Origin of the sequence: Enterobacter sp. CRENT-193 (assembly GCF_002787395.1) — a bacterium.
Taxonomy (GTDB): domain Bacteria; phylum Pseudomonadota; class Gammaproteobacteria; order Enterobacterales; family Enterobacteriaceae; genus Enterobacter; species Enterobacter hormaechei_C.
This window is the reverse complement of sequence record NZ_CP024812.1, coordinates 2058620-2289305: the sequence shown is the minus strand read 5'-3', so window position 1 is coordinate 2289305 and position 230686 is coordinate 2058620. Positions and strand designations below refer to the sequence as shown.

General features: G+C 56.0%; 210 protein-coding genes and 7 tRNA genes (2 of these 217 cut by a window edge). 79 read left to right on the top strand and 138 right to left on the bottom strand.

Annotated elements, in window-relative coordinates; translation table 11 throughout:
- On the top strand, positions 1-652 hold the 3' portion of the coding sequence (gene alaA / locus CU081_RS11320) for an alanine transaminase AlaA (RefSeq protein WP_003861471.1). 563 nt of this gene lie to the left of the window's left edge; 652 of the gene's 1215 nt are visible here — the last part of the coding sequence; the start codon falls outside the window, past its left edge; the stop codon is at positions 650-652.
- A gap of 117 nt (positions 653-769) precedes the next feature.
- On the top strand, positions 770-1369 hold the full coding sequence (gene yfbR / locus CU081_RS11315; protein WP_003861468.1) for a 5'-deoxynucleotidase: 600 nt from the start codon (positions 770-772) through the stop codon (positions 1367-1369).
- A 53-nt stretch (positions 1370-1422) separates the two neighbouring features.
- On the opposite strand, the gene CU081_RS11310 is transcribed toward yfbR, so the two are convergent.
- From CU081_RS11310 to yfbV, 4 genes are all read right to left on the bottom strand, one after another.
- On the bottom strand, positions 1423-3255 hold the full coding sequence (locus tag CU081_RS11310) for an SLC13 family permease (protein WP_022651536.1): 1833 nt from the start codon (positions 3253-3255) through the stop codon (positions 1423-1425).
- 75 nt (positions 3256-3330) lie between these two features.
- Positions 3331-3990: a sugar phosphatase gene (locus CU081_RS11305; RefSeq protein ID WP_003861463.1), complete on the bottom strand. Its 660-nt coding sequence runs from the start codon at positions 3988-3990 to the stop codon at positions 3331-3333.
- An 11-nt stretch (positions 3991-4001) separates the two neighbouring features.
- On the bottom strand, positions 4002-4496 hold the full coding sequence (locus CU081_RS11300; RefSeq protein ID WP_003861461.1) for a YfbU family protein: 495 nt from the start codon (positions 4494-4496) through the stop codon (positions 4002-4004).
- Positions 4497-4588: 92 nt separating this feature from the next.
- A complete protein-coding gene (yfbV, locus tag CU081_RS11295; protein WP_022651537.1) occupies positions 4589-5044 on the bottom strand; it encodes a terminus macrodomain insulation protein YfbV in 456 nt (151 codons plus the stop codon).
- Positions 5045-5381: 337 nt separating this feature from the next.
- On the opposite strand from yfbV, the gene ackA reads away from it, so the two are divergent.
- Both ackA and pta read left to right on the top strand, forming a co-directional pair.
- Entirely contained in the window at positions 5382-6584 is a 1203-nt protein-coding gene (ackA, locus tag CU081_RS11290; RefSeq protein ID WP_015572267.1) for an acetate kinase, read from the top strand.
- Between the two features lie 75 nt (positions 6585-6659).
- On the top strand, positions 6660-8801 hold the full coding sequence (gene pta / locus CU081_RS11285; RefSeq protein WP_022651538.1) for a phosphate acetyltransferase: 2142 nt from the start codon (positions 6660-6662) through the stop codon (positions 8799-8801).
- Positions 8802-8908: 107 nt separating this feature from the next.
- Here the strand turns inward: pta and CU081_RS11280 are convergent, their stop codons facing one another.
- The 5 genes from CU081_RS11280 to CU081_RS11260 all read right to left on the bottom strand — a co-directional run bounded on the left by CU081_RS11280 (position 8909) and on the right by CU081_RS11260 (position 12890).
- Positions 8909-9862, bottom strand: coding sequence for a transketolase family protein (locus tag CU081_RS11280; RefSeq protein ID WP_003861452.1), 954 nt, complete (start codon positions 9860-9862; stop codon positions 8909-8911).
- The gene (locus tag CU081_RS11275) at positions 9855-10685 is read right to left on the bottom strand and encodes a transketolase (protein WP_022651539.1); all 831 of its coding nucleotides are present in this window, start codon (positions 10683-10685) and stop codon (positions 9855-9857) included. The genes CU081_RS11280 and CU081_RS11275 overlap by 8 nt, the downstream gene beginning before the upstream one ends.
- On the bottom strand, positions 10682-12073 hold the full coding sequence (locus tag CU081_RS11270) for a PTS ascorbate transporter subunit IIC (protein ID WP_058647512.1): 1392 nt from the start codon (positions 12071-12073) through the stop codon (positions 10682-10684). The genes CU081_RS11275 and CU081_RS11270 overlap by 4 nt, the downstream gene beginning before the upstream one ends.
- Before the next feature lie 21 nt (positions 12074-12094).
- Positions 12095-12367 carry a PTS sugar transporter subunit IIB gene (locus tag CU081_RS11265; RefSeq protein ID WP_003861447.1) on the bottom strand — a complete coding sequence of 91 codons (273 nt, stop codon included), beginning with the start codon at positions 12365-12367 and terminating at the stop codon, positions 12095-12097.
- A gap of 79 nt (positions 12368-12446) precedes the next feature.
- Positions 12447-12890: a PTS sugar transporter subunit IIA gene (locus tag CU081_RS11260; protein ID WP_022651541.1), complete on the bottom strand. Its 444-nt coding sequence runs from the start codon at positions 12888-12890 to the stop codon at positions 12447-12449.
- 236 nt (positions 12891-13126) lie between these two features.
- Here CU081_RS11260 and CU081_RS11250 point away from each other — a divergent pair, with 236 nt between their 5' ends.
- The gene (locus tag CU081_RS11250) at positions 13127-14146 is read left to right on the top strand and encodes a LacI family DNA-binding transcriptional regulator (protein WP_003861441.1); all 1020 of its coding nucleotides are present in this window, start codon (positions 13127-13129) and stop codon (positions 14144-14146) included.
- A 3-nt stretch (positions 14147-14149) separates the two neighbouring features.
- Here the strand turns inward: CU081_RS11250 and yfcD are convergent, their stop codons facing one another.
- The 3 genes from yfcD to yfcF are packed head-to-tail and all read right to left on the bottom strand — an operon-like array spanning position 14150 to position 16024.
- Positions 14150-14716 (bottom strand): NUDIX hydrolase YfcD, encoded by a 567-nt coding sequence (gene yfcD / locus CU081_RS11245; protein ID WP_003861439.1) that lies wholly within the window; start codon positions 14714-14716, stop codon positions 14150-14152.
- A 55-nt stretch (positions 14717-14771) separates the two neighbouring features.
- Positions 14772-15323 (bottom strand): phosphodiesterase, encoded by a 552-nt coding sequence (gene yfcE / locus CU081_RS11240; protein WP_017692997.1) that lies wholly within the window; start codon positions 15321-15323, stop codon positions 14772-14774.
- Positions 15324-15379: 56 nt separating this feature from the next.
- On the bottom strand, positions 15380-16024 hold the full coding sequence (gene yfcF, locus CU081_RS11235; RefSeq protein WP_022651542.1) for a glutathione transferase: 645 nt from the start codon (positions 16022-16024) through the stop codon (positions 15380-15382).
- 140 nt (positions 16025-16164) lie between these two features.
- On the opposite strand from yfcF, the gene yfcG reads away from it, so the two are divergent.
- The 4 genes from yfcG (at position 16165) to CU081_RS11215 (ending at position 18690) form a co-directional block, all read left to right on the top strand.
- Positions 16165-16794: a GSH-dependent disulfide bond oxidoreductase gene (yfcG, locus tag CU081_RS11230; RefSeq protein WP_003861434.1), complete on the top strand. Its 630-nt coding sequence runs from the start codon at positions 16165-16167 to the stop codon at positions 16792-16794.
- Positions 16795-16869: 75 nt separating this feature from the next.
- The gene (gene folX, locus CU081_RS11225; protein WP_003861432.1) at positions 16870-17238 is read left to right on the top strand and encodes a dihydroneopterin triphosphate 2'-epimerase; all 369 of its coding nucleotides are present in this window, start codon (positions 16870-16872) and stop codon (positions 17236-17238) included.
- A 13-nt stretch (positions 17239-17251) separates the two neighbouring features.
- Entirely contained in the window at positions 17252-18145 is an 894-nt protein-coding gene (locus tag CU081_RS11220) for a TIGR01777 family oxidoreductase (RefSeq protein ID WP_003861430.1), read from the top strand.
- 44 nt (positions 18146-18189) lie between these two features.
- Positions 18190-18690 (top strand): GNAT family N-acetyltransferase, encoded by a 501-nt coding sequence (locus CU081_RS11215; protein WP_022651543.1) that lies wholly within the window; start codon positions 18190-18192, stop codon positions 18688-18690.
- Positions 18691-18830: 140 nt separating this feature from the next.
- Here CU081_RS11215 and hisP read toward each other — a convergent pair whose 3' ends face one another.
- From hisP to pdxB, 15 genes are all read right to left on the bottom strand, one after another.
- Positions 18831-19604 (bottom strand): histidine ABC transporter ATP-binding protein HisP, encoded by a 774-nt coding sequence (gene hisP / locus CU081_RS11210; RefSeq protein ID WP_003861426.1) that lies wholly within the window; start codon positions 19602-19604, stop codon positions 18831-18833.
- Between the two features lie 9 nt (positions 19605-19613).
- Positions 19614-20327, bottom strand: coding sequence for an ABC transporter permease (locus tag CU081_RS11205; RefSeq protein WP_003861424.1), 714 nt, complete (start codon positions 20325-20327; stop codon positions 19614-19616).
- Positions 20324-21010: a histidine ABC transporter permease HisQ gene (locus tag CU081_RS11200; protein ID WP_015572256.1), complete on the bottom strand. Its 687-nt coding sequence runs from the start codon at positions 21008-21010 to the stop codon at positions 20324-20326. Before CU081_RS11200 ends, CU081_RS11205 begins: the two co-directional genes overlap by 4 nt.
- An 88-nt stretch (positions 21011-21098) precedes the next feature.
- Positions 21099-21881, bottom strand: a complete 783-nt coding sequence (hisJ, locus tag CU081_RS11195) for a histidine ABC transporter substrate-binding protein HisJ (RefSeq protein ID WP_022651544.1) — start codon at positions 21879-21881, stop codon at positions 21099-21101.
- A gap of 226 nt (positions 21882-22107) precedes the next feature.
- Positions 22108-22890, bottom strand: coding sequence for a lysine/arginine/ornithine ABC transporter substrate-binding protein ArgT (gene argT / locus CU081_RS11190; RefSeq protein ID WP_015572255.1), 783 nt, complete (start codon positions 22888-22890; stop codon positions 22108-22110).
- Positions 22891-23180: 290 nt separating this feature from the next.
- Positions 23181-23750 carry a UbiX family flavin prenyltransferase gene (locus CU081_RS11185; protein WP_003861416.1) on the bottom strand — a complete coding sequence of 190 codons (570 nt, stop codon included), beginning with the start codon at positions 23748-23750 and terminating at the stop codon, positions 23181-23183.
- 89 nt (positions 23751-23839) lie between these two features.
- On the bottom strand, positions 23840-25357 hold the full coding sequence (gene purF / locus CU081_RS11180; RefSeq protein ID WP_008502595.1) for an amidophosphoribosyltransferase: 1518 nt from the start codon (positions 25355-25357) through the stop codon (positions 23840-23842).
- A gap of 33 nt (positions 25358-25390) precedes the next feature.
- The gene (cvpA, locus tag CU081_RS11175) at positions 25391-25879 is read right to left on the bottom strand and encodes a colicin V production protein (protein ID WP_000262116.1); all 489 of its coding nucleotides are present in this window, start codon (positions 25877-25879) and stop codon (positions 25391-25393) included.
- Between the two features lie 253 nt (positions 25880-26132).
- Entirely contained in the window at positions 26133-26819 is a 687-nt protein-coding gene (dedD, locus tag CU081_RS11170; RefSeq protein ID WP_003861412.1) for a cell division protein DedD, read from the bottom strand.
- Positions 26809-28077: a bifunctional tetrahydrofolate synthase/dihydrofolate synthase gene (gene folC / locus CU081_RS11165; protein WP_017692992.1), complete on the bottom strand. Its 1269-nt coding sequence runs from the start codon at positions 28075-28077 to the stop codon at positions 26809-26811. Before folC ends, dedD begins: the two co-directional genes overlap by 11 nt.
- A 70-nt stretch (positions 28078-28147) precedes the next feature.
- Positions 28148-29053 (bottom strand): acetyl-CoA carboxylase, carboxyltransferase subunit beta, encoded by a 906-nt coding sequence (gene accD, locus CU081_RS11160; protein WP_003861408.1) that lies wholly within the window; start codon positions 29051-29053, stop codon positions 28148-28150.
- A 154-nt stretch (positions 29054-29207) separates the two neighbouring features.
- Entirely contained in the window at positions 29208-29867 is a 660-nt protein-coding gene (locus CU081_RS11155; protein ID WP_003861406.1) for a DedA family protein, read from the bottom strand.
- 28 nt (positions 29868-29895) lie between these two features.
- On the bottom strand, positions 29896-30708 hold the full coding sequence (gene truA, locus CU081_RS11150) for a tRNA pseudouridine(38-40) synthase TruA (protein ID WP_001286071.1): 813 nt from the start codon (positions 30706-30708) through the stop codon (positions 29896-29898).
- Complete coding sequence (locus CU081_RS11145; RefSeq protein ID WP_003861403.1) at positions 30708-31721, bottom strand: aspartate-semialdehyde dehydrogenase; 1014 nt, start codon at positions 31719-31721, stop codon at positions 30708-30710. Before CU081_RS11145 ends, truA begins: the two co-directional genes overlap by 1 nt.
- 66 nt (positions 31722-31787) lie before the next feature.
- On the bottom strand, positions 31788-32924 hold the full coding sequence (gene pdxB / locus CU081_RS11140) for a 4-phosphoerythronate dehydrogenase PdxB (RefSeq protein ID WP_003861401.1): 1137 nt from the start codon (positions 32922-32924) through the stop codon (positions 31788-31790).
- 111 nt (positions 32925-33035) lie between these two features.
- Here pdxB and flk point away from each other — a divergent pair, with 111 nt between their 5' ends.
- Positions 33036-34040 (top strand): flagella biosynthesis regulator Flk, encoded by a 1005-nt coding sequence (gene flk, locus CU081_RS11135; RefSeq protein WP_003861399.1) that lies wholly within the window; start codon positions 33036-33038, stop codon positions 34038-34040.
- 87 nt (positions 34041-34127) lie between these two features.
- Here flk and CU081_RS11130 read toward each other — a convergent pair whose 3' ends face one another.
- The gene (locus CU081_RS11130; RefSeq protein ID WP_003861397.1) at positions 34128-35306 is read right to left on the bottom strand and encodes an MFS transporter; all 1179 of its coding nucleotides are present in this window, start codon (positions 35304-35306) and stop codon (positions 34128-34130) included.
- 68 nt (positions 35307-35374) lie between these two features.
- Positions 35375-36592 carry a beta-ketoacyl-ACP synthase I gene (gene fabB, locus CU081_RS11125; protein WP_003861395.1) on the bottom strand — a complete coding sequence of 406 codons (1218 nt, stop codon included), beginning with the start codon at positions 36590-36592 and terminating at the stop codon, positions 35375-35377.
- A gap of 158 nt (positions 36593-36750) precedes the next feature.
- On the opposite strand from fabB, the gene mnmC reads away from it, so the two are divergent.
- A complete protein-coding gene (mnmC, locus tag CU081_RS11120) occupies positions 36751-38748 on the top strand; it encodes a bifunctional tRNA (5-methylaminomethyl-2-thiouridine)(34)-methyltransferase MnmD/FAD-dependent 5-carboxymethylaminomethyl-2-thiouridine(34) oxidoreductase MnmC (RefSeq protein ID WP_022651545.1) in 1998 nt (665 codons plus the stop codon).
- A gap of 58 nt (positions 38749-38806) precedes the next feature.
- Here mnmC and CU081_RS11115 read toward each other — a convergent pair whose 3' ends face one another.
- From CU081_RS11115 to prmB, 6 genes are read right to left on the bottom strand one after another with little or no spacing between them, the layout of a single operon-like run.
- Positions 38807-39085, bottom strand: a complete 279-nt coding sequence (locus tag CU081_RS11115) for a YfcL family protein (protein ID WP_003861391.1) — start codon at positions 39083-39085, stop codon at positions 38807-38809.
- Positions 39086-39098: 13 nt separating this feature from the next.
- Positions 39099-39644, bottom strand: coding sequence for an elongation factor P hydroxylase (locus CU081_RS11110; RefSeq protein ID WP_003861390.1), 546 nt, complete (start codon positions 39642-39644; stop codon positions 39099-39101).
- Positions 39644-40453, bottom strand: a complete 810-nt coding sequence (locus tag CU081_RS11105; protein WP_003861386.1) for a sulfite exporter TauE/SafE family protein — start codon at positions 40451-40453, stop codon at positions 39644-39646. Before CU081_RS11105 ends, CU081_RS11110 begins: the two co-directional genes overlap by 1 nt.
- Entirely contained in the window at positions 40453-41277 is an 825-nt protein-coding gene (mepA, locus tag CU081_RS11100) for a penicillin-insensitive murein endopeptidase (protein ID WP_003861385.1), read from the bottom strand. The genes CU081_RS11105 and mepA overlap by 1 nt, the downstream gene beginning before the upstream one ends.
- A gap of 2 nt (positions 41278-41279) precedes the next feature.
- A complete protein-coding gene (aroC, locus tag CU081_RS11095) occupies positions 41280-42365 on the bottom strand; it encodes a chorismate synthase (protein WP_003861383.1) in 1086 nt (361 codons plus the stop codon).
- A gap of 60 nt (positions 42366-42425) precedes the next feature.
- Positions 42426-43358 carry a 50S ribosomal protein L3 N(5)-glutamine methyltransferase gene (prmB, locus tag CU081_RS11090; RefSeq protein WP_003861381.1) on the bottom strand — a complete coding sequence of 311 codons (933 nt, stop codon included), beginning with the start codon at positions 43356-43358 and terminating at the stop codon, positions 42426-42428.
- Positions 43359-43503: 145 nt separating this feature from the next.
- Between prmB and smrB the strand changes: the two genes are divergently transcribed.
- Positions 43504-44055: an endonuclease SmrB gene (gene smrB / locus CU081_RS11085; protein ID WP_022651546.1), complete on the top strand. Its 552-nt coding sequence runs from the start codon at positions 43504-43506 to the stop codon at positions 44053-44055.
- 46 nt (positions 44056-44101) lie between these two features.
- On the opposite strand, the gene sixA is transcribed toward smrB, so the two are convergent.
- The 4 genes from sixA to CU081_RS11065 form a co-directional block, all read right to left on the bottom strand.
- Positions 44102-44587 carry a phosphohistidine phosphatase SixA gene (gene sixA / locus CU081_RS11080; protein ID WP_003861375.1) on the bottom strand — a complete coding sequence of 162 codons (486 nt, stop codon included), beginning with the start codon at positions 44585-44587 and terminating at the stop codon, positions 44102-44104.
- Between the two features lie 209 nt (positions 44588-44796).
- A complete protein-coding gene (fadJ, locus tag CU081_RS11075; RefSeq protein WP_022651547.1) occupies positions 44797-46944 on the bottom strand; it encodes a fatty acid oxidation complex subunit alpha FadJ in 2148 nt (715 codons plus the stop codon).
- Positions 46944-48254, bottom strand: a complete 1311-nt coding sequence (gene fadI / locus CU081_RS11070) for an acetyl-CoA C-acyltransferase FadI (RefSeq protein WP_022651548.1) — start codon at positions 48252-48254, stop codon at positions 46944-46946. Before fadI ends, fadJ begins: the two co-directional genes overlap by 1 nt.
- Before the next feature lie 228 nt (positions 48255-48482).
- Positions 48483-48767: a YfcZ/YiiS family protein gene (locus CU081_RS11065; RefSeq protein ID WP_003861368.1), complete on the bottom strand. Its 285-nt coding sequence runs from the start codon at positions 48765-48767 to the stop codon at positions 48483-48485.
- Between the two features lie 372 nt (positions 48768-49139).
- Between CU081_RS11065 and fadL the strand changes: the two genes are divergently transcribed.
- Positions 49140-50423, top strand: coding sequence for a long-chain fatty acid transporter FadL (fadL, locus tag CU081_RS11055; protein ID WP_003861367.1), 1284 nt, complete (start codon positions 49140-49142; stop codon positions 50421-50423).
- A 44-nt stretch (positions 50424-50467) separates the two neighbouring features.
- On the opposite strand, the gene mlaA is transcribed toward fadL, so the two are convergent.
- Positions 50468-51220 carry a phospholipid-binding lipoprotein MlaA gene (mlaA, locus tag CU081_RS11050; RefSeq protein WP_003861365.1) on the bottom strand — a complete coding sequence of 251 codons (753 nt, stop codon included), beginning with the start codon at positions 51218-51220 and terminating at the stop codon, positions 50468-50470.
- A gap of 314 nt (positions 51221-51534) precedes the next feature.
- Between mlaA and CU081_RS11045 the strand changes: the two genes are divergently transcribed.
- Positions 51535-52464: a formate/nitrite transporter family protein gene (locus CU081_RS11045; RefSeq protein ID WP_003861364.1), complete on the top strand. Its 930-nt coding sequence runs from the start codon at positions 51535-51537 to the stop codon at positions 52462-52464.
- A gap of 75 nt (positions 52465-52539) precedes the next feature.
- Positions 52540-52611: transfer RNA gene (locus CU081_RS11040), tRNA-Arg, on the top strand.
- 13 nt (positions 52612-52624) lie between these two features.
- Here CU081_RS11040 and CU081_RS11035 read toward each other — a convergent pair.
- Positions 52625-54004: a diguanylate cyclase gene (locus CU081_RS11035; RefSeq protein ID WP_022651549.1), complete on the bottom strand. Its 1380-nt coding sequence runs from the start codon at positions 54002-54004 to the stop codon at positions 52625-52627.
- 268 nt (positions 54005-54272) lie between these two features.
- Between CU081_RS11035 and lpxP the strand changes: the two genes are divergently transcribed.
- Both lpxP and ypdK read left to right on the top strand, forming a co-directional pair.
- Positions 54273-55193, top strand: a complete 921-nt coding sequence (gene lpxP, locus CU081_RS11030; RefSeq protein ID WP_086527955.1) for a kdo(2)-lipid IV(A) palmitoleoyltransferase — start codon at positions 54273-54275, stop codon at positions 55191-55193.
- A 359-nt stretch (positions 55194-55552) separates the two neighbouring features.
- Positions 55553-55624 (top strand): membrane protein YpdK, encoded by a 72-nt coding sequence (ypdK, locus tag CU081_RS11025; RefSeq protein WP_099458937.1) that lies wholly within the window; start codon positions 55553-55555, stop codon positions 55622-55624.
- Positions 55625-55682: 58 nt separating this feature from the next.
- On the opposite strand, the gene alaC is transcribed toward ypdK, so the two are convergent.
- On the bottom strand, positions 55683-56918 hold the full coding sequence (gene alaC, locus CU081_RS11020) for an alanine transaminase (RefSeq protein ID WP_017383460.1): 1236 nt from the start codon (positions 56916-56918) through the stop codon (positions 55683-55685).
- Positions 56919-57304: 386 nt separating this feature from the next.
- Here alaC and CU081_RS11015 point away from each other — a divergent pair, with 386 nt between their 5' ends.
- Both CU081_RS11015 and CU081_RS11010 read left to right on the top strand, forming a co-directional pair.
- Complete coding sequence (locus CU081_RS11015; protein WP_003861356.1) at positions 57305-59002, top strand: sensor histidine kinase; 1698 nt, start codon at positions 57305-57307, stop codon at positions 59000-59002.
- 13 nt (positions 59003-59015) lie between these two features.
- Positions 59016-59750 carry a LytR/AlgR family response regulator transcription factor gene (locus tag CU081_RS11010; RefSeq protein WP_022651550.1) on the top strand — a complete coding sequence of 245 codons (735 nt, stop codon included), beginning with the start codon at positions 59016-59018 and terminating at the stop codon, positions 59748-59750.
- Positions 59751-59785: 35 nt separating this feature from the next.
- Here the strand turns inward: CU081_RS11010 and glk are convergent, their stop codons facing one another.
- Positions 59786-60751 carry a glucokinase gene (gene glk, locus CU081_RS11005; protein WP_003861352.1) on the bottom strand — a complete coding sequence of 322 codons (966 nt, stop codon included), beginning with the start codon at positions 60749-60751 and terminating at the stop codon, positions 59786-59788.
- 205 nt (positions 60752-60956) lie between these two features.
- Here glk and CU081_RS11000 point away from each other — a divergent pair, with 205 nt between their 5' ends.
- Positions 60957-62192: an ion channel protein gene (locus tag CU081_RS11000; protein WP_003861350.1), complete on the top strand. Its 1236-nt coding sequence runs from the start codon at positions 60957-60959 to the stop codon at positions 62190-62192.
- Here CU081_RS11000 and ipdC read toward each other — a convergent pair whose 3' ends face one another.
- Positions 62193-63851 carry an indolepyruvate decarboxylase gene (ipdC, locus tag CU081_RS10995; protein WP_022651551.1) on the bottom strand — a complete coding sequence of 553 codons (1659 nt, stop codon included), beginning with the start codon at positions 63849-63851 and terminating at the stop codon, positions 62193-62195.
- Positions 63852-64037: 186 nt separating this feature from the next.
- Between ipdC and mgrA the strand changes: the two genes are divergently transcribed.
- Positions 64038-65036 carry an L-glyceraldehyde 3-phosphate reductase gene (mgrA, locus tag CU081_RS10990; protein ID WP_022651552.1) on the top strand — a complete coding sequence of 333 codons (999 nt, stop codon included), beginning with the start codon at positions 64038-64040 and terminating at the stop codon, positions 65034-65036.
- 126 nt (positions 65037-65162) lie between these two features.
- A complete protein-coding gene (ypeC, locus tag CU081_RS10985) occupies positions 65163-65510 on the top strand; it encodes a DUF2502 domain-containing protein YpeC (RefSeq protein ID WP_003861345.1) in 348 nt (115 codons plus the stop codon).
- A 33-nt stretch (positions 65511-65543) separates the two neighbouring features.
- Here ypeC and CU081_RS10980 read toward each other — a convergent pair whose 3' ends face one another.
- Positions 65544-66782 (bottom strand): Nramp family divalent metal transporter, encoded by a 1239-nt coding sequence (locus CU081_RS10980; RefSeq protein WP_003861343.1) that lies wholly within the window; start codon positions 66780-66782, stop codon positions 65544-65546.
- Between the two features lie 345 nt (positions 66783-67127).
- Here CU081_RS10980 and nupC point away from each other — a divergent pair, with 345 nt between their 5' ends.
- Positions 67128-68315 carry a nucleoside permease NupC gene (gene nupC, locus CU081_RS10975; protein WP_003861341.1) on the top strand — a complete coding sequence of 396 codons (1188 nt, stop codon included), beginning with the start codon at positions 67128-67130 and terminating at the stop codon, positions 68313-68315.
- A gap of 45 nt (positions 68316-68360) precedes the next feature.
- On the opposite strand, the gene CU081_RS10970 is transcribed toward nupC, so the two are convergent.
- From CU081_RS10970 to CU081_RS10960, 3 genes are all read right to left on the bottom strand, one after another.
- The gene (locus CU081_RS10970) at positions 68361-70550 is read right to left on the bottom strand and encodes an EAL domain-containing protein (RefSeq protein WP_022651553.1); all 2190 of its coding nucleotides are present in this window, start codon (positions 70548-70550) and stop codon (positions 68361-68363) included.
- A 211-nt stretch (positions 70551-70761) separates the two neighbouring features.
- Positions 70762-70837, bottom strand: a tRNA-Ala gene (locus tag CU081_RS10965).
- Positions 70838-70878: 41 nt separating this feature from the next.
- Positions 70879-70954, bottom strand: a tRNA-Ala gene (locus CU081_RS10960).
- 217 nt (positions 70955-71171) lie between these two features.
- Between CU081_RS10960 and CU081_RS10955 the strand changes: the two genes are divergently transcribed.
- Positions 71172-71531 carry a YfeC-like transcriptional regulator gene (locus tag CU081_RS10955; RefSeq protein WP_003861339.1) on the top strand — a complete coding sequence of 120 codons (360 nt, stop codon included), beginning with the start codon at positions 71172-71174 and terminating at the stop codon, positions 71529-71531.
- Position 71532: 1 nt separating this feature from the next.
- Positions 71533-71919 carry a YfeC-like transcriptional regulator gene (locus CU081_RS10950; RefSeq protein WP_032645658.1) on the top strand — a complete coding sequence of 129 codons (387 nt, stop codon included), beginning with the start codon at positions 71533-71535 and terminating at the stop codon, positions 71917-71919.
- 52 nt (positions 71920-71971) lie between these two features.
- Here the strand turns inward: CU081_RS10950 and gltX are convergent, their stop codons facing one another.
- On the bottom strand, positions 71972-73387 hold the full coding sequence (gltX, locus tag CU081_RS10945; RefSeq protein WP_003861336.1) for a glutamate--tRNA ligase: 1416 nt from the start codon (positions 73385-73387) through the stop codon (positions 71972-71974).
- Between the two features lie 258 nt (positions 73388-73645).
- On the opposite strand from gltX, the gene CU081_RS10935 reads away from it, so the two are divergent.
- The 5 genes from CU081_RS10935 (at position 73646) to CU081_RS10915 (ending at position 74502) form a co-directional block, all read left to right on the top strand.
- Positions 73646-73721 (top strand) — tRNA-Val (locus CU081_RS10935).
- Positions 73722-73762: 41 nt separating this feature from the next.
- A tRNA-Val gene (locus CU081_RS10930) sits at positions 73763-73838 on the top strand.
- A gap of 29 nt (positions 73839-73867) precedes the next feature.
- A tRNA-Val gene (locus CU081_RS10925) sits at positions 73868-73943 on the top strand.
- Positions 73944-73947: 4 nt separating this feature from the next.
- Positions 73948-74023 (top strand) — tRNA-Lys (locus tag CU081_RS10920).
- A gap of 137 nt (positions 74024-74160) precedes the next feature.
- Positions 74161-74502, top strand: coding sequence for a FlxA-like family protein (locus CU081_RS10915; protein ID WP_003861333.1), 342 nt, complete (start codon positions 74161-74163; stop codon positions 74500-74502).
- On the opposite strand, the gene CU081_RS10910 is transcribed toward CU081_RS10915, so the two are convergent.
- Positions 74493-75434, bottom strand: coding sequence for a LysR family transcriptional regulator (locus CU081_RS10910; protein WP_003861331.1), 942 nt, complete (start codon positions 75432-75434; stop codon positions 74493-74495). The two genes, CU081_RS10915 and CU081_RS10910, sit on opposite strands and share 10 nt — an antisense overlap.
- Before the next feature lie 89 nt (positions 75435-75523).
- Between CU081_RS10910 and CU081_RS10905 the strand changes: the two genes are divergently transcribed.
- Complete coding sequence (locus CU081_RS10905; RefSeq protein ID WP_003861330.1) at positions 75524-76519, top strand: bile acid:sodium symporter family protein; 996 nt, start codon at positions 75524-75526, stop codon at positions 76517-76519.
- On the opposite strand, the gene CU081_RS10900 is transcribed toward CU081_RS10905, so the two are convergent.
- From CU081_RS10900 to zipA, 3 genes are all read right to left on the bottom strand, one after another.
- Entirely contained in the window at positions 76516-76731 is a 216-nt protein-coding gene (locus tag CU081_RS10900) for a DUF3820 family protein (protein WP_003861328.1), read from the bottom strand. The genes CU081_RS10905 and CU081_RS10900 overlap by 4 nt on opposite strands.
- 1 nt (position 76732) lies before the next feature.
- Positions 76733-78748 (bottom strand): NAD-dependent DNA ligase LigA, encoded by a 2016-nt coding sequence (gene ligA, locus CU081_RS10895; RefSeq protein ID WP_032645659.1) that lies wholly within the window; start codon positions 78746-78748, stop codon positions 76733-76735.
- Positions 78749-78816: 68 nt separating this feature from the next.
- Positions 78817-79788 (bottom strand): cell division protein ZipA, encoded by a 972-nt coding sequence (gene zipA, locus CU081_RS10890; RefSeq protein ID WP_058647513.1) that lies wholly within the window; start codon positions 79786-79788, stop codon positions 78817-78819.
- 229 nt (positions 79789-80017) lie between these two features.
- On the opposite strand from zipA, the gene cysZ reads away from it, so the two are divergent.
- The 5 genes from cysZ to crr all read left to right on the top strand — a co-directional run bounded on the left by cysZ (position 80018) and on the right by crr (position 84812).
- Positions 80018-80779 carry a sulfate transporter CysZ gene (gene cysZ / locus CU081_RS10880; RefSeq protein ID WP_022651555.1) on the top strand — a complete coding sequence of 254 codons (762 nt, stop codon included), beginning with the start codon at positions 80018-80020 and terminating at the stop codon, positions 80777-80779.
- Between the two features lie 163 nt (positions 80780-80942).
- Positions 80943-81914, top strand: a complete 972-nt coding sequence (gene cysK / locus CU081_RS10875; RefSeq protein ID WP_003861321.1) for a cysteine synthase A — start codon at positions 80943-80945, stop codon at positions 81912-81914.
- A gap of 317 nt (positions 81915-82231) precedes the next feature.
- The gene (gene ptsH / locus CU081_RS10860; RefSeq protein ID WP_000487600.1) at positions 82232-82489 is read left to right on the top strand and encodes a phosphocarrier protein Hpr; all 258 of its coding nucleotides are present in this window, start codon (positions 82232-82234) and stop codon (positions 82487-82489) included.
- 45 nt (positions 82490-82534) lie between these two features.
- Positions 82535-84262: a phosphoenolpyruvate-protein phosphotransferase PtsI gene (gene ptsI, locus CU081_RS10855; protein WP_039268987.1), complete on the top strand. Its 1728-nt coding sequence runs from the start codon at positions 82535-82537 to the stop codon at positions 84260-84262.
- Between the two features lie 40 nt (positions 84263-84302).
- Positions 84303-84812: a PTS glucose transporter subunit IIA gene (crr, locus tag CU081_RS10850; protein ID WP_003861316.1), complete on the top strand. Its 510-nt coding sequence runs from the start codon at positions 84303-84305 to the stop codon at positions 84810-84812.
- A gap of 44 nt (positions 84813-84856) precedes the next feature.
- On the opposite strand, the gene pdxK is transcribed toward crr, so the two are convergent.
- From pdxK to CU081_RS10800, 10 genes are all read right to left on the bottom strand, one after another.
- Positions 84857-85693, bottom strand: coding sequence for a pyridoxine/pyridoxal/pyridoxamine kinase (gene pdxK, locus CU081_RS10845; RefSeq protein ID WP_003861313.1), 837 nt, complete (start codon positions 85691-85693; stop codon positions 84857-84859).
- Between the two features lie 5 nt (positions 85694-85698).
- Positions 85699-86610 (bottom strand): cysteine synthase CysM, encoded by a 912-nt coding sequence (gene cysM / locus CU081_RS10840; RefSeq protein WP_003861311.1) that lies wholly within the window; start codon positions 86608-86610, stop codon positions 85699-85701.
- A gap of 67 nt (positions 86611-86677) precedes the next feature.
- Positions 86678-87772, bottom strand: a complete 1095-nt coding sequence (gene cysA, locus CU081_RS10835) for a sulfate/thiosulfate ABC transporter ATP-binding protein CysA (RefSeq protein ID WP_003861309.1) — start codon at positions 87770-87772, stop codon at positions 86678-86680.
- The gene (gene cysW / locus CU081_RS10830; protein ID WP_003861305.1) at positions 87762-88637 is read right to left on the bottom strand and encodes a sulfate/thiosulfate ABC transporter permease CysW; all 876 of its coding nucleotides are present in this window, start codon (positions 88635-88637) and stop codon (positions 87762-87764) included. The genes cysA and cysW overlap by 11 nt, the downstream gene beginning before the upstream one ends.
- Complete coding sequence (gene cysT, locus CU081_RS10825) at positions 88637-89470, bottom strand: sulfate/thiosulfate ABC transporter permease CysT (RefSeq protein WP_003861303.1); 834 nt, start codon at positions 89468-89470, stop codon at positions 88637-88639. The genes cysW and cysT overlap by 1 nt, the downstream gene beginning before the upstream one ends.
- Positions 89470-90483: a sulfate ABC transporter substrate-binding protein gene (locus CU081_RS10820; RefSeq protein ID WP_003861301.1), complete on the bottom strand. Its 1014-nt coding sequence runs from the start codon at positions 90481-90483 to the stop codon at positions 89470-89472. The genes cysT and CU081_RS10820 overlap by 1 nt, the downstream gene beginning before the upstream one ends.
- Positions 90484-90658: 175 nt before the next feature.
- Positions 90659-91558 carry a Dyp-type peroxidase gene (locus CU081_RS10815; RefSeq protein ID WP_003861297.1) on the bottom strand — a complete coding sequence of 300 codons (900 nt, stop codon included), beginning with the start codon at positions 91556-91558 and terminating at the stop codon, positions 90659-90661.
- A 92-nt stretch (positions 91559-91650) separates the two neighbouring features.
- Positions 91651-92226 carry an RpoE-regulated lipoprotein gene (locus CU081_RS10810; RefSeq protein ID WP_003861296.1) on the bottom strand — a complete coding sequence of 192 codons (576 nt, stop codon included), beginning with the start codon at positions 92224-92226 and terminating at the stop codon, positions 91651-91653.
- 63 nt (positions 92227-92289) lie between these two features.
- Positions 92290-92739: a DUF2919 domain-containing protein gene (locus CU081_RS10805; protein ID WP_003861294.1), complete on the bottom strand. Its 450-nt coding sequence runs from the start codon at positions 92737-92739 to the stop codon at positions 92290-92292.
- Positions 92726-93151, bottom strand: coding sequence for a GNAT family acetyltransferase (locus CU081_RS10800; RefSeq protein ID WP_003861292.1), 426 nt, complete (start codon positions 93149-93151; stop codon positions 92726-92728). Before CU081_RS10800 ends, CU081_RS10805 begins: the two co-directional genes overlap by 14 nt.
- A gap of 212 nt (positions 93152-93363) precedes the next feature.
- On the opposite strand from CU081_RS10800, the gene amiA reads away from it, so the two are divergent.
- A complete protein-coding gene (amiA, locus tag CU081_RS10795) occupies positions 93364-94239 on the top strand; it encodes an N-acetylmuramoyl-L-alanine amidase AmiA (RefSeq protein ID WP_003861291.1) in 876 nt (291 codons plus the stop codon).
- On the top strand, positions 94239-95138 hold the full coding sequence (gene hemF, locus CU081_RS10790) for an oxygen-dependent coproporphyrinogen oxidase (RefSeq protein ID WP_003861290.1): 900 nt from the start codon (positions 94239-94241) through the stop codon (positions 95136-95138). Before amiA ends, hemF begins: the two co-directional genes overlap by 1 nt.
- A 110-nt stretch (positions 95139-95248) precedes the next feature.
- Here the strand turns inward: hemF and maeB are convergent, their stop codons facing one another.
- Complete coding sequence (gene maeB / locus CU081_RS10785; protein WP_003863546.1) at positions 95249-97528, bottom strand: NADP-dependent oxaloacetate-decarboxylating malate dehydrogenase; 2280 nt, start codon at positions 97526-97528, stop codon at positions 95249-95251.
- A 286-nt stretch (positions 97529-97814) separates the two neighbouring features.
- On the opposite strand from maeB, the gene tal reads away from it, so the two are divergent.
- Both tal and tkt read left to right on the top strand, forming a co-directional pair.
- A complete protein-coding gene (tal, locus tag CU081_RS10780) occupies positions 97815-98765 on the top strand; it encodes a transaldolase (protein ID WP_003863547.1) in 951 nt (316 codons plus the stop codon).
- Positions 98766-98784: 19 nt separating this feature from the next.
- Complete coding sequence (gene tkt, locus CU081_RS10775; protein WP_022651557.1) at positions 98785-100773, top strand: transketolase; 1989 nt, start codon at positions 98785-98787, stop codon at positions 100771-100773.
- A gap of 59 nt (positions 100774-100832) precedes the next feature.
- On the opposite strand, the gene CU081_RS10770 is transcribed toward tkt, so the two are convergent.
- The 3 genes from CU081_RS10770 to aegA form a co-directional block, all read right to left on the bottom strand.
- Positions 100833-101876: a DUF1176 domain-containing protein gene (locus tag CU081_RS10770; RefSeq protein ID WP_003863552.1), complete on the bottom strand. Its 1044-nt coding sequence runs from the start codon at positions 101874-101876 to the stop codon at positions 100833-100835.
- Positions 101877-101982: 106 nt separating this feature from the next.
- Entirely contained in the window at positions 101983-102576 is a 594-nt protein-coding gene (nudK, locus tag CU081_RS10765; RefSeq protein ID WP_003863554.1) for a GDP-mannose pyrophosphatase NudK, read from the bottom strand.
- Positions 102577-102643: 67 nt separating this feature from the next.
- Positions 102644-104620, bottom strand: coding sequence for a formate-dependent uric acid utilization protein AegA (gene aegA, locus CU081_RS10760; protein ID WP_003863556.1), 1977 nt, complete (start codon positions 104618-104620; stop codon positions 102644-102646).
- Positions 104621-104772: 152 nt separating this feature from the next.
- On the opposite strand from aegA, the gene narQ reads away from it, so the two are divergent.
- Positions 104773-106467, top strand: a complete 1695-nt coding sequence (gene narQ / locus CU081_RS10750) for a nitrate/nitrite two-component system sensor histidine kinase NarQ (protein ID WP_058647514.1) — start codon at positions 104773-104775, stop codon at positions 106465-106467.
- Positions 106468-106608: 141 nt separating this feature from the next.
- Positions 106609-109722 (top strand): multidrug efflux RND transporter permease AcrD, encoded by a 3114-nt coding sequence (gene acrD / locus CU081_RS10745; protein WP_003863561.1) that lies wholly within the window; start codon positions 106609-106611, stop codon positions 109720-109722.
- Positions 109723-109832: 110 nt separating this feature from the next.
- On the opposite strand, the gene ypfM is transcribed toward acrD, so the two are convergent.
- Complete coding sequence (gene ypfM / locus CU081_RS10740) at positions 109833-109892, bottom strand: protein YpfM (RefSeq protein ID WP_015572204.1); 60 nt, start codon at positions 109890-109892, stop codon at positions 109833-109835.
- A gap of 387 nt (positions 109893-110279) precedes the next feature.
- Between ypfM and CU081_RS10735 the strand changes: the two genes are divergently transcribed.
- Genes CU081_RS10735 through CU081_RS10725 form a run of 3 tightly spaced genes read left to right on the top strand, consistent with a single transcriptional unit; the run spans position 110280 to position 111989 of the window.
- Positions 110280-110636, top strand: coding sequence for an ArsC family reductase (locus tag CU081_RS10735; RefSeq protein WP_003863564.1), 357 nt, complete (start codon positions 110280-110282; stop codon positions 110634-110636).
- A gap of 3 nt (positions 110637-110639) precedes the next feature.
- Positions 110640-111767, top strand: coding sequence for a succinyl-diaminopimelate desuccinylase (dapE, locus tag CU081_RS10730; protein ID WP_003863566.1), 1128 nt, complete (start codon positions 110640-110642; stop codon positions 111765-111767).
- A gap of 24 nt (positions 111768-111791) precedes the next feature.
- Positions 111792-111989 (top strand): YpfN family protein, encoded by a 198-nt coding sequence (locus CU081_RS10725; protein WP_000383991.1) that lies wholly within the window; start codon positions 111792-111794, stop codon positions 111987-111989.
- A gap of 98 nt (positions 111990-112087) precedes the next feature.
- Here CU081_RS10725 and ypfH read toward each other — a convergent pair whose 3' ends face one another.
- The 6 genes from ypfH to dapA all read right to left on the bottom strand — a co-directional run bounded on the left by ypfH (position 112088) and on the right by dapA (position 118545).
- Positions 112088-112783: an esterase gene (gene ypfH, locus CU081_RS10720; RefSeq protein WP_003860531.1), complete on the bottom strand. Its 696-nt coding sequence runs from the start codon at positions 112781-112783 to the stop codon at positions 112088-112090.
- 73 nt (positions 112784-112856) lie between these two features.
- A complete protein-coding gene (locus CU081_RS10715) occupies positions 112857-114803 on the bottom strand; it encodes a tRNA(Met) cytidine acetyltransferase TmcA (protein WP_003860533.1) in 1947 nt (648 codons plus the stop codon).
- Positions 114803-115672: a KPN_02809 family neutral zinc metallopeptidase gene (gene ypfJ, locus CU081_RS10710; protein WP_003860536.1), complete on the bottom strand. Its 870-nt coding sequence runs from the start codon at positions 115670-115672 to the stop codon at positions 114803-114805. Before ypfJ ends, CU081_RS10715 begins: the two co-directional genes overlap by 1 nt.
- Before the next feature lie 120 nt (positions 115673-115792).
- Positions 115793-116506, bottom strand: coding sequence for a phosphoribosylaminoimidazolesuccinocarboxamide synthase (gene purC / locus CU081_RS10705; RefSeq protein WP_003860538.1), 714 nt, complete (start codon positions 116504-116506; stop codon positions 115793-115795).
- A gap of 109 nt (positions 116507-116615) precedes the next feature.
- Positions 116616-117650, bottom strand: coding sequence for an outer membrane protein assembly factor BamC (gene bamC, locus CU081_RS10700; RefSeq protein WP_003860539.1), 1035 nt, complete (start codon positions 117648-117650; stop codon positions 116616-116618).
- 16 nt (positions 117651-117666) lie between these two features.
- On the bottom strand, positions 117667-118545 hold the full coding sequence (gene dapA / locus CU081_RS10695) for a 4-hydroxy-tetrahydrodipicolinate synthase (protein ID WP_003860542.1): 879 nt from the start codon (positions 118543-118545) through the stop codon (positions 117667-117669).
- Positions 118546-118690: 145 nt separating this feature from the next.
- Between dapA and CU081_RS10690 the strand changes: the two genes are divergently transcribed.
- Both CU081_RS10690 and bcp read left to right on the top strand, forming a co-directional pair.
- Positions 118691-119260, top strand: a complete 570-nt coding sequence (locus CU081_RS10690; RefSeq protein ID WP_000213743.1) for a glycine cleavage system transcriptional repressor — start codon at positions 118691-118693, stop codon at positions 119258-119260.
- A complete protein-coding gene (gene bcp, locus CU081_RS10685; RefSeq protein ID WP_003860544.1) occupies positions 119260-119730 on the top strand; it encodes a thioredoxin-dependent thiol peroxidase in 471 nt (156 codons plus the stop codon). The genes CU081_RS10690 and bcp overlap by 1 nt, the downstream gene beginning before the upstream one ends.
- A gap of 82 nt (positions 119731-119812) precedes the next feature.
- Here bcp and CU081_RS10680 read toward each other — a convergent pair whose 3' ends face one another.
- The gene (locus CU081_RS10680) at positions 119813-120877 is read right to left on the bottom strand and encodes an AI-2E family transporter (RefSeq protein WP_003860546.1); all 1065 of its coding nucleotides are present in this window, start codon (positions 120875-120877) and stop codon (positions 119813-119815) included.
- Positions 120878-121097: 220 nt separating this feature from the next.
- Between CU081_RS10680 and bepA the strand changes: the two genes are divergently transcribed.
- On the top strand, positions 121098-122561 hold the full coding sequence (gene bepA / locus CU081_RS10675; protein ID WP_003860547.1) for a beta-barrel assembly-enhancing protease: 1464 nt from the start codon (positions 121098-121100) through the stop codon (positions 122559-122561).
- 13 nt (positions 122562-122574) lie between these two features.
- The gene (gene arsC, locus CU081_RS10670) at positions 122575-122931 is read left to right on the top strand and encodes an arsenate reductase (glutaredoxin) (protein ID WP_003860549.1); all 357 of its coding nucleotides are present in this window, start codon (positions 122575-122577) and stop codon (positions 122929-122931) included.
- Here the strand turns inward: arsC and CU081_RS10665 are convergent.
- The gene (locus CU081_RS10665; RefSeq protein WP_003860550.1) at positions 122928-123752 is read right to left on the bottom strand and encodes a hypothetical protein; all 825 of its coding nucleotides are present in this window, start codon (positions 123750-123752) and stop codon (positions 122928-122930) included. The two genes, arsC and CU081_RS10665, sit on opposite strands and share 4 nt — an antisense overlap.
- A gap of 147 nt (positions 123753-123899) precedes the next feature.
- On the opposite strand from CU081_RS10665, the gene celB reads away from it, so the two are divergent.
- From celB to CU081_RS10650, 3 genes are read left to right on the top strand one after another with little or no spacing between them, the layout of a single operon-like run.
- A complete protein-coding gene (gene celB, locus CU081_RS10660) occupies positions 123900-125219 on the top strand; it encodes a PTS cellobiose transporter subunit IIC (RefSeq protein ID WP_003860552.1) in 1320 nt (439 codons plus the stop codon).
- A gap of 3 nt (positions 125220-125222) precedes the next feature.
- Positions 125223-126179, top strand: a complete 957-nt coding sequence (locus tag CU081_RS10655) for a N(4)-(beta-N-acetylglucosaminyl)-L-asparaginase (RefSeq protein WP_003860554.1) — start codon at positions 125223-125225, stop codon at positions 126177-126179.
- Positions 126179-127597: a leucyl aminopeptidase family protein gene (locus CU081_RS10650; protein WP_003860555.1), complete on the top strand. Its 1419-nt coding sequence runs from the start codon at positions 126179-126181 to the stop codon at positions 127595-127597. Before CU081_RS10655 ends, CU081_RS10650 begins: the two co-directional genes overlap by 1 nt.
- A gap of 86 nt (positions 127598-127683) precedes the next feature.
- On the opposite strand, the gene CU081_RS10645 is transcribed toward CU081_RS10650, so the two are convergent.
- From CU081_RS10645 to CU081_RS10625, 4 genes are all read right to left on the bottom strand, one after another.
- Positions 127684-128385 (bottom strand): DnaA inactivator Hda, encoded by a 702-nt coding sequence (locus tag CU081_RS10645; protein WP_211482948.1) that lies wholly within the window; start codon positions 128383-128385, stop codon positions 127684-127686.
- 96 nt (positions 128386-128481) lie between these two features.
- On the bottom strand, positions 128482-129771 hold the full coding sequence (gene uraA, locus CU081_RS10640) for a uracil permease (protein WP_003860558.1): 1290 nt from the start codon (positions 129769-129771) through the stop codon (positions 128482-128484).
- An 82-nt stretch (positions 129772-129853) separates the two neighbouring features.
- Positions 129854-130480 carry a uracil phosphoribosyltransferase gene (gene upp, locus CU081_RS10635; RefSeq protein ID WP_003860560.1) on the bottom strand — a complete coding sequence of 209 codons (627 nt, stop codon included), beginning with the start codon at positions 130478-130480 and terminating at the stop codon, positions 129854-129856.
- Positions 130481-130696: 216 nt separating this feature from the next.
- Positions 130697-132127 (bottom strand): 6-phospho-beta-glucosidase, encoded by a 1431-nt coding sequence (locus tag CU081_RS10625; protein ID WP_003860562.1) that lies wholly within the window; start codon positions 132125-132127, stop codon positions 130697-130699.
- 266 nt (positions 132128-132393) lie between these two features.
- Between CU081_RS10625 and purM the strand changes: the two genes are divergently transcribed.
- The 4 genes from purM (at position 132394) to ppx (ending at position 137900) form a co-directional block, all read left to right on the top strand.
- A complete protein-coding gene (purM, locus tag CU081_RS10620) occupies positions 132394-133431 on the top strand; it encodes a phosphoribosylformylglycinamidine cyclo-ligase (protein ID WP_003860563.1) in 1038 nt (345 codons plus the stop codon).
- Positions 133428-134069, top strand: a complete 642-nt coding sequence (gene purN / locus CU081_RS10615) for a phosphoribosylglycinamide formyltransferase (RefSeq protein WP_003860566.1) — start codon at positions 133428-133430, stop codon at positions 134067-134069. Before purM ends, purN begins: the two co-directional genes overlap by 4 nt.
- A 228-nt stretch (positions 134070-134297) precedes the next feature.
- Positions 134298-136358 (top strand): polyphosphate kinase 1, encoded by a 2061-nt coding sequence (gene ppk1 / locus CU081_RS10610; RefSeq protein WP_022651559.1) that lies wholly within the window; start codon positions 134298-134300, stop codon positions 136356-136358.
- Positions 136359-136361: 3 nt separating this feature from the next.
- Positions 136362-137900, top strand: a complete 1539-nt coding sequence (ppx, locus tag CU081_RS10605) for an exopolyphosphatase (protein ID WP_003860570.1) — start codon at positions 136362-136364, stop codon at positions 137898-137900.
- Between the two features lie 4 nt (positions 137901-137904).
- Here ppx and CU081_RS10600 read toward each other — a convergent pair whose 3' ends face one another.
- Positions 137905-140145, bottom strand: coding sequence for an EAL domain-containing protein (locus CU081_RS10600; RefSeq protein ID WP_022651560.1), 2241 nt, complete (start codon positions 140143-140145; stop codon positions 137905-137907).
- Positions 140146-140513: 368 nt separating this feature from the next.
- Between CU081_RS10600 and CU081_RS10595 the strand changes: the two genes are divergently transcribed.
- Positions 140514-140684: a YfgG family protein gene (locus tag CU081_RS10595; RefSeq protein ID WP_017383512.1), complete on the top strand. Its 171-nt coding sequence runs from the start codon at positions 140514-140516 to the stop codon at positions 140682-140684.
- Here the strand turns inward: CU081_RS10595 and CU081_RS10590 are convergent.
- Positions 140681-141571 carry a LysR family transcriptional regulator gene (locus CU081_RS10590; protein ID WP_022651561.1) on the bottom strand — a complete coding sequence of 297 codons (891 nt, stop codon included), beginning with the start codon at positions 141569-141571 and terminating at the stop codon, positions 140681-140683. The genes CU081_RS10595 and CU081_RS10590 overlap by 4 nt on opposite strands.
- Before the next feature lie 97 nt (positions 141572-141668).
- Between CU081_RS10590 and CU081_RS10585 the strand changes: the two genes are divergently transcribed.
- The 3 genes from CU081_RS10585 to CU081_RS10575 are packed head-to-tail and all read left to right on the top strand — an operon-like array spanning position 141669 to position 144174.
- Positions 141669-142898 carry an MFS transporter gene (locus CU081_RS10585; RefSeq protein ID WP_022651562.1) on the top strand — a complete coding sequence of 410 codons (1230 nt, stop codon included), beginning with the start codon at positions 141669-141671 and terminating at the stop codon, positions 142896-142898.
- 51 nt (positions 142899-142949) lie between these two features.
- Positions 142950-143417, top strand: coding sequence for a DUF6130 family protein (locus CU081_RS10580; RefSeq protein WP_022651563.1), 468 nt, complete (start codon positions 142950-142952; stop codon positions 143415-143417).
- 10 nt (positions 143418-143427) lie between these two features.
- A complete protein-coding gene (locus CU081_RS10575) occupies positions 143428-144174 on the top strand; it encodes an alpha/beta fold hydrolase (RefSeq protein ID WP_022651564.1) in 747 nt (248 codons plus the stop codon).
- 128 nt (positions 144175-144302) lie between these two features.
- On the opposite strand, the gene CU081_RS10570 is transcribed toward CU081_RS10575, so the two are convergent.
- Positions 144303-145139, bottom strand: coding sequence for a MipA/OmpV family protein (locus CU081_RS10570; protein ID WP_022651565.1), 837 nt, complete (start codon positions 145137-145139; stop codon positions 144303-144305).
- A gap of 203 nt (positions 145140-145342) precedes the next feature.
- Here CU081_RS10570 and CU081_RS10565 point away from each other — a divergent pair, with 203 nt between their 5' ends.
- The 3 genes from CU081_RS10565 (at position 145343) to CU081_RS10555 (ending at position 148055) form a co-directional block, all read left to right on the top strand.
- Entirely contained in the window at positions 145343-146020 is a 678-nt protein-coding gene (locus CU081_RS10565; RefSeq protein ID WP_022651566.1) for a response regulator, read from the top strand.
- Complete coding sequence (locus CU081_RS10560) at positions 146020-147408, top strand: sensor histidine kinase (protein ID WP_022651567.1); 1389 nt, start codon at positions 146020-146022, stop codon at positions 147406-147408. The genes CU081_RS10565 and CU081_RS10560 overlap by 1 nt, the downstream gene beginning before the upstream one ends.
- Positions 147409-147575: 167 nt before the next feature.
- Positions 147576-148055 (top strand): RrF2 family transcriptional regulator, encoded by a 480-nt coding sequence (locus CU081_RS10555; RefSeq protein ID WP_003860591.1) that lies wholly within the window; start codon positions 147576-147578, stop codon positions 148053-148055.
- Positions 148056-148121: 66 nt separating this feature from the next.
- Here the strand turns inward: CU081_RS10555 and oqxB are convergent, their stop codons facing one another.
- Positions 148122-151274, bottom strand: a complete 3153-nt coding sequence (gene oqxB / locus CU081_RS10550; protein ID WP_022651568.1) for a multidrug efflux RND transporter permease subunit OqxB — start codon at positions 151272-151274, stop codon at positions 148122-148124.
- 23 nt (positions 151275-151297) lie between these two features.
- Complete coding sequence (locus tag CU081_RS10545) at positions 151298-152473, bottom strand: efflux RND transporter periplasmic adaptor subunit (protein WP_022651569.1); 1176 nt, start codon at positions 152471-152473, stop codon at positions 151298-151300.
- Between the two features lie 338 nt (positions 152474-152811).
- Between CU081_RS10545 and CU081_RS10540 the strand changes: the two genes are divergently transcribed.
- The gene (locus CU081_RS10540; protein WP_022651570.1) at positions 152812-153165 is read left to right on the top strand and encodes a helix-turn-helix domain-containing protein; all 354 of its coding nucleotides are present in this window, start codon (positions 152812-152814) and stop codon (positions 153163-153165) included.
- A gap of 102 nt (positions 153166-153267) precedes the next feature.
- Here CU081_RS10540 and guaA read toward each other — a convergent pair whose 3' ends face one another.
- Positions 153268-154845, bottom strand: a complete 1578-nt coding sequence (gene guaA / locus CU081_RS10535) for a glutamine-hydrolyzing GMP synthase (RefSeq protein ID WP_003860599.1) — start codon at positions 154843-154845, stop codon at positions 153268-153270.
- A gap of 67 nt (positions 154846-154912) precedes the next feature.
- The gene (gene guaB, locus CU081_RS10530) at positions 154913-156379 is read right to left on the bottom strand and encodes an IMP dehydrogenase (RefSeq protein WP_003860601.1); all 1467 of its coding nucleotides are present in this window, start codon (positions 156377-156379) and stop codon (positions 154913-154915) included.
- A gap of 159 nt (positions 156380-156538) precedes the next feature.
- Between guaB and xseA the strand changes: the two genes are divergently transcribed.
- From xseA to CU081_RS10515, 3 genes are read left to right on the top strand one after another with little or no spacing between them, the layout of a single operon-like run.
- Entirely contained in the window at positions 156539-157912 is a 1374-nt protein-coding gene (gene xseA, locus CU081_RS10525) for an exodeoxyribonuclease VII large subunit (protein WP_022651571.1), read from the top strand.
- A 58-nt stretch (positions 157913-157970) separates the two neighbouring features.
- Positions 157971-158990 (top strand): M4 family metallopeptidase, encoded by a 1020-nt coding sequence (locus CU081_RS10520; protein ID WP_003860605.1) that lies wholly within the window; start codon positions 157971-157973, stop codon positions 158988-158990.
- Complete coding sequence (locus tag CU081_RS10515; RefSeq protein ID WP_003860606.1) at positions 158990-159340, top strand: protealysin inhibitor emfourin; 351 nt, start codon at positions 158990-158992, stop codon at positions 159338-159340. Before CU081_RS10520 ends, CU081_RS10515 begins: the two co-directional genes overlap by 1 nt.
- Here the strand turns inward: CU081_RS10515 and CU081_RS10510 are convergent.
- From CU081_RS10510 to CU081_RS10435, 16 genes are all read right to left on the bottom strand, one after another.
- Positions 159337-159558 (bottom strand): zinc ribbon domain-containing protein, encoded by a 222-nt coding sequence (locus CU081_RS10510; RefSeq protein WP_003860607.1) that lies wholly within the window; start codon positions 159556-159558, stop codon positions 159337-159339. The genes CU081_RS10515 and CU081_RS10510 overlap by 4 nt on opposite strands.
- Positions 159559-159616: 58 nt before the next feature.
- A complete protein-coding gene (locus CU081_RS10505) occupies positions 159617-161158 on the bottom strand; it encodes a peptide MFS transporter (RefSeq protein ID WP_003860609.1) in 1542 nt (513 codons plus the stop codon).
- 299 nt (positions 161159-161457) lie between these two features.
- Positions 161458-162930 carry a ribosome biogenesis GTPase Der gene (gene der, locus CU081_RS10500; RefSeq protein ID WP_003860611.1) on the bottom strand — a complete coding sequence of 491 codons (1473 nt, stop codon included), beginning with the start codon at positions 162928-162930 and terminating at the stop codon, positions 161458-161460.
- A gap of 112 nt (positions 162931-163042) precedes the next feature.
- Positions 163043-164221 (bottom strand): outer membrane protein assembly factor BamB, encoded by a 1179-nt coding sequence (gene bamB / locus CU081_RS10495; protein ID WP_003860612.1) that lies wholly within the window; start codon positions 164219-164221, stop codon positions 163043-163045.
- A gap of 10 nt (positions 164222-164231) precedes the next feature.
- A complete protein-coding gene (locus CU081_RS10490) occupies positions 164232-164852 on the bottom strand; it encodes a YfgM family protein (RefSeq protein WP_003860614.1) in 621 nt (206 codons plus the stop codon).
- A gap of 13 nt (positions 164853-164865) precedes the next feature.
- Complete coding sequence (gene hisS, locus CU081_RS10485) at positions 164866-166140, bottom strand: histidine--tRNA ligase (RefSeq protein ID WP_003860616.1); 1275 nt, start codon at positions 166138-166140, stop codon at positions 164866-164868.
- Positions 166141-166221: 81 nt separating this feature from the next.
- Entirely contained in the window at positions 166222-167340 is a 1119-nt protein-coding gene (ispG, locus tag CU081_RS10480; RefSeq protein WP_003860619.1) for a flavodoxin-dependent (E)-4-hydroxy-3-methylbut-2-enyl-diphosphate synthase, read from the bottom strand.
- Between the two features lie 26 nt (positions 167341-167366).
- Positions 167367-168374 (bottom strand): cytoskeleton protein RodZ, encoded by a 1008-nt coding sequence (gene rodZ / locus CU081_RS10475; protein ID WP_003860621.1) that lies wholly within the window; start codon positions 168372-168374, stop codon positions 167367-167369.
- Between the two features lie 291 nt (positions 168375-168665).
- Positions 168666-169832: a bifunctional tRNA (adenosine(37)-C2)-methyltransferase TrmG/ribosomal RNA large subunit methyltransferase RlmN gene (locus CU081_RS10470; RefSeq protein WP_003860623.1), complete on the bottom strand. Its 1167-nt coding sequence runs from the start codon at positions 169830-169832 to the stop codon at positions 168666-168668.
- 147 nt (positions 169833-169979) lie between these two features.
- Positions 169980-170411: a nucleoside-diphosphate kinase gene (ndk, locus tag CU081_RS10465; protein WP_003860625.1), complete on the bottom strand. Its 432-nt coding sequence runs from the start codon at positions 170409-170411 to the stop codon at positions 169980-169982.
- A 124-nt stretch (positions 170412-170535) separates the two neighbouring features.
- Positions 170536-171411 carry a 4Fe-4S binding protein gene (locus CU081_RS10460; RefSeq protein ID WP_003860626.1) on the bottom strand — a complete coding sequence of 292 codons (876 nt, stop codon included), beginning with the start codon at positions 171409-171411 and terminating at the stop codon, positions 170536-170538.
- Positions 171411-172190, bottom strand: coding sequence for a dimethyl sulfoxide reductase anchor subunit family protein (locus CU081_RS10455; protein WP_003860629.1), 780 nt, complete (start codon positions 172188-172190; stop codon positions 171411-171413). The genes CU081_RS10460 and CU081_RS10455 overlap by 1 nt, the downstream gene beginning before the upstream one ends.
- Positions 172183-172812, bottom strand: coding sequence for a DMSO/selenate family reductase complex B subunit (locus CU081_RS10450; RefSeq protein ID WP_003860631.1), 630 nt, complete (start codon positions 172810-172812; stop codon positions 172183-172185). Before CU081_RS10450 ends, CU081_RS10455 begins: the two co-directional genes overlap by 8 nt.
- A complete protein-coding gene (locus CU081_RS10445; RefSeq protein ID WP_022651590.1) occupies positions 172809-175187 on the bottom strand; it encodes a DMSO/selenate family reductase complex A subunit in 2379 nt (792 codons plus the stop codon). The genes CU081_RS10450 and CU081_RS10445 overlap by 4 nt, the downstream gene beginning before the upstream one ends.
- 88 nt (positions 175188-175275) lie before the next feature.
- Positions 175276-177603, bottom strand: a complete 2328-nt coding sequence (gene pbpC, locus CU081_RS10440; RefSeq protein WP_022651591.1) for a peptidoglycan glycosyltransferase PbpC — start codon at positions 177601-177603, stop codon at positions 175276-175278.
- Position 177604: 1 nt separating this feature from the next.
- Positions 177605-182557 (bottom strand): alpha-2-macroglobulin family protein, encoded by a 4953-nt coding sequence (locus CU081_RS10435; RefSeq protein WP_003860636.1) that lies wholly within the window; start codon positions 182555-182557, stop codon positions 177605-177607.
- A 286-nt stretch (positions 182558-182843) separates the two neighbouring features.
- Between CU081_RS10435 and CU081_RS10430 the strand changes: the two genes are divergently transcribed.
- From CU081_RS10430 to CU081_RS10415, 4 genes are all read left to right on the top strand, one after another.
- Entirely contained in the window at positions 182844-184388 is a 1545-nt protein-coding gene (locus CU081_RS10430) for a PTS transporter subunit EIIC (protein WP_003860637.1), read from the top strand.
- 12 nt (positions 184389-184400) lie between these two features.
- Complete coding sequence (locus CU081_RS10425; RefSeq protein WP_003860640.1) at positions 184401-185768, top strand: 6-phospho-alpha-glucosidase; 1368 nt, start codon at positions 184401-184403, stop codon at positions 185766-185768.
- A gap of 89 nt (positions 185769-185857) precedes the next feature.
- Positions 185858-186703, top strand: coding sequence for a 3-mercaptopyruvate sulfurtransferase (sseA, locus tag CU081_RS10420; RefSeq protein ID WP_022651593.1), 846 nt, complete (start codon positions 185858-185860; stop codon positions 186701-186703).
- Positions 186703-187473, top strand: coding sequence for a MurR/RpiR family transcriptional regulator (locus CU081_RS10415; protein WP_022651594.1), 771 nt, complete (start codon positions 186703-186705; stop codon positions 187471-187473). Before sseA ends, CU081_RS10415 begins: the two co-directional genes overlap by 1 nt.
- Before the next feature lie 17 nt (positions 187474-187490).
- Here CU081_RS10415 and sseB read toward each other — a convergent pair whose 3' ends face one another.
- The 11 genes from sseB to trmJ all read right to left on the bottom strand — a co-directional run bounded on the left by sseB (position 187491) and on the right by trmJ (position 196202).
- Positions 187491-188267 carry an enhanced serine sensitivity protein SseB gene (sseB, locus tag CU081_RS10410; RefSeq protein ID WP_022651595.1) on the bottom strand — a complete coding sequence of 259 codons (777 nt, stop codon included), beginning with the start codon at positions 188265-188267 and terminating at the stop codon, positions 187491-187493.
- Positions 188268-188345: 78 nt separating this feature from the next.
- Complete coding sequence (gene pepB / locus CU081_RS10405; RefSeq protein WP_003860647.1) at positions 188346-189632, bottom strand: aminopeptidase PepB; 1287 nt, start codon at positions 189630-189632, stop codon at positions 188346-188348.
- Between the two features lie 60 nt (positions 189633-189692).
- The gene (gene iscX / locus CU081_RS10400; protein ID WP_003860650.1) at positions 189693-189893 is read right to left on the bottom strand and encodes a Fe-S cluster assembly protein IscX; all 201 of its coding nucleotides are present in this window, start codon (positions 189891-189893) and stop codon (positions 189693-189695) included.
- Position 189894: 1 nt separating this feature from the next.
- Positions 189895-190230, bottom strand: a complete 336-nt coding sequence (gene fdx / locus CU081_RS10395) for an ISC system 2Fe-2S type ferredoxin (RefSeq protein ID WP_003860652.1) — start codon at positions 190228-190230, stop codon at positions 189895-189897.
- Position 190231: 1 nt separating this feature from the next.
- Positions 190232-192082 carry a Fe-S protein assembly chaperone HscA gene (gene hscA, locus CU081_RS10390; protein WP_022651596.1) on the bottom strand — a complete coding sequence of 617 codons (1851 nt, stop codon included), beginning with the start codon at positions 192080-192082 and terminating at the stop codon, positions 190232-190234.
- A 14-nt stretch (positions 192083-192096) separates the two neighbouring features.
- Positions 192097-192612 carry a co-chaperone HscB gene (hscB, locus tag CU081_RS10385; RefSeq protein ID WP_003860657.1) on the bottom strand — a complete coding sequence of 172 codons (516 nt, stop codon included), beginning with the start codon at positions 192610-192612 and terminating at the stop codon, positions 192097-192099.
- A gap of 76 nt (positions 192613-192688) precedes the next feature.
- Positions 192689-193012: an iron-sulfur cluster assembly protein IscA gene (gene iscA, locus CU081_RS10380; protein ID WP_003860659.1), complete on the bottom strand. Its 324-nt coding sequence runs from the start codon at positions 193010-193012 to the stop codon at positions 192689-192691.
- A gap of 13 nt (positions 193013-193025) precedes the next feature.
- Positions 193026-193412, bottom strand: a complete 387-nt coding sequence (gene iscU, locus CU081_RS10375) for a Fe-S cluster assembly scaffold IscU (protein ID WP_003860661.1) — start codon at positions 193410-193412, stop codon at positions 193026-193028.
- 24 nt (positions 193413-193436) lie between these two features.
- Positions 193437-194651 (bottom strand): cysteine desulfurase, encoded by a 1215-nt coding sequence (iscS, locus tag CU081_RS10370; protein ID WP_003860663.1) that lies wholly within the window; start codon positions 194649-194651, stop codon positions 193437-193439.
- 117 nt (positions 194652-194768) lie between these two features.
- Complete coding sequence (iscR, locus tag CU081_RS10365; RefSeq protein WP_003860665.1) at positions 194769-195260, bottom strand: Fe-S cluster assembly transcriptional regulator IscR; 492 nt, start codon at positions 195258-195260, stop codon at positions 194769-194771.
- Between the two features lie 216 nt (positions 195261-195476).
- The gene (trmJ, locus tag CU081_RS10360; protein WP_003860666.1) at positions 195477-196202 is read right to left on the bottom strand and encodes a tRNA (cytosine(32)/uridine(32)-2'-O)-methyltransferase TrmJ; all 726 of its coding nucleotides are present in this window, start codon (positions 196200-196202) and stop codon (positions 195477-195479) included.
- A gap of 132 nt (positions 196203-196334) precedes the next feature.
- Between trmJ and suhB the strand changes: the two genes are divergently transcribed.
- A complete protein-coding gene (suhB, locus tag CU081_RS10355; protein WP_003860668.1) occupies positions 196335-197138 on the top strand; it encodes an inositol-1-monophosphatase in 804 nt (267 codons plus the stop codon).
- A gap of 61 nt (positions 197139-197199) precedes the next feature.
- Here the strand turns inward: suhB and CU081_RS10350 are convergent, their stop codons facing one another.
- Positions 197200-198180: a nickel/cobalt transporter gene (locus tag CU081_RS10350; RefSeq protein WP_022651598.1), complete on the bottom strand. Its 981-nt coding sequence runs from the start codon at positions 198178-198180 to the stop codon at positions 197200-197202.
- Positions 198171-198809: a DUF1007 family protein gene (locus tag CU081_RS10345; RefSeq protein ID WP_022651599.1), complete on the bottom strand. Its 639-nt coding sequence runs from the start codon at positions 198807-198809 to the stop codon at positions 198171-198173. The genes CU081_RS10350 and CU081_RS10345 overlap by 10 nt, the downstream gene beginning before the upstream one ends.
- A gap of 125 nt (positions 198810-198934) precedes the next feature.
- On the opposite strand from CU081_RS10345, the gene csiE reads away from it, so the two are divergent.
- A complete protein-coding gene (csiE, locus tag CU081_RS10340) occupies positions 198935-200212 on the top strand; it encodes a stationary phase inducible protein CsiE (protein ID WP_022651600.1) in 1278 nt (425 codons plus the stop codon).
- Here the strand turns inward: csiE and CU081_RS10335 are convergent, their stop codons facing one another.
- Entirely contained in the window at positions 200213-201352 is a 1140-nt protein-coding gene (locus CU081_RS10335; RefSeq protein ID WP_003860673.1) for a 3-phenylpropionate MFS transporter, read from the bottom strand.
- A 172-nt stretch (positions 201353-201524) separates the two neighbouring features.
- On the opposite strand from CU081_RS10335, the gene CU081_RS10330 reads away from it, so the two are divergent.
- The gene (locus tag CU081_RS10330; protein WP_022651601.1) at positions 201525-201947 is read left to right on the top strand and encodes a DoxX family protein; all 423 of its coding nucleotides are present in this window, start codon (positions 201525-201527) and stop codon (positions 201945-201947) included.
- A gap of 53 nt (positions 201948-202000) precedes the next feature.
- Here CU081_RS10330 and glyA read toward each other — a convergent pair whose 3' ends face one another.
- Complete coding sequence (glyA, locus tag CU081_RS10325) at positions 202001-203254, bottom strand: serine hydroxymethyltransferase (RefSeq protein ID WP_003860678.1); 1254 nt, start codon at positions 203252-203254, stop codon at positions 202001-202003.
- A 304-nt stretch (positions 203255-203558) separates the two neighbouring features.
- Here glyA and hmpA point away from each other — a divergent pair, with 304 nt between their 5' ends.
- Positions 203559-204749 carry an NO-inducible flavohemoprotein gene (gene hmpA / locus CU081_RS10315; protein WP_022651602.1) on the top strand — a complete coding sequence of 397 codons (1191 nt, stop codon included), beginning with the start codon at positions 203559-203561 and terminating at the stop codon, positions 204747-204749.
- A 76-nt stretch (positions 204750-204825) separates the two neighbouring features.
- On the opposite strand, the gene glnB is transcribed toward hmpA, so the two are convergent.
- The 5 genes from glnB to purL form a co-directional block, all read right to left on the bottom strand.
- Positions 204826-205164 (bottom strand): nitrogen regulatory protein P-II, encoded by a 339-nt coding sequence (glnB, locus tag CU081_RS10310; protein WP_003860685.1) that lies wholly within the window; start codon positions 205162-205164, stop codon positions 204826-204828.
- A gap of 80 nt (positions 205165-205244) precedes the next feature.
- Positions 205245-206582 carry a two-component system response regulator GlrR gene (glrR, locus tag CU081_RS10305; protein WP_003860687.1) on the bottom strand — a complete coding sequence of 446 codons (1338 nt, stop codon included), beginning with the start codon at positions 206580-206582 and terminating at the stop codon, positions 205245-205247.
- The gene (gene qseG / locus CU081_RS10300) at positions 206579-207331 is read right to left on the bottom strand and encodes a two-component system QseEF-associated lipoprotein QseG (RefSeq protein WP_022651603.1); all 753 of its coding nucleotides are present in this window, start codon (positions 207329-207331) and stop codon (positions 206579-206581) included. Before qseG ends, glrR begins: the two co-directional genes overlap by 4 nt.
- Positions 207328-208761, bottom strand: coding sequence for a two component system sensor histidine kinase QseE/GlrK (gene qseE, locus CU081_RS10295; RefSeq protein WP_003860691.1), 1434 nt, complete (start codon positions 208759-208761; stop codon positions 207328-207330). The genes qseG and qseE overlap by 4 nt, the downstream gene beginning before the upstream one ends.
- A 532-nt stretch (positions 208762-209293) precedes the next feature.
- Entirely contained in the window at positions 209294-213181 is a 3888-nt protein-coding gene (gene purL / locus CU081_RS10290; RefSeq protein ID WP_022651604.1) for a phosphoribosylformylglycinamidine synthase, read from the bottom strand.
- 267 nt (positions 213182-213448) lie between these two features.
- On the opposite strand from purL, the gene mltF reads away from it, so the two are divergent.
- Entirely contained in the window at positions 213449-214999 is a 1551-nt protein-coding gene (gene mltF / locus CU081_RS10285; protein ID WP_022651605.1) for a membrane-bound lytic murein transglycosylase MltF, read from the top strand.
- Here the strand turns inward: mltF and tadA are convergent.
- The 4 genes from tadA to murQ are packed head-to-tail and all read right to left on the bottom strand — an operon-like array spanning position 214887 to position 218360.
- On the bottom strand, positions 214887-215426 hold the full coding sequence (gene tadA / locus CU081_RS10280) for a tRNA adenosine(34) deaminase TadA (protein WP_022651606.1): 540 nt from the start codon (positions 215424-215426) through the stop codon (positions 214887-214889). The genes mltF and tadA overlap by 113 nt on opposite strands.
- Positions 215427-215450: 24 nt before the next feature.
- Positions 215451-216086, bottom strand: a complete 636-nt coding sequence (yfhb, locus tag CU081_RS10275) for a phosphatidylglycerophosphatase C (protein ID WP_003860696.1) — start codon at positions 216084-216086, stop codon at positions 215451-215453.
- A 3-nt stretch (positions 216087-216089) separates the two neighbouring features.
- Positions 216090-217454 carry a PTS transporter subunit EIIC gene (locus CU081_RS10270; RefSeq protein WP_039268993.1) on the bottom strand — a complete coding sequence of 455 codons (1365 nt, stop codon included), beginning with the start codon at positions 217452-217454 and terminating at the stop codon, positions 216090-216092.
- Positions 217455-217463: 9 nt separating this feature from the next.
- Positions 217464-218360, bottom strand: a complete 897-nt coding sequence (gene murQ / locus CU081_RS10265; RefSeq protein WP_003860700.1) for an N-acetylmuramic acid 6-phosphate etherase — start codon at positions 218358-218360, stop codon at positions 217464-217466.
- Positions 218361-218478: 118 nt separating this feature from the next.
- Between murQ and CU081_RS10260 the strand changes: the two genes are divergently transcribed.
- Complete coding sequence (locus CU081_RS10260; protein WP_003860702.1) at positions 218479-219327, top strand: MurR/RpiR family transcriptional regulator; 849 nt, start codon at positions 218479-218481, stop codon at positions 219325-219327.
- 56 nt (positions 219328-219383) lie between these two features.
- The gene (locus CU081_RS10255) at positions 219384-219644 is read left to right on the top strand and encodes a YfhL family 4Fe-4S dicluster ferredoxin (protein WP_003860704.1); all 261 of its coding nucleotides are present in this window, start codon (positions 219384-219386) and stop codon (positions 219642-219644) included.
- Here CU081_RS10255 and acpS read toward each other — a convergent pair.
- The 11 genes from acpS to rpoE all read right to left on the bottom strand — a co-directional run bounded on the left by acpS (position 219641) and on the right by rpoE (position 229023).
- Positions 219641-220021 (bottom strand): holo-ACP synthase, encoded by a 381-nt coding sequence (gene acpS, locus CU081_RS10250; protein ID WP_003860706.1) that lies wholly within the window; start codon positions 220019-220021, stop codon positions 219641-219643. The genes CU081_RS10255 and acpS overlap by 4 nt on opposite strands.
- Positions 220021-220752, bottom strand: coding sequence for a pyridoxine 5'-phosphate synthase (pdxJ, locus tag CU081_RS10245; protein WP_003860707.1), 732 nt, complete (start codon positions 220750-220752; stop codon positions 220021-220023). Before pdxJ ends, acpS begins: the two co-directional genes overlap by 1 nt.
- Before the next feature lie 75 nt (positions 220753-220827).
- Complete coding sequence (gene recO / locus CU081_RS10240) at positions 220828-221535, bottom strand: DNA repair protein RecO (protein ID WP_003860708.1); 708 nt, start codon at positions 221533-221535, stop codon at positions 220828-220830.
- 17 nt (positions 221536-221552) lie between these two features.
- A complete protein-coding gene (gene era / locus CU081_RS10235; protein WP_003860709.1) occupies positions 221553-222458 on the bottom strand; it encodes a GTPase Era in 906 nt (301 codons plus the stop codon).
- Positions 222455-223135 (bottom strand): ribonuclease III, encoded by a 681-nt coding sequence (rnc, locus tag CU081_RS10230; protein WP_003860711.1) that lies wholly within the window; start codon positions 223133-223135, stop codon positions 222455-222457. The genes era and rnc overlap by 4 nt, the downstream gene beginning before the upstream one ends.
- 223 nt (positions 223136-223358) lie before the next feature.
- Positions 223359-224333 (bottom strand): signal peptidase I, encoded by a 975-nt coding sequence (gene lepB, locus CU081_RS10220; RefSeq protein ID WP_022651608.1) that lies wholly within the window; start codon positions 224331-224333, stop codon positions 223359-223361.
- Between the two features lie 15 nt (positions 224334-224348).
- Positions 224349-226154 (bottom strand): translation elongation factor 4, encoded by a 1806-nt coding sequence (gene lepA, locus CU081_RS10215; RefSeq protein WP_003860714.1) that lies wholly within the window; start codon positions 226152-226154, stop codon positions 224349-224351.
- Positions 226155-226339: 185 nt separating this feature from the next.
- On the bottom strand, positions 226340-226816 hold the full coding sequence (gene rseC / locus CU081_RS10210) for a SoxR-reducing system protein RseC (RefSeq protein WP_003860716.1): 477 nt from the start codon (positions 226814-226816) through the stop codon (positions 226340-226342).
- Complete coding sequence (gene rseB / locus CU081_RS10205; protein ID WP_003860717.1) at positions 226813-227766, bottom strand: sigma-E factor regulatory protein RseB; 954 nt, start codon at positions 227764-227766, stop codon at positions 226813-226815. The genes rseC and rseB overlap by 4 nt, the downstream gene beginning before the upstream one ends.
- On the bottom strand, positions 227766-228416 hold the full coding sequence (gene rseA / locus CU081_RS10200) for an anti-sigma-E factor RseA (protein ID WP_003860719.1): 651 nt from the start codon (positions 228414-228416) through the stop codon (positions 227766-227768). The genes rseB and rseA overlap by 1 nt, the downstream gene beginning before the upstream one ends.
- Positions 228417-228447: 31 nt before the next feature.
- Positions 228448-229023, bottom strand: a complete 576-nt coding sequence (rpoE, locus tag CU081_RS10195) for an RNA polymerase sigma factor RpoE (RefSeq protein WP_006176728.1) — start codon at positions 229021-229023, stop codon at positions 228448-228450.
- A 425-nt stretch (positions 229024-229448) separates the two neighbouring features.
- Between rpoE and nadB the strand changes: the two genes are divergently transcribed.
- Positions 229449-230686, top strand: partial view of an L-aspartate oxidase gene (gene nadB, locus CU081_RS10190; protein ID WP_022651669.1) — the 5' portion only. It continues 382 nt past the right edge of the window; only the first 1238 of its 1620 coding nucleotides appear in the window; its start codon is at positions 229449-229451; the stop codon falls past the right edge of the window.

The window sequence follows — 230686 nt, the reverse complement described above, 5'->3', positions numbered from 1 at the left end:
GCTGCTGATGGAGATCGTCGAGATCGCCCGCCAGCACAACCTGATCATCTTTGCCGACGAGATTTACGACAAGATCCTGTACGACGCGGCGCAGCACCACTCTATCGCCGCGCTAGCACCCGATCTGCTAACGGTCACCTTTAACGGACTGTCTAAAACTTACCGCGTTGCCGGTTTCCGTCAGGGCTGGATGGTACTGAACGGTCCGAAAAAACATGCGAAAGGCTACATTGAAGGGCTGGAGATGCTGGCATCCATGCGTCTGTGCGCCAACGTACCGGCGCAACATGCGATCCAGACAGCACTCGGCGGCTATCAAAGCATCAGCGAGTTTATCGTTCCAGGCGGCCGCCTGTATGAACAGCGCAACCGTGCATGGGAATTGATTAATGATATTCCGGGCGTCTCCTGCGTGAAGCCTAACGGCGCGCTGTACATGTTCCCGAAAATCGACGCGAAGCGCTTTAATATTCACGACGACCAGAAAATGGTGCTCGACTTCCTGTTGCAGGAAAAAGTGCTGCTGGTTCAGGGTACGGCGTTTAACTGGCCGTGGCCGGATCACGTGCGTATCGTCACCCTGCCGCGCGAAGACGATCTCGAAATGGCCATCAGCCGCTTCGGGCGCTTCCTCTCCGGGTACCATCAGTAGCGCTGACTATCCGCCGGGTAGCGCTGCGCTTACCCGGCCTGCAACATCCGCAAATTTGCATCTTCCCTCCCCTCCCCGCACAATGAAGTCTGTCGCAGTGAAGACATAAGGTAACCTATGAGTCAGAGTCATTTCTTTGCCCACCTCTCCCGCCTGAAACTCATCAACCGCTGGCCGCTGATGCGCAACGTGCGCACTGAAAATGTGTCTGAGCACAGTTTACAGGTTGCCATGGTCGCGCACGCGCTGGCCGCGATTAAAAACCGCAAATTCAACGGGCAGGTGAATGCCGAACGTATCGCCCTGCTGGCGATGTACCACGATGCATCGGAAGTGCTGACCGGCGATCTGCCTACGCCGGTGAAATATTTCAACTCGCAGATTGCCCAGGAATATAAAGCTATTGAGAAGATTGCCCAGCAGAAGCTGATCGACATGGTGCCTGAAGAGCTGCGCGATATCTTCGGGCCGCTCATCGACGAGCATCAGTATACGGAAGAGGAGAAATCCCTGGTTAAGCAGGCCGATGCGCTGTGCGCCTACCTGAAGTGTCTGGAAGAGCTGTCCGCCGGGAATAACGAATTTTTACTGGCAAAAACGCGTCTGGAAAAAACGCTGGAATCTCGTCGCAGCGAAGAGATGGACTACTTTATGCGCGTGTTTGTGCCGAGCTTCCATTTGTCACTGGATGAGATTAGCCAGGATTCGCCGCTGTAGTTTTTTGCCGGGTGGCGGCTCCGCCTTACCCGGCCTACGTTTCTGCACTCACGCTAAAACGGGAATAACACCGGAATTAACACCACGCATACCAGCATTACCAGCACGGTGAACGGCACACCCAGCTTCACGAAATCACTGAACCTATAATTCCCGGGCCCCAGCACCAGCGTATTGACCGGGGAAGAGACCGGCGTCATAAATGCCGCGGACGCCGCCATCGCAACCATCATCGCAAACGGATACGGCGAAACGCCCATCGATTTTGCCATCGCCAGCGCAATGGGCGCCATCAGCACCGCCGTTGCGGTATTGGAGATGAACAAACCAATGGTGGCGCACATGACGAACAGGCAAACCATCATCAGGTACGGACCATATCCCCCGCCCACGTCCATTAAGCCTTTTACGATCAAATCCACCCCGCCGGTTTTCTGTAGCGCCAGGGCGAAGGGCATCATCCCGACGATGAGAATGATGCTCGGCCAGTGAATCGCTTTGTAAGCGCTTTCGGCGTCGATACAGCGGAATTTGCCCATTAACAGACAGGCGATTATTGCCGCCACCGGGTTAGGGATCTCGTCCGTCAGCATCAGGGCAACCATCAATACCAGGCAAAAAATTGCATGGGGCGCCTGGCTGTGCGCCGGTGATGCATCGCTCTCTTCAATCGGCATATTTAGCACCACAAAATCGCGGCCTTTCTGCCCGAGCTGGCTAATCAGTTTCCAGTTGCCGACCACGAGGAAGATATCCCCCAGCAGGATCGGCTCATCCACCACCGCCCCTTCAAGGGCTACGCCATCGCGCTTCAGGCCTACCACGTTGAGGCCATAGCGGGTACGAAAGCCGATTTCACGCACGGTTTTGCCCAATAACTCCGATTCCGGGATCAGCGACACCTCGGCCATTCCCACATCCAGCGCCTGGTCAGAGAAATACTCGCCGCGCAGGACCATCGGCTCCAGCAGCTGCTCACTACAAAACTCCCGCAGATCCACGTCTGCGGTGGACATATCAATCAGCAGGACGTCACGCGCGCGAAACTCTGACACCCCGTTCACGTTAACGATCACCCGACGAAAACGACGCCAGCGCTCAACCCCGATGACGTTCGCGCCATAGCGTTCGCGTAGCTTAAGGTCATCCAGCCGCTGCCCCACCATAGGCGACCCCGGGCGGATAGCCAGACGTCGGGCACGCCCGGTCAGACGATACTCTTTAATCAGATCGCGGAAAGAGCGCCGCTTCCAGCCCTCTTTGGCTTTATCCTGCTTCTCCCCTTTCAGCGCAAAACGGGTCAATAGCATATAGATAATGCCCATCACCAGTACCACCAGCCCGATCGGCGTAACGCTGAAAAAGCTAAACCCCTCAAGCCCCTCACGGATCAGTTCGCTGTTCACGACGAGGTTCGGCGGCGTCGCGACCAGCGTCATCATGCCGCTGATGAGCCCGGCGAAGCTCAACGGCATCATCAGCCGCGAAGGGGAGATCTGCATCCTCATGCAGACGCTCAGCACGACCGGAATAAAGATGGCCACGACGCCCGTAGAGCTCATAAACGCGCCCAGCCCGGCGACCGTCAGCATCAGGTAAATCAGCATTTTGGTTTCGCTGCTGCCCGCCACTTTCACCAGCCACGACCCCATCATTGTCGCCACGCCGGTGCGGACCAGCCCGTCGCCAATAATAAACAGAGCGGCAATCAAAATAACGTTGGGATCGCTAAACCCGGAAAAGGCTTCCGGCAGGGAAAGGGTACCGCTTAGAACGAATGCGACAATCACAAACAGGGCGACGGCATCCATGCGCACCTTGCCCGTGGCAAAAAGAATGATGGCGATTAACAGCAGGCTCAGGACCCAAATCAGTTCACCGTTCACAACATGTCCTTGTCAGTGGAGGAGAAGCAATTCTGCCATAAAAAAGCCCCGGTAATGCGGGGCTATATCATGGGATTACATTTTTAGCGAGACGGTTACAACTCCGTCTGACGCCTTCGAGACGTCGATGGCGGTCAGGGTGTTAAGCACGAAATCCGCCTCCTCCAGCCGGGGGGAACCCGCCGGGACGTTAACGGCAATGACGTGGCTGCCGGCGTTCAGCCCGGCCAGCACGCCTGCCGCCGCGTCTTCCACCACCACGCACTCTGCTGGCGCAAGGCCGAGCAGTTCAGCGCCGAGCAGGAACGCATCCGGTTCAGGCTTGCCGCGCTTCACGCGCTCAGCGGTAATGAAGACGTCCGGCGTCGGCAAACCTGCCGCCTTATGGCGTGCATGCGCGACGGGAACCGAGCCGGAGGTGACGATAGCCCACGGGATCTGCGCTTCATTCAGGTGCTCAAGCAGTTCGCGCGCACCGGGCAGCGCGGTGATACCCTCGGTATCGGTAGCTTCAATCTGCTCAAGATAGCGGAACTCCGCCTGAATCTCTTCCTCAGAACGTCCCGCAAGGAAGTGCCGCAATGAGGTAATGGCCTGTTTGCCATGGATGAAATTTAGTACGTCCTGATGGTCAATGCCGTGCCGGTCGGCCCAGTGGCACCACGAGCGCTCCACCACCGGCAGCGAATCCACCAGCGTACCGTCCAGATCAAACAGAAAACCTTTACACTGCACACGCACCTCCGTCAGGCATTAATGATTTGTTGAATTTCGTTGCTGCTTAAATGGTACTGGCGCGGACAGGCGTGCCACGCGCTCAGCATACGTTGATACTTATCCCACATCGGGGTCTGGGCGTTGAAGCCGTGCGTACCCGCATCAAAATGGGTGTAGCGACCTTCGGTATTCACCATAAAGCGTACATAGCTCAGATAGCGCGCTTCCGTCGCAGCATCAAAGCCCAGGAACGTCACGCGGCGCTCGTCAATGGTCTGCTGGTCCTTCAGATTGGTCCAGGACACATGCAGCGCATGGTACATCTCCATGATGTCGATAACGATACGGCAGGTTTCCTCTTTCAGTTCGCCAAATTCGCGATCCAGTTCGCGCATCTGCAAGCCAAAACCACGTTCAACAATGGTTTGCAGGCGGCTGTAGCGCGCAGCGTTATCGGGATCAAGCATAGTCATCATCTTGTACTGGTTAGACAAAATCAGACGTTGAGCATGGGTCATTTCCATCTTTCGACTCCTGTAGCGCATTGCACTGTAAAAAAAAGACACGGTAACTGATTGTTACTGTGCCTTCTTTTGGTCGTCGTTTCGATGATCAATCACAAGTCATCGAGGAATGTTTTATCAAGCTGTTTAAACGCACGCTTGAGGGTATCCGCCAGCGCCTGATAGTCCGGCTTACCTTCAACCGGTGCCAGCGCCTGGTCAGCCTCTTCCAGTTTTCCACGCACTTCATAAAACCAGTGTAAAATAGAAGGCGGAAGTGGCGTGACGGAACGTTTACCTAACCACCATAGCCCCTGCATCGGCAGGCTTAACGCAAAGAGCGCCGTCGCGACGGCAGGGCCAAGCTGCCCACCTAACGCTATCTGCCAGCACAGGGTAAAAACGGCAATCGGGGGCATAAAGCGAATCGCATAGCGCGTGGCGCGAATAGTGCGATTTTCAATAAACATGGGCGCGAGGCGCTTTTCCATCGGCCATGTCTTTGCGTAATGCTGTCCCCGACGAAACAGACTAAAAAAGTTCACGGACGGGATTTCGGGTGTCGACATGGCTGTACCTCAACTTCACATATAAAAATTAAAATTTTCGTGCAAAACCACAACAGGCTATGACAACGTTCAAAATATTTTGTCATCGCTACCCCGTATCGGGTATCCTGTGCCAGCCTGATAGGGCCGTAGACGATAAGCGTTAACTCGTCAAATTATCGCATATTATGCCATTGTCTGAAAAATGTTCAAAATGGCTTAAAATCATAGGTATTTCTTTCATCCTGCCAGAATGTTCGTTTGGCATGATGTTAATCATAAATGTCTGGGTCAGCATGCGTTACGCTTTTAGACTCACTGACGTTTTTTTAGCCACGTATCAATAATAGGTACTTCCATGTCGAGTAAGTTAGTACTGGTTCTGAACTGCGGTAGCTCCTCACTGAAATTCGCCATCATCGATGCGCTCAACGGTGACGAGTACCTCTCTGGTTTGGCCGAATGTTTCCATCTGCCTGAAGCACGTATCAAGTGGAAGATGGACGGCAGCAAACAAGAAGCGGCTTTAGGTGCAGGCGCCGCTCACAGTGAAGCGCTGAACTTTATCGTTAACACTATTCTGGCACAAAAACCAGAACTGTCTGCTCAGCTGACCGCAATTGGTCACCGTATCGTCCACGGCGGCGAAAAATACACCAGTTCCGTGGTAATCGACGACTCCGTGATTCAGGGCATCAAAGACTCTGCGTCTTTCGCACCGCTGCATAACCCGGCTCACCTGATCGGTATCGCTGAAGCACTGAAATCCTTCCCGAGTCTGAAAGACAAAAACGTGGCCGTGTTTGATACTGCGTTCCATCAGACCATGCCGGAAGAGTCTTACCTCTATGCCCTGCCATACAGCCTGTACAAAGAGCACGGCGTCCGTCGTTACGGCGCTCACGGTACCAGCCACTTCTATGTGACTCAGGAAGCCGCAAAAGTGCTGAACAAGCCGGTTGAAGAAGTCAACATTATCACCTGCCACCTGGGCAACGGTGGTTCTGTTTCCGCTATCCGCAACGGTAAGTGTGTTGACACCTCTATGGGTCTGACCCCGCTGGAAGGTCTGGTGATGGGTACCCGTTCCGGTGATATCGACCCGGCGATCATCTTCCACCTGCACGACACCCTGGGCATGAGCGTTGACGACATCAACAAAATGCTGACCAAAGAGTCTGGCCTGCTGGGCCTGACCGAGGTCACCAGCGACTGCCGTTACGTTGAAGACAACTACGCAGAAAAAGCTGACGCTAAACGTGCAATGGACGTTTATTGCCACCGCCTGGCGAAGTACATCGGTTCTTACACCGCGCTGATGGAAGGCCGTCTGGATGCTGTTATCTTCACCGGTGGTATCGGTGAGAACGCGGCAATGGTACGTGAACTGTCCCTGGGCAAACTGGGCGTTCTGGGCTTCGAAGTTGATCATGAGCGTAACCTGGCTGCCCGCTTCGGCAAGTCTGGCTTCATCAACAAAGAAGGCACCCGCCCTGCTATCGTTATTCCAACTAACGAAGAGCTGGTCATCGCGCAAGACGCACACCGCCTGACTGCCTGATTCCACACCGCCAGCAATGCTGGCGGTGCTGTTTTGTAACCCGCCCAACGCGGCGGTAACGAAAGAGGATAAACCGTGTCCCGTACTATTATGCTGATCCCTACCGGAACCAGCGTCGGCCTGACCAGCGTCAGCCTCGGCGTGATCCGCGCTATGGAACGCAAAGGCGTTCGTCTGAGCGTCTTTAAGCCTATCGCCCAGCCACGTGCCGGTGGCGATGCGCCAGACCAGACCACCACCATCGTTCGCAAGAACTCCAATCTGCCAGCGGCTGAACCGCTTAAGATGAGCCACGTTGAATCTCTGCTCTCCAGCAACCAGAAAGACGTGCTGATGGAAGAGATCATTGCCAACTACCACGCAAACGCGCAGGACGCGGAAGTGGTGCTGGTTGAAGGCCTGGTCCCGACCCGTAAACACCAGTTTGCCCAGTCTCTGAACTTTGAAATCGCGAAAACCCTGAACGCAGAGATCGTTTTTGTAATGTCTCAGGGCACGGATACCCCAGAGCAGCTGAAAGAGCGTATCGAACTGACGCGCAGCAGCTTCGGCGGTGCGAAAAACACCAGCATCACCGGCGTGATTGTTAACAAGCTGAACGCGCCAGTAGATGAGCAGGGCCGTACGCGTCCTGACCTGTCCGAAATTTTTGACGACTCCTCCAAAGCGAAAGTCATCAAAGTTGACCCGGCTAAGTTGCAGGATTCCAGCCCGCTGCCTGTTCTGGGCGCGGTGCCATGGAGCTTCGATCTGATTGCCACCCGTGCAATCGATATGGCGCGTCACCTGAACGCCACCGTGATCAACGAAGGCGATATCAACACCCGCCGCGTGAAGTCCGTAACCTTCTGCGCACGTAGCATTCCACACATGCTGGAACACTTCCGCGCAGGTTCACTGCTGGTGACCTCTGCTGACCGTCCAGACGTGCTGGTTGCAGCGTGCCTGGCTGCAATGAACGGCGTGGAAATCGGTGCAATTCTGCTGACCGGCGGCTATGAAATGGACGCGCGTATCAGCAAGCTGTGCGAGCGTGCGTTCGCCACTGGCCTGCCAGTCTTCATGGTGAACACCAACACCTGGCAGACCTCCCTGAGCCTGCAAAGCTTCAACCTCGAAGTGCCGGTTGATGACCACGAGCGTATCGAGAAAGTTCAGGAATACGTTGCGGGCTACATCAATGCGGACTGGATCGAATCCCTGACGGCGACCTCCGAGCGCAGCCGTCGTCTGTCTCCTCCAGCCTTCCGTTACCAGCTGACCGAGCTGGCGCGTAAAGCGGGCAAACGCGTGGTTCTGCCAGAAGGCGACGAACCACGTACCGTTAAAGCGGCAGCCATCTGTGCAGAACGCGGTATCGCGACCTGTGTGCTGCTGGGTAACCCGGATGAGATCAACCGCGTTGCGGCGTCTCAGGGCGTTGAGCTGGGCGCTGGCATTGAGATCGTTGACCCGGAAGTGGTTCGCGAAAGCTACGTTGCTCGCCTGGTTGAACTGCGTAAGAACAAGGGCATGACCGAAGCCGTTGCGCGCGAGCAGCTGGAAGACAACGTCGTGCTGGGTACGCTGATGCTGGAGCAGGACGAAGTTGACGGTCTGGTTTCCGGTGCGGTTCACACCACCGCGAACACCATCCGTCCACCGTTGCAGTTGATCAAAACCGCACCGGGCAGCTCTCTGGTCTCCTCCGTGTTCTTCATGCTGCTGCCTGAACAGGTTTATGTTTACGGCGACTGCGCGATCAACCCGGATCCAACCGCAGAGCAGCTGGCAGAAATCGCTATCCAGTCTGCGGACTCCGCGATTGCCTTCGGTATCGAACCGCGCGTCGCGATGCTCTCCTACTCCACCGGTACCTCTGGTGCAGGTAGTGACGTAGAGAAAGTCCGTGAAGCGACCCGCATTGCGCAGGAAAAACGTCCGGATCTGATGATCGACGGCCCGCTCCAGTACGATGCCGCGGTAATGGCTGACGTGGCGAAATCCAAAGCGCCGAACTCGCCGGTTGCAGGTCGTGCTACCGTGTTCATCTTCCCGGATCTGAACACCGGTAACACCACCTATAAAGCGGTACAGCGTTCAGCAGACCTGATCTCCATCGGGCCAATGCTGCAAGGCATGCGCAAACCTGTGAACGACCTGTCCCGTGGTGCGCTGGTTGACGATATCGTCTACACCATCGCGCTGACGGCGATCCAGTCTTCGCAACAGCAGTAATGTTTTGCCGGATGGCGCTTCGCTTATCCGGCCTACAGGACCGTAGGCCCGGTAAGCGCCAGCGCCACCGGGCAACAAAAAGGCGACCACACGGTCGTCTTTTTTTATTACAACAGCTCCCGCGCCGCCGACACAATGTCATGTGCCGTCAGGCCATACTCCTTTTGCAAGAAATCCTGCGTGCCCACCTGACCATATCGTTCCTTCACCCCCACCCGACGCAGGGGCACCGGACAGGTTTCCACCAGCACTTCCGCCACCGCCGACCCCAGCCCGTTGTGAATGCTGTGGTTTTCGCAGGTCACAATACGCCCGGTTTTCTCGGCATAGTTTTTCACCAGCATCCGATCGATAGGCTTCAGGGTAAACATGTCGATGACCGCTGCGCTTACCCCCTCCTGCTCCAGCTGGCGCGCCGCCTCCAGCGCTTCCGCCACCATAATGCCGTTAGCAATCAAGGTAATATCGGTTCCCTCGCGCAGCACGTTGCCCTTGCCGATGGTGAAGGTTGACCCCGGGGCATACACGCTCGGGGCCTGTTTACGGATGGTCCTCACCCAGTAGAAGCCTTCCAGGTCGATAAGCTGACGCAGCACATCTTCGAACATCACCGCATCGGTCACCTCCAGCACCACTGAATGCGCCAGACCGCGCACGATGCCCATGTCCTCGAACGACATATGCGTCCCGCCGTTGTGGCAGGCCGTCACGCCCGCATCCGAGGCAATCACCTTCACGTTATTGCGCTGGTAGTCCAGGGACATAAACAGCTGGTCGAAGCAGCGACGGCTGGCAAAGGCGGTAAAGGTATGGACGAACGGCTTACGTCCGGTGAGCGACAGCCCGGCGGCCGTCCCAATCACGTTAGCCTCCATAATGCCGCAGTTGATGACGTGCTGTGGATAATCACGCGCTACGCCGTCCATCGCCATCGAACTCATCAGATCCGCTTCGAGCGCAATAATCTCGCTCCCGGCCTCAATCTGTTTTGCCACAAAACCCGCGTAGACCTTACGCATCTCAACGGCATCTTTCTGTCCTGTCGGTGCAACCTTAATCATGTGAAGCCTCCAGTTGGCGAATCGTCTCGTTGAGCGCCGCTTTGCTCTCCTCAGTTAATCGCAGGTGATGCGAGTTGCTGAGCTGTTCCAGGTATGGCACCCCCTGCCCTTTGATGCTGTCGAGGATCACCACCCGCGGACGCGCATCGGCCGCAGGGATCGGCGCGGTCACCTCCAGCAGCGCCGGAATGTCATCCCCTTTCACCGTTACCACGTCAAAACCAAAGGCGCGGAATTTGCCTTCCAGGTCGAAGGCGCTGATGATTTCGTCCAGCTCGCCGTCGAGCTGCTGTTTGTTCCAGTCCACGAATACCGTCAGGTTGTTCAGTCGATGGTGAGCAATAAACTGGAAGGCTTCCCAGCACTGTCCTTCGTTCAGCTCCCCGTCACCGACGATGCAGAACACCCGGTTTGGCCTTCCTGCCAGCTTGTGCGACAGCGCCATGCCGCCAGCAATGGAGATCCCCTGCCCCAGTGATCCGGTGGTGGCATCCACGCCGCGTGTTTTCAGGCGATCCGGGTGACTTGGCAGACGCGTCCCGTTCTGGTTCAGCGTGCTCAGCTCGTCAATCGGGAAGTAGCCCTTAATCGCCAGCGTACTGTACAGCGCCGGGCCCGCATGGCCTTTCGACAGCACAAAGTAATCGCGCTCTGGCCAGTCCGGATCGGCCGGGTCAATTTTCATCACCGCGCCGTACAGCACCGCCAGCGTTTCAACGACTGACATGCTGCCGCCGTAGTGCCCAAAACCCAGCTGCGTAAGGGATTTCAGCGTCTCAAGGCGAATCTGACGCGCCAGTTCGGTTATTTCATTCTCATTCATGATTTGGCTCCGGGGTTTTCCTGCGCGTTACCGCTGGCAGGTTTGTTTTTAGCGAAGACGTTGTAGGCCACCAGCAGCGCGAACAACACAACAACCAGTCCGGTTATGGCAAACGGCGACAGGAAGCGCGCCAGGTTGCCCAGCACAATCCCGACCGCACCAAAATCAGCGTCCGAGAAGGTCGTATTCGCAAAGCCAATTGCGCCCAGAACAGGCAGCAGCAGGACCGGGAGGAAGGTGATCAGCAGGCCATTAGCAAAGGCGCCAATCATTGCCCCGCGGCGTCCACCGGTGGCGTTACCAAACACGCCCGCCGTTGCACCGGTGAAGAAATGCGGCACGACGCCCGGCAGGATCAGCACCCAGCTAAACTGACCGCAGATGAACAAGCCCACAATCCCACCGAGGAAACTAAACAGGAAGCCAATCAGCACCGCGTTTGGCGCATACGGGTAGACTACCGGACAGTCCAGCGCAGGCCGCGCATTGGGCACCAGTTTTTCCGAGAAGCCAGTAAAGGCCGGGACGATTTCCGCCAGAATCAGGCGCACGCCCTGCAAGATGATGAACACGCCTGCCGCGAAGGTGATGTCCATAATGATGGCGTACACCAGGTAGTTCTGGCCGCCGCTGAAGGTGGCCTCCACGTACTCACGTCCGGCGCTCACCGCCATGATCAGGTAGATAATCATCATGGTCAGGGAGATGGAGATTGAACTGTCACGCAGGAAGCTAAGGTTCTTCGGCAGGTTCATCTCTTCGGTGGAGCGCGAACCTTTACCGACCTTGCTGCCAATCCAGCCGGACAGCACGTAGCCCAGCGTGCCGAAATGACCGAAGGCGATCTCATCGTTGCCGGTAATACGCTTCATATAGCGCTGCGCAATCGCCGGGAAGAAGGCCATAATCAGGCCGAGGATCAACGAGCCGGTAAAGACCAGCCCGACCCCCTCGAAGCCTGCAACCGTCAGGATCACGCCAATCATGCATGCCATGTAGAAGGTGTGATGCCCGGTGAGGAAGATGTATTTCAGGCGGGTAAAGCGCGCAACAATAATATTCGCCACCATCCCGAAGGCCATAATGAGCGCGGTGGAAGCGCCATATTTTTCCAGGGCAATCGACACAATAGCTTCATTGTTGGGAATAATGCCCTGAATATTAAAGGCGTGCTCAAACATACCGCCGAGCGGATTTAATGAGCCCACCAGCACGGTTGCGCCGCCGCCCAGTACAATAAAGCCGAGAATGGTTTTAATTGTGCCTTTTACCACATCCGAAAAGGCTTTTTTCTGCGCCACAAGACCAATCAGGGCAATTAAACCGACCAGCACTGAAGGGACTTTTAAAATATCAACAACGAAGTTCAGCGTTTCAAGGATAAACATATCCACCTCGCCTTATCAGGATTATTGTCTTTCGAACCAGGCGCGCAACTGCGCTTCGAGTTCGTTAATATCGATGATATTGTTGATCACCACCAGCTGGCTTTCCGGCACGCTGGCGCTTGCGGCAATGTCTTTCGCCATTACAAACAGGTCCGCCGCGCCCGGCGTAGCCGAGGAGAGATCGGAGTGTTCAACCTCGGCCTCAATTTCCAGTTTTTTGAGCACCTTTTTAATATTCATTTCGACCATAAAACTGCTGCCCAGGCCGGAGCCGCAAATAGCCATGATTTTCATTGTTATCCCCTTTTTTGAGTAGAGTACGCCCCATCACGCTGACGCGTAATGTTGAGATGAATCGGATTAAATAATTAAATCAGAAGCGATCGATGATGGTTTTTATCTCCTCCAGCGTATTCGCCCGATGTAATTCAGCCATATCTTCGTCGCTGGAAAATAATTCCGCTAAGGCTGAGATCATTTCGATATGGCTATGCTTGTCCGGCGCCGCCAGCATCACAATCACATCGACGGGGTCAAACTCACCGGCACCAAAAGAGACACCCTGTTTCAGTTTTAATAATGACAGGCCAAGTCCTTTCGCCCCTTCTTCCGGTCGCGCATGGGGCATTGCCAGCCCTGGAGCCAGCACATAGTAGGGACCTAACGTGTGATGCTGCTCGATGATAGCCGTGACATATTCCGGCGCAATGACCTGCAAATCCAGCAGCGGTTTCGCGCACAGTTCCAGCGCCTGGGGCCAGCTTTCAACGCTATCCTGTAGGATGATGGTTGTATCATATATCCACTTTTTGAGCATTTTTCACTCCCGCTAAAGACAAGACATGGGCAAACTCTATTCAACCCATCAATTAATGACTGCGATCGCGATCACAAAGATAGCGCTACCAACAACTAACATGCAGAACTGTGATAGCGCTATCAAATTACTATCATGGTGCGAAATCACAGCAAAAAAAGGGATTTAAGGCGTATACTGCCTGTCACGTAAAATGAAGGATGAAACTGAATCGCGTCCTGTCAGCAGGAAGATGTATGTCTTTAACCCGAAAACGGCGCAGTACCGGAAAAGTAACGCTCGCGGATGTCGCGCAGCTTGCCGGCGTCGGCACGATGACTGTTTCCCGTGCCCTCCGCACGCCCGAACAGGTTTCCGATAAACTGCGTGAAAAAATTGAAGCCGCGGTGCAGGAGCTGGGATACATGCCCAATCTTGCCGCCAGCGCACTGGCATCGGCATCGTCATGGACGATTGCGATGGTTGTACCCAATCTTTCCGAAGCTGGCTGTTCCGAGATGTTCGCCGGGCTACAGCAGGTGCTCCAGCCAGCCGGATATCAGATCATGCTGGCGGAATCTCAGCATCGTCTTGAACAGGAAGAGAAACTGCTTGAAACGCTGTTGGCCTCGAACATCGCCGCGGCGATACTGCTCAGCGTCGAGCACTCTGATACCGTGCGACACTGGCTAAAAAACGCCTCTATCCCGGTGATGGAAATGGGTGCAATGCGTGCCGATCCGATTGATATGAATATCGGGATTGATAACGTCGCCGCCATGTATGAACTTACCGAGATGGTGATTCAGCGCGGCTACCAGAATATCGGCCTGCTGTGCGCTAACCAGGAACAGTGGATTTTTCAGCAGCATTTGCAGGGCTGGTACAAGGCGATGCTGCGCCACCACCTGGCGCCGAACAGAGTGATTAATGCCGCCATGCCGCCGAACTTCTCCACCGGCGCGGCACAATTGCCAGAGTTCCTGCTGGCGTGGCCGGAGCTGGATGCGCTGGTGTGCGTGTCAGATGAACTGGCCTGCGGCGCGCTGTATGAGTGCCAGCGTCGGCGCATCAAGGTGCCGGACGATTTAGCGGTCGTAGGTTTTGGCGACAGCGACGTCAGTCGCGTCTGTCAGCCGCCGCTGACGACGATGGCAGTACCGCATCGCAAGATTGGGATTGAAGCCGGGAAAGCGTTACTGGAACGTCTTAATGACGGAGACTGGCGCGACCATAAACCCATCGCGTCCAGCCTGTGTCTGCGGGAAAGCTGTTAAGGCTTACTCAGCCTCTTCCTCTTTTTCCGCCTTATTTTCCGGTTTAGCGGATTCGTTTTTGGCGTTGCGGGTCATCCACAGCGCCAGTGCTTTAAGGGAATCCGGCGTGAATTCGTCGCAACGCGCGGTGATCTCTTCCGGCGTCATCCAGCTGACTTCGCTCACTTCCTCTTCCTGCAAGGCGAAAGGCCCATGGGAAACGCAGCTAAACAGCCCGCCCCAGACGCGACAATGCTCATCTTCAAAATAAAACTGGCCGTGCTCGGCAAACGGCACGCCAGCGATACCTAACTCTTCTTCCGCTTCACGACGCGCGGAATCCAGCAGCACTTCATCGGCCTGCACGACGCCACCCGCTGTGGCATCCAGCATACCAGGAAGAAAATCTTTGGTGTCGGTGCGACGCTGGACCAGAATCTTGCCCATGCCGTCATGAACAACGATGTACGTCGCGCGGTGACGCAGACGCTCCGCACGCATTTGTTCGCGGCTGGCCTGCGCGATCACTTCATTTTCTTCGCTGACAATGTCAACCCATTCAGTACTTGCCAAATGATTCTGCTCCACCATCGGGAAACCTTCTCGTCTAAGCGCTCTTTCGGCGCGTTTGCAGTTGTGGTGTAACTTACGGATTAATCGCTATCTGCGCAATAACTTGCTGATCATTAAGTGCGATAACGCTTAATGTCCCGTCTTCATACATGCCGTAGCTTGCCGGGTTGCCGCCTTTAGGAATGCTGACAGACCCGGGGTTAAAGTGATAAAACGCCCCGCGCTTTTCCGCCACCGGAATATGAGTATGACCATAAACCAGGACATCGCCAGCGGCGAGTGACGGCAGGTTATCCGGGCCGAACAGGTGCCCGTGGGTCAGGAACAAACGGCTGTTTTCCATCAACACCTGTTGCCAGGGAGCGGTAATGGGAAAATGCAGCAGCATCTGGTCAACTTCACTGTCACAGTTGCCGCGAACGGCGATAATGCGCGAGGCAAAATGATTAAGTTTTTCCGCCACCTGCGCGGGAGCATAGCCTTCCGGCAACGCATTGCGTGGGCCGTGATTTAACACATCGCCCAGGATCACCAGCCATTGCGCCCCGCTTTGGGCGAACAGAGAAAGCACGCGTTCGGTCGCGGGCAGCGATCCATGAATATCCGACGCAAACATCAGTTTCATCAGTTACTCCTCGGGAATACAGACTGCCCCTATCATACCTCAAGCGTCCCGTCTTATCAGCCCGCGCGCTTAGCAGAGAGTGCCAGATAGCGCTGTACCGACGCGCGTTGCCACTGGAATGTGGCGTAATCCACCAGCAGTTGTGGGACGTCATCCCCGTTGAGGATCAGGCGATTGAGCATCAGCGCCAGATCGATGTCGGCAATGCACCACTCGCCAAACAGGTTGGGGTTACCCTGCGCCAGCAGCGATGACGCAGTTTCAATCAGCTTCCGGGCGCTGGATAAGCCTTCCTCACTGAGGGCGGGCTTTTTGACGCCAGCGAACACCACGTCCGTGGAGCGTTCTGTGCGAATCGGCACCAGGTCGCTACGCAGCCACGCCTGGATCTGGCGGGCGCGGGCGCGCTTTTGCAGATCGTGAGGATAGATGCGTTCCCACTCAGGCGGGGCAAAGCGGTCCTCAAGGTACTCGTCAATCGCCGAAGATTCACTCAACTCAAAACCGTCGATCTCCAGCACAGGGACACGGCGGGTGAGCGCGTAGCCCTGCCACTGAGGCTTCAGGTGTTCGCCGCTGTCCAGGTCAACGGTTTTCAGAGTAAAAGTAAGCCCCTTTTCTGCCAGCGCCACATAAACGCTCATGACATAAGGAGAAAAAAAGTTCGCATCGGACCACAACGTTATTACAGGCTGGCTCATAACATCCTCTTCGGCTGATCGGTTTTCACTCAACATATAATCTCTTTGCCTCGCTGTCACTTGATGAAAACTCACGATTTACAACAAGCACCTATACTGATTTTTCATGGCAACACTATTCGCACTGACAGGAGTTGAGAATGATAGATCTCTATTATGCCCCCACCCCTAATGGCCATAAGATCACACTCTTTCTTGAAGAAGCCGAAGTGGACTACCGGATCATTCGCGTGGATATCAGTAAAGGCGACCAGTTCCGCCCCGTTTTTCTGGCCATCTCGCCCAACAATAAAATTCCGGCCATCATTGATAACCTGCCCTCTGACGGCGGCAAACCGTTAAGCCTGTTTGAGTCCGGAGAGATTTTGCTCTATCTGGCAGAGAAAACCGGCAAGCTCCTGAGCGGTGAGTTGCGCGAGCGTCATCACACGCTGCAATGGTTATTCTGGCAGTCGAGCGGCCTCGGGCCGATGCTGGGGCAGAATCACCACTTTACGGCCTATGCGCCGCAGACGATCCCTTACGCCATTGAGCGATATCAGGTCGAAACCCAGCGCCTGTACGGGGTACTGAACCGTCGGCTGGAAAAATCACCGTGGCTGGGAGGTGAGCATTACAGCATCGCAGATATCGCCTGCTGGCCGTGGATCAATACCCATGAACGCCACCGGATCGACCTGGCCACTTATCCGGCGGTGAACAACTGGTTTGAGCGCATCCGGACCCGCCCGGCCACCGAACGCGCCATGCAAAAAATCCATCAGATTTGATCCTGCGCCCCGTTGGGTGCAGGTGTTCTCCTCATGTATGATGAGGTGAAAATACTGACACGGAGAAGACCTGCAATGTCCCAGCATGACGCTATTATTCGTATAAAAAACTTACGCTTACGCACGTTCATTGGTATCAAAGAGGAGGAGATCGCGAATCGCCAGGATATCGTGGTGAATGTGGTGATCCACTACCCGGCAGACAAGGCGCGCGCCAGCGAAGACATCAATGACGCGTTGAACTATCGCACGATCACCAAAAGCATCATCCAGTACGTAGAGAACAACCGTTTTGCGCTACTGGAAAAATTAACTCAGGATGTGCTCGACATCGCACGCGAACACCACTGGGTCACTTATGCTGAAGTGGAGATCGATAAACTTCACGCCCTGCGCTACGCCGACTCCGTCTCCATGACGTTAAGCTGGCAGCGCCAGGCGTAAACCTGGAGGTTGTATGAAGATCCTGCTCACCGGCGGTACGGGCCTGATTGGTCGCCATCTCATTCCACGTTTGCAGGCGTTGCATCACGACATTACCGTGGTCACGCGCAGCCCGGAGAAAGCGCGCCAGGTGCTGGGCACCGGCGTTGAGATCTGGAAAGGCCTGGCGGAAAGGCAGGATCTGAACGGCTTTGACGCCGTCATCAACCTTGCAGGCGAACCAATCGCCGATAAACGCTGGACCGAAGAGCAAAAACAGCGTTTATGCAGCAGTCGCTGGAATATGACCGAAAGGCTGGTTGAGCTGATTCGCAACAGCGAGACGCCGCCCTCGGTGCTGATTTCAGGCTCTGCTACAGGCTACTATGGCGATCTTGGTGAAGTGGTGGTGACCGAAGAAGAGCCGCCGCACAACGAGTTTACCCATAAACTCTGCGCCCAATGGGAGCGTATCGCCTGCGGGGCGCAGAGCGATAACACCCGCGTCTGCCTGCTGCGCACCGGCGTGGTGCTTGCTCCGAAAGGCGGTATTCTCGGTAAAATGTTGCCGCCGTTTAAAATGGGGCTTGGCGGGCCCATCGGAAACGGTCGTCAGTATCTGGCGTGGATCCATATCGACGATATGGTCAACGGTATTCTCTGGCTGCTGGATAACGACCTGCGTGGGCCGTTTAACATGGTCTCTCCGTATCCGGTACGTAATGAGCAATTTGCTCATGCCCTGGGTCATGCCCTGCATCGCCCGGCGGTGCTGCGCGTGCCTGCGACGGCGATTCGTCTGCTGATGGGTGAGTCTTCGGTGCTGGTACTGGGCGGGCAGCGCGCGCTGCCAAAACGGCTGGAAGCGGCCGGGTTTACGTTCCGCTGGTATGACCTGGAAGAGGCGCTGGGGGATGTGGTGCAGTGAATATGTTAGAGTTATACGCCATGTCTGGATGATATGGCGTAACTATGGCAACCATCACCACAACCCGGCTTAACCTCACCCCTTTCGAACCTTCTGACTGGGCATTCTTCCGCTCTCTGCGCGAAGACCCCGCCATCATGCGCTATATGGCCGCTATTACACCGGAAAAAGAGACGCGCCGCGTATTTGCCGCACGCCTGATGGCGGAGCATGTCTTTGTAATCCGTCTGCATAACGACGTTAAGCCGCTCGGGGATATCGGCCTGCAAATCAGTGCGGCGAACCGTGAAGAGGCGGATATTGGCTACACGGTTGTGCCTGCCGCGCAGGGAAAAGGCATTGCCAGCGAAGCGCTGCGCGCGGTGTGTGAGTATGCATTTAACCAGACGGGCGTGAAGGCGATAAACGCGTACGTGCTGGCGGATAACGTCGGGTCGGTGCGGGTCCTTGAGAAAGCGGGTTTTGTGCGCACGCAGGTGCTGGAGAAGGCGTACGAGATTAACGGCGTACGGTATGACGACTGGGTGTATCGGCTCGAGTGTTGAATGCCGGGCGGCACTGCGTTTGCCCGGCCTACGGTTTTTGTAGGCCCGGTAAGCGAAGCGCCACCGGGCAATTGGGCGGCTCTGCGGCCTGATGCCCTCACCCCGGCCCTCTCCCACAGGGAGAGGGAGAAAGGCCAAACCTACTTCAACGAGCCTTTCAGGAACTGCTGCAAACGCGGGCTTTGCGGGTTCGCCAGCACCTCGTCCGGATGACCCTGCTCTTCAATCTTGCCCTGATGCAGGAAGATAACGTGGTTAGAAACGTTACGGGCGAAGCCCATCTCGTGCGTCACCACCACCATTGTTTTGCCCTCTTCCGCCAGCTTCTGCATGATGCGCAGCACTTCGCCAACGAGTTCAGGATCCAGCGCGGAAGTCGGTTCGTCAAACAGCAACACTTCCGGCTCCATCGCCAGCGCACGGGCGATAGAAACACGCTGCTGCTGCCCCCCTGACAGGTGCACCGGATATTTGATCTGCTGCCGCTCGTCGATACCCACTTTCGCCAGGTATTTGACCGCACGCTCGCGGGCTTCCTGCTTGCTTAAGCCGAGCACCTGAACCGGCGCTTCCATCACGTTCTCCAGCACCGTCATGTGGCTCCAGAGATTGAAGTGCTGGAACACCATTGTCAGACGCGTACGCAGCAGGCGTAGCTGATTTTTATCCGCCACTTTAAGCTGGCCGTCTTTATCACGGACCATGTTGATGTTCTGTCCGCTCACCACAATCGACCCTTCGCTCGGCTTTTCGAGGAAGTTGATGCAGCGCAGGAAGGTACTTTTACCCGAACCTGATGAGCCGATAATACTGATCACGTCGCCCGCGTTAGCCTCCAGCGACACCCCTTTCAGCACTTCATGTTCGCCGTAGCGCTTGTGCAAATCAATTACGTTTAATTTGTTCTCAGCCATCATAAATTCTCAGTGCGTCGACGGTTTTATATGCTGCAACCAGCGTTTTTCAGCCTTACGGAACAGGCTGATCAGGACGTAAGAAATGATCAAATAGAGCACTGCCGCAATGCCAAACGCCGTAAACGGCTGGTAGGTGGCAGAGTTAATATCGCGGGCAATCTTTAACAGATCCGGTACCGTGGCGGTAAACGCCAGTGCCGTCGAATGCAGCATTAAAATCACTTCGTTGCTGTAGGCCGGCAGCGCAATACGCAGCGCCGAAGGCAGAATAATACAGCGGTAGAGCTTCACGGACGAGAAGCCGTACGCGCGCGCCGCCTCGATCTCACCGTGCGGCACAGAACGGATGGCCCCGGCGAAGATCTCGGTGGTATAGGCGCAGGTATTGAGGGTCAGCGCCAGCACCGTACAGTTCAGACCGCTGCGGAAGAACGCATTCAGCATTTCAGTGCCTTTTACGATCTCAAGCGTGTACATCCCGGAATAGAACACCAGCAGCTGTACGTACAGCGGCGTACCGCGAAACACGTAGGTGAACAGCCAGATAGGGAACTGAATAAATTTATTGTTCGACACGCGGCCAATGGCAAGAAACACCGCCAGAATGCCGCCCATTACCACCGAGGAGATCAGCAGCCACAGCGTGATCGCCACGCCAGTAAAGCGGTAGCCATCTGTCCAAAGCAGGGATTTCCAGTACTCCTGAATAATCTCAATCACAGGTCAGCCCTCTTCACACCCACGGAGTAGCGACGTTCGAGCAGAAGCAGCACACCATTGGAGACGGTCGTAAAGACCAGATAGATTACGCCGCAAACCACCGCAAAATAGAACGGTTCCCAGGTGCTTTTACCTGCCAGCTGCGTGGCCTTCACCACATCTTCCAGACCCAGCAGGGAGACCAGCGCCGTTGCCTTGAGAATAACCTGCCAGTTGTTCCCGATGCCCGGCAGCGCGTAGCGCATCATGGCCGGGAACATGATCCGGCGAAACGTTTGTGAGGAGGTAAAACCGTAGGCGGTCGCCGCTTCAATATGCCCTTTCGGCACGGCCATGTAAGCGCCGCGGAAAGTCTCAGTGAAATAGGCACCGTAGATAAAACCAAGGGTAATAATACCGGCCACCATCGGGTCGATATCGATCTGTTCCATGCCGATGGCATCCGTCACGCCGTTAAGTGCGATTTGCAGGCCGTAAAAGATCAGCAGCATCAGCACCAGGTCAGGCACGCCGCGAATCAGCGTGGTATAGCCTTCAAATATCAGCGCCAGCGGTCTGTTGGCGGATAATTTAGCCCCCGCGCCCGCCAGGCCTATCAGCACCGCCAGCACCACGGAGCTGATAGCCAGCTCAAGGGTGACAAGCGCGCCCTGTAAAATAACGCCAGAAAATCCGTACAGCATACCGCGTGCCCTGTCGTCTCGTGAGTGGTGGAACCGTGTCTTTTCCCCTCCCGGAACGGGAGGGGCCGCACGTTATCAGACGGGGCGATTAGCCGCCGTAAACATTAAAATTGAAGTACTTTTTCGCCAGCTTGTCATAGGTGCCGTCCGCGCGCATCTCGGCGAACGCTTTGTTCAGGGCTTCACGCAGTTCGTTGTCTTCTTTACGCAGGCCCATACCGGTGCCAACGCCAAAGAGTTTTTCGTCCTTAATGGACGGACCGCCGAACTTGTAATCTTTACCCACAGGCTGTTTCAGGAAGCCTTCGCTTGCCGCCACTTCATCCTGGAATGCTGCATCAATGCGGCCTGCCGTCAGGTCTGCGTAGATGTTTTCCTGACCCTGGTAAGAGACAATTTCAATCCCCTTTGGCGCCCAGTGCTCGTTGCCGTAGGTTTCCTGCGTAGTACCCTGCAACACGCCCACGCGTTTGCCTTTCAGAGATTCAAGGGTTGGCTGAATGTCAGAGGATTTCGCCACCACCAGACGTGAGTCCGCCGCGTAGAGTTTGTCCGTGAAGGCAATCTCCTGCTGACGTTTTTCAGTGATGGACAGGGAGGACATGATCACGTCAATTTTCTTCGCTTTCAGGGACGGGATCAGCGCATCCAGCGGGTTTTCAACGTAGGTACATTGCACTTTAATGCGTTTGCACAGCTCGTTAGCCAGATCGATGTCAAAACCGACCAGTTCTCCCTTCGCATTCTTCGATTCGAAAGGTGCATAGGTTGGGTCAGTTCCAATACGAATTTTCTGCGGAATTGCTGCGAATGCCGCGGTGGCGCTGGAAAAAGCCAGTACCAGAGAAAGTGACAACACCAGTTTTTTCATATCTGTCCTCAACAAACTGTCTTAATACGAGATTTTTACGACGACGGGGTGTTGCTAATGTGCCATTAATCCCCTCATTCAGGCAAAGATTAATGCCTTTGAACGGGAATTTTTGCATTATAAATGCTTAACTATGCACACAGCGATCCAGCATGGTGCATGCGTTGCACCATACTGGAACACAACCCCGCAGAGATGCACCACTTCAGGGCATCTCATTCAGGCATTAATCACCGTAGACGTTGAAATCGAAGTATTTCTTCGCCAGTTTGTCGTAGGTACCGTCTTTACGCAGCTCATTAAACGCTTTGTCGAAGGCGGCTTTCAGCTCGGTATCATCCTTACGCAGGCCAATACCGGTACCGTCGCCAAAGTATTTTTTGTCTTTTACCGACGGGCCGGCAAAGGCGTACTCTTTACCCGCAGGCTGTTTCAGGAAGCCTTCGCTCGCGGCGACTTCATCCTGAAACGCGGCATCCAGACGGCCTGCCGCCAGGTCAGAGTAGATCAGATCCTGGTTCTGGTAAGCCACAACATCGACGCCCTTCTCGCGCCAGTTAGCATTGGCGTAACCTTCCTGGGTCGAACCCTGAAGCACGCCAACATGTTTGCCTTTCAGCGAGTCGATGGTCGGCTGGATTGGCGAGCCTTTCGCGGCAATCAGACGTGAGTCGGCAGCGTAGAGCTTCTCAGAGAAGGCGATCTCCTGCTGACGTTTTTCCGTGATGGAGAGAGAAGAGATAATGGCATCAATTTTCTTGGCTTTCAGCGACGGGATCAGCGCGTCAAAGTCACTGCCCACCCATGTGCATTTCACTTCCATGCGTTTGCACATCTCATTTCCCAGATCGATATCAAACCCCACGAAGTCGCCTTTCGCATCCTTGGAGGAGAATGGCGCGTAGGTTGCGTCTGTACCGATACGAACTGTCTGTGGAAGCGCTGCATAGCTACTTGCTGCCGCACTCAAGCCCACGAGCAAAGACAGAGCCAGAACCGTCTTCTTCATACATTTACCCTCAAGAACCGTGATTTTATTATGGTTTATGTTGTGTGTTGTGTTGCAGGCTGCTCTTGCAGGTCTTATGCCACATTGTCGTCGGGATAAAACTACGACGTTAAATATGTTAATAAAACGTTGCGATACTGCCTTAATGGTGAAAGATAGCAGGTCTGCCGAACGAACCGGAAAGAGAAAAAAGGAAAAAGCGAATTAAATGTCGAGGATATGATCGCGGTTGCAGTTTTGCCCTGAAACAGGGCAAATTGTCTTTTCATGCACCTTGTTTGTGCACAGCTTCACGCCCCCTGCCAGCGGGTAAAGAGATCTTCCGGCAGGTCGATATCGAACTGATCCAGCACACGGTTAACGGTCTGGTTGATGACATCGTCCAGCGTTTGCGGACGATGATAGAACGCGGGGACCGGCGGCATAATCACGGCCCCCAGTTCGGCTGCCTGCGTCATTAAACGCAGATGTCCCAGGTGCAGCGGCGTTTCCCGCACGCAGAGCACCAGAGGACGACGCTCTTTCAGCACCACATCCGCTGCACGCGTCACCAGCGTGTCGGTATAGCTGTTTACAATGCCGGAAAGGGTTTTAATCGAACAGGGCAAAATAACCATGCCGGCCGTTTTAAACGAGCCCGAAGAGATGCTGGCGGCGATATCGCGGGCATCGTGGACAACGTCAGACAGGGCCTGAACGTCGCGCAGAGAGAGATCGGTTTCAAGAGAGAGGGTCTGACGCGCCGCCTGGCTCATCACCAGATGGGTTTCTACGTCTGCAACGTCACGCAGCACCTGTAACAGCCGGACGCCATAAATCGCGCCGCTGGCACCGCTGATCCCTACAATGAGTCGTTTCATGATTTTCGCCCTTGCTGATTTCAGGGCAGACTGTGCAGGATTTTACTGGGAGTTGCAAGTGAGGGCGAGCGCCCTCACCTGCATACGCATCAACCTTCGTTGTGCATCTCTAAGCTTTCGAGATCGTTTTGCAGCTGGACGGCTTTCGCATCGTCGTTACGCAGAGAATCCAGATAGTCGAGATACTGCTGGTCAACGTCTTTCGTCACGTAGATCCCATTGAATACCGAGCATTCGAACTGCTGAATATCCGGGTTCTCGGCGCGCACCGCGTCGATCAGATCGTTCAGATCCTGGAAAATCAGACCGTCGGCACCGATGATCTGCCGGATTTCGTCTACTTCACGACCGTGAGCAATCAGCTCGTTAGCGGTTGGCATATCAATGCCATACACGTTCGGGAAGCGAATTTCCGGCGCTGCGGAGGCAAGATACACTTTCTTCGCCCCGGCCTCACGCGCCATCTCGATGATCTGCTCAGACGTCGTGCCGCGCACAATGGAGTCGTCCACCAGCAGCACGTTCTTGTCGCGGAACTCGGCGCGGTTAGCGTTCAGCTTACGACGTACTGACTTACGACGCAGCTGCTGGCCCGGCATGATAAAGGTGCGGCCCACGTAGCGGTTTTTCACGAAGCCCTGACGGTACGGCTTGTCCAGAATACGGGCAATCTCCAGCGCGATATCACAGGAGGTTTCAGGGATTGGGATGACGACGTCGATGTCGAGATCGTCCCACTCGCGGGCAATCTTCTCGCCCAGCTTCGTCCCCATATTGACGCGCGCGCTGTAAACGGAAATCTTGTCGATGAACGAGTCCGGACGCGCGAAGTAAACGTATTCGAACAGGCACGGGTTGCTCACCGGATTGTCGGCGCACTGACGGGTAAACAGCTGGCCCTTCTCAGTGATGTAGACCGCTTCGCCTGGCGCGACATCACGCAGGAATTCGAAGCCCAGAGTATCCAGCGCCACGCTTTCGGAGGCAACCATGTACTCGGAACGGCCATCGCCGAGATCACGTTTGCCGAGCACCAGCGGGCGAATGCCGTTTGGATCGCGGAAGGCTACCATGCCATGACCGATGATCATCGCCACGCAAGCATACGCGCCACGGATCTGGCGATTAGTCGCGGCAACGGCAGCAAAAATGTTGTCTGCTTCCAGCGGATAATGGCGGAAGTTATCCAGCTCGCTGGCAAAGATATTGAGCAGGATTTCAGAATCAGAGGTGGTGTTAATGTGGCGACGTTTCTCTTCAAACAGCTTTTTACGCAGCTCGTGGGCATTGGTCAGATTGCCATTGTGGGCAAGCGTGATGCCATACGGGGAGTTAACGTAAAAAGGCTGAGCCTCAGAGGCGCTGGAACTGCCAGCAGTAGGATAACGAACGTGACCGATCCCCATATTACCTTGCAGACGCTGCATATGGCGGGCTTCAAATACATCGTTTACCAGGCCGTTCGCCTTGCGTAAACGGAAGCAGTTGTTTGCATCAATGGTGATGATACCCGCAGCATCCTGCCCACGGTGCTGAAGCACCGTTAACGCGTCATAAATCGACTGGTTTACCGGCATGAAACCGGCGATACCGACAATACCGCACATTCGTCTTTTCCTCGTTAAGCCACATCTCAGGGTTTATGCCCTGGGCAAGAAACTCGACGAGCTTTGCAGATAGTCAAAGAACCATCTGATGATGAAGCTGAACTCCGGAATGAGCTGCGATTTTTGCCAGTCTTCACTTTTGGAGAACCCGGTAAAGGTATCCAGGAAGAACAGGATCGCGGCCACAATGAGCACGCCTCGCAACGCGCCGAAACAGATGCCGAGCACCCTGTCCGTTCCTGACAGACCGGTTTTCTCGACCAGCTGACCTATCACGTAATTGACGATAGCGCCGACAATCAGCGTCGCGATAAACAGCACCGCGATGGCGATTCCGTTTCGGACCAGTTCATCTTCAAAGCCCGTGAACCAGACAGACAGGTAAGTGTAGTAATGACTGGCAACAAAGAAAGCACAACCCCAGGTTACCAGCGATAACGCTTCACGAACAAAGCCACGGATCAGGCTAACCAGACAGGAAAAACCAATCACCGCAATGATGGCGTAATCAATCCAGACCATATGTGTCCCACGATTTAACGCCCTGTCATCCAGTTCGGGGCGAATTCTAACAGAAAAAGAAAACGTTTGCGTAGGGATTTCCTTCCCACGCGTAAATAAAAAAGGCGCTGAAAAAATGCTCAACGCCCCGCACCTTTGACGTTTCTGTGAACGTCTGCCTCCCCCTCACCTCGGCCCTCTCCCTCAAGGGAGAGGGAGTAAACCGACCCCTCGCCCCTTTAGGGGGAGGGCCAGGGTGAGGGGATAATTTCTATCAGTTGGCGCTGTAGTTCATCACCACACCGCTCAGGCCGGAGATTTGCTTCAGCTCGCCAAGCGAACCTTTGAGCTTATCTTTCGACGCATCCGGCCCCACGAGGATACGCGTAATTTTACCCTGTACCGGCGTGGTGGGTGAAGTATAAACACGGTATCCCGCGCCGCGCAGTTTACTCACGATCTCATTGACCTTATCTGCATTTTTCAACGCACCGAGCTGAACGACATAGGCTTTGCCGGTAGGGGCCGCGTCCTGTTTTGCCTGCGGTGGCGTTTCTGAAGCGGCTGCCAGTTGCTCGGCCGCTTTATCCCGCTGCGGTTTCGGCTGCGGCTTCTCCACCGGTTTCGGCTTCTCAACAGGCTTAGGCTGTTCTACCGGCACCGGATCAATCTCGATGTTATTGTTCGTCGCCAGGCGCGAGGGATCGAGCGACGGCGCGGCTGCATCACCTGCGCGCACCTCTTCCGCTGCGCCTTCTGGCGGCTGGGCAGGCAGCGCCTGCGTTGCCGCTGGCAACATATCGGGCTCGTCGCGATCGCCCGGTTTGGGTACCAGCGGAATGGCCGCAAATTCATCCTGGTAATGCTTTTTCTGCCCGTCGAGCAATCCCGGGAGAATAATCACCCCGAGCGCGACCAGCACAATGGTTCCTGTTAAACGGTTCTGAAACTTACTCGCCACCGGTTCTCCCCGCGTCCATCACTTCCATGACATGTGCCACCGTGTGGAATGACCCACACACCAGCACGGTATCTTCTGGTTTAGCCTCCGCCATCGCGGCACGCCAGGCCGAAACCACACTGCTGTAGATTTCGCCTTTGCCGAGATGTTCCATCAACTGCTCAGCAGTCGCGCCGCGCGGCCCTTCCAGAGGAGCACAATACCAGCTATCGACCACACTCTCCATGCAGGCCAGCGTGCCGCCGATATCTTTATCATGAAGCATACCGATAACCGCCAGCACGCGCCCGGTTTTTGGTAACGATTTGAGACGTCCTGCGAGGTACGCCGCCGCATGCGGGTTATGTGCAACATCCAGAATCAGACGCGGTGACTCACTCACAATCTGAAAACGTCCTGGTAACAGTGCGTTCTGAATGCCATCGCGGATTGCCTGCTCGCTTACCGCTAATCCGCTGGCGCGCAGGGCTGCCAGCGCAGTCGCCGCGTTAGGCTGTGGCACCTGCGGCAGGGGCAGACTCTCCAGCACGCCCTGCGCATCGCTGAAGCGCCAGCCGTTGTCCTGCACCTCATACTGCCAGTCCACGCCGCGACGCAGCAGACGAGCGCCCTTCTCTTTCGCTACCTCAGCGATGGTATGTGGCATGTCCGGTTCGCCTACCACGGCAGGCTTATTGGCCCGGAAAATACCGGCCTTCTCACGGCCAATGCTCTCGCGGTCCGGGCCCAGCCAGTCGGTGTGATCCAGCGCGATGCTGGTGACGACGGCGACATCCGCATCCACCATATTGGTGGCATCCAGACGCCCGCCCAGCCCCACTTCCAGGATCACCACGTCCAGCTGCGCCTGCTTAAACAGCCACAGCGCCGACAGGGTGCCATATTCGAAATAGGTTAATGAGGTTTCGCCGCGCGCCGCTTCGATAGCGGCAAACGACGCCGTATGGGCCGATTCCGCCAGCTCGGTGTTTTGCACCCGCACGCGCTCGGTATAGCGCACCAGATGCGGCGAGCTGTAAACGCCAACTTTGTACCCCGCCGCCATCAGGACAGATTCCAGCGTGCGGCAGGTGGTGCCTTTACCGTTAGTGCCGGCGACGGTAAACACGAAAGGCGCGGGTTTCAGCACGTCAAGACGCGCGGCAACCTGGCTTACGCGCTCAAGGCCCATGTCGATAGTTTTACTGTGCAGGTTTTCCAGATAAGAAAGCCACGCGGCCAGGGGCGACGTGGCTTGAGGAATGCTTTTATTTTCCATGATGCCCGGTTGTCATTAACGGTTTAGAAAGCAAAAGGGCAGCGCCATTCGGCCCTGCCCTTTTCAGTTATCAGGCCTCGGGTTCCTGATCCGGTACCACCACGCCTTCGCGCGGCTCGTCCGGGTTAGGCGCTGGCAGATTCATCAGCTTCGCCAGAATGCTGGCCAGTTTCAGGCGCATTTCCGGACGGCGGACGATCATATCGATAGCGCCTTTCTCAATGAGGAACTCACTGCGCTGGAAGCCCGGCGGCAGTTTCTCACGTACGGTCTGCTCGATAACGCGAGGACCGGCAAAGCCGATCAGCGCTTTTGGCTCCGCGATGTTCAGGTCGCCCAGCATGGCGAAGCTTGCAGAAACGCCGCCCATGGTTGGGTCGGTCAGTACCGAAATGTACGGCAGACCGCGCTCCTGCATTTTCGCCAGCGCCGCAGAGGTTTTCGCCATCTGCATCAGGGACATCAGCGCTTCCTGCATACGTGCGCCACCGGAGGCGGAGAAGCAGATCAGCGGGCAGTTGTCTTCCAGCGCCTGCTCAACGGCACGCACGAAACGCGCGCCGACCACGGAGCCCATTGAGCCGCCCATAAAGGAGAACTCAAACGCGGCGGCAACCACCGGCATTTCATGCAGGGTGCCTTTCATGACGATTAGCGCGTCTTTCTCGCCGGTCTCTTTCTGCGCAGAGGCCAGACGATCTTTGTATTTTTTGGAGTCGCGGAACTTGAGCACATCTTTTGGCTCCAGTTCGCTGCCCAGTTCTACCAGAGAACCTTCGTCCAGCAGGCTATGCAGGCGGTTGCGCGCCGACATACGCATATGGTGGTCACACTTCGGACACACCTCAAGATTGCGTTCCAGCTCTGCGCGATACAGAACCTGGCCGCAGCTATCACACTTCGTCCATACCCCTTCAGGAATGCTCGCTTTACGCGTTGGGGTAATGTTGCTTTTAATTCGTTCAATCCAGCTCATTGATAACCTTTCTGCCTGAACCTGGTCGTATGCCAGTTTTGCTGTAAGAGGCGAATAATGCCATTTTTGCCTCCAACAGACCATGAATGTTGCACATTAAAACATAACAGCCCGAAACTTTGGATAAAAAAGTGGTCGAACCGCCAGCGTGCATTTACTTCGCTTGCTTTGCCGCCGCGCGTTTGTGACGGATAATTTCGATGACGCCAGGCAGTACGGAAAGCACAATAATCGCTACAATCAGTAACTTAAGGTTTTCCTGAACCACCGGCAGATCGCCAAACAGGTAGCCTGCATAGGTGAACAGCAGCACCCACAGCAGCGCGCCCACCACGTTGTACATGGCAAAATGACGATAGGACATGTGACCCATTCCCGCCACAAACGGTGCAAATGTACGCACAATAGGCACAAAACGGGCAAGGATAATGGTCTTACCGCCATGGCGCTCATAGAACGCATGGGTCTTATCTAAATAACTGCGGCGGAAAATCTTCGAGTCCGGATTACTGAACAACCGCTCGCCAAACACCCGCCCGATGGTGTAGTTGACCGCATCACCAACAATCGCGGCGATGATCATCAGGACGACCATCAGATGGACATTCAGGTCATTCGTTGGCAGTGCGGATAACGCGCCCGCCACGAACAGCAGTGAATCTCCAGGAAGGAACGGCGTAACCACAAGGCCGGTTTCACAGAACAGAATGAGGAACAGAATGGCGTAAACCCAGACGCCGTACTGCGCGACCAGCTCCGCCAGGTGAACATCAATATGCAGGATGAAATCAATCAGAAAACGTATTACGTCCATATTGTCTAAGCCCTAATTGCACCTTTGTTTAGTCCGCTAAAAACAGCGGGCCCATTGGCGGTTTTGGCAGGTCGAACCGGTCCGGATAATCCACCGAAACCAGATACAGCCCTTCCGCTTTCGCCGTTGCTGCCGCAAGCGTTCTGTCCTTCGCTGCAAGCAGTTCTGCAATCCAGCTCTCCGGCTGGTGTCCGGCGCCCACTTCCATCAGGCTGCCCACAATATTCCGCACCATATGATGTACAAAGGCATTGGCTTTGATATCCACCACCACATACGCGCCATACCGACTGACGTTAATGTGCATGACGTTACGCCACGGCGTACGGGACTGACACTGCACCGCACGAAACGACGTAAAATCATTCTCTCCAATCAGACACTGCGCCGCACGCTGCATACGTTCTGCATCCAGCGGTTCATAAAAATGCGTCACGCCCTGGCTTAACACCGCCGGGCGCAGGCGCTGGTTATAGATGACATAACGGTAGCGCCGCGCCGTCGCGCTGAAACGCGCGTGAAAATCATCCGGCACAGCTTTCACCCAACGCACGGCAATGTCACCAGGCAAATTCGCATTTACACCCAGCGTCCAGGCCGCGTCTTTGCGCACGGCGGTGGTGTCAAAATGCACCACCTGCCCCGTGCCGTGAACGCCGGCATCGGTGCGGCCCGCGCAGAAGACGCTTATCGGTTCATTCGCTACCTGAGAGAGCGCTTTCTCCAGCTTCTCCTGGACGCTGCGCACCTCATTCTGCCGCTGCCAGCCATAGTATTTACTGCCATCGTATTCAATGCCGAGGGCAATTCTGTGGACCGGCTTTTGTTCCACATCTGACATCAGTACAGATACTCCTGCACCAGTTTTTCCGCGATTTTGACCGCCATCAGCGCGCCGCCGAAACGCACGTTGTCGGCAACAGACCAGAACTGCACCTGCTCAGGCATACCGTAATCGTTACGCACACAGCCCACAGAGAGATGCGCGCTGCCGGTGGCGTCGCCCACCTGCGTCGGGAATTCGCTCTCTTCGGACAGGACAATGTCCTCTCCGCGGCCAAACGCGTCGCGGGCTTCTTCAGCCGCCAGCGGACGCAGGGCTTCAAACCCGACCATCTGCGCGTGGCCGTAAAAGACCGGAGACTGCACGACATTCGCGGAGATCATCAGCCCGTCATCCTGCAAAATTTTGCGTGCTTCATCGACGATACGACGCTCTTCCCGCACCGAACCTTCACGATCCGGCAGTAGCGGCAGCATGTTGAACGCCAGCTGGCGGCCAAAGAAATCATCTTCGTCGATCGGGATACCGTTCAGCAGCTTCGCGCTCTGCCCTGCCAGTGCGTCTACGGCTTTTTTGCCGTTAGCGGAGGCTGACAGCAGGCTGGTCACGGAAATACGCGACAGGCCACCGTCGTCGATCAGCGGCTTCAGCGCGGTCAGCAGCTGGCTGGTGAGGCTGTTCGGTACTGCAATGATGTTGCGGTTGCGGTAGTCAGCCAGCACAAACGGGTTGACGTCCGGCACCACCAGCGGCACATCCGGCTCCAGGGAGAACAGGCCGCTCAGGTCGATCACCAGACAGCCTGAATTTGTCGCTTCTTCAATGTAAGACGCCGTGGCTTGCGCACCTGCGGCAAAAAACGCCAGCTGAGCCTGCGTCCAGTCAAACGCGGCGGCGTCCTGCACCATCAAGGATTTCCCGCCGAAACGCAGCTGTTCTCCTGCGCTGTCGGTACGCGCCAGTGCGTAAATCTCACCCACCGGGAACTGACGCTCAGCAAGGGTTTCAAGCAGGGCTTCGCCCACGGCGCCAGTGGCACCCAAAATGGCAATGTTCCAGCCTTCAGACATGGTGGTTTACTCCAGAAATAAAAAGCGTCCCTGCCGGAACATCCGACAGGGAGCATTAAGAAGACATTAACGTGCCGGGTGGTGAACGGCGTTAAATCCCAGTTTATGCAGCAGCCCCGCCGCTGACGCGTCATCGCACATGACATACAGGGAAGACCACTCGCGGCGCTCAAGGTAATTTTTGCGTAGCTTGTCAAACTCACCCGGAATACCCGCCACTTTACGCAGCAGCGCGTCATCGCGGCGCACATCATACACCAAATGCACCAGTCTTTTCAGCGTTGCCTCATCCAGCAGGCCATGAAGGGTAATGCGGCCAAATTCCGGGGCGGGCAGCAGCGTATCCAGCGCTACCTGCTGCGGATGGCCGATAAAGGCGCTGTAAGCCTCAAACACCTGGGTTGTGCCACGCGCTTTGCCTTCAAGGGTATAACCCGCGATATGTGCGGTACCTACGTCTACCTTATCCAGCAATGCGACGTTGAGATCCGGCTCTGGCTCCCAGACGTCCAGCACGACGCTAAGCTCTTGTTCTTCGTCGAGACATGCCAGCAGCGCCGCGTTATCCACCACCGGTCCCCGGCAGGCATTTATCAGAATAGTGCCAGCCTTGAGACGGCGGATCAGCTTTTCGTCGGCCAGGTGCAGGGTCTTATACGGCCCCTCTTTAAAGAGCGGCGTATGGAAGGTGATGACGTCGCACTCGTCGACCAGCTCATCCAGTGTGCGGAAGTCGCCTTCATCACCGTTATCCTTACGCGGCGGATCGCACAGCAGGGTGCGGATTCCCCAGGCTTCCAGACGCTTTTGCAGACGTCCGCCCACGTTGCCCACACCCACAATCCCGACGGTGCGATCTTTCAGCGTAAAACCATCGCGCTCGGCCAGCATCAATAGCGAGGAGAAAACATATTCCACGACGGCAATGGCGTTACAGCCTGGCGCCGCGGAAAAACCAATCCCCGCCTGCTTAAGCCACTGGTCATCCACATGATCGGTCCCGGCCGTTGCCGTCCCGACAAATTTAACCCCTTTGCCGGTGAGCAGCGCCTCATTTACTTTAGTCACCGAGCGCACCATCAGGGCGTCTGCATCGTCCAGTTCGCTGACCGGAATCGGGCGACCAGGGACAGCCTTAACCTCACCCAGGCGGCTGAACAGCTCACGGGCGTAAGGCATATTTTCATCAACGAGGATTTTCACGTCTGAGTACCTGTTTGAGAGGAAGTAAACCTGCCAAGTGTGCCATAATCTCGCCGCCGGGCATATATCTCCGCCCGGTTACGCAGAGTTTGACTTTAAGGATTTTTGACGATGCAGCCCATTTCAGGTACGCCTCCGCGCCCTCCGGGTGAAGGCCCCGTAACGCCCAACACGCCAGGCGAACAACCGCTCTCCACGCAGCAACGCACCGTACTGGAGCGTCTGATCACGCGTCTTATTGCGTTGACCTCACAGCAAAACGCAGAGGTGTGGGCCGGCGTGAAGCACGATTTGGGCGTCAGAAACGATGCGCCGCTACAGTCGCGCCATTTCCCTGCCGCCGAACAAAACCTGAACCAGCGTCTTACCAGCGCACAGCAGCAACATACCACCCGCCAGATTATCTCGCAGCTGACCGAGCTGTTGGGCCAGGGGAATAATCGCCAGGCGGTGAGTGATTTTATCCGTCAACAGTACGGTCATACCGCCCTGAGCCAGCTTTCGCCGGAACAGCTGAAAACCGTGTTGACCCTGCTGCAAAGCAATCAGCTTTCTATCCCGCAGCCGCAACAGCGCCCGTCTACAGAACGGCCATTGCAGCCTGCGGAGCATAATACGCTCAAGCAGATGGTCACTAAGCTGGCTGCCGCAACCGGCGAACCAACAAAGCTTATCTGGCAATCCATGCTGGAACTTTCCGGTGTGAAAGCGGGCGAGATGATCCCGGCAAAACAGTTTACCCATCTGGTCACCTGGCTCCAGGCGCGTCAGACGCTCAGCACCCAGAGCGCCCCGACCCTGCACAGCGTACAGGCGGCGCTGAAACAACCGCTGGAACCGCACGAGTTCGATACGATCCGGGATTACGCTCAGCAGAGCTGGCAGGCTACGCCGCAAACGGTGCTGACCACCGCCCAGGTGCAGGATGTGCTCAATCAGATCTTCGTTCGCCGCGCCGAGCGGGAAGGCGGCGTGCCGGAGGTAAGAAACATTCAGCCGATCTACAACCCGCTGTTTGCCCCCGTAGTTGATACGTTCAAAACGCTTTCTGCCCGTCCGGGATTGATGTTGATCGCGTTGGTGATTGCGCTGGCGATTTTCTGGCTGGTTGCGTGAGGATTTGCCCGGTGGCGCTTCGCTTACCGGGTCTACAACGGCTCGAACCGTAGGCCGGGTAAGGCGAAGCCGCCACCCGGCAACATACTACCGCTTGCGAAACGCCACCATCGTCACCACAATCCCCACCACCGCTGACACCGCACCGGCGAGAAATACGGAAGGATAGCCAAACGACGTTGCAAGCAGCCCCGCCAGCGGCCCGGTGATGCCGTATGAGATATCCTGAAACGCCGCATAGCCGCCCAGCGCCGTGCCGCGCACCTGCGGAGCCACGCGCTTCACCACTTCAACGCCCAGCGCCGGGAAGATCAGCGAGCAGCCGCAGCCGGTTAACGCCGCACCCAGCAGCGCAACGGATGCAGAGGGCGCCTGCCAGAGCAGTACCAGACCCACGGTCTCAATGACAAGTGACGACACGGCCACCTTCACGCCGCCAAAGCGATCCGGCATCCAGCCAAACAGCACGCGCATCAATACAAACGCGCCGCCAAAGGCCGTCAGCGTAAAGCCCGCCATCGCCCAGCCGCGGCTCATGAAATAGAGGGAGACAAAGGTACCAATAACCGCGAAGCCCACCCCCTGAAGCGCCAGCCCAAGCCCCGGCTGCCAGATTTGCCCCACCACGCTCCACAGCGAAGGACGCTCGCCTTTATGGGCGGGCACCTTACGCACCGAACCGTTAAACGCCCACGCCAGCAGCGGCAATACCATGGTGGTGCCTGCCAGCGCCGCAAAACCAAACTGGCTGTGGATCAGCAGCCCCAGCGGCGCGCCTGCCGCCAGTGCGCCGTAAATCGCCATCCCGTTCCAGGACATCACTTTTCCGGAACGCGCAGGTCCCACCAGCCCCATTCCCCAGGTCAGGGTGCCGGTCAGCAGCTGGCTTTCGCCAAAGCCGAGGATCAGGCGCCCTACCACCAGCAGCGCGAATTTATACGCTGCATCTATTGGCAACAGCGCCGCCAGCAGCCAGGCTCCCCCCGCCAGCCCGCAGGCAAACATGCCCTGCAACGCCGAGCGTTTTGCGCCGTGCTGATCCGCCAGGCGACCGGCGTAGCCCCGGGTTAATACCGTCGCTAAAAACTGAATGCCCACCGCAATGCCGACCATGGTGTTGCCATAGCCCAGCTCCTGGTGAACGAACAAGGGGATCACCGGCAGCGGCAGGCCAACGGTCATATAGGTCAGAAACACCGCAAAGGCGATGCGGAAAAGGGAAAGGTTCCCGGAAGGAGCGCTCTTCTCAGGGGTAACAGCCTTCATGCATAACTCCGTGTTCAGGCATAAAAAAAGGGAGCCGCGCGGCTCCCTTCTACTATACCTTCAAACGCTTACGCTTTCAGCTTACGCATCACCAGCGTGGCGTTGGTGCCGCCGAAACCGAAGCTGTTGGACATAACGGTCGTCAGCTCACGTTCGGTGGTTTCAGTCACGATGTTCAGGCCAGCCGCCTGCTCGTCCATCTCTTCGATGTTGATGCTTGGCGCGATAAAGCCGTTTTCCAGCATCAGCAGAGAGTAGATCGCTTCCTGCACGCCCGCCGCGCCCAGAGAGTGACCGGTCATGGCTTTGGTTGCAGAGATAGCCGGGCTGTTGTCGCCGAACACTTCACGGATCGCACCCAGCTCTTTCACGTCGCCTACCGGCGTTGAGGTGCCGTGGGAGTTCAGGTAGTCGATTGGAGTATCAACACCGTGCATCGCCATCTTCATGCAGCGCACCGCGCCTTCACCGGATGGAGCAACCATGTCAGCGCCGTCAGACGTTGCGCCGTAGCCCACGATCTCAGCATAGATGTGCGCGCCACGCGCCAGCGCGTGTTCCAGCTCTTCAACCACAACCATACCGCCGCCGCCAGCGATAACAAAACCGTCGCGGTGTGCATCATAAGTACGGGACGCTTTGTCTGGCGTTTCGTTGTATTTAGTGGACAGTGCGCCCATCGCGTCGAACTCACAGGCCATTTCCCAGCCCAGCTCTTCGCCACCGCCAGCAAATACGATGTCCTGTTTGCCCAGTTGGATCTGCTCAACCGCATTACCGATACAGTGTGCGGAGGTCGCACATGCGGAGCTGATGGAGTAGTTCACACCGTGGATTTTGAACGGCGTTGCCAGGCACGCGGAAACCGCTGAACCCATGGCTTTGGTCACAACATATGGACCGACCGCTTTCAGGCCGCGCGGGCTGCGCATGGCGTCAGCACCGAACACCTGAGCTTTAGAAGAACCGCCGGAACCTGCAATCAGGCCCACGCGTGGGTTGTTCTGGTAAACGTCTTCGCTCAGACCAGAATCCTTGATCGCTTCCTGCATGGAAAGATAGGCGTAGATAGAGGCATCGTTCATGAAACGAACCACTTTACGGTCAATTAAACCGGTGGTGTCCAGTTTAACGTTACCCCATACGTGGCTACGCATTCCAGAATCTTTAAACTCTTCAGAGAAAGTGATCCCGGAGCGTCCTTCACGCAGAGATGCCAGGACTTCCTGCTGGTTATTACCGATGCTGGAAACGATGCCCAGGCCAGTAATCACTGCACGTTTCATTCAATACCTCTGTAAGTCGCACTATAAAAAGTTTCGAGTCGCACAATAGCGTACACTTGTACGCCGAACAAGTCCGATCAGCCATTTTCTGTGGAAATTTGCACCGATGGGCTCACATCGCTAAGATCGTGCCACTGCCTGTCGGACGAGTAACTTACGTGAAACAAAACGCCATACAACCTGCCAACCTCGAATTCAACGCTGAGGGTACACCTGTTTCCCGAGATTTTGATGACGTCTACTTTTCTAATGATAACGGACTGGAAGAGACGCGCTATGTTTTCCTCGACGGAAATCATCTCGGCACCCGCTTCCCTGAGCATCCGCGCAGGCTGTTCGTCGTGGCGGAGAGCGGTTTCGGCACCGGGCTGAATTTTCTGACCCTCTGGCAGGCATTCGATTGTTTTCGCGCTGCATACCCCGAGGCTACCTTACAAAGATTACATTTCATCAGTTTCGAAAAATTTCCGCTTACCGCGCACGATCTGCGGCTTGCCCATCAGCGCTGGCCGGAGCTTGCCCACTGGGCGGAACAGCTTCAGACCCAGTGGCCACCGGCTATCGGCGGCTGTCATCGTCTGATTCTGGATGACGGACGCGTCACCCTCGACCTGTGGCTGGGCGATATTAACGACCTGACCGATAAGCTTGATGACTCAATGAATCAGAAAGTGGACGCCTGGTTCCTGGACGGTTTTGCGCCCGCTAAAAACCCGGACATGTGGAGCCCGCACCTGTTCAGCGCCATGGCACGTCTGGCGCGCCCGGGCGCGACGCTTGCTACCTTCACCTCCGCGGGCTTTGTCCGTCGTGGGTTGCAGGAGGCGGGGTTTACCATGCGGAAAACCAAAGGCTTTGGCCGCAAACGCGACATGCTGGTCGGGGTGATGGAACAGGATCTGGCGATCCCGGCGCAGGCCCCCTGGTTTGCCCGCCGCGCCAGCACCTCGCGTGAGGTCGCTATTGTGGGCGGGGGTATTGCCAGCGCCCTGCTCTCGCTGGCGCTGCTGCACCGTGGCTGGCAGGTGACGCTCTACTGCGCTGACGAGGCGCCGGCGACGGGCGCATCAGGCAACCGTCAGGGCGCGCTTTATCCCTTATTAAGTTCACACGATCCGGCACTGTTCCAGTTCTTCCCGGCGGCGTTTACGTTTGCTCGCCGCCTTTACGATAGCCTGCCGGTTGCGTTCGACCACGACTGGTGCGGCGTGACGCAGCTCGGCTGGGACGAGAAGAGCCAGCAGAAAATCACACAAATGCTGTCGCTGGGGCTGCCGGAAACCATCGCCCATGCAGTGACGGCTCAGCAGGTTGCTGAGACCGCTGGTGTCGACACCGGCTGCGGGGGTATTCAGTATCCACTCGGCGGCTGGCTGTGTCCGGCTGAACTGACTTCTGCGGCGATAGCCCTCGGGCAGTCGCGTGGGTTGACAGTGCATTATGCCCATAAGGTTCAATCGCTAAGCCGCACTGCACACTGGAAGCTGCGTTTCGCTGACGGTAAAGAGGCGCAGCATGCCAGCGTTGTACTGGCCAACGGACATCACATCACTCAGTTTACCCAGACAGCGTCATTGCCGGTTTATCCAGTCGGCGGCCAGGTGAGCCATATCCCGACCGCGCCCGAACTGAGCAAACTGCGTCAGGTGCTGTGTTACGACGGCTACCTGACGCCGCAAAATCCCTCCAACGGCCATCACTGCATCGGCGCCAGCTACCATCGCGGTGAAACAGATATGCAGTACAGCGAAGCGGATCAGCAGCAAAACCGACAGCGCCTGGTCGACTGTTTTCCGGATGCGTCGTGGGCGAAAGAGGTTGATGTCAGTGAGGGTCAGGCGCGCTGCGGCGTACGCTGCGCGACCCGCGATCACCTGCCGATGGCGGGAAACGTGCCGGACTATGACGCCACGCTTGAAGTCTATCAGGATCTTGCAGACAACAAAGAAACGGCGGTAAATGCGCCCGTTTATACGGAACTGTTTATGTTGGGTGGCTTAGGCTCGCGGGGATTATGCTCCGCGCCATTGCTGGCTGAAGTGCTAGCCGCGCAAATGAGCGACGAGCCGGTTCCGCTGGACAGGGTTACGCTCGCGGGGCTGAATCCAAACCGACTGTGGGTGCGGAAATTGCTGAAGGGGAAAATGGTCAAGTAGGGTGCGGTCTGGTGCCCTCACCCCGGCCCTCTCCCTGTGGGAGAGGGCGGTGATACACTTACTTCGCTTTCGCCTGCTGGAACAAATTATCCCACATGCCCAGCACTAAAGACTGGTCGCGCGGAGAGAGTTCCCCGGCCTGAATAGCGTTTTCCAGGCTGCGAGTGACTTCCGCGTGAACGGCGTCGGCAGAGTGATCGTCCCCGGCTTCCAGCGCGGCTACCGCCAGCGTCAGGTGACCACGCAGATAACCGCTGGCGAACAGCTCATCATCACTGGCGTGTTCCACCATGTCATCAATTAACGCCAGAATGCGTGATTCAAATTCTGCGATCATCTTCTTTCCTCTGTTAAAGATCTTCCGGCCACGGGAAGCATTCCGCCGTGATCTCCGGCGTGTGGTAATAATTCTGTAAAGCCTCGATCAGGCGTGCCGGACGTGCCGGGATGCCTTTCTCAAGATATTCCATCACCTGCGCATGAACGCGGCGCTGGAAGACGATACGGTCTGGCTCGAAGTCGCCTTCGAGGTTGTCACAGCTCACGTTGAACGGGAAACCCGCCGCCACGCAGAACAGCCATTCCAGCGCCTGGGGTTTCACCTCCACATCTTCAAACTGCCCCTGGGTGGCGGCGTCGCGCCCGTCCGGGCAGTACCAGTAACCAAAGTCCACCAGCTCGCGACGCGCTTTCCCGGCGATACACCAGTGCGAAATTTCGTGCAAACCGCTGGCGTAAAAGCCGTGGGCAAAGATGATGCGGTTATACGGAACCTCGTCATCAGCAGGAAGATAGATCGGTTCGTCGTCGCCTTTAATCAGACGGGTATTAAAATCATCAGCAAAACAGCTATCGAAGATCTCAATCAGCTGTTCGTAGTTATGCGTACTGTTCATTAGTTCATCCCCAACCAGGTGAGGATCTCCTGTCCATGGCTGTCATAAAGAAGTTTGGCGCTCATCACCGCCGAGACGACAACAATCATCGGGCGGATCAGCTTTTGCCCTTTGCTTAATACCAGACGCGAGCCTGCGCGCGCGCCCAAAAACTGCCCTGCCATCATCACAAACCCGGTTGCCCAGATAACCTTGCCGCCAATGATAAACAACAGCAGACCGCCGACGTTGGAGGTCGCGTTGAGGACTTTGGCGTGGGCGGTGGATTTGGCGAGGTTGAACCCGGCCAGCGTCACGAATGCCAGCGCGTAAAACGAGCCTGCCCCCGGGCCAAAGAAGCCATCGTAAAAACCGACGCAGCCACCGGCGATCAGCGCAAACGGCAGGCCGTGAAGGCGACGCTGTCGATCTTCTTCCCCGAGCTTTGGCATGAGTAAGAAATAGAGGCCGATACAGATAACCAGCAGCGGCAGGATCTGGCGCAGAATGTCGGACTGTACGTGCTGGACCAGCAGCGCGCCCGCCGTTGAGCCAATAAACGTCATCAGGATATTGAGCTTCTGATCGGCGAGATTCACCACTTTACGCCGAATGAAATAGAGCGACGAGGAGAGCGAACCGCCGCATGCCTGGAGTTTGTTGGTGGCAAGCGCCTGGGCAGGGCTCATGCCTGCCGCCAGCAACGCCGGAACGGTGAGCAACCCGCCGCCGCCCGCCAGGGCATCGATAAATCCTGCTAACATTGCAACAAAAAAGAGCACCGCCAGCAGCAGCGGTGACACCATGAACAGATCGACGAAATTATCCATTAAAGTACATGCTCATCCAGTAGCGCCTGGCAGGAAGGCGGCAACGGAGGCGGTGTCTTCTTCTCAGGCTTAGAGGTTCCAGGCTTGGCTGGTTCAAACCAGCTTTGCAGTTCGTAACCACAACCATCGCCAGGCGGTGGCAGCGGCTGATCTTCACATTCCAGGCTGTTCGCCGGGCAGCGCAGGCGAACATGCATATGGGCACGATGCTGGAACCACGGGCGCACTTTACGCAACCAGTCGCGATCCGTTCCCGCATCCAGGCAAAGCTGCTGCTTGATGGCCGGATTAACAAAGATCCGCGTGACGTCGTTATCCTCTGCCGCCAGCTTAATCATGCTGGAAATTTCCGGCGACCATCGTGAGGCGACGACCCGTTTACCGTCGGCCGAGACCAGATCCAGCGCCTGCGGTTTCAGCAGCTGCGCTGAGCTCCAGCGCGTTTTCGGCAATTGCAGGAAGATATCCACATCCAGTCCGGTCTGGTGGCTGGCGTGACCGCCGTTAAAGCGGCCACCGGCAGGCATCCCCATATCGCCAATCAGCATCGTGCCCAGCCCCAGATTATGCACCTGGTTGCCAAGACGCTGAATAAAAAGCACCAGGTCAGGATGGCCGAAATAACGGCGCTGGTCGGTGCGCATCACCTGATAGGTATCCGATTGCAGCGGAAGTTCCTGCGCGCCGACGATACACCCGTTGGAGAAAGCGCCAATGGACTGCGCGCTCCCCGCTACCGGGTGGGTGATTTTCTGCCACGGCGTAGCGGCCAGGCTTGCTCCACTGGCCAGCAGCGCCAGCAGAGCGATTGCGGTTTTTTTCATAGTTACCAGCGTGGAATGGTGGTCGTCACATCCGCATTCTGCGCGCGCTGGCGCAGGAAGTGATCCATCAGCACGATCGCCAGCATCGCTTCTGCGATCGGTACCGCGCGGATCCCCACGCACGGATCGTGACGCCCTTTGGTGATCATCTCAACTTCATCGCCAGCGCGGTTAATCGTGTGGCCCGGCACGGTAATGCTGGACGTGGGCTTCAGCGCGATATTGGCAATAATTTGCTGCCCGCTGCTGATGCCGCCCAGAATGCCGCCCGCATGGTTGCTCTGGAAACCCGCCTTCGTGATTTCGTCGCGGTTCTGGCTGCCGCGAAGCTTAACCACGTCAAAACCGTCGCCGATTTCAACGCCTTTCACCGCGTTGATGCTCATCAGCGCGTGGGCGATGTCGGCGTCAAGGCGGTCAAATACCGGCTCGCCCCAGCCAGCCGGCACGCCGTCGGCTACCACGGTGACTTTCGCACCAATGGAATCGCCCTCTTTTTTCAGGCCACGCATCAGCTCATCCAGCGCGTCCAGCTTGTCGGCATCGGCGCAGAAGAACGGGTTAAGTTCTACCTGATCCCAGTCTTTGATTGCCAGCGGAATGTCGCCCATCTGGGTCAGACAGCCGCGGATAACGATGCCGAATTTCTGCTGGAGATATTTTTTGGCAATCGCCCCTGCCGCCACGCGCATCGCGGTTTCACGTGCGGAAGAACGTCCGCCGCCGCGATAGTCGCGAAAGCCATATTTTTGTTCGTAGGTGTAATCAGCGTGGCCCGGACGGAAGACGTCTTTAATCGCGCCGTAGTCCTGAGAACGCTGATCGGTGTTTTCAATCAGCAGACCAATGCTGGTCCCGGTGGTACGGCCTTCAAATACGCCGGAGAGAATTTTGACCTGGTCCGGCTCGCGACGCTGCGTGGTGTAGCGAGAGGTACCCGGACGCCGACGGTCAAGGTCATGCTGTAAATCGGCTTCGGTCAGTTCGATGCCTGGCGGGACGCCATCAACGATACAACCCAGTGCCAGACCGTGCGACTCGCCAAAGGTGGTCACACGGAATACCTGTCCAATACTGTTTCCTGCCATCACGGCTCCGATGTTGTTGTTTGTGTTTGAGCGTTGTGAAACGGGCCGAAGCCCGCTGGATTAATCTTTGTAAATACTGAAGTATTCGCGTGCATCAAGCAGCTGCGCCTTGGTCAGCATAAAGACGCCGTCACCGCCGTTGTCGAACTCAAGCCAGGTGAACGGCACATCCGGGTACTGCTCTATCAGATGTACCATGCTGTTGCCCACTTCACAAATCAGAACGCCGTCGTCGGTCAGATAATCCGGCGCGCAGGCCAGGATGCGGCGGGTCAGCTTCAGCCCGTCAGAGCCGGACGCCAGACCCAGCTCCGGCTCGTGACGGTACTCGTTCGGCAGGTCGGACATGTCTTCTGCATCCACGTACGGCGGATTGGTGACGATCAGGTCGTATTGCAGCGTCGGCAGGTCGCGGAACAGGTCAGAGCGGATAGGCGTGACGTGATGAATCAGCCCGTGCTCTTCAATGTTGTGTTCGGTGACGGCCAGCGCGTCGGTGGAGATATCGACGGCGTCCACTTCCGCTTCCGGGAAGGCGTACGCGCAGGCAATGGCGATGCAGCCGCTGCCGGTGCACATATCAAGAATGTGCTGCGGCTGATGGTTAATCAGGCCGTCAAAGTGGTTGTTGATCAGCTCGCCAATCGGCGAGCGCGGCACCAGCACGCGTTCATCAACATAGAACTCATGGCCGCAGAACCAGGCTTTGTTGGTCAGGTAAGCCACCGGAATGCGCTCGTTCACGCGACGGATCACGCGCTCAACGATGCGGTGTTTTTCGCTGGAGGTCAGGCGCGCGGTGCGCATGTCTTCCGGAATATCCAGCGGCAGATAGAGAGACGGCAGCACCAGCTGAACGGCCTCATCCCACGGGTTATCCGTACCGTGGCCGTACCAGATATTGGCGGCGCTGAAGCGGCTAACCGACCAGCGCAACATGTCCTGTATGGTATGCAGCTCGTTTACTGCTTCATCGACAAAAATTTTATCCACTCTTTCCTCCAGGGCATGCTCGCATAATTTTCGGCGGCTAGTTTGCCATGAAGACGGCGATAAATCAGCAATGACGCGTGTCGCTTGAGGTTAAAAAATGCGTTTAGTCGGGTACACTATCGGAAATACGAGATGAGAATGACGAATGAAAAAGAAAACATCGCTCAGCGAGGAGGATCAGGCTCTCTTCCGCCAGCTGATGACCGGGACGCGTCAAATCACGCACGACACCATTGTCCATCGCCCGCAGCGTAAAAAAGTCAGCGAGGTTCCGGTCAAACGTCTGCTCCAGGAGCAGGCCGATAACAGCCACTATTTTTCAGATGAGTTTCAGCCGCTGCTCAATACTCAGGGTGCGGTGAAATACGTGCGCGAAGACGTCAGCCATTTTGAACTGAAAAAATTACGCCGGGGAGATTACTCGCCGGAGCTGTTCCTCGATCTGCATGGGTTGACCCAGATGCAGGCGAAACAGGAGCTGGGGGCGTTGATCGCGGCATGTCGTCGCGAGCATGTTTTTTGCACCTGCGTAATGCACGGCCACGGCAAACATATTCTTAAGCAACAGACACCGCTGTGGCTGGCTCAGCACCCGCACGTGATGGCGTTTCATCAGGCACCCAAAGAGTACGGCGGAGATGCCGCATTGCTGGTATTGATTGAAGTGGAGGAGTGGCAGCCGCCAGAGTTGCCCTGACAGGATGGCGGGAGGCACGCTGCACCCCGCCATATCGCACGTCACGTCAGATGGCTTTTGCCATCTTCAGGTTGCACGGACTCATTTGCCAGTTAAAGACCCCTTTGCCGGTTTCGTCGAGGGTGACGTTGGCAATGGCGGACGTAGTGAACATCGGTGGCGTTTCGCCCGGGCACAGCTCAGATACCAGATAGCCGACCAGCGGCAGGTGGGAAATGACCAGTGCGGAAGCGACACCTTCATTGCACAGCGCCTGAAGATAAGCACTGACAAGGCCAACATCGCCACACGGCGTAAGTTCAGGGAGCACATCCACACTGGATGGCAGGTTCATACACTCCCCTACCACATCCAGCGTCTGTTCTGCCCGCAGGAACGGACTCACCAGAACGCGTTCAATGTCCACTTTTTGACCTTTAAGCCATGTCGCCATCTGACGGGATTCGTCGCAGCCACAGACGGTTAAAGGACGTACTGAGTCACTGGCGGCATCGAGTGCCGCGTCGCCGTGACGCATGATAAAAACTTGCATATTGCACCGCTTTTGTTAACCAGAATCACCGGCGTTAACTACCCGCGATTAATGCTCTGAGGTAGAAAACCCGATGGCCGGGCATTGTGCCTGATCCATTCGGTGAATGAAACGCTGTTTTTTACCTCAATGGCGTAAGTATAGTCAATCTCTGTTTACAATTTCGCCAGAACAGGTTCCATCACCTCAGGATTTACCCTTCTTTGACTTCAGTTTACGCAATCAGTTTCCCTTACGGGCCAGAATGTCTGACCCCGTTCCGCCATCTGCAATAATTCGTCACAAGGTGTAAACCGTGGACCATATTGCGAGGCCAGACGTTGCAGAATCGCAACCACTTCACCCGCCCCGAGGGTATCCATATACCGGAACGGACCGCCAAGGAATGGCGGAAAACCGATACCAAACACGGCGCCGATGTCGCCGTCGCGTGCGCTCTTGATCACCTGCTCACCAAAGCAGCGCGCCGCTTCATTGAGCATCATCATTACGCAGCGCTCAGCACACTGAACCGCCGACAATTTTGCCTGACCCATGACAGGAATAAGCGCATAAACCGAAGGGTCGACCTGTTTCTTGCTTTTACGCCCTTTCGCGGCGTAAAGATAGAAACCGCGTTCATTTTTTCTGCCTTTGCGATCGTCCTTCAAAATTGCAGAAACAAAGTTTGCAGGCGGCGCAAAACGATCGCCATAAGCCGCTTCCAGCACAGGGATAATTTTAGTCCCCGTATCAATTCCTACCTCATCCAAAAGTTGGATTGGGCCGACGGGGAAACCAAACTTCACCAGAGCGTCATCGACGTGCTCAATTTTCTCCCCTTCCGTCAGCAACCGCATCGCTTCGTTAATGTACGGTGCCAGAATGCGGTTGACGTAGAAGCCGGCTTTGTCCGCGACCACAATCGGGGTTTTGCCCTGTTTTTTCGCCAGCTTCACCACGGTGGCAATAGTTTGCGGGCTGGTTGTGGCATGCGGGATAACCTCCACCAGCGGCATTTTTTCGACAGGGCTGAAATAGTGCAGCCCTATCACCTGCTCCGGGCGCACGGCTTTCGCCGCGATGTCGCCGATCGGCAAAGACGAGGTATTTGACGCGAAAATGGTGTGCGGCGCGCAGTGCTGTTCAACGTCCGCCACCATCTGCTGCTTAAGGGCCAGATCTTCGAACACGGCTTCAATCACCAGATCGCGGTGTGCAAACCCACTGTAGTCGGTGGCGCCAGTGATCATCGCGAGGGTTTTATCGCGCTCACTGGCCTTGATATGGCGGCGTTTCACTTTGCGATCAAGGTTCTGCCAGCTGTACTGCAACGCGTGGTTGATACCCTTAGGGTTGATATCTTTGATACGTACGGGCAATTTGCCTTTGCTGGCGGTGACAAATGCGATGCCGCCGCCCATCAGCCCACCACCCAGAACGCCAACGGCGCGCAGCAGAGCCGGTTCAGCTTCACTGCCCGGATCTTTTTTAACCTCCGTGCTGGCAAAGAAAATGCCGCGCAGCGCCTGCGACTGCGGCGTCATCGCCAGCTCGCCAAAGGCTTTCGCTTCCGCAGCATAACCGCTGCTGCTGCCCTGCGATAAACCGGTTTCAATCACCTTCAGAATGCGCGTCGCTGCCGGATAATTCCCTTTGGTTTTTTGCTCGGTTTTTTTACCCACCATATTGAACAGCAGCGTGCGCCCCAGCGGCCCGGCGAGGATACGCTCGCGCACCGGCAGAGGGCGTTTCGCCTGACGACCTTTCAGCGCCCGCTCAACGGCGGCCTCAAGCAAGATGGCGTGCGGAACGACCTCATCAACCAGACCCGCCTTTAATGCCTGACGGGCGCGCAGCTGTTTACCGGTTAAAATCATCTCCAGCGCCGTACTGACGCCCACCAGACGCGGCAGGCGCTGCGTGCCACCTGAACCGGGCAGCAATCCAAGCTGTACCTCCGGCAGTCCGAGTACCGTTTTCGCATCGTCGGTACAAATGCGGCTGTGACAGGCCAGCGCCAGCTCAAGCCCACCGCCCAGGCAGGCCCCGTGGATCGCAGCGACAACGGGTATCGACAGCGCATGGATCTCCGCCATTACCTGCTGCCCCTGACGCGCCAGGTCTTCTGCTTCCTGAGCGCTTTTCGCCCGGGCAATCATGTTGATATCGGCCCCGGCAATAAAGTTATCCGGCTTTGCCGAGATAAATACCAGGCCACGTATCGCTTTGTTTTCGCGGATCTGTCTGAGCATCGCACGCACCTGAACGCCGAACTCGGCCTTCAGGGTGTTCATCTTTTCGTCGGGTACATCAATGGTGATAACAGCCACGTTATCAAGGCGAACAGCCAGGTTAAATGCAGATGTCGTTTCCATTATTCAGCCTCCAGAACCATTGCTGCACCCAGGCCGCCCGCCGCACAGGCGGTAACGAGACCAAAACCGCCGCCGCGGCGACGCAGCTCGTGCAAAGTCTGGGTTATCATTCTCGCGCCGGTCGCCGCAAATGGATGGCCGTAGGCGATGGATCCGCCAAGCACGTTAAACTTACTCTGATCCACTTCGCCGGTCGCGTGGGCGCGGCCCAGCACGTCGCGGGCAAAACGTTCGCTCGCCAAAAGCTGCACGTTTGCCAGCGTTTGTGCGGCAAAGGCTTCGTGCATATCAATTAACGTGAGATCGGAGAGCGTTAGCCCCGCGCGCTCCAGCGCCAGCGGCGTGGACCAGGCCGGACCGAGCAGCATGTCCTGCCAGACATCAATGGCGGTAAAGGCGTAGCTACGCAAATAGCCCAGCGGTGTGATGCCAAGCTCTTTCGCCCGGGATTCCGTCATCAGGATCACGGCGGCGGCACCGTCCGTCAGTGGCGTACTGTTGGCCGCCGTAACGGTGCCATGTTTACGATCAAACGCCGGGCGCAGTTTTGCGTAATCCTCCAGCGTCGAGGTGCCACGGATATTGTTATCTTCCACCAGCGGTTCGCGGAAAGGCGGGATATAAGCCGTCATAACCTCGTCGGCAAGTTTGCCTTCCGACCAGGCCTTCGCAGCGAGCTGATGCGAGCGATGCGCCAGTGCATCCTGCTGTTCGCGGGTAATACCGTAGGTTTTTGCCATCTGCTCGGCTGTATCGCCCATGCGCAGGCCGGTGGAGTATTCAGCAACGGCAGGTGGCACGGGCATGAGGTCGCGCAGGCGTAAACGCGAGAAGAGTTTAAGCTTTGCACCGGTAGTGCGAGCTTTGTTGGCATCCACGAGGATGCGGGCCAGCTGTTTGCTGACGCCGATGGGCAGCACGGAGGAGGAATCCGCGCCGCCGGCGATCCCCGCGCGAATGGTCCCCGCCATCAGGCTTTCCGCCACGTTCGCCACCGCCTGGAAACTGGTGGCGCAGGCGCGGCTGACGCTGTAGGCGTCGGTATGAACATTCATGCCGGTACCCAGCACGATTTCACGCGCGATATTGGGTGCTTCCGGCATCTGCACCACCTGGCCGAAAACCAGTTGCTCAATAACCTCTGGCGGGATCTCGCTGCGAGCCAGCATCTCCCCCACTACCATTTTTCCCAGATCGACAGCCGGTATACCGTGAAACGCGGTTGCCTGACGCGCAAACGGCGTACGTAACCCGCTGATAATGGCAATGCGGTCACCGTGTCGGGTGATAAGCGGTAATGCCTGACTCATAACACTCCCCTGTAAAAAAATTTTGCGCGCACATTAAGTGGTCTGACCTGATAATAGTCTTAACTATTTTTTTACATTGAGCCAATCGGGGAAGCGAAAAATTGCGAGCTAAGGCACAGAGAAGAAAAAGAAAATGCCCCTGCATAGCAGAGGCATTTGTGAGATTTGTTGCCGGGTTGCGGCGTTGCCTTACCCGGCCTACACGATCATAGGCCCGTGCAAAAAGTATTAACGCAGGCCTAACTGGAAGATCAGCGTTTCTGCTTCGCAGGCGAACACAAAGTCGATATCCAGCTGCACGCCGCCTTCCACTTCCGTGAAGGTGGATTTGATTTCACACGGATCGGATTCGACTTCACGCGCGCGCTGGCTCAGCGCGGCCAGCGTCTCTTCCGCTTCAGCACGGTTAGGGAATACGCGGCTGTAAGAGGCGGTGCAATCGGTGTTGTCCATAATGGTGCCAACATCCATACAGCAGCAAACCGGGGTTTCATCAGCACTGCATTTACTCATAGCTCAATTTCCTCTGTATTCGCGCAGGGCGCGAGATAAACACGATGCGTCTATTTTACGCCCCCGGACGAGCCCCCTCCAGCCGTTAATGGCGCAAAATCGGATAAGTGAGCAATATCACACTAAAAAATGATCTAAAACAAAATTCCCCTTTTCAGAGGAATCGCACTGGTCACAATTTTGCCAACCAGATCTCGTTTCAAGAAACATATCTGAAAATATTAATAAACAAACTTGCAACATCCCAGCTGGTCAGACCTATACTCTCGCCACTGGTCTGATTTGTAAGTCATACCTCAGACCCTACACTTCGCGCTCCTGTTACGGTATGTAACAATTATTGAATAAAAATAACTCAATGAGGTTATGGTCATGAGCCAGAAAACCCTGTTCAAACAAACTGCTTTAGCAGTTGCAGTGGCAATCGTCTCAACGTCCGCCTGGTCAGCGGGCTTCCAGTTAAACGAATTTTCTTCCTCTGGCCTTGGCCGTGCGTATTCCGGGGAAGGTGCGATTGCCGATGACGCAGGCAACGCGAGCCGTAACCCGGCGCTGATCATGATGTTTGATCGCCCTACCTTCTCTGCCGGTGCGGTTTACATCGATCCTGATGTCAATATTTCTGGCAAATCTCAGTTCACCGGCGCAGATCTGAAGGCGGATAACATTGCGCCGACCGCGTGGGTGCCTAACCTGCACTTTGTTGCGCCAATCAATGAACAGTTTGGTTGGGGTGCCTCTGTCACCTCTAACTATGGCCTGGCAACGGAGTTCAATAACAACTATCCGGCCGGGGAATACGGCGGTAAAACCGACCTGACGACCCTGAACCTCAACCTGAGCGGCGCATATCGTCTGAACGATAACTGGAGCTTTGGTCTGGGCTTTGATGCTGTCTACGCCGATGCAAAAATCGAGCGTTACTCCGGGGAGCAAACTGCTGCGCTGCCGAAAAACAGCAATAAAATTGCCAGCCTGAAAGGCGATGAATGGGGCTACGGCTGGAACGCCGGTATTCTGTATGAACTGGATAAAAACAACCGCTGGGGTCTGACCTACCGCTCAGAAGTGAAGATTGACTTCGATGGCGATTACAAAAGCGGCATCCTGAGCCCAGTCAACGGTATGGTACCGGGCGCAGGCACCACCATTCCATGGGGTACCTCGAATCAAACCGTACCGGGTTCACTGTCACTGCATCTGCCAGAAATGTGGGAAGTGTCAGGTTATAACCGCGTTGCGCCGCAGTGGGCTATTCACTATAGCCTCGCGTATACCAGCTGGAGCCAGTTCCAGGAGCTGAAAGCCACCGGCAGCAACGGCCAGACGCTGTTCTATAAAGACGAAAGCTTCCACGATGCTTACCGTATCGCACTTGGTACGACCTATTATATGGATGACAACTGGACGTTCCGTACTGGCGTGGCATTTGATGACAGCCCGGTACCGGCAGATAAGCGTTCTATCTCCATTCCGGATCAGGACCGTTTCTGGGTGAGTGCGGGGGCAACCTACGCGTTCAACGAGAATGCCTCTATCGACGCGGGCGTGTCGTACATGCATGGACAGAAAGTAACCTTCCAGGAAGGCCCTTACGAGTTTACCTCTGAAGGTAAAGCCTGGCTGTTTGGTACCAACTTCAACTACGCGTTCTAATCCCAACACGATTAAAAAAGGTGAGCATCGCTCACCTTTTTTATTTATTCCGAATCGATATCTTTTAATTCGTTCTCGATGGCTTTCGCGTTCGGATTATCTTCCGGCTTCAGCTTACCGCCGTTGGCAATAAAGTCATGGTTCTGGAAGTAGGCCTCGCGGACCATGATGTACGGATCGGAAGACTGACGCAGCAGACCGTCAGAGTCCAGCAGTTGCGCACGTGTTTCAATTCCTTCCACGGTCCATTTACCAATCGACAGCGGCCAGGTGAGCCATGACAGCACCGGATACAACGTATCCACCATGTCGCCGCCATCATCACGCACGGTAAAGCTGCCGTAGAATGGCAGGTGCACATACGGCCCATAACCTACGCCATAATGCCCCAGCGTGCTGCCGAAACGGTGCGGCTGTTCACGCTGTAATTTCGGGTTCGCCATGCCCGCGACATCAATTAAGCCGCCCATACCCAGCAGGGAGTTCAGGAAGAAGCGGGTGAAATGCACCATCCCCTGATACGGGTCGCCCTGGAGGAAGTAGTTGACCATAACCGCTGGCTCTTCCAGGTTACTGGTAAAGTTGCTCAGCCCGTTACGCGCCGGCTGCGGAACGTAGTCACGCCATGCCACGGCAACCGGACGAACCAGATACGGATCCAGCACATTATAGTTAAAGCTGTACATTGAACGGTTAAATCCTTCGAGAGGATCGGAGCGTCCCGTTTGCTCGCCAGAGCTGGCGCAGCCCACAAGCATTGTTACGCCCAGCGCAAGCGCCGACAGCCGAAGCTTCATAAATTTCTCCCTGTTCAATATGGCTATCGTTGAATGCCATCTGTGACGGAGCCGGTGATGCTCCGCCTGAAACGTGCAAGTGATTGTAACAGCACGCTTACCGATGTCTACGAGGACAATGACGACCCGCTCGCGTCATCACGCTAATTTCAGCATAGCCTGTCTTTCAGAATTCGTTTCGCTGGCAATTTTATATTGGCTTTGAAAGAGATGTCTCACCTTTATTGCCATTTACAGCAATTTAAGAGCATCCCCACGGGCAAGGCGCTAAAAGCCGCTACGCTTAAATGAGCAATTACCCCGAAGGAGCTGTTATGAAAGACATTAACGAAGAAAAAATTGGCGAGAACAATGAAGAACTTGAGATTGAAAGTGAGGAGAAAGACCGGGGAGAAGAGATAGAAGTCGATGAAGATCGCCTGCCGTCACGCGCCATGGCTATTCATGAGCATATTCGCCAGGACGGGGAAAAAGAGATGGAGCGCGACGCGATGGCCCTGCTGTGGTCAGCCATTGCAGCCGGTCTGTCAATGGGCGCCTCTTTGCTCGCCAAAGGGATATTTCACGTTCAGCTGGAAGGCGTACCGGGCGGGTTTTTGCTGGAAAATTTAGGCTACACGTTCGGCTTTATTATCGTCATTATGGCGAGACAGCAGCTTTTTACGGAGAATACCGTCACTGCCGTACTGCCCGTCATGCAAAATCCGACCCTCGGTAATTTCGGTTTACTGATGCGCCTGTGGAGCGTCGTGCTGCTGGGGAACCTCATCGGTACGGGTATAGCCGCCTGGGCGTTCGAGTATATGCCAATATTTGATGAACCGACCCGCGACGCATTTGTGAAAATTGGCATGGATGTGATGAAAAACACGCCGGTTGAAATGTTCTCTAATGCTATAATTTCCGGCTGGATCATCGCCACTATGGTGTGGATGTTCCCCTCAGCGGGCAGCGCGAAAATCGTGGTGATTATCCTGATGACCTGGCTTATCGCACTCGCCGATACCACGCACATTGTTGTCGGAACCGTTGAAATCCTTTATCTGGTATTTAACGGCACACTCCACTGGAGCGACTTTTTCTGGCCGTTCGCCCTGCCAACCCTCGCAGGCAACATTTGTGGCGGGACCTTTATCTTTGCGCTGTTGAGCCATGCGCAAATCCGTAACGACATGTCCAACAAGCGTAAGGCCGAGCTTAAGGCTCAGGAAAAAAAGGATAAAACTGCCGAAAAATCGGCGTGAACGGTGACTCTTTGACCAGTCAGGCGGCAATGCGCTTAACGAAAAGTGTAAATAACGCTATACTCTTGCCGCTTCGTCCCCTTAGTTAAATGGATATAACGAGCCCCTCCTAAGGGCTAGTTGCAGGTTCGATTCCTGCAGGGGACACTTCTGTCTTTCCTTACGCCCCCTTCCAAAGCTCCACGCAGTTTCGGCCACGCCGTTTCGCGCCGTATAAGGCTTCATCCGCCGCCTGAATCAATCGCTCGTAATCGGGATGCCCGTTGAACATCGCCACGCCTATCGAGAGGGAGAGCGGGATAATATCGCCGGTTGGGGAGTTAACCTTGATTTTTTCCACCCGCCTGCGGATACGCTCGGCGATTCGCAGCGCGTCCACCTCTGAGATTTCCGTTAGCACAATCAGAAATTCATCGCCGCCGTAGCGAAAAACGTAATCACAGGTTCGCACGTTGTCGTAGAACGCGCCGGAGACTTTTCGCAGGATCTCGTCCCCGGTATTGTGCCCCCAGGTATCGTTGATTTGTTTAAATTTGTCGACGTCAATCAGCAGCGTCGAGAGCTTTGTTCCCGCCCGGGTGGCGTGCAGGATTTCGCGTTTGAAGATGGTTGGCAGGAAACGGCGATTCAACAGGCGGGTCAGGACATCAACCCCCACCTCGTGTCGCGACACTTCGTCAAACAGTTCGCGCAAAAGCGTGATGATTTGCGAGAGCGTATTACGCATTCGCTGCAAGAATTTATCCCGCTGCGCTTTATCACTCAGACCCTGCCCTGAAAGACGGACCTCGTTAAAAAGGTCATCGAATTCCTGAATCAGACGAGAGATATGACCAGCCTCAGCGATCCCGCTGAAATAGTACCGACCTTTATGGCTAAACCACAGTCCAAATTCAGACTGCCCCAGCGGCAGACTGTTGCCGATACTGGAATTAAGCGTGATCTTATACAGAAGCACCATTTCCCATGACAGCAGCGCCGCGGTCTGTCTCTCCTTCTCCTCTTCTGCGTTCTCCATTAAGGAAAAGATGCGGTAATTTTCGTCCTCTTTCGCCGCATTGTTCTCGCTAAATACATAGGCCCGCGACATCACTTCCATGGCCAGATCGATACTGTTAATCGCGTAGTGATAAATATGCAGCTTCACCTCAGGCGAATGGGCGCTGGTAGTAATGACAGGTAACAGCAGCTTTTTCAGAACACGGAAGCCCATTTCAACTAAATCAACCGAAATACCAATACGGGCATGAACATCCGCAGCGCGCTGCTGCGCCCGCATCTGCTCTTCAACCTGCTCCACACGGCATGAGAGCACATCAATAAGCCAGCGACGAAGCGCCTCCTGAAGCTGCCTCTCCACCTGTTCGGTGGTCAGGAATTCAGCTGCCGACGGATCTGCCAGCACAACACGATAGAATTCAGCGACCAGGGGCGTTGCGTTGTCCCTGGCAAGCTCAGTCGCAAGCCGATGCACATCGGGATCGGTTTCATTAATTAGCTTCACCCATTCTTCTTTCACCGTTTGCAGGTAGGTTTCCATGGTCTGCACCTTCAGGAGGCATGCGGGAACGCAGATTTAACAATAGCAAAATCAAACCACTCCGCAATTGCCGCTTTTTTAAACAAAAACGAGTGATAGCTCATAATGTATAACGGTGCTACATTATGCCGCCCACCCAAGTCAGCAATGGCCAGGCAACGTCGTAAAGAACGGTAAAGCCTGCAACCATGACCTCGTCCTACGGTCTTAATGGCACGTGGTATCGCGAAGTCTGCGCTACCTTCACAGGCTTTACATAGGTTCCACTATTTTGTCTCAATCCAAATTTCAGCGGGCGTTTCTGCACCCGCGCTACTGGTTTACGTGGTTTGGCCTTGGCGTACTTTGGCTGCTGGTTCAACTTCCTTATCCCGTGATCCGTTTCCTGGGTTCGAAGCTCGGCAGCGCATCGCGTCACTTCCTTAAGCGTCGTGAGTCCATTGCCCGAAAAAATCTCGAACTTTGCTTTCCGCATTACAATGCGCAGCAGCGCGAAACGCTGATTGCGGAAAACTTTAAATCTATCGGTATGGCGCTGCTTGAAACCGGTATGGCCTGGTTCTGGCCAGACGAGCGTGTCCGTAAATGGTTTGACGTGGAAGGTCTGGATAACCTGAAACGTGCCCAGATGCAAAACCGCGGCGTGATGGTTGTGGGTGTGCATTTTATGTCGCTTGAGCTGGGTGGCCGCGTTATGGGCCTTTGTCAGCCGATGATGGCAACCTATCGCCCGCATAACAGCGCGCTGATGGAATGGGTACAAACGCGGGGCCGCATGCGTTCAAATAAGGCGATGATCAGCCGTAACAATTTGCGCGGTATGGTTGGCGCCCTGAAAAAAGGTGAAGCAGTCTGGTTTGCCCCGGATCAGGACTACGGTCCTAAAGGCAGCAGCTTTGCCCCTTTCTTTGCGGTTAAAGATGTCGCTACGACGAACGGTACCTTTGTGATTTCACGTCTCTCAGGCGCCGCGATGTTGACGGTGACCATGGTCAGAAAAGCGGATAAGTCAGGCTATCGTCTGCATATCTCCCCAGAGATGGCGAACTATCCTGAAGATGAGAGTGAAGCCGCGACCTTTATCAATAAGGTGATTGAGTTTGAGATTATGCGTGCGCCTGAGCAGTATCTGTGGATGCACCGCCGCTTTAAAACCCGTCCCCTGGGCGAAGCCTCACTCTATATCTGACCCCTTTCGAAGGTTAGTTTCGCTAAGAAACTAACCTTTTCAAACACCTGTAATCACAGTGCGTAACGGCTTTTATCGACCGTCGCTCAACAGGCATTTATTGCGTACCGAAATCAAACTGTCGCCGTTCCACGACACTCGTAAGTGTCGGAAATTATTTAAAAAAATGCCTCTTGTCACTCCTGAAATTTAGGCGTACATTAGCGCCGTCTGGCGACAGGAAAGCACAGAATTCAGAGCTGAAGTTAGCGACGTAACGGGATAATTCCGATTTCCCCTTTCGCATGATTTCAACTCTCTATACTCAGTTGGACTCTGTTTTTTTAATGCGTACCGGAAGATACGCGGAGCGATGAAACGTGAAATATTTCTTTATGGGCATTTCGGTTATTGTTTTAGTTTGGGCCGGAACGTTTGCTCTGATGATCTAGTTAAGAAAATGCAGTCAAAAAAACAGGCGCCGTTGGCGCCTGTTTTTTTTGGGGTCTGTTACGACTCGGGTTGTTCCGCAACGCTCTTCGCTGCAAGCAGGCCATCCGCACGGAACATGCTTTTAATGCCCCGCACTGCCTGACGAATACGGTCGCTGTTTTCAATCAGCGCGAAACGCACATGCGTGTCACCGTAGTCACCAAAGCCAATGCCTGGAGAGACGCAAACCTTCGCATCCTGAAGCAGTTTTTTGGCAAATTCCAGAGAACCCATCGCCGCATACGGCTCGGGGATTTTCGCCCAGACGTACATGGAGGCTTTAGGCATTTCCACCATCCAGCCTGCTTCATGAAGCCCTTTTACCAGCACATCACGACGGCGTTTGTACTGAGCGGCAATATCGAGCACGCACTGCTGATCCCCTTCCAGCGCCGCGATGGCCGCGACCTGTAACGGCGTAAAGGTGCCATAGTCATGGTAGCTTTTAATACGCGCCAGGGCACTCACCAGCGTTTTGTTTCCCACCATAAAACCAATTCGCCAGCCCGCCATGTTGTAGCTTTTCGACAGGGTGAAAAACTCAACCGCCACATCACGGGCACCCGGTACCTGCATAATTGACGGCGCTTTCCAGCCATCATAAACGATATCGGCGTAGGCGAGATCGTGTACCACCAGCACGTCGTAACGCTTAGCCAGCGCGACCACTTTCTCGAAGAATTCGAGTTCAACGCATTGTGCCGTTGGGTTTGACGGGAAACCGAGGATCATCATTTTCGGCTTCGGATAGCTTTCACGAATCGCCCGTTCCAGCTCGTTAAAGAAGTCGACGCCTTCCACCAGCGGGACAGAACGCACCTGCGCCCCGGCAATCACCGCCCCATAGATGTGAATCGGGTAGCTCGGATTCGGCACCAGTACGGTATCGCCGTGATCCAGCGTCGCCAGCATCAGGTGGGCCAGCCCCTCTTTGGAGCCAATGGTCACAATCGCTTCACTTTCAGGATCGATATCGACCTGATAACGATCCTGATACCAGCGGGAGATCGCCCGACGTAAGCGTGGAATGCCGCGCGAGGTGGAATACCCATGGGTATCGGGACGCTGGGCAACCGTGCAGAGTTTCTCAACGATATGCGGCGGCGTTGGGCCGTCAGGGTTACCCATACTGAAATCGATAATGTCTTCGCCGCGCCGACGCGCAGCCATTTTCAGTTCAGCAGTGATATTGAAAACATAAGGGGGGAGACGATCGATACGCGTAAAACGGCGTTCAGGACTGAATTCAGCCATAGATTCCTCAGAGTCACGTTAGCGCCCGGACCGTCCGAGCGACGCTGCCACCCGTGTGGCATGCTTAGAAAATAACCTGAAGAAAAAGAGGCTGTCGAGAGGATAACGGCAAAACAATATTTTGCTCTAAAACGGGAATGCGATTGCAGTGAAAAGCGGAACTCCTATCGCGAACAGGCAGTTTTAAGCTCTACAATTTAACACAATATTTTCAGTATCGTTACCTGACGTTTCTCCCCAAACGGAAAAGCGCCGGCTTTCAGTCAAACGCCATCAATCCCCTTTGAGACTTATGGTTTTTCCCCATTTGATAAATCTGATGGATAGCTGGTCATCAGGCCCTATGTTTTCTATCATAGATTTTTCCCGTTTTCCCAGGCCTGACCGTGCACGAAATCTTCAATATGCTCCTCGCGGTGTTCGACCGCGCGGCATTAATGCTGATCTGTCTCTTTTTCCTTATCCGCATCCGCTTGTTCCGCGAACTGTTGCATAAATCTGCCCATTCGCCAAAAGAGCTGCTGGCCGTCACGTTTATCTTTTCGATGTTTGCCCTGTTCAGCACCTGGTCCGGGGTGCCGGTAGAAGGCTCGCTGGTGAACGTGCGCATCATCGCCGTCATGTCGGGCGGGATCCTCTTTGGTCCCTGGGTCGGGATTATCACAGGCATTATCGCTGGCACCCATCGATACCTGATTGATATTGGCGGCGTGACGGCAGTTCCCTGCTTTATCACCAGCATTATTGCCGGGCTGCTCTCGGGCTGGATTAACCGCAAAATCCCGAAAAAGCAGCACTGGCGTGCAGGGATTATCGCGGGGATGGTCTGCGAAACGCTGACCATGATCCTGGTCATCGTCTGGGCGCCAACCGTTGCGCTGGGGCTGGATATCGTCTCGAAGATCGGTATTCCGATGATCCTCGGGAGCGTCTGTATCGGTTTTATCGTGCTGCTGGTGCAAAGCGTGGAAGGTGAAAAAGAGGCCAGCGCCGCGCGTCAGGCCAAGCTGGCGCTGGATATCGCCAACAAGACGCTGCCGCTTTTCCGGCACGTTAACGCCGAATCTTTACGTCAGGTTTGCGATATCATCCGCCGTGATATTCACGCCGATGCGGTCGCTATCACCAATATTGATCACGTGCTGGCTTACGTTGGCGTTGGTGAGCACAATTATCGCGACAGCGACGACACCATCAGCCCGACCACCAGACAGGCGATTAACTACGGAAAAATCATCATTAAAAACAATGACGAAGCCCACCGGACGCCAGAGATCCACTCAATGCTGGTGATCCCGCTGTGGGAAAAAGGCGTGGTCACGGGGACGCTGAAAATTTACTACTGTCATGCGCACCAAATCACCTCCTCGCTCCAGGAGATGGCGATTGGCCTGTCGCAGATCATCTCCACTCAACTAGAGGTTTCGCGTGCAGAGCAGCTGCGCGAGATGGCAAATAAGGCAGAGCTGCGCGCCCTGCAAAGCAAGATCAATCCCCATTTTCTGTTTAACGCGCTGAACGCTATCTCCTCTTCCATCCGTCTGAATCCGGACACCGCGCGGCAGCTGATATTTAATCTGTCGCGCTATCTTCGCTACAACATTGAGCTAAAAGACGACGAGCAGATCGACATCAAAAAAGAGCTGTATCAAATCAAGGATTACATCGCGATCGAGCAGGCTCGCTTTGGCGATAAGCTGACGGTCATTTACGATATTGATGAAGAGGTCAACTGCGTGATCCCAAGCCTGCTGATCCAGCCTCTGGTGGAAAACGCCATTGTTCACGGTATTCAGCCGTGTAAAGGCAAAGGCGTGGTAACAATTAGCGTAACGGAAAGCGGTAACCGCGTGCGTATCGCCGTGCGCGATACCGGGCACGGCATCGATCCGAAAGTTATCGAACGCGTCAAATCAAACGAAATGCCAGGCAACAAGATCGGACTGCTGAATGTGCATCACCGGGTCAAACTGCTGTACGGTGACGGGCTGCATATTCACCGCCTTGAGCCGGGCACCGAAATTGCCTTTTATGTTCCGAATGAGCGAACGCCCGTGAATGCCCCAATATCCTTGTTGCCGTAGGCCGGAGTAACAGATGAAAGTCATCATCGTAGAAGATGAATTTCTGGCTCAACAGGAGTTGAGCTGGCTTATCAAAACCCACAGCCAGATGGAGATTGTTGGCTGTTTTGAGGATGGTCTGGACGTGCTGAAATTTTTACAGCATAACCGGGTCGACGCGATATTCCTCGATATTAATATTCCGTCGCTGGACGGCGTCCTGCTGGCGCAAAATATCAATCAGTTCGCCCACAAGCCGTTTATTGTGTTTGTCACCGCGTGGAAAGAGCATGCCGTGGAGGCCTTCGAGCTTGAGGCGTTTGACTATATTCTAAAGCCGTACCAGGAGTCGCGTATTATCAGCATGCTGCATAAGCTGGAAGCCGCGTGGCAGCAGCAGCAGTCCTTACCCGCCAGTGCCAGCCCGGTAGCGCGGGAAAACGACACAATTAATCTGGTGAAGGACGAACGGATCATCGTCACGCCTGTCGACGATATTTACTATGCCGAAGCGCATGAAAAAATGACATTTGTCTATACGCGGCGTGAATCCTACGTCATGGCGATGAACATCACCGAATTCTGCAATAAACTCCCGGCCGCCCACTTCTTCCGCTGCCACCGCTCGTTCTGCGTCAACCTGAACAAGATCCGCGAAATCGAACCCTGGTTTAACAACACCTATATATTGCGGCTGAAGGATCTGGATTTTCAGGTGCCGGTAAGCCGCAGCAGAGTGAAAGAGTTCCGCCAGCTCATGCACCTGTAGCACGTTCCCTCTCCCGCAGGAGAGGGAAATGAGCGTCAGAGGATCTGACCAAGAACCTGACGCAGATGCGCGCCGGATCCCAGTAAGCCTGGGTTGTCGTGGACAATCAGGTAAACAGGAATGTCCTGGACATAGCTCCTGAAGCGGCCTTTGTCTTCGAAGCCGCCACGGAAGCCGGAGGCGGTAAAGAAATCGAGGAAGCGCGGCACGATCCCGCCCGCAATATAGACCCCGCCAAAGGTGCCAAGGTTCAGCGCCAGGTTGCCGCCAAAACGCCCCATGATGACGCAGAACAGCGACAAAGCACGGCGGCAGTCAATACAGCTGTCGGCCAGCGCGCGTTCGGTCACATCTTTCGGTTGCAGATTTTCCGGCAGACGACCGTCTGATTTGACAATCGCCCGATACAGGTTCACCAGACCCGGACCAGAAAGCACCCGCTCGGCCGACACGTGACCAATCTCGGCGCGTAGCTCCTCAAGAATAATGCCCTCTTCTTCGCTGTTCGGCGCAAAATCCACGTGACCGCCCTCGCCCGGCAGGCTGACCCAGCGTTTGTCGACGTGGACCAGGTGCGCCACCCCCAGACCGGTTCCCGCGCCGTAAACGGCAATCGGTTTGCCTTCAACCGGGGCCGTACCGCCGAACTGAATCAGATGCTCTGGTTTAAGCATTGGGATAGCCATGGAAACCGCAGTGAAGTCGTTGATAATTTCAAGGTGCGAGAAGCCGAGGTTTTTCCGCATTTCGGCAATTGAGAAGGCCCACGTGTGGTTGGTCATCGCCACCCAGTCGCCGGTAATCGGACAGGCGATGGCGATACAACCGTCTTCAACGCTCACTTTATGCTCTTCCAGATAGACGCGAACCACCGCTTCCAGGCTTGGGTAATCCAGCCCTGAATAGGTTTTCGCCTGAGAAATTTCACCGCTGTTCACATCGCACAGGGCAAGGCGCGCGTTGGTGCCGCCTACATCACCTACCAAAGCATACTTTGTCATTCTTCTACTGCTCCGCTAAAGTCAGAATAAATCTTTGGGACACTGTAAATTCAAGGCGTGATAACAACAACGACCAGAAGGTGACTGCCCATGGATTATCGATCTTCGTCACATAATAACTTTACCGTTTCAGCACCTTTTGCACTATTGCCACAATGCTGATTGTGCAAAGTAACGTTAAGCCGTTTTGTACAAGGAAATCATCATGCTCCATCCGCGAGCCAGAACCATGCTGTTATTGGCTGTCCCGGCGCTGATTATTGGCGTGGCGTCGAGCCTGGTGCTCATCGTCGTCATGAAAGTGGCGGCGGTGCTGCAAACGATTTTATGGACCGCGCTTCCGGTAAAACTCGGCATCAGCATTGACTCGCCGGGCTGGATCATGGTGATGCTGACCCTGACCGGGATTGCCGTAGGGCTGGTGATCCGCTATAGCCCGGGCCATGCCGGGCCGGACCCGGCACTGGAACCCTTGATTGGCGCGCCTGTCTCCCCCTCGGCTCTGCCGGGGCTTATCATCGCGCTGATAATCGGTCTTGCGGGCGGCGTAAGCCTCGGGCCTGAACATCCCATTATGGCGGTGAATATCGCGCTGGCGGTCTTTCTGGGGGCGCGTCTTTTCCCGCGCGTTGGCGCGCTGGACTGGACGATCCTGGCCTCCGCTGGCACCATCGGGGCGCTGTTTGGCACTCCGGTCGCGGCTGCGCTCATTTTTTCGCAAACGCTCAGCAGTGATCATGAGGTGCCGCTTTGGGATAAACTCTTCGCGCCGCTAATGGCCGCCGCTGCGGGAGCCCTCACCACCAGCCTGTTTTTCCATCCCCATTTTTCACTCTCCATTCCCCACTACGGCCAGATGCAACTCACCGATATTTTCAGCGGCGCCGTCGTCGTCGCGATCGCCATTGCGTTGGGGATGGTCGCGGTGTGGTGTCTTCCTCGCCTGCATCGCCTGATGCACAGGCTGAAGCATCCGGTGCTGATTCTGGGCATGGGGGGTTTTATTCTGGGCGTTTTAGGCGCTATCGGCGGGACGGTTACGCTGTTTAAGGGTCTGGACGAGATGCAGCAGCTGGCCTTCAGCCAGGTCTTCAGCGTCTCAGATTATCTGCTGTTCGCGCTGGTGAAACTGGCGGCGCTGGTGGTCGCGGCGGCCTGTGGTTTCCGGGGAGGTCGTATCTTCCCGGCGGTATTTGTTGGCGTCGCGCTGGGGCTGATGCTGCATGAGCACGTTGACGCTGTCCCTGCGGCGATTACCGTCTCCTGCTCCATTCTGGGGCTGGTACTGGTGGTCACGCGCGATGCGTGGCTGAGCCTGTTTATGGCGGCCGTTGTCGTGCCGGATACCACGCTTCTGCCGCTGCTCTGTATCGTGATGTTGCCCGCCTGGCTCCTGCTGGCGGGCAAACCGATGCTGATGGCATGGCGAAACGACAGGTAATCAGGCGTTATTGCGCGCCTCCAGCGCTTTGGTCAGCGCGCTCAGCAGCGGCGGAATATCGGCTTTCGGCAGCATGACCTCGATCAGCGAAAGCCGCTCATGGTGTGCCACTTTATCCAGCACCTCCGCCAGCGCTTCCGCTTCGCTGACGCGCCAGCACTCTGCCTGAGGCGCCAGGCTCAGCGCCTGCGGTATCTGCGTCCAGTTCCAGAGGGCAATATCGTTATAGCGCTGCTCCGGCCCGTGGATGGCCCTTTCCACCGTGTATCCTTCGTTGTTAAGCACCAGAATAATCGGGCGCTGCTTGTCGCGCAGCATGGATCCCAGCTCCTGAATGGTCAACTGCGCGGCGCCGTCGCCCGTCAGGACAATCACGCGTCGATTCGGACACGCCGTTTGCGCGCCAAACGCCGCCGCCAGCGTGTAGCCAATCGATCCCCACAGCGGCTGGACGATAAAGTTCACGTCCGCCGGTAAACGCAGATCGATAGCGCCGAAAGCAGACGTCCCCTGGTCAGCCAGAATAATGTCTCCGGGGCGAATAAACGTTTGCAGGGTACGCCAGAAGCTCTCCTGAGTCAGCGCCCCTTCAATAGTCGGGAACGAAAAGCCGCTGTGATCCGATGGCGCTCGCGTATCACGAACATAGGTTTTACACAGCGCTGTCAGCGTTTCAATGGCCTCCCTCATCGGGATACCCGTAAACCAGACGTCGCCGACGCGGGACGCGTGAGGCTGAACCTCTATCGTCTGGTCTGGCGTAAGCTGGTGGGTAAATCCGGCAGTGAGCGTATCGGTAAAGCGCGTGCCAATGCACAGCACCGTATCAGCACCCTCGATGGCCTCTTTGACCGGCGCGGCGCTCGCCGATCCGCTGTAGGTGCCGTAAAAACCGCTCTGTCGTTCGTCAAAAATTCCCTTGCCCATCAGCATGGTGGCGTGTGCCATCGGCACCTCTTTCACCCACGTCTGAAGGGCCGCGCGCAGACCGTGGCGGAGTACCAGGAAGTCCGCTAACAGCGCGGTGCGTTTGCTCGTAGACAAGCGCTTTTCGGCAGCCTCACGGAACGCCTGCAAGCAGGCTGAATCGGCCGGTGCGGGGTTAACAGTGAGAGCGCTTACAGGAGGTGTAGCGGCTTTTTTCGCCACATCGGCGGGCAGCATCAGATAGCCCGGACGGCGCTCCCGCAGCATGGTGGTCAGGACTCTGTCAATTTCATAGCAGGCGTTTTGTTCCGTAAGCACCGCCTGCGCAACGGTGATGGGTTCGCTCATATGATAGAAGTGGCGGAACTCGCCGTCGCCCAACGTATGGTGCAGTAACTCTCCTCGCTGCTGCGCCGCCATACCCGGGGCCCCTACAATATGGAGGACGGGAACATGTTCGGCAAAGCTGCCCGCCACACCGTTCATGGCGCTTAACTCCCCAACGCCGAATGTCGTCAGGAGTGCGGCAAAGCCCTTACAGCGGGCATAGCCGTCTGCGGCGTAAGACGCGTTCAGTTCGTTGGCACAGCCCACCCAGCAGATGTCCGGGCTGTCTATCACGTGATCGAGAAATTGCAGGTTATAGTCGCCCGGCACGCCAAACAGATGATCGGCACCACAATCTGTTAGTCGGTCCAGCAGGTAATCGGCGACGCAATAGGGGGTACGCATATTATAAGTGTCCTTCTGACGTTGACCTCACTCTGAGTATTAAATAAGCGTGAAGCGTGTCCAGAATTGACGACAATCAGGGGCTGGAAAGAATGCTTTACGAAAAAAGCTGCGCTATGCTCATTTTCTTCAGATTAGTGTAAACGTATACACGGATGTTTCTTTCCAGCGCCAGAGGTCTCACAAATGGGTTATCAGCCTGACAAAAATCGTTATCAGACAATGCAATATCGCCGCTGTGGGCAAAGCGGTCTTAAGCTTCCCGCCATCTCGTTGGGGCTGTGGCATAATTTTGGCGACGCGACGTTGCTCGAAAACAGCCGTCAACTTTTACAGCGTGCTTTCAATTTGGGTATTACGCATTTTGACCTTGCCAATAATTACGGCCCGCCTCCTGGTTCGGCCGAACGTAATTTTGGGCGCATTTTGCAGGAGGATTTCCTGCCCTGGCGCGATGAGCTGATCATCTCCACTAAAGCGGGCTACACCATGTGGGACGGGCCTTACGGTGACTGGGGCTCGCGTAAATATCTGATCGCAAGCCTGGACCAGAGCCTCAAGCGTATGGGGCTGGAGTATGTCGATATCTTCTATCACCACCGCCCGGATCCACACACGCCGCTACGTGAAACCATGAAAGCGCTTGACCATGTGGTGCGTCAGGGCAAAGCGCTGTACATCGGTCTGTCCAACTACCCGGCAGAAATGGCACGGCAGGCGATTGAAATAATGGAGGATCTGGGCACGCCATGTTTGATCCACCAGCCGAAGTACTCCATGTTTGAACGTGCGCCTGAAGAGGGGTTGCTGGACGTGTTGCAGCAAAAAGGGGTGGGATGTATCCCCTTCTCTCCACTGGCGGGCGGACAGTTGACCGATCGCTATCTGAACGGCATCCCAGCGGATTCTCGCGCAGCAAGCGGCAGTAAGTTCCTTAATCCAGAACAGATCACCGACAAAAAGCTGGAAAAGGTACGTAAGCTGAATGCGCTGGCGGAAAAACGGGGGCAAAAGCTGTCGCAAATGGCACTGGCCTGGATCCTGCGCCACGATGCGGTGACATCCGTGCTCATCGGCGCAAGCAAGACCGGACAAATTGATGATGCAGCAGGCGTGCTTGAAAATTGTCGGTTCACGGCAGAAGAGCTCAAGACGATAGATACGATCCTGTCCAGTTCAGATTAAAAACACTTTTAGCAAAAAGTGCTCTCGTTCATGATTTAGGAGTTGAGGCGATGAAACGAATGTTTACCAACTCGTAAAATTGCGTTAACAGGTCGCACAGCGGCCCCGATCGTGAAGGAGAAGAGTATGTTCAGGTCACTGATTCTTGCAGCGGTATTACTGGCTTCGGCCCCGCTGGTCGCCAATGCGGGCGAAATCACCCTGTTGCCATCGATTAAATTACAAATTGGCGATCGTGATGACTACGGCAGATACTGGGACGGTGGCTACTGGCGCGACCGTGACTACTGGCATCGCCATTATGAATGGCGTCAAAACCGCTGGTGGAAACACGATAACGGCTATCACCGTGGCTGGGATAAGCGTAAGGCTTACGAACGCGGCTACCGCGAAGGCTGGAAAGATCGTGACGACCGCCGTGGCGGCTGGGGTCACGGAAAAGGCAGAGGCCACGGTCACGGCCATCACCATTAACAACAAAAAGGAGCCTTCCGGCTCCTTTTTCTTTTACAGGCCTGCGGCTGTGCCTATCAGCAACCACAAGTTTAACGCCACCACCACGACCACAATGGCCCACCCGGCGCGTTTCACCCACGTCGAATTCACCAGATCGCCCATCAGTGATTTGTTGCTGGTGAAGATCAGCAGCGGCACCAGCGCCAGCGCAATCCCGAAACTCAGCAGCACCTGACTCATCACCAGAATGCGGGTCGGATCCAGCCCCATCAGGATCACAACAAAGGAAGGCAGCATCGTGACCGAGCGGCGAACCCACAGCGGAATATGGAAACGTACGAACCCCTGCATCACCACCTGCCCGGCCAGTGTCCCCACAACCGTAGATGAAAGGCCCGCAGCAACCAGGCTTAAACCAAAAATAGTGGCAGCGGCATGACTCAGCAACGGCTCCAGCGTCAGGTAAGCCTGGTCAAGATCGGCAACCCCGGTGTGCCCGTTAAAGTGGAACGCGGCGGCGGCGGTGGCCATCATCGCCAGATTCACAAATCCGGCAATGGTCATCGCGATAGCCACATCCCATTTCGAGGCGGAGTAGCGCTCTTTACTCGTCCCGCCATGCAGATTCTGGGTTAATGAAGAGTGTAGATAAATGACGTGCGGCATAATGGTCGCCCCCAGCACCCCGGCAGCCAGAAAAACGGCTTCAGAAGTAGGTAACGACGGGATCACCATCCCTTTCGTCAGCTGCGCCAGATTCGGCTGGGAGAAAATCAGCTCAACAATATAGGCGGCAGCGACGAACAGCAGCAGGCCGCCGATGACTTTCTCCAGCGGTTTTTGCCCCCGCCGCTGGAGCATCAGAATCAGGAAAGTGGCGATACCGGTCAGCACGGCCCCCTGAAGCAGAGAGACGCCCAGAATAAGCTTAAAGCCGATCGCCGCCCCGATAAACTCGGCGAGATCGGTGGCCATGGCGATAATTTCCGCCTGAACCCAGTAAAACCAAACTGCCGGACGTGGATAATGATCGCGGATTTGCTCCGCCAGGTTTTTTCCGGTAGCAATACCCAGCTTCGCGGAGAGCATCTGAATCAGCATCGCCATCAGATTGGCCCAGACCACAACCCACAGCAGTTTATAGCCGAAACTGGCCCCGGCCTGAATGTTGGTCGCAAAATTACCCGGATCGATGTAGCCAATCGCGGCAATGAATGCCGGTCCCATTAATGCGAGCCGCAGCTTGCGTGCCGCTCTGCCGCTGCTACTCTCTACGCGACTATTCGTCATTTCTGCCTCTGGAAATATAGCCTTTGCTATGTTTTATGCTATCAAAATGAGAATGATTATCAAGTTCATTTGAAATGGTTAACATGATTTCTCTGATAGCCAGGAACGATAGACAGGCAGGTGGAGCAAGGTCACAGAATGTGAAAATGCGCAGACATTTGTGAAGCGTAGCACACAAACTTAACTTTTCACTCATTTACCTAACATAACAAAAATGTATTGTTGATCACTATTTTTGAGACTCGTCACAGGATGTAACTATAGTGTGGGCTTGATCTCGTTTTCTTTGTGCTTGTTACATAGAATGTGCACGGAAATTAAACCTGCCTCATATTTGGAGCAAATATGGACCGCGTCCTTCATTTTGTCCTGGCACTTGTTGTCGTTACTGCACTTGCATTGCTGGTCAGCACAGACCGCAAAAAAATTCGTATTCGCTATGTTGTCCAGCTGCTGGTCATTGAAGTTTTACTTGCGTGGTTCTTCCTGAACTCCAACGTAGGCCTCGGCTTCGTGAAAGGCTTCTCCGAAATGTTCGAAAAACTGCTCGGATTTGCCAACGAAGGGACCAACTTCGTCTTTGGCAGCATGAACGATCAGGGCCTGGCCTTCTTCTTCCTGAAGGTACTCTGCCCTATCGTCTTCATCTCTGCCCTGATCGGTATCCTTCAGCACATCCGCGTTCTGCCGGTGGTTATCCGTGCGATCGGCTTCCTGTTATCGAAAGTTAACGGCATGGGTAAACTGGAATCCTTTAACGCAGTCAGCTCACTGATCCTCGGTCAGTCTGAGAACTTCATTGCGTATAAAGATATCCTCGGCAAGATGTCCCGTAACCGCATGTACACCATGGCGGCAACCGCAATGTCTACCGTTTCCATGTCTATCGTGGGCGCGTATATGACCATGCTGGAACCAAAATACGTGGTTGCGGCCCTGGTTCTGAACATGTTCAGCACCTTTATCGTTCTTTCGCTGATTAACCCGTACCGCGTGGATGCCAGCGAAGAGAACATTCAGATGTCTAACCTGCACGAGGGGCAGAGCTTCTTCGAAATGCTGGGTGAATACATTCTGGCGGGTTTCAAGGTTGCAATTATCGTTGCCGCGATGCTGATTGGCTTTATCGCGCTGATCGCTGCGCTGAACGCCCTGTTTGCGGCCGTACTCGGTATCTCCTTCCAGGGTATTCTGGGCTACATCTTTTACCCGGTTGCCTGGGTGATGGGCGTGCCCGCTCACGAAGCGTTGCAAGTGGGCAGCATCATGGCAACGAAACTGGTATCCAACGAATTCGTGGCGATGATGGATCTCCAGAAGATTGCCAGCACACTCTCCCCACGTGCGGAAGGGATCCTGTCCGTCTTCCTGGTCTCCTTCGCGAACTTCTCTTCCATCGGTATCATCGCTGGCGCGATTAAAGGCCTGAACGAAGAGCAGGGTAACGTGGTTTCTCGCTTTGGCCTGAAGCTGGTTTACGGTTCAACGCTGGTGAGCGTCCTGTCTGCCTCTATTGCAGCACTGGTTCTCTAATTCATACCGCGTAATAAAAACCGGGAGTCCTCGCTCCCGGTTTTTTTATGCTTCCAGCGCCGCCAGAGGCTGGGGTTTACCAATCAAATAGCCCTGCAAATAATCTACGCCAAATTGCAACAACATCTCGCGTTGTTCAGCCGTTTCCACATATTCAGCCACCACACACAGCGATTTCGTTTTTGCCATGTTGCAAATGGACTGCACGATCATCGCATCCATGCTGTCGGTGCAGATATCTTTCACGAAGCAACCATCGATCTTAATGATATCGGCCTCCAGCCGCTTCAGGCGCTCAAAGTTGGCATAGCCGGTACCAAAGTCGTCTATGGCAATGCGGAAGCCGTAATCACGCAGCTGCTGAATATTTTTGATGCTGCTTCCCGAGTCTGAGAAAGCCTGTTCCTCGGTGATCTCAATGATGATATTTTGCGGCGCAATGGCGTAGCGTTCAAAAAGCGCGATGATCTCAGCCGCAATCTCATTTTGCATCAGCGTCAGCGGCATTAGATTGACGGAGAAGCGCGTTCCTGCACGTCCGGACGGATGGCTGCGCATCCACATCAGCAATTTTTCCAACACGTTCAGGTCAAACCGGTGGCTCAGGTTGAACTGAGCAATCAGCGGAATAAAGCGGTCAGGGGTGATGATCTCGCCATCGCTTTCCAGCCTGGAGAGGATTTCAAAGTACCCTTCTCCGCGCGCGTTGTGAATTGGCTGGGCGTAAAGGTGAAGACCGCCAATATCAAGGGCGCGTTTTATGCGGGCCAGCATTAGCACCCTGTCCGTCGTCTGACCAGAGACATCATCCAGACTGTTGGTTAACGCCAGAACGTTATGCCCGCCACAGGATTGCTCGGACAGCCAGCTCAGCTGACCCAGCGTGTGGTGCAGGCTTTCCCCATCCGGCACTTCGCCCCAGGAGGCGCCAAACTCAATGTCGAGCTCAGTCTTGTTCCAGACAATCTTACGGCTGTTCAGATGATCAACCATATATTGCAGACGTTCAGCCGTGCCCGGACCCAACAAGACCACCACCAGCTCACTGCCTGGCAACTGAAAGAGCTTCTCGTCTTTTTGCAATAACGGTTGCAGCGACGCGGTGATCATCTTTTTACAGTGTACACGCATGAGGATGCCGTAATGACGGCTCAGAAATTCCAGATTATCCAGGCGCAGGCAGCAGATTTTGGCTTCGGGATGGTGCTGTAAAAACACTTCCAGCGCACGAATGTTAGGCAGACCGGTGAGCGGATCGGTAAGCGCCCTCTCCTGCCACCCCTGTTTCAGCCATTCACTTTTCTGATAGATCCGCGACATGTAAAGCAGGCAGATGGCGAAAGAGATCAGTACCGACAAGATAAAGGAGAGCGAGTGGCCCGATTCAACGCCATTAAGAAAATTATAATTGTAGGTCAATAGCATGAGCGCCGAGGCCGCCCAGAGTAAAGAGATGAGCGCATAGCTCAGACGACCAATCCCCAGGGTAAAAAGAATAAAAACGATTGGCATCAAATAACCAGCAATAAACTGTGACTCGAAAGGCGCGCACAAAATAGCGATCATCGAGACCAACAGCATCAGCCACACAACGATAAATAACACTTTTTTGTGACAAAAGAGGGGCTTCACGCTTCGCCGCCAGAATGTTCGGGCATACCGGGGATTAATTATCATTCTTAACGGGTAGTAGAACATCATGGTGAAAATCAGGGCGGCACAAATCAGGCTTTGAATATCGATAACGTTATAAATTGCAGAGCCTTCGCCGAAATAGGAGGAGATTGTCACCGGAAAATCAAATAAATATCCCGCCAGATACATCGATAATTTGATGCCTACAGGAACCACAAATCCGAGCCAGAAAATACGTATACCGATGTACTTATTCGGGATGCTGTGTCGCCAGCGTTTGCCCAGCATCAGACGGATGACGCCACAGGCAGCGAAGACGGCAAACGTCTGACAAATTAATAACACGGAAGATTGTAGTAATGCTAAATCAAAGTAATAAATGTTAGTAACACTAAATCCAATCAGTAAAGGAATGATTGCCCGACGTCCAAATAACAATACGATGGCGAGCATGGCGCTTAAGGGCAACCACGCTAAATAAACATCATTTTCGTTGACGATAGCGCGCGGGGAGATATAACGGGAAAAGGGGATCGTAATCAGGCTTAACGCCAGGACAATCATAAATATTTTTACATTATTGTAAATTTTTCTATTCATTAATCCGTGTGATCTATTTAACCATCGTCTTATTGACCGGATGGATAATAGGTTTATTAATTGCACGAATCAAGTTCAGGTCTATTTATAGACTTGTTTATTGATTTGGATTGAGGTGATGTATAGAAAACGACATTGCTGGCAACAAAAAGAGTCTAAACATTTTACAAGATATAAAAAAACCCCCGTCTTGCGACGAGGGTTTAAATTTTGGTGGAGCTAAGCGGGATCGAACCGCTGACCTCTTGCATGCCATGCAAGCGCTCTCCCAGCTGAGCTATAGCCCCACATGTTACTTTACCTACCGCACTCTGTTGGGTTCAGAGTTTGGTGGAGCTAAGCGGGATCGAACCGCTGACCTCCTGCATGCCATGCAGGCGCTCTCCCAGCTGAGCTATAGCCCCGTCGTAAAGCTGTCATGTTGACGGGCGGCATAATATGAATTCCGCCGCAGAGTGTCAACGGCAAATTCAACCTCCGCCTTTCAACCGCCGAAAAATCATGCAAATGAATCACTTTGCGAGCCTGCTCGCAGCCAGGAGTTAAGCTTGTCACGTTTTCACGTAAAACGGTGCTATAAAATGAACCACTAATTAACCCCACAGATATTCAGGAAATTGTATGATCAAGGAACGAATGACGCCAGAAGAGTTAGCCCTGCTGACTGGCTATAGCCGACAGACCATCAATAAATGGGTACGCAAAGAGGGTTGGATTACATCGCCAAAGCCAGGCGTTCAGGGTGGCAAGGCGCGTCTGGTACACGTCAATGAAAAAGTGCGCGACTTTATTCGCAGCGCGCGCAGGGCAACAGAGACGCCGGAACTGCCAGATACGTACCACGAGGGCTCGCTTCATGCCCTGCTCCTGACGCTGGCGAATGAAATGACGCCGGAAGAGCAAAAGCAGATGACATCGCTGTTACTGCGGGAAGGGATTACCGGCTTGTTACAACGTTTAGGGATTCGCGACCAACGCTGATATGAAAAGATTACGCAGCAAAATGACCACGGAAGAGCTGGCGGACAGTCTGGGCGTAGCCCGACAAACCGTTAATCGCTGGATACGACAGAAGGGATGGAAAACGGAGGGTATCAACGGTGTAAAAGGCGGAAGAGCGAGGGTGATATGTATTGATGCGCACGTTAAGGAGCACATCATTAGCCTTCCTGCCATTCGTAACCGTCGGGCTGTTTACCATGTGGCGGAAAGCCCTTCCCACTACGGCGTGGCAACCTCATCCAGCCTGCTTCCACAAATTATCGACTCGCTGGAAAACATGACGACTATCGAACAGGAACGTTTGCACAAGTTGCTCGCTCGTGAAGGGTTGCAGGGTTTTCTCACGCGTCTTGGTATTGCTGAATAACAGGCATAAAAAAACGGCAAGTTACCCTGCCGTTTTTTGTATTACACGAGCATTACTGCTGGCTTTCGCGCTCAGCAATAAAGTCCAGCGCTTTGTTGATACGCGCAACGCTACGTGATTTGCCGATGGCATGAACGGTCACGTCCAGCGCCGGAGACTGGCCTGCCCCCGTCACCGCAACGCGCAGCGGCATACCGACTTTACCCATGCCAATTTCCAGCTCATCAGCGGTAGCCTGAATCGCGTGGTGAACATTTTCCGCAGTCCATTCGGTAATGGCTTCGAGTTTGTCACGCACCACTTCCAGCGGCTGACGCGCAACCGGACGCAGGTGTTTCTTGGCCGCGTCGGCGTCGAACGCGTCAAACTCTTCATAGAAGTAACGGCAGCTTTCAGCAATTTCTTTCAGCGTTTTGCAACGCTCGCCAAGCAGCTTCACCAGATCCGCCAGTTCAGGGCCCGTACGGGTATCGATGTTTGCCTGTTCAATGTGCCATTGCAGATAAGTCGCTACATATTCTGGCTGCATGGTATTGATGTAGTGATGGTTCAGCCACAGCAGTTTGTCAGTGTTGAACGCGCTGGCTGATTTGCTCACCGAGTTCAGAGAGAACAGCTCGATCATCTCTTCGCGGCTGAAGATCTCCTGGTCACCATGAGCCCAGCCCAGACGCACCAGGTAGTTCAGCAGCGCTTCCGGCAGATAGCCGTCATCACGGTACTGCATCACACTCACCGCGCCATGACGTTTGGACAGCTTTTTACCGTCGTCACCGTTGATCATTGATACGTGCGCATATACCGGTACAGGCGCGTTCAACGCTTTCAGAATGTTGATCTGACGCGGGGTGTTATTGATATGGTCTTCACCACGGATCACGTGAGTGATTTCCATATCCCAGTCGTCCACAACTACGCAGAAGTTATAGGTTGGCGATCCGTCAGTACGACGAATGATGAGGTCATCCAGCTCCTGGTTGCTGAATTCGATCGGGCCACGGATCTGGTCATCAAAGATAACAGAGCCATCCTGCGGGTTAGCAAAACGCACTACGCAAGGCTCATCAGCAGCATGCTCGCTGTGGTCATGGCGGCAGCGACCGTCATAACGCGGTTTTTCGCCTTTTGCCATTTGCTCTTCGCGCAGCGCATCCAGACGCTCCCTGGAGCAGTAACACTTATAGGCTGTGCCTGCCACCAGCATCTCGTCAATTACGGCGTTATAGCGGTCAAAACGTTTGGTCTGGAAGTATGGGCCTTCGTCCCACGCCAGATTCAGCCAGTTCATCCCATCCATAATGGCTTCAATTGCTTCCGGCGTTGAGCGCTCCAGATCGGTGTCTTCAATACGCAGCACAAACTCACCGTTGTTGTGACGTGCGAAAAGCCAGGAGTAGAGAGCGGTACGTGCACCACCGACATGCAGATAGCCTGTCGGGCTCGGCGCGAAGCGAGTTTTGATTTTCATGAAATGGCCTTACGTTATAAAGATGCCGGTAATCGGCAAATTCCGGGAAGAAAACAATGGGCAATATTCTATCACTGTGGGCCGATTCCTCAATGTCGATCACTTTATCCGGTTCGAGATTGCTGTTTTTGTTTATAAATCATGCGCCACAGTCCGTTTTGCGATCGTTTTGACTAATTTTACGACGAACGAATAAAAACTTTAGAAAATGCGTTGACTCATTTTCAACTCTCCCTATAATGCGACTCCACACAGCGGGGGTGATTAGCTCAGTTGGTAGAGCATCTCCTTTACACGGAGGGGGTCGGCGGTTCGAGCCCGTCATCACCCACCATCTACTTAGGTAGACTCGCAGTGTAGATAAGAATTGAGATTGGGCGATTAGCTCAGTTGGTAGAGCATCTCCTTTACACGGAGGGGGTCGGCGGTTCGAGCCCGTCATCGCCCACCATTCTCACCTTATCGCAGCAGTTCCGAAATGGGCGATTAGCTCAGTTGGTAGAGCATCTCCTTTACACGGAGGGGGTCGGCGGTTCGAGCCCGTCATCGCCCACCATTTCGGGTCGTTAGCTCAGTTGGTAGAGCAGTTGACTTTTAATCAATTGGTCGCAGGTTCGAATCCTGCACGACCCACCAATGTAAAAAAGCGCCCTAAAGGCGCTTTTTTGCTATCTGCGACATAGCACATCCCCATTGCAGCCAGACCGCTTGTTTTACTCAAGCTCACGCCTTCTTTGCCGATACCTCTATTTTATGGCGAAAAGGATCTCAATATGACAACTCTTAAGCCCGTTTCTCTGTCGGCGATGGAAATCGGCAGCGTAGATAACAGCTCCGGCGGAAACGACATTGCTTCTCAAATCACCCGTCTGACCAAACAGATAACGAAAGTCACTCAGCAGCTCAAAGAAGTGGCCATGGGTGATGCCACAGCAGAAGAAAAGCAAAAGCAGCAAGAATTACTCGAATCTCAGCTGGCTATGTTGCAGGCACAGCTGGCGCAATTGCAGCGTCAGCAGGCCGAAGAGGCGATGCCAAAGCAGGAAAAAGGTGAGGCAGTCGCGGAAGGCATCAATAAGCCCTCCGCAGAACATCAGATTAATATCTACGTCTGATTATTGGTTTCGTTAAAAAGTGGATCGCGTGTGCGGGCCTCCATCAAACGTTCGGCCTGCATACGCACCACATCCCAGCAGGCATGCGCCGCGCCGGAAAGAGACCTGTTTTTACGGCGTACCAGCATCAGCTGGCGTTCGACACAGGGTACGAAACGCTTCACCGTTAAACGACTCCCTTGCGGCAGTGGCAGCGCCAGCGCCGGCAGAACGCTGATGCCAATCCCCGCTTCGACCATGGGGAACAGCGTGGCAGGATGCCCGATCTCCTGCACAATGGTTGCCTTAACACCCTGCGCGGTCAGTGCGGCATCTATCAGCGGGCGGCTGCCTGATGCATAATCCTGTAACACCAGGTTTGCCCCCTGCAAGGCCTGCCAGGCCACCTGCGGCAGCGATGCCAGAGGATCATCATCGCGGCAGAGCAATAAAAAGGGCTCCGAGAGTACCACTTCACATTCCAGGTCGCTTACCGCTCCGGGATCAATAACGATGCCAAAATCCACATCCCCCTGACGGATACTCTCAAGTACCCACTGCTGCGGCCTGTCATGCAAAACAAAATCAATATCCGGATAGCGGTGATTACTTTCAGCGATGCACTGGGGAATAAGATGCGCCGAAATCGTCTGGCTCGCCGCCACTCTCACGGTGCCGGAAAGCTGTTGTCCGAGCCGGCCGACATCCCTGAGCGTACTGTTCAGTTCATCCAGCAGCCTCTCCAGACGCATTGCCAGCTGCTGTCCCGCTTCGGTGAGCACCACTTCTCGCGTCGTGCGGTCGAGCAGCTTCACGCCCGTTTGCGTTTCAAGCTCCTTAACGCTATGGCTCACCGCCGACTGACTGAGGCCAATGATCTCCCCTGCCCGGCTAAAGCTGCGGGCCTGCGCGACGGTGACGAAAACGCGAAGCTGACGTAACGAATAATTCATCTGTTTAATTCATGAATGGATGCAATAAATCAATTTTATTTCTCAAAGGGAAGAAAGCACAATAGCGGCATCTGTTTTCAGGAGTGATTATGAAACTTTTTCGTATCCTTGATCCGTTTACGCTGACCCTGATTGGTGTCGTCTTGCTGGCCTCGTTCTTCCCGGCGCGGGGCAGTTTCGTTCCGGTTATTGAAGGACTGACCACGGCAGCCATTGCCCTGCTGTTCTTTATGCATGGCGCCAAACTCTCCCGGGAAGCCATTATTGCAGGCGGTAGCCACTGGCGACTGCATCTGTGGGTAATGTGCAGCACTTTTATCCTCTTCCCGGTTCTGGGCGTGCTGTTCGCCTGGTGGGCGCCGGTAAATGTCGATCCGGCGCTGTATACCGGTTTCCTTTATCTGTGCATTTTGCCGGCCACCGTGCAGTCTGCAATTGCCTTTACCTCGCTGGCGGGCGGTAACGTCGCGGCGGCGGTTTGTTCTGCTTCCGCTTCCAGCCTGCTCGGGATCTTTGTTTCACCGCTGCTGGTCGGTCTGCTAATGAACATGCACGGGGCGGAAGGCAATCTGGAGCAGGTGGGTAAAATTTGTCTGCAACTGCTGCTGCCGTTTGTGCTCGGACACTTATCCCGTCCCTGGATTGGGGAGTTTGTGGCGAAACATAAAAAATGGATCGGGAAAACGGACCAAAGCTCCATTCTGCTGGTGGTTTACACGGCCTTCAGCGAAGCCGTGGTGAACGGCATCTGGCACAGGGTGGGTGCTGGATCGCTGCTGTTTATTGTGGTGGTAAGCATCGTTCTGCTGGCCATTGTCATCGCGGTTAACGTCTTTGTGGCCCGCAAATGCGGCTTCAATAAGGCCGATGAAATCACCATTGTATTTTGCGGATCGAAAAAGAGCCTGGCCAACGGGATCCCAATGGCCAATATTCTTTTCCCGACGTCTGTCATTGGGATGATGGTGTTGCCGCTGATGATTTTCCATCAGATCCAGCTGATGGTGTGTGCGGTACTGGCGCGGCGTTACAAGGCGCAGACGGAAAAGCTGGCGCAGGAAGAGACCCACGCCGCGAAAGTTTAAGGACGTTTCAGGGGCTGAACCAGCTGGGTCAGCCCCTCTGTTTTGATCAGTAACGTGATAGCCATCAGCTCGCCCAGACGCCCGGCGGGGAACTCATCCTTACGGGCAAACCACAGCAGATACTCTTCCGGTAAATCAATCAGCCTGCGACCCTTATATTTACCGAACGGCATCTCCGTATTGGCGATCTCAACGAGCTGCTCTTTTTCCACGTCACTCTCCTAACAGGCGCATCATTTCCGCTTCGTCGATTATCTCGATGCCAAGCTCCTGCGCTTTTGCCAGCTTCGAACCGGCCGCTTCCCCGGCAATCACCAGGTCGGTTTTCTTCGATACGCTGCCCGCCACTTTTGCCCCCAGCGCCACCAGGCGCGCTTTCGCGTCATCGCGTGAAAGCTGACTCAGGCTGCCGGTCAGCACCACCGTTTTACCGGCAAACGGACTGTCGATCTCTTCGGCATTAACCACTACCGGTGCGGGCCAGTGAATGCCCTGTTCCAGTAATTTACCGATCACTTCACGGTTGCTCTCTTCGGCGAAGAAGTTGAAAACGTGGGTGGCGACCACAATGCCGACATCAGGGACTTTCTGTAGCTCGTCGATGGTGGCTTTCTCCAGCGCGTCCAGCGTGCCGAAATACGCCGCCAGCCCTGCCGCCGTCGCCTCTCCGACTTCACGAATGCCGAGCGCGTAAAGGAAACGGGCAAAGGTGGTGTTTTTGGCCGCCTCGAGCGCGTTAACAATGTTCTGGGCAGATTTCGGTCCCATACGATCAAGACCGGTCAGCTTACCTGCCGTCAGGGTAAAGAGGTCCGCAGGCGTATGGACGTACTCTTTCTCAACTAACTGGTCGATAATCTTGTCACCCATTCCGTCCACATCCATCGCCCGGCGGGAGACGAAGTGCTTCAGGGACTCTTTACGCTGCGCGCCGCAGATTAACCCGCCCGTACAGCGCGTTACCGCTTCACCTTCCACGCGCTCAACGTCAGAACCACATACCGGACAGTGGGCTGGAAACTCGATGGCACGGGTGTCGGCAGGACGTTCAGACTCCACAACGTTAACCACCTGTGGGATCACATCACCCGCGCGGCGAATCACCACTTTGTCACCAATTCGCAGCCCCAGACGCGCAATTTCATCGGCGTTATGCAGCGTGGCGTTACTTACCAGCACGCCAGCCACCTGCACAGGCTCCAGACGCGCCACAGGCGTAATGGCCCCCGTACGTCCGACCTGAAACTCCACGTCGCGAACGAAGGTCATCTGCTCTTGCGCCGGAAACTTAAAGGCCACCGCCCAGCGTGGCGCACGGGCCACAAATCCCAACTGTTCCTGCAACGCCAGCGAATTAACCTTGATCACCACGCCGTCAATATCAAACCCGAGCGTGGGACGATCTTCTTCAACCTTGTGATAGAACGCCAGCACCGCCTCCGGAGAGTCGCAGAGCTGCACGCGGTTGCTTACCGGTAATCCCCACTCTTTGAACTGCATTAAACGCCCCAGGTGGGTATCTGGCAGGTCACCGCCTTCCAGGATCCCGACGCCGTAGCAGAAGAAAGTAAGCGGTCGCTTCGCGGTGATACGCGGATCGAGCTGACGCAGCGAACCTGCCGCCGCGTTACGCGGGTTAGCAAACACTTTCCCGCCGGTACGACGCGCTTCTTCGTTGATCTTCTCGAAGCCCGCCTGCGGAAGGAACACTTCCCCGCGCACTTCCAGCCGGGCGGGAATGTTATCGCCACGCAGTTTCAGCGGGATCGCACGAATAGTGCGCACATTGGTGGTGATGTCTTCCCCGGTAGTGCCGTCGCCGCGCGTTGCGGCACGCACCATCACGCCGTTCTCATAAAGAATACTGACGGCCAGACCATCCAGCTTTAGCTCGCAGCACCAGCTCAGATTGTCGACGCTCTTCAGGCGATCCTGCACGCGCTTGTTGAAAGCCAGAAAACTCTCTTCATCAAACACGTTATCCAGCGACAGCATCGGCACTTCGTGGCGCACCTGGCTGAAAGCTCCCAGCGGTTCCGCACCGACGCGCTGCGTTGGAGAATCGGGCGTAATCAGTTCGGGGTGCTGCGCTTCCAGCTCGCGCAGTTCACGCATCAGGCGGTCATACTCCGCATCCGGCACTTCCGGTGCGTCCATAACATGATAGAGATATTCATGATGGCGAAGCGTGGTTCGCAGTTCAGTAAGTTGTTGTTCGATTGAGTCCATATCGCACCATCAATGAGAAAAACCCCCGACAGGCGGGGGTTGAGGAGGAGTTGAAGTTAACGCGACGATTACGCGTTCGCTTCCTTAACTTCGCGGATGCGGTCCTGATACTCGCGCAGTTTCTGCGGCGTCATCATTCGACGCTGATCGTCGAGCACCACACCGCCCACTTCGTCGGCGATGTGCTGAGCGGACTGTAGCATCAGCTTAAAGTTTTGCAGCTCGTCACCGTAGGACGGCACCTGCATAAAGATCGTAACGCCTGGTGTGACGAAATCACCGGTCATTTCCGGGTCAAACGTGCCTGGATTGACCATATTGGCCAGGCTGAACAGCGCCGGACCGCTGCCGTCAGGACTCAGGTGGCGATGGAAAATATTCATGTCGCCGAACTTGAAGCCTGCCTGTTGGATGCTGTTAAGCAGCACATCACCGTTCAGATGGGTGCCATGATGAGCAGCCACGTTCATAATGATCACCGCTTCTTTACGCTGCGGCTTTTCAACAACCGGTTCTGGCTCTGCAACCGGCTCTGGCTCAGCGCGCGGGGCGGGCTGTGGCGCAGGCGGTTCAGGCTGCGGCTGCTGAACAGGCTGTGGCTGATGCACTGGCTGTGCAGGCTGTTGGACAGGTTGCGGCTGTACAGGCTGTGGCGCAACGGGCTGCTGTTGCACAGGCTGGTGCGGCGGATGACGAACAGGTTCTTCCACTGGCGGCGGCGCTGGCTGGCGCGGCTGGGCAGAGGCATACGGTGGTTGATACTGGTGCTGCGGAGCGCGGGGGGCTTCATGCTCTCCATGCGCTGCGCCGGGCGCAGTATTGACCCGATGAACACGAACTTCACCCACGCCGTCGTCGTCAAGACCGTCGATGTCGTCTTCAACGTCATCGTCGTCACGACTGGACTTCATGCGCTTCAGTGGACGATCGCGAAACATAGATGAACGCTCTTTACGGCTGGTCCAGAAACCATGTACCAGTAAAGCGATTATGGCGATCGCGCCAACAATGATTAATATCAGACGCAAATCCTGCATCATTATATTCTCTGTTGTTCTAACACCTTGCCACCACGGCAAACATTTACTCACTAAGAGTATTTGCCGTTTACGTCAAGTGCAAGTGTATGCAGAGCATTCACAGCATAAAGATGAACTAAATCGTGCTTTTTGCTGGTTTTTCGAACATTTCCGAACTGGTCATTGGCCCGTAACTGGATAATATAGGCGGGCAATTCCACTGGTTGTGTAAAAAGGAGTACAGCCTGGTATGGTTTCAACATCTTCTTCTGCCCCACGCAGCGGGGTCTGGTACTTTTCTCAGGGCTGGAAACTGGTCTCCCTGCCGGGCATTCGACGCTTCGTTATTTTGCCGTTACTGATCAACATTATTCTGATGGGCGGGGCCTTCTGGTGGCTGTTCACCAGACTGGAAAGGTGGATCCCTTCCCTGATGAGCTATGTGCCGGACTGGTTACAGTGGCTAGACTACCTGCTCTGGCCGATTGCGGTTATCTCCGTGCTGCTGGTTTTCGGCTATTTCTTTTCGACGATAGCAAACTGGATAGCCGCGCCGTTCAACGGTCTGCTGGCCGAACAGCTTGAAGCGCGCCTGACCGGTGCGACGCCACCTGACACGGGCGTATTGGGGCTCGTGAAAGATCTCCCCCGCATCATGAAGCGTGAATGGCAGAAGTTCGCCTGGTACCTGCCGCGGGCGATTGTGCTGCTTATCCTTTATTTTGTACCCGGGATTGGCCAGACGGTCGCGCCCGTGCTGTGGTTCCTGTTCAGCGCCTGGATGCTCGCTATCCAGTACTGTGATTATCCGTTCGATAACCACAAAGTGCCGTTTAAAGAGATGCGCACTGCCCTGCGCACTCAGAAGGTTGCCAATATGCAGTTTGGCGCGCTGACCAGCCTGTTCACCATGATCCCTTTCCTGAATTTGTTCATCATGCCCGTTGCCGTATGCGGCGCGACGGCGATGTGGGTGGACTGCTACCGTGCTAAGCACGCGTTATGGAAGTAATGCAAAAATGTGTAAAAGAGGGGTGGCTTATGCCGCCCCTTATTCCATACTGATCCCCATTATTTCCTTGCAGCATATAGATATGCGATTTCCTTACTTCCCCATACCTGTTCAACAGGTATGCTGGGTCGGTATCCCAATTTCATACAGTTAAGGACAGGCCATGAGTAAGATTTATGAAGACAACTCGCTGACTATCGGTCATACGCCCCTGGTTCGACTGAACCGTATCGGTAATGGACGCATTCTGGCGAAGGTCGAATCTCGTAACCCAAGCTTCAGCGTTAAATGCCGTATCGGTGCGAATATGATTTGGGATGCTGAAAAGCGTGGCGTGCTGAAACCTGGCGTTGAGCTGGTTGAACCCACCAGCGGCAATACCGGTATCGCTCTGGCCTATGTTGCGGCGGCGCGTGGCTATAAGCTGACGCTGACTATGCCTGAAACCATGAGCATTGAGCGTCGTAAGCTGCTGAAAGCGCTGGGTGCGAACCTGGTCCTGACCGAAGGCGCGAAAGGCATGAAGGGCGCGATTCAGAAGGCCGAAGAAATCGTCGCCAGCGATCCTGCAAAATATCTGCTGCTCCAGCAGTTCAGCAACCCGGCCAACCCGGAAATTCATGAGAAAACCACCGGCCCGGAAATCTGGGAAGATACCGACGGTCAGGTTGATGTGTTTATCTCCGGCGTAGGCACCGGCGGTACGCTGACCGGGGTGTCTCGCTATATTAAAGGCACGAAAGGTAAAAAAGATCTGATTACCGTTGCCGTTGAGCCAACCGACTCGCCGGTTATCGCTCAGGCGCTGGCAGGCGAAGAGATCAAACCAGGTCCGCACAAAATCCAGGGTATCGGGGCTGGCTTTATTCCAGGCAACCTCGATCTGAAGCTGATCGATAAAGTGGTCGCCATCACCAATGAAGAAGCCATCTCTACGGCGCGTCGCCTGATGGACGAGGAAGGCATTCTGGCGGGTATCTCTTCCGGTGCGGCGGTTGCGGCAGCGCTCAAACTGCTGGAAGACGAAATCTTTACCAATAAGAACATTGTGGTTATCCTACCGTCTTCGGGGGAGCGTTACTTAAGCACAGCACTGTTTGCCGATCTCTTCACAGAGAAAGAACTGCAACAGTGATGCCAGCATGTTAAAAACGCGTAAAAAAGCACCTTTTCAGGTGCTTTTTTGTGGCCTGCTTCAAAGTTTTACCCCTCCTGGCATTGCTTCACCCCGTTGGGTCTGGTATTTAAACCAGCAATTATTTTGATGCGCGAAATTAATCGGTGAACGAAATAGCGCTGCTGAATCGATTTTATGATTTGGTTCAAGTCTTGCTTTCACTGCATAATGTTTAATGACGATTGAAACGTCAGCGCTAACTATACAGGCTAAAGTTAAGTCGCCAGGCTAGACTTTAGTTCCACAACACTAAACCTATAAGTTGGGGAAATACAATGTTCCAGCAAGAAGTTACCATTACCGCTCCGAACGGTCTGCACACCCGCCCTGCTGCTCAGTTTGTTAAAGAAGCGAAAGGCTTCACTTCTGAAATCACTGTGACTTCCAACGGCAAAAGCGCTAGCGCAAAAAGCCTGTTCAAGCTGCAAACTCTGGGCCTGACTCAGGGTACCGTTGTTACCATCTCCGCTGAAGGTGAAGACGAGCAGAAAGCAGTTGAGCATCTGGTTAAGCTGATGGCTGAACTCGAGTAAGTTTACCGGGTTCTTTTCAATATCAGTCACAAGTAAGGTAGGGTTATGATTTCAGGCATTTTAGCATCCCCGGGTATCGCTTTCGGCAAAGCATTGCTGCTGAAAGAAGACGAAATCGTCATTGACCGGAAAAAAATTTCTGCCGACAAGGTTGATCAGGAAGTTGAACGTTTTCTGAGCGGTCGTGCCAAGGCATCTGCGCAACTGGAAGCGATTAAAACTAAAGCTGGCGAAACTTTCGGTGAAGAAAAAGAAGCCATCTTCGAAGGGCACATTATGCTGCTCGAAGATGAGGAGCTGGAGCAGGAAATCATAGCCCTGATTAAAGATAAAGGCATGACGGCCGACGCGGCTGCGCATGAAGTTATCGAAGGTCAGGCATCTGCCCTGGAAGAGCTGGACGATGAATACCTGAAAGAGCGTGCGGCTGACGTACGTGACATCGGTAAGCGCCTGCTGCGCAACATCCTGGGTCTGGCCATCATCGATCTGAGCGCGATTCAGGACGAAGTGATCCTGGTTGCCGCTGACCTGACCCCGTCTGAAACCGCACAGCTGAACCTGAACAAGGTGCTGGGTTTCATTACTGATGCAGGTGGACGTACTTCCCACACCTCTATCATGGCGCGTTCTCTGGAGCTGCCAGCCATTGTGGGTACCGGTAGCGTTACCTCTCAGGTTAAAAACGACGACTATCTGATTCTGGATGCCGTAAACAATGTGGTTTACGTCAACCCAACTAACGATGTGATCGAGCAACTGCGCGCCGTTCAGGAGCAGGTTGCTACCGAGAAAGCGGAACTCGCTAAACTGAAAGATCTGCCAGCCATCACGCTGGACGGCCATCAGGTTGAAGTGTGCGCTAACATCGGTACCGTACGTGACGTTGACGGCGCTGAGCGCAACGGCGCGGAAGGTGTGGGTCTGTATCGTACTGAATTCCTGTTCATGGATCGCGACGCTCTGCCAACGGAAGAAGAGCAGTTTGCAGCGTACAAAGCGGTTGCGGAAGCGTGCGGCTCGCAGGCGGTTATCGTCCGTACCATGGACATCGGTGGCGACAAAGAGCTGCCGTACATGAACTTCCCGAAAGAAGAGAACCCGTTCCTGGGCTGGCGTGCCGTGCGTATCGCCATGGATCGCAAAGAGATCCTGCGTGACCAGGTTCGCGCTATTCTGCGTGCCTCCGCTTTCGGTAAACTGCGCATCATGTTCCCGATGATCATCTCTGTTGAAGAAGTGCGTGCACTGAAGAAAGAGATCGAAATCTACAAACAGGAACTGCGCGACGAAGGTAAAGCATTTGACGAAACCATTGAGCTCGGCGTGATGGTGGAAACACCGGCAGCCGCGACCATTGCGCGTCATTTAGCCAAAGAAGTTGATTTCTTTAGTATCGGTACCAATGATTTAACGCAGTACACCCTGGCAGTTGACCGTGGTAATGATATGATTTCACATCTCTACCAGCCAATGTCACCGTCCGTACTGAATTTGATCAAGCAAGTTATTGATGCTTCTCATGCAGAAGGTAAATGGACTGGCATGTGTGGTGAGCTTGCAGGCGACGAACGTGCTACACTTCTGTTGCTGGGTATGGGTCTGGACGAATTCTCTATGAGCGCCATTTCCATCCCGCGCATTAAGAAGATTATCCGTAACACGAACTTCGAAGATGCGAAGGTGTTAGCAGAGCAGGCTCTTGCTCAACCGACAACGGACGAGTTAATGACGCTGGTTAACAAGTTCATTGAAGAAAAAACAATCTGCTAATCCACGAGATGCGGCCCAATTTACTGCTTAGGAGAAGATCATGGGTTTGTTCGATAAACTGAAATCTCTGGTTTCTGATGACAAGAAAGACTCCGGAACTATTGAGATTGTTGCTCCGCTCTCCGGCGAGATCGTCAATATCGAAGACGTGCCGGATGTAGTGTTTGCTGAGAAAATCGTTGGTGATGGCATTGCTATCAAACCAACTGGCAACAAAATGGTTGCTCCAGTTGACGGCACCATCGGTAAAATTTTTGAAACCAACCATGCGTTCTCTATCGAATCCGATAGCGGTATCGAACTGTTCGTTCACTTCGGTATCGACACCGTTGAACTGAAAGGCGAAGGCTTTAAACGTATCGCGGAAGAAGGCCAGCGTGTTAAAGTTGGCGACCCGGTAATTGAATTCGATCTGCCACTGCTGGAAGAAAAAGCGAAGTCTACCCTGACTCCGGTTGTTATCTCCAACATGGACGAAATCAAAGAACTGATCAAACTGTCTGGCAGCGTTACCGTGGGTGAAACCCCGGTTATCCGCATCAAGAAGTAATTCTTGCCGCACGGTAAAATGGCGCCTTCGGGCGCCATTTTTGTTTATGCAGGCAGGATAAGCTCGTCATAGCCTTTCGACTGCGTATAGATCATCACGTCAGTCACCCTGTCGCCCGCCATGCGAATGGCGTCGGCCACGGTTTTACCCCCGACGATACCGCTCACCAGCTCCGAACAGAACAGATCCCCCGTCCCTTTCAGATCCGTCTCTACGCGCGGGTGCGCGCTAACGGTAACACCTTCTTCGCTCACCAGCACGACGTGGATATTCTGCGGATCGTCAGCCACTGGCGCACTAGTGATAGCCACCCATTTCAGCGAGTTGGACAGCAGCCCCTGCGCGGCGGCAATGGCGCTCTCCGGCGTACGGCACGGTTTGCCGCTCAGCACTTCCAGTTCATACACGTTGGGCGTAATGCCCTGGGCCAGCGGGAGCAGATGCTCACGGTAAGCTTCAGGAATATCCGGCTTCACGTACATCCCGCTGTCGATATCCCCGATTACCGGGTCAACCAGCACCAGCAGATCGGGATGTTGCACTTTGATCGCCTTCAGCCACTGCGCCAGCAGCACGATCTGGCTGGCACTGCCCATATACCCGGTTGTCACCGCTTTTAACTCGCGTAAAATCTCACGCTCTTCCAGCGCCTTCAGGTAGCCGCTGAACCACTCGTCCGGGATCACCCCGCCGTAGAAGGTGTCGTAGTGTGGCGTATTGCTGAACAGCACCGTCGGCACGGCGGTAACGTTCAGCCGGTGGGTGCGAATATTCGGCACCGCGATGCTGTTTCCCACGCTGCCGTACACCACCTGCGACTGTACGGCGACAATATCGGTTTGCTGCGCCCGGGTGTTATCCCGGAATAAAATCATCTCCATGACGCTTAAATCCCCGCCCCCTGCGAATAACTCTCTTCACCAAAGACGCCGGTAGACAGGTAACGGTCGCCGCGATCGCAAATAATCGCTACGACCACCGCTCCCGGCGTGGACTCAGCCACCCGGATCGCGCCCGCTACGGCACCGCCAGAGCTGACGCCGCAGAAGATGCCTTCACGTACGGCCAGCTCACGCATGGTATTTTCCGCCTCGCGCTGATGAATATCCAGCACCTGGTCCACAAGCTGCGCATTAAAGATGCCCGGCATATACTCCGCCGGCCAGCGGCGGATGCCCGGAATACTGCTCCCCTCTTCCGGTTGCAGGCCGACAATCGTCACTGGCTTATCCTGTTCACGCAGAAAGCGTGACACACCGGTGATCGTGCCCGTGGTCCCCATGCTGGAGACAAAGTGGGTGATGCGCCCGGCGGTTTGCTGCCAGATTTCCGGGCCGGTGGTGGTGTAGTGCGCGTACGGGTTGTCCGGGTTATTAAACTGGTCGAGCAGCTTGCCTTCCCCGCGCTCCGCCATCGCTAACGCTAAATCTCGAGCCCCTTCCATCCCCTGCTCTTTGCTCACCAGAATCAGCTCGGCCCCGTAGGCACGCATGGCGGCACGGCGCTCCTGGCTCATGTTGTCCGGCATCAGCAGCTTCATACGATAGCCTTTCAGGGCGGCTATCATCGCCAGTGCGATACCGGTGTTACCGCTGGTGGCTTCGATCAGCACATCGCCGGGCTTTATCTCGCCGCGCTTTTCGGCCTGAACAATCATCGACAGCGCCGCCCGGTCTTTCACCGACCCCGCCGGGTTATTGCCTTCAAGTTTGACCCAGATTTCGCTGCCGTTGTCACACCCCATGCGCTGAAGTTTGACCAGAGGGGTGTTGCCGATGGTGTGTTCGAGTGTATTCACGATTTTTACTCAATAAAAAGCCCGGTAAGCATCACGCCACCGGGCGAAAAACATACTCAATAACCTATCAGGCTGACACCGCCAGAGCAATATCCTCGCGCGTCTCGATGCGCTCGTTGCCGTGATAAATGCGCGCGTGTTGCAGCCCCACAAACAGGCGTTCCCCCCGGTGCGGCGGCTCGTCGTCACGCATAACCACGGTCAGCGGCTCGGTGTACCAGCCCAGGGGCTGTACCACCAATTGGGTGTAGTGGCCTTTAGGGCTAGCTTCCAGCACCTGCACCGGAAGCGGTGAATCCAGGCTGGTACGGCGGCTGACGTCCACTTCCCACGGACGCAGGAACAGATCCACCGGCCCCTGATGCGCGGAGGTATACCCCAGCGGCCAGCGGTGCGCGCCAACGTGGAACTGACCGCCGCGAATGGTGCCCTGAAGGCGGTTTACTTCTCCCATAAACTCCAGCACAAAGCGGGTCGCCGGTTCACGCCAGAGCTGCTCTGGCTCGTCAACCTGCTCAATGTTGCCCTGACTCATTACTACCACGCGGTCGGCCACTTCCATCGCCTCTTCCTGATCGTGGGTCACGAAAACGCTGGTGAACTGGAGTTCCTCATGCAGCTGACGCAGCCAACGGCGCAGCTCTTTACGCACCTGCGCATCCAGCGCGCCAAACGGTTCGTCCAGTAGCAGGATTTGCGGTTCAACAGCTAACGCACGCGCCAGCGCCACGCGCTGCTTCTGCCCGCCGGAAAGCTGAGCCGGGAAGCGGTCCGCCAGATGTGCAAGCTGCACCATCTCCAGCAGTTTGGTCACTTTCGCTTTGATGGCGGCGGCATCTGGACGTTCACGACGCGGCAGCACGGTCAGGCCAAACGCAATGTTGTCAAATACCGTCATGTGGCGGAACAGCGCGTAATGCTGGAATACAAAGCCCACTTTACGGTCGCGAGCGTGCAGGCGGCTCACGTCCGTACCGTGGAAGCGGATATGTCCGCTGGTCTGGTGCTCAAGCCCGGCGATAATACGCAGCAGCGTGGTTTTACCGGAGCCAGACGGCCCCAGCAGCGCCACCATTTGTCCGGAAGGGATATCCAGCGAGATATCATTCAGCACCTGGGTGCGACCAAAAGACTTCTTAATATTGGCAATCTCAATGCTCATGATTTCCCTCCTGATGCTGACGTTTTTCCTGATTCTCTAAACGCCACTGCACCACACTCTTCAAAAACAGGGTCAAAATGGCCATCAGCGTCAGCAACGCTGCGGCCGTAAAGGAACCGACGGTGTTGTAGTCCTGTTCCAGTAATTCAATCTGTAACGGCAGCGACAGGGTTTCGCCGCGAATCGAGCCGGATACTACCGACACCGCGCCAAACTCACCGATCGCACGGGCGTTGGTCAGCACCACGCCGTAAAGCAGTGCCCAGCGGATATTTGGCAGCGTAACGCGGCGGAACATCTGCCAGCCGGAAGCGCCGAGCAGCACCGCGGCTTCATCTTCATGGCTGCCCTGGCTGAGCATCACTGGCACCAGCTCGCGCACCACGAACGGACAGGTGACAAAGACGGTCACCAGCACCATCCCCGGCCAGGCGAACATGATTTGCAGGTCGTGTTCATCCAGCCAGCCGCCCAGCGGGCCATTGGAGCCGTAGAAGAGCAGATAAACCAGACCCGCCACCACAGGAGACACCGCAAACGGGATATCCAGCAGGGTCAGCAGCAGCTGACGCCCCGGGAAGTTAAAGCGCGTTACCAGCCAGGCCAGCAATACGCCAAACACCAGATTCACCGGGACAGTGATCAGGGCAATCATCACCGTCAGCCAGATGGCGTGGAGCATGTCCGGATCGGCCAGATTTTGCAGCGCGGGCATAATCCCTTTGCTGAAGGCCTGTACGAAGATGTACACCATCGGCACGACGAGAATGAATGCGGAGACCAGCACGCCGGTACCAATCAGAAACCATTTGCCCCAGTTGATGCGGGGCGCGTCATAGCGCTTCAATTGCGTAACTTCCGCCATCAGTGACCTACCACACGTCGACCAAAGCGACTTTGCAGAGTGTTAATCGAAAACAGCAGTAGCAGCGACGCGGCAAGGATCACCGAGGCAATCGCGCTCGCGGCCGGATAATCAAACTCCTGCAAACGGACAAAAATCATCAGCGAGGTCACTTCGGTTTTCCACGCGATGTTCCCGGCGATAAAAATGACCGCGCCAAATTCACCGAGGCTGCGGGTAAAGGAGAGCGCCACCCCCGCCAGCAAGGCCGGAGAAAGTTCCGGCAGAACAACCTTACGGAAACTCTGCCAGCGCGTGGCGCCCAGGGTTTCCGCGGCCTCTTCGTATTCGGGTCCTAACTCTTCCAGCACCGGCTGCACGGTACGCACCACAAACGGGATGCTGGTAAAGGCCATCGCCACCGCGATACCGAGCCAGGTATAGGTCACTTTGATATCAAACTTCGCCAGCCACTCACCGTAAAAGCCGTTCACGGAAAACAGCGACGCCAGCGTCAAACCGGCCACTGCCGTCGGCAGGGCAAAGGGCAGATCCATCAACGCGTCGAGGAGCGTGCGGCCCGGGAAGCGATAGCGGGTTAAGATCCACGCCATCAGCAGGCCAAACACGCCGTTAAAAATCGAGGCCACGAACGCAGACAGCAGCGTGACCTTATAGGCCGCCACCACCTGAGGGTTGGTGACCACTTCCCAGTACTGGGACCAGCTCATCTCAGCGAGCTGCATCACCAGAGCGCTGAGCGGTAACAATAAAATCAGACAGACGAACAGCAGGCTGGTCCCGAGGCTTAAGGTAAAACCCGGCAGCACACGTCTTGTTGATCCTGCAAACATTACTTACGCCCCGCCGCCAGCAATTTGTCTAACTCACCGCCGCTGGCAAAATGCGTTTTCATCACCTCAGGCCAGGCACCAAAATGGTCTTCCACGCGGAACAGCTCGGTCTGCGGGAATTTGTCTTTCAGCTTGTTCATCACGTCCGGATTATTAACGCGGTAGTAATAGTCAGTAATCACCGTCTGCGCCTGCGGGCTGTATAGATAGTTGAGATAGGCTTTTGCCGCTTTCTCAGTGCCGTTGGCTTTGACGTTTTTATCCACCCACGCCACCGGGAACTCGGCCAGAATGTTGGTTTTCGGGATAACCACTTCGAAGCCCTGCGCTTCGTACTGTTTACGAATATTGTTCACCTCGGATTCAAAGCTGATCAGCACGTCGCCCAGCCCGCGTTCGGCGAAGGTAGTGGTTGCGCCACGACCGCCGGTATCAAACACCTCGACGTTTTTCAGGAACTGGGTCATAAACTGTTCGGTTTTCGCTTTATCGTTACCGTCAGCTTTGTCCGCCGCGCCCCACGCCGCCAGATAGGTGTAACGTGCGTTGCCGGAGGTTTTCGGATTCGGGAAGATCAGCTTTACGTCTGAACGCACCAGGTCGTTCCAGTCGTGGATGTTCTTCGGGTTGCCCTTGCGCACCAGGAAGCCCATGGTGGAGTAAAATGGCGAACTGTTGTTCGGCAGGCGGCTTTGCCAGTTCGCCGGGATCAGTTTGCCTTTGTCGTGCAGGATCTGCACGTCCGTGACCTGGTTGTAGGTCACCACGTCCGCTTTCAGCCCCTGCAAAATGGCCAGCGCCTGCTTGGATGAGCCAGCGTGCGACTGTTTGATGGTCAGCTTGTCGCCGTTGTTCTCTTTCGCCCACTGCTGTTCAAATGCGGGATTAAGGGCGGCAAACAGCTCGCGCGAAACATCATAAGAACTGTTCAGCAACTCGGTTGCCTGCGCCTGCGCCACCAGCAGTAAACCTGCCAGTGCCAGCGATCCTTTTTTCAGTACAGTAACGGCCATTGCGCACCCTTATAAATGTGATGACTATCTTATAGTCATAATATTTATAACGGAGTCTAAAGGAGTAACGGTTTTATATACCGTTTGGTGATTTAGAAGCAGAAAAGGGAATAAGGGTGCGAGAGAAATTGCCGGGTGGCGCTAACGCTTACCCGGCCTACGAATGGAGAGCGATTTACAGCGCCAGCAGGCGCTCAACGGACGGCGCAAAGTAGTAGCCGCCAGTCACCGGACGGGTGAAGCGCAGCATGGCGTCACGCTTGCCGTCGGTATCGCCAAACATGCTCAGCAGCTGCTGTTCAATGTTGTAGAGGCGCGCGCAGTAAGCGCAGAAGTACAGGCCGTGCGTACCGCTCGCGGTGCCGTACGGCAGGCTCTGGCGAACAATCTTCAGCCCCTTACCGTCTTCTTTAAGGTCAACGCGGGACAGGTGGGACGTGACCGGACGCGCATCGCCGTCAATCTCTTCATTGGCATCTTTGGTACGGCCAATCATCATCTCCTGGTCATGCACGCTCATGCGGTTAAGCTGCCTGAGGTTATGCTCCCAGCGCTGAACGAACACATAGCTGCCGCCCGCGTCCACGCCATCCTTGATTACAGCCACCTCGCGACGCGTCTCTTCCCCGGCCGGGTTTTCGGTGCCGTCGACGAAGCCGCTCAAATCGCGCTCTTCCACCCAGCGGAAACCGTGGATCTCTTCCTGCACGTCGATGCTGTCACCAAAGGCCTCAATCGCTGCCTGAGCGATGGAGAAGTTCACGTCGTGGCGCAGGGAGAGGATATGGATCAGGACGTCATACTGGGTGGCAGGCGCAAGACCTTTGCCATAAGGAATAAAATCTTTCAGCTCTTCTGCGCCTTCGCCGCCGCTCAGCTGACGCCAGACGGTATTGCCAAAGGCAACCACCGCGCCCAGATGGGCTTCGGGGAATTTGGCCTGGAAGGTGGCCAGTTTATCAACGAAAACTTTGCTGGCCGCGCGCAGGGCATCCACATCCCCTTTGACGTTGGCTTCAATCCAAATCGCCGCGCGGCAATGTTCTGGCAAAATGCCACTCTGAACCTGAGACATCGCTCCTCCTGAAAAAAAGATGCCACGACTGCGTGGCATTGATGGCGGCTATTATACCTGGATTTCAGCGAGGCGGCTTGCTCAGGCGCAAATTACTGCTTCCAGATAATTTTGCTCACTTTCCACTTTTTCAGGGTGTCGTCAGACGGCATTAACCCTTCCGGACCGTTCCAGGTGCCGCTGAATACATAGCTAATGTGCTGGCTGCCGTCGGCCTTACACTCGACCGCCACGCTCTCCTCCGACGGCACACTGGCGCAGTGGCCAAACGCTTTCTGGTAGAGCTCGCCAAACGGCGTACCTACCTTCACGCCACCTGAGGTCGGGATCTCTTCATCCATCACCGCAATGCGGTTGACCGTACCTTTATCGCCGTTGATGACCATCGCCACCTTGTCGTCTTTCAACGCTTCGAAATAGCGCACGATGTTGCCGTTCTCGGTTTTCATGCCGCTGCGCAGGCGATAATCACTGCCGATGGCATCCTGAATGGCATCCTGATCCAGTGCCGTCGAGGCGGTAATTTTGCCCACGCCCTGCTCGGTCACTTCCGTTGAGGAACCAAACCAGTTCCACGGATAGGCCGCAGACCAGTTGATGGATGAGAGCGTGGAACAGCCGGTTAACGCCAGCGGGAGAGCGCATAAAAGTAAACGCAGCGATTTCATTGAGACGTCCTTACGTAGTAAATCAACGCTTGTTGGAGTGCAGTATCGGCAAAAAGTGCCGTTTTAATCTGACTCTTGCGTAAAACAGGCGCGTAAACGGGGATTCGTGACCAGCCACAGCAGCGCGACAATATCCGCCACCACCAGCGCAATCCCGATACCTGATAGCGGCTCGCCGTACAGCCAGAGCACGGGCTGCCAGACCAGGAGCACAACCTGCGCCAGAATCAATAGCCAGCGAAGTGCGCGCCAGAAGCGCGGGAGGAACTGCCGCCGTCCGCTGCACAGGAACGCCAGCACCGCCGGTACACCGGGCAGTAACCCCAGCCAGAACGCATCGTGATCGGGATAAAAGAGATTCAGTAGCGTATCGCCCTGCCCGCGCGACGCGCCAGCCATCACGAACAGCACCCAGGTGCGGGCCTGCAACAGCAGAACGCACCAGAACAAAAAAGGCAGACGCAGACGACCGTGAACATCATAGTCGCCAGGGTGGAACTCAGTACTCTTCATCTTCGATCAGGCGCTTACCCAGCGTCAGTACATCCGCATGCTCGTAGCCCAGGCGTTCATACATGCCCAGCACCACGTCGTTATCTTCCCGCACCATGATCTGGATTTTCGGACAGCCGCGGGCGATCAGCTTCTTTTCCAGACGGTTAAGCAGCGCGTTGGCGATGCCGCGCGCGCGGTATTCCGGGTGCACGCCCAGATAGTAGGCCGAGCCGCGGTGGCCGTCGTACCCGCCCATCACTGTCCCGACTACTTCGCCGTTGACCTCAGCGACCAGAAACAGACTGACGTCGTGATTCACCTTCCGTTCGATGTCCATCTCCGGATCGTTCCATGGACGCAGCAGATCGCAGCGCTCCCAAAGGGTGATCACCTCTTCGAAATCTTCCTGGCGAAAAACGCGTATCTCCATGGTATTAACCGCCTTTTCGGGTTTAAAAACAGTGATTATGGCGTGAACAGGGCATTTAGCCAATAACCGGGGAAAAACTCGCCAAAATTTGGCATAATGTCACTTTGTCACGTATTGAAATGAAAAGTAAAACAATTCTCAATAAGGAATGTCGTCACGCAAAACGCGATACGATATAACACCAGGACCCCAATTTTTACAATTCAGGCCGCATGAGCACATTCAAACCATTAAAAGCACTCACATCGCGTCGTCAGGTTCTCAAAGCGGGGCTGGCGGCCTTAACGTTAACGGGCATCGCAAAGCAGGCTCAGGCAAAAGACGAGAGCACGCTTAAAACCAGTAACGGACACAGCAAACCGAAAACCAAAAAAGCCGGAGCAAAGCGTCTGGTCATGCTCGATCCAGGCCACGGCGGGATCGACACCGGCGCCATTGGCCGAAACGGTTCGAAAGAAAAACACGTCGTGCTGGCAATTGCAAAAAATGTGCGCGCAATTTTACGCAGCAACGGTATTGACGCCCGCCTGACGCGCACGGGCGACACGTTTATCCCACTGTACGATCGCGTGGAGATTGCCCACAAGCATGGCGCAGACCTGTTTATGTCCATTCACGCGGATGGCTTCACAAACCCTTCCGCCGCAGGCGCCTCGGTGTTCGCTCTCTCCAACCGTGGCGCCAGTAGCGCCATGGCGAAATACCTCTCCGATCGTGAAAACCGGGCGGATGAAGTGGCCGGGAAAAAAGCTACCGACAAAGACCATCTGTTACAGCAGGTTCTGTTTGATCTCGTGCAGACCGATACCATCAAAAACAGCCTGACGCTCGGCTCGCATATCCTTAAACGGATTAAGCCCGTGCACCGTCTGCACAGTAAAAGCACCGAGCAGGCCGCGTTTGTGGTGCTGAAGTCACCGTCTATTCCGTCCGTGCTGGTGGAAACCTCGTTCATTACCAACCCGGAAGAAGAGCGTTTACTCGGCACTAAGGCGTTTCGTCAGAAGATCGCGAACGCCATCGCCTCCGGGGTCATCAGTTATTTCAACTGGTTCGATAATCAAAAAGCGCACTCCAGGAAACGTTGATGAAACCGAATGCACAGCTGGTCAAAACTTTCCTGATGCAGTTACAGGACGCGATTTGCCAGAAACTTTCCGCCGCAGACGGCGGTGAATTCCAGGAAGACACCTGGCAGCGCGAAGCGGGCGGCGGCGGGCGCAGCCGCGTGCTGCGTAACGGCGGTATTTTTGAACAGGCCGGGGTCAACTTCTCCCACGTCCACGGTGATGCAATGCCAGCGTCCGCCACGGCGCATCGGCCTGAACTGGCGGGCCGCAGCTTCGAGGCGATGGGCGTCTCGCTGGTAGTGCATCCGCATAACCCGTTTGTGCCAACCAGCCACGCCAACGTGCGCTTTTTCATCGCGGAAAAACTGGGGGCCGATCCGGTCTGGTGGTTTGGTGGCGGTTTCGACTTAACGCCTTACTATGGCTTCGAAGAGGACGCCGTGCACTGGCACACCACCGCGCGCGACCTCTGCCTGCCGTTTGGCGAAGACGTTTACCCGAAATACAAAAAGTGGTGCGATGACTATTTCTATCTGAAGCACCGCGACGAGCAGCGCGGCATCGGCGGGCTGTTCTTTGACGATCTCAACACGCCGGATTTTGATACCGCATTCAGCTTTATGCGCGCGGTGGGTGAAGGCTTTACCGATGCCTATCTGCCGATTGTCGAACGCCGCAAAAACACCGACTACGGCGTGCGCGAGCGTGAGTTCCAGCTTTACCGCCGCGGGCGCTACGTGGAGTTTAACCTGGTATGGGATCGCGGGACGCTGTTTGGCCTGCAAACCGGTGGGCGCACGGAGTCCATTCTGATGTCGATGCCGCCGCTGGTGCGCTGGGAATACAGCTACGCGCCAAAAGAAGGCAGCCCGGAGGCTGCCTTGAGTGAGTTTATTCGGGTTCGGGACTGGGTGTAACCCTTACCCCTCACCCCGGCCCTCTCCCCAAAGGGGCGAGGGTGAAAAGACGGCTCGGAGCTGTCCCCTCTCCCCTCAGGGGAGAGGGTTAGGGTGAGGGGTGGGGTTAATTACAGCGGCTGCGTCTGTGCCTCAACCACCGCCAGCGCCACCATGTTGACGATACGACGCACGGAGGCAATCGGCGTTAACACATGCACCGGTTTTGACACCCCCATCAGCACTGGCCCTACGGTCACCCCTTCAGAACTCGACACACGCAGCAGGTTATAGCTGATACGCGCCGCTTCCACGTTTGGCATAATCAGCACGTTCGCCGAGCCTTTCAGCGGGCTGTCCGGCATGCGTTCGTTACGGATGCTCTCCACCAGCGCGGCGTCGCCGTGCATCTCGCCGTCGATCATCAGCTCCGGCGCACGCTCGCGCACCAGGTCCAGCGTCTGGCGCATTTTGCACGCCGCCGCGGATTTGGATGACCCGAAGTTAGAGTGCGACAGCAGCGCCACTTTCGGCTCGATACCAAAGCGGCGCACGGTTTCCGCCGCCATCACGGTGATTTCCGCCAGTTCCTCCGGGGAAGGATCGTCGTTGACGTAGGTATCGGCGATAAAGGTGTTACCGCTTGGCAGCAGCAGCGCGTTCATTGCGCCGGCAGTATGGACGCCCTCGCGATAGCCGAAGATCTCCTGCACCACGCTGAAATGCTCATGGTACTCGCCGATGGTGCCGCAGATCAGCGCATCCGCCTCACCGCGATGAACCATGATCGCGCCGATCACCGTGGTATTGCTGATCACCGCCCGCTGCGCCTGCTCCTGGGTGATCCCGCGACGCTTCATGATCGAATAGTATTCGTTCCAGTACTCTTTGAAGCGCGGATCGGATTCGTTATTGACGATCTCAAAGTCGACGCCCGGCTTAATTTGCAGGCCCAGCTTCTGAATACGCATCTCGATCACGCTCGGACGACCAATCAGGATCGGTTTCGCCAGCCCTAAGGTGATCAGCTCCTGCGTGGCATGCAGCACGCGCGCCTCTTCCCCTTCCGCCAGCACCACGCGCTTCGCGTCAGCGCGCGCCTGGGAGAAGATCGGCTTCATAAACAGGTTGGTTTTGTAGACGAACTCGGTGAGTTTATCGACGTAGGCATCGAAATCTTCAATCGGCCGCGTCGCCACGCCGGAGTCCATCGCCGCTTTAGCCACCGCTGGCGCGATCTTCACGATCAGACGCGGGTCAAATGGTTTAGGGATAATGTAGTCGGGGCCGAAGCTCAGATCCTGATCGCCGTAGGCGGAGGCCACCACTTCGCTCTGCTCGGCGTGCGCCAGCTCTGCGATAGCATGAACGGCGGCGAGCTTCATCTCTTCGTTGATTGCCGTAGCGCCGACGTCCAGCGCACCGCGGAAGATGAACGGGAAGCAGAGCACGTTGTTCACCTGGTTCGGGTAGTCCGAACGTCCGGTACAGATGATCGCGTCTTCACGCACCGCCTTCGCCAGCGGCGGCAGAATTTCCGGCTCCGGGTTCGCCAGGGCCAGGATCATTGGCGCGCGCGCCATCTTCTGCACCATCTCCTGGGTCAGTACTTTCGGGCCTGAACAGCCGAGGAAAATGTCGGCACCTTCAATGACGTCTTCTAGCGTGCGCTTGCCGTCGTCTTCCACCGCATAGGCCGCCTTGGTTTCCGCCATGTTTGGCTCGCGGTCTTTGTAGATCACGCCCTTGGAGTCGCAGACCACAATATTGTGCTTCTGCATGCCCAGCGCCACCAGCAGGTTCATACAGGCGATGGCCGCGGCGCCTGCGCCGGAGACCACCATGCGCACGTCGGAGAGATTTTTCTCTACCACGCGCAGGCCGTTCAGAATGGCGGCGGTACTGATAATCGCCGTGCCGTGCTGGTCGTCATGGAACACGGGAATGTTCATACGCTCGCGCAGCTTCTGCTCGATATAGAAACATTCCGGCGCTTTGATGTCTTCCAGGTTGATGCCGCCGAAGGTCGGCTCCAGGGCCGCCACCACGTTGATGAATTTATCCGGATCCAGTTCGTCCACTTCGATATCGAAGACGTCGATACCGGCAAATTTCTTAAACAGAACGCCCTTCCCTTCCATCACCGGCTTACCGGCCAGCGCACCGATGTTCCCTAACCCCAGCACCGCCGTACCGTTAGAGATAACGGCCACCAGGTTGCCACGGGCGGTGTATTTGTACGCTGCCAGCGGATCTTTTTCGATTTCCAGGCACGGAGCAGCCACGCCTGGCGAGTAGGCCAGCGCCAGATCGCGCTGGGTCGCCAGCGGTTTGGTCGGGGATACCTGGATTTTACCCGGAACAGGAAACTCGTGAAAATCGAGAGCGCTTTGTTTTAACTGATCATCCATCTTGTTATTCCTTTCACGTTTCGGTCAAAAAGGGTGATGTTGACGTTCCTATGCACACCCTGGTGTGCCGCATAGTATCGCCGCAGGCAGGCTCCTAAACTTTGAAGGCTGCCAAACTCTCACCATTGCAGAATAAAAATTGTTATCAATTTATAACAACCATGTTACCCGTCTCAGACAGCAATGCCTCCCCCGTCTGCTATGCTTTTTTGTTAAGTCCATCATGATTTTCTCAGAAGTGTGAACTAACGCACTCGACTAACTCTTTTATTTCCAAGGAGTAATTATGAACCAGCTAGACGGCATCAAACAATTTACCACCGTGGTTGCAGACAGCGGCGACATCGAGTCGATTCGTCACTACCAGCCGGAAGACGCGACCACCAACCCCTCGCTGCTGCTCAAGGCGGCCGGTCTTGCGCACTTTAGTCATCTGATTGATGACGCCCTTGCCTATGGCAAACAGCGCGGGAAAACGCAGGAGCAGCAGGTCGCCGAGGCCAGCGACAAGCTGGCGGTCAATATCGGTGCGGAAATTCTTAAAAGCATACCGGGACGCGTCTCCACCGAAGTGGACGCCCGCCTCTCGTTTGACCAGGAGAAGAGCATTAACAAGGCCCGCCGCCTGGTGGAACTCTACCAGGAGCAGGGGATCGATAAGTCACGCATCCTGATCAAGCTTGCCTCTACCTGGGAAGGCATCCGCGCGGCGGAAGTGCTGGAGAAAGAGGGGATCCACTGCAACCTGACGCTACTGTTCTCCTTCGCCCAGGCGCGTGCCTGCGCCGAAGCGGGCGTGTTCCTGATTTCACCGTTTGTCGGGCGTATCTACGACTGGTATCAGGCGAAACAGCCAATGGATCCGTACGTGGTGGAAGAAGATCCTGGCGTAAAATCGGTGCGTAATATCTACGATTATTACAAGCAGCACCGCTACGAAACTATCGTGATGGGGGCCAGCTTCCGCCGCACCGAGCAGATCCTGGCGCTCGCGGGCTGCGACCGGCTGACCATCTCCCCTGACCTGCTGAAAAAGCTTCAGGAGAGTGAAGAGACGGTGATCCGCAAGCTTGTGCCGACCTCTACCGTTCTGCCAAAACCAAAACCCATGACCGAAGCGGAATTCCGCTGGGAGCACAATCAGGACCCAATGGCCGTGGAAAAACTGGCGGACGGCATCCGTCAGTTCGCCGTCGACCAGCGCAAACTCGAAGATCTTCTCGCTGCCAAACTTTAACCTTGCCACGGAGTGAACTATGTCCCGTAAAGAGCTCGCCAACGCCATTCGCGCCCTCAGCATGGATGCCGTACAAAAAGCCAATTCCGGCCACCCTGGCGCCCCCATGGGTATGGCTGATATTGCCGAAGTGCTGTGGAACGACTTCCTCAAGCACAACCCGACCGATCCGACCTGGTACGATCGCGACCGTTTTATTCTCTCCAACGGTCACGCATCGATGCTGCTCTACAGCCTGCTGCACCTCTCCGGCTACGATCTGCCGCTTGAGGAGTTAAAAAACTTCCGCCAGCTGCACTCCAAAACGCCGGGCCACCCGGAGATCGGCTATACGCCGGGTGTTGAAACCACTACCGGCCCGCTGGGCCAGGGGCTGGCGAATGCCGTCGGCCTGGCGATTGCAGAGCGTACGCTGGCCGCGCAGTTCAACCAGCCCGACCACGAGATTGTCGATCACTACACCTATGTCTTTATGGGTGATGGCTGCCTGATGGAGGGGATCTCCCACGAGGTCTGCTCGCTGGCGGGCACCCTGGGCCTGGGCAAGCTGATTGGCTTCTACGATCACAACGGTATCTCCATTGACGGGGAAACCGAGGGCTGGTTTACCGACGACACGGCAAAACGCTTTGAAGCCTATCACTGGCACGTGGTGCACGAGATCGACGGTCACGATCCTGAGGCGGTGAAAAAAGCGATTCAGGAAGCGCAGAGCGTGAAGGACAAACCGTCCCTGATCATCTGCCGCACCACCATCGGCTTCGGCTCGCCGAACAAAGCGGGCAAAGAAGAGGCGCACGGCGCGGCGCTGGGTGAAGAGGAAGTGGCGCTGACCCGCCAGAAACTGGGCTGGAAACACCCGGCCTTTGAGATCCCAAAAGAAATCTACAAGGCCTGGGATGCTCGCGAAACAGGTGAAAAAGCGCAGCAGGCCTGGAACGAGAAGTTTGCCGCTTACAAAAAAGCGTATCCGGATCTGGCGGCTGAGTTTACCCGCCGCATGAGCGGCGGCCTGCCGGAAGACTGGGAAGAGAAAACCCAGGCGCTGATTGAAAACCTGCAATCCAACCCGGCGAAAATTGCCACCCGTAAGGCATCACAAAACACCCTGAACGCAATTGGCCCAATCCTGCCCGAACTGCTGGGCGGATCGGCGGATCTGGCGCCAAGTAACCTTACCATCTGGTCCGGCTCTAAATCCCTGAAGGAGGACATTGCCGGGAACTACATCCACTACGGCGTGCGCGAGTTCGGGATGACCGCCATTGCCAACGGCATCGCCCACCATGGCGGCTTCGTGCCGTACACCGCTACCTTCCTGATGTTTGTCGAATATGCCCGTAACGCGGCGCGTATGGCGGCTCTGATGAAGGCGCGGCAAATCATGGTGTACACCCACGACTCCATCGGACTGGGTGAAGATGGGCCGACGCACCAGGCGGTAGAGCAGCTGGCGAGCCTGCGCCTGACGCCAAACTTCAGTACCTGGCGTCCGTGCGATCAGGTTGAAGCGGCAGTGGGCTGGAAGCTGGCCGTAGAGCGTCATAACGGACCCACGGCGCTGATCCTGTCGCGCCAGAACCTGGCGCAGATCGAGCGCACGCCGGAGCAGGTGAAAAATATCGCCCGCGGCGGGTACATCCTGAAAGACAGCGGCGGCAAGCCAGACGTGATCCTGATTGCCACCGGTTCAGAGGTGGAAATCACGGTAAAAGCGGCGGAGAAACTAACCGCCGAGGGTCACGCGGTGCGCGTGGTTTCCCTGCCTTCAACGGATATCTTTGATGCCCAGGATGAGGCGTACCGCGAATCGGTGCTGCCTTCAAACGTCGCGGCGCGCGTGGCGGTTGAAGCTGGCATTGCCGACTACTGGTACAAATATGTGGGTCTGAAAGGGGCGATTGTCGGCATGAAGGGTTACGGTGAATCCGCCCCGGCCGATAAGCTGTTCCCGTACTTCGGCTTTACCGTTGAGAACGTAGTGGAGAAGGCGCTGAGCGTGCTGTAGTGCGATCTGCGTTGCCGGGTGGCGGCTGCGCCTGACCCGGCCTACAAATCGGCAAAACCCTACCTTGTGATCCACAGCGTGGGCCAGGCATCTGGCCCATTCCAGTTATCACAGCTTGGCTCTTCCGCGTAGCGTACCAGACGGAAGCGCTGGCCGTTAAAACGCCAGCGGGTCTGGATCCCACAGTCGCCAATCCCGCGTCCCAGCGCCAGCGTGGTCAGCTCGCGCGTTTTTTCATCGAAGCTGGCATTCATCAGCTCCATGTCGCTACTCTGGCTGGAAGGGGTAAACGGCAGACGCAATCTCACGCTCCTGGCCGCAAACGGTTTTTTACGCGACACCAGCCACGCCAGGTCGACGGTGTTGTACGCCCCCGCCTCACAGCTGATGATCATCAGCGCTTTGTCATCGGTCAGCGCGGTCACGCGCACCTCACGCCGGTTCGGATCGAGAGAGCACTGGCTGTGGTTCATGCGCCAGTTACCGTAATCCAGCAGATCGTTCAATTCGTTATGCGTCAGCGGCGTTGGCGTGGGGTTCACCACCGCCACCTTTTTTAATGCCGGCGCAGGCGGCACGCTCAGCGGTGGACTATCCCCTTTTTTAATCCATGCCGTTTCACTTCCGACGCGTTTTTGCTGGGCATCGATAAACAGCAGCGCCGCTTTCAGCCCGGCCAGAGAGATTGTCTGCTTCCCCCCGCGCAGAGTCAGCGCCTGACCTTCCTGAATGGTTTTCAGAAACGTGGTGATGGTGCCCGTATCGTCTGTTTTAAGATGCCAGGGGGTTAACTGCCAGTGTTGCGACGTGAGTTTAAGCGGCACATTGTCGAGCAGCAGGCGCGGGGCGATGTCAGGCTCTTTCACCGGAGGCGCCGAAAGCCCACCGAGATCAATGCGCAGGCTGGCGTCCGTTTTTGCCCCCGCACTGCGGCTCAGCGACATGACCAGACCGCGATGCTCGCCAGTGTTGCGCGCTACGCAGAAGTTCTGGTTATTGCAGGTCACCTGCCAGTCTGAAAAAGACTGCTGCGCAGGCGCAGCCCACACCCGAGGCGCGGGAAGCACGCAAATGAAGAAGATAAGAAAAACGCAGTAGCGCATGAACGGCACAGCCCCGCAAACGAATAGGTCAATCTGGGGCGTATCTTCGTGCCCTGGGCGGGCTGGCTCAATCGGATTTATCGGATAGATTTATCTGAAATACAACTTATCGCGCTTCCGCCGCGGCATTCATCAGCCCGCTGGTTTGCAGATATTGCAACAGGATCACCGCTTTACCGTCGCGGATCTCGCCGCGTTTCACCATGTCAACAGCCTTAGCGAAAGGCATTTCCAGCACTTCAATGTCTTCGTCGTCCACGCCACCGCCCCGGTGCGTGCGCTGGGCATCGGTATATTCCGCAATGAAGAAGTGGATCAGCTCGGTGACCCCGCCAGGGGACATAAACAGCTCAAAGACTTTCTGCACCGTCCCCACCTCAAAACCCGTCTCTTCAATGGCTTCTTTGCGGATACACACTTCCGGCTCATCGTCGTCCAGCAGACCTGCACAGGTTTCAATCAGACGTCCGTCCGCGTTGCCATTGACCCATGTCGCGATGCGAAACTGGCGGATCAGCACTACGCTTTGCTTTTCACGGTTATACAGCAGAATGGTTGCACCATTGCCCCGGTCGTAGACTTCGCGTTTATGGCGAATGACGTCCCCGTTCTTACGGGTGAGATCGTAAGTGATGTTACGCAGGACAAAGTAATTTTCAGAAAGGATTTTGTCTTTAATAACGCTAATGTTCAGAGACATACGGGCTCCACGGCAAAATGAGTCTGTTTATACTACGCTGTGAAGCCCGCTTTGTCGCCCGTCTGCGTTAATGCATGTTGCGCGGCGGCACGCCAAGCCAGTCCATGATCCCCTGCGCGGCATGGCGCCCTTCCGCCATCGCGGTGACCACCAGATCCGCACCGCGTACCGCATCACCGCCAGCAAAAATCTGCGGATTCGAGGTCTGGTAGCGATAACGGCTCTCCACGGAGGCCCTGATGCGCCCCCAGTCGTCGGTGTCGACGCCCTGCGCCTGAAGCCACGGCATGGCGTGCGGATTAAACCCAAACGCCATGATCACCGCATCCGCTGGCATGACAAACTCACTGCCCGCCACCGGGACAGGACGACGCCGCCCCTGCGCATCCGGCTCGCCCAGACGGGTGCGCAGCATCCGGATACCGTTGACCTTCCCGTCGGTATCCAGCGTGAGCTCAACCGGCTGGACATTAAATTCAAAGGCCGCGCCCTCTTCTTTCGCGTTTTTAACCTCTTTCTTTGAGCCCGGCATGTTGGCCTCGTCCCGCCGATAGGCGCAGGTGACTTTCGCCGCGCCATGTCGCAGCGCGGTGCGCACGCAGTCCATCGCCGTATCGCCCCCGCCCAGCACCACCACGTTTAACCCCTGCGTGTCGATAAACGGCTCGTCTGCGGCAGGGTCAAGGCCCATCACGTTCCTCGTGTTCGCCACTAAAAACGGCAGCGCGTCGTACACGCCCGGCGCGTCTTCGTGAGGGATACCCGCTTTCATGGAACGATAGGTCCCTACGCCGATGAACAGGGCATCGTAGTCGTTTTGCAGTTGGGCCATCGATACGTCTTTTCCCACCTCGCAGTTCAGCTCGAAGCGGATGCCCATCGCGCTGAATATCTCTCTGCGCCGCGCTAACAGGGATTTATCCAGCTTGAAGGCCGGAATACCAAAGGTCAGCAATCCGCCGATTTCCGGATGGCGATCGTAGACCGTCACACCGACGCCGCTGCGCACCAGTACGTCGGCGCAGGCCAGCCCTGCCGGACCGGCACCGATGATGGCGACGCGCTTACCGACCGGCTTAACGTGGCTGACGTCCGGCGTCCAGCCCATCGCCAGCGCCCGATCCGAGATATACCGTTCGATATTCCCGATGGTTACCGCCCCTGACGCATCCCGCAGGGTGCAGGCGCCTTCACATAATCGATCCTGTGGACAGACGCGGCCGGTAATTTCCGGTAAACAGTTAGTCTGGTGAGAAAGCTCAGCCGCACCGATGATATCCCCCGCCCTGATCCGCTCAATCCACTGTGGAATATGGTTATGCAGCGGGCAGGTCCACTCGCAAATGCTGTGGTCGCCACATTTCAGGCACCGGGATGCTTCGCGCTGCGCCTGTTCCGGGCGAAACGGCAGGTAGATCTCGTTAAAATGACCTGCGCGCGCGTCGGGGCTGAGCTTATCCGGCTCACCGCGCGCCGGGGTGTTTTGCATCTGTTGCCGTTTGGTTTGCGGAGGAACTGACTGAACCGCCTCGCTGTGACACGGCAGCGCGTCCAGCCTTGCGCTGCGCTGTCGGCGCTGTTTAACCAGCTTATCCAGCACGGCTGGGGTGGCGAGCGTAAGCACCTCTGCCGGGCAGTTTTCAACGCAGGCCGGGCCTTGCGGCCTTTCCAGGCAGAGGTCGCATTTGTGCGCCGAGGCCTTTACGCTGTCGTTTTCCAGCGGGGCGATCAGCATGTCCATCGTGCCAAACGGACAGGCCACCACGCAGGCTTTACAGCCAATGCATTTTTGTTGATTGACCTGTACGCTGTCGCTGTGTTGCGTGATGGCTCCGTTCGGGCAGCTTTGCGCGCAGGGCGCATTTTCACAGTGGTGGCAGGTCACGGGGCTTTTTCGCAAGCCTGAGGTAAGGACCGTAATGCGGGGATGAAAATGGCGCTCGCTCAGCGCGTGCTGCTCCCCGTTGTGCGCCATCACACAGGCAACTTCGCAGGCGCGACAACCGATACACTGTTGAGCGTTGGCCATAATAAAACGATTCATAACAACACCTGTTTTTGGTTCAATAACCTTATTCTTTCTATTGTTATCGTATTTACCCACAGCAGCATGGCGACGCAATGTTCAAATGCCCAGGAAGGCGAACTATTTCCAGTGAACCTGTGGCAGATCAATTTAATTCAGGAAGCTGATGAGTGACCGTTAAACGCCCCGTATCGGGAAGCCTGGCTCGGGCTTTCTTTTCGATGATTGTCTTGTCCGTTCTGATCAGCGCCATTGCGCTGGTTACACTCGCCAGCAGCCAGCGCGACGCCGAGGCGATTAACATCGCCGGATCGCTGCGCATGCAGAGCTACCGCCTGGGCTACGAAATGCAGCGCGCCAGCCCGTCGCTGGCGGAGCACCGCGCGGTCTGGCAGAAAACGCTGAGCGCGCCTGCGTTGCAGAAGCTAAACCGCTGGTATGTGCCTGAGGAAGTCAAACAGCGTTACCAGCAGTTGCACCTTGGCTGGCAGGAGATGGACACGCGTATCGCCAGCGGCGATACCGGGTGGTATCAGAACCACATAGAGGATTTCGTGGGCAGGATAGATGCCTTTGTGCTGGCGCTTCAGCACTACACCGAACATAAAATTCAGCTGGTGATTTGCATGTCGCTGACGGGCGGCCTGGGCATCCTGCTGCTGGCGGTGGTGACCCTGCGGCGCATCCGCCGTCAGGTTGTGCTGCCGCTGAATAATCTGGTGGCGGCGAGCGAACGTATCGAACAGGGGCAGTTCGATACCCCCGCACCGGATATTATGCTTCCCAACGAGCTGGGCCAGCTTTCCCGCGCCTTCAACCATATGTCGGCGGAATTACACACCCTGTACCGTTCCCTGGAGCACTCCGTTGCTGAAAAAACCCGCCACCTGAATGAAGCGCATCAGCAGCTCGAAATGCTGTTCAAATGCTCACAGGCGTTGAATACCGGGCAGATAGACAGCCACTGCTTCCGGCATATTTTGCAGATTGTGCATGACTATACGCAGATGAATTACCTGCAATTGCGCACCAGTGACGACTGGCAGCTTTACGAAGGACAGGAGACCCCAGGCGAGAAAATGCACAATTTACCGGTGTTAATGCAGGACACCCTGTACGGCGAACTGCGCTGGCAAAGCGCGACCGGGGATGTTCCGCTGCCGCTCATGGAAAGCGTGGCGACGATGCTGGGCCGGGGGCTCTATTTCAATCAGGCGCAGAAACATTATCAGCAGTTGCTGCTGATGGAAGAGCGCGCCACCATCGCGCGCGAGTTGCATGATTCGCTGGCGCAGGTGCTCTCCTATTTGCGTATTCAGCTTACGCTGCTGAAGCATGCCGTGCCGGGCGACAATGCCCCGGCGCAGGCCATCATTACGGACTTCTCCCGCGAGCTGAATAACGCCTGGCATCAGCTACGCGAGCTGCTCACCACCTTCCGCCTGACGCTCAATCACGCCAATCTTCCTGCCGCGCTACAGGAGTCTCTTGACGGGTTGCAAAGCCAGACCAGCGCGAAGTTGGTGCTCGACTGCCGTCTCTCATCGCTGGCGCTGGACGCGCAAAAACAGGTGCACCTCTTACAGATTGTGCGTGAGGCAGTGCTGAATGCGATTAAACATGCCGACGCGAGCGAGATTATGGTCAGCTGCGTCACCACCGCGGACGGCACTCACACAGTCACGATCCGCGACAACGGTATTGGTATCGGCGACGCCAGTGAACCGCCGGGGCATTACGGGCTGAATATCATGCGCGAACGCGCGGGACGGCTCGGCGGGACATTACACTTTTCTCAGCCGCCACAGGGTGGGACACAGGTCAGCGTAACGTTCCGGACGCCTGCGGCGCAGGCTGAAAAATAGTGGGAAAGAAGGCGCGCTGAAAAAAGCGCATGATAATTTACATTATCTCCTTTATTTCTCCACGTTTGACCTGGGCCTTACCGCTAAAGTTAGGCGGGCAATAAACAATAATGACGTGCAGCAAAACGAGGTCACACTTTAATGGCGAATTTTTTCATCGATCGCCCCATTTTTGCCTGGGTGCTTGCAATCCTGTTGTGTCTGACGGGTGTCCTGGCGATTACTTCCCTTCCTGTTGAGCAATACCCCGACCTCGCGCCCCCCAACGTGCGTATCACGGCGAACTATCCTGGCGCCTCGGCACAGACGCTGGAAAATACCGTCACGCAGGTTATCGAGCAGAACATGACGGGTCTTGATAACCTGATGTACATGTCCTCGCAGAGCAGTGCCACGGGCCAGGCGACGGTAACCCTGAGCTTTACGGCGGGCACGGATCCGGATGAAGCGGTGCAGCAGGTGCAAAACCAGCTGCAATCGGCCCTGCGTAAACTGCCTCAGGCGGTGCAGAACCAGGGGGTGACCGTGCGTAAAACCGGTGACACCAATATTTTGACCATCGCGTTTGTTTCAACCGATGGCTCGATGGATAAGCAGGACATCGCGGACTACGTCGCCAGTAATATTCAGGACCCGCTCAGCCGTATCAACGGCGTGGGTGATATCGACGCCTACGGCTCGCAGTACTCCATGCGTATCTGGCTGGATCCCAACAAGCTGAACAGCGTGCAGATGACCGCTAAAGATGTCACCGACGCTATCGAATCGCAGAACGCCCAGATTGCCGTGGGGCAGCTCGGCGGTACGCCGTCCGTGGACAACCAGGCGCTTAACGCCACCATCAACTCCCAATCGCTGCTCCAGACACCTGACCAGTTCCGCAATATTACTCTGCGCGTGAATCAGGACGGTTCGGAAGTGCGTCTGGGGGATGTCGCCACCGTGGAAATGGGGGCGGAAAAATATGACTACCTGAGTCGCTTTAACGGCAATGCCGCGTCCGGACTGGGGGTAAAACTGGCCTCCGGCGCCAACGAAATGGCGACCGCGCAGCGGGTGTTAGAGCGTCTGGATGAACTGTCGCATTACTTCCCGCACGGACTGGAGTACAAAGTCGCCTACGAAACCACCTCATTCGTAAAAGCCTCCATCGAAGATGTGGTGAAAACCCTGCTCGAAGCTATCGCGCTGGTGTTCCTCGTGATGTACCTGTTCCTGCAAAACTTCCGCGCCACGCTGATCCCCACCATTGCGGTGCCGGTGGTGCTGCTGGGAACCTTTGCGGTGCTGTATGCCTTCGGTTACAGCATCAACACCCTGACCATGTTCGCCATGGTGCTGGCCATCGGCCTGCTGGTGGATGATGCCATCGTGGTGGTGGAAAACGTCGAGCGCATTATGAGCGAGGAAGGGCTTTCGCCCCGCGAGGCCACGCGCAAATCGATGGGACAAATTCAGGGCGCGCTGGTCGGTATCGCCATGGTGCTGTCGGCGGTATTTATCCCGATGGCATTTTTTGGCGGCACCACGGGCGCGATTTATCGCCAGTTCTCGATCACCATCGTCTCTGCAATGGTGCTCTCCGTACTCGTGGCAATGATCCTTACCCCTGCCCTGTGCGCGACGCTGCTCAAACCGCTGCATAAGGGCGAACACCACGGTCAAAAAGGCTTCTTCGGCTGGTTTAACCGCATGTTTAACCGCAATGCGGCGCGCTATGAAGCGGGCGTGGGTAAAGTACTGCACCGCAGCGTGCGCTGGATGGTGGTTTATGTCCTGCTGCTCGGCGGCATGGTCTTCCTGTTCCTGCGGCTGCCAACCTCGTTCCTGCCGCTGGAAGATCGCGGCATGTTTATTACTTCCGTACAGTTACCGAGCGGCTCGACCCAGCAGCAGACCCTGAAAGTGGTGCAGAAGGTTGAGAACTACTTCCATACTCAGGAGAAAGATAACGTGGTCTCGGTCTTCTCCACCGTCGGCTCTGGCCCCGGCGGTAACGGGCAGAACGTGGCGCGTATGTTTGTGCGCCTGAAAGACTGGGACCAGCGCGACAGCGATACCGGCTCCTCCTTTGCCATCATTGAGCGTGCAACCAAAGCGTTCAACAAAATCAAGGAAGCGCGCGTTTTCGCCAGCAGCCCGCCCGCCATCAGCGGCCTGGGCAGCTCAGCCGGGTTTGATATGGAGCTTCAGGATCACGCGGGTGCCGGGCATGACGCGTTGATGGCTGCTCGCGATAAACTGCTCGAGCTGGCCGGGAAAGATCCGCAGCTTACCCGCGTTCGTCATAACGGTCTGGATGACAGCCCTCAGCTACAGGTAGATATTGACCAGCGTAAAGCGCAGGCGCTGGGCGTCTCCATCGACGACATTAACGACACCCTGCAAACGGCATGGGGCTCAAGCTACGTAAATGACTTTATGGATCGCGGCCGCGTGAAGAAGGTCTACGTTCAGTCTGCCGCCAAATACCGCATGCTGCCGGACGATATCAACCGCTGGTATGTGCGCAATAACACCGGCGGCATGGTGCCGTTCTCGGCGTTTGCGACGTCACGCTGGGAGACCGGTTCGCCGCGTCTGGAGCGTTACAACGGCTATTCGGCGCTGGAGATTGTCGGTGAAGCCGCGCCGGGCGTCAGTACCGGTACCGCAATGGACATTATGGAAAAACTGGTTCAGCAGTTACCGACCGGCTTTGGCCTGGAATGGACGGCGATGTCCTACCAGGAACGGCTTTCCGGCGCTCAGGCGCCTGCCCTGTATGCTCTTTCGCTGCTGGTGGTATTCCTCTGCCTGGCGGCGCTGTATGAAAGCTGGTCAGTGCCGTTCTCGGTGATGCTGGTGGTGCCTCTCGGGGTCATCGGCGCGCTGCTGGCAACCTGGATGCGCGGCCTGGAAAATGATGTCTATTTCCAGGTCGGACTCCTCACCGTGATCGGATTGTCGGCAAAAAACGCCATTCTGATCGTCGAATTTGCCAATGAGATGAATGCAAAAGGTCACGAACTGATGGCCGCCACGCTGCACGCCTGTCGTCAGCGCCTGCGTCCGATCCTGATGACCTCTCTGGCGTTTGTGTTTGGCGTCCTGCCGATGGCCACCAGCTCCGGCGCAGGCTCCAGCAGCCAGCACGCAGTGGGTACGGGCGTTATGGGGGGAATGATATCCGCGACGATACTGGCTATCTATTTCGTACCGCTGTTCTTTGTGCTGATACGTCGTCGTTTCCCGCTGAAGGATAAGCCGGAATAACCCGTTGAAATAAAAAAAGGCGGCTTTACAGGCCGCCTTTTTATTGTGTGATTCTTTCACACTATGGTTATTTTAGTTAATTAAGTGCTCTTGCATTTCTTACCGGAAATTCATTTACGAAGCATGCCTTCGATAAAATCTTTCCAGTTCCCCAGTTCACGTTCAATCATAACAACCTCTCTTATTATTATGCGCATTCTACGAAAACGTATCATCATTGTGAAGCCACTTTAACCGATTGCTGTGATTGAGCCCTGCTGTACTGGTAGGTTTAGGATCACTATGAGCGTTGCCGGTTAAATTTTATGTGACCTACAGCAATATTTTGAAATAGTCGGAAAAATGACAGCATTTTTAATTTCCCCCTGAGTTTATTGGCAATTTAAACAGGGTGGACAACTATGCTTAAAAGATGAAAGACTATTCAGCTTACAGCTGTTCGTTGAATTATGGAGAATTGTAAATCCCGAAAAATTCCGAATGTGTTATATTCCACTTAAGGATATATCTTCGAAAATATTGAACATTAAATCCACAAAAGAACAAAAGGATTCACTATGGTTGTGATGTACGGCATTAAGAATTGCGACACGATTAAAAAAGCCCGCCGCTGGCTGGAAGCACACAACATCGACTATCGCTTCCACGATTACCGTGCCGACGGGCTTGACCCCGCGTTTCTCCATTCCGCCATCAACAAACTGGGATGGGAAGCGCTGCTGAATACCCGCGGGACCACCTGGCGAAAACTGGATGAATCTCTCCGGGCCACGATCAACGACGCCGACAGCGCAGCCAAATTGATGCTTGAAATGCCGGCAATCATCAAACGCCCATTGCTCTGCAAGCCAGGTCAGCCTATGCTGCTGGGTTTCAGTGAAACCCTTTATTCAGATTTATTCGTTGAGGTGTAGTCTATGTCATGCCCGGTCATTGAGCTGACTCAGCAGCTTATTCGCCGTCCTTCCCTTAGCCCGGACGACGCAGGTTGTCAGGCATTAATGATTGAGCGCCTGCGTGCCATCGGTTTTACCGTGGAGCACATGGATTTTGGCGATACGCAGAACTTCTGGGCATGGCGCGGTCAGGGGGAGACGCTGGCGTTTGCCGGACATACTGACGTAGTTCCCGCGGGCGACGCAGACCGCTGGATCAACCCGCCTTTTGAGCCGACCATCCGCGACGGCATGCTTTTCGGACGCGGCGCTGCGGACATGAAAGGTTCCCTGGCTGCGATGGTCGTGGCGGCAGAGCGTTTCGTCGCCCAGCATCCGAACCATAAAAACCGTCTTGCGTTTTTGATTACCTCCGACGAAGAAGCCAGCGCCCATAACGGCACCGTGAAGGTCGTTGAGGCGCTGATGGCGCGCAATGAACGTCTGGACTACTGTCTGGTGGGCGAACCGTCCAGCACCGAAGTGGTGGGCGATGTTGTGAAAAATGGCCGCCGTGGATCCCTGACCTGCAATTTGACTATTCATGGCGTGCAGGGCCACGTTGCCTATCCGCACCTGGCGGATAACCCGGTACACCGCGCCGCGCCGATGCTGAACGAACTTGTGAGCATTGAATGGGATAAAGGCAATGAATTTTTCCCGCCAACCAGCATGCAGATAGCCAACATCAAGGCTGGCACCGGCAGCAACAACGTCATTCCCGGCGATCTCTTCGTCCAGTTTAACTTCCGCTTCAGCACCGAACTGACTGACGAGATGATCAAAGCGCGAGTGATTGCGCTGCTCGAGAAATATCAGCTGCGCTATACCCTCGACTGGTGGCTGTCTGGCCAGCCGTTCCTGACGCAGCGCGGTAAACTGGTGGATGCGGTAGTGAACGCCATTGCGCACTATAATGAAATTAAGCCACAACTGCTGACAACGGGCGGCACGTCTGACGGACGCTTTATCGCCCGCATGGGCGCACAGGTTGTCGAACTGGGTCCGGTTAACGCGACGATTCACAAAATCAATGAATGCGTGAACGCTGCCGATTTACAACTGCTGGCCCGCATGTATCAACGTATTATGGAGCAACTCGTCGCCTGACGGGTGCTTAAAGAGGATTAGCGAATGGACTGGCTTTCAAAGTACTGGTGGATTCTGGTGTTGGTATTTCTGGTAGGCGTGCTGCTTAACGTGATTAAAGATCTCAAGCGCGTTGACCACAAAAAGTTCCTTGCCAACAAACCGGATCTTCCGCCGCACCGTGATTTTAACGACAAGTGGGACGATGAAGACGACTGGCCGAAGAAGGACCAGAAGAAGTAATTGTACACACCCCTCACCCCCGGCCCCTCTCCCCAGAGGGACGAGGGGGGTTTTGTTCCCTCTCCCTTTGGGGAGAGGGTTAGGGTGAGGGGAAATGTTTAAATAAACTCGACGATATCATCGTCATTCGGCTTAGCGCCGCTGAGCGCTTCATCAAAGTAGTGCTTCGGTACGGTATAACGCAGATGATCGAGCGCGAACTGCATGCTGCGATCGTCAATGGCATGCCCCAGATCGTCTACAATATCCAGCGTCACATCTCCACCCTCGCGCATCAGCGTCTCCTGGGCAGCTACTGCATGCGAAAGCTCAATTACCCGGTCTTCCCCCCCATGAATGAGATGGATCGTGGTCTGCGTGGTCGCGCTTTGCGGTAACGTCGCAAAACGCCCGTTAAAGGCAATCACGCGGGACACCAGTCCGGGCTGCGCTTTTACGCTTTCCAGCGACATGATTGAGCCCTGAGAGAAGCCAATCAGCGCCGTTGCGTCGGCGCCTACGCCGCTCTGCTGCTGCCAGTAACGCACGGTATCGATAAAGGCTGGCATAACGGTATCAATACGCGCCTGACGATTCTCCTCCGTCACGCCCTCGACGGAAAACCACTGCCGACCGTCCGGACCGCACGGCTCCACGCCGCCGATGCTGACGATCAGCGCGTGTGGGAAAACGGGTGCAAACCAGCTGCCAATCTGTCCCATATTGACGGCATTGTCGCCCACGCCATGAAACAGAAGCAGGAGCTGTTTAGCAGGCGTATCCGGGCTTTGCACAACAAAATGGTCATGTTTCATGGCGATCTCCTTAATTGATAAGCAGGATTTTACGCCTCTGCGGGGTAATGACCATGCCACTTTACTGAAGAAGTCATTGAAAAAATTGCCATTGCAAAATGTCGGCTTTCAGCTGCTGGCTACGGGAGTAATCAAGCCTTTCAAGCGCGTGTGCGGTTTCCTCGCGTAGCTTCGCCAGCAACGCTTTGCGCCCGAAATCGTGCGTATTCCCTTCCATTTTCCCGCGCAGCGCCGGGAGTGGGATGTCCACGGCTAACACCAATCGCGTTAACGCCGCAACCGAGGTTGAAAACGCCCGGTGAGCAAAGGCAAACCCCGCCAGCTCCAGCCAGTCATCACTATTAAGGGTAGCTTCCCATGCATCCGTCACCGGGATCTTTTCGCCATTCCAGGCCGACAGGACGCGCATATCACGACATAAACGCTGATGCGCCTGTTCGCAGAGCTGATGCCCCGCCTCGCTCAGCGGCAGCAACGCCATCGCCGTATAGCACCCGCTGCTGGCTTCCCGGTGGCTGCCCATCCGCACCAGCACAAACCCGCACTGCCGCCAGAAACGCCACAGCTCGTCGGTATAGCCAAAGCTGACCGAGAGATAATCTTCTCCGCTGGCACTGCGGATCAGCCGCTGGCCGATGCCTTCCCGCTGGCGATGGGGATGAACCGCAATGCGGCTGACGCGTCGGCCTTTCAGCGTCGCCGCGAGCGGCGAACCGCCGTGCGCCGCCAGCGACTGCGCCACCAGATTTCCACGCGGCCGACGAAACCCCGCCCATACTGCGCGGCTAAGTTCAGGGGGTAATCCCCCCTCCTCCACCAGCCAGAGCGCGCCAGCGATCTCCGCGCCCGCCTGAGCAACAGCAAAGTGCTGGCCGGGGGCGTCCATCATCCGGCGTAAATCGAGGGGGGACGTTCGGTAGTGCGCGGCACAAAGCAGTTCATACACGCCTGCCCCGCGCGCCGGATCGCTCTCCCATATCCCGGGCTCCAGCGACGTTAAACGTACCTCCCCTGCCGGTTTGCGATCGATAAGCGCATCGTCGAACAGCAGCGCGTTCGCCACTATCCGCTCAAGGGGGCATCCGGTAGCCCAGCGAACTGGCGTGGATAAGGTATAACGCCGCAGCCCGCTGAACCGGGCGCAGAACTTCAGCAGGAATCCCCTGCCCGTGCCTTCATAACCCTGCACCGTGGTGGTCAGCAACACGCGGGGAAAGCGCGACGCCAGCTTCTCCAGCAGCGGGCCGGGGATAGCGGCTGCCTCATCGACAATCAGCCAGTCAGCTTCTGTGGTGGAGGCCAGCAGCGCATCCGGGGCCATAAAGTGAAAACGTTCCCCGGCGAAACGCGCGATGACATCCGTCGCCCCTTTTGCCGGTGCCGTCACTACTGCACTCCCCTGAATGCCGCTCAGCAACATGCCCGCCAGGGCGGACTTTCCGCGTCCGCGCGGCGCCGTCACGGCGGCCACGCCCGCAGACATGGTCAGAAGAGCGTCGAGGATTTCAGCCTGCTCGCGCTGCGGTTCACCGCTGGCGGGCTGCCAGGCGGGTAAATCTGGCGCAACGGGAAGGCACAGAGGACGATGTTGATGCCAGACGATGGCATCTGAATCGGCGGCAAGCATCCGACAAAAGTGGTGAACAAAGTGCGGGGTGGCGATCGGCTCTGCGCTGTCGCTCCAGCGCAGAGAATCCCTGTCGGGCCTGTCGGCCCAGACGGAGAACGGCGGCACCAGCAGCACCAGAAGGCTTCCGGCGCGCAGGGTCCCGCTGAGGGCGGCGAAGGCCGAGACGTCAAATCCGCGACGCGCGTCAAAAACGGCATGCAGGTATTCACGTCCCAGCAGGCCGCTGATGGCCTTAGAGGGGTTTTCCTCCAGCCACAGCCAGTCTCCTGGTAACGTATCGCGCAGATGGGTCACCTGGCTCAACGTCCACGCTTCATCGCCGCTAAGCACCACCAGCCGGCGGTGCCCGGTACGCTGAAGCTGGTTAACCAGCTGTTCAAACCCCAACATCACATAGCTTTGCCGAAGGTATTACACTGCGACGGGTTGCCGCTGTCGAAGCCACGCTTAAACCAGCTGTAGCGCTGCTCTGAGGTGCCATGGGTAAAGCTGTCCGGCACAACGCGCCCCTGGCTCTGCTGCTGCAAGCGATCGTCACCAATCGCCTGTGCGGCATTCAGGGCCTCTTCCAGATCGCCTGTTTCCAGCACGCCCTGCTGCTGCATGCTGTGTCCCCAGACGCCAGCGAAGCAGTCGGCCTGAAGCTCCATGCGTACGGACAGACGATTCACCTCCGCCTGAGACGCATTCTGCTGCATCTGACGCAATTTAGGCTCAATGCCGAGGAGCTTCTGCACATGGTGGCCGACTTCATGCGCGATCACGTAGCCCTGGGCAAAATCGCCGTCGGCGCCCAGCTTGCTTTTCATGTCGTCATAGAAGGAGAGATCGATATAGACGGTGCTGTCCGCCGGGCAGTAGAACGGCCCCATAACGGACTGCCCGGTGCCACAGCCGGTGCGGGTTGCGCCCCGGTACATCACCAGTTTTGGCGGCTGATAAGTCCGCCCCATTTTCTCGAACTGCTGACCCCAGGTATCTTCGGTCGTCGCGAGAATAACGGAAGTAAATTTCGCCGCTTCATCTTCATTCGGGCTGATGGAGCGCTGAGAATACTGCTGCTGTTGCCCGGTTTCACCGGTCATCAAACCGGTCAGGTCGACACCGTAGTAGCCCGCCACCAGCACGACGACCAGCAGAATAATGCCGCCCTTGCCGCTGGGTAACCGGAAACCTGGCCCGCCCATAGACGGACCACCGCCACCACTGCTGCGTCTGTCTTCTACGTTGTCACTTTCACGACGCCCTTGCCAGCGCATAAACACCTCGAACTATTCCATTTATAATAGCTATGATCGTAGGCGGTTAATGAAAGGATTACCATAGTAAACAAGGATAAGACGCCAAAGGATGCCCACATCCTTTGGCAAATGCGCAGTTTAGTCGAGCTTAACGCCTAAACGGTGAGCAACCGCTTCGTACGCTTCGACCACGCCACCCAGACTCTGGCGGAAACGGTCTTTGTCCATTTTATCCAGCGTCTCTTTGTCCCACAGGCGGCTGCCGTCCGGAGAGAATTCGTCGCCCAGCACCACTTCGCCTTTGTACAGACCGAACTCCAGCTTGAAGTCGACCAGGATCAGGCCCGCGTCATCAAACAGCTTTTTCAGCACGTCGTTGGCTTTGTAGGTCAGTTCCTGCATGCGCGCCAGGTTCTCTTTGCTTACCCAGCCGAAGGTTTCACAGTAGGATTCGTTGACCATCGGGTCATGCATGGCGTCGTTTTTCAGGAACAGATCGAACAGCGGTGGATTCAGTTCGATACCTTCTTCAATGCCCAGACGCTTCACCAGGGAGCCTGCGGCACGGTTACGGATCACGCACTCAACCGGCACCATATCCAGTTTTTTTACCAGACATTCCGTATCGGACAACAACGCTTCCATCTGAGTCGGGATACCGGCTTCGGCCAGTTTGGTCATAATGAAGTGGTTGAACTTGTTATTCACCATGCCCTTACGATCGAACTTCTCAATGCGTGCGCCGTCTCCTGCTGACGTATCATTGCGGAATTCGAGCACCAACAGATCCGGGTTTTCCGTGCTGTATACGGTTTTCGCTTTGCCACGATACAACTCAGCTTGCTTCTGCATCTTCATTACTCCTGGTGTGATGATTTGTATTCAAAACTGGCCATATTATGCCACGCACACGTTTGCGTAGCACGAAAATAAAAAGGGCTGGATTAACCAGCCCTCACTATTATTTGCTGAATGCGGCCTGGAAGGCAGCGACCAGCGCATCGTTCTGCGCCTGGGTCAGCGTGTGTCCTTTCGGATCGATAAATTGCAGGCTGCTGCGGTTATCGAGGTCGCCGACCTGGATTTTGTAGTCACCGGAAGGCAGCTGTGGATCGCTTGCCCCCAACTCCTGCCAGGCGCTATCAGACAGCGGCTTATAGGTCGCTGTGATACTGCCCGTTGAACGGGTGCTGTCAGTCACCTTCATGCCCACTTTTTCAAGCGTTGCTGGCAGACGCTGCCAGGTCTGGTTAAACGGCGCACGCACCACCAGCATCGGCAGACCGGTATCGTCTGCACCGCTCTGCACGTCAAAGGTTGAGCCGTTACGGTTCTGCGCGGCGTTTGCGGCATCGGTAGCGTTCTTATCCAGACCCGCTGCAATCACGTTCAGCATTTCAGTGCTGTAGCGCTGCATGGCGGACGGATCGGCAACCGGTTTACCTGCCTGCTCAAGATTCAACAGCTTAACGGTAACCGCCTGCTGATAACCCTGCGGCTTAACGGAGACTTGATAACGACCACGGTACTGCTGGTCTTCATCGAGACGGTTCCACTCAATCCAGTCGGTGGTTAAAGCTTGGCTGGCGTCGTCGCGTTTATCAATCGTATAGTTTTTCGACTGAATGACGCTTACAACCTGCGGCCACAGCGTTGTACCGCGTGCGCTTTCCACCAGCAGAGAAGCTGTATCACCGGTGAACTGCGTGCGCGCGCCGCTCACGAGCGCCAGAGGCTGAGCTGGCGGACGAATATCGAGCGCTTTACCCACCAGGCCGCTGCCGTTGGTAACCGGAATATTATAATCACCGTTCTGGATCGGCAGGATCATGCCGGCAGGCGCGTGAAGTTCAGCAAGCGGCGGCGCATCCAGATAGGATTCATCACCGCTCACCTGGCGCTTGTAGCGCGAGTCTGAACTACAGGCAGCGAGGAGCATAACAAGCGAAACACCCGCAACCTTCGCCAGGCGCGACTTCTGTACTGAATAAGCCATCAAATCTCCCTAAACTTTACAGCAAACCGGCATGCTTCAGCGCGCCAGCGACAATTTCACGACCGTGGTCGGTAATCGGTGTCATTGGCAGACGCAGCGTGTCGGTTGCTACAAGCCCCAACTCCTTACATGCCCATTTCACTGGGATCGGATTGGGTTCGACAAATAATTTATTGTGCAACGGCATCAGACGCTGATTAATCACGCGAGCTTCATCAAAGTGACCGGCTGCGGCCAGTTTGCACATGTCAGCCATATCGCGCGCCGCCACGTTCGCCGTCACGGAAATCACGCCGTTACCACCGAGCTGCATAAAGTCCAGCGCGGTCGCATCATCACCGCTCAACAGGATAAAGTCGTCTGAAACCAGCTCTTTGATCTGATGAACGCGGCTTAAGTTCCCTGTCGCCTCTTTAATCCCGATAATATTTTTTACTTTCGAGAGACGGCCAACGGTTTCCGGCAGCATATCGCAACCGGTACGGGACGGCACATTATACAGAATTTGTGGCAAGTCAGTATGTTCAGCGATGGCTTTGAAATGCTGGAACAAACCTTCCTGAGTAGGACGGTTGTAATAAGGGGTCACCGTCAGACAGCCGACAATGCCGCTGTCGTTAAAACGTTGGGTCAGACTGATAGCTTCTGCGGTTGCGTTTGCGCCCGTCCCCGCGATGACCGGAATACGCCCGTCCGCCAGTTCCAGGGTCAGCATCACAACGTCGCCGTGCTCTTCGTGGCTCAGCGTAGCGGATTCACCGGTAGTCCCTACCGAAACGATCGCCGAGGTTCCATTGGCGACATGGTAATCAATGAGCTTCTTCATGCTTGACCGGCAGACATTACCTTTTTCATCCATCGGTGTAACAAGCGCGACAATACTTCCCGTGAACATGAGCCATCCTCTGTGCGAACAAGAGCCTCAATGTTACGTTTGGAACTGTAATAAAAGCAAGCGACCTGAGGCTCTCAGGCGGTTGTATGCATGTTTTTTTTATGCTTTCCTTAGTAAGACTTAACCACGCAAAGGAAGAACAGGTTTGACAACCTCATCACAACATTACCTGGTTATCACTGCGCTGGGTGCTGACAGGCCGGGTATCGTGAATACCATCACTCGCCACGTGAGCAGCTGCGGCTGCAACATCGAAGACAGCCGGCTGGCTATGCTTGGCGAAGAGTTCACGTTCATCATGCTGCTTTCCGGAACATGGAATGCCATTACCCTCATCGAATCTACCCTGCCGCTGAAAGGCGCAGAGCTGGATTTACTGATTGTGATGAAGCGCACCACCGCGCGCCCGCGTCCGGCTCTGCCTGCCACGGTCTGGGTACAGGTTGAAGTGCCTGATTCACCTCATCTGATTGAACGTTTTACGGCGCTGTTTGACAGCCATCAGATGAACATTGCCGAACTGGTTTCCCGCACGCAGCCGGGCGATGAAAACGCAATCCCGACGCTGTTTATTCAAATTACCGCACACAGCCCTGCCTCGCAGGATGCGTCAAATATCGAGCAAGCGTTCAAAGCCCTCTGTACAGAATTACACGCGCAAGGCAGTATAAGCGTCGTCGATTATTCGCAGCACGAACAGGATGGAGTTGAGTAATGAACCCACTGAAAGCCGGTGATATCGCACCGAAATTTAGCTTACCGGATCAAGACGGCGAGCAAGTAAATTTGACCGACTTCCAGGGACAGCGTGTTCTGGTCTATTTCTACCCGAAAGCCATGACCCCGGGCTGTACCGTACAGGCCTGCGGTCTACGCGACAACATGGATGAGTTGAAAAAGGTCGGTGTGGAAGTGCTGGGCATCAGCACCGATAAGCCAGAGAAGCTGTCACGTTTTGCGGAAAAAGAGCTGCTGAACTTCACGCTGCTTTCCGATGAAGACCACCAGGTTTGCGAGCAGTTTGGCGTCTGGGGTGAGAAGTCCTTTATGGGCAAAACGTACGACGGTATTCACCGTATCAGCTTCCTGATTGGCGCTGACGGTAGAGTTGAGCACGTGTTTGATGATTTCAAAACCAGCAACCACCACGACGTGGTGTTGAAGTGGCTGAAAGAAAGTGCCTGAAAGTGAGTGTCGGGTGGCGGCTTCGCCTTACCCGACCTACAAGAATAAGTAGGCCGGGTAAGCGCAGCGCCACCCGGCAAAACTACTTCTCCTCCACCGCCGGCACATCCGGCCACGCGTGGACCACGGCTTTAATCAGCGTCGCCAGCGGAATGGCGAAGAACACGCCCCAGAATCCCCACAGCCCGCCGAAAATCACCACTGACAGGATAATCACCAGCGGATGCAGGTTAACGGCTTCTGAGAACAGCACCGGTACCAGCAGGTTCCCATCCAGTCCCTGAATAATCAGGTATACGGCGAAACAGCTCCAGAACTCCGTACCCAGACCAAACTGGAACAGCGCCACACCGACTACCGGAATGGTCACCACAAACGCGCCGATATACGGGATCAGAACCGAGAATCCGACCAGCACCGCCAGCAGCAGCGAGTAGTTCAGCCCGAAGATCACGAAGCCAATCCAGGTCGCCACGCCCACCACAATCATCTCCAGCACTTTGCCGCGAATGTAGTTGGTGATCTGCTGGTTCATCTCCTGCCAGACCTGACCGGCGAGACCGCGATTGCGCGGCAGCACGCGGCGCACCGCGTTCAGCATCTGCTCTTTATCTTTGACCAGGAAAAACACCATTAGCGGCACGAGAACAAGGTAAACCGCCAGCGTCAGCAACCCCACCAGCGAGGCCAGAGAGTATTTCACCACCGAATCACCCATGGTCATGATGCGGGCGCGCATGTTTTCGGCCATCGCATCGATGATCCCGGCGTCCATCAGCGCAGGATAGCGGCGCGGCAGCGTGGCGGCAAAATCAGACAGTTTATTCAGCATGCCGGGCATATCACGGATCAGGTAGATCCCCTGTTGCCAGGCGATGGGCATCACCACGAAGGACATCAGCAGCAGAATGCCGACAAACAGCACCAGGACAATGCTGGTCGCCCAGCGGCGGGAACAGCCGATATGTTCCAGACGCGCGGTGGGCCACTCCAGCAGATACGCCAGTACAATCGCCACCAGTAGCGGTGCCAGCAGGCCACTAAAGAAGAACAGGATACCGAATCCGGCAACCAGAATGACCAGCAAAGCAATGGCTTCCGGGTCGCTAAACCGACGCCGATACCACTGCATTAACATTTCGAGCATACAACCCTTCCCTGAATCGAATGGCGGGAGTGAGACGGTGAATTGTATCTAACTGTCACAAAAAAGACTTTCCTTTTTGTTTCACTGTCAGGTTTCGCAAAACCCTGATGAATGGGATTTTCTTCATCTCTTAACACGGCTACACTCGCAGAGCAGCGGAGATGAACGTTATGCGGGTTCATCGGTCAAATTAGCACATCCAAAATACAGGACAGTGGTTATGTTCAGGCAGTTGAGAAAAACACTGGTTGCGACACTGATTGCCGCCGTGACGGTGGGTCAGGTGTTGCCCGCTTTCGCTGACTCGTCCGATTCATTGCCGGACATGGGCACCACGGCAGGAAGCACGCTCTCCATCGGGCAGGAGATGCAGATGGGTGATTATTACGTACGCCAGCTGCGCGGCAGTGCTCCGCTGATTAACGACCCTTTGCTGGTGCAGTACATCAACGGTCTGGGGATGCGGCTGGTGGCGCACGCCGACTCGGTAAAAACGCCCTTCCATTTCTATTTAATCAATAACGACGAAATCAACGCCTTCGCCTTCTTTGGCGGGAACGTGGTGCTGCATTCGGCGCTGTTCCGTTATTCCGATAACGAAAGCCAGCTGGCGTCCGTCATGGCGCACGAAATTTCGCACGTCACCCAGCGCCATCTGGCGCGTGCGATGGAAGATCAGAAGCGTAACGCCCCCCTGACCTGGGTGGGCGCGCTGGGTTCCATTTTGCTGGCGATGGCCAGCCCGCAGGCCGGGATGGCGGCGCTTACCGGGACGCTGGCGGGGACGCGTCAGGGGATGATCAGCTTTACCCAGCAGAACGAGCAGGAAGCAGACCGCATCGGCATTCAGGTTTTACAGCGTTCCGGCTTTGACCCGCAGGCCATGCCGAGCTTCCTGGAAAAACTGCTCGACCAGGCACGCTACTCGTCGCGCCCGCCTGAAATTCTGTTGACCCACCCGCTGCCGGAAAGCCGACTCTCGGATGCCCGTAACCGTGCCAACCAGATGCGTCCGGTCGTGGTGCAGTCTTCGCAGGATTTCTACATGGCCAAAGTGAGAACGCTTGGCATGTACAACTCCGGACGTAATCAGCTCACCAGCGATCTGCTGGACGCGCTGGCGAAAGGCAACGTGCGCGAGAAAAACGCGGCGCAGTATGGTCAGGCGCTCCAGGCGATGGAGGCCAGCAAGTACGATGAAGCGCGTAAAGCGCTACAGCCGCTGCTGGCGTCGGCGCCTGACAATCCATGGTATCTTGACCTCGCCACCGATATCGATCTGGGGCAGAAAAAAGCGACCGATGCGATCAATCGTCTGAAAGGGGCGAAAGACATTCGCAACAATCCGGTATTGCAGCTTAACCTGGCGAACGCCTACCTACAGGGCGGCCAGCCCGGCGAGGCGGTGACCATTCTGAACCGCTACACCTTTAACAATAAAGATGACCAGAACGGCTGGGAACTGCTCGCCCAGGCCCAGGGGCAACTGGGTAACCGCGATCAGGAGCTGGCCGCGCGTGCGGAAGGCCTGGCGCTGGCGGGTCGCCTCGATCAGGCCATTTCCCTGTTGAGCAGCGCCAGCTCACAGGTGAAGCTTGGCAGCCTGCAACAGGCCCGCTACGATGCGCGAATCGACCAGCTGCGCGGCCTGCAACAACGCTTTAAGCCGTACGAGAAGATGTAATAAAGGAGAAGTCATGACAGACGCGGTAAAAATTTACCATAACCCTCGCTGCTCCAAGAGCCGCGAGACGCTGAATCTGCTGAAGTCTAACGGCATCGATCCGGAAGTGGTGTTGTATCTGGAGACGCCGCCGGATGCGCAGACGATCCGCCAGCTGCTGAAGATGCTTAACATGGGCAGCGCACGCGACCTGATGCGTCAGAAAGAAGATCTGTATAAGTCGCTTAATCTGAACGATACCAGTCTCACTGAAGATCGGCTGATTCAGGCGATGGTCGACAATCCTAAGCTGATTGAGCGCCCGATTGTCGTGGCGAACGGCAAGGCGCGTATAGGCCGTCCACCGGAAGACGTGCTCGGGATCGTCTAATCGTTACGCCGCAGCGCTTCCAGAAACGCCTGCGGCGTACGCTCTCCCAGCTTTTTCTGCGCTTTTCCCCGGTTGTAAAACTCACACAGTTGGATCAACAGCGCTCCCGCCGGTTCACTGTTCACCCGCGGAATGATCTCACGTAACGGCACGGTGGCCTGAAGGGCAAGATAATACTGTGAATGCACTTTTACGGTGACGTTATGCTCCGGCAAGTTCACTGCCAGCCCAAAAGTCTCAACAGATTGAATATCAGCCGGACAGGCAGCCAGCACCTCGTTCGTCCAGCGGGTCAGCAACTGCGGCGAGACACCGGCATAAAGCCGGGCGTAGCACCAGCCGCTAACGGGTTCACGCGCCCAGAGCAGGTGTTGCTCCCCACCGTCGTCCATATGCAGCGATAGCGGCTGATGATGCAGAAGTAGCTTCTGCGGCATGATACCGGCCTTCAGCGCCTTTTTGCCCTGCAACGACGCCCCCTTTTGTCTTACCGAAGCCGGTTTGAGGTAGCGGTTCAGGGTCGCGCGGGAAACGGCGATCCCGAGTCCGTCATTCACCAGCAGCAGCAGTTCATCCAGCGGTGCACCGGTGATATCACGCAGAGCATTTATCAGTGCTGCCTGCTCTTGTCTCAACGCTTTATGTATCACTTTTGGCGTGGTGTGGTTATCCGAAACCTGGTCGCGGTTGCGCCAGCGCCTGACGGTGGTGACCGAGATACCCAACTCAACGGCAAGCTCTCTGTCGCTTTTATCTGACTGCTGAAGATAACGACGGATACGCGGTGTGGTGGTGGCGTTGGCATGCAGTTTGATTTCCATCGCGTCTCTCTCCGCAACTAATCTTATGAGATTTATATCAGAGCAGCGAATGCTTTGTGACCGATTTCACCTTTCGCTCGCCGCGCTTCACTGATAATCCACAGACATAACATAAACAACACCTCTCAATCTTGTACGGAGTTCACAATGAACAATGTTCTGGGATTTCTTGAAGCAAAACTGATGCCGCTGGCGGCGAAAACGGCCCAGCAGCGTCATCTTGGGGCCATTCGTGGGGCCTACGTTTCATTCATGCCGTTTATCATCGTCGGCTCCATCCTGCTGGTGATCTCCTCCTTCCCGAATCAGGCCTATCAGCAGTTTATGTCTCAGGCCTTTGGTGAGAGCTGGAGTGCGATTATAGAGATCCCGTTTAACGCGGTGTTCTCAACCATGTCGCTGTTTATCAGCTTCCTGGTGGCCTACCGCCTGGCTGAGCATTATGGCGAGGACCGCATCTCCTGCGGCATCCTGGCGCTGGTCGCGTTTCTGATCCTGACGCCCTTTATCAAAGTGGCGGAAAACGGCGGCATTACCGTGATGCCGGTGGAGTGGATTGGCAGCAAAGGGCTGTTCGTGGCGATGATCGGTTCCCTGCTGTGGACGGAACTGTTCTGCTGGCTGAAGCGCAAAAAGCTGGTCATCAAAATGCCGGACGGCGTGCCTCCTGCGGTGCAGGAGTCGTTCGCGGCCCTGATCCCGGCCCTGCTGGTGATGATTCTGGTGCTGCTTATCCGCATCATCTTTGAAAACACCCACTACCACACCATCCACCAGTTTATTTATGAAGTGGTTGCCACCCCGGTGCGCCACTACGGCACCTCTTATTTCGGGGCGCTGATGACCGTATTCAGCATCACCATTCTGTGGTCAGTGGGCATTAACTCAGGTTCGATGATCAACGGGATTATTCGTCCGCTGTGGATGGAGAACCAGACCGACAACATCGCCGCGATTCAGGCGGGAACGACGCCGCCGCACATCATCACCGAACAGTTTTTTGACATGATCTGGATGGGCGGCGCGGGCGCCACGCTGTCGCTGGTGATTGCGATGCTGATTTTCGCCCGCAGCAAAAACATGCGCGAAGTGGCGCGCCTCGGTGCGGGTGCCTCGGTGTTTAACATCAACGAACCGATTCTCTTTGGCCTGCCGGTGATCATGAACCCAATCATGCTCATCCCGTTCAATCTGGTGCCGCTGGTGCTGGTCACCGTGCAGTATTTGGCGATGAAAATTGGTGCGGTCGCCGTCACCACCGGGGTGTTTATCCCCTGGACGCTGCCGCCGGTCATCAGCGGCTTTATTGTCACCGGGCACCTGAGCGGCAGCGTGATGCAGCTGATCAACCTGCTGATTGGCGCCATGCTGTACCTGCCTTTCATGCGTATCCTGGATAAACAGTACCGCGCGGCGGAAATAGCCAGCGTTACGCAAACCGACACCACCCTTGCAAAACAGGAGTAAAGCATGTGGGGAATTATCGCAACCTGGCGAATGGCGCTTGAAGGCGTCACGGAATCCGCGTCTGCCCTGGCTGCGGGCAAACCTGTCGCTGCGGCGGTAGTGGATGCCGTCGCCGCCGTCGAGGACTTTCCGTTTTATAAATCCGTCGGCTACGGCGGGCTGCCCACCGAAAACGGCGAGGTAGAGCTGGACGCGGCCTATATGGACGGCGACACGCTGGCGTTCGGCGCCGTGGGGAATCTGGTGGATATCGCCAACCCAGTGCGCGTGGCGCACGCGCTCAGCCGCCAGCGCTATAACAGCCTGCTGGTCGGCCAGGGCGCGCGCGAATGGGCGCTGAGTCAGGGCTTTGCCGATAAAACCATGCTCACGGATCGCGCCATGCAACACTACCGTAAGCGCTGCCGCGAAACGCTGGATAAGGGGTTAAGCCCCTACGACGGACATGACACCGTCGGCATCATCGGCCTCGATAAACAGGGCTCGATGAGCGTCGCCACTTCCACCAGCGGCCTGTTTATGAAAAAACGCGGTCGCCTCGGTGACTCACCCATCATCGGCTCCGGCTTTTACTGCGACAGCGAAACCGGCGCGGCCACCGCCACGGGCGTCGGTGAAGATCTGATGAAGGGCTGTACCAGCTACGAAATCGTTCGCCGGATGGCGCAAGGCATGACGCCGCAGCAGGCGGCGGATTCGGTCGTGTTCGAACTGGAAGACAAACTGATGTCGCGCTTCGGTCGCGCGGGCGATCTCTCCGTGGTGTGCATGAACAGCAAAGGAGAATTTGGCGCCGCGACCAACATCAAAACCTTCTCGTTCGTGGTGGCGACGGCTCGCCAGCCCCTCACCGTTTTCCGTACTGAACGCCTGCGGGAGAAAACGCACTATCACGCGGTAGATGAGGAGTGGATGCAGGCCTATGCCACGCGGATCCGCGCACCGATTGAGGAGTTATGATGATCACGTACCAGTTTATCAACGCGCTTTCAGACGCGAAGCCGCAGAGCCATTTGATTGCGCGCGCTGACAGTTCCCTGTTACCGGATAACGCTCTTATCGCTGAAATGCGCCAGCAGAGCACCGTCGCGGACGCGCGCTTTGGCTGCGCGCCGTTTGCCCGCATCACTCTGTTGCCGGATGCGCTCTGGCATGACGCCCTGACCGAAGGGTTGATCACGGCCCTGCGACCGCTGCTTACCGCCCCCGCCAGCGCCGAACTCGTGCTGGACGTGACGGATATCGACGATGTGGTGCTGGCGCAGGTACTGCGTTTTCTCTTTAATCAGGCGCACATGCTCAGTGACCTGAAGCTGAAGAAGACGGACGAAGCGCTGCGTCTTACCTGCATCACTGCCCTCTGCCTGCCGGAACAGCAGGCGAAGCTGGAGACGACCTTCCGCCAGCAGCAGGCCATTGCGCTCGGCATGGTTGCGGCACGACGTCTGGCGGATATGCCATCCGACCGCTGTACGCCGCAGTTTGTGGTGGAAGAGGCGCAAAAACTGTGTGCCGCCAGCCCTGCTCTGCGCTGCGAGGTGTTGGATGAAAAGCAAATTGTTGAGCAGGGGCTGGGGCTACTGCACGCCGTTGGCAAAGGGGCGACCTGCCCGCCTCGCCTGCTGGCTATTCACTATAACGGCGTGTCTGATGGCCCGGTGCGCTGCTACGTGGGAAAAGGCATTACCTTTGACACCGGCGGCCTGTGGCTGAAGGAAGGCGCGGGCATGTACACCATGAAATATGACATGTGCGGCGCGGCTAACGTGCTCGGGCTGATGCTGACCGTTGCGGAGCTGAAATTACCCGTGCGCATCATGGGCGTGCTGGCGCTGGCGGAAAACGCCATCGGCCCCGACGCCATGCAGCCCGGCACGGTGGCAACAGCCTGCAACGGCATTACGGTGGAAATCAACAACACCGATGCCGAGGGCCGGCTGGTGCTGGCAGACGCTATCGCCTGGGCGAGTCAGCGCCATCCGCAGGCGCATTATATTATTGATATGGCGACCTTAACCGGAGCGGTGGTGAAAGCGCTGGGGTATGAGCTGAGCGGGCTGATGACCCAGGATGAGCCGTTGCGTCAGGCACTGACGCTCGCGGGCAAACGGAGCGGCGACGAGGTATGGTCCCTGCCGCTGGATGCGAGGCTGAGAAAGCAAACCGACAGCGCGATTGCCGATCTGTGCAACACGCCGACCAACAATGCGGCGATCAGCGCCTCGGCGGCGTGGCTGCTGCACCATTTCTGCCCGCCGACTATTCCGTGGGCGCATCTGGATATCAGCGGGACGGCGCTGTGGCGAGAAAACGGACGGAGCGTGGCGTCGGGAAGACCGATTCCGCTGCTGGTGGAGCACTTGTTGGGGGATCTTTAGCCGGGTGGCGGCTGCGCCTTACCCGGCCTGCAAGGTATGACGGGTTTTCGTAGGCCCGGTAAGCGCAGCGCCACCGGGCAAAAAACTCAAAGCTTAAGAATATCTTTCACAAACGGAATGGTCAGCTTGCGCTGGGCGGTGATGGAGGCGCGATCGAGCTGATCGAGCGTATCAAAGAGCGTGCGCATCTCCCGATCCAGACGCTTGAGCAGGAAGCGCCCTACGTCTTCCGGCAGTTCAAATCCGCGCAGTCTGGCGCGCAACTGAAGTGCCTGGAGTTTGTCTTCATCCGACAGCGGTTGCAGCTTGTAGATTTGCCCCCAGTCCAGACGAGACGCCAGATCCGGCAGCCCCAGATTGAGCTGGCGCGGCGGACGATCGCCGGTGATCAGCAGCCGGGTTTTGCCCGACTCCAGAATGCGGTTGTAGAGGTTAAAGATCGCCATTTCCCACGGTTCGTCCCCCGCCACGCATTCGATATTATCGATGCAGACCAGGGAGAGATGTTCCATGCCCTCCAGCACCTCAGGCACAAACCAGGTGCGTTTATCCAGCGGCACGTAGCCTACCGCGTCACCGCGCGCAGAAAGCTCCGCACAGGCGGCATGCAGCAGGTGGCTGCGTCCCGCGCCTTCGCGTGACCAGATATAGATGTATCCGCTGTGTTCCTGGCGCAGCACGTTTTGCAGTGCAGCCAGTAAAGAGGGGTTATCACCCGGCCAGAAACTCGCGAAAGTTTCATCGTCAGGGAGATAAAGTGGCAGAGAGAGCTGTGCCGGTCCGTTCAGAAATACCTCAACCAGAGATCTTACATAAAATCGGAATGGAGTTTAACACGGAACCTGCAAGGAGAGAACCGGGCGATCCTTCGCCCGGCATGACGATCAATGTGGCGCTTTTTCGCTGTCGTCCGCGTCCAGCACCACCTCTTCCGGGCGGATCACCGAGATCAGCTTGAAAATCAGGCTCAGGCCGACGCCGACGATGGTCGCCAGCGCCATACCCTTCAGCTCTGCCGCGCCGATGTGCACCTTCGCGCCGCTCACGCCGATAATCAGGATAACGGAGGTCAGGATCAGGTTCTGCGCCTTGCTGTAATCCACTTTGGATTCAATCAGCACGCGAATACCGGAGGCACCGATCACCCCGTACAGCAGCAGAGAAACGCCGCCCATCACCGGCACCGGGATAATCTGGATCGCTGCCGCCAGTTTACCAACGCAGGAGAGCAGAATGGCGATGATCGCCGCGCCGCCGATAACCCAGGTGCTGTAGACGCGGGTGATCGCCATTACGCCGATATTCTCACCGTAAGTCGTGTTTGGCGTGGAGCCGAAGAAACCAGAGATGATGGTGGAGAAACCGTTGGCAAACATGGAGCGATGCAGGCCCGGGTCGCGGATCAGGTCGCGCTTCACGATGTTCGCCGTCACCACCAGGTGGCCGACGTGCTCAGCAATCACCACCAGCGCGGCAGGCAGAATGGTGAAAATGGCGAACCATTCAAAGCGCGGGGTGTAGAAGGTTGGCAGCGCGAACCAGTGCGCCTCGGCAATCGGGGTGGTATCCACAACGCCCATCACGAAGGAGAGCGCGTAACCCGCCAGCACGCCGATCAGGATTGGGATAATCGCCATAAAGCCGCGGAAGAGGACGGAACCGAATACCGTCACGCCCAGCGTCACCAGCGAAATAATAATGGTTTTAGAATCCGGTGACTGACCGTCCGCAGGCAGCAGCCCAGCCATGTTCGCCGCCACGCCCGCCAGCTCCAGGCCGATGACGGCAACGATGGCCCCCATTGCCGCAGGCGGGAACATCACGTCCAGCCAGCCGGTACCGGCTTTCTTCACGATGAAGGAGACCAGGCAGAACAGCACGCCGCACATAATGAAGCCGCCCAGCGCGACCTCATAACCCAGCGGCAGCAACAGCAGTACCGGGGAGATAAACGCGAAGCTCGACCCGAGATAGGCCGGGATTTTGCCTTTACAGATGAAGAGGTAAAGCAGCGTACCGATGCCGTTAAACAGCAGCACGGTAGCCGGGTTAATGTGAAACAGGATTGGCACCAGCACGGTTGCGCCAAACATGGCGAACAGGTGCTGCAAACTAAGCGGGATTGTCTGTAAAAGCGGCGGTCTTTCACTCACCCCGATAGCACGGCGCGTCATAGTGTTTTCCTCTGAGTGTCATTGTTGGTTTTTATTCAAAAAAAAGCCGACTATCAAAGTCGGCTTCTTTATCGTTATTCGATTATTTAGTACCAAAAATCTTATCGCCGGCATCGCCGAGCCCCGGGATGATGTACCCGTGCTCGTTCAGTCCCTGGTCGACAGACGCGGTATAGAGTTCAACGTCCGGGTGCGCTTTTTCCAGCGCCGCGATACCTTCCGGCGCCGCAACCAGTACCAGCACTTTGATGCTGCTGCATCCCGCTTTTTTCAGCAGGTCGATGGTGGCTATCATCGAACCGCCGGTCGCGAGCATCGGGTCAACCACCAGCGCCATACGCTCATCGATGTTAGAGACCAGCTTCTGGAAGTACGGGACCGGCTCAAGCGTCTCTTCGTTACGGTAGATACCCACCACGCTGATACGCGCGCTTGGGACGTGCTCCAGCACGCCTTCCATCATGCCCAGACCCGCACGCAGGATTGGCACCACGGTAATTTTTTTACCTTTGATCTGCTCAACCTGTACCGGGCCGTTCCAGCCTTCGATGGTCACTTTTTCCGTTTCCAGATCAGAGGTCGCTTCGTAGGTCAGCAGGCTACCCACTTCAGAAGCCAGTTCGCGAAAACGCTTCGTGCTGATGTCATGCTCACGCATCAGGCCCAACTTGTGTTTAACGAGTGGGTGTTTCACTTCCACAATCTTCATTCTCTTTCTCCTCTGAGGTGGCATCCGCAAAAAAATCGCGGGATTATACCGCTTTTTTCGGATTGCGCCATACCCATCTTGCTTGACATACATCAATCAAAAACAAAAAAGCCGGAGGCGAGGCTCCGGCTTGGGGGCGGGATTCTGCCGGGTGGCGCTAACGCTTACCCGGCCTGGACATCCCGTAGGCCCGGTAAGCGCAGCGCCACCGGGCAATTATAGCTGCTCTCCGTTGCTGGCAATCACCTGCTTATACCAGTCGAACGATTTCTTCTTGCTGCGGTTCAGCGTACCGTTACCTTCGTTATCTTTATCGACAAAGATAAAGCCGTAGCGTTTCTTCATCTCGCCGGTGCCGGCAGAGACCAGGTCGATACAGCCCCACGGCGTGTAGCCCATCAGATCCACGCCGTCTTCCACCACCGCTTTTTTCATCTCGCGGATGTGGGCGGAAAGGTAGTCGATGCGGTACTGGTCGTTCACCGTGCCGTCGCTCTCCTGCACGTCGATCGCGCCAAAACCGTTTTCCACAATAAACAGCGGCAGCTGATAGTGATCCCAGAACCAGTTCAGGGAGTAGCGCAGCCCGACAGGATCGATCTGCCAGCCCCAGTCCGATTTCTGCACGTACGGGTTAGAAACCAGGCTCTTGCTCTCGTCGTAATCCAGCGTCGGATTATCCGCCGTCGCTTTGGTAGCGAAAGACATGTAGTAGCTGAACCCGATGTAATCCACGCAGCCCTGCGTCAGCGCCACTTTATCTTCTTCGGTAATATCCAGCGCGAAGCCGCGACGTTCAAAGTAGTTGAGCAGATGCTGCGGATACTTGCCGCGCACGTGAACGTCGGTGAACCAGTAGCGGCGATGCATGGCGTTCATCGCCATCATCATGTCGTCCGGGGCACAGGTCAGCGGATAGATGGGGCACATGGCAATCATGCAGCCGATTTGCAGTGACGGGTTGATCTCGCGCCCCGCCTTCACCGCCAGAGCACTGGCCACCAGCTCATAGTGCGCCGCCTGGAACATCACCGGCTCGCGATCTTCTCCCGGCGCATATTTCAGCCCGGAGTTGGTAAACGGCGCAAAGTCTTCGTGGAAGTTGGCCTGGTTGTTGATCTCGTTAAAGGTCATCCAGTACTTCACTTTATGCTGGTAGCGCTCAAAAACGACCTTCGCGAAGCGGACAAAGAAGTCGATCAGCTTACGGTTGCGCCAGCCGCCGTATTCCGTCACCAGGTGGAAAGGCATCTCGAAGTGGGAAAGCGTGATCACCGGCTCGATGCCGTGCTTCAGGCACTCGTCGAACAGATCGTCATAGAATTGGAGTCCCGCTTCGTTCGGCTCCAGCTCGTCGCCTTTCGGGAAGATACGCGTCCAGGCGATGGAGGTGCGAAAGCATTTGAACCCCATTTCGGCAAAGAGTTTGATGTCTTCTTTATAGCGGTGATAGAAGTCGATGGCTTCGTGGTTTGGGTAATTTTTCCCCTCCATCACGCCGTTGGTGATTTCACGCGGTACCCCATGGGCACCTGCCGTCATGACATCGGCAACGCTCACGCCCTTGCCGCCCTCTTTCCAGCCGCCTTCAAGCTGGTGCGCCGCAACGGCCCCACCCCACAGAAAACCTGCTTTAAATCCTGACATTCGCTATCCCTCATTCTGCGTTATTTTCTGCAAAAACAGTTACAGAAACCGGTTTCAGTTTGATGATGTGCAAAGGGGATTGCCGTTGCAAGCAGATCGCCGAAACCGGTTTCATTTTCGTGAACAGAGTCAAGTTTGTTGCCCTGTACAGGCCGCACAGAAAAAAAGATCCCCACGCCGAGAATAGGCTCGCAAACGTTTGCCTGGACTGTTAGAATTGCGCCGATTTTTCTTACTAGCTATGCAATCGCGTGGGGATTTAAGCCGTGACCAACAAAACTTCTCTCAGCTACAAAGATGCCGGTGTTGATATTGACGCAGGTAATGCGCTGGTTGACCGAATCAAAGGTGTGGTGAAAAAAACCCGCCGCCCGGAAGTGATGGGTGGCCTGGGTGGATTCGGCGCACTGTGCGCGCTGCCGCAAAAATATCGTGAACCTGTGCTGGTCTCGGGTACGGATGGTGTCGGTACAAAACTGCGCCTGGCGATGGATCTTAAGCGTCACGATACGATTGGTATCGATCTGGTGGCGATGTGCGTCAACGACCTGGTGGTACAGGGCGCTGAGCCGCTGTTCTTCCTGGATTACTACGCGACCGGCAAGCTGGACGTGGATACCGCAGCCAGCGTCATTAACGGTATCGCCGAAGGCTGCCTGCAATCCGGCTGTGCGCTGGTCGGCGGTGAAACCGCAGAAATGCCTGGCATGTATCACGGTGAAGATTATGACGTCGCAGGCTTCTGCGTCGGCGTGGTAGAAAAATCAGAAATTATCGACGGCAGCAAAGTGGCTGACGGCGATGTGCTGGTTGCGCTGGCCTCCAGCGGTCCGCACTCCAACGGCTACTCTCTGGTGCGTAAGATCCTCGAAGTGAGCGGTTGCGACCCGCTGACCACCGAGCTGGACGGCAAACCGCTGGCCGATCACCTGCTGGCCCCGACCCGCATCTACGTGAAAAACGTGCTGGAGCTGATTGAGAACGTTGACGTGCACGCCATCGCTCACCTTACCGGCGGCGGCTTCTGGGAAAACATTCCGCGCGTGCTGCCGGATAATACCCAGGCGGTGATCGACGCCTCCTCATGGCAGTGGCCGTCCGTCTTCAACTGGCTGCAAACCGCAGGCAACGTGAGCGAGCATGAAATGTACCGCACCTTTAACTGCGGCGTGGGCATGGTTATCGCCCTGCCCGCCAGCGAAGCGGATAAAGCGATTAAGCTGCTGACAGAAAAAGGTGAAAACGCGTGGAAAATCGGTACGATTAAAGCTTCCGATTCCGAACAGCGTGTGGTCATTGAATGAAAAACATCGTGGTGCTCATTTCCGGCAACGGAAGCAATTTGCAGGCAATCATAGACGCCTGCAAACAGAAGAAAATCAATGGCACCATTCGGGCAGTATTCAGCAACAAGGCCGATGCATTCGGCCTTGAGCGCGCGCGGGAAGCGAACATTCCTGCGCACGCGCTGGAAGCCAGCCAGTTCGCCGGGCGTGAAGCCTTTGACCGTGAGCTGGTGCAGGAGATTGACGCCTACGCGCCTGACGTGGTGGTGCTGGCAGGCTACATGCGCATCCTGAGCCCGGCTTTTGTTGCACACTACGCCGGACGACTGCTCAATATCCACCCTTCCCTGCTACCAAAATACCCCGGTCTGCACACCCATCGTCAGGTGCTGGAGAACGGCGATGAGGAGCATGGTACCTCCGTGCATTTCGTTACCGACGAGCTGGACGGCGGTCCGGTCATTTTGCAGGCAAAAGTACCGGTCTTTGACGGTGACAACGAAGACGACGTGACCGAACGTGTACAGGCTCAGGAACACGCCATTTATCCGCTGGTGGTAAGCTGGTTTGTTGACGGCCGTCTTGAGATGCGCGACGGCGCAGCCTGGCTGGACGGAGTGAAGTTGCCCCCGCAGGGTTATGCTGCCGAAGAGTAGTCTGTTTGAATTGCCCGGCGGCGCTTCGCTTGCACGGGCCTACGGTCCCGTAGGTCGTGGTAAGCGCAGCGCCACCCGACATCCCCTCCCCCAACCCTCTAAATTCCCCAATAAAAAAATAACTGTCATACTTTTCTGGCACTGTTGGACATATCGTGGAAATGCTCGCCATAATAAGGACGAGACGGATTTACCACGTCCTGTGATTGAACTGGAGTGTGAGCTGTAATGGGTCAGGAAAAGTTATACATCGAGAAAGAGCTAAGCTGGTTAGCATTCAACGAACGTGTACTTCAGGAAGCGGCCGATAAAACCAACCCGCTGATTGAACGTATGCGTTTTTTAGGCATCTATTCCAACAATCTGGATGAGTTCTACAAGGTTCGCTTCGCCGAACTGAAACGCCGAATCATCATCAGCGAAGAACAGGGCTTAAACTCCCACTCGCGACATCTGCTTGGAAAAATCCAGTCTCGCGTCATGAAAGCCGATCAGGAATTTGATGGCCTCTATAACGAGCTGCTGCTGGAAATGGCACGCAACCAAATCTTCCTGATCAACGAACGCCAGCTCTCCGCGAATCAGCAAAACTGGCTGCGCCACTATTTTAAACATTATCTGCGCCAGCATATCACCCCGATTCTGATCAACCGTGAAACCGATCTGGTGCAGTTCCTGAAAGATGACTACACCTATCTGGCGGTAGAAATCATTCGTGGTGAGACCATTAACTACGCGCTGCTGGAAATACCGTCTGATAAAGTCCCACGCTTTGTAAACCTGCCGCCGGAAACCCCGCGCCGACGTAAGCCGATGATCCTGCTGGATAACATCCTGCGCTACTGCCTGGACGATATCTTCAAAGGCTTCTTCGATTACGACGCGCTCAACGCCTACTCGATGAAGATGACCCGTGACGCCGAGTACGATCTGGTGCATGAGATGGAGGCCAGCCTGATGGAGCTGATGTCTTCCAGCCTCAAGCAGCGCCTGACGGCAGAGCCGGTGCGGTTTGTCTATCAGCGTGATATGCCGGACGCAATGGTGGAGATGCTGCGCGATAAGCTGACCATCTCCCGCTACGACTCCATTATTCCCGGCGGGCGTTACCACAACTTTAAAGATTTCATTGGCTTCCCGAACGTCGGCAAAGCCAATCTGGTGAACAAACCGCTGCCGCGCCTGCGCCATATCTGGTTCGATAAGTTCCGCAACGGGTTCGACGCCATCCGCGAACGGGATGTACTGCTCTACTATCCGTATCATACCTTTGAGCACGTGCTGGAATTGCTGCGTCAGGCCTCATTCGATCCGAACGTGCTGGCGATTAAAATCAATATTTATCGCGTGGCGAAAGATTCCCGCATCATCGATGCGATGATCCACGCGGCGCACAACGGCAAGAAAGTGACCGTGGTAGTTGAGCTCCAGGCTCGCTTCGACGAAGAGGCCAACATCCACTGGGCGCGCCGACTGACGGAAGCGGGCGTGCACGTCATCTTCTCCGCGCCGGGGCTGAAAATTCACGCCAAGCTGTTCCTGATCTCCCGTAAAGAGGGTGACGACGTGGTGCGCTACGCCCATATCGGTACCGGGAACTTTAACGAGAAAACCGCGAGAATCTACACCGACTATTCGCTGCTGACTGCCGATGCCCGCATCACCAACGAAGTGCGTCGGGTGTTCAACTTCATTGAGAACCCGTACCGCCCGGTGAGCTTCGATTATCTGCTGGTGTCACCGCAGAACTCACGGCGCCTGCTGTACGATATGATCGACAAAGAGATTGCCAATGCGCAGAACGGCTTGTCGTCCGGCATTACGCTGAAGCTCAACAATCTGGTGGACAAAGGGCTGGTGGACCGCCTGTACGCGGCCTCCAGTTCTGGCGTTCCGGTAAATCTGCTCATTCGTGGCATGTGCTCGCTCATTCCGGAACTGGAAGGCATTAGCGATAACATCCGCGTGATCAGCATTGTGGATCGCTATCTTGAACACGATCGCGTCTATATTTTCGATAACGCCGGTGATAAGCGCGTATACCTCTCGTCCGCCGACTGGATGACGCGTAACATTGATTACCGTATTGAAGTGGCGGCACCGCTGCTGGATCCTCGCCTGAAGCAGCGTATCCTGGACATTATCGAGATCCTGTTCAGCGATACGGTGAAAGCACGTTATATCGACAAAGAACTCAGTAATCGCTATGTACCGCGCGGCAATCGCCGTAAAGTGCGCTCGCAGCTGGCGATTTACGATTACATTAAATCACTTGAGCAACCCGATTAACCTATGCCAATAAACGATAATACCCCACGCCCGCAGGAGTTCGCTGCGGTCGATCTTGGCTCAAACAGTTTCCATATGGTCATCGCCCGCGAGGTGGATGGCGCGATGCAGATCATCGGTCGTCTGAAGCAGCGTGTGCATCTGGCCGATGGTCTCGACGCGCGTAACATGCTGAGCGAAGAGGCTATGGAGCGCGGGCTGAACTGCCTGTCGCTGTTCGCAGAACGTCTGCAAGGCTTTTCACCGTCCAGCGTCTGCATCGTTGGAACGCATACGCTACGCCAGGCGCTGAACGCGCCGGAATTTCTTAAGCGCGCGGAAAAGGTTATCCCCTACCCGATTGAGATCATCTCCGGTAACGAAGAAGCGCGCCTGATTTTTATGGGCGTGGAGCATACGCAGCCGGAAAAAGGCCGCAAGCTGGTGATTGATATCGGCGGTGGCTCCACGGAACTGGTGATTGGCGAAGACTTCGAGCCGCGTCTGGTGGAAAGCCGCCGTATGGGCTGCGTCAGCTTCGCGCAGATGTATTTCCCGGGCGGCGTCATCACCCGCGAAAACTTCCAGCGCGCGCGCATGGCCGCCGTTCAAAAACTGGAAAATCTGGCCTGGCAATACCGTATTCAGGGCTGGAACGTGGCGCTGGGCGCATCAGGGTCGATTAAAGCGGCCCATGAAGTGCTGCTGGCGATGGGTGAAAAAGACGGGTTTATTACGCCTGAGCGCCTGGTGAAACTCACCGAAGAGGTGCTTAAGCATAAGAGCTTCGACGCCCTGAGTTTGCCGGGTCTGTCCGACGAACGTAAAGCCGTGTTCGTACCGGGGCTGGCGATCCTCTGCGGCGTGTTTGACGCGCTGGCGATCAAAGAGCTGCGCCTCTCTGACGGCGCCCTGCGTGAAGGCGTGCTGTATGAGATGGAAGGACGTTTCCGTCATCAGGATATTCGCAGCCGTACCGCGCAGAGCCTGGCCAACCAGTACAACATCGACCGTGAACAGGCGAAGCGTGTTCTCGAAACCACGGTGCAGATGTACGAGCAGTGGGAGGAGCAAAATCCTAAGCTGGCGCATCCGCAGCTGGCCGCACTGTTAAAATGGGCCGCCATGCTGCACGAGGTGGGGCTGAACATTAACCACAGCGGAATGCATCGCCATTCAGCCTATATTCTGCAAAACAGCGATCTGCCTGGCTTCAACCAGGAGCAGCAAACCATGATGGCGACGCTGGTCCGCTATCACCGCAAAGCCATCAAGCTCGACGATCTGCCGCGCTTTACGTTGTTTAAGAAAAAGCAGTTCCTGCCGCTCATTCAGCTGTTGCGCCTGGGCGTATTGCTCAATAATCAGCGACAGGCGACCACCACGCCGCCGACGCTGAAGCTAAAAACGGATGACTATCACTGGACGCTGAGCTTCCCGCACGACTGGTTCAGCCAGAACGCGCTGGTACTGCTGGATCTGGAAAAAGAGCAGCAGTACTGGGAAGCGGTCACCGGCTGGCTGTTGAAGATTGAAGAAGAGAGTTCTGAGGCGGCAGCGTAACGGCTCAGGCGCTCTCCTGAGAAGGCTCCGTGTCGAGCAACGTATCAAGCTCAGCCGGCAACCCAATCAAATAACCCTGCACATAATCGATACCTAGCGCGTGCACCGCGCTACGTATCTCTTCTGTTTCCACATATTCCGCCACCACCAGCATTTTCTTCATCCGGGCCAGATGGCAAATAGAAGCCACAATCTGGTAATCCAGGCTGTTGCTGACAATATTGCGAATAAAACCGCCGTCGATTTTGAGGATGTCGGCGTCCACGCTTTTTAACCGCGCATAGCTGGCGTAGCCGGTGCCAAAATCATCAATGGCGATCCGGATGCCCATTTTTTGTAATTTCCTGAGGGTAGACGCCGCCAGATCCGCATGACCAAAGGCGCTGCTTTCGGTCACTTCAAAGATCAACTGCCATGCTTCAACGGCGTATTTGGCTAACAGGCGGCTCACTTCAAGCGGGAACTGCGCCCGGTAGACGGTAGAAGGTGCGAGGTTGATCGCAAAGCGCTGGCCCGGCAACCGCTGGCGGTGCTGTGCCAGGAAACTCAACGTACGCTCCAGTACCCATAAATCGACACGCGACGATAAACCAAACTCCTGTGCTATGGGCAGGAACTGTTCGGGAAAGATCAGCGCCCCATTATCATCACGCATTCGCAGCAGCACCTCGTGATAACAATCGCCGCGCAGCCCGCGAACGGGTTGAACCAGCAGGGTAAAAGCGTCCTGCTCCAGCGCGGCCTGTAAACGGCTCATCATCGCGACCTTATCTTTCAGGCTACGCTGCAAGTGAACAGCCCCGCGCTGCTGAAGATTTTCCGGGTGGTTGGTAGAAAGGGAGAGATCGGCCACGATGCCCAGCTCCCCCAGCACCAGATAGAGGTGATTGACGGGTGAGCGCACATAGCAATAGCTTATGCCGACCTGAGGCTGTACCGGCATACCATCCCAGACAAAAACGAACTGCTTGATATGCTCGTCCAGCGTCTCAATGCGCTGTTGATGCGACTCCGCATCCAGACGCACCGCCATGTCATACCCGGTGAGGTGATAGACTCGCTCATTGGGCTGTAGAGTGCCGTTTATCCATTGCGCCAGCTGCTGTTTATACTGGATCCGCAGCATCACGCCGTAATTGCGTCCCAGTACCTCCAGCTCGGGCACGCGCAGTAAACAGAGCGCTGACCACGGATGACTGGCCAGCTCGCGCGACAGCGCCCGCAGGTTGGGCATATGCACCACCGGATCGAGAAAAGCCTGACTGCGGGAGCGAATATTGATGGCGCGCTGGCGTGTCGCCAGCATCGACATGTACGTCACAACGAAGGAAAAGACCAGATAGCTGGATGAGGTGATCGCCAGCTGAATGCCATACCCCTCTTGCACCGGAATGTAGTGATAAAAAAAGTGAATCGACACCAGCAGGACCGGCGTCCAGATGAGTGACATCAGCTTGTAGCCAAAGCGCATCGCCCCCCAGAGCATCACGGGCATCAGCAGGGACAAGGTGTAGTTGGTACTGAAAATGGAACTGTTTGCATTCATGGGCAGCAGCAGCATGACCAGCAACCCGCCCAGGGCTAAAAACCACACCACAAACTCAACGGCCGTCACCTTTTTGTCTATTTGCGCGCGGAGCTGGGACATTAGTCCCTTGATATAGCGCGGATGCCGTATCAGGCGGATCAGCAGGTAGCTTAGCGGCACGCCCGTCAGCCCGCTCACCAGTAGCCCCTGATAGTTAATAAGTGACCGAATATTGAGGGGATTTAGTCCCGCGAGGCTCTGGCGGCTCTCATAAATGCCGAGATAAACCGCAAACTGAAACAGCACCAGAAAAAGCGTTGCCGGACAAAACACCTGCCAGAAAATACGCTGCCCCATCAGACGTATGTCACCGTAAGCGGTCATATTGCGCCGGGGCGCAAATACGCGATAACCGCCCCAGCTGAGCACCAGAGGAACGATAAAATGCAGAATGCCAGCCACGGTTTCAAATAACCCAACGGAGGGGTAATAACGTAAAAATAGCGATACCACCACCCCGGGGAGGGCTTCCAGGCCAAAGAACAACATCAGCGCCAGCAGAAAAGAGAGCGGGAGATAATAGAGCGCAACGATACCGTCGCCCAGCTGCGTTAAGGTATTAGCCACACTTAGTACCGGGAGTAACACGACGGGTAAAATAAGAGGAAGTGCCCACCAGCGGTCTTTATTTTGCTTCAGGATGTGGTGAATATTCATAGATGCTCGTTTACAACCCTTGCGCTCCAGAGGGTAAAGGAAGACAGGCATCCAACCTGACGTACACGTTGCCCGGAAAATTCCTGGCAAGCACAGTGGAGGAGGGATTTTAAATATCAACGACGGGATGCGGTTGACCTAAATCAAATTAATTTATCTGAATAAACCTTTCTTACGTTTTTTTTGAATATTTTTCCTGTAATTATCAATGCGATAAATAAAAGCGTTGTTTTTAATAACATAAATTAATGTAAGCATTGACGGTATTTTACATTTCGCCGAATTGACCCAGACTTGCGGCTGTGCCTTAATAGCCGTATCGCCCAAAAGGGTATACTCAGGAAAAGAAAGTGAGTCAGGCTACGCGTATGCGAAAACGACATCGATTTAACACCCGGATGACCCGCATCATACTGCTCATCAGTTTCCTGTTTTTCTTTGGCCGCTTTGTTTATTCCTCCATTGGCGCCTGGTATCACCATCAGGACAAAATTCAGTCGCAGCAATCAGGCCTCGTAGTGGATTCGCCCGAGCGCTAACGTCCATGTTCACGCTGTAACAGCCGAATAATTACCGTCATCCCTTTGCTGAGGATCTTATCCTGACGCATCACTATCGCCAGTTGCCGGCGCAGAACGGGCGTTAACGATTGAACGCGTAATCCCTCCCGGTCGTCGGCATGCTCCACCGCCATTCGCGGCACAATACTGTAGCCCAGCCCTGCACGTACCATGCGTTTGATGGCCTCAATACTGCCAAGCTGCATAACCGGTGAGACGGCTAGTCCGCGGGCTTCAAACCAGCCGTCAATCAACGTTCGCGTACCGCTGCCCGACTCAAACGCAATGAGCGGCTGAGCGTATAAAGAGTCTGGCGTAAACTGCTCCCCTTCTTCCGGCTGAACCTGCGCGCCAATCCAGACAAACTCTTCCTGCATCGCGTGCATAATCGCCAACGTACGACCGCTCGCCGGTAGCGTGACCAGCCCCATATCCAGCCGATTCTCCTCAATCGCCCTGACGATATCTGGCGTATTTCCCGTCGTCACTCCGATCCGTAACAGGGGATACTCCTCACGAAGCTGCTGCAACAGCGCTGGAAGCAGATGAATACAGGCCGTCGCGCCCGTGCCAAGCGTGATGGTGCCGCTCACTTCCTGATTGAACGCGCTAACCGAATGAATTGTCTCCTCAACCGCCAGTTCAAGACGTTCACCGTGCACCCGTAGCGCCTCACCGGCAGCAGTGGCTTTGATTCCACGCCCCGTACGTTCGATCAGCCGCGTCTGAAGAAACTGCTCCAGCTGGCGTATTTGCAGGCTGACGGCGGGCTGGGAAATACCCATTACATCTGCTGCCGCAGAAAAGCTGCCGCGTTGAACGACCAGACGAAAAGTGGCGAGGTGTCCCAGATTGAGCGTCGTCATGCAAAGTTTCTCTTATAGGGTGAATAAGGATACGGCTCTGCCAGCACAATACCGCGCCCTGTATGCTCGGGACAACTGCCTAACGGAATGAAAAATAATGGAAACACCTGCACTCCCTCGCCGTCTTGCGCTCACTGCGGGATGTAATCAACTCATTAACTGGGGGATCTCCTTTTACATGCCGGGAACCTTTGCTCATGCCATTACAGCAGACCGAAGCTGGTCGTCCCCCAAAATCTATCTTGGCCTGACGCTGGCCATGCTGGTTATGGCTATTGTCTCGCCGTTTGTCGCTCCTCTGCTGGCGCGTTTTGGTGGACAAAGGGTGGTAATGAGCGGGACCTTGCTGATCGCCGTAAGCTGTCTGTCAATGGCCTTTACGCCCACACTTTCAGGCTGGTATGGCGCCTGGTTGCTGACCGGCATCGGGATGCGCCTGTCGCTGTATGATGCGCTTTTCTCCGCTCTTGTGAACCTATACGGACCGCAGGCACGCAGGACAATCTCTCGTGTCACCCTGGCAGGCGGGCTGGCGTCCGCTGTCTTTTGGCCGCTGGGAGACGCCTTACTGAACGTGATGGGTTGGCAGGATGCGCTGAAGATCTACGCCCTGTTCGGTCTGCTCAGTGCCCTGCTTCTTCGGCGCTTCCCGCGCCAGCGCTTTACGGTCAAGCCCAAAGCATGTACGCAGGTTTCCCCTCATGACAGGCGTAATGGCTGGCTTTATGCAACCTTCATTGCTCTCATCACCTTCGTCTCTAACGGCACCTCTACACACCTTCCCGAATTTATCGCCAGCTTCGGCCTGCCGGTCGCCGTCGGCATGCTGTGGGGAATGGGGCAGACCGGTGCGCGCCTTATGGAGGTGCTGGCAGGGGCGCGCCTCACTCCGCTAAAACTGACGCTTTTCACTGCGCTCGCCATGCCGCTTTGTTTTCTCATCGGACTGAGCAGCGACATGCTGGCCTGGTGTGCCGCCGGATTTGTGTTCGGCTTTGGTGCCATTAACGGGCTGGTGACTATCGTCAAAGCGACGCTACCCCTGGAACTGTTTAGTACAGAGCGCTATGCCAGCCGCACGGGGCTGCTGCTTATTCCAGGCCAACTGATGGCAGCCGCCTCTCCGTTTGCGTATGCGTGGCTGAATAAGTCGCTGGGTATAACAGGCGGAATGTGGGTTTCCGCAGGACTGACGCTGGTCATTGCGGGGTTCGCAGTGGCGCTCGTGCGCAGCCCAGGCAAACAAACTGTATCGCACTGTATCCCGAGCGCTACGCTGACAAACCGGTACAAAACGCCCGCAGAAGCAAACATCCCCGATACATAAAAATGGTCTTCTGTATCCCTCGCCATAATAAACTGATGAGGAGAGACACAGATGATTCGTCGATATTTCCTGCTTCCTGTATTTGCGCTGACGTCCTTTGCTGGCGCACGGGCCGCACCGTTAGATGGCCTGAGCGCTGCTGATGTTAATGGCCCGGCCGCCGTATCGCCGCAGGAAAAACCCCAGCCGCCAGCAAAACTGATCGTCGACCCACCGCTGGCGGGACCGCTGAGTAAAGGTGCAGTCTTTATTCAGTACCGCGTCGAAAACCTGCGCATTGAACCTGTATTTGGACCCGACGCGCTGAAAGTCACTCCGCGTATCGGCCATATTCACGTTGTGGTGGATGACGCGCCCTGGCACTGGGCTGATACCAGCGGCGAGCCGGTGATCCTGGTCGGGCTGCCCGCCGGGAAACACAAGGTAACCATCATCGTTGCCGACCCGACGCATAAGCCCATCGACCATAAAACCGTTGAATTCACCGTGCCGCCACACGCCGCGGTTCACCACTTTTAAGGAGCCTGTTATGAAAGCATTGTCTGTATTAACAGCGGCGCTGCTGGCGGTTTCCACCAGCGCGCTGGCAGAGACTAAAGCCAGCGTGGTGCTGGTGCACGGGGCGTTTGCCGACGGCAGCAGCTGGAATAAGGTGATTACCCGGCTGCAAAAACACCATACCGAGGTCATTGCGTTACAACTTCCGCTCACGTCTCTGAAAGATGATGTCGCCGCCACGCAGCGTGCTATCGCCCGGGCTCATGGCGACGTTGTGCTGGTCGGGCACTCCTGGGGCGGGTCGGTAATCAGCGAAGCGGGCAATAATGCGCGGGTGAAGTCTCTGGTTTACGTTGCCGCTTTTGCGCCGGATTCCGGCCAGTCGACCGCAGATCTGGCAGACAGTTATCCTGCTCCGCCAGGGAGCGCCAGCCTCGCTAAAACGTCAGAGGGGTATTTATATCTGCCGACAAAAGCGGTCAGCGAGAATTTTGCCCCTGACGTGAAGGACGTTGAGCGCAGCGTGATTGCCGCGACGCAAAGCCCTATTAAGGCCGATGCGTTTGGGGAGAAAGTCGCGCATGCCGCCTGGCATGACAAACCGAGCTGGTATGTGATCAGCAAAAATGACCGGATGATCAATCCTGAGCTTGAGCGCGCAATGGCGAAGAAAATCAACGCCAACACCACGGAGGTAGCGGCAAGCCATGTATCGATGGTCAGCCAGCCGGACGTCGTTACCCGTACGATTGAACAGGCGTTATCGGGTCAACAGTGATAAAAAAGCCCGCATGATGAACGGTCCGACTTCGGGCCACGCCATCCTGCGGGCTTTATGCACTTCTGGCTCCTGCAACGGGGTTATGTGCGGTTTTCACAGACGCGCCTTCCCCCCACTCTTAACCATCAGAAGCTGTACGTCACCTTCAAACTTCCCACAGGAGACGTTTTTCGCTGAACAATTGGGCTATCGCCAGCCTCTCCCGTCAGCTGCGTAACGCCAGCTGCGGCAAGCAGGCTCCAGCGGGAGGTGAGCTTATGAGTCCAGTCCAGGTTCAGCGAATACGCATATAGTCCCGATCCGGCATCGTGTCGGGCAAAACCCGATGCGGCCGACTGGGCGGCATTCACCCCGTAATAGGTTTGCACGTACTTACTGGATCCCCAGCTACCGGTCAGCGCCAGCGTTAACGCATTTTTCGGAGATGTATAGATCGGGCTGGCAATGCCGAAATGCACAGCCTCACCATTGTCTCTCTCAGAAACCGGAACCTCTGCCTGCAACTGCACGGTCAGCCAGTCAGTCACCCTGTACCCCAGCCCTGGCACAACGATAGCTGAGCCTTTAATGTCACCCATTCCCCGCAGGTCGTCGCTGCCGGAGGCGATCGAATCGCTGCTTACGTCGCGATCCTTACGTCCAGCGCGATAGCTCAGCGCTGCATTGTAGTCCAGGTTACCAAAGCTGTTGCCGTAGCCGATCCCCCGCGTGGTGCTGACAAAAAAACCATTTGCCATCGCGTAATCAACCACCTGAGCCGCAGAGACCCGGCTCTTGTCCGAACCGGAATAGCGTGGCGCAACATCCACGCCGCCTCCCAGGGTTAACACGTTGCCCTGGAGCTGATCTGCCGCCAGGGCCGTGGTAGCCAGTAACGCCAGGACGGCCCCCGGCAAGATGCTTTTCATGCTGCGACCGATGCGTGAACGGGGGAAACTATGACGCAGTGTGATGTTTCTCATTAAAGAAGCCCTTTGGATTCAGATAATTGCGATACAAGCGGTGTTAAACGCCAGAGCGCTTATTCTGAATACTCACCTTAAGATTCTTATGAGCCGTAAATGAAGAAATGCTGAAGCAAGTGAAGGTTCTGTAAACCCTGAAGAATTCCTGATACCGTTTTTTCTTCAGTTGTTCTTCATGCACTGTTGATACAGTTACCAATGTGAAAATTCTATTAATTGAAGACGACCTGGATCTCGGCAATGGCGTACGTATCGCCCTTGCAGATCAAGGATTTGATGTCATATGGGTACGCCGCAAAGAGGATGCGCTGCATCAGCTTGGGATCTGCGTGCCGGAACTTATTTTGCTAGACCTGGGGCTGCCCGATGGCGATGGCATGAGCCTGATGACGCGCCTGCGTCAACAGCTTAAGGGCGTCCCCGTCATCATCCTGACGGCGCGAGGCACGCTACAGGACCGCCTGTGCGGTCTGGATGCAGGCGCAGACGATTATCTGGTCAAACCTTTTGTTCTCGCCGAACTGCTGGCGCGCGTGAGAGCCCTTGCGCGGCGCAGTTACGGTTTTGAAAATGAGGCAATAGAAATTCGCGGTTTGTCGCTTCATATTCCGACGCGTCGCGTAACGGTGAGCGCACGCCACGTTGAGCTGACGGCAAGCGAATATGCGCTGCTTGAAACGTTAATGCTGCGCGCCGATCGCGTGCTTACGCGACGGTATCTGGAAGAAAGGTTATTTGGCACGAAAGAAAACCTCAGCAACGCACTTGATGTGCATATGGGTAACCTGCGGCGAAAAATTGGCGATGGCTTTGTGCGAACGGTGAGAGGCGTTGGGTATGTCATTGATACCGTACCCGTTCAGAAGGCGGCAGGTTGATGCGTAATTTTTGGCACCACCTCAGGCTTCCCACACTGGTCAGGCGAATGCTGGTCGCCCAGATGCTGCTGCTTACGTTGCTCTGGTGTCTCTTTTTAACCTTCATTTTGCTGGAAGACCTGCGTAGTCCTCCCATACTGACGGGCAGTGAGACTTACGAAACCGTTTTTTCCCTGGTAGAGAGCATGGACGATCGCCCGCAGGCGCGTGATGCCGTGCTGGCAGCGTTCAGCAAGGCGCTGCGGGAGGGCTATGGCGGCGGTGAAGACCCGGAGCTGTCCATCAACCTCATTGTTCGCAAGAATAACGAGATTATTTTTTCTTCGAATGGTGCGCCAACGGGGGTAAAAAATAGCCGTCTGGGGGTCATGCAGCATGTCCAGAGTGAGGACCATACATGGACAAGCCGTACCCTCAAATCCGCGCACTCCGACGTGGAGGTCACCCTTTTTACCCCTGCCGGTAGCTGGAATTTCTTTATCTATCTGAACTCACGCGGCTACTACGTCATGCCGCTGATGATATGCATCCCTTTTCTTCTGTTCCCCGCGTGGCTGTCCATCCGCATCGCGATGCGCCCCTGGAACAAGGTGGTAGATGAAATTTCATTGCGCACGCCGGACGATCTCTCGCCTTTAAAAGCCGTCCCCAGACACAGGGAGCTTCGCCAGACGGTCGACGCGATTAATGACTTTCTGGCCAGGGTGCGGGAAAGCGCCGAAAGGGAAAAAATGTTTATTGCCGATGCCGCTCACGAACTGCGTACGCCTCTGGCCGCGATGCGGATCAACGTCGAGGCATTGCAGTCCTGGGTCATCAGCGAAAGCCAGCAGGAACTGCTTGCGGGCATTGTTCGCAGCAATAGCCGTGCTGCGCGTCTCGTCAATCAGCTTCTGCTGATGATGCACAGCGAAGCACACATCAGCACGGTGATGTCGCCTGTGCCGCTGACAACGCTTATTCAGGAGCGAATGGCTGCCCTGGAACCGCTGGCGTCCGGACGCAGAATTGAGTTTGAATTCTTCGCCGACGATGAAATCCATGTCGCAGGCATTCGGGAACGTCTGGTGTCGCTGATCGACAATTTAATTGAGAATGCCGTGAAGTACAGCCCCGAGGGTGGACGCATTGAGGTACAACTGCAATCGCGTGATAAGTGCGCTCAGCTGCGCGTCTCAGACGCGGGCCCCGGTATCCCGATTGAACTGCGGGAGCGCGTGTTCGACAGATTTTTCCGCGATCCTAATCAGACCCAAAGCGGGAGTGGACTGGGGCTTGCCATCGTCAAAGCCGTTACGCAGCAACACAACGGCAGGGTCAATCTGAGTACGTCAGCCGAAGGTGGTCTTATGGTGACCGTTGATTTCCCGAATCCGGCGTTCGCATGAACGTAAACCCGGCGCTACACGTCCTGACATGTGTCAGCGCAGCGTTACTTCACGTATGCCGCAGATTGCTTCAATAAAATTACCGTATTTGTTATATTGTTACTTACTGATTATTCACCTCTGCGGTGCCAAAAAGAACAAGATTCACCGCAACCCAGGACAGAAAAATGTTAGATTACCGCTTCCCGACAGCTTTGCAGATGGTTCTCAGCGTAGCGATGGCGGAGCAATCGGGTGAACGTTCGACGAGTGCAATCCTGGCTTACGGCCTGGAAGCGAATCCGAGCTTTATCCGCAAATTAATGGTTCCTCTCGCCCGCGACGGCATTATCGTCTCCACGCTTGGCCGCAACGGCTCTATTCATCTTGGCCGCCCGGCTGAAGAGATCACCCTGCGTGATATCTACCTTTCCGTCACTGAAGATAAAAAGCTGTGGGCGTCCCGTCCTGACGTCCCGGCCCGCTGCGTGGTCAGCGCCAACGCCTGCTGGTACTTCAAATCAATCGCTGATGAAGCGGAACAGGCTTCGTTAGCGGTTTTAGCGCGCCATACCGTCGCCAGCGCGCTGGAAGAGGTGAAAAAAGCCGATACCAGCGGGTGCGATCCGGTGCCGGAACTCTGTACGCAGCATAAAAAAGCGCCTTAATCCTGACAGACTGCGAAAAAAAAGCCGCCTTCATTGTGAAGGCGGCTTTTTGCTATCTGCTACGTCCTACGCAGGCAACACCTCTCTTTCCGCTTTGCCGCGCGTCACGAACTTACGCAGCGTCACGTAAAAGACCGGCGTCAGGAACAGACCAAACAGCGTCACGCCCAGCATCCCGGAAAAGACGGTGATCCCGGTGACGCCGCGCACTTCTGCCCCTGCCCCGTGACCAAGGATCAGTGGAATAGTCCCGGCAATAAAGGCGATAGAAGTCATTACAATCGGGCGTAAACGCAGGCGGCACGCCTCCAGCGCAGCCTCAATGATGCCTTTGCCCTGAATTTCCAGTTCGCGGGCAAACTCAACGATAAGAATCGCGTTTTTACAGGCCAGCCCCATCAGCACAACCAGCCCTACCTGCACAAAGACGTTGTTATCGCCCCCGGTCAGCCAGACGCCGAACAGCGCGGAGAGCATCGTCATCGGCACGATGAGGATCACCGCCAGCGGCAGCGTCCAGCTTTCATACAGCGCCGCCAGCACCAGGAACGCCAGCAGCACTGCGACCGGGAAGACGATCAGCGCCGTGTTGCCCTGGGTGGCCTGCTGGAAGCTCAGGTCCGTCCATTCAATATTCATCCCGTTCGGCAGGATCTGCTTAGACATAGCGTCCAGCTGCGTCATCGCCTGCGCGGAAGAGAGCACGCGCGGGTCGGCATCACCAATCAGATCCGCCGCCGGGTAGCCGTTGTAGCGGATCACCGGGTCCGGACCGTAGGTGGTCGTGATGTTCACCATACTGCCAATCGGCACCATTTCGCCCTGGCTGTTGCGGGTACGCAGATTCGCAATATCTTCCACGCTGTCGCGGAACTGCCCGTCGGCCTGCGCCATCACGCGCCAGGTACGCCCGAACTGGTTGAAATCATTGACGTACGACGAGCCCAGATAGGTTTGCAGCGTCCCGAAGAGATCGGTCAGCGACACGCCCTGCGCTTTCGCCTTATCGCGGTCAACCTGGACGTCCAACTGCGGCACGTTAGCCTGGTAGGTTGAGATGGGGAAATGCATCCCCGGCGTCTGCATAATCGCCCCGGACATGGTGTTCACCGCGTTTTGCAGCGCGCCATAGCCCAGACCAGCGCGATCCTGTATGTACAGCGAATAGCCCGACCCCTGACCCAGCCCTAAAATCGGCGGCGGCAGAATCGAAAAGCCAAAGCCCTGCTGGATTTGCGCGATTTTCGCGTTGATCTCCGCGTTAATTTCCGCCGCGGAATGTTTACGCTGGTCGAACGGCTTCAGGCCAAAAAAGACCGTCCCGGTGTTCGGCGTATTGGTGAACTGGAGCGCATTCAGGCCAGGAAACGCGACCGCATAATCCACGCCTTCGGTATTCATCCCGATTTCGCTCATTTTGCGGATCACCGCATCGGTACGCGCCAGCGACGAGCCTTCCGGCATTTTCACGCCGCCAATCAGGTACAGCTTATCCTGCGTCGGAATAAACCCGCCGGGAACGGCTTTAAACATCACCCCCGCAGCGCAAAGCAGCAGCAAATAAACCACAAACACCGCCCCGCGTCGGCCGAGCGTTTTGCTCACCAGCCCCTGATAGCCAGTCGAGCTGCGGCGGAAAAAGCGGTTAAACGGACGGAAAATCCAGCCGAACAGACGATCGATAAGCCGGGTCGGGAAATCTTTCGGGGCGCCATGCGGCTTCAACAGCAGCGCGGCCAGCGCTGGCGAGAGCGTCAGCGAGTTGATGGCGGAGATCACCGTGGAAATGGCTATCGTTACCGCAAACTGTTTGTAAAACTGACCGGTCACGCCGGAGAGGAACGCCATCGGAACGAATACCGCACAGAGCACCAGCGCAATGGCAATAATCGGCCCGGACACCTCACGCATCGCCTGATGCGCTGCCGCAAGTGGGGCGAGCCCCTCTTCGATATTTCGTTCGACGTTTTCCACCACCACGATGGCATCGTCCACCACGATACCGATGGCGAGCACCAAGCCGAACAGGCTGAGGGTATTCAGCGAGAAGCCCAGCAGGTAGAGAATGCTGAAAGTACCCACCACCGACACCGGCACCGCGATCAGCGGAATGATCGACGCGCGCCAGGTTTGCAGGAACAGAATGACCACCAGCACCACCAGCACCACGGCTTCCAGCAGCGTTTGCACCACCGCACGGATTGAATCACGCACGAAGACCGTCGGATCGTAAGGTGCCGCCCACTTCATGTCTGCCGGGAAGCGCGTGGACAGTTCGTCCATTTTCGCGCGCACCGCGTTAGACAGATCGATGGCGTTCGCCCCCGGCGACTGGAAGATACCAATCCCGACCGCGTCTTTATTGTTCAGCTGGGAACGCAGGGCATAGCTCCCGGAGCCCATTTCAATCCGCGCCACGTCGCGCAGGCGGACGACCGTACCATCCTGCGTTGTTTTCAGGACAATATTGCCAAACTCTTCTTCGGTATGCAGGCGGCCCTGGGCGTTAATGGAGATCAGGAAGTCGCTCTCTTTCGGCAGCGGCTCGGCGCCAAGCTGACCGGCGGAGACCTGCACGTTCTGCTCCTGCATCGCCGTCACTACGTCCGAAGCGGTCAGACCGCGGGCAGCCACCTTGTTCGGATCCAGCCAGACGCGCATCGCGTATTCACCCGAGCCAAAAATCTGGATCTGACCCACGCCGGGCAGACGCGCCAGCTCGTCCTTCACCTTCAGCGTGGCGTAGTTACGCATATACAGTGAATCGTACTTACCACCAGGCGAAAACAGATGCACCACCAGCGTCAGCGTGGGCGACTGTTTCTGAGTCGTGATGCCCAAACGCCGCACGTCTTCCGGCAGACGCGCCTCGGCCTGCGCGACGCGGTTTTGCACCTGAACCTGCGCCTGATCCGGATCGGTGCCCGGGCGGAAGGTGACGGTAGTCACCAGCACGCCGTCGGAGCCCGCGACGGATTTCATGTACATCATGTTTTCAACGCCGTTGCTCGCCTCTTCCAGCGGTGTTGCCACGGTCTCAGCAATCACTTTCGGGTTGGCGCCCGGATACTCGGCGCGCACCTGCACGCTTGGCGGCACGACGTCAGGGTATTCGCTCACCGGCAGCAGCGGGATGGCGATTAATCCTGTGATAAAAATCAGAATCGACAGTACGGCGGCAAAAATCGGCCTGTCGATGAAAAAACGGGAAAAGTCCATGGATTGGATTCTCAGGTAAGGGATCAGTTGAGGGCGGCGCTGGCGGTCATGGCAACGGTTTTTGCATTAACCGGCATACCCGGCATAAACACTTTTTGTAAACCATCGACGATGACTTTATCCCCGGGATTCAGCCCCTGCTGTACGATACGTAAACCGTCGGCCAGACGCCCGGGCGTGATGTCGCGGCGCTGCGCTTTTCCGTCTTTATCCACGATATAGACGTATTTACGATCCTGATCGGTCAGCACCGCCTTATCGTCAACAAGCGTGGCTTTAAATTCCGCACTGCCCGGCAGGCGTACGCGGGCAAACAGTCCCGGCGTGAACTGACGCTGTGAGTTATCCAGCAGCGCGCGCATGCGGATGGTCCCCGTACCCGGCGTAAGCTGGTTATCCAGGAAATCCACTTTGCCCTGATGGGGATAGCCCTCTTCGCCCGTCAGGCCAATCTCCACCGGCAGCGCCGTGTGATTGCTGGACGCCCCCTGCCCGCTGCGGGCCAGGTTTTGATAGTGAAGGTAGGTTGACTCGTCCACGTCAAAGTAGACGTACACCGTCTTCTGCGAGACCAGCGTGGTGAGGACGCTGGCGGTATCGCCCGCAGTCACCAGGTTCCCGCTGGTGATCAGCGCCCGGCTGGCGCGACCATCGATAGGCGCAGTCACTTTGGTGAAGTCCAGGTTGAGCTGGGCTGCGTCAACCGCCGCCTGCGCGGCGCGAATGTCGGCCTGCGCCTGAACGGCAGCCGAGCGACGCTGCTCCCACTCTTCCCGTGAGACCAGATGGGTATTGATCAACTTATCGGTACGGTTGGCTTCACTTTGCGCGAGGCTGGCCTGCGTTTTGGCTCTTGCCAGGTTCGCCTGCGCCTGTTCCAGCGCGGCGCGATAGGTTCGGTCATCGATGGTGAACAGCACCTCGCCCTTCTTCACTTCCTGGCCGTCGGTGTAATTCACTTTCTCAATGTAGCCGGACACGCGCGGACGCAGCTGAACGCTTTCCACCGCTTCAATGCGACCGTTAAAGCTGTCCCACTGGCTAATGGATTTCACCACCACGTCAGCAGCGCTGACAACGGGCGCTTGCGGCGCGGCATTTTGCGCGACGCTGTCATCGCACCCGACGAGAAGCACGGAGAGTAAAACCACCCCCATCGCGCTCAGATGAAAGTTACCCCAGGTTTTTTGCAGGCTCATTATTTTTATTCCGGTTATTGTAGCCGCCGGGCAAGACGCAGCGGGAGACGCCGCGCCACTTCCTTTGTCCGGTAGCTGGCTTAAGGCCATTTGTGTCGTTCATCGCCACAAAACTGTAACAGTTGCGAATACACTATTCGCGGCGATTGTAGGAAGGCGCTTAACTAAGTGCAAGAATAATTGTTGCACTTTATGTGCTATTTGCGGCAAAGGTAAATCACGTGTTTTGAACAGGGATTTAAATGCAACAATAAAACTTGCAATTAATGTAAAAACGGGTCACCTTTAAGTGCAACAAACAAAGATGCTTTTTAATGCGTGGCGTAGGGGGAAGCAAGATGAACACGGGTGCATTCATTCACGATTTACTCGACTGGATCGACAACAACCTCGATAGCCGTCTGGACATTGAAACCGTCTCCAGGCGAGCCGGCTATTCGAAATGGCACCTCCAGCGGCTTTTCAAAGAACATACCGGCTCCCCTCTCGCCGAATATATTCGCGCGCAAAAGCTGCAAAAATCGGTTGAGCGCTTAGCCCACAGCGATGAACCGATTCTGAACGTGGCGATCGCGCTGGGCTTTGACTCTCAGCAGTCCTTCAATCGCAGCTTTAAGCGTCAGTATGGTCAGGCGCCAGGGGCATGGCGACGCAGTATCGGCTGCCGTGGATCCCGGCAGATGAGCCAGTAGCTCACGTCCCGTTCGGATATCAGCTACAAAAGAAAAACCCTCTGTAAACAGAGGGTTTTATCAGTCTTACCTGCTTATAACTTGGCAGGAAAGGTTATGGGCTTACTCCCACTCGATCGTCGCCGGTGGCTTGCCGCTGATGTCATACACGACACGCGATATGCCATTGACTTCATTGATTATTCTGTTAGACACGCGGCCTAAGAAGTCATACGGCAGGTGCGCCCAGTGCGCGGTCATGAAGTCGATGGTTTCCACCGCACGCAGGGAAACAACCCAGTCGTACTTACGGCCATCGCCCATCACGCCGACGGAGCGTACCGGCAGGAACACGGTGAACGCCTGGCTCACTTTGTTGTACAGGTCAGCTTTGTGGAGCTCTTCGATGAAGATCGCGTCCGCGCGACGCAGCAGGTCGCAGTACTCTTTCTTCACTTCGCCCAGCACGCGTACGCCGAGGCCCGGGCCCGGGAATGGGTGACGGTAGAGCATGTCGTACGGCAGCCCCAGCTCCAGACCGATTTTACGCACTTCGTCTTTGAACAGCTCACGCAGCGGTTCCACCAGACCCATCTTCATCTCTTTCGGCAGGCCGCCCACGTTGTGGTGAGATTTGATAACGTGCGCTTTACCGGTTGCGGAGGCCGCAGACTCGATCACGTCAGGGTAGATAGTGCCCTGCGCCAGCCATTTCACGTCTTCCAGCTTCAGCGCTTCTTCGTCGAACACTTCCACGAACACGCGACCGATAATCTTACGTTTCGCTTCCGGATCGTTCTCGCCTTTCAGCGCGTCCAGGAAACGCTGCTCGCCTTCCACGTGAACGATGTTCAGACCGAAGTGGTCGCCAAACATGTCCATAACCTGCTTCGCTTCGTTCAGGCGCAGCAGGCCGTTATCCACGAAGACACAGGTCAGGTTTTTGCCGATGGCGCGGTGCAGCAGCATCGCGGTCACAGAGGAGTCCACGCCACCGGAGAGGCCGAGGATCACTTTGTCATCGCCAACCTGCTGGCGGATACGCTCCACGGCGTCGTCGATGATTTTTGCCGGGGTCCACAGGGCTTCACACTGGCAGATGTCACGCACGAAGCGCTCCAGCATGCGCATACCCTGACGGGTATGGGTCACTTCCGGGTGGAACTGCACGCCGTAGAAACGTTTTTCTTCGTTCGCCATGATGGCGAACGGGCAGCTTTCGGTGCTGGCAACGGTCACGAAGTCGGACGGGATAGCGGTGACTTTGTCGCCGTGGCTCATCCACACGTCCAGCAGCGGCTTGCCGTCTGCGGTCAGAGAGTCTTCGATACCGCGCACCAGCGCGCTGTCGGTGACAACTTCAACCTGTGCGTAGCCGAACTCACGCTCGTTAGAGCCTTCTACGTGGCCGCCCAGCTGCATCGCCATGGTCTGCATACCGTAGCAAACGCCGAACACCGGTACGCCCGCTTCGAACACGTACTGCGGCGCGCGCGGGCTGTTCTCCTCGGTGGTGCTTTCCGGGCCGCCGGACAGGATGATGCCGCTTGGATTGAATTCGCGAATCTGTGCTTCCGTGACATCCCACGCCCACAGCTCACAGTAAACGCCCAGCTCACGCACGCGGCGCGCCACCAGCTGAGTGTACTGAGAACCAAAGTCCAGGATGAGAATGCGATGTTTATGAATGTTTTCCGTCATTGACGCTAATTCCGAGGCAAGTGAAACAAAACAAAGCGCCCGGCATTGAGCCGGGCGCGGAAATTTATCAGGAGCCCAGACGGTAGTTCGGGGACTCTTTGGTGATCGTCACGTCGTGAACGTGGCTCTCCTGGATACCCGCACCGCTGATGCGTACGAATTCCGCTTTGGTACGCAACAGGTCAATGGTACCACAGCCGGTCAGACCCATACAGGAGCGCAGGCCGCCCATCTGCTGGTGAATGATCTCTTTCAGGCGGCCTTTATACGCCACGCGACCTTCGATACCTTCCGGTACCAGTTTGTCAGCAGCGTTATCGGTCTGGAAGTAACGGTCGGAGGAACCTTTGGACATCGCGCCCAGGGAGCCCATACCGCGGTAGGATTTATAAGAACGCCCCTGGTAGAGTTCGATTTCACCCGGAGATTCTTCGGTACCGGCCAGCATGGAGCCCACCATCACGGCTGCGGCACCTGCGGCGATCGCTTTGGCGATGTCGCCAGAGAAGCGGATACCGCCGTCCGCGATAACCGGAATACCGGTGCCTTCCAGCGCTTCAACCGCGTCAGAAACCGCCGTGATCTGTGGCACGCCTACGCCAGTGACGATACGGGTGGTACAGATAGAGCCAGGGCCGATACCCACTTTCACCGCGCTGCAACCCGCTTCCGCCAGCGCGCGAGCGCCTGCGCCTGTTGCCACGTTACCGCCGATAATCTGGAGATCCGGGTATTTAGCACGGGTTTCACGAATACGTTGCAGAACGCCTTCGGAGTGGCCGTGGGAGGAGTCAATCAGCAGCACGTCAACGCCTGCGGCAACCAGCGCGTCAACGCGCTCTTCGTTACCTGCGCCCGCGCCAACCGCAGCGCCGACGCGCAGACGGCCATGCTCGTCTTTACAGGCGTTCGGTTTACGTTCTGCTTTCTGGAAATCTTTAACGGTGATCATGCCGCGCAGGTGGAAGTTCGCGTCCACAACCAGCGCTTTCTCAACGCGTTTTTCGTGCATTTTCGCCAGCACCACGTCGCGGGTTTCGCCTTCACGCACGGTCACCAGACGCTCTTTTGGCGTCATGTAGACGCTTACAGGCTGGTTCAGGTCAGTCACGAAACGCACGTCACGACCGGTAATGATGCCGACCAGTTCGTTGTCTTCAGTGACTACCGGGTAGCCTGCAAAGCCGTTACGCTCGGTCAGGGCTTTCACTTCGTGCAGCGTGGTGGTTGGCAGAACGGTCTGAGGATCGGACACGATACCGGATTCATGCTTCTTCACGCGGCGAACTTCTTCCGCCTGACGCTCGATAGACATGTTTTTGTGGATAAAGCCAATGCCGCCTTCCTGTGCCAGGGCGATAGCCAGACGCGCTTCAGTCACGGTGTCCATTGCTGCGGAGAGCATAGGAATGTTCAGACGAATGGTTTTCGTCAACTGCGTGCTGAGGTCGGCAGTATTCGGCAGAACGGTGGAGTGAGCGGGAACGAGGAGGACGTCGTCAAACGTCAGTGCTTCTTTAGCAATACGTAGCATGGGCAATATCTCTGACCTGGGTGGTTAAATATTGCCGTGGCATTATACAGAGCGTAACCGATTGCATCCACACTTTTTTGAAAAAAATGCTTGCGCTCACCTCTCAGCAGGTTACTATCGACTGAATAACTTGCTGATTTAGAATTTGATCCCGCTCACATGTTATCCTCTCAATCCCCCTCAATCTATACTGTCAGCCGCCTTAATCAGACGGTGCGTTTGCTGCTTGAGCAGGAAATGGGACAGGTCTGGATCAACGGTGAAATCTCTAACTTCACGCAGCCTGCTTCCGGCCACTGGTACTTTACGCTGAAAGACGACACCGCTCAGGTGCGCTGCGCGATGTTCCGCAACAGCAACCGTCGCGTGACGTTCCGTCCTCAGCATGGCCAGCAGGTTCTGGTTCGCGCCAACATTACCCTGTATGAGCCGCGCGGCGATTATCAGATTATCGTCGAGAGCATGCAGCCCGCCGGTAAAGGCTTGCTGCAACAGAAGTACGAGCAGCTAAAAGCCATGCTTTCGGCTGAGGGATTGTTCGACCAGCAGTTTAAAAAACCCCTTCCCTCACCAGCCCACTGCGTTGGGGTTATCACGTCGAAAACCGGTGCGGCCCTGCACGATATTTTGCACGTCCTTAAGCGCCGTGACCCTTCCCTGCCCGTCATTATCTACCCGACTGCCGTTCAGGGTGACGATGCGCCGGGGCAGATCGTGCGCGCCATTGAGCTGGCGAATGCGCGTCAGGAGTGTGATGTCCTGATCGTCGGGCGCGGCGGCGGCTCGCTGGAAGACCTGTGGAGCTTTAACGACGAGCGCGTGGCGCGGGCAATCTTTGCCAGCCTTATCCCGGTGGTAAGCGCCGTCGGCCATGAAACGGATGTGACGATAGCGGATTTTGTCGCGGATTTACGCGCGCCCACGCCGTCCGCGGCGGCAGAGGTAGTCAGCCGTAACCAGCAGGAGCTGCTGCGTCAGATCCAGAACGGGCAGCAGCGCCTGGAGATGGCGATGGACTACTTCCTCGCCAACCGTACCCGCCGCTTTACCCAGCTTCACCATCGTCTGCAACAGCAGCATCCGCAATTGCGTCTCGCGCGTCAGCAAACCGTGCTGGAACGTCTGCGTCAGCGGATGAACTTCGCGCTGGATAACCAGCTTAAGCGGGCGGTATCGCGCCAGCAGCGCACGACGCAGCGTCTGAACCAGCAGAATCCGCAGCCGAAGATTTATCGCGCACAAACGCGGATCCAGCAGCTTGAGTATCGCCTCGCGGAAAATATCCGCTCACGCCTGAGCACCACGCGCGAGCGTTTTGGCAATGCGGTCACCCATCTGGAAGCCGTCAGCCCGCTCTCCACGCTGGCCCGCGGCTATAGTGTGACCACCGCGACGGACGGCAAAGTGTTGAAGCAGACGAAACAGGTCAAAGCCGGGGATGTACTCACCACCCGGCTTTCTGACGGCTGGGTCGAGAGTGAGGTAAAAGAGATCAAACCGGTGAAAAAAACGCGCCAGCGTAAAAGCGGATAAATCTTCGCCGGTTACAAACTATACTGCTGCTATTGCCTTTTTTGATAAGGAGAGCAGCATGCCCCATCTTCATAGCGTCATCCCTCCGTATATTCTTCGTCGTATTATCGAAAGCGGTTCAGAGCCCCAGCAGCGCTGCGCCCGTCAGACATTAACCCATGTGCAAACCCTGATGGCGCATATGCCGGGTAAACCCGCCGCGCCGCATGTGAATAAAGCCGGTCAGCTTGAGCGTGACATCTACGATGCGAAACAGGCCCAGGAGCTGCCGGGTAGCCAGGTGCGCTATGAAGGCCAGCCCTCCAACGGCGATGTGGCGGTGGATGAAGCGTACGATTATCTGGGGATCACCCATGATTTCTTCTGGAAGGAGTATCAGCGGGATTCGCTCGATAATAAGGGGCTGATCCTGACCGGCACCGTGCATTACGGCCGTGAGTATCAAAACGCCTTCTGGAACGGCCAGCAGATGGTCTTTGGCGATGGCGACGGGGAAATCTTCAACCGCTTCACCATTGCCATCGACGTGGTGGCGCATGAGCTGAGCCACGGTGTGACGGAGACCGAAGCCGGGCTCATTTACTTTGAACAATCTGGCGCGCTGAACGAGTCGTTATCCGACGTGTTTGGTTCGCTGGTGAAGCAATACTATCTTAAGCAAACCGCCGACCAGGCAGACTGGCTGATTGGCGAAGGGCTGCTGGCAGCGGGGATTAACGGCAAAGGGCTGCGCTCCATGTCTGAACCCGGCACCGCCTACGACGATCCCCTCCTTGGCAAAGATCCGCAGCCCGCGCACATGAAAGATTTCATCAAAACGCGCGAGGATAACGGCGGCGTACACCTTAACTCTGGCATCCCCAACCGGGCGTTTTACCTGGCCGCAACAGCAATCGGTGGCTACGCCTGGGAAAAAGCGGGTTATGCCTGGTACGACACGGTTTGCGATCGCAACCTGGCGCAGGATCCGGATTTTGACGCTTTCGCAAAACTGACGATCGCCCACGGCGAGAAACGCTCCGGTAGCGACGTTGGGGCGGCCATTAAACAAGCCTGGGAACAGGTGGGAGTACTGTAATGCAGGTACCGGAACTGACGGATGACGCCGTGGTTGAGCTGGCCCGGGAAGGCGGCGTCGCCTTTATTCCTAAGCTGAGCGGTCAGCGCACGATCGCCCTCTCCACGCTCAACGAGGCGCAGCGTCAGCGCGTGGTGAATATTCTGGAACAGGCTATCCCGCGCGGACAGCCACCGGGCCAGGCGTCGTCTCCGGGCAGCGGCGATCAGCGCTATTTTCGCATTCAGATAATCTGGACCCGGCACAATCAGGCGCAGTATACCGATATTATTGTGCTGGTTCCGGAGCAGGAAGCGCCGGAATCGCTGATTGAGCTATGGCAAAAAGGAGAAGGCTGCGTGTGCGATTAAGCCCCAGCCCTGACGAACTCGACGCGTTTTTTTGAGATCAGCCCGTGGCCGTTCTGACAGAAGTAATCCACCGCGCCGCAGGCCTTGAGTACCTGAAGCGGCTGATGGCAGTCAGGGCAGCGCGCTTCGAGGGGAATATCTTTATTGCAGCTGTCGCAGTGCGCGATACCGTTTTGCGGCTCGAGCGCTGCGTGGCAATCCGGACAGGTAATCGACATGCTCTCTCCTGTTGAGTTGGGCCGGGACAGGACAACTGCCCCGGCAGACTGAATAGTATCAGGCTTCGGTAGCCGGTTTAGTTTGCGCATTTTCCAGCATGCGACGTACCGGAACAATGAGGACGATCAGCACCGCAGCACAAATCAGCAGCGCGATGGAGCAACGGGCAAAGAGGTCTGGCAGCATATCCAGCTGGTCGGCCTTCACGTGACCGCCAATCAGCCCCGCAGCCAGGTTACCCAGCGCACTGGCGCAGAACCACAGGCCCATCATCTGGCCGCGCATTCTTTCCGGCGCCAGCAGGGTCATGGTCGCCAGACCAATCGGACTCAGGCACAGTTCCCCGAGCGTCAGCATCAGGATACTACCCACCAGCCAGAACGGAGAAACCCCTGCCCCACCGTTGCTCAGTACGTTCTGCGCCGCCAGCATCATCAGGCCAAAGCCCGCCGCTGCACACAGAATACCGATCACGAACTTGGTGATGCTGCTCGGACGAATGTTTTTGCTCGCCAGCTTCGGCCATGCCCAGCTAAATACCGGGGCCAGCAGAATGATGAACAGGGCATTAATCGACTGGAACCACACCGCCGGGATTTCAAAATCACCGATCATGCGGTTAGTGTAGTCGTTGGCGAACAGGTTGAAGGAGGTTGGCTTCTGCTCGAACGCGGACCAGAAGAACGCGGCGGAGACCAGCAGAATAAAGCACACCAGCAGCCTTGCGCGCTCTTTGCGATTCAGCCCGGCGAAGATGAACAGATAGATGAAGTAGAGCGCGACGGAGGCGGCAATAACATACACCAGCACGCTGGCGACCGCGACCGGATTAATCACAATCACGCCCTGGGCAATCAACGTAACGATGATTGCAACACCCACAGCCAGCGCCAGCAGCCAGGCGCCCACGCCGTTACGTTTCACTACCGGACTGTTCCAGGTGGAGTCCAGACCGACTTCGCTGTCGTAACGCTTCATGGCCGGAACGGCAAACACGCGGAAGATAATCAGGGCGACCAGCATCCCGATACCACCGATACCAAAGCCCCAGTGCCAGCCGTGGGTTTTAATCAGCCAACCGGAAATCAGAGGGGCAATGAACGAGCCCATGTTGATGCCCATATAGAACAGCGAGAAACCGCCGTCACGACGCGCATCGCCCTTTTTGTACAGTGTCCCCACCATGACCGAGATACAGGTCTTGAACAGGCCGGAGCCGAGCACGATAAACATCAGGCCGATGAAGAACAGGTTGTCGCCCATGATGGCCGACAGGGCAATCGACAGGTGCCCAAGCGCAATCAAAATCGAACCGTACCAGACGGCCCGCTGCTGGCCGAGCCAGTTATCCGCCAGCCAGCCGCCCGGCAGCGCGGCGAGGTACATGGTGCCGGCAAAAATACCGACAATCGCCGAGGCGTTTTCACGCGCCAGGCCCATTCCGCCGTCATACACGGTGGCGGCCATAAACAGGATCAGTAGCGGGCGAATACCGTAAAACGAGAAACGCTCCCACATCTCGGTGAAGAACAGCGAACCGAGCGGATAAGGATGGCCGAAGAAGGTTCGGCTCTCTTTTTGATTAACAGAGGATTGCATAATTCTCCCGAAAAGGTATGTGTCGTGCTTGTAAACACCAGCATGTACGCCGAACGGTTACGTATCCGATCGATTTTTTACATGCGGCGAAATGTTGGTTAACCATTTGATAACCAGGCGCTAGTTTTGTCTAGTACCGAACCCTGGACTTTAAGACGAAAATTCGACGATTGTCTACTTTCTTAGATATAAACATGGTTCAAAGCGAATAGTGATTGACATCACACAGGGAAGGCGGGCCTTTTGAATGGGCGAAAAAAACCCGCGACAGGCGCGGGTTTTAGTGAGATCGGTAAGGATTATTTGCTTTTCTTAATGTGCTTAATCAAACGCTTACGCTTACGCATCTGGTTCGGCGTCAGGGTGTTGCGTTTATTCGCAAACGGGTTTTCCCCTTCCTTGAACTGAATACGGATAGGCGTACCCATCACGTCCAGCGACTTGCGGAAGTAGTTCATCAGGTAGCGTTTGTAGGAGTCCGGCAGATCCTTCACCTGGTTACCGTGGATCACCACGATAGGCGGGTTATATCCCCCGGCGTGAGCATATTTCAGCTTCACGCGACGACCGCGCACCAGCGGCGGCTGGTGGTCTTCAGCAGCCATGTTCATGATACGGGTCAGCATCGCCGTGCTCTGACGGCGGGTAGAGCTGTCATAGGCTTCACGAACGGATTCGAACAGGTTGCCGACACCACTCCCGTGCAGGGCAGAGATGAAGTGAACGCGGGCAAAGTCGATAAAGCCCAGACGGAAGTCCAGCGTCTCTTTCACCTGCTCGCGCACTTCATTGCTCAGGCCGTCCCACTTGTTGACGACGATAACCAGTGAGCGCCCACTATTGAGGATAAAGCCGAGCAGAGAGAGATCCTGATCGGAGATACCTTCACGTGCGTCAATAACCAGCAGCACCACGTTGGCGTCTTCAATCGCCTGAAGGGTCTTGATCACCGAGAATTTTTCAACCACATCGGTGATTTTCCCGCGCTTACGCACCCCTGCGGTGTCGATAAGTACGTACTCACGTTCATCGCGCTGCATTGGAATGTAAATGCTGTCACGCGTTGTGCCTGGCATGTCGTAAACCACTACGCGCTCTTCACCGAGAATACGGTTAGTAAGCGTAGACTTACCTACATTTGGGCGGCCCACGATAGCCAGCTTGATAGGCAGATCCTGCGGGTTGAAGTCGTCTTCCGGCTCTTCCTCTCCTTCTTCTCCGGCTTCAAACTGCGCCCAGTATTCAGCGTCCTCATCCACCTCTTCCGGTGGGTTTACTTCATCAACCCACGGCAGCAGAACGGTTTCCAGCAGGCTGGTGACGCCACGGCCATGCGAGGCCGCGATAGGATAAATATCGCCCAGGCCTAAAGACCAGAAATCCGCAATGGCCTGATCGGCATCGATGCCGTCAGTTTTGTTCGCCACCAGGAAGGTTGGCTTTTCGCGTGAACGCAGATGTTTAGCGATAGCAGAATCCGCGGGCATCAGGCCAGCGCGAGCATCCACCATAAACAGAACCACATCTGCTTCTTCGATAGCCAGCAGAGATTGCTCTGCCATGCGGGTTTCTACGCCGTCTTCCGTACCGTCAATACCCCCGGTATCGATACAGATGAACTCGCGTCCTTCCACCTCTGCACGACCGTACTTACGGTCACGCGTCAGCCCCGGGAAATCCGCAACCAGCGCATCACGGGTGCGTGTTAAACGGTTAAAAAGAGTGGATTTTCCAACGTTAGGGCGCCCGACAAGCGCGACCACAGGTACCATGTTTGAAGCCTCATAAAATTCAAAATAACGTCGCTTTCGCAGCGTTTTTAAAAATGTCAAAACGGCTCCTGAGTGAACAGGAGCCGTTTAGTATACTACAACCGCCGTGTAATTAACGCGTGATCGCGTACAGCGTGCCGTCTTTTGCCTGAATCAGCAGTTTGCCGTCAGCCACAACGGGCTCCGTCAGGAAGCCTGAGCTATCCACTTTCTGCTGTGCCACGAAGCGGCCATTCTCTGGATCGATCCAGTGCATATAGCCTTCGCTGTCGCCCACCACCAGGCTGCCGTTATACAGTGCCGGTGCGGTCAGCAGACGGTGCAGCAGATCGCTTTGCGTCCACAGCGTTACGCCACCTTCGGTGCTCAGCGCCAGCAGGCGGTCGTTCTGATCCACCATATAAATACGGTTGCCGTCGACGATGAAATCGTTCACGGAACCCAGCTCACGTTTCCACATGATCTGGCCGCTACGCAGGTCCAGCGCCGTCAGGTTGCCGTTATACGCCAGCGCGTAAACCACACCGTCGACGATAACTGGCGTGGTGTCCACGTCACTCAGACGGTCGATTTCAGTTGAACCGGTCGCCTGGGAAATACGCTGCTGCCAGATCATCTGGCCCTGCTGCATCAGTACCGCGCTGACACGGCCGTTGTCACCGCCCACAATGGCGGCACCAAATGCGGTCGCCGGAGCAGATTCACCACGCAGAGACAGCGCTGGCATATCCAGGTTAACCGTCCATTTTACCAGACCATCGGCTTCGTTCAGCGCCTGCAACTGGCCGTTGCTGGTATGGATCAGCACCAGGCCGTCGCTGACAACCGGACGCGACAAGGATTCACCGGCAACGGTGGTCTGCCATGCAACCGAACCGTCGCTGGCATTCAGCGCGTAAACCTGCGCTTTTTCGCTGCCCACATACACGTGACCGCCAGTAACGGTCAGGCCGCCAGAAAGCAGTGCAGGTTTACGGGAGAACCAGCCGTCTTTTTCCGCCAGGTTAATGGACCACACTTCTTTTCCGTCATCAGCGTTCAGCGCTTTAACGGTGCCTTTGCGATCGGCCGCATAGACAACGCCGTCAGCAAATGCCGGGTGCAGGTTGGAATAAAAATCGCCAATACCATCGCCTACGGAAGTGTCCCAGGCGGTGGATGGGGTGAACTGGTTTTCAACCGTCGGCAGCGGGGACATTTTAACAACGTCTTCTTCGCCACTGAACAGTGAACAACCACTCAATAACGTAACAGAAAGCAGTCCTGGCAGAAGTAATTTACGCAATTGCATTGGGTCCCTCTCAGACGGACAAATTATTTATTTTCATCTGCATCATTTCGCTCAGCGCAGGTGAAGCTTTACTATCCACGCCAGCTTGCCACGCTTTACGCGCGCCCGCTTTATCACCCTTACTCAGCAGTGCTTCACCGCGAAGATCGGCAACAATAGCGGCAAAGCCTTCGCCTTTGATGGTATCAAGCGTTTTGAGCGCGTCGTCGGCTTTTTTCTGCTGAACCTGGATACGCGCCAGACGCAAATTGATCACCGCTTTCAGATTATCGTCACTGGCAGCAGCAAGCCCCTGAGACAGTTGCGCAGCGGCTTTGTCCAGTTCGTTTTTATCAACATACTGCTGAGCCACTTCCAGCGCAGCCAGCGCGCCGTAGGTGTTTTTGTTGTCAGCGGCAAATTTCTCCGCAGCCGTCAGCGTTTGCGGCTGATCGGCACGGATTGCGCTAACGGTATTTTCGTAGTTCAGGGACGAACCGCGAGCAGAGTCAGCCTGATGATTGTTCCAGTAACGCCAGCCTACCAGCGCACCAACACCTAAAATAACCCCTACAACCAGTGCTTTGCCGTTTTCAGCAAAGAAGCGTTTAACCGCATCAACCTGGTCGTGTTCGTTCTCGTAAATTTCCACGCAGTCCTTCTCCTTAGCCCAATAGAGTGCGCAAGTGCGCCGCAACGCCATCCTGCGTTACCGTAGTTTGCTCACCAGAGCGCAGGTCTTTAACTACCACTTCGCCGATGGCCACTTCGGACTCACCCAGCACCAGTGCGATACTTGCGCCCCACTTATCGGCACGAGCAAACTGTTTTTTAAAGTTGCCGCCGCCGTGGTTGGTCATCAGCTTAACGTCCGGCAGCGCATCGCGCACGCGTTCGGCAAGCTGCATTGCCGCAGACTGCGTATCCGCACCTGAGGCCACCAGGTATATATCGACAACAGGATCGGCTTTAAATTCCGGATTAACTGCCTGAACCAGCAAAACAAGTCGCTCAAGGCCCATCGCGAAGCCTACTGCCGGTGCTGCGCGACCACCCAGTTGCTCGACCAGACTGTCATAACGACCGCCAGCACAGACGGTGCCCTGCGAACCGAGGCTGGTGGTGACCCACTCAAATACGGTGCGGTTGTAGTAGTCCAGACCGCGCACCAGACGCTGGTTAACGGTATAAGCAATGCCCGCCGCTTCAAGCAGCTTGCACAGGCCGGCAAAGTGTTCGCGAGAATCCTCATCCAGGTAGTCACCCAGCGCTGGCGCATCGTTCAGCAGCGCCTGTACGTCAGGATTTTTGGAATCGAGTACGCGCAGCGGGTTGCTGTACATACGACGCTTACAGTCTTCGTCGAGCTTCTCTTTGTGCTGTTCCAGGAACGCCACCAGCGCATCGCGATAGTTCGCACGCGCTTCCAGAGAACCGATAGAGTTCAGCTCCAGGGATACGTGCTCAGAAATACCGAGCGCACGCCACCAGCGGGCAGTCAGCATAATCAGTTCGGCATCGATATCTGGTCCTTGCAGACCAAACACTTCCACGCCAAGCTGGTTGAACTGACGGTAGCGGCCTTTTTGCGGACGTTCGTGGCGGAACATCGGGCCGATATACCACAGGCGCTGCTCCTGATTGTACAGGAGACCATGTTCGATGCCGGCGCGTACGCAACCCGCCGTCCCCTCAGGACGCAGGGTCAGGCTGTCGCCGTTGCGGTCCTCAAAGGTATACATCTCTTTTTCAACCACGTCGGTTACTTCGCCGATCGCGCGTTTGAATAACGGGGTCTGCTCTACAATCGGCAAACGAATTTCGCTGTAACCGTAGCTGCCGAGCACCTGCTTCAGTGTGCCTTCAATGCGCTGCCAGATGGCGGTTTCGCCAGGCAGATAATCGTTCATGCCGCGGATGGCTTGAATGTTTTTTGCCACGTTTATTCTCTTTCTATATACAAAAAAGAACCCAAAGAATGGGTTCAATCATACATGGGAAGCAGCCTGCTTCCCATCACGTTATTTTTCAACCTGCTGAACGCTGATGCGCTGCGCTTCGTCCATCATCGTCGCTTTTGCACGAATGCGGGCTTCGAGCTGGTCGATCATATCACTATTATCCAGACGATCTTTACGAACGCCATCCTCATAGAGACCACTTTTCTTGTTACCGCCGGTCACGCCCAGCGTGGACACCAGCGCTTCACCCGGACCGTTCACCACGCAGCCGATGATGGAAACGTCCATCGGGGTGATGATGTCTTCCAGGCGCTGCTCCAGAGCATTCACGGTGCCGATCACGTCAAACTCCTGACGTGAACAGGTTGGGCAGGCGATGAAGTTGATCCCACGCGCGCGGATACGCAGTGATTTCAGGATGTCGAAACCGACTTTGATCTCTTCCACCGGATCGGCGGCCAGGGAGACGCGTAACGTGTCACCGATGCCTTCAGAGAGCAGCAGGCCGAGACCAATCGCCGATTTTACCGAACCGCTGCGCAGACCGCCCGCCTCGGTGATGCCAAGGTGCAGCGGCTGATCGATCTGTTTTGCCAGCAGACGATACGATTCAACGGCCAGGAAGACGTCAGACGCTTTGACGCTCACTTTGAACTGATCGAAGTTAAGGCGATCCAGGTGATCGACGTGACGCATGGCGGATTCGAGCAGCGCCTGCGGCGTCGGCTCACCGTACTTTTCCTGGAGATCTTTTTCCAGAGAGCCAGCGTTCACGCCGATACGGATTGGAATGTTTTTGTCGCGGGCGCAGTCAACCACCATGCGAATGCGCTCTTCGTTGCCGATGTTGCCTGGGTTAATACGCAGACAATCGACACCGTATTCAGCGACTTTCAGCGCGATACGGTAATCGAAGTGAATATCGGCAACCAGCGGAACACTCACCTGCTGCTTGATCAGTTTGAACGCCTCGGCGGCGTCCATGGTAGGCACAGAGACGCGAACGATGTCCGCGCCGACGCGTTCTAATGCTTTGATTTGATTGACCGTCGCTTCTACATCCGTAGTACGCGTATTGGTCATCGACTGGACGGCGATAGGCGCCCCATCGCCGATTGGCACGTTCCCAACGTAAATCCGTTTCGATTTTCTACGTTGAATAGGAGCCTGGTTATGCATGTAAAATCTCCCGCATTGCCCGTCTATTACTGTGCTGCTGATTGTTCGGCATTAACGGTAAGACGCGCAACCTGGTTAGTTCTGATAAAGCGGCTCAGATCGACAGGTTTTCCTTGATACTGGATCTGTACCGCTGCCGGTGCGCCGATTTTAAGCTTGTAAGGTGCCTGGCCCGTTAGATTTAACGTGCCATCTTTACGTTGCAGGCCGCTGAACAGCTTTTTACCTGTCGCGTCAGTCACTTCCAGCCAGCAATCAGCCGTAAAATTCATCACCAGCGCATTCGGGTCAACGGAAGGAGCCGCCGTGCCAGCCGGGTCAGTTGGCAGTGACGCCGCGGTGTTATCTGCCGGTGCCGTTGCCGCAGGGGCGGTATCAACATTGGCCTGAGAAGGTGATACGACCGCGTTCTGATCCTGGGTCTGGGTGGCTGGCGCAGTATTCGTCGTCGCTTCTGGCGTCGCCGCTGGCTCGGTTGCAGGCGTGTTGCTTGCTGCCGACTGAGGTTCGCTGGAGGTCGCCCCTTCGGTGCTCAACGGCACGCTTTGCGCGCCGTTATTACCAGACTGATTAAGCTCAGCGGAGGACTGATCGGCCATGGTGGTGATCTCTTCCTGCTGCGCTTTGTGGTTTTGCCACCACCATGCGCCCGTCAGGCCGACAACCACAAACAGGACCAGCCAGGTAAAGCTCATCAGCCAGCCATCGCGTTTTTTACGACGTTTACCCAGAGAGAAGCTTTGCATCGGCGCAACTTTTGCCGCACGCACAGGCGCCTGCTTCTCCATCATCGGCAGTAATTCGTCTTCAGGGATATGAACCAGTTTGGCGTAAGAACGGATATAACCGCGCAGAAACGTTGAAGCCAGATCGGCGGGTGCCTTATCTTCTTCAATATCGCGAACGGTGGAAACCTTCAGGCACAGGCGTTCTGCAACGGCTTGCTGGCTAAGTCCGAGTTGTTCACGGGCGTTGCGAAGACGAACGCCAGTGGAGAGTGCTGCATTTTGATCGTGAGTGGCTTCAGTATTCATTCGCTACAACTACTGGTACGTGAAAATAAGGGTTCAGGTGCCGGTGAGTCACAATGCCACCCGCACCGCGAAACTTTAGGTCAGTTAACCTGGAACAAACAGTATAAGACTGTCGGGCCGCAGATGACAGCGCTGGCAGGCCTTCACGCTAAACTGTTGTTACGTCGTTACATACTGCCCGAAAGTCGTATGAAACGCACCGTAATTATTAATCAGTCGTGATGATTGTGACTGAATATTCAGTAAATTAATGCTTCACGGCGCAAAAAATGCGCCGTGTCTGCATAATAATCAAACGGTTTTAACCGCGATTGACTCACCCTGCATACGCTTACGCAGCGTACGCTTGGTACGGTCAATAACGTCACCCGCCAGCTGGCCACAGGCTGCGTCGATATCGTCGCCACGAGTTTTACGTACGATGGTGGTGAAACCATACTCCATCAGCACTTTTGAGAAGCGATCGATACGGCTGTTCGAGCTACGGCCATACGGCGCGCCCGGGAACGGGTTCCATGGGATCAGGTTGATCTTGCATGGCGTATCTTTAAGCAGTTCAGCCAGCTCATGTGCATGCTCGGTACCGTCGTTAACATGATCCAGCATCACGTATTCAATGGTCACGCGGCCCTGGTTAGCGTTGGATTTCTCCAGGTAACGGCGCACGCCAGCCAGGAAGGTTTCGATATTGTACTTTTTGTTGATCGGCACAATTTCGTCACGGATGGCGTCGTTTGGCGCGTGAAGAGAGATGGCCAGCGCAACGTCAATCATGTCACCCAGTTTGTCCAGCGCAGGCACCACGCCGGAAGTAGAGAGCGTAACGCGGCGCTTGGACAGGCCAAAACCGAAATCGTCGAGCATAATTTCCATCGCCGGAACGACGTTGGTCAGGTTGAGCAGCGGTTCACCCATCCCCATCATCACCACGTTGGTGATTGGACGTGTACCGGTGACTTTCGCCGCGCCCACGATTTTCGCGGCACGCCAGACCTGGCCGATGATTTCCGACACGCGCAGGTTACGGTTAAAGCCCTGCTGCGCCGTAGAGCAGAATTTGCACTCCAGCGCACAGCCCACCTGAGAAGAGACGCACAGCGTGGCGCGATCGTCTTCCGGGATATACACGGTTTCAACGCGCTGATCGCCAACGGCAATGGCCCACTTGATGGTGCCATCTGAAGAGCGCTGCTCTTCCACCACTTCCGGTGCGCGGATTTCAGCCACTTCTTTAAGCTTATTGCGCAGCACTTTGTTGATGTCCGTCATGTCATCAAAGTTGTCGCTGCAATAGTGGTACATCCATTTCATGACCTGATCGGCACGAAACGGCTTCTCGCCCATCTCTTTAAAGAACTCGCGCATCTGCTGACGGTTCAGGTCCAGCAGGTTAATTTTTCCATTTTTATTGGGAACCGCAGGAATGGCGACTTCGGAGGTATTCACTAATTCAGACATAATTTTTTCCGGCCTCGTTGTTACACGTTGTGGCCCTTGGTGGGTTGAAAAGAAACGCCCCGGTAAGCAGTCTGCTCGTCCGGGGCGTTGCATTGTACAAAGTCTGGCGCAGGGATGCCACGTTTGCACGCGGCATTTACGAAATTATTAGCGAGTGCGCGGGCACACTTCGCCTTCAGCGAAGAAGAACGCGATTTCGCGCGCAGCAGATTCAACAGAGTCGGAACCGTGGGTGCCGTTCTCGGTGAAGCTGTCTGCGTAGTCGGCGCGCAGAGTACCTGCCAGTGCGTTGTCCGGGTTGGTTGCACCCAGCAGATCGCGGTGACGCTGTACCGCGTTTTCGCCTTCCAGTACGGATACCACGATTGGGCCAGAAGTCATGAACTCGACCAGACCGTCAAAGAATGGGCGACCTTCGTGCTCAGCGTAGAAACCGCGAGCCTGCTCAACGGTCAGGTGCAGCATTTTGGTGCCAACGATCTTAAACCCTGCTGATTCAAAGCGAGCGAAGATGCTGCCAATAACGTTTTTTGCCACCGCGTTTGGTTTGATGATGGAAAAAGTACGTTCAATAGCCATTGATAACCTCTGTAAAATGTTCTGTTGTTTTTGCATACCTGAGTATGGTGTGGCGCGGATTATAAAGAGCAATAGCGCCATTGCCTATGGTTATGCATAACATTTTTTTAAAATGAGACGAAGATTAGCAACAGCTCGTATTTCGCATACCGTGTTGATGATGAAAACAGAGCGGACACTGCTTTTCATCAGACGTAAATGACCAGAAATGACGGTGGCACGTCAGGCAAACGGCTTCATATGCCGGTATGGTCACGCTTTTCGCTGTTCCTTCTGTTTGCGTCACGTTTATCGCCGCATGCTGGCATACCGCTACGCAGCCGCCGCACCCCGTACAGCGTCCGGTTTCCACGACCAGTTCAGTGTTCTCAAACCGAATCGCGTTTTCCGTACAACTCCGCCAGCACGCGCCGCAGAGTACGCAGGATTCGGTATCGAGAGTTATCTCTGCCTCGCTAAACGCAGAAAACGCCCTGCGCAGATCACGCTGACCGGGCACGACGCTACAGACCCGGACATCCTCACGGGGAACGTGCATCAGCGCACGCCGGGCGGTATTAACCTCGTTGACGGGTATATGTTTAAACGCCCACGCCGCTTCACCGCGTCGACGAAGCGCCAGATTCAGCCGGGCAATCGCCAGCAACCAGTCAGGATTCTGTTCCGCGTCGATACTGATAAAACGAACGTGGTACTGCGCGTGCCACAGCAGAAGCTCATTCACCCCTGGCGCACGGTCAGTAAACGGCCCAACAAGCGTATCGCCACTCAGAAAGCGTTTTCGCGGCGTGATGCCGGTGATGGCCCCAGCGGGGCAGACGAACAGGCAGTCACCGCATTCAATACAGCGGCTGTCATCAACCGAGACGCCTGAGTCGGTAAAAGAAAAAGCCTGCACAGGACAGACGTCCGCGCAGGCGAGGCAGGAAGAGTGGCGAAAACGGCGACGGACGCACGCATGCGTCACGTCCATCGCCGGGGCAAAGGTCAATCCGCCCATCAGCCAATACTGAAGAAAACAAAGCGCAGCATCAGCTCACCGACAATCAGCAACGCGCCTCCCAGCAGTATGGGAGATCGCGCCGCTTTCAGACCGCCCGCAGCAAAGCACAGCATACCCGCAACGGATACGCACCAGCTCAGCAGATGAACGGTTCGCAGTTGCTCCAGCATCTGTAGCGGTGCATGAGGGAACGTCACCACGGTGTGGTCCATAGCCGTAATATCTGCCAGCCAGACGGGCTGCATCACCAGACGCACAAGCACCAGCAGCGTGATAATGACAACCGCCGCACGCACGGTTGACTGGGAACGCGTCCCAACGACCATGCAGGCTGAACCGATAATCCCCACCGAACCGATAAACAGCACCAGAGTGTTAACATGCTGCCATGTCACCACGGATGCGTGCATGTAGATCTGCGCCATGCAGAACACATCGACTAAACCAACCAGACCTGACACAACCAACAGCGGCTTCCAGCCTGGCTTTTTGACAATCATCAGCAGCGTTGCGAAGCCAAGCGCCGCAAGATAAAGACTGGCAAAGATAATCTCACGGCTCAGCCAGGAGCTGGATACGTGGCGCAGCGCGTTAAGAGCATTAAGCGGATAGCCCATGTGCAGCGCGGAGGCGAGCAGCCCCAGGCTCGCCAGCACAAACGCTCCGGCTGCCGGCAGCAGCACGCTGCGTTGCGTGCTTCCGAACGCCAGCCACAGCGTAACGCCAACCGATCCTTGCAGGAACAACGTAAAAATCAGCAGTGGTAACTCATGCATGACGTTTCCCCTCTTTCTCTGCGCCCTGATGCGCTTTGATCACCAGGTTTGGTTTGGTGATGGAGGAATCAGGCAGGCCTTTCACATCACAGACCGCACCATACTTCGCCCGCAGTTCATCAATCGGCCCGAATTTAATCGCTTCGAGTGGACAGGTTGCCACACAGACGGGCTGCTCTCCCTTCGCCTGGAGATCCACGCAGAAATCACATTTGGACATCTGTCCGGTCTGCTCGTTGAGCTGTGGCGCGCCGTAAGGGCAAGACCATGCGCAGTAGCCGCAGCCGACGCACTTATCAGTATCAACGCGCACAATGCCGTCTCCCGGACGCTTGTGCATCGCCGTGGTCGGACAGTTTTTAGTGCAGATTGGGTCTGCACAGTGGTTACAGGAAATAGAGAGCGTGTAGGCAAACACATTGTTGCTGACGCCGCCCTGCCCGGTTGGGATGAAATTCCCGCCATTGACTTCATAAACGCGACGGAAACGACGTCCGACCTCAAGGTTGTTTTTATCTTTGCACGCCACCTGGCATGCCTTGCAGCCCGAGCAGCGAGAAGAGTCGATATAAAAACCCAGCTGTTTGTCGCTCACCGGTGCGTAATGTTTAAACTGACTCATGCTTTAGCTACCTCCACCAGCATGGTTTGATGGGAATTCCCTTTCGCAAGCGCGGTAATACGGGCGGAACTGAGCACGTTCGCGCAGCCGCCTTTATCGATACCCTGCTCGTCCGGCTGCCACCAGGCGCCTGCCTGCATGGCCACCACGCCTGGAATGATGCGCGGCGTGACCTCCGCCGGGATCTCGCAAATGCCGCGCGCGTTATGAATACGCACGGTATCCCCCTGCGCAATGCCGCGCTTTTGCGCATCCTGCGGGTTGATCCACAGCTTTTGCTGCTGCGCCTCAATTAACCACGGGTTGGCGTACTGGGTGGAGTTAGCGCGGTTTTTCCCTTTCCAGGTGATCAGCTGGAGCGGGAAGGTTTTCGCCAGCTCGTCTTCCGGCCCTTCATGGGCAGGCACGTAGTGCGACAGCGCCGGAATTTCCGGGTGATGCATGTCGTACAGACGCTTCGAGAAGATCTCAATTTTTCCGGACGGCGTCGGGAACGGATGATTCTGCGGATCGCGAATGTTGTCTTCAAAGGCAACGTACGGCGCGCTTTTGAAAAGATGCTGACGCGTCTTCTGTAGCGTCGCGAAGTCCGGCAGGTTTTCATCCGGCATGGACAGCCGCGTCTGCTCCCAGATGTGCTCAATCCACGCTTTTTCGTCACGGCCCTCGCTGAACGCTGGCTCGACGCCAAGCTTAGCAGCGACCTCCCGCAGCCAGTCGTAGTCTGAACGGCGTTCAAATTCAGGTTCAATGAGCTTTTCTGACAGGATCAGATAGCTTGCCGTGCCCCAGGTTTCGCCGATATTCCAGCGTTCCATAAAGCTGGTTTCCGGCAAAAGCAGGTCGGCGTATCTGGCGCTAGGCGTCATAAACAGATCGCTTGCGACGATAAACTCGATTTTCGACTCGTCTTCCAGGACACGGGTTGCCTGATGAAGATCCGGGTTCTGGTTAGCCAGATAATTGCCCGCCAGCGAGAACAGGATGCGGATATTGCTGTCCAGCTTCTCAGCATCCTTCAGGCCATCTTCCGCGGTTACCTTAGAAGCATCATCAGCAGCCTGCACCCAGTTCATGACCGAAATTTTGGCTTTGACCGGGTTGTCCGGCATCTCTGGCCCGGCCGCAAATTTGCGGTTTGCGCAGCCTCCATAGCCTGCTGCCCAGCCGCCTTTCACCCCAACGTTACCCGTCAGCGTGGCCAGTATCGTCGAGCCGCGCGCGGTGCGCTCGCCGCAGTTGTGACGCTGCGGTCCCCAGCCCTGGATCAGCGCGGCGGGTTTGGTGGTTGCGTAGTCGCGCGCCAGCTGACGAATAGTTTGTGCAGGCACGTGAGTGATTTTCTCTGCCCACTCGGGCGTTTTCGCCACGCCATCCTTTGCACCGCTCAGGTAAGCCATCAGGGATTCATTGGCCGGAACGCCTTCTGGCATGGCGTCTTCGTCAAAGCCCAGGGTGTAGCGTTGAATAAAGTCGCGATCGTGCAGATTCTCCGTGACGATCACATACATCATCGCGTCCATCAGGGCGTTGTCCGTGGCAGGAAGCAATGGGATCCACTGATCGGCAAGGGAGGAAACCGTATCGGAATAGCGTGGGTCAACAACGATAAAGCGCGTGCCGTTTTGCTTCATCTTCTGGTAGAAGTGGTTGCTGTGCCCGAAGATGGTTTCCGTCGGGTTATGCCCCCAGAGAATGACCAGTTTGGTGTCCAGCAGCGTGTCCAGAGAGCTGCCGCTGGCGGCGGTGCCATAGGTATACGGCGTTGCCGCCGCCGTGTTACCCATACTGACCGAGTGATAGCTTTCGAGATAGCCGCCGTTTAAGTTGAGCAGACGACGAACCATTTTATCGCCGGAAAAGGTCCCGCCGGACACCGCGGTGCCCACATGAACATAGCGTGACGCAGCACCGTATTTTTGCGTAATAGTTTTTAATTGATTCGCAATAAGGCTGGTGGCTTCATCCCAGGTAATACGTTCGAATTTTCCTTCGCCACGTTTACCCACGCGTTTCATTGGATATTTAAGCCGATCGGGATGATAAACAAATTTCCGATAAGCCCGACCACGAACGCAGGCGCGCATCACTGGCATCTGCGGATCCAGCGCGTTATCCGGACGCGTTGAAATTCGGGTCACAACGCCATCACTGACGTGAGCACGAATATCACACTTGCCGCCGCAGTCAAACGTACTACAGGTTTGCACCACTTTTTCTTCAGGCGTAGCGTCTGAAACCGCCGCGTCCTGTGCCTGTACTTTGCCGGTTTTGACGACAAACGGCAGGGCGGCGAGCGCCGACCCTGCCTGAATAAAATGACGCCGGGATATGGCGGGAATAAGCCCTTCTCCCTGATGTTTATTTTTTTTCATTGCTCGTTCCTTCAAATAAAAACGCATTCTCGTTTTTTTTCAGGAACGAATATTGATAATTATCAAGCTAACTCTTGAGGAGTAACACTTAGCGATCTAATTCAAAATTCACCGTCGCCGTTTGTCCTGTTTCATCTAATACAATTAATTGATATTTACCAGGCAAATATAATTGCAGTGAATAATTCTTCTGATGCCCGTCCAGCGGTTCGCCATTCAAAAACCACCATCGTTGCCCCTCCCCGCCGCTGGTTGAAACGTTGAGGGTAATATTTTTCTCACCCGGAAGACGTTTAATTACCGCCCCTTCTCTGACGCCTGACAACATCAGCGGCGCCGCATTATGGTTATCCAGCGGAGGGCAAATTGCTGAACGGGCGGGGAGACGAGCAGCCCGTTTTTCGGCAGCAGGCAGCCAGGGCTCCAGCGGCAGCGGCCAGACATCCAGCACTTTTTCTGTCGCATCAGGACAATCCGCCGCAACGCGTTTGCCTTCTTTATCCAGCCAGACCGGGAAACGGATCCCGCGAATACCTTCCTGTTCCGGCAGCAGCAGCGTAGGCGGTTCACTGCCTTCCAGCAGCCAGGTTGACAGCCGACGCCGACAGTTTTCGCTCCCTTCAGGCAGGGACTGGCCCCCCGGCCAGCAAATCACGCCCCGTCCTACGCTTGCGGGACGCGGATCGCGCGGCAGGCGCGCTTCATCCACCATCGAGCGGGACTGAAGCATGTTATTGACCTGATTCAGGAGCGGTACCGCGCTGGCGAAACCAAACTGCCCGGCAACGGGCGTGCCGTCCGGGCGTCCGGTCCAGATTCCGATGACATAGCGGGCATTCAGGCCGATGGCCCAGGCATCCCGGTAGCCATAGCTGGTGCCCGTTTTCCACGCCAGCGGCGCAACCTGGGGCAGCGCACTGTCCGGCAGGGGCTGTGCTTCATTAGCGAGAATGCGACGAATAATCCACGCCGCCCCCTGCGATAACAGCGGACGTTCGATCAGCGGATCGCCCGGCTGTAAACGCAGCCGGCCCGCCTTACCCTGACGCGCAAAGGCGCTATAGGCGGCAGCGATATCAGCCAGGCGTGCGCCTGCGCCCCCCAGGATCAGAGAGAGGTTGGGCTGTGCCCCCGCAGGCAGAATGAGCGGTAATCCCGCGTTGCTCAGCATTCCGGCAAAACGTTTTGGGCCGTACGCTTCCAGAACCTGCACCGCAGGCAGGTTGAGGGAACGCACCAGGGCTTCGCTCATACTGACCGGCCCATGGAAGCCGCTGTCAAAGTTGCCGGGACGATAATCCCCCGTTTTTCTTGGAACATCCTGTAATAACGAAGCGGGATGGATCAGACCATCGTCCAGCGCCATGCCATAGATGAATGGTTTGAGAACCGATCCCGGCGATCGGATCGCATTGACCATATCTACGTGGCTGAAACGGCTGTCATCATTGATATCTACCGAGCCTACCCAGCCACGCACTTTCATGGATGTATGATCCACGACGATCATCGCCAGCGAACTGCGGGCGGGCAGGCGTGATTTCCAGTTCATTGCCAGCTCTTCAAGCTGTCGTTGCAATGCTGCATCCAGCGTGGTGACTATTTTTGTGTCACGACTTTTACTCAGCATCATGCGGGAAAAGAGCGGCGCCAGCTGCGGCATCTGCCGGGGGGCCAGCCAGACCGGCTCTTCACGGGACTCTTTCACCTGCTTCTCAGACCAGACGCCCTGAGTCAGCATGCGGTCGAGTACTTTGTTCCGCGCCGCTTCGGCACGTTCCGGCCAGCGGTCCGGGCGCAGACGGCTGGGTGCTTGTGGTAGTACAGCCAGCAGCGCCGCGTCGGAATAGCTCAGCTGAGACGGCGGTTTGCCAAGGTAAGTCCAGCTTGCCGCGCCCACGCCCTGCAACGTGCCGCCAAACGGGGCACGGTTCAGATACAGCGTCAGGATTTCACGCTTGGAGAGATGCCACTCCAGCTGCATCGCCCGCCACAGCTGACGAATTTTACCGCCAAAGGTTCGCGGATGCGGATCCAGAAGGCGTGCCACCTGCATGGTAAGCGTGCTCCCGCCAGAAACCACTCTCCCGGAGGTGAGATCCTGCCAGGCGGCACGCAGTACAGATAGCGGATTGACGCCCGGGTGATCCCAGAACCAGCGATCTTCATACTGGATCAGCGCCTCAAGATAGCGTGGGGAAACCTCTTTAATGGTAACCGGATAGCGCCAGATGCCTTCGCTGTCGGCAAAACGCCACAACGGAACACCCTGCTCATCCACCACCACTCGCGCAGGGTTGACCTCTTTCAGGGGCAACGGCCACACGCGGTCAGCGACGACAATCAGCCCCCCTGAAACGAGAAGCGCTCCCGCCAGCCACAGCCAGCGGGAGCGAATCAGGCGTGCTATCCGCATCTTACGGAACAACGATCAGCGGGCCACTGGCCGCCCCCGTTGCCCGCCACTGCGGAACGTACATGGACTCGACCATCGGAACAGGCACCTGGTAGGTTCCCGGCGTAACGGCACGGGCCAGGTAAACCAGCGTGACCGGCTGACCTTCATTGACCGGCACCGCGGCCACAAAGCGATCGTCGCGGAATTCCATGTGCTGAATATCAGACTGTTGCATCTGATTCAGCAGGTTTTGCACTTCACTGCCGCTGTCCTGCAAGCTGGCGCTGCTGCTCGCCAGATTCTGGTTTTCCAGCTCCAGACCTGCCGGGAGCAGATCCACCACCAGCGCATCCGGCACGTTCTGGCTGGCCTTCACTTCCAGCCATACCAGAACCAGTTCACCGCTCTTCAGAGAAGAGAGCGACTTGCTGCTGCCGTCTGTCGCCAGGATATGACGTTCAATCTGCAAGACATTAGAGGATGGCTGAGGCGCATACTCCGGATAGCCAGTAGTGTCCAGTCGTACCCACAGCGGCGTAGTGCCGGTATTCGACATCTGCAACGCACCAATCTGATCGCCGTTCAGGTTTTCTACCTGCGCTTTATCACTGCTCTGGGTCTGTTCAGAGAGGGAGGTCGTTGCCTGCCACGCACCTGACAAGGTTTGCAGTGATCGTCCGGCCAGGAACAGCGCATTGCTCTCCTGGGTAGACAGCCAGCGCTGACTGAACGCGTCTTCAGATAACGCGTTCAGCAGCCTGTTTTGCGCATCCGGCAGCAGCTTGTACTCTTCCAGCAGGGAGAGCATCAGGGCATTATCACGCAGCTGGCTGCCGTAATCCGCCATCCAGTTTCGGCTGTCGTTACGGGGTGTTTTGAGAGCCAGATCCAGCGCCTGCTGGCTGCGCGGTGCATCCCCCATCAGTTTGAGTGCCATGCCCAGCTGCATCAACGGAAGCCCGGAAGCAGCCTGACCGTGGCGCTCCCAGATTTCACGCAGCGCACCGAGCGGCGCTTTTTGCTGACGCGCCAGCACCAGCGAAGCATACGCCTGGACAGCAAATTTGCTGGCCTGGGTGTCGTCGCTGTAGCGGATGGACATCATGCCCGGATCCTGTAAATAGCGCAGCAGTCGGCTGTTGGCGTTATTCACCGCCTCGGCAGGCACGCTGTAACCCTGCTCCCCTGCCCGCACCAGGAAGTCCGTGACATAGGCGGTCAGCCAGTACTCTTCCGGGCCGTTTTTATCCCACAAGGCAAAACCGCCATCGTCACGCTGCATTTGCAGCAGACGGGAGATCCCGATATCAATGGCCGCACGGCGTTTATCGTCGGTATCGCCTTTAATGCCCAGTGCCTTCAGCTGTGCCGCGTTGGTGTAGAGGGACGGGAACAGGCCGCTGGTGGTCTGCTCAAGACATCCATACGGATAGGCCTGAAGTTCACGTATGTAGCGCGCCAGGTTCAAAGGTGGTTTACCGCTGAGCAACAGCTGCCCCTGTAGCGTGGCAGGCGAGAAACCGTCGATATGCTGTGCTGGCGCACTCCAGGATTCGCCAGGATTCAGCATCGTGCCCGTATTCACGGTTTGCGCCGGGAATGCGGGACGCACGCCAATTTTCCAGCTCTTCTGCTGCGGCGCAAACGTCTCACCTGGGAGCTGAAGGCCCGTCACCTGAGCAGTCACTTCCCCATCGCCATAGCCCTCCAGGGCACGCACCGGTATAAACAGGGTGCTACGTGCGCCTGGCGGCAGCTTAACCGGCTCTGGCTGAGCACCTTCGAGCGACAACTTACCGGCTGCGGTTAACGCAATGCTCAGCGTTTGCGGCTGGTCAGTCAGGTTAGTCAGGTCCAGCGTCAGGCGGGAGGTATCGCCACTGGCGAGGAACCGCGGCGTGTTAAGCTCGGTGATAATCGGAGCCGCCACAATGATTTTGCTTTCGCTGCTGCCGAAATCGTCTTCCGTCCAGGCCTGCGCCATCAGACGCAGTTCACCGTTGAAATCGCCAATCGGCAGCGTGATGGTACCTTCGCCGTTGGCATCAAGCGTAACCGGCTGCGCCTGCTGGGCAATAATGGTGACATGGTTCACCGGTGGCTTACCGCCGCGTTTCAGTTCATCGCCGTCTCCGCCAAAGCGCAGTGCGGCCAGACGTCCCTGACCTTCAATCACCTGGCCGTAAACATCATAGATGTCCGCGCCATAGCGCTTCTGACCGAAGAAAGCTTGCCACGGATCCGGCGTGACGTAGTCGGTAATGTTCAGCACGCCGCTATCGACAGCCGAGACCAGCACGTTCACCTTCTGTGGCACAGCCCCCTCTTTTACGCTGGCTTTCACTTTCACAGAAAGCGTCTGGTTCGGACGCATTTTTTGCGGGTTATCCAGTGCGATGTTCAGGCGACGATTTTCGTCCCCCATTGGCAGATGCAGCAGGCCAACCGCCCGTTTTGGCGTGGCGGATTTTGATTTATCGCCAGGACGAACCACCAGCGTGCTGAGATAGAGATCGTGACGTTTCCAGGCCTTGTCGGCCGGGATAGCGAGATCCAGACCGTTAGCCGGTACGTCGATCTCTTTCCACCACAGCGGCCCTTCACTGGACTCGATCATCGCATAGCCCTTGCCTGCGGCCGGCGCGGCGATGTGCAGTTGGATGGTATCGCCTGGCTGATAGGATGGCTTATCCAGTTTCAGCGTCACGCGGTCAGGGCGCGCGGCCCCGGTGCCGTCGCTGTTATCCTGCCAGCTGTAGCCTGCCCAGAAGCGCACGCTGCTGACCATGTCATCAGGGGCTTTCACTTCCAGACGGTATGAGCCCCACTCCACCGGGAAGGTGACTTTACCGGTTTCATCGGCCTTGAGGTTTAGCTCCTGCTCGCCCTCAACCAGATCTTTTTGATCAAACTGAGACTGCCAGCCCTCACTCTCGGACCAGTTCCAGAAGTAGTCACGACGCTCGCGAATCAGTCGTACCTGTAATCCGGAAACGGCCTTTTTGGCTCCGCTGGCATCGGCATAGACGATGTCGAAGCTGGCGTTGCCGTTCTCGTCGACGATCGGCTGGTTGACGGTAGTATCGGTGCGGTAGTCGTAAACCGCCTTGCTGGCGAACTGAGGGCGAATACCCGGCAGCTCAGCCGCCGGCCAGATAGCCTGCTCAGCGCGTCGCGTTACCGGACGCCCACCTGATTCCAGCAGGCTGGCCTGCAAAATCAGTTGCAGCGGCGAGTGCGCCTCTTTCCACTGGCTTTCGGTGGTAACCTGTCCGCGCCCCTGTTCGTCCAGCGTAAGCTGCACTTCATCCAGGCTGCGGCTCAGGTTCTCCTCGGCAATATCACCGAACTGGAAGCCAGGCAGCGCAGGCACCGCGTCACGTAGCGGACGCAGGAAAAGCTGGCCTTGCAGAGAATTGCCGTTAGCTGGCGCGCCGTACAGGTAATAGCCCACAACGTTAAAGTCCACATCCTCCTGCGGGGAAACCGGCGTTTTTTGCCCGGTCAGATTCAGCGCCATACGCTCAGGCATAAAATCTTCGACGTGGAAATCCCACATGCGCTGCTGGTTATCCCCCGTATTCGCGCGAATATGCCACATGCCGGTCTGGGCGCCGCTATCAAGCGAATAGTTGAAGCGATAAAGGCCATTCTCAGGTTGCACAACGACCGTACGCGCCACCTGTCCGTCCGGACGCAGCACGTCAAGTTTTACCGGTTGATCGGGAAGCGGTTTGCCATCGCTGTCGCGAAGCAGGCCGTTAAGGATCACCGTTTCACCCGGACGATAGAGATCGCGCGGGCCAAACATAAAGAACTGTTTGCTGTAACCCGGGTTACCGGCGATATCAAACTCCGCCAGATCCAGCGCCGGAAGTTTGAGGTCAAGAAGCGTGGTCTGGCCATCTTTACTGGCAAGGATCAGCGCGGCTTCTTTATCGGTTTCCAGTTTCGCATGACCATCGGCGTCGCTGTTCGCCTCGGCCAGAGTCTGCCCTTTATCGTTCAGAAGGGTAATGGTCACGCCTGACTGCGCCGCACCGTTTTCAAGACTCTGGGTGAAGATGTCCAGGCGGTTATGATAACGGTGAGCGGACAGCCCAATATCACTTAAGGTAAAGAGCGTCGCGGCGTTACTGTAGTTATAGTGACCAGCCTGATTCATCACGGCGATATAGACGCCAGACTGCTGGAGCGGCTTAATATCTTTGAGCGGCAGGAGCAGTTTTTCACGCGTGTTGCGCGCCGGGTTGAGGTCGAAACGGCCGGTGTAGACCAGTTCCGCCATCTTCAGCAGATTGTCAGATTCCCAGTTGGTCAGCGAGTTACGGTACTCCCACTGGCTGACAAACGAGGCCAGCGACTCCGGCTTAACGCGGTAGAAGTTCACGTCCACATTGTTGACGTTGAGCGCCATCACCGGCAACCCTTCCACCACTTTACCCGGCAGCAGCGATCCGCGGCTGGCGAATCCGACCGTCGGTTCAACATCCCGGGTGGTGATCGCTTTTTCATAGTCAATGCCGAATGTCGCTTTGTTCAGCGCCAGCAAATCACGTTCGACGGTGACAACCAGATTACGATTCGGCTCCAGATGGCGCAGGCGCAGCTCTTTCAGATTGGGGGCCAGTTCCCAGGCGCCGTCCACTTTGCCGCTTTTTTTATCCACCACATGTACCGTTTTCGCAAAATCCTGGCTGGGATCCAGCGGTACAGAGAAGGTCAGAACCAGCGTCGCGGCGCCGTCGAGTTGCACTTCAGAGGCATCCAGCAGCGTCAACGCCTTACCCTGACTCTGCGCGGCCAGCTTAGCCAGCTTTTCAGGATCCGGTGTTGCCGGGGTTTTCTTTTCTGATGCAGTAGACGCTGCGGGGGCAGCGGCCTGAGGTTTGTCGTCGCTGTTATCACAGCCGACAAGCGTAAAGGTGGTGAGCAGCGCGAGAGAGATCGCAGCTAAGCGAAACGGTTTCATCCTGTATCCCTGGCCTGAGGGGCCTGTTGGTCATCGTCCGGATAAGTATTATCCGCAAGTTTCGTTAATACAAAAAGTCCAATTTTATAATCTGGAAAGCACCTCGCAGAATGGCATCACGCCGCTACGCCGTGATGGAACCGCGATCACAGCGCATAACGTCACATGTTACCTTTCACGTCATTTGTTTTTAAAACAAGAAGATAGCTGGATAAGCTCGCATCAGGCCTGCTAGTTTTATGACCATGACGCACCCTGAGTGCGCGGTTCAATAAGAGAGAAAGCCATGAAACGAGCCGTGAACGCCCTACAAAATTTCGGAAAATCACTTTACGGACCTGTACTTATCTTACCCATCGTAGGCCTGTTTATCGCCTTTGGGAATGTGCTGGGTAACGGCAATCTGGCCGAGTACCTGCCGTTTCTTGGCCACCCGCTGATCCAGAGTGTCGGCCAGCTGATCGCCAAGTCTGCCGTGTCGGTGCTGGTCAACCTGGCGCTGGTGTTTGCCGTTGGTATCCCCATTGGACTGGCAACCCGAGACAAAGGCTACGCGGCGCTGATTGGGCTGGTAACTTTTATCGTGTTTATCAATGCCATGAACGTGACGTTACAGCTTCAGGGGGAACTGGCCCCTGCGGAACAGATGAAAGCCGCCGGACAAAGCATGGTGCTGGGCGTCCAGGTGCTGGAAATGGGCGTTTTCGCCGGGATCCTGACCGGGGCGCTCTCCGGTTATCTGTACAACAAATATTCCGGTGTCCAGTTTAACGGCGCGATGGCGATTTACTCCGGCCACTGCTTTGTCGCGATTGTAATGCTGCCTGTCTCTATGCTGCTCGGCGTGATCATGAGCGAACTCTGGCCGTACGCACAGCATGGAATAAGCGCCCTGGCGCTGGCGATCAAAGGGTCCGGTCCGTTTGGCGTGGCGATCTACGGTTTCCTTGAACGCATTCTGGTGCCGACGGGCCTGCATCATCTGGTCTATACGCCGTTCCTGTATACCGAACTGGGCGGTACGCAGGAGGTGTGCGGTACGGCTTACCAGGGCGCGCGCAATATCTACTTCGCCGAGATGGCCTGCCCGGACGTGAAGCAGCTCAGCAGTACCGTGGTGTGGGATGCGCGCGGCATCAGCAAAATGTTTGGCCTGCCTGCCGCGGCGCTGGCGATGTATATGACCGCCAGGCCAGAGCGTAAAGCGGCGGCGAAAGCGATTCTGATCCCGGCGGCGCTGACCTCGCTGCTGGTCGGCGTAACCGAGCCGATTGAGTTCTCCTTCCTGTTTGTCGCCCCGCTGCTGTTCGTGGTGCATGCGGTGCTGACCGGTATCGGCATGATGCTGTTCTCGCTGTTTGGCGTTCACGCCATCGGCGCCAACGGGATTATCGATTTCATCCTCTACAACCTGCCGCTCGGCACGGAGAAGTCCAACTGGCCCATGTACATCGTGGTCGGGCTGATCATGTTCACTCTTTATTTCGTGGTATTCCGCTTCCTGATCCTGCGCTTCAACATGAAAACGCCGGGGCGTGAAGATGAGGACCAGGAGACACGCCTTTACAGCAAGCAGGAGTACCAGGCGAAGGGCAATAACGACGGGCTGGGCGAATCGATCGTTGTGGGTCTGGGCGGTCGGGAAAACATAGAGGTGGTGGATAACTGCTACACCCGCTTACGCGTCACGGTGAAGGACGTCGCCATCATCGACGAACCGCGCCTGAAAGCGACCGGCGCGAAAGGGATTATCAAACAAGGTAACAACGTTCAGGTGGTCTACGGGCTGCATGTCAAAAAAATGCGAGAAGCCGTTGAGACGTTTCTCTGAAAGGAGCTAAAGATGTTTACACCCCCATTTATTCTGTCGATTGCCGGCGGCGGTAGCACTTACACGCCAGGTATTGTGAAAAGCCTCATGGTGCGTCTGCACGATTTCCCTCTGGCAGAGATCCGCCTGTATGACATTGACGAGGCGCGCCAGAACACCATCGCGCCCGTGGTGGAGAAGGTTATTCGCGACCACAGCCAGAGCATCAAATTTACCGTCACCAGTGACCCGGAAGTGGCCTTTAGCGGCGCGCATTTTGTCTTCGCCCAGATGCGCGTCGGCCAGTACAAAATGCGTGAGCAGGATGAGAAGATCCCGCTGCGTCACGGCGTGGTGGGCCAGGAGACCTGCGGGCCCGGCGGGCTGGCATATGGCCTGCGCACGATCCTGCCGATGGTGGAGCTTATCGATCTGGTCGATCGCTACGCGCACGAGAAAGCCTGGATCGTGAACTACTCCAACCCGGCGGCGATCGTCGCGGAAGGCGTGCGCCGCCTGCGTCCGAACGCGAGGGTGCTGAACATCTGCGATATGCCGGTTGCCGCGATGCGCAATATGGGCGCCATTCTGGGCGTGGATCGTCATAAACTGGAAGTGGACTACTTCGGCCTGAACCACTTCGGCTGGTTTACCCGCGTGCTGGTGGACGGCGAAGACAAGCTCCCGGAGTTGCGTAAGCATATCGCGAAGTTTGGCCTGCTGACGGAAGATGCGGCTAAAACCGATCCGCAGCATTCCGATCCGTCGTGGGTGAAAACCTGGCGCAATATCAAGCCGATTATGGATAACTTCCCGGAGTACCTGCCGAACCCGTATCTACAGTACTACCTGATGCCGAACCAGATTGTGGAGCATCAAAACCCGGACTATACCCGCGCCAACGAAGTGATGAACGGGCGCGAGAAAAAGCTGTTCGCCGCCGCCGAAGAATATCAACGCACCGGAATTTTACCGGATGCCTTCCACGTGGGCGTCCACGGTGAATTTATCGTTGACGTCGCCTGTTCGCTGGCGTTCAACCTGCGAAGCCGCCATCTGGTGATGGTGGAAAACCGCGGGGCGATTACCAACCTGCCGTACGATGCGGTGGTGGAAGTGCCTGCCTATATCACCTCCGAAGGGCCAGAGCCCGTCCGCGTGGGTCAGGTGCCGCTGTTCCACCAGACGCTCCTGCAACAGCAGCTGGCCTCTGAACAGCTGCTGGTTGAGGCAACCATCGAAGGCAGCTACGAGAAAGCGTTGCAGGCGTTCACTCTGAACCGCACCGTGCCGACCATGGAGCACGCGAAAGCGATTCTGGATGAGATGATCGAAGCCAACCGCGACTACTGGCCTGCGCTGCAAAAGGCCTGGCAGGACGGTGAAGCGGTGAAAAAATAGGGGCTTGCTCGCGAGTTGAACGTGGTGAGCTTGTCGGTGTCAGAAAAAACACCGACAATCCTTTTTTACGGAAAAGAATGGAGGCAACCATGTCCACCTCATATTTTGTCGCTGCCGACTGGCTGATTGAGCACGGCGACGACCCGGAAGTTCAGATTATCGACGCGCGCATGGCCCCTCCGGGCCAGGAGCATCGTGACGTTCCCGCTGAATACCGGGCAGGGCACCTGCCTGGCGCGGTATTTTTTGATATCGAAGCCCTCTCCGATCACACCTCTTCCCTGCCGCACATGCTGCCTCGCCCGGAAGCGTTTTCCGTGGCGATGCGCGAGCTGGGCATCAGCAAAGATAAACATCTTGTTGTTTACGATGAAGGTAATCTGTTTTCCGCGCCGCGAGCGTGGTGGATGCTGAAAAACTTCGGCGTGGAAAAGGTATCGATTCTGGCGGGCGGACTTGCAGGCTGGAAGCGCGACGAACTACCGCTTCAGCAGGGTGACGTCACGCTGCCGGAAGGGGAATTTGATGCCACGTTTGACGCTAACGTGGTCAAGCGCCTGACCGACGTGCTGGTCGTGAGCCACGAAAACACGGCGCAAATCGTCGATGCGCGTCCCGCTCCACGTTTCAACGCAGAAGCGGACGAGCCGCGACCGGGACTGAAACGAGGACATATCCCGGGGGCGCTGAACGTGCCGTGGGGCGATCTGGTGTTTGAAGGCGAGCTGAAAACCACCGATGAATTGCGTGCCATTTTTGAACGTCAGGGCGTGGATTTGCATCGTCCGGTTATTGCAAGCTGCGGCTCCGGCGTAACGGCCTGCGTGGTGATCCTGGCGCTGGCAACCCTTGGCGCAAATGACGTGACCCTGTACGACGGCGCCTGGAGTGAATGGGGTGCACGGGACGATCTGCCGGTTGAACCGGCGAAATAATGGATAACCGCCTGGCAACGCTGTTAACGCGCGGGTCGTCGCTGACCCGCGCGGAGTATCGCGTCCTCGCCCACCTCACTGAGCATCCATTGCTGGTGGGCAACATCACGGTGCGCGAGCTGGCGCAGGCGACATTTGTCTCTACCGCGACGATTATGCGGCTGTGCCAGAAGCTGGGGTTTAGCGGCTTTAGCGAGTTTATCTGGCACTGCAAGCAGTTGCTTTCTGACACGCCGCATATCACCGTACAGCCTGGGCAACATGCGGAAATGCCCGCGCTTTTTACCCGGTTCGTTGCCAACTATCAGCAGACCTTCCAGTGGGTCACTCAGGACAAACGCCAGCAGTTTGCCAGCCTGCTGCGCCAGAAAGAGAGCTTCTTTCTCTACGGCGCCGGGTTTTCGTACCTTTTTGCCGAGTACCTGACCAAGAAGTTGCAGGTGCTGGGAAAAACGGCCTTCATCTCCGGGCCGGGAGACAGCCGGAATATTTTTCTCAGCAACGCCGCGCGCTATCAGGTGTTTATTGCCGTTTCACGCAGCGGCGAAACGGAGCAGGTACTGGATAAAGCGCGGATCGCCAAAAACGTCGGCATGACGATCGTCGCGTTTACCCGCGCGTCGGCCAATACGCTGGGGGGTATGGCGGACGTGCATTTTGCCCTCTATGACGAAGCGGTACATTTCGCAGCCGAAGCCGCAGGGGTAACGTCGTTTGAGTCGAATCTGGTGCTGCTGATGGATTTACTGCTGCTGGAAGCAACGGGGTGAAGATCACCCCGCTGTAATCAGATAATGCGGTTGGTCTTGAGATCGCGCAGGAAGCCGCCCCAGCGACGCTCGTAGAACGGGGTGATGTGCTCGGTAATAAAGTGGCTGATCCCCTTCTCACCTTTCTTCACCTGACAGATATCAATCGGCTCATCGCCCGGCAGGGTGTCGGTTGCTACGCTTCCCGCCGCCTGGATGATCTCGTCGATATCGCCGTCGGCCTCAATCCCTATCAGCAGAACAGGTTTTTCGTCAGCGCTCTCTTTGATGGAGCAGAGGAACGCGCGTTTCACCGGCTTGATGGTTTTAAACAGCGTGGTCAGGGAGTCAATCATCTGCGCGGGCGGCTCGGCCACTTCAGACAGCAGCAGCGTTTCGCCCCCTTCCAGCACCTCCTGAGTGCTGAGCGGGTTGCCCTCGTCACCAATCAGGTGGCTGATTTCGCGCGGAGTAAACTCTTTCCCGGTCGGCAGTTTGGCGTTGAGGAACAGCGTCTGCCCCAGGGTCATTTCGAACAACGTGCGCACCGGCATCACCACGAACGCCTGTTCGTCTTCTACCGCTTCCTGCAAGGCCTCGAGCGAAGTAAAGAACGGGATCACCGACGTGCCGTCGTCTTTCTCCCAGTGCAGCAGATCCAGCGCGCTGTCTTCGACAACCTGCTCCCCTTCCGCTGCGGTGCCCGGCACCCAGACGGTGGATTCCAGCAGCGTGCGGAAAAAGGCCGGACGGTGGGCGGGCTCGGTCGCCGCCTGCTCCAACAGGTTTTCTAATTCGTTTTTGGTTTCTGACATAACAATTCCAGATGTCGAATTTCCCCCTCACCCCTGCCCTCTCCCATGGGGAGAGGGTTAGGGTGAGGGCAAAGAGCATTACTCAGCCGTCAGCAGGTTCGCTACGGTACGCACGCCCAGACCGGTCGCACCCGCAGACCACTGCTCAACCGCCGCTTTACGGTAGGTTGCGGAGCAGTCAATGTGCAGCCAGCCTTCATGGTAGTTCTCAACGAAGTGAGACAGGAAGCCTGCTGCGGTGCTTGCCCCCGCCGGGTACGCTGCGCTCGCGGTGTTGTTCAGCTCGGCGAAGTTAGACGGCAGCTGGCTGCGGTGGAACTCGGCCAGCGGCAGACGCCAGAACGGTTCGTTTTCCGCCGCCGCGCTGGCCAGCAGGCGAGCGGCCAGCTTGTCGTCGAAGCTGAACAGGGCGTGATAGTCGTTACCCAGGGCAGTTTTCGCCGCGCCGGTCAGGGTCGCCATGTCGATAATCAGCTCCGGCTTCTGCGCAGAGGCGTCGATCAGGCCATCGGCCAGCACCAGACGGCCTTCGGCGTCGGTGTTCATCACCTCAACGTTTTTACCGTTGCGGTAGCGAATGATGTCGCCCAGCTTGAAGGCGTTGCCGCTCACCATGTTGTCCGCGCAGCACAGGTAGAGCTTCACGCGCTTGTTCAGGCCGCGGGTGATGGCGAAGGCCAGCGCGCCGGTAATGGTCGCCGCGCCGCCCATGTCGGACTTCATGGAGTCCATGAATGCGCTCTGCTTCAGGCTGTAGCCGCCGGTGTCGAAGGTGATGCCTTTCCCGACCAGACAGGCAAAGACCGGGGCTTCTTTGTCGCCGGTTGGGTTGTAATCCAGCGCCAGCAGGACCGGAGGACGCTCTGAGCCACGACCCACGGTGTGGATACCCATGTAGTTCTGCTCGCGCAGGTCTTCCCCTTTAGTGATGCGGTAGGACATCTTTTCGCCCGCCACACCGCACAGCAGGTCAACGGCGCGCTGCGCCAGCTGTTCCGGCCCCAGCTCTTCCGCCGGTGCGTTAATGGTGTCGCGCACCCAGTCGATAATGTTCAGGCGGCTTTCCAGCTCTTTCTGACCGGCTTCGTCGAGGTTCGCCCACTCAATTTTACGGGTGCCTTTCGGCCCTTTGTAGCCTGCCCAGAACGCCCAGCTGCGGTCGGTGTCCCAACCTTCCCCTTCCAGCGACACATGCTTAATGCCAAGGCCGTCAATCTTACGCGCGGCGCGCTGGATCAGGCCCAAATCATCGTTGCCCGTCAGGTGCAGGGTAATGCCGTCGTTATTAATGCTGTAGGTGGCTTTCTCGCCCCAGCGCGCGTCGGCAGGCTGATTCGAGAGCGTAATCTTCATCGCTTCGGTCATTTTATTTTTCCTTATTAGCAACTAGCAAACGGGCCGCCTGAAGGCAGCCCGTTTTGTTATTTATTCTGCTTCATCTAACCAGACTAACAGAATCGCCTCCAGAATTTTTTCATTGGATGCGTTGGGATCGTCGTCGAAATCCTCTAAATCGCAGATCCACTGATGCATGTCGGTGAATCGTACGGTCTTCGGATCGAGATCCGGGTTCGCGTCGTAGAGCGCTTCGCCGATTTCACGGCTGTCTGTCCACTTCAGTCCCATATCAATGCTCGCGTGCGTGGTTGATGGTGTAGCGTGGGAACTCCACGACCAGATCTTCATCGGTCACCGCGGCCTGGCAGCTTAAGCGGCTGTCTGGCTCCAGACCCCATGCTTTATCCAGCATGTCGTCTTCGTCTTCGGTGCTCTCGGCGAGAGAGTCGAAACCTTCACGCACGATGCAGTGGCAGGTGGTGCAGGCACAGGATTTTTCACAGGCGTGTTCCACTTCGATACCTGCACGCAGGGCTACATCGAGAATGGTTTCACCGGTCTTCGCTTCCAGAACAGCGCCATCCGGACAGAGGTCCGCATGAGGCAAAATTACAATCTTTGGCATATTAAACCTCGTCCACGGACTGGCCTTTCAGCGCGACGCGGACAGATTTGTCCATGCGGCGAGCAGCGAAGTCCTGGGTTTGTTTATCAACGTTTTTAATGGCTTCTTCTATCGCGTCAGCGTCATTGCCTTCGGCCACGGCGCTTAAGCGCGCGGCAGCCTCGTCAATCACCTGGCGCTCGGCGGCGCTTAACAGCGCGGCGTCGGCAGCAAGCGCGCCGTTCAGACTTTCCAGCACGCGTGCGGCTTCCACTTTTTGTTCCGCCAGCATACGCGCCTTCACATCCTGCTCGGCGTAGCTCATTGAGTCCTGAATCATGAAGGCGATTTCGCCATCGGTCAGGCCGTAGGACGGCTTAACCTGAATAGACGACTCGATACCGGTCGATTTTTCCATCGCCGTAACGCTCAGCAGGCCGTCCGCATCCACCTGGAAGGTGACGCGAATATGCGCCCCGCCCGCCGGCAGCGCCGGGATGCCGCGCAGCGCAAAGCGCGCCAGAGAGCGGCAGTCCTGCACCAGTTCGCGCTCGCCCTGCATCACGTGGATGGACATCGCGGTCTGGCCGTCTTTGAAGGTGGTGAACTCCTGCGCGCGCGCCACCGGAATGGTGGTGTTACGCGGGATCACTTTCTCCACCAGGCCGCCCATGGTTTCTAAACCGAGAGACAGCGGGATGACGTCCAGCAGCAGCATTTCGCTGTCCGGCTTGTTGCCGACCAGGATATCGGCCTGGATAGCGGCACCCACGGCAACCACTTTGTCCGGGTCGATAGAGGTCAACGGCGTGCGGCCAAAGAATTCCCCCACGCGCTCGCGTACCAGCGGCACGCGGGTTGAGCCGCCAACCATGACCACTTCCAGCACCTCGTTAGCCTCAACGCCCGCATCTTTCAATGCGCGACGGCAGGCCAGCAGGGTACGCTTAACCAGAGGCGCAATCAGTTCTCTGAACCGATCGCGGGTAATCTCACCCTGCCAGCCTGCGACGTTCACGCTGACGGACTGTGCATCGCTCAGGGCGATTTTGGCGTCGATGGCCGCATCCAGCAGTTCACGCTGCACGCGCGCATCGCTGCGATCGCTGATGCCCGCCTGCTCGCGGATGTAATCTGCCAGCAGATGGTCGAAGTCATCGCCGCCGAGCGCGGAATCCCCGCCGGTCGCCAGCACTTCGAACACGCCGCGGCTAAGGCGCAGGATTGAGATATCGAACGTCCCGCCGCCGAGATCGTAAACCGCGATCACCCCTTCCTGACCGGAGTCGAGGCCGTAGGCAATCGCCGCCGCCGTCGGTTCGTTCAGCAGACGCAGCACGTGCAGGCCCGCCAGACGCGCGGCGTCTTTGGTGCCCTGACGCTGTGCATCGTCGAAATAGGCCGGAACGGTGATCACCACGCCGTCCAGATCGCCGCCGAGCGTCGCCGTGGCGCGTGCCGCCAGCGCTTTAAGGATGTCAGCAGAAACGCGAATCGGGTTCAGCAAACCGGCTGACGTCGCGATCATCGGCAGGCCGTTTTCGCTGGCCTGTAGCTGATACGGCAGATGCGGGTAACGGGTCTGGATATCAGCCAGCGAGCGGCCCATCATGCGCTTAACCGAGCTGATGGTATTGGCCGGATCGCGCGCGGCGTTAGCGCGGGCGTCATAGCCGACCGCGTGACCCTGCTGCTGGTAGTGAACTACAGAAGGCAGCAGATGGCGCCCCTGCTCGTCAGCCAGCGTTTCCGCCTGGCCGCTACGCACGGTCGCCACGAGGGAATTGGTGGTGCCCAGATCGATACCCACCGCCAGACGACGCTGGTGCGGTGCGGCACTTAAGCCAGGCTCACTAATTTGTAATAAGGCCATAATTGCTTCCGAAATTAAAAATCGAGCAGCTTTTCTTCGAGTTGTTCAGCACTGCTTCGCAGTTTATCGAGAAAACGGAGTTTGCGCACAGTGTCTGCCGCCACGTCCCAGGTCTCGTTGTTCAGTTGCTCCACCATCTGCTGATGGCGGGTATCGAACATACCCTTTACGCGCGTGATAAAGCTTTCCAGGCGCGCTTCGTCTTTAGCCTGTTCAATTTCATCCAGCTCTTCGCGCAGCTCCAGTTGTTCCATCAGAAAGGCGGTGTCGCGCACGGTATGCTGTTCGCTCGCCAGATCGAAACCGTGAAGCGAGAGCAGATATTCTGCACGCGCCAGCGGATGACGCAGCGTTTGCCAGGCCTGGTTGATGGTGGCGGAGTGTGATACCGCAGCCAGTTGCTCTGCCTGCGTCCCGCTGGCGAATTTATCCGGATGGTACTGACGCTGGAGATCCTGAAAACGGACCGTCAGCGCCTGGAGATCGATCGGGTATTGAGCGGGTAGTCCGAAGAGAGTGAAGTAATCCATAACAATCTCAGGGGTAGCCTGTTAGAACAAACCCCACGCGTAGCAAAGCCACGGTGGGGTTTCGGATGACGCGCGGTTAAACGTGGAAGCTTTCGCCGCAACCACACTCGTCTTTGACGTTCGGGTTCGTGAATTTGAACCCTTCGTTCAGGCCTTCTTTTACGAAGTCCAGCTGAGTGCCGTTGAGGAATTGCAGGCTTTTGCCATCGACCACCACCTTCACGCCCTTGTCTTCAAACACGGTGTCATCAGACGCCGGTTCGTCAACAAACTCCAGTACGTAAGCCATACCAGAACAGCCGGAGGTACGTACGCCCAGTCGCAGGCCAAAGCCTTTACCACGGTTCGCCAGAAAAGAGCTTACTCGCGCGGCAGCGCTGTCGCTAAGGGTAATCGACATACTCAAACCTCAATTATTTTGCTTCACGTTTGCTTTTGTAATCCGCAATGGCGGCTTTGATCGCGTCTTCTGCCAGAATTGAGCAGTGAATTTTCACCGGCGGCAGTTCGAGTTCTTCAGCAATATCCGTGTTCTTGATTGCCTGTGCTTCGTCCAGAGACTTGCCCTTCACCCATTCGGTGACCAGGGAGCTGGACGCGATAGCAGAACCGCAGCCGTAGGTCTTGAAGCGCGCGTCTTCAATGATACCTTCATTGTTGACTTTGATCTGCAACTTCATCACGTCGCCACATGCTGGTGCACCGACCATGCCGCTACCAACAGATTCGTCGCTGTTGTCAAAAGAGCCAACGTTGCGCGGGTTTTCGTAATGATCGATGACTTTTTCGCTGTATGCCATGATTGAATTCTCCTTATGTACCGATTAGTGATGTGACCATTCAATGCTGTTCAGATCCACGCCCTGCTTGAACATTTCCCACAGTGGAGAAAGGTCGCGCAGACGGCCGATGGAGTTACGAACCAGCTTGATGGTGTAGTCAATCTCTTCTTCGGTAGTAAAACGACCTAAAGAGAAACGGATAGAGCTGTGTGCCAGCTCGTCAGTCATACCCAGCGCGCGCAGCACGTAGGATGGCTCCAGGCTTGCAGAGGTACAGGCAGAGCCGGAAGAAACGGCCAGGTCTTTCAGCGCCATGATCAGCGACTCGCCTTCAACATAGTTGAAGCTGACGTTGAGGATGTTCGGCGCGCCCTGCTCGAGATCGCCGTTCAGATACACTTCTTCCATATCTTTCACGCCGTCCCACAGACGGTTACGCAGCGTGCGCAGGCGTGCCATCTCGGTTTCCATCTCTTCTTTTGCAATGCGGTAGGCTTCGCCCATGCCCACGATCTGGTGAACAGGCAGCGTACCGGAACGCATGCCGCGCTCGTGACCGCCGCCGTGCATCTGTGCTTCGATGCGGATACGTGGCTTACGACGAACGTACAGCGCGCCGATACCTTTCGGACCATAGATTTTGTGACCGGAGAAGGACATCAGGTCCACTTTCAGCTGGCTCAGGTCGATAGGCAGTTTGCCCACGCTCTGGGTCGCGTCCACGTGGTAGATGATACCGCGCGCGCGGCACATTTCGCCGATGGTCGCGATGTCTTGTACAACGCCGATTTCGTTGTTGACGTGCATGATGGAGACCAGAATAGTGTCATCACGCATCGCCGCTTCGAGCTCTTTCAGATCGATAATGCCGTTGCTCTGTGGCGCCAGATAGGTGACTTCGAACCCTTCACGCTCCAGCTGACGGCAGGTGTCCAGCACGGCTTTGTGTTCGGTTTTGCTGGTGATGATGTGCTTGCCTTTTTTCTGATAAAAGTTGGCTGCACCCTTAATCGCCAGGTTGTCGGATTCGGTCGCACCGGAGGTGAAAACAATTTCACGCGGGTCGGCACCGACCAGGTCAGCAATCTGATTACGGGCGATATCAACCGCCTCTTCAGCATGCCAGCCAAAACGGTGTGAACGGGAAGCTGGGTTACCAAAGTTTCCGTCCAGGGTCAGACACTGCATCATTTTCTCGGCAACACGCGGGTCCACCGGCGTGGTTGCGGAGTAATCGAGATAAATCGGTAATTTCATTGCTCTATAAACTCCGTACATCGCTTCAATGCAAGGAATCAGGCAACCGGCTGGATGTACGACCGAGTACGCGGGGTGTGACCACCCCGGCCTGATTCTGAATACTTATCTTTTTAATTACGCGCGCAGTTTAACGTCGATGGCGTCCTGCGTGCGGGTGCTGCGCTGTGAATCCTGACTATGCTGACGACCAGAGACATCCAGAACTTCCTGGTTATTCACCAGCTCACCGAGGGTGATGTTGTTCAGGAAGCCGGTCAGACGGTCGCTCAGATCGCGCCACAGCGCGTGGGTCAGGCATTTATCGCCGCCCTGACAGCCGCCTTTACCCTGGCAACGGGTCGCGTCAACGGATTCGTCAACCGCGCTAATCACTTCACCAACCGCAATACTGCCCGCGTCTTTACCCAGCAGATAACCGCCGCCCGGGCCACGAACGCTGGACACCAGTCCATTTTTACGCAGTCTGGAGAACAGCTGTTCCAGGTAAGAGAGGGAGATCCCTTGTCGTTCAGAAATATCAGCCAACGGAACCGGGCCCGCTTCGGAGTTGAGCGCAACGTCCAGCATCGCGGTCACGGCATAACGCCCTTTAGATGTCAGTCTCATGTCTTACTTAACCTCAAACTCGCCCCTGCCCGGGGTTTTTTATTGTAAAATGGGGGTATTGCATAGCAGGGCCAAGTCTGACATTCCTGACTAAATTGGTCAACTATTTACTTGACTGTTTTAGTCAGGTATTTAACCTTCTGTGCCTTCATAATATAGGTGCGGCCTGATGCCCTCACCCCAGCCCTCTCCCACGGGGAGAGGGGGAAATCGACACTACGCTTTGTTCTTCTGCTCAATCGACGCCAGAATCCCGCGCAGAATGTTCAGCTCCTGGCTTTCCGGGCGGGCGCGGGTGAACATACGGCGCAGCTTGTTCATCACCTGACCCGGGTGGCCTTCACGGATAAAGCCGGTTGAGAGCAGCGTCTGCTCCAGATGACCGTAGAAGCGCTCCAGATCGTCCACCAGCGGGTAGGCCGTCTCTTCTTTAGGTTCGACCGGTTTCTCCTGCGTCGCCAGCCATGCCATGCGCACTTCGTAGGCAATGACCTGCACCGCCATCGCCAGGTTCAGCGAGCTGTATTCCGGATTGGCGGCAATCGCTACGTGGTAGTGACACTTCTGTAGTTCCTCGTTGGTCAGGCCAACGCGTTCACGACCAAACACCAGCGCAACCGGCGCCTGTTCCGCTTCTGAGATACTTTTCAGGCCGCATTCGCGCGGGTCCAGCATCGGCCAGGGCAGCGTACGGGAGCGCGCGCTGGTCCCCACCACCAGACTGCAACCGGCCAGGGCTTCGTCCAGGGTGTCCACGATCTGCGCATTCCCGATCACGTCGCTGGCGCCGGCCGCCAGAGCAATAGCCTGAGAGTCTGGTTTCACCAGCGGATTAACCAGCCACAGGTTCGTTAAGCCCATGGTTTTCATAGCGCGGGCCACAGAGCCCATGTTGCCGGTGTGCGATGTTTCGACCAGCACGATTCGAATGTTTTGCAGCATAATTTTTAGATGTCTGGATTCAGTGTCTGAAGAATATTCGGGCATATTATCATAAACGAGAGACATAATCCGATCCCGCTGCTATACTCTGCGCCGATTTTCCTGTTCTTTAACATCCAGTGAGAGAGACCGATGCATCCGATGCTGACCATCGCCGTGCGCGCAGCGCGCAAGGCGGGTAATGTAATTGCCAAACACTACGAAACCCCAGACTCCGTAGAAACCAGCCAGAAAGGCAGCAATGATTTCGTGACGAACGTCGATAAAGCCGCAGAAGCGATTATTATCGAAACGATCCGCAAATCTTACCCGCAGCACACCATCATCACCGAAGAAAGCGGTGAACATGAAGGTACCGATCAGGATGTTCAATGGGTTATCGATCCACTGGATGGCACCACCAACTTCGTTAAACGCCTGCCACACTTCTCTGTGTCTATCGCAGTACGCATCAAAGGCCGTACTGAAGTCGCCGTTGTTTACGATCCAATGCGTAACGAACTGTTCACCGCAACCCGCGGTCAGGGCGCGCAGCTGAACGGCTACCGTCTGCGTTGCAGCAATGCACGCGATCTCGACGGCACCATTCTGGCGACTGGCTTCCCGTTCAAGGCGAAGCAGCACGCAACCACCTATATGAATATCCTGGGCAAGCTGTTCACCGAATGCGCGGACTTCCGTCGCACTGGCTCTGCTGCACTGGATCTGGCCTACGTGGCGACCGGCCGCGTTGACGGTTACTTTGAGCTGTCACTGAAGCCGTGGGACTTCGCGGCGGGCGAGCTGATCGCACGTGAAGCTGGCGCGATTGTTTGCGACTTCACCGGCGGCCATAACTATATGTCTACCGGCAACATCGTTGCAGGTAACCCGCGCGTTGTTAAAGCCATGCTGGCAAACATGCGTGATGAACTGAGCGATGCGCTGAAGCGTTAATTCAGTCTGTTAAGCCCGGTGGCGCTACGCTTACCGGGCCTACAACACGCCTCAGATACGGCTAGAAAGGCCGCAACCCCCTTCCCACCGGCAGCGCGCTCATCCACATCGTGACCGCAGCCACCAGCAGAATCACCCCGCCCGCCAACGCAAGCGTCGTCCAGCCAACCTGTCGCCACAATACCGGCGTTTTATTGCCGCTGAGTTTTACCGCCAGCTGACGGAAGCTGTGCACCAGCAAGGCTAACGAAGAGATCGTCAGAGACGTTCCCGCCGCCATCGCCAGCGCCGAGAGCATGCCCCAGCCAAATACGCCTGTCACTTTGCTGAACAACAGCACCATGATTGCGCCCGAGCACGGACGCATCCCCATTGAGAGCACAATCATCAGACGCGCACGCCAGTCGTCACCATTCTGTAATTGTTCCTGCGTCGGCAGATGCTGATGCCCGCACCCGCAGTTTTCATGGTGAACGTGATGCGGCGTAAAGGCTTTGAATTTTGGTTTTTGCAGCAACGCGCGCAATTTTTTCAGCGCCCGCCAGCAGAGGATCAACCCCAGCACGCCTACCAGCGCGTAACTCCCCTTCTCCAGCCAGAAGCTGCTCATATGCAGCTGGCGAGCCGGCAGCTGTAGCAGCGAGAGGACGACCACGACCAGCGCAATCGCCACACCGCCCTGAAGGAAAGAAGAAGCCAGCGTCAGGCCGATACTCGATTTCAGCTTCGACGGATGCGTAGCAAGCCAGGTCGTGATGACAATTTTGCCGTGCCCCGGTCCCAGGGCATGCAGCACGCCATAGATAAAGCTGAACGCCAGAAGAGCGCCGCCCGCTTTGGTCGGATTTTCCGCCACGGCTTTCAGCAGCACGCTCATCTGCTGATTAACTTCCCGCTGCCAGAGGACGCTTTTCACCATCACCTGCGGCCATGCCTGCCACAGCCAGAGCGCGCCGCCAACCGCTAACAACAAAAAGAGCGCCAGAGGCCAGAGGTGCAGCCAGCGACGCGGCTTACTGACGGGAGAGGAGATCACTGACATTGTAACGTCACCTCCTGTGCGAACTGTTTACCCAGCTCCATGTCCTCAGGCGGGGCATCTGCTTTATCCAGCGAGATCGCAAAGTTCAGCGTCTCTTCGCTGGGTTTAGGGGTGTGCACGCCAATTTTGCAGCTTTTTTGCAGCGCGTCCGGCAGCCGTACGTCGCTGTCTTTGTCATAGCGCATATCGACATAGTAGGTAGGGTCAAAAGTGGAAAAGCGGTACGTTTGCCCGGCCAGCGGCTGAGGATGCGCCAGCGGAAGCACGAACGTAAGCACCGCCTGATGACCTTCGCGGGTCATGCCGTACTCCGTGGGACGGTTAAGAAATTTCACCTTTTGTCCGTTGTGCCAGAACTCGGTGAAGTAGTGCTGACCCAGCACGTTGGCCATCACCTCCGCCGCCAGCTTTTTCCAGATCTCATCGCCGGGCTTTGCGTTTCCGGCATCGTACAGCAGGTCGGCGGAGGTGATTTCATCCATCGTCCAGTGCATCTTCAGGCCACTGAGCTGTGTGCCGTCCGTCACCAGTTCGGTTTTCAGGCTGATAAAACTGTGAGGATGTGCGCCGGCGGCGAAAGTGAAAACCGCCAAAAATAACGCTACCGCGCTTTGTTTAACTATTTGCATCTGTTCCTCACGTCAAAAATTCTGTGATGTTCGCCAGCAATCCTGAGTGAAAGGCCTGCCGGTGCGCTTTTCAGCGCCCATCCTTTAGCTATTCTTATCAAACATTCACACTGGATACCCGACAGATGATGACGACGCTTGAAATTCCATCTGTGCTTTCCAGTTCGCAGCGCCGCTGCCAGGTGCTTTTGATGCTTTACCTGCCCGATGCTGCCGTCACCGCACAGAGCATAATCGCTGCCAACGGCGTGGACGACGTCATGGCACGGCAAGATATAGCCGAGACGCGCGATGAAATCCAGCGCTATCATCGGCTTGATATCGTCACGCACCATGATGGCTGCTACCGAATTGAGGGTTCCGCCCTTAATCAACGTTTGTGCCTGCTGCACTGGCTGCGCAGGGCGCTTCGGCTCTGTCCACATTTTGTCGCCCAACAGTTTACCCCTGCCTTAAAAACCGCGCTCAAACAGCACGGCATTGCCCGCCCGCTTTATGACGATGCGAACCTTCGGGCGCTTATCAACTTTTGTGCGCGCAAGCTTCAGCGCCAGTTTGAGTCCCGCGACGTACAATTTTTACAGCTCTATCTGCAATATTGTCTGATTCAGCATCATCTGGGCAATACGCCGGAGTTTTCGCCCGTTCAGCGCAGCTGGACGCAGTCCCGAGGGGAATACTTTACGGCGCAGGAAATTGTCCGCCACTGGAAACGGCGCGTCCCGCAGGGAACGCACAGCGATGAACAGCTGTTCCTGGCGCTGCTCTTTATGATGCTCCGCACCCCCGACCCGGTGATGGATAAACACCAGCAGGATCAGCGCCTGCGTCGCGCCATCGTGCGTATGATTGCCCGCTTCCGGGCACAAACCGGGATGAACTTCAGCGATGAGCAAGGTCTGACCGATCAGCTTTATATTCATCTGGCTCAGGCGCTGGACCGCTCCTTATTTGACATCGGCATCGACAACAGTCTGCCGGAAGAGATCCACCGTTTATACCCCCGGCTGCTGCGCACCACTAAAGAGGCGCTGTCTGAGCTGGAAGCCGAATTTGGTCTGAGATTCTCCGGTGAAGAGATGGCTCTGGTGGCGGTGATTTTTGGTGCCTGGCTGATGCAGGAGACCGATCTGCATGAAAAACAGGTGGTCCTGTTAACGGGGGAAGATAAAGCCTGTGAAGAGTTAATTGAGCAGCAGCTTCGCGAGCTGACGCTGCTGCCGCTCAATATTCGTTATCTTAGCCTGGAGGCGTTTAAGAAGGAGGGCGCGCCCCGCGAGGCGGCGCTGGTTATTACGCCTTATCCAACCGCCCTGCCGCTGTTCTCGCCGCCGCTCATTCATGCCGTTGAGACCCTGAACACGCAGCAGCAGGAACACATTCGCGTAATGCTCGAATCGTAGTTACGTGCGAGCAGCGACTTTAGGGCGAATAACGATGGCCGGTAAAGCGACCAGCGCCATCACCCAGAACACACCGTGCCCCAGGTGCTGATAGAGGAAACCGGCAAATACGGTCATCACCGCAATACTGCCGCCCATCGCCACCGCTGAATAGACCGCCTGAAGACGAATAACGTCCCCACCCTCTCGCGCCGCGATGTAGCGCATCGCCGCCAGATGGCAGACGGTGAAGGTTCCGCAGTGCAGAATTTGCGCCACAATCAGCCACGGCAGCTCCGTCGTCCAGCCCATGATGCCCCAGCGCGCCACGCCGCACACGGCGGAAAGCAGCAGCAGGTCACGCGCCCCGAAACGACGGAACAGTTTTTGGCTCAGCGCGAAGATAATAACCTCCGCCACCACGCCGAGCGACCACAGGTAGCCTACCGCAGAAGCCGAGTAACCCGCCCCCTGCCAGTAGATGGCGCTGAAGCCATAATAGGCCGCATGCGCCCCCTGAAGCAGACAGACGCAGGCCAGGAAACGCCAGCTTTGCGCCACCAGCGAGCGCCAGGCGGGCCAGCCGGCGCTCTCCTGATGGCGGCTTTCGCCCTGCGGCATCACCGACGGACGCAGCAACATACCGAGCAGCATTGAGGCGATGCCGAGCGTTAGCAGCGCCAGAATGGCACGATAGTCATAGAGGCTGACCAGTTTCCCGACCAGCGCAGAGCCGATCACGAAGGCAATCGATCCCCACAGGCGCACGCGGCCATAGTCCATGGTGATCTGCTTTTGCCAGGTGTTCGCCAGGGCATCCGTCAGCGGCACCAGCGGGGAGAAGAACAGATTAAAGCCAACCATTACCACCATCAGCCAGGCAAACTGGTGGCTAACCCAGAAGCAGGCGGCAAAGACCAGCGTCAGCAGGGCCAGAATTCGCACCGCTTTAATCAGTAAGGAGGGATCGCTGACGCGGGGCGCAATCAGCAGACTACCCAGGAAGCGTGCCACCAGCCCCGCGCCCAGCAGGATGCCAATGGTCTCAGGCGTCAGACCAATTCCCTTGAGCCAGACGCTCCAGAAAGGCAGAAAAATACCGTAACTAAAGAAATAGGTGAAATAGCTGAGCGCCAGCCAGCGCGTGGAATGCAAGACCATGAATCCCTCCCGAAATGGAGGCGATAGTCTGGCGTTAATCCCTGACTTTAGCAAGTCGTTAGCGCGCTATAAATTAACTAAAAATTAACATCATCACCAGCCGGACAGCGTATGGCGAGAGCGGTAAAACTGTATTACGTTTATAAGACATCGCCTGAAGAGGTCGTTTGCCATGAACAGCTTACGTTATTTCGATTTCGGCTCCTCTCGTTCTCTCCTGCTTTTAATTGCCCGCATTGCTATCGTGGTCCTGTTTATTATTTTCGGTTATCCCAAGCTGACGGGGTTTAGCGGCACCGTTCAGTATATGACGTCGCTCGGCGCCCCCATGCCCATGCTGGCCGCGATTATTGCGGTGGTGATGGAAGTCCCCGCCGCGATTCTAATCGTGCTGGGCTTTTTCACCCGCCCTCTCGCGGTGATCTTTGTCTTCTATACGCTGGGAACGGCGGTGATTGGTCACCACTACTGGGATATGACGGGCGATGCGGTCCTGCCAAATATGATTAACTTCTACAAAAATGTGAGTATCGCTGGCGCATTTATTTTGCTGGCGATTACCGGGCCGGGGGCCCTCTCCCTCGATCGACGTTAGCCCATAAAAAAAGGCCGCATGAGCGGCCTTTTTCAGTTCTGCAACGCAGAGAATTATGCGTACACCGGGAAGCGTGCGCAGATGTCCAGCACTTTACCTTTAACGCGCTCGATAACCGCGTCGTCATTGATGTTGTCCAGAACGTCACACATCCAGCCCGCCAGCTCTTTTACTTCCGCTTCTTTAAAGCCACGACGAGTTACGGCCGGAGAACCGATACGGATACCGGAGGTCACGAACGGGCTCTTCGGATCGTTTGGCACGCTGTTTTTGTTCACGGTGATGTTGGCGCGGCCGAGGGCTGCATCAGCTTCTTTACCGGTCAGGTTCTTATCAACCAGGTCCAGCAGGAACAGGTGGTTTTCAGTCCCGCCAGAGACCACTTTGTAGCCACGATTCAGGAACACTTCCACCATCGCTTTGGCGTTTTTAGCAACCTGCTGCTGATAAACCTTGAACTCTGGCTCCATCGCTTCTTTCAGCGCGACGGCTTTCGCGGCGATAACGTGCATCAGCGGGCCGCCCTGGGCGCTTGGGAATACGGCGGAGTTCAGCTTTTTGTACAGCTCTTCGTCACCGCCTTTCGCCAGGATCAGCCCACCGCGTGGACCCGCCAGGGTTTTGTGGGTGGTGGTGGTCACAACGTGCGCATGTGGAACCGGGTTCGGGTAAACGCCAGCGGCAATCAGACCGGCAACGTGCGCCATGTCGACGAACAGGTACGCGCCGATGCTGTCAGCGATTTCACGCATTTTTGCCCAGTCAACGATGCCGGAGTAAGCAGAGAAGCCACCGATGATCATCTTCGGCTTGTGCTCTTTGGCCTGCTTCGCCATGTCTTCGTAGTCAATTTTACCGGACTCATCAATACCGTAAGGGATGATGTTGTACAGTTTGCCAGAGAAGTTAACCGGGGAGCCGTGAGTCAGGTGGCCGCCCTGCGCCAGGTTCATACCCAGAACGGTATCGCCCGGCTGCAACAGCGCGGTATAAACAGCGAAGTTAGCCTGAGAGCCAGAGTGCGGCTGGACGTTCGCGTAGTCAGCGCCAAAGAGTTCTTTCGCACGGTCAATAGCCAGCTGCTCAACGATATCAACGTATTCGCAACCGCCGTAGTAGCGCTTGCCCGGATAACCTTCAGCATATTTGTTGGTCAGCTGAGAACCCTGCGCCTGCATCACGCGCGGGCTGGTGTAGTTTTCGGAGGCGATCAGTTCGATGTGCTCTTCCTGACGTACTTTTTCCTGCTCCATAGCCTGCCACAGTTCGGCATCATAATCGGCAATGTTCATTTCACGCTTTAACATCCGCATCTCCTGACTCAGCTAACAAGTAAATTTTTGGCCTGAAAAGGCAGTCCTGTTGGACGACGGGCAACAGTATAACTGAATAGTTCTGCGATAACAGGTCTTGACAAACGATTTTACGCAAACGTTTACCTCCACGCCACGCAAGGGTTTGAGCAATAAAGCTCTCACCATTTTCAACGGATTTCTTTTCAGCTTTGTGATGCATATTTTTCACGATGCAAAGAACCATTTACATTGCAGGGGTATTTTTATAAGATGCATATAAAATACATCATTAAAGTAACATCAGAAGGAAGCTGCTATGCTCGACGCCCAAACCATCGCTACCGTGAAAGCCACAATCCCCCTGCTGGTTGAAACGGGTCCTAAACTGACCGCCCATTTCTACGATCGCATGTTCGCGCATAACCCGGAGCTCAAAGAGATTTTCAACATGAGCAACCAGCGTAACGGCGATCAGCGCGAAGCGCTGTTTAACGCTATTGCCGCCTATGCCAGCAACATCGAAAACCTGCCGGCTCTGCTGCCTGCGGTGGAAAAAATCGCGCAGAAGCACACCAGCTTCCAGATCAAACCTGAGCAGTACAACATCGTCGGCAGTCACCTGCTGGCGACCCTGGACGAAATGTTCAGCCCGGGCCAGGAAGTACTGGATGCCTGGGGGAAGGCCTATGGCGTGCTGGCAAACGTATTCATCAACCGTGAAGCACAGATCTACAGCGAAAACGCCAGCAAGAATGGCGGCTGGGAAGGCACGCGCGCCTTCCGCATCGTTGAGAAAACCCCGCGCAGCGCACTGATCACCAGCTTTGAGTTTGAGCCAGTTGACGGTCAGCCAGTTGCCGATTACCAGCCGGGCCAGTATCTGGGCCTCTGGCTGAAGCCTCAAGGCTTCCCGCATCAGGAGATTCGCCAGTACTCCCTGACCCGCAAGCCAGACGGCAAAGGCTATCGCATTGCGGTTAAACGTGAGGAAGGTGGTCAGGTATCCAACTGGCTCCATAACGAAGCCAGCGTGGGCGACGTGGTCCATCTGGCGGCACCGGCGGGCGATTTCTTTATGGCCGTTGAAACGAATACCCCGGTGACGCTGATCTCCGCAGGCGTGGGTCAGACGCCAATGCTGGCGATGCTGGATACGCTGGCGAAAGCAAACCACAGCGCGCAGGTTAACTGGTTCCACGCGGCGGAGAACGGTGATGTTCACGCCTTTGCGGACGAAGTGAAAGCGCTGGGAGCGGGTCTGCCACACTTTACCGCGCATACCTGGTATCGTTTACCCACGGAAGCCGACCGCGCAGCGGCTCGTTTCGACAGCGAAGGCCTGATGAATTTAGGGCAGCATGAAGGGGCGTTCAGCGCACCGGGGATGCAGTTCTACGTTTGTGGGCCGGTAGCGTTTATGCAGTATGCCGCGAAGCAGCTGGTCGACCTGGGCGTGAATAAAGACAACATTCATTACGAATGTTTCGGCCCGCATAAAGTGCTGTAATGCAAAAAGCCCCTCAACGAGGGGCTTTTTTTTCGCCGGGTGGCAGCTGCGCCTTACCCGGCCTACCAAATCTTTTTTAAATCGCCGCGTCGTCTTCTTCGCCGGTACGGATACGGATCACGCGCGCCACGTCAAAGACGAAGATTTTCCCGTCGCCAATTTTACCGGTCTGCGCCGTGCGGATGATGGTATCCACACAGGTATCGACGATATCATCGCTTACCACGATCTCGATTTTCACTTTCGGCAGAAAGTCCACCATGTACTCTGCGCCACGGTATAGCTCGGTGTGGCCCTTCTGACGACCAAAACCTTTCACTTCAGTTACGGTCATCCCGGTGATGCCTACTTCTGCCAGCGCTTCACGTACATCATCCAGTTTGAAAGGTTTAATAATCGCATCAATCTTTTTCATGGTGGGTCCTTAAACTCTTGCCAGTAAGCAGCCTCGTAATCGGTTGCTCACAGTATCATATTCAGGCGAATTTTGCGGTATTACTCTTTAAAATCGTTCGCTTCCAGCTCGTGGCGTGAGAGCAATTTATAAAACTCGGTACGGTTACGCCCGGCCATGCGCGCCGCATGGGTTACGTTGCCTTTGGTGATTTGCAGCAGCTTGCGCAGATAGTTCAGCTCGAACTGGTTTCGCGCTTCCGCAAACGTCGGTAAGGCCGTGTTTTCCCCCTCGAGCGCCTGCTCCACCAGCGCATCGCTGATCACCGGCGATGACGTCAGCGCCACGCACTGCTCAATCACGTTCACCAGCTGGCGTACGTTGCCCGGCCAGCTTGCTGTCATCAGGCGTTTCATCGCATCGGTGGAGAACGCGCGCACGAATGGTTTGTGGCGGTCAGCGGCCTGGCGCAAAAGGTGATTTGCCAGCAGCGGGATATCTTCCGCACGCTCGGCCAGCGCCGGGATTTTCAGGTTGACGACATTCAGTCGATAGTAGAGATCTTCGCGGAACTCGTTGCGCGCCATCACCTTGGGTAAATCGCGATGGGTAGCGGAAATAATGCGCACGTTGATATCGATATCGCGGTTGCTGCCAAGCGGACGCACTTTCCGCTCCTGCAACACGCGCAGCAGTTTGACCTGCAACGGCGCGGGCATATCGCCAATTTCATCAAGGAACAGCGTGCCCCCCTCTGCCGCCTGGAACAGCCCTTCACGGCTGCTCACCGCGCCGGTAAAGGCGCCGCGGGCATGGCCGAAGAGCTCAGACTCAAGCAGTTGTTCCGGCAGCGCGCCACAGTTGATGGCAATAAAGGCATTTTTACTGCGTGGGCTGGCGTTGTGGATCGCCTGGGCCAGGATCTCTTTCCCGGTCCCGCTCTGGCCGTTGATCAGCACGCTAACGTCGGATTGCGCTACCATCCGCGCCTGTTCCAGCAGGCGCAGCATCACAGGGCTACGCGTCACGATGGATTCACGCCAGCCGTCGTCGCCGGATGGCGCCGCGTGCTCAAGAGCGCTGTCGATCGCTTTATAGAGGGCGTCTTTATCCACCGGTTTGGTGAGGAAGCTGAATACCCCCTGCTGCGTCGCGGCCACCGCATCAGGAATAGATCCGTGAGCGGTGAGGATAATCACCGGCATCCCGGGCTGCTGCTTCTGGATCTCCGTGAACAGTTGCAGGCCATCCATTTCATCCATGCGCAAATCGCTGATCACCAGATCGATTTTCTCGCGGCTGAGCACTTTCAGCCCCTCCTGCCCGCTTTCAGCGGTGACCACGCTGTAGCCTTCGCTGACCAGACGCATCCCCAGCAGCTTTAACAGCCCGGGATCGTCATCCACCAGTAACAGATGGGCAGGTTTACGGCTTGTCATGGCTTCACATCCTCTTGTTTCGGCGTCTCACTGTCTGGCGTCGTGGCAGAGTTGCCTTTCGACCCATCGGGCAGATAGCTGCCTGCCGGCTTACGCGTCGAGAGCTGTCTTTCGATATCGGTCAGATTTTCGAGCTTGCGGGTGGTGGTTTCCAGCTGCTCGCGCAGCGACTCCTGCTGCTGGCGAAGCGCATCAAGCTCGCTGTCGCTTGACTGCTGCAATTTGCTGTAGCGGAAACGCTCTTCGGACAGCTGTAATTGCAGGGTTTGTCCGTCCCGCCAGAGCTGATAAACCGGGCGCACCTGGAGGGGAATATTGATCACGTAAGTATCCAGCCGCGTCACGTTGGCGCGGCGTTCGACAGGCGTGATTCTGGCATCCGCCATCACGATCCCGCGTTTAAACGCGTCCTGCCAGGTATCGTCCATCAGCATCGCCGCCTGGGCACGGGCCTCGGCGGGCGCCAGTCGCTGGGCGCAGTCTATTCCGCGCAGCCAGAACAGCGGATTGGATTCAACATCACGCCCCGACAGGCTCCAGATATCATCGCAACGTGTTGAAAGGAAATCGGCCAGCTGTTTTTGCGGCCATTTATCTTCCTGTTTGTGGCTAATCGCACTTTTTGGTGCATGGGTTACACAGCCGGCCAGCAGTAAGCAGGGCAGGCTGAGGCGCACATTTTTGCTGGAAAACACCGCGCGCAGTGCGCGGTAAAAGACGTGTGACATACTCACCAGGTTGTTATTCATTTCATTGATTTTTCCGGCTCAAGAGGCAGTTCGATACGAAAACAGACATCGGCGCGTTCATCACTCACGATGTTAAGCTCACCCTGCATGCGTCGTATGCAGTCGCGGGCAATACTCAGCCCCAGACCACTTCCTTTTACCGCACCTTTTCGCTGATGACTCCCCTGGAAGAAGGGCTCAAAGATCATCGTTTTTTCATCATCCGGAATCGGGCTTCCCGTATTCGCTACGTCAATAAATACCCGCGAACCGTTGTTATTGCTTCTGATATAAATGGTACCGGATTCAGTACCATAGTGCACCGCATTGGAATAAAGATTATCCAGTACGCTCATTAGGAGCATCGGCTCTGCCAGGCATGATGGCGCATTGAGATCCACCTGGGTATGCATCATTTTAGCTCTTGCTGGCAGGCTATGGGCGGAGATCACCATGTCCACCAGCGGTTCAATCTCAACGCTTTCAAGCACCACAGCACCATCCGCCAGCTTGCGGTTATAGTCCAGCAGTTGTTCAATAAGTTTTTGTAAATTGCGGCTACTGGCATCCAGAATCGCCACGATCTCTTTTTGCTCAGGGGTTAACGGCCCCGCTACTTCGTCTGCCAGCAGCTCCGTGCCTTCACGCATACTGGCCAGCGGTGTTTTGAGTTCGTGTGAGATATGGCGCAGGAACTGGTGACGCTGCGATTCCAGCCACGCCAGGCGTTCAGAAAGCCAGATGATGCGCTGACCGACCGAGCGCAGCTCGCGCGGGCCTTTAAAAACAACCGTATCCCCGAGAGATTTGCCCTCCCCCAGGCGGTTAATCATCCGCTGGATCCCCTTTACCGGGCCGATGATCATGCGGGTAAAGAGCAGTACCAGCCCCAGGCTGACGAGGAACAGCACCAGCGCCTGCCAGCCGAAGAACTGGCCGCGCTCGGCAATCTCCTGCTGGAGTTGTTGACCACGGGAAAAGATAACCGTACGGGTGGACTGCACCATCTCCGTATTGGCGTTCGCGAAGGCTTCAAGTCGGGCGGCGGCGGCGGCATCAGGACCGCTGTTTTTGCACTGGAGCTGCGCCAGATCGTTCAGATCCTGACGCAGCGCCTGATAGAGTTTGTCATCCGGCAAGACCCCGGCATGGGCATCCAGCATTTCGCTGTAGCGTTTACGCTGGTTCTGATAGACCCTCTCCAGCGTACGGTCGTCCAGCACGCAGTACTGGCGATAGCTACGCTCCATCTCCAGCGCGGCGTTGGTCATTGCCTCGCTACGGCGGGCATCAATAAGCGTGGTGCGGTTAGTCAGGGCCGCCTGGGCACTTAACGCATTCAGGCTTTGCCATGCCTGCCACGCCAGAACCAGCAAAGGTAGCAGGATCAGCAGGAAGGCCATCATAACGAGCTGTCGCAGGGAGCGAGGGAAAGCGGGCCAGCGTTTCAACACATTACTCTCATCATCCGGGTTTGAGGAGAGCGTAACTGAGTCTGCCCTTCAGATACAACAAAGCCGGGTAAAAACCCGGCTTTGTCATGGAATAAGGCGGTGCCTAACTCGACGTTTCGCCCTGGCCTGATAAAGCATTGCAATAATCAGTAGTTGGACGGCAGGCACCTTTTTGTGCGTCATTCGAAGTTTATGTAGCACGTCCCGAAGGGGCTGACATAAGAAGGTGAATGAGCCACTGGTTACTATTATGCAACGCGCGTGCCAGATTGCAAAAATTGATACTATCCTTATGATTAATAATCGTTTTATTATTAAAATGCATTGATTGTCAGGTGAATGATTTCCAGGCTAAGTGTCGCTATTAAGCAACACCTTAACGGGAACCCGTCCTGACATATATAAATCAACAGGTTAAATGTCTCTTATTGGAGACACTCAATCCAGAGGATTGTCGCAATTTTGCGACAGGTACAAAAAAGCCCGGTGGCGCTCGCGCTTACCGGGCCTACAGTCAGGGCGTTGAAACTTAACCCAGTTGTTTACGCGCGTTGCGGAAAATGCGCATCCACGGGCTGTCCTCGCCCCAGTTTTCCGGGTGCCAGGAGTTGCTCACGGTGCGGAAGACACGCTCCGGGTGCGGCATCATGATGGTCACCCGACCGCTTTCGCTGGTGACCGCGGTAATGCCATTTGCCGAACCGTTCGGGTTAGCCGGATAGGTTTCGGTGACCTTGCCGAAGTTATCAACAAAGCGCAGCGCTACCAGTCCTTTGCTTTCAAGCTGAGCCAGGTGCGCCGCATCACGCATTTCAACCTGACCTTCGCCGTGCGAAACCGCGATTGGCATCTGCGAACCCACCATTCCCTGCAACAGCAGAGACGGGCTTTGGGTTACTTCTACCAGGCTGAAGCGCGCTTCGAAGCGGTCAGACTGGTTACGCACAAAGCGCGGCCAGGCTTCGCTGCCCGGGATCAGCTCGCGCAGGTTAGACATCATCTGACAGCCGTTACACACACCCAGCGCCAGCGTCTGCGGACGATGGAAGAAGGTTTCGAACTCGTCACGCACGCGGCTGTTGAACAGAATAGACTTCGCCCAGCCTTCGCCCGCGCCCAGCACGTCACCGTAGGAGAACCCTCCGCAGGCAACCAGCGCCTGGAAATCATCCAGCCCGGTACGCCCGGCCAGCAGGTCGCTCATGTGGACGTCGATGGCGTCAAAGCCCGCCCGGTGGAAGGCCGCCGCCATCTCAACGTGGGAGTTAACGCCCTGCTCGCGCAGCACGGCCACTTTCGGACGCGCACCGGTCGCAATGTACGGCGCGGCAATGTCTTCGTTTATGTCGAAGCTGAGCTTCACGTTCAGGCCAGGATCGTTGTCGTTCGCCTTCGCGTTGTGTTCCTGATCGGCGCATTCCGGGTTGTCACGCAGGCGCTGCATCTGCCAGGTGGTTTCCGCCCACCACATACGCAGCGTGGTGCGGCTTTCGCTGAACACCGCGTGGCCGTCGGCTTCAATCACGAAACGGTCGCCCTGCACCGCTTTACCGAGATAGTGTACGCAGTCTGCCAGACCGTGCTGCGCCAGAATCGCTTCTACCGCGTCGCGATCTGCGGCGCGTACCTGAATGACCGCGCCAAGCTCTTCGTTAAACAGCGCCGCCAGGCGGTCTTCGCCAAGCGTAGCAATGTTTGCTTCAACGCCGCAGTGACCGGTGAAGGCCATCTCTGCCAGCGTCACCAGCAGGCCACCATCGGAACGGTCGTGGTAGGCCAGCAGCTTACGCTGCGCCACCAGCGCCTGAATTGCGTCGTAGAAGCCTTTCAGCTGGGCGACGTCGCGCACGTCGGCTGGCTTATCGCCGAGCTGGCGGTAAACCTGCGCCAGCGCGGTGGCGCCCAGGGCGTTATGGCCTTTGCCGAGGTCAATCAACAGCAGGGCGTTATCTTCAGTGGAAAGCTGCGGCGTAACGGTATGACGTACGTCTTCCACGCGCGCAAACGCGGTGATCACCAGCGACAGCGGAGAGGTCATCTCGCGCTGCTCGTTACCTTCCTGCCAGCGGGTTTTCATCGACATGGAGTCTTTACCCACCGGAATGGTCAGGCCGAGCGCAGGACACAGTTCCTCACCCACCGCTTTCACGGCTTCATACAGGCCGGCGTCTTCACCAGGGTGACCGGCGGCGGCCATCCAGTTCGCGGAAAGTTTGATACGTTTGATGTCGCCAATCTGCGTCGCCGCGATGTTGGTCAGCGCTTCACCAACCGCCAGTCGTGCAGAGGCGGCGAAGTCCAGCAGCGCCACTGGGGTGCGTTCGCCCAGCGCCATCGCTTCGCCGTAGTAGCTGTCGAGGCTCGCGGTGGTCACGGCGCAGTTAGCGACCGGGATCTGCCACGGGCCAACCATCTGATCGCGGGATACCATACCGGTCACGGTGCGGTCGCCGATGGTCACCAGGAAGGTTTTCTCTGCCACAGCAGGCAGGTGCAGCACGCGGTTGACCGCTTGTGCCACGGTGATGCCCTGGCGATCCAGCGCTTTGCCCGCCGCTTTACGGGTGGTTACGTCGCGGGTCATCTTCGGCGTTTTACCGAGCAGAACGTCGAGCGGCAGATCGATAGGCTGGTTGTCGAAATGGGTGTCGCTCAGAGTCAGGTGCTGCTCTTCGGTCGCTTCACCGATGACGGCATACGGCGCGCGCTCGCGGCGGCACAGCTCGTCAAACAGCGGCAGCTGATCCGCCGCAACGGCCAGCACGTAGCGCTCCTGGGATTCGTTACACCAGATTTCCAGCGGGCTCATGCCAGGCTCATCGCTCAGGATGTCACGCAGGTTGAAACGCCCGCCGCGGCCGCCGTCGCTCACCAGCTCCGGCATGGCGTTGGACAGACCGCCCGCTCCCACGTCGTGGATAAAGAGAATCGGGTTAGCATCGCCCAGCTGCCAGCAGCGGTCGATTACTTCCTGACAGCGACGCTCCATCTCCGGGTTGTCACGCTGCACGGACGCGAAGTCAAGATCCGCATCAGACTGACCGGAGGCCATCGAAGAGGCCGCACCGCCGCCCAGACCGATATTCATCGCCGGGCCGCCGAGCACGATCAGCTTCGCGCCGACGACGATCTCGCCTTTTTGCACGTGATCGGCACGGATGTTGCCGATCCCGCCCGCCAGCATGATCGGTTTGTGGTAGCCGCGCAGCTCTTCGCCGTTGTGGCTGTCCACTTTCTCTTCATAGGTACGGAAGTAACCGTTCAGCGCCGGACGACCAAATTCGTTGTTAAACGCCGCGCCGCCCAGCGGGCCTTCGGTCATGATATCCAGCGCGGTCACGATGCGCTCTGGCTTGCCGAAATCTTCTTCCCACGGCTGTTCAAAGCCCGGGATACGCAGGTTGGAGACGGAGAAACCGACCAGACCCGCTTTTGGTTTTGCACCACGACCGGTCGCCCCTTCGTCACGGATTTCACCGCCGGAGCCGGTCGCCGCACCCGGCCATGGGGAGATCGCCGTCGGGTGGTTGTGGGTTTCCACTTTCATCAGGATATGCGCAGGCTCCTGATGGAAGTCATAGCGCCCTGCTTCGCGATCGGCGAAGAAGCGGCCCACCTCGGAACCTTCCATCACCGCGGCGTTGTCTTTATAGGCAGACAGCACGTGGTCAGGGGTTTGCTCCATGGTGTTTTTGATCATTTTGAACAGCGACTTCGGCTGCTGTTCGCCGTCGATAATCCAGTCGGCGTTGAAAATCTTGTGGCGGCAGTGCTCGGAGTTGGCCTGCGCGAACATATACAGTTCGATGTCGTTCGGGTTGCGATTCAGCTTAACGAATGCATCCTGAAGGTAGTCGATTTCATCCTCTGCGAGTGCCAGACCAAGACGCAGGTTTGCGTCGATCAGCGCCTGACGCCCCTGCCCCAGCAGATCCACGCTCTGTACCGGCGCAGGCTGATGGTGGGAGAACAGTTTCTGCGCATCATCCAGAGAGTCAAACACACTCTCCATCATGCGGTCGTGCAGTTCAGCCGCAACCGCCTGCCACTGCGCGTCGCTCAGGGTAGAGGCTTCCACGTAGTACGCCACACCGCGCTCCAGACGGTTAATCTGGTTCAGGCCGCAGTTGTGAGCGATGTCTGTTGCTTTGGAAGACCAGGGGGAGATGGTGCCAGGGCGTGGCGTGGCGAGGATTAATTTGCCGGTCGGCGTATGGCTACTCAGGCTTGGGCCATATTTAAGCAGACGTTCCAGCTGTACGCGCTCCTCTGCATTCAGGGGGGCATTCAGGTCAGCAAAATGGACATACTCAGCGTAAATATTGCTTACCGGAAGGTCGGCCGCCTGAAAACGTGCCAGCAGTTTGTTAATACGGAAGGCAGACAGTGCAGGCGAACCACGCAGAATTTCCATCATAAGTCTCTCGTCTTCGAAGCGCCGGGGCGCTTACAGTGTGCGCAAGGGGGGAAAACGGGCGTCATTATAGAGAATCCTGAGCGCCGACGAAACCGTTTGCGTCGAAATAAAATCATCCTTTATGTTTAACAATAGATGTGACCTGTCTCTCTAATTGGTTGCCAACTGGCGCTACTTTGCGCAAAATGCCGCTCAATCAATGGCAAACTCTACTCTTAACATGACTACAGCACACTGAGGCAACCGGCGTCGCAGAGAATTAACTAATTGAAAAAATTAAAGATTAATTATCTGCTCATCGGCATTGTTACGTTGCTGCTGGCAGTGGCCCTCTGGCCGTCTATCCCCTGGTTCGGCAAGGCCGAAAACCGTATCGCCGCCATTCAGGAGCGGGGGGAGTTGCGCGTCAGTACCCTCTCCTCCCCGCTTATTTACGACGATATCAACGGTAAAACCATCGGTCTTGATTACGAACTGGCACAGCTGTTTGCGGACTATCTGGGCGTGAAGCTGAAAGTTACCGTGCGGCAGAACATCAACCAGCTGTTTGATGATTTGGACCATGACCGTGCCGATATTCTCGCCGCAGGTCTGGTGTACAACAGCGAACGCAGCAAAAACTATCAGCCGGGCCCGACCTACTACTCCGTGTCGCAGCAGGTGGTTTATCGTGTGGGTAGCCTGCGCCCGCGCTCACTGGCCGACATCACCGACCAGCAATTGACCATTGCGCCAGGCCATGTGGTGATTGACGATCTGCGGGCGTTGAAAGAGAAAAAATACCCTAACCTCAGCTGGACGGTCGATCCTAAACTCGGCACGACCGAATTGCTGGAGCAGGTAAAAGATAAAAAGCTGGCCTATACCATTGCTGATTCGGTGGCGATCAGTCTTTTCCAGCGCGTTCATCCTGAAATCGCCGTGGCGCTGGATGTGACCGACGAACAGCCGGTGACCTGGTTTACCCAGCTGGACGACGATCAAACCGTCTCTGCGGCCATGCTCGATTTCTTTAATTCCATCAATGAAGACGGCACCCTGGCGCGTCTGGAAGAGAAATATCTCGGTCACGGGGACGATTTTGATTACGTTGACACCCGCACCTTCCTGCGCGCGGTGGACAGCGTGCTGCCGGACCTGCAACCGCTGTTTGAGAAGTACGCCCAGGAGATTGACTGGAAGCTGCTGGCGGCAATTTCCTACCAGGAATCGCACTGGGATGCTCAGGCCACCTCCCCCACGGGCGTGCGCGGGTTGATGATGCTGACCAAAAATACCGCCCAGAGCCTCGGCATCAGCGACCGGACCGATGCGGAACAGAGCATCAGCGGCGGCGCGCAGTATTTACAGGATATGATGGCGAAAGTGCCGGAGACGGTCCCGGAAGGGGAGCGGATCTGGTTTGCGCTGGCCGCCTATAACATGGGGTATGCGCATATGCTCGACGCGCGGGCGCTGACGGCGAAAACCAAAGGTAATCCGGACAGTTGGTCAGATGTAAAACAGCGCCTGCCGCTGCTTAGCCAGAAACAGTGGTACCAGAAGCTGACGTATGGCTATGCGCGCGGGCATGAAGCGTATGCCTACGTGGAAAATATTCGTAAGTATCAGATAAGCCTGGTGGGATATCTGCTGGAGAAAGAAAAAGAGGCGGCCGAGGCGCAACAGCTGGCTGAAAGCTATCCGGTGGTCGCACCGGAAGAGCTTAATCACCCTGCGGTTTCAATTCTGCCTTTTGTTGCTTTTTCTGCTGCCGACGCATTCGAAAAAAGTCACTTAACAGACCCGAACATTCTGGTGCAAGTACCCCGCCGATAGTTTTCACCTGGTGGTTCATCCCCGGATGCCCAAGTACGTCCATCAGTGAACCAGCAGCGCCCGTCTTTTCATCCCGCGCGCCAAACACCAGCGTACCGATTCGGCTGTGCACCATCGCCCCGGAGCACATTACGCACGGCTCAAGGGTGACATACAGGGTGGTATCAAGCAGACGATAGTTTTGCAGCACCAGTCCGCCCTGACGCAGCGCCATAATTTCAGCATGCGCGGTAGGATCGTGACGGCCAATCGGACGGTTCCACCCTTCCCCAATCACCTGATTGTTATGGACCAGTACCGCGCCCACGGGCACTTCGCCCTCTTCCCAGGCGCGCTGAGCCAGCGCCAGCGCATGGCGCATCCAGTATTCATGATTGTGTTCAGGGTTGGACAAGGGCTGATACTCCAGTCGAAAAGCGGGCGGCATTATACACAGCCGGTACAGATAAGACTATTCGAGTTGCTGAAGTTCGCCCAGAGGCGTGACGCGCCAGCGGTGCTGGCAAAAATAGAGCAGCGGGTTGTCCTGCTTGCTGTCGCTGTAGCCGCTGTACAGACGCAGCGGCGTACCGATGCGTTTCTCCAGCTGCACCACTTTTTCATGTCCGAGGCAGCGCAGGGTGAGCACCCAGCCGCCGTAGCCGCGCGCGATCTGCGTGGCGATAAGATTTACGCGCGGCAGCCAGGGCGTATCAAAATAGACTTGCTCCACCAGCGTCTGCGGGGAGCCAGTAATCAGCCAAATATCGGCATCATTGGCGTCGAGATAGCTGGTCAGGCGCGCCTGTACCACGGGAAACGCGGCGACGTGCCCGCGAAACCAGTGCGCAAAATCCTGTTCGAGCTGCTTGAGGCGCGCTTCGCTATGACCAAACGTGCATCCCCAGAGCAGCAGGCTCATCGGCCAGCGCGCTGCACGGCCTTTCACCAGCAGCGCGATGCCAATAACGGGTAACAGGGGTAATACGAGCAACGCGTTAAGGGGCTGGCGCCGTAGCAGGTAGCGCATAAAGGTGCCGAACATATCCTGCTGATGCAGCGTTCCATCCAGATCAAAAAAGACAACGCGACGCTCGTGACTGGCCAAACCTTACTCCTCTGGGTCGTTGAATCCTAACAGCCAGGTAAACAGGAACCCGGCGATCACCGCTACCAGATAGCCTAACAGATAGAGCATCACTTTTCCGGTCACGATGGTTAATGCCAGCGGTAAACCGGAGATCCCGAAGGTAATGACGGTCGCCACTTTCCAGTAGCTGATTAACGCCCCGCCCACCGCGCCACCGAGACAGGCGGCCAGGAACGGCTTACCCAGCGGCAAGGTCACGCCGAAAATCAACGGTTCGCCGATACCGAGTAACCCGACCGGCAGCGCCCCTTTAATGACCTTTTTCAGACGCGCGTTGCGGGTTTTCATCAGCACCGCGATGGCCGCGCCGACCTGCCCAACGCCCGCCATCGACAGGATCGGCAGCAGTGCGTTATAGCCGTGCGCCTGTACCAGTTCGACATGGATCGGCACCAGCCCCTGATGCAGACCGGTCAGCACTAACGGCAGGAAGGTCCCGGACAGCACGGCCCCCACCAGCAGCCCGCCGCGATCGATCGCCAGAGACGCGCCGTGGGCGATGGCTTCAGAGATCGCGCCGCCTAACGGTTGCAGCGCCACAATCGCCACGCTCCCGGTAATCAATGTGGTCAGCAGCGGGTTGAGGATCAGTTCAATCGAGCCTGGCAGCAACGCGCGTAGCTTTTTCTCAACCCAGCACATCAGAATGACCACCAGCAGCACGGCAATCACCCCACCGCGGCCAGGCTGAAGCGCCTCGCCAAACAGCGTAATCTGCGCCAGCTGCGGGCTGGAGAGGATACCCGCCATTACGCCGCCCATCGCCAGCGAGCCGCCGAACACTTTGGCCGTGTTCACCCCCACCAGAATATTCATGATGGCAAATACCGCGCTGCCGAAAATCGCCAGAATACCCAGCAGGTTCGGATACTGGGTGGCGAAATTCCCGACAATATCCGGACGCTTGAGGATATTGATAATCCCGGAGATCAGCCCCGACGCGATAAACGCCGGGATAAGAGGAATAAAGACGTTTGCCAGCTGGCGCAGCGCATCGCTCATGGGGGCTTTGTATTTGGCTTTCGCCTGCGCTTTGGTGCGTTCCGCGTCGTCAAAGGCGGGAGCCGTTTCACTGCCCGTCATCAGGGCGCGCATGGCATCAACCACCTGCGCCGCTTTGCCCGGACCGACAATCAGCTGGTGCTGTTGCCCCTGTTTAACGTACCCGCTCACGCCGGGGAGCTGCTTCAGGCGCGTTAAATCAAGCTTTTCGTCGTTGTACACCTCGACGCGTACACGCGTCATGCAGTTTTCCAGACGCTGAATATTTTTTTCCCCACCGATCCCAAGCAGGATGTCGCTGGCGAGCGCTGCTGTTTTGTCCATAAACGCCTCTTATTGATGTTCTAATGCCGCCCGTAAAAACCCGTGATGGGCTTCAAGCCTGGCTCTGGCCGCGGCTGCATCCAGCCCGGTTAATATCATCAGAATGGCGGGTTTTACATCGTGATCGGTCTGCTGAAGCACCTTTTCCGCCTCTTCACGACTGGCGCCTGTCGCTTCCATCACCATGCGGCAGGCTCTGTCCACCAGCTTGACGTTGGTGGCCTGCATATCCACCATCAGGTTTTGGTAGACCTTGCCAAATTTCACCATCGCGCCGGTGGAGATCATATTGAGCACCAGCTTCTGTGCGGTTCCGGATTTCAGGCGCGTGGAGCCGGTGAGCGCTTCCGGCCCGACGACCGGAGAGATGGCAATGGCGGCCACCTGCGCAATCGGCGAACCCGGGTTACAGGAGATGGCCACCGTGGTACATCCCGTCTGTCTGGCGTATTCCAGCCCACCAATGACGTACGGCGTACGACCAGAAGCCGCCAGCCCGACGACCAGATCCTGCGCGGTCAGGTTCAGCGCCCTGAGATCGTCCTCCCCAAGCTGTTTATTATCTTCTGCCCCTTCCACCGCTTTCAGCAGCGCGCCGGGGCCACCGGCAATCAGGCCAACGACCAGACCGTGCGGAACGCCAAACGTCGGGGGACATTCTGAGGCATCCAGCACACCGAGGCGCCCACTGGTACCCGCCCCCATATAAATAATGCGTCCTCCTGCTTTCAGAGCGTCGGCAGCGGCGTCTACGGCTTTCGCCACCTCGGGCAATGTCTCTTTGACTGCCAGCGCGACGAGGGTATCCTGTTGATTAAAGCGGTTTACCAGCTCCAGCGTGGACAGTGCATCAAGATCCATGGTTTGCGGGTTACGCGTTTCAGAAACAAGAGAGCCTAGATTCATGTTATTTACCTCTGGAATTTTTAATTCATAATAAACGCACTATAATGGAATATAAAATTCATTCAGGCGAGCATAATTCGTATTTGCGCGGGTAATCACATTTTCGCCAGGAGACCGTATGAACTGTTTAATTCGTATTCGCCAGCGCTACGCAGGGTTTGCCCAGAGTGACAAAAAGCTGGCGGATTATTTACTTTCCCAGCCCGATCGCGCGCGACACCTCAGCTCCCAGCAGCTGGCAGGTGAAGCCGGGGTGAGCCAGTCGAGCGTGGTGAAATTTGCCCAGAAGATAGGCTATAAAGGCTTTCCGGCGCTAAAACTGGCGATCAGTGAAGCACTGGTAAGCAACCCTAATCCGCAGTCAATGCCGGTGCATAACCAGATCCGCGGCGACGATCCGATGCGTCTGGTCGGCGAAAAGCTGATCAAAGAGAACGTGGCGGCAATGCATGCCACGCTGGATGTGAACACGGAAGAGAAGCTGCTGGAAAGCGTAGCCATGCTTCGCGACGCGCGGCGTATTGTATTGACCGGGATCGGTGCGTCCGGACTGGTTGCGCGTAACTTTGGCTGGAAGCTGACAAAAATCGGCTATAACGCCATCGTTGAACAGGATATGCACGCGCTGCTGGCGACCGTGCAGGCCATGGATCCTGACGATTTACTGCTGGCCATCTCCTATTCCGGCGAGCGCCGTGAAATTAATATGGCTACCGACGAAGCCCTGCGCGTAGGAGGAAAAATTCTGGCCATTACTGGCTTCAGCCCGAATGCGCTCCAGCAGCGGGCCACCCGCTGTCTGTATACCATCGCCGAGGAACAGGCCACTCGCAGCGCGGCGATTTCGTCGACGAGTGCGCAGATGATGCTGACGGACCTGCTGTTTATGGCGCTGGTTCAGCAGGATCTGGAGCGTGCGCCAGAGCGTATTCGTCACAGCGAAGAGCTGGTAAAAAAACTGGTTTGAACAACGAATGAGCGTATAATGCCCGCCCTGTTTGTGATGTTTCTGAGAATTTCCTGATGGCGCTGTTAATCACCAAAAAATGCATCAACTGCGATATGTGCGAACCCGAATGCCCGAACGAGGCGATTTCGATGGGCGACAGCATTTATGAGATTAACAGCGACCGCTGCACCGAGTGCATTGGCCACTATGAGACGCCGACCTGCCAGAAGGTGTGCCCCATTCCCAATACGATCTTAAAAGATCCGGCACATGTCGAGAACGAAGAACAGCTGTGGGATAAGTTTGTCCTGATGCACCATGCGGACAAAATTTAACCTTCGATAATCACCGTCGCACAGGCGTAGTGGCGTTCATCTGCAAGCGTTACGTGCATGTGCGCCACGCCCAGCTTCTCCGCCAGCTTAAGCGCCTCGCCCCATAAACGCAGACGTGGCTTACCCAGCTCATCGTTAAACACTTCAAACTGGTTAAACGCCAGGCCGTTACGAATGCCCGTGCCGAACGCTTTCGCCGCCGCCTCTTTTACCGCGAAACGCTTTGCCAGAAAGCGCACCGGCTGCTGATGCGCCTCCCAGATAGCCCATTCGTTATCGCTCAGCACGCGTCTTGCGAGGCGATCGCCGCTCCGGGCGATCACCGCTTCGATGCGGGCTATTTCAACGATGTCGGTGCCTAAGCCCAGAATAGCCATTACTGACGCGCTTCCAGCATCAGGCGCTTCATCTCGGAAACCGCTTCTTTCAGGCCGCTCATCACCGCACGACCAATAATGGCGTGGCCGATGTTCAGCTCGTGCATTTCCGGCAGGGCAGCGATGGCTTTTACGTTGTGATAGGTCAGGCCGTGACCGGCGTTAACCTTCAGTCCCAGGCTCGCGGCGTAGGTTGCCGCTTTGGCGATCCGCTCCAGCTCTTTCGCCTGCGCTGCGTCGTTTTCAGCATCGGCATAGCAGCCGGTGTGAATTTCAATATACGGCGCGCCCACGTCGGCAGCGGCTTTAATCTGGGTGAAATCGGCGTCGATAAACAGTGAAACCAGGATACCGGCATCCGCCAGGCGTTTGCAGGCATCGCGCATTTTGTCGAGCTGCCCGGCCACATCCAGACCGCCTTCGGTGGTCACTTCCTGTCGTTTTTCCGGCACCAGGCAGCAGAAATGCGGCTTCGTATCGCAGGCAATCGTCAGCATCTCTTCCGTTACTGCCATCTCCAGATTCATGCGGGTATCCAGCGTCTGGCGCAGGATACGCACGTCGCGATCGGTGATGTGGCGACGGTCTTCACGCAGATGGACGGTAATGCCGTCCGCCCCAGCCTGCTCGGCGATAAACGCCGCCTGAACCGGATCCGGATACGCCGTGCCGCGCGCGTTGCGCAGGGTGGCAATGTGATCGATGTTGACGCCTAACAGTAATTCAGCCATGACAATCCTCGGTATTTTTGTTCATTTACCTTCTCCCTCTCCCTCCGGGAGAGGGCTGGGGTGAGGGGTAAAACATTAGCGTTTCGGCATAAACTGCCTGAATAATTCGCGACTCTTTAAAGGTTTGCCCCCAAGATACGGCTTGAGCGCAATTCGGGTAAAGCGTTTTGCCGCACGCAGGGTGTCGGCGTCCGGGAACTCGCGTTCATACAGTGCTCTGAGCTGGCGCCCGGTAAAGGTGCTGTTATCGACGACGACACTGGCAATAAAGCCCTTTTCCTCACGATAGCGATAGGTCATGGTATCTTCTACCTCGTCCCCACTCCCCGCGCAGTGCAGAAAATCAACACCGTATCCAAGGTGACCGAGCAGCGCCAGCTCGAAACGACGCAGCACAGGCTCAGGAGTGCCGGTTGCGCCAGCGAGCGACTGGATACAGTGCAGGTAATCAAAGAAAAGTTCAGAGAAGCGGGTCTCATGTTCAAGCACCCGTGAGATGAGTTCGTTGACGTACAAACCGCTGTAGAGCGTGATACCAGAAAGAGGAAGCGCGAGGGAAACGGCTTCAGCACTGCGCAGGGTTTTGACTTCCCCTCGCCCGCCAAAGCGGACCAGCAGTGGGGTGAAAGGCTGCAAGGCACCTTTGAGATTAGAACGTCTGGATCGTGCGCCTTTGGCAACAAGGCGCACGCGACCGGACTCTTCCGTGAAGACGTCCAGCATCAGGCTGGTTTCGCTCCAGGGACGACTATGCAGGACAAAGGCGCGCTGCCATCCATCCATATGCTCGTCGTCTTAGGTTACTGATCTTCGCCGTAACCGAGGCTGCGCAGCGCACGCTCATCATCGGCCCAGCCAGATTTCACTTTCACCCACAGTTCCAGGTGAACCGGTGCTTCAAACATGTCCTGCATGTCTTTACGGGCTTCGATTCCGATAGTTTTGATCTTGGCGCCTTTATTACCGATCACCATCTTCTTCTGCCCTTCACGCTCAACGAGGATCAGACCGTTAATATCGTAACCGCCGCGCTCGTTGCTCTGGAAACGCTCGATCTCCACCGTCACAGAGTACGGCAGTTCAGCGCCCAGGAAACGCATCAGCTTCTCACGGATGATTTCAGACGCCATAAAACGCTGAGAGCGATCGGTGATGTAGTCTTCAGGGAAGTGATGAGTCGCTTCCGGCAGATGCTTGCGCACGATGCCCGCGATGGTATCAACGTTCAGACCCGTCTCCGCAGACAGCGGAACGATGTCGAGGAAGTTCATCTGGCTGCCCAGCCATTGCAGGTGCGGCAGCAGATCGGCTTTTTCCTGCACATTGTCCACTTTATTGACCGCAAGGATCACCGGCGTTTTGCCGTCGCGCAGCTTGTTCAGGACCATTTCGTCGTCCGGCGTCCAGCGGGTGCCTTCCACAACGAAAATCACCAGCTCTACGTCGCCAATGGAGCTGCTCGCCGCCTTGTTCATCAGACGGTTGATGGCGCGCTTCTCTTCCATGTGCAGGCCCGGGGTATCGACGTAAATCGCCTGATACGCGCCTTCAGTATGGATACCGACGATGCGGTGACGCGTGGTCTGCGCCTTACGCGAGGTGATAGAAATCTTCTGCCCAAGCAGATTATTCAGCAGGGTGGATTTGCCAACGTTCGGACGTCCGACGATGGCAATAAATCCGCAATAGGTTTTGTCGATGCTCATTCCAGCTCCAGCATTTTTAACGCCTGTTCGGCGGCAGCCTGTTCAGCCTTACGACGACTTGAACCCGTGCCGACCACCGGTTCACTCAGGCCACTGACCTGGCAATGGATGGTAAATTCCTGATCGTGCGCTTCGCCACGTACCTGCACCACCAGATAGGATGGCAGCGGCAGATGACGACCCTGCAAATATTCTTGCAGACGCGTTTTAGGATCTTTTTGTTTATCGCCCGGGCTGATTTCGTCCAGGCGGGTCTGATACCAGTTCAGGATCAGCTTTTCTACGGTCTGGATATCGCTGTCCAGGAACACGCCACCGATCAATGCCTCGACCGTATCGGCAAGGATGGATTCACGACGGAAACCACCACTTTTCAGCTCACCTGGCCCCAGACGCAGACATTCACCCAGCTCAAACTCGCGTGCGATTTCAGCGAGGGTATTGCCGCGCACCAGCGTGGCGCGCATGCGGCTCATATCACCTTCGTCCACACGCGGAAAACGATGATAAAGCGCATTTGCAATCACGAAACTTAAAATAGAGTCGCCTAAAAACTCGAGACGCTCATTATGTTTGCTGCTGGCACTGCGATGGGTTAATGCCTGTTGCAACAACTCCTGATGATGAAAAGTGTAGCCCAGCTTCCGTTGAAGCCGATTAATTACGATGGGGTTCATGCGATACCAATAAATGAATGCGTCAAAAATGCAGCACACGAAACCGACCTGAGAAAACCAACGCGGTTTCGTGTGCCGTGGCACCCTTGCAGGGCCAACCTTAAACTTCGGGGGAATATTCTATACACAACGACAGGGGATGTCGTTAGTTCAAAGAGATTTATCGCTGAAATAATTCACGTAGCGGCGAATAAAAGCCGCTACGTGTTATTTTTGACGAAAATTAATGAATTCCGCCAATACGATTCAGGCGAACGCCGGTCGGCCACTCGCCTTCCTGCTTCTCAAAACTCATCCAGATAGCGGTTGCTTTACCGACCAGATTCACTTCCGGCACAAAGCCCCAGTAACGGCTGTCCGCAGAGTTATCGCGGTTGTCACCCATCATGAAGTAGTGTCCCGGTGGCACAATCCAGGTCGCCAGCTGTTGGCCTGGCTGCTGGTAGTACATTGCCAGTTGATCCTGTGCGATTGGCACGGTCAGAATGCGGTGAGTGACATCGCCCAGCGTTTCTTTCCGTTCAACCAGACGAATACCGTTCTCTTTGGTTTCACCTTTTGGCACCTGGAAGAATCCGCTGGTCGCTTCACCGCCGTTACGGCGGGCAAAGGTCTGCACAAAATCACTTGGCTCAACGTTGGAGTAAGTGACTGGCAGCGCATTTTCACATGCAGTTCCAGAGCTACAGCCTGGCTGAATGGTCACCTCTTTCGCCACCGGATCGTAGGTTACTTTATCGCCCGGCAGACCTACCGCGCGTTTAATATAATCCAGCCGTGGATCTTCCGGATATTTAAACACCACGATGTCGCCACGTTTCGGATGACCCGTTTCGATCAGCGTTTTCTGGTAGATCGGATCTTTGATGCCATAGGCAAACTTCTCAACCAGAATGAAATCACCGATCAGCAGCGTTGGCATCATCGATCCTGACGGGATCTGGAACGGTTCATAGATAAAAGAACGCACCACCAGCACAATCGCCAGCACCGGGAATACCGATGCCCCTGTTTCCAGCCAGCCTGGTTTTGGGCCGACTTTTTTCAGGGTTTTCGCGTCCAGCGCATCGCCCGTGGCTGCCTGCGCGGCAGCCTGACGTTCACGGCGTTTTGGGGCGAAGATAAACTTATCCAGGCACCACAACAGACCTGTCACCAGGGTAGCGATGACCAGGATCAGGGCAAACATGTTCGCCATGCTAACTCCTTAAGGTTATTTACCGTTACCGTCTTTACCAACATGAAGGATGGCAAGGAATGCTTCCTGCGGCAGCTCAACGTTACCGACCTGCTTCATACGCTTCTTACCTTCTTTCTGCTTCTGCAACAGCTTTTTCTTACGGCTGACGTCGCCGCCATAGCACTTAGCCAGAACGTTTTTACGCAGCTGCTTCACGGTTGAACGGGCAATGATGTGGTTACCAATGGCCGCCTGAATCGCAATGTCAAACTGCTGACGCGGGATGAGATCTTTCATCTTCTCAACCAGCTCACGACCACGGTACGGTGCGTTATCGTTGTGGGTGATCAGCGCCAGGGCATCAACACGCTCGCCGTTGATCAGTACATCCACGCGAACCATGTTCGAGGCCTGGAAGCGTTTGAAGTTGTAGTCCAGCGACGCATAGCCACGGGAGGTAGACTTCAGACGGTCGAAGAAGTCGAGCACTACTTCCGCCATCGGAATTTCATAGGTCAGCGCCACCTGGTTACCGTGGTAAACCATGTTGGTCTGCACGCCACGCTTCTCAATACACAGGGTGATCACGTTGCCGAGGAACTCCTGCGGCAGCAGCATGTGACACTCTGCGATAGGCTCGCGCAGTTCCTGAATATTATTCAGCGGCGGGAGCTTGGACGGGCTGTCGACGTAGATCACCTCTTTCGACGTGGTTTCTACTTCGTAGACAACCGTCGGGGCGGTGGTGATCAGATCCAGATCGTATTCACGCTCCAGACGTTCCTGAATGATCTCCATGTGCAGCAGACCGAGGAAGCCACAGCGGAAGCCGAAGCCCAGCGCCGTTGAGCTTTCTGGCTCGTAGAACAGGGAGGCATCGTTGAGGCTCAGCTTTCCGAGCGCATCGCGGAAGTTTTCGTAATCGTCAGAGCTGACCGGGAACAGACCCGCATAAACCTGCGGTTTCACCTTTTTGAAGCCTGGCAGCGCTTTATCTGCCGGGTTACGTGCACCGGTCAGGGTATCACCCACCGGCGCGCCGAGGATGTCTTTAATGGCACAGACCAGCCAGCCCACTTCGCCGCATTTCAGCTCGGTACGGTCAACCTGTTTTGGCGTGAAGATGCCCAGACGGTCAGCGTTGTAGACCTGGCCGGTGCTCATGACCTTGATTTTGTCGCCTTTACGCATGGTGCCGTTTTTAATACGCACCAGCGAAACAACGCCGAGGTAGTTATCAAACCAGGAGTCGATGATCAGCGCCTGTAGCGGCGCATCCGGGTCACCTTCCGGCGGCGGAATATCACGCACCAGACGTTCCAGTACATCCGGAACACCGACGCCGGTTTTCGCCGAGCAGCGCACTGCATCGGTCGCATCAATACCGACGATGTCTTCAATCTCTTCCGCTACGCGCTCAGGATCGGCGGCTGGCAGGTCGATTTTATTCAGAACTGGCACCACTTCGAGATCCATTTCCATGGCGGTGTAGCAGTTTGCCAGCGTCTGGGCCTCTACGCCCTGTCCGGCATCCACCACCAGCAGCGCGCCTTCGCAGGCCGCCAGCGAGCGTGACACTTCATAAGAGAAGTCAACGTGCCCTGGGGTGTCGATAAAGTTCAGCTGATAGGTTTCACCATCGGAAGCTTTATAGTCGAGCGTCACGCTCTGCGCTTTGATGGTAATACCGCGTTCGCGTTCCAGGTCCATGGAGTCCAGAACCTGGGCTGCCATTTCACGATCAGACAGGCCACCGCAAATCTGGATAATACGGTCAGACAGCGTCGACTTACCGTGGTCAATGTGAGCAATGATCGAAAAGTTACGTATGTTCTTCATATAGTTAAATAATTATGCCTTACGAATTCCTGGAGGCCGCTGTTCTTAGCCTGACGTTTTTCAGTGCGAAAACGCAGCATTCTACACTACATCCTCGTCAGCTGGAACTGCACTTAGAGCCAGGTATAGCGCGAAGAGACGGCGTTTTCTTTATGGCGATGTAAATAATAATAAAGCCCGGCAGATCACCGGGCCTCAGAAGAGAGCGTCTCAACACGAAGTTGGTCGGGTGCCAGTGCAACGCTGAGGATGACAGGCTGCCACGCTTCCCGGGCGGCAAGCCTTGGGGAAACGCCTTTAGCAAGCCAGAACCCGCCCACGCCGCCCAACGCGGCCCCGCACATGGCGGCCAAATCTGTGCCGAACAGCATCTGGAAAACCCCGCCCATCACGAACAGGCCTGCGAGCGGAGAAAGGTAAACCAGCATGGCGGAAGTGAGCAGGCTACCTTCAGCGATGCCGAGCTCCACTTTTTGCCCTGCCACCAGCGGCTGAGCGCTCGGCACAGTAATAGTGTGCGACGTTTGCGGCCCCAGCTTATTCAACACGCGGCTGCCGCAACCGGCTCGCGAAGCGCAACTGCTGCATGATGCTTTAACGTCACAGCTAACAAGCGCTACGCCATCCTGCCAGGATACGACCGTGGCCCACTCTTTAATCATTGCGCAGCCCTGAATTTAATGCTGTCTGAAATACGTTTTGCCGTTGGCGGCGGTAATTCACCGACAATGGTAATTTCCGCATTATCGCGCACCGTCGTGCTGACCGTCCGGCGACCGGTACGGAGCATCTGTTCGGAACTGTTCGCCGTAGCGCGATTAATATTCACCGAGAAGCTAAACAGCCCATCGGAATAGAGTCGCGACTCAACCGGAGTTTCGATAGTAGGCAGCTGGCGACGACTGCTGGAAACTTCGCTGAACCCTTGCGGGATCCAGGATGGTACCCAGTTAAAATTGACAGAATCGCCGGCAGGCACGGAAAGCAAAGGCGGCAGGCTGGCTTTGGCCAGATTCTGCATGCTGTTGCCGACCTGACTGTTTACGTCAAAGGAGATCACACGGAACTGCTCCAGCGTTTCACCGTCGCGATCGAGCAGATCAACGCGCATCGGCAACTTCGTCTCTGCGTCAATCCAGACGATATAGCTGTAACGCGTCCCATCCCGCGCAACAACGCGGATCACTTCGCACAGCCTGTCGGCAATACGCGTTCGCCCCACCGAGATAAAATCATAGTAGGGGGCGAGACGTTTAAAATCGGTGTAAATGAGCGACGGCAGGGAGTCAACGATGTAGTCACCATTGAGCGTAAACGGCTCAAGGCCAGGCTCGAAATAGCTGATTTCGTTCCCACGCTGGACCACTTCCCGACGCGGGCCATCCATCTGTAAAAGCTGGGCGAGCGGCTGGTTATCAAGGCGGGCGTGGCGATAGCGTAACGATTCGACACCCTGCTTATTGATGCTGATAAATGCCAACTCGTAATTGAGTGACTGGCTGGCCAGATTCATTTGCTGCAACAACGCCCCGGATGAAACATCAGCCGAGGCGTTAGCAGAGAAGAACAGGCTACCCGCCATCAAAGACATGGCGAACCAAAGTTGCTTCATTACTGCGATTGCGTTCCTAAAGTTTGGTTTCCTGGCACCTGCACAGCAGCCTGCTGGGTTTGGGCCTGCTCAAACTGAAGCTGCTCGGAGTGCAGACGGCGCTGCAACTCGTAATCCTGCAACATCGCATTGATGCGACGGCGCTGCTCCTGTACCTGCTGTTGCTGTCCGCCGCTTGCGGAGGCATCTGCCGGTACGCCCAGGCTAACCGGGCTGGCTTTACCCATCATCGGCAGCGTATTAAACACTGGCGCTTCAGGTTGCTGATTGGCTTCAGACTGAGTGTTATAGTGCTGGACCCCAACGATAACTGCAAGCGATACGCACGCAGCGACCCCCATCTGGGTGAGCTGGCTGGCCCATGGACGCACCTTGTGCCAGAACGGCATTTTCTGCCACTGGTGAGGTGCAGGCTGCGCTTCAGGAATCAGCGGCGTGGTCTGATGAACAGGTTCGTTCTCAATGGCCGCCATAACGCGTGCTGAGATATCGAAATGGAGAACCTCACTGGTATCACCGCGCAGCGTGTCGCGGATAAGATGATAGCTCTCCCAGGTCTGTTGCATTTCGGGAGAATGAGACAACTCATCGAGCAGCTCATTATCCAGCGTTTCACCATCCATTAAAGCGGAAAGTTTTTCTTTCTGCATGCCTAATACCTTTTCCAGTATCCCGCTATCGTCAACGCCTGATAAGCGGTTGAACTTTATTATCAATGGCTTCTCGCGCACGGAAAATTCGTGAACGAACCGTGCCGACCGGACAATCCATGATGGCGGCTATCTCTTCATAGCTTAGGCCATCCAGCTCCCGTAACGTAATTGCCATGCGTAAATCTTCCGGGAGCGACTCGATCGTGCGAAAAACGATTTGTCTCAGTTCTTCTGACAACATTAAGTTCTCAGGGTTCGAAATTTCTTTCAGCGCGCCGCCACTTTCGAAGTTTTCTGCGTCGATAGCGTCAACATCACTTGAAGGCGGACGCCGGCCCTGAGCAACCAAATAATTCTTAGCCGTATTGACTGCAATACGATACAGCCAGGTATAAAAAGCACTATCCCCCCGGAATGAATCCAGCGCGCGATAGGCCTTAATAAAAGACTCTTGTACAACATCAGGAACATCGCCTGACGGTACATAGCGGGAAACCAGACTCGCTACCTTATGCTGGTAGCGCACCACCAGTAGGTTAAAAGCTTTCTGATCTCCCTTCTGGACCCGTTCAACCAGGACCTGGTCCGTTAACTGCTCGCTCATCCGAGGTAATGTCTCCCCAAACCAAATTCCACGCGTTATCGAAACGCCACTCTAACAACATTGCACTTTGAGCAAGCACCGAATTAGAGTGTCTGTTCTTCAATAAGTTCCGTAACGCCTTTGTTTTTGTTCATCGCGCCGCAGACCATTCATTTTCTCTCATTATAAGTCTGTTCACGATACGCACCCGCTTTCTGACAAGAATCATTAACTTTATCGTCAGAAGAGTAACGCAACACAGGCTTTATTTCACCACAAAATCTGAAGCTAACGATCTGCTTCGCAAAATATTTCCGGCCATTTAGCGCAGATTTAACCTCCGGGATTCCGTTTAGTCATTGCAACACACCTCAAAAAAAACGTGCGATATCTCGCATCGCAATGCTATTCTCCCCACACCATGTTTAGTAAATTAAACAAACATCATGAACACGACGCCTGAACTTCATTGTGATGTACTGATCATTGGCAGCGGTGCTGCCGGCCTCTCCCTCGCACTGCGCCTGGCGGAACATCAGAACGTAATCGTGCTGAGTAAAGGGCCGATGAGCGAAGGTTCCACCTTCTATGCACAAGGCGGTATTGCCGCGGTGTTTGATGAAACGGATAGCATTGCCTCGCACGTAGAAGACACCCTGATTGCCGGTGCCGGGATCGTGGATGAGCATGCCGCAGAGTTTGTCGCCAGCAATGCCCGCCACTGCGTGCAATGGCTTATCGATCAGGGCGTGCTGTTTGATACGCAGGTTCAGCCTAATGGTGAAGAGAGCTATCACCTGACCCGTGAAGGCGGGCACAGCCACCGCCGTATTCTGCACGCTGCTGATGCAACCGGAAAAGCGGTTGAAACCACGCTGGTCAGCAAAGCCCTCAGCCATCCCAATATTCGGGTACTGGAGCGCAGCAACGCCGTCGACCTGATTATTTCCGATAAAATTGGCCTGCCCGGCACGCGCCGTGTTGTCGGCGCATGGGTGTGGAATCGGAATAAAGAGAAGGTGGAAACCTGCCAGGCAAAAGCCGTTGTGCTGGCCACCGGCGGCGCCTCCAAGGTTTACCAGTACACGACTAACCCGGATATCGCCTCCGGAGACGGTATCGCCATGGCCTGGCGCGCAGGTTGCCGCGTGGCGAATCTGGAGTTTAACCAGTTCCATCCTACCGCCCTGTTCCACCCGCAGGCGCGTAACTTCCTGTTAACTGAAGCGTTGCGTGGCGAAGGCGCGTATCTGAAGCGTCCGGACGGTTCCAGGTTTATGCCGGACTTCGACCCCCGAGGTGAACTGGCACCGCGGGATATCGTGGCCCGCGCCATTGACCACGAGATGAAGCGGCTTGGCGTGGACTGTATGTATCTGGACATTAGCCATAAACCGGCAGACTTTATTCGCCAGCACTTCCCGATGATTTATGAAAAGCTGCTGAGTCTGGGTATTGATCTAACCCGCGATCCGGTGCCGATTGTACCTGCCGCCCACTATACCTGTGGCGGGGTGATGGTTGACGATCATGGTCGTACCGACGTGGATGGTTTGTATGCGATCGGCGAGGTCAGCTATACCGGCCTGCATGGTGCGAATCGCATGGCCTCAAACTCGCTGCTGGAGTGTCTGGTGTATGGGTGGTCGGCTGCGGAAGATATTACCAAACGCATGCCCTATGC

Excerpts from the sequence above, each read along its gene's own strand:
- yfbR (WP_003861468.1), top strand. The coding sequence starts at position 770 with ATGAGTCAGAGTCATTTCTTTGCCCACCTCTCCCGCCTGAAACTCATC.
- CU081_RS11300 (WP_003861461.1), bottom strand. The coding sequence starts at position 4,496 with ATGGAAATGACCCATGCTCAACGTCTGATTTTGTCTAACCAGTACAAG.
- yfbV (WP_022651537.1), bottom strand. The coding sequence starts at position 5,044 with ATGTCGACACCCGAAATCCCGTCCGTGAACTTTTTTAGTCTGTTTCGT.
- ackA (WP_015572267.1), top strand. The coding sequence starts at position 5,382 with ATGTCGAGTAAGTTAGTACTGGTTCTGAACTGCGGTAGCTCCTCACTG.
- CU081_RS11280 (WP_003861452.1), bottom strand. The coding sequence starts at position 9,862 with ATGATTAAGGTTGCACCGACAGGACAGAAAGATGCCGTTGAGATGCGT.
- CU081_RS11275 (WP_022651539.1), bottom strand. The coding sequence starts at position 10,685 with ATGAATGAGAATGAAATAACCGAACTGGCGCGTCAGATTCGCCTTGAG.
- CU081_RS11270 (WP_058647512.1), bottom strand. The coding sequence starts at position 12,073 with ATGTTTATCCTTGAAACGCTGAACTTCGTTGTTGATATTTTAAAAGTC.
- CU081_RS11265 (WP_003861447.1), bottom strand. The coding sequence starts at position 12,367 with ATGAAAATCATGGCTATTTGCGGCTCCGGCCTGGGCAGCAGTTTTATG.
- CU081_RS11260 (WP_022651541.1), bottom strand. The coding sequence starts at position 12,890 with ATGCTCAAAAAGTGGATATATGATACAACCATCATCCTACAGGATAGC.
- CU081_RS11250 (WP_003861441.1), top strand. The coding sequence starts at position 13,127 with ATGTCTTTAACCCGAAAACGGCGCAGTACCGGAAAAGTAACGCTCGCG.
- yfcD (WP_003861439.1), bottom strand. The coding sequence starts at position 14,716 with ATGGTGGAGCAGAATCATTTGGCAAGTACTGAATGGGTTGACATTGTC.
- yfcE (WP_017692997.1), bottom strand. The coding sequence starts at position 15,323 with ATGAAACTGATGTTTGCGTCGGATATTCATGGATCGCTGCCCGCGACC.
- yfcF (WP_022651542.1), bottom strand. The coding sequence starts at position 16,024 with ATGAGCCAGCCTGTAATAACGTTGTGGTCCGATGCGAACTTTTTTTCT.
- yfcG (WP_003861434.1), top strand. The coding sequence starts at position 16,165 with ATGATAGATCTCTATTATGCCCCCACCCCTAATGGCCATAAGATCACA.
- folX (WP_003861432.1), top strand. The coding sequence starts at position 16,870 with ATGTCCCAGCATGACGCTATTATTCGTATAAAAAACTTACGCTTACGC.
- CU081_RS11220 (WP_003861430.1), top strand. The coding sequence starts at position 17,252 with ATGAAGATCCTGCTCACCGGCGGTACGGGCCTGATTGGTCGCCATCTC.
- CU081_RS11215 (WP_022651543.1), top strand. The coding sequence starts at position 18,190 with ATGGCAACCATCACCACAACCCGGCTTAACCTCACCCCTTTCGAACCT.
- hisP (WP_003861426.1), bottom strand. The coding sequence starts at position 19,604 with ATGGCTGAGAACAAATTAAACGTAATTGATTTGCACAAGCGCTACGGC.
- CU081_RS11200 (WP_015572256.1), bottom strand. The coding sequence starts at position 21,010 with ATGCTGTACGGATTTTCTGGCGTTATTTTACAGGGCGCGCTTGTCACC.
- hisJ (WP_022651544.1), bottom strand. The coding sequence starts at position 21,881 with ATGAAAAAACTGGTGTTGTCACTTTCTCTGGTACTGGCTTTTTCCAGC.
- argT (WP_015572255.1), bottom strand. The coding sequence starts at position 22,890 with ATGAAGAAGACGGTTCTGGCTCTGTCTTTGCTCGTGGGCTTGAGTGCG.
- CU081_RS11185 (WP_003861416.1), bottom strand. The coding sequence starts at position 23,750 with ATGAAACGACTCATTGTAGGGATCAGCGGTGCCAGCGGCGCGATTTAT.
- purF (WP_008502595.1), bottom strand. The coding sequence starts at position 25,357 with ATGTGCGGTATTGTCGGTATCGCCGGTTTCATGCCGGTAAACCAGTCG.
- cvpA (WP_000262116.1), bottom strand. The coding sequence starts at position 25,879 with ATGGTCTGGATTGATTACGCCATCATTGCGGTGATTGGTTTTTCCTGT.
- folC (WP_017692992.1), bottom strand. The coding sequence starts at position 28,077 with ATGGAAAATAAAAGCATTCCTCAAGCCACGTCGCCCCTGGCCGCGTGG.
- accD (WP_003861408.1), bottom strand. The coding sequence starts at position 29,053 with ATGAGCTGGATTGAACGAATTAAAAGCAACATTACCCCAACGCGTAAA.
- CU081_RS11155 (WP_003861406.1), bottom strand. The coding sequence starts at position 29,867 with ATGGACGTAATACGTTTTCTGATTGATTTCATCCTGCATATTGATGTT.
- truA (WP_001286071.1), bottom strand. The coding sequence starts at position 30,708 with ATGTCAGATGTGGAACAAAAGCCGGTCCACAGAATTGCCCTCGGCATT.
- CU081_RS11145 (WP_003861403.1), bottom strand. The coding sequence starts at position 31,721 with ATGTCTGAAGGCTGGAACATTGCCATTTTGGGTGCCACTGGCGCCGTG.
- flk (WP_003861399.1), top strand. The coding sequence starts at position 33,036 with ATGCAGCCCATTTCAGGTACGCCTCCGCGCCCTCCGGGTGAAGGCCCC.
- CU081_RS11130 (WP_003861397.1), bottom strand. The coding sequence starts at position 35,306 with ATGAAGGCTGTTACCCCTGAGAAGAGCGCTCCTTCCGGGAACCTTTCC.
- fabB (WP_003861395.1), bottom strand. The coding sequence starts at position 36,592 with ATGAAACGTGCAGTGATTACTGGCCTGGGCATCGTTTCCAGCATCGGT.
- CU081_RS11115 (WP_003861391.1), bottom strand. The coding sequence starts at position 39,085 with ATGATCGCAGAATTTGAATCACGCATTCTGGCGTTAATTGATGACATG.
- CU081_RS11110 (WP_003861390.1), bottom strand. The coding sequence starts at position 39,644 with ATGAACAGTACGCATAACTACGAACAGCTGATTGAGATCTTCGATAGC.
- CU081_RS11105 (WP_003861386.1), bottom strand. The coding sequence starts at position 40,453 with ATGGATAATTTCGTCGATCTGTTCATGGTGTCACCGCTGCTGCTGGCG.
- mepA (WP_003861385.1), bottom strand. The coding sequence starts at position 41,277 with ATGAAAAAAACCGCAATCGCTCTGCTGGCGCTGCTGGCCAGTGGAGCA.
- aroC (WP_003861383.1), bottom strand. The coding sequence starts at position 42,365 with ATGGCAGGAAACAGTATTGGACAGGTATTCCGTGTGACCACCTTTGGC.
- smrB (WP_022651546.1), top strand. The coding sequence starts at position 43,504 with ATGAAAAAGAAAACATCGCTCAGCGAGGAGGATCAGGCTCTCTTCCGC.
- sixA (WP_003861375.1), bottom strand. The coding sequence starts at position 44,587 with ATGCAAGTTTTTATCATGCGTCACGGCGACGCGGCACTCGATGCCGCC.
- fadJ (WP_022651547.1), bottom strand. The coding sequence starts at position 46,944 with ATGGAAACGACATCTGCATTTAACCTGGCTGTTCGCCTTGATAACGTG.
- fadI (WP_022651548.1), bottom strand. The coding sequence starts at position 48,254 with ATGAGTCAGGCATTACCGCTTATCACCCGACACGGTGACCGCATTGCC.
- CU081_RS11065 (WP_003861368.1), bottom strand. The coding sequence starts at position 48,767 with ATGAGTAAATGCAGTGCTGATGAAACCCCGGTTTGCTGCTGTATGGAT.
- fadL (WP_003861367.1), top strand. The coding sequence starts at position 49,140 with ATGAGCCAGAAAACCCTGTTCAAACAAACTGCTTTAGCAGTTGCAGTG.
- mlaA (WP_003861365.1), bottom strand. The coding sequence starts at position 51,220 with ATGAAGCTTCGGCTGTCGGCGCTTGCGCTGGGCGTAACAATGCTTGTG.
- CU081_RS11045 (WP_003861364.1), top strand. The coding sequence starts at position 51,535 with ATGAAAGACATTAACGAAGAAAAAATTGGCGAGAACAATGAAGAACTT.
- CU081_RS11035 (WP_022651549.1), bottom strand. The coding sequence starts at position 54,004 with ATGGAAACCTACCTGCAAACGGTGAAAGAAGAATGGGTGAAGCTAATT.
- alaC (WP_017383460.1), bottom strand. The coding sequence starts at position 56,918 with ATGGCTGAATTCAGTCCTGAACGCCGTTTTACGCGTATCGATCGTCTC.
- CU081_RS11010 (WP_022651550.1), top strand. The coding sequence starts at position 59,016 with ATGAAAGTCATCATCGTAGAAGATGAATTTCTGGCTCAACAGGAGTTG.
- glk (WP_003861352.1), bottom strand. The coding sequence starts at position 60,751 with ATGACAAAGTATGCTTTGGTAGGTGATGTAGGCGGCACCAACGCGCGC.
- CU081_RS11000 (WP_003861350.1), top strand. The coding sequence starts at position 60,957 with ATGCTCCATCCGCGAGCCAGAACCATGCTGTTATTGGCTGTCCCGGCG.
- ipdC (WP_022651551.1), bottom strand. The coding sequence starts at position 63,851 with ATGCGTACCCCCTATTGCGTCGCCGATTACCTGCTGGACCGACTAACA.
- mgrA (WP_022651552.1), top strand. The coding sequence starts at position 64,038 with ATGGGTTATCAGCCTGACAAAAATCGTTATCAGACAATGCAATATCGC.
- ypeC (WP_003861345.1), top strand. The coding sequence starts at position 65,163 with ATGTTCAGGTCACTGATTCTTGCAGCGGTATTACTGGCTTCGGCCCCG.
- CU081_RS10980 (WP_003861343.1), bottom strand. The coding sequence starts at position 66,782 with ATGACGAATAGTCGCGTAGAGAGTAGCAGCGGCAGAGCGGCACGCAAG.
- nupC (WP_003861341.1), top strand. The coding sequence starts at position 67,128 with ATGGACCGCGTCCTTCATTTTGTCCTGGCACTTGTTGTCGTTACTGCA.
- CU081_RS10970 (WP_022651553.1), bottom strand. The coding sequence starts at position 70,550 with ATGAATAGAAAAATTTACAATAATGTAAAAATATTTATGATTGTCCTG.
- CU081_RS10955 (WP_003861339.1), top strand. The coding sequence starts at position 71,172 with ATGATCAAGGAACGAATGACGCCAGAAGAGTTAGCCCTGCTGACTGGC.
- CU081_RS10950 (WP_032645658.1), top strand. The coding sequence starts at position 71,533 with ATGAAAAGATTACGCAGCAAAATGACCACGGAAGAGCTGGCGGACAGT.
- gltX (WP_003861336.1), bottom strand. The coding sequence starts at position 73,387 with ATGAAAATCAAAACTCGCTTCGCGCCGAGCCCGACAGGCTATCTGCAT.
- CU081_RS10915 (WP_003861333.1), top strand. The coding sequence starts at position 74,161 with ATGACAACTCTTAAGCCCGTTTCTCTGTCGGCGATGGAAATCGGCAGC.
- CU081_RS10910 (WP_003861331.1), bottom strand. The coding sequence starts at position 75,434 with ATGAATTATTCGTTACGTCAGCTTCGCGTTTTCGTCACCGTCGCGCAG.
- CU081_RS10905 (WP_003861330.1), top strand. The coding sequence starts at position 75,524 with ATGAAACTTTTTCGTATCCTTGATCCGTTTACGCTGACCCTGATTGGT.
- ligA (WP_032645659.1), bottom strand. The coding sequence starts at position 78,748 with ATGGACTCAATCGAACAACAACTTACTGAACTGCGAACCACGCTTCGC.
- zipA (WP_058647513.1), bottom strand. The coding sequence starts at position 79,788 with ATGATGCAGGATTTGCGTCTGATATTAATCATTGTTGGCGCGATCGCC.
- cysZ (WP_022651555.1), top strand. The coding sequence starts at position 80,018 with ATGGTTTCAACATCTTCTTCTGCCCCACGCAGCGGGGTCTGGTACTTT.
- cysK (WP_003861321.1), top strand. The coding sequence starts at position 80,943 with ATGAGTAAGATTTATGAAGACAACTCGCTGACTATCGGTCATACGCCC.
- ptsH (WP_000487600.1), top strand. The coding sequence starts at position 82,232 with ATGTTCCAGCAAGAAGTTACCATTACCGCTCCGAACGGTCTGCACACC.
- ptsI (WP_039268987.1), top strand. The coding sequence starts at position 82,535 with ATGATTTCAGGCATTTTAGCATCCCCGGGTATCGCTTTCGGCAAAGCA.
- crr (WP_003861316.1), top strand. The coding sequence starts at position 84,303 with ATGGGTTTGTTCGATAAACTGAAATCTCTGGTTTCTGATGACAAGAAA.
- pdxK (WP_003861313.1), bottom strand. The coding sequence starts at position 85,693 with ATGGAGATGATTTTATTCCGGGATAACACCCGGGCGCAGCAAACCGAT.
- cysA (WP_003861309.1), bottom strand. The coding sequence starts at position 87,772 with ATGAGCATTGAGATTGCCAATATTAAGAAGTCTTTTGGTCGCACCCAG.
- cysW (WP_003861305.1), bottom strand. The coding sequence starts at position 88,637 with ATGGCGGAAGTTACGCAATTGAAGCGCTATGACGCGCCCCGCATCAAC.
- cysT (WP_003861303.1), bottom strand. The coding sequence starts at position 89,470 with ATGTTTGCAGGATCAACAAGACGTGTGCTGCCGGGTTTTACCTTAAGC.
- CU081_RS10820 (WP_003861301.1), bottom strand. The coding sequence starts at position 90,483 with ATGGCCGTTACTGTACTGAAAAAAGGATCGCTGGCACTGGCAGGTTTA.
- CU081_RS10815 (WP_003861297.1), bottom strand. The coding sequence starts at position 91,558 with ATGTCTCAGGTTCAGAGTGGCATTTTGCCAGAACATTGCCGCGCGGCG.
- CU081_RS10810 (WP_003861296.1), bottom strand. The coding sequence starts at position 92,226 with ATGAAATCGCTGCGTTTACTTTTATGCGCTCTCCCGCTGGCGTTAACC.
- CU081_RS10805 (WP_003861294.1), bottom strand. The coding sequence starts at position 92,739 with ATGAAGAGTACTGAGTTCCACCCTGGCGACTATGATGTTCACGGTCGT.
- CU081_RS10800 (WP_003861292.1), bottom strand. The coding sequence starts at position 93,151 with ATGGAGATACGCGTTTTTCGCCAGGAAGATTTCGAAGAGGTGATCACC.
- amiA (WP_003861291.1), top strand. The coding sequence starts at position 93,364 with ATGAGCACATTCAAACCATTAAAAGCACTCACATCGCGTCGTCAGGTT.
- hemF (WP_003861290.1), top strand. The coding sequence starts at position 94,239 with ATGAAACCGAATGCACAGCTGGTCAAAACTTTCCTGATGCAGTTACAG.
- maeB (WP_003863546.1), bottom strand. The coding sequence starts at position 97,528 with ATGGATGATCAGTTAAAACAAAGCGCTCTCGATTTTCACGAGTTTCCT.
- tal (WP_003863547.1), top strand. The coding sequence starts at position 97,815 with ATGAACCAGCTAGACGGCATCAAACAATTTACCACCGTGGTTGCAGAC.
- tkt (WP_022651557.1), top strand. The coding sequence starts at position 98,785 with ATGTCCCGTAAAGAGCTCGCCAACGCCATTCGCGCCCTCAGCATGGAT.
- CU081_RS10770 (WP_003863552.1), bottom strand. The coding sequence starts at position 101,876 with ATGCGCTACTGCGTTTTTCTTATCTTCTTCATTTGCGTGCTTCCCGCG.
- nudK (WP_003863554.1), bottom strand. The coding sequence starts at position 102,576 with ATGTCTCTGAACATTAGCGTTATTAAAGACAAAATCCTTTCTGAAAAT.
- aegA (WP_003863556.1), bottom strand. The coding sequence starts at position 104,620 with ATGAATCGTTTTATTATGGCCAACGCTCAACAGTGTATCGGTTGTCGC.
- acrD (WP_003863561.1), top strand. The coding sequence starts at position 106,609 with ATGGCGAATTTTTTCATCGATCGCCCCATTTTTGCCTGGGTGCTTGCA.
- CU081_RS10735 (WP_003863564.1), top strand. The coding sequence starts at position 110,280 with ATGGTTGTGATGTACGGCATTAAGAATTGCGACACGATTAAAAAAGCC.
- dapE (WP_003863566.1), top strand. The coding sequence starts at position 110,640 with ATGTCATGCCCGGTCATTGAGCTGACTCAGCAGCTTATTCGCCGTCCT.
- CU081_RS10725 (WP_000383991.1), top strand. The coding sequence starts at position 111,792 with ATGGACTGGCTTTCAAAGTACTGGTGGATTCTGGTGTTGGTATTTCTG.
- ypfH (WP_003860531.1), bottom strand. The coding sequence starts at position 112,783 with ATGAAACATGACCATTTTGTTGTGCAAAGCCCGGATACGCCTGCTAAA.
- CU081_RS10715 (WP_003860533.1), bottom strand. The coding sequence starts at position 114,803 with ATGTTGGGGTTTGAACAGCTGGTTAACCAGCTTCAGCGTACCGGGCAC.
- ypfJ (WP_003860536.1), bottom strand. The coding sequence starts at position 115,672 with ATGCGCTGGCAAGGGCGTCGTGAAAGTGACAACGTAGAAGACAGACGC.
- purC (WP_003860538.1), bottom strand. The coding sequence starts at position 116,506 with ATGCAGAAGCAAGCTGAGTTGTATCGTGGCAAAGCGAAAACCGTATAC.
- bamC (WP_003860539.1), bottom strand. The coding sequence starts at position 117,650 with ATGGCTTATTCAGTACAGAAGTCGCGCCTGGCGAAGGTTGCGGGTGTT.
- dapA (WP_003860542.1), bottom strand. The coding sequence starts at position 118,545 with ATGTTCACGGGAAGTATTGTCGCGCTTGTTACACCGATGGATGAAAAA.
- bcp (WP_003860544.1), top strand. The coding sequence starts at position 119,260 with ATGAACCCACTGAAAGCCGGTGATATCGCACCGAAATTTAGCTTACCG.
- CU081_RS10680 (WP_003860546.1), bottom strand. The coding sequence starts at position 120,877 with ATGCTCGAAATGTTAATGCAGTGGTATCGGCGTCGGTTTAGCGACCCG.
- bepA (WP_003860547.1), top strand. The coding sequence starts at position 121,098 with ATGTTCAGGCAGTTGAGAAAAACACTGGTTGCGACACTGATTGCCGCC.
- arsC (WP_003860549.1), top strand. The coding sequence starts at position 122,575 with ATGACAGACGCGGTAAAAATTTACCATAACCCTCGCTGCTCCAAGAGC.
- CU081_RS10665 (WP_003860550.1), bottom strand. The coding sequence starts at position 123,752 with ATGGAAATCAAACTGCATGCCAACGCCACCACCACACCGCGTATCCGT.
- celB (WP_003860552.1), top strand. The coding sequence starts at position 123,900 with ATGAACAATGTTCTGGGATTTCTTGAAGCAAAACTGATGCCGCTGGCG.
- CU081_RS10655 (WP_003860554.1), top strand. The coding sequence starts at position 125,223 with ATGTGGGGAATTATCGCAACCTGGCGAATGGCGCTTGAAGGCGTCACG.
- CU081_RS10650 (WP_003860555.1), top strand. The coding sequence starts at position 126,179 with ATGATCACGTACCAGTTTATCAACGCGCTTTCAGACGCGAAGCCGCAG.
- uraA (WP_003860558.1), bottom strand. The coding sequence starts at position 129,771 with ATGACGCGCCGTGCTATCGGGGTGAGTGAAAGACCGCCGCTTTTACAG.
- upp (WP_003860560.1), bottom strand. The coding sequence starts at position 130,480 with ATGAAGATTGTGGAAGTGAAACACCCACTCGTTAAACACAAGTTGGGC.
- CU081_RS10625 (WP_003860562.1), bottom strand. The coding sequence starts at position 132,127 with ATGTCAGGATTTAAAGCAGGTTTTCTGTGGGGTGGGGCCGTTGCGGCG.
- purN (WP_003860566.1), top strand. The coding sequence starts at position 133,428 with ATGAAAAACATCGTGGTGCTCATTTCCGGCAACGGAAGCAATTTGCAG.
- ppk1 (WP_022651559.1), top strand. The coding sequence starts at position 134,298 with ATGGGTCAGGAAAAGTTATACATCGAGAAAGAGCTAAGCTGGTTAGCA.
- ppx (WP_003860570.1), top strand. The coding sequence starts at position 136,362 with ATGCCAATAAACGATAATACCCCACGCCCGCAGGAGTTCGCTGCGGTC.
- CU081_RS10600 (WP_022651560.1), bottom strand. The coding sequence starts at position 140,145 with ATGAATATTCACCACATCCTGAAGCAAAATAAAGACCGCTGGTGGGCA.
- CU081_RS10595 (WP_017383512.1), top strand. The coding sequence starts at position 140,514 with ATGCGAAAACGACATCGATTTAACACCCGGATGACCCGCATCATACTG.
- CU081_RS10590 (WP_022651561.1), bottom strand. The coding sequence starts at position 141,571 with ATGACGACGCTCAATCTGGGACACCTCGCCACTTTTCGTCTGGTCGTT.
- CU081_RS10585 (WP_022651562.1), top strand. The coding sequence starts at position 141,669 with ATGGAAACACCTGCACTCCCTCGCCGTCTTGCGCTCACTGCGGGATGT.
- CU081_RS10580 (WP_022651563.1), top strand. The coding sequence starts at position 142,950 with ATGATTCGTCGATATTTCCTGCTTCCTGTATTTGCGCTGACGTCCTTT.
- CU081_RS10575 (WP_022651564.1), top strand. The coding sequence starts at position 143,428 with ATGAAAGCATTGTCTGTATTAACAGCGGCGCTGCTGGCGGTTTCCACC.
- CU081_RS10570 (WP_022651565.1), bottom strand. The coding sequence starts at position 145,139 with ATGAGAAACATCACACTGCGTCATAGTTTCCCCCGTTCACGCATCGGT.
- CU081_RS10560 (WP_022651567.1), top strand. The coding sequence starts at position 146,020 with ATGCGTAATTTTTGGCACCACCTCAGGCTTCCCACACTGGTCAGGCGA.
- CU081_RS10555 (WP_003860591.1), top strand. The coding sequence starts at position 147,576 with ATGTTAGATTACCGCTTCCCGACAGCTTTGCAGATGGTTCTCAGCGTA.
- oqxB (WP_022651568.1), bottom strand. The coding sequence starts at position 151,274 with ATGGACTTTTCCCGTTTTTTCATCGACAGGCCGATTTTTGCCGCCGTA.
- CU081_RS10545 (WP_022651569.1), bottom strand. The coding sequence starts at position 152,473 with ATGAGCCTGCAAAAAACCTGGGGTAACTTTCATCTGAGCGCGATGGGG.
- CU081_RS10540 (WP_022651570.1), top strand. The coding sequence starts at position 152,812 with ATGAACACGGGTGCATTCATTCACGATTTACTCGACTGGATCGACAAC.
- guaA (WP_003860599.1), bottom strand. The coding sequence starts at position 154,845 with ATGACGGAAAACATTCATAAACATCGCATTCTCATCCTGGACTTTGGT.
- guaB (WP_003860601.1), bottom strand. The coding sequence starts at position 156,379 with ATGCTACGTATTGCTAAAGAAGCACTGACGTTTGACGACGTCCTCCTC.
- xseA (WP_022651571.1), top strand. The coding sequence starts at position 156,539 with ATGTTATCCTCTCAATCCCCCTCAATCTATACTGTCAGCCGCCTTAAT.
- CU081_RS10520 (WP_003860605.1), top strand. The coding sequence starts at position 157,971 with ATGCCCCATCTTCATAGCGTCATCCCTCCGTATATTCTTCGTCGTATT.
- CU081_RS10515 (WP_003860606.1), top strand. The coding sequence starts at position 158,990 with ATGCAGGTACCGGAACTGACGGATGACGCCGTGGTTGAGCTGGCCCGG.
- CU081_RS10510 (WP_003860607.1), bottom strand. The coding sequence starts at position 159,558 with ATGTCGATTACCTGTCCGGATTGCCACGCAGCGCTCGAGCCGCAAAAC.
- CU081_RS10505 (WP_003860609.1), bottom strand. The coding sequence starts at position 161,158 with ATGCAATCCTCTGTTAATCAAAAAGAGAGCCGAACCTTCTTCGGCCAT.
- der (WP_003860611.1), bottom strand. The coding sequence starts at position 162,930 with ATGGTACCTGTGGTCGCGCTTGTCGGGCGCCCTAACGTTGGAAAATCC.
- bamB (WP_003860612.1), bottom strand. The coding sequence starts at position 164,221 with ATGCAATTGCGTAAATTACTTCTGCCAGGACTGCTTTCTGTTACGTTA.
- ispG (WP_003860619.1), bottom strand. The coding sequence starts at position 167,340 with ATGCATAACCAGGCTCCTATTCAACGTAGAAAATCGAAACGGATTTAC.
- rodZ (WP_003860621.1), bottom strand. The coding sequence starts at position 168,374 with ATGAATACTGAAGCCACTCACGATCAAAATGCAGCACTCTCCACTGGC.
- CU081_RS10470 (WP_003860623.1), bottom strand. The coding sequence starts at position 169,832 with ATGTCTGAATTAGTGAATACCTCCGAAGTCGCCATTCCTGCGGTTCCC.
- ndk (WP_003860625.1), bottom strand. The coding sequence starts at position 170,411 with ATGGCTATTGAACGTACTTTTTCCATCATCAAACCAAACGCGGTGGCA.
- CU081_RS10460 (WP_003860626.1), bottom strand. The coding sequence starts at position 171,411 with ATGGGCGGATTGACCTTTGCCCCGGCGATGGACGTGACGCATGCGTGC.
- CU081_RS10455 (WP_003860629.1), bottom strand. The coding sequence starts at position 172,190 with ATGCATGAGTTACCACTGCTGATTTTTACGTTGTTCCTGCAAGGATCG.
- CU081_RS10450 (WP_003860631.1), bottom strand. The coding sequence starts at position 172,812 with ATGAGTCAGTTTAAACATTACGCACCGGTGAGCGACAAACAGCTGGGT.
- CU081_RS10445 (WP_022651590.1), bottom strand. The coding sequence starts at position 175,187 with ATGAAAAAAAATAAACATCAGGGAGAAGGGCTTATTCCCGCCATATCC.
- pbpC (WP_022651591.1), bottom strand. The coding sequence starts at position 177,603 with ATGCGGATAGCACGCCTGATTCGCTCCCGCTGGCTGTGGCTGGCGGGA.
- CU081_RS10435 (WP_003860636.1), bottom strand. The coding sequence starts at position 182,557 with ATGAAACCGTTTCGCTTAGCTGCGATCTCTCTCGCGCTGCTCACCACC.
- CU081_RS10430 (WP_003860637.1), top strand. The coding sequence starts at position 182,844 with ATGAAACGAGCCGTGAACGCCCTACAAAATTTCGGAAAATCACTTTAC.
- CU081_RS10425 (WP_003860640.1), top strand. The coding sequence starts at position 184,401 with ATGTTTACACCCCCATTTATTCTGTCGATTGCCGGCGGCGGTAGCACT.
- sseA (WP_022651593.1), top strand. The coding sequence starts at position 185,858 with ATGTCCACCTCATATTTTGTCGCTGCCGACTGGCTGATTGAGCACGGC.
- CU081_RS10415 (WP_022651594.1), top strand. The coding sequence starts at position 186,703 with ATGGATAACCGCCTGGCAACGCTGTTAACGCGCGGGTCGTCGCTGACC.
- sseB (WP_022651595.1), bottom strand. The coding sequence starts at position 188,267 with ATGTCAGAAACCAAAAACGAATTAGAAAACCTGTTGGAGCAGGCGGCG.
- pepB (WP_003860647.1), bottom strand. The coding sequence starts at position 189,632 with ATGACCGAAGCGATGAAGATTACGCTCTCGAATCAGCCTGCCGACGCG.
- iscX (WP_003860650.1), bottom strand. The coding sequence starts at position 189,893 with ATGGGACTGAAGTGGACAGACAGCCGTGAAATCGGCGAAGCGCTCTAC.
- fdx (WP_003860652.1), bottom strand. The coding sequence starts at position 190,230 with ATGCCAAAGATTGTAATTTTGCCTCATGCGGACCTCTGTCCGGATGGC.
- hscA (WP_022651596.1), bottom strand. The coding sequence starts at position 192,082 with ATGGCCTTATTACAAATTAGTGAGCCTGGCTTAAGTGCCGCACCGCAC.
- hscB (WP_003860657.1), bottom strand. The coding sequence starts at position 192,612 with ATGGATTACTTCACTCTCTTCGGACTACCCGCTCAATACCCGATCGAT.
- iscA (WP_003860659.1), bottom strand. The coding sequence starts at position 193,012 with ATGTCGATTACCCTTAGCGACAGCGCTGCCGCGCGAGTAAGCTCTTTT.
- iscU (WP_003860661.1), bottom strand. The coding sequence starts at position 193,412 with ATGGCATACAGCGAAAAAGTCATCGATCATTACGAAAACCCGCGCAAC.
- iscS (WP_003860663.1), bottom strand. The coding sequence starts at position 194,651 with ATGAAATTACCGATTTATCTCGATTACTCCGCAACCACGCCGGTGGAC.
- iscR (WP_003860665.1), bottom strand. The coding sequence starts at position 195,260 with ATGAGACTGACATCTAAAGGGCGTTATGCCGTGACCGCGATGCTGGAC.
- trmJ (WP_003860666.1), bottom strand. The coding sequence starts at position 196,202 with ATGCTGCAAAACATTCGAATCGTGCTGGTCGAAACATCGCACACCGGC.
- suhB (WP_003860668.1), top strand. The coding sequence starts at position 196,335 with ATGCATCCGATGCTGACCATCGCCGTGCGCGCAGCGCGCAAGGCGGGT.
- CU081_RS10350 (WP_022651598.1), bottom strand. The coding sequence starts at position 198,180 with ATGTCAGTGATCTCCTCTCCCGTCAGTAAGCCGCGTCGCTGGCTGCAC.
- CU081_RS10345 (WP_022651599.1), bottom strand. The coding sequence starts at position 198,809 with ATGCAAATAGTTAAACAAAGCGCGGTAGCGTTATTTTTGGCGGTTTTC.
- csiE (WP_022651600.1), top strand. The coding sequence starts at position 198,935 with ATGATGACGACGCTTGAAATTCCATCTGTGCTTTCCAGTTCGCAGCGC.
- CU081_RS10335 (WP_003860673.1), bottom strand. The coding sequence starts at position 201,352 with ATGGTCTTGCATTCCACGCGCTGGCTGGCGCTCAGCTATTTCACCTAT.
- CU081_RS10330 (WP_022651601.1), top strand. The coding sequence starts at position 201,525 with ATGAACAGCTTACGTTATTTCGATTTCGGCTCCTCTCGTTCTCTCCTG.
- glyA (WP_003860678.1), bottom strand. The coding sequence starts at position 203,254 with ATGTTAAAGCGTGAAATGAACATTGCCGATTATGATGCCGAACTGTGG.
- hmpA (WP_022651602.1), top strand. The coding sequence starts at position 203,559 with ATGCTCGACGCCCAAACCATCGCTACCGTGAAAGCCACAATCCCCCTG.
- glnB (WP_003860685.1), bottom strand. The coding sequence starts at position 205,164 with ATGAAAAAGATTGATGCGATTATTAAACCTTTCAAACTGGATGATGTA.
- glrR (WP_003860687.1), bottom strand. The coding sequence starts at position 206,582 with ATGACAAGCCGTAAACCTGCCCATCTGTTACTGGTGGATGACGATCCC.
- qseG (WP_022651603.1), bottom strand. The coding sequence starts at position 207,331 with ATGAATAACAACCTGGTGAGTATGTCACACGTCTTTTACCGCGCACTG.
- purL (WP_022651604.1), bottom strand. The coding sequence starts at position 213,181 with ATGATGGAAATTCTGCGTGGTTCGCCTGCACTGTCTGCCTTCCGTATT.
- tadA (WP_022651606.1), bottom strand. The coding sequence starts at position 215,426 with ATGCCGCCCGCTTTTCGACTGGAGTATCAGCCCTTGTCCAACCCTGAA.
- CU081_RS10270 (WP_039268993.1), bottom strand. The coding sequence starts at position 217,454 with ATGGACAAAACAGCAGCGCTCGCCAGCGACATCCTGCTTGGGATCGGT.
- murQ (WP_003860700.1), bottom strand. The coding sequence starts at position 218,360 with ATGAATCTAGGCTCTCTTGTTTCTGAAACGCGTAACCCGCAAACCATG.
- CU081_RS10260 (WP_003860702.1), top strand. The coding sequence starts at position 218,479 with ATGAACTGTTTAATTCGTATTCGCCAGCGCTACGCAGGGTTTGCCCAG.
- CU081_RS10255 (WP_003860704.1), top strand. The coding sequence starts at position 219,384 with ATGGCGCTGTTAATCACCAAAAAATGCATCAACTGCGATATGTGCGAA.
- acpS (WP_003860706.1), bottom strand. The coding sequence starts at position 220,021 with ATGGCTATTCTGGGCTTAGGCACCGACATCGTTGAAATAGCCCGCATC.
- pdxJ (WP_003860707.1), bottom strand. The coding sequence starts at position 220,752 with ATGGCTGAATTACTGTTAGGCGTCAACATCGATCACATTGCCACCCTG.
- recO (WP_003860708.1), bottom strand. The coding sequence starts at position 221,535 with ATGGATGGATGGCAGCGCGCCTTTGTCCTGCATAGTCGTCCCTGGAGC.
- era (WP_003860709.1), bottom strand. The coding sequence starts at position 222,458 with ATGAGCATCGACAAAACCTATTGCGGATTTATTGCCATCGTCGGACGT.
- rnc (WP_003860711.1), bottom strand. The coding sequence starts at position 223,135 with ATGAACCCCATCGTAATTAATCGGCTTCAACGGAAGCTGGGCTACACT.
- lepB (WP_022651608.1), bottom strand. The coding sequence starts at position 224,333 with ATGGCGAACATGTTTGCCCTGATCCTGGTCATCGCTACCCTGGTGACA.
- lepA (WP_003860714.1), bottom strand. The coding sequence starts at position 226,154 with ATGAAGAACATACGTAACTTTTCGATCATTGCTCACATTGACCACGGT.
- rseC (WP_003860716.1), bottom strand. The coding sequence starts at position 226,816 with ATGATTAAAGAGTGGGCCACGGTCGTATCCTGGCAGGATGGCGTAGCG.
- rseB (WP_003860717.1), bottom strand. The coding sequence starts at position 227,766 with ATGAAGCAACTTTGGTTCGCCATGTCTTTGATGGCGGGTAGCCTGTTC.
- rseA (WP_003860719.1), bottom strand. The coding sequence starts at position 228,416 with ATGCAGAAAGAAAAACTTTCCGCTTTAATGGATGGTGAAACGCTGGAT.
- rpoE (WP_006176728.1), bottom strand. The coding sequence starts at position 229,023 with ATGAGCGAGCAGTTAACGGACCAGGTCCTGGTTGAACGGGTCCAGAAG.